The organism is Aquimarina sp. AD10 (genome assembly GCF_003443715.1).
In the GTDB taxonomy this organism is placed as follows: Bacteria; Bacteroidota; Bacteroidia; order Flavobacteriales; family Flavobacteriaceae; genus Aquimarina; species Aquimarina aggregata.
Map to the genome: position 1 here is coordinate 2,190,143 of NZ_CP031965.1, position 230,686 is coordinate 2,420,828.

At 32.7% G+C, this 230,686-nt stretch carries 160 protein-coding genes (2 of these 160 cut by a window edge); 73 read left to right on the top strand and 87 right to left on the bottom strand.

The features are described from left to right. From D1816_RS09185 to D1816_RS09205, 5 genes are all read left to right on the top strand, one after another. A protein-coding gene (locus tag D1816_RS09185; protein WP_158597759.1) for a TonB-dependent receptor crosses the window boundary here: on the top strand, positions 1 to 2,480 show its 3' portion. Its footprint begins 691 nt before the window's first position; 2,480 of the gene's 3,171 nt are visible here — the last part of the coding sequence; its start codon lies off the left edge, out of view; it ends in the stop codon at positions 2,478 to 2,480. Positions 2,481 to 2,491: 11 nt separating this feature from the next. Continuing rightward, positions 2,492 to 4,291, top strand: a complete 1,800-nt coding sequence (locus tag D1816_RS09190; RefSeq protein ID WP_118502401.1) for a RagB/SusD family nutrient uptake outer membrane protein — start codon at positions 2,492 to 2,494, stop codon at positions 4,289 to 4,291. A 19-nt stretch (positions 4,292 to 4,310) separates the two neighbouring features. Next, the gene (locus tag D1816_RS09195) at positions 4,311 to 5,813 is read left to right on the top strand and encodes a hypothetical protein (protein ID WP_118502403.1); all 1,503 of its coding nucleotides are present in this window, start codon (positions 4,311 to 4,313) and stop codon (positions 5,811 to 5,813) included. Positions 5,814 to 5,886: 73 nt separating this feature from the next. Then, positions 5,887 to 7,446, top strand: coding sequence for a hypothetical protein (locus tag D1816_RS09200; RefSeq protein WP_118502405.1), 1,560 nt, complete (start codon positions 5,887 to 5,889; stop codon positions 7,444 to 7,446). Between the two features lie 87 nt (positions 7,447 to 7,533). Then, the gene (locus D1816_RS09205; protein ID WP_118502408.1) at positions 7,534 to 10,842 is read left to right on the top strand and encodes a VCBS repeat-containing protein; all 3,309 of its coding nucleotides are present in this window, start codon (positions 7,534 to 7,536) and stop codon (positions 10,840 to 10,842) included. Between the two features lie 212 nt (positions 10,843 to 11,054). Here D1816_RS09205 and D1816_RS09210 read toward each other — a convergent pair whose 3' ends face one another. Further along, complete coding sequence (locus tag D1816_RS09210) at positions 11,055 to 15,818, bottom strand: T9SS type A sorting domain-containing protein (protein ID WP_118502410.1); 4,764 nt, start codon at positions 15,816 to 15,818, stop codon at positions 11,055 to 11,057. 324 nt (positions 15,819 to 16,142) lie between these two features. On the opposite strand from D1816_RS09210, the gene D1816_RS09215 reads away from it, so the two are divergent. The 4 genes from D1816_RS09215 (at position 16,143) to D1816_RS09230 (ending at position 24,411) form a co-directional block, all read left to right on the top strand. Then, complete coding sequence (locus D1816_RS09215; RefSeq protein WP_118502412.1) at positions 16,143 to 18,392, top strand: glycoside hydrolase family 3 C-terminal domain-containing protein; 2,250 nt, start codon at positions 16,143 to 16,145, stop codon at positions 18,390 to 18,392. A 1,036-nt stretch (positions 18,393 to 19,428) separates the two neighbouring features. Continuing rightward, on the top strand, positions 19,429 to 21,003 hold the full coding sequence (locus D1816_RS09220; RefSeq protein WP_118502414.1) for a carbohydrate-binding protein: 1,575 nt from the start codon (positions 19,429 to 19,431) through the stop codon (positions 21,001 to 21,003). Positions 21,004 to 21,254: 251 nt separating this feature from the next. After that, entirely contained in the window at positions 21,255 to 22,808 is a 1,554-nt protein-coding gene (locus D1816_RS09225) for an RICIN domain-containing protein (protein ID WP_118502416.1), read from the top strand. 271 nt (positions 22,809 to 23,079) lie between these two features. Further along, positions 23,080 to 24,411 (top strand): family 43 glycosylhydrolase, encoded by a 1,332-nt coding sequence (locus D1816_RS09230; protein ID WP_118502418.1) that lies wholly within the window; start codon positions 23,080 to 23,082, stop codon positions 24,409 to 24,411. Between the two features lie 73 nt (positions 24,412 to 24,484). On the opposite strand, the gene D1816_RS09235 is transcribed toward D1816_RS09230, so the two are convergent. From D1816_RS09235 to D1816_RS09265, 7 genes are all read right to left on the bottom strand, one after another. Further along, positions 24,485 to 26,056 carry a sulfatase-like hydrolase/transferase gene (locus tag D1816_RS09235; protein ID WP_118502420.1) on the bottom strand — a complete coding sequence of 524 codons (1,572 nt, stop codon included), beginning with the start codon at positions 26,054 to 26,056 and terminating at the stop codon, positions 24,485 to 24,487. Position 26,057: 1 nt separating this feature from the next. Then, entirely contained in the window at positions 26,058 to 27,452 is a 1,395-nt protein-coding gene (locus tag D1816_RS09240; protein WP_066319699.1) for a glycoside hydrolase family 28 protein, read from the bottom strand. Between the two features lie 5 nt (positions 27,453 to 27,457). Beyond that, entirely contained in the window at positions 27,458 to 28,849 is a 1,392-nt protein-coding gene (locus tag D1816_RS09245; RefSeq protein WP_118502422.1) for a glycoside hydrolase family 28 protein, read from the bottom strand. Between the two features lie 100 nt (positions 28,850 to 28,949). Next, on the bottom strand, positions 28,950 to 30,359 hold the full coding sequence (locus D1816_RS09250; protein WP_118502424.1) for a sulfatase-like hydrolase/transferase: 1,410 nt from the start codon (positions 30,357 to 30,359) through the stop codon (positions 28,950 to 28,952). A 220-nt stretch (positions 30,360 to 30,579) separates the two neighbouring features. After that, entirely contained in the window at positions 30,580 to 32,268 is a 1,689-nt protein-coding gene (locus D1816_RS09255) for a sulfatase-like hydrolase/transferase (RefSeq protein WP_118502426.1), read from the bottom strand. A 20-nt stretch (positions 32,269 to 32,288) separates the two neighbouring features. Then, positions 32,289 to 34,784 carry a beta-galactosidase GalB gene (gene galB, locus D1816_RS09260; RefSeq protein WP_118502428.1) on the bottom strand — a complete coding sequence of 832 codons (2,496 nt, stop codon included), beginning with the start codon at positions 34,782 to 34,784 and terminating at the stop codon, positions 32,289 to 32,291. A 67-nt stretch (positions 34,785 to 34,851) separates the two neighbouring features. Continuing rightward, complete coding sequence (locus D1816_RS09265) at positions 34,852 to 36,408, bottom strand: sulfatase-like hydrolase/transferase (protein WP_118502430.1); 1,557 nt, start codon at positions 36,406 to 36,408, stop codon at positions 34,852 to 34,854. Between the two features lie 331 nt (positions 36,409 to 36,739). On the opposite strand from D1816_RS09265, the gene D1816_RS09270 reads away from it, so the two are divergent. Genes D1816_RS09270 through D1816_RS09290 form a run of 5 tightly spaced genes read left to right on the top strand, consistent with a single transcriptional unit; the run spans position 36,740 to position 44,351 of the window. Then, the gene (locus D1816_RS09270; protein WP_118502432.1) at positions 36,740 to 37,612 is read left to right on the top strand and encodes a family 16 glycosylhydrolase; all 873 of its coding nucleotides are present in this window, start codon (positions 36,740 to 36,742) and stop codon (positions 37,610 to 37,612) included. Next, positions 37,594 to 40,485, top strand: coding sequence for a glycoside hydrolase family 2 protein (locus D1816_RS09275; protein ID WP_233565224.1), 2,892 nt, complete (start codon positions 37,594 to 37,596; stop codon positions 40,483 to 40,485). Before D1816_RS09270 ends, D1816_RS09275 begins: the two co-directional genes overlap by 19 nt. Before the next feature lie 8 nt (positions 40,486 to 40,493). Continuing rightward, positions 40,494 to 41,585: an SGNH/GDSL hydrolase family protein gene (locus D1816_RS09280; RefSeq protein WP_066319424.1), complete on the top strand. Its 1,092-nt coding sequence runs from the start codon at positions 40,494 to 40,496 to the stop codon at positions 41,583 to 41,585. Further along, positions 41,582 to 42,526 carry a hypothetical protein gene (locus D1816_RS09285; RefSeq protein ID WP_066319420.1) on the top strand — a complete coding sequence of 315 codons (945 nt, stop codon included), beginning with the start codon at positions 41,582 to 41,584 and terminating at the stop codon, positions 42,524 to 42,526. Before D1816_RS09280 ends, D1816_RS09285 begins: the two co-directional genes overlap by 4 nt. A gap of 4 nt (positions 42,527 to 42,530) precedes the next feature. After that, positions 42,531 to 44,351 carry a beta-agarase gene (locus tag D1816_RS09290; protein ID WP_066319418.1) on the top strand — a complete coding sequence of 607 codons (1,821 nt, stop codon included), beginning with the start codon at positions 42,531 to 42,533 and terminating at the stop codon, positions 44,349 to 44,351. Positions 44,352 to 44,400: 49 nt separating this feature from the next. Here D1816_RS09290 and D1816_RS09295 read toward each other — a convergent pair whose 3' ends face one another. The 3 genes from D1816_RS09295 to D1816_RS09305 all read right to left on the bottom strand — a co-directional run bounded on the left by D1816_RS09295 (position 44,401) and on the right by D1816_RS09305 (position 49,542). Next, on the bottom strand, positions 44,401 to 45,942 hold the full coding sequence (locus D1816_RS09295) for an alpha-L-fucosidase (RefSeq protein ID WP_118502434.1): 1,542 nt from the start codon (positions 45,940 to 45,942) through the stop codon (positions 44,401 to 44,403). A gap of 126 nt (positions 45,943 to 46,068) precedes the next feature. Further along, the gene (locus D1816_RS09300) at positions 46,069 to 46,782 is read right to left on the bottom strand and encodes a hypothetical protein (RefSeq protein WP_147405021.1); all 714 of its coding nucleotides are present in this window, start codon (positions 46,780 to 46,782) and stop codon (positions 46,069 to 46,071) included. 36 nt (positions 46,783 to 46,818) lie between these two features. After that, complete coding sequence (locus D1816_RS09305) at positions 46,819 to 49,542, bottom strand: T9SS type A sorting domain-containing protein (RefSeq protein ID WP_158597705.1); 2,724 nt, start codon at positions 49,540 to 49,542, stop codon at positions 46,819 to 46,821. 352 nt (positions 49,543 to 49,894) lie between these two features. Between D1816_RS09305 and D1816_RS09310 the strand changes: the two genes are divergently transcribed. From D1816_RS09310 to D1816_RS09355, 10 genes are read left to right on the top strand one after another with little or no spacing between them, the layout of a single operon-like run. Continuing rightward, a complete protein-coding gene (locus D1816_RS09310; protein WP_118502440.1) occupies positions 49,895 to 51,463 on the top strand; it encodes an alpha-L-fucosidase in 1,569 nt (522 codons plus the stop codon). 22 nt (positions 51,464 to 51,485) lie between these two features. Then, the gene (locus D1816_RS09315) at positions 51,486 to 52,493 is read left to right on the top strand and encodes a zinc-binding alcohol dehydrogenase family protein (protein WP_066319412.1); all 1,008 of its coding nucleotides are present in this window, start codon (positions 51,486 to 51,488) and stop codon (positions 52,491 to 52,493) included. A 9-nt stretch (positions 52,494 to 52,502) separates the two neighbouring features. Beyond that, positions 52,503 to 53,525 (top strand): sugar kinase, encoded by a 1,023-nt coding sequence (locus D1816_RS09320; RefSeq protein WP_066319409.1) that lies wholly within the window; start codon positions 52,503 to 52,505, stop codon positions 53,523 to 53,525. Between the two features lie 26 nt (positions 53,526 to 53,551). Beyond that, a complete protein-coding gene (locus D1816_RS09325; protein ID WP_118502442.1) occupies positions 53,552 to 54,220 on the top strand; it encodes a bifunctional 4-hydroxy-2-oxoglutarate aldolase/2-dehydro-3-deoxy-phosphogluconate aldolase in 669 nt (222 codons plus the stop codon). Between the two features lie 4 nt (positions 54,221 to 54,224). Then, entirely contained in the window at positions 54,225 to 55,877 is a 1,653-nt protein-coding gene (locus D1816_RS09330) for a UxaA family hydrolase (protein ID WP_118502444.1), read from the top strand. Between the two features lie 15 nt (positions 55,878 to 55,892). After that, the gene (locus D1816_RS09335) at positions 55,893 to 57,365 is read left to right on the top strand and encodes a tagaturonate reductase (protein ID WP_118502446.1); all 1,473 of its coding nucleotides are present in this window, start codon (positions 55,893 to 55,895) and stop codon (positions 57,363 to 57,365) included. Next, complete coding sequence (locus tag D1816_RS09340; protein WP_118502448.1) at positions 57,362 to 58,192, top strand: amidohydrolase; 831 nt, start codon at positions 57,362 to 57,364, stop codon at positions 58,190 to 58,192. The genes D1816_RS09335 and D1816_RS09340 overlap by 4 nt, the downstream gene beginning before the upstream one ends. A 19-nt stretch (positions 58,193 to 58,211) precedes the next feature. Beyond that, entirely contained in the window at positions 58,212 to 59,003 is a 792-nt protein-coding gene (locus tag D1816_RS09345) for an SDR family oxidoreductase (protein WP_118502450.1), read from the top strand. Between the two features lie 52 nt (positions 59,004 to 59,055). After that, complete coding sequence (fucP, locus tag D1816_RS09350) at positions 59,056 to 60,390, top strand: L-fucose:H+ symporter permease (RefSeq protein WP_066319387.1); 1,335 nt, start codon at positions 59,056 to 59,058, stop codon at positions 60,388 to 60,390. 8 nt (positions 60,391 to 60,398) lie between these two features. Then, positions 60,399 to 60,740 (top strand): L-rhamnose mutarotase, encoded by a 342-nt coding sequence (locus tag D1816_RS09355; protein ID WP_118502452.1) that lies wholly within the window; start codon positions 60,399 to 60,401, stop codon positions 60,738 to 60,740. A gap of 129 nt (positions 60,741 to 60,869) precedes the next feature. On the opposite strand, the gene D1816_RS09360 is transcribed toward D1816_RS09355, so the two are convergent. The 7 genes from D1816_RS09360 to D1816_RS09390 form a co-directional block, all read right to left on the bottom strand. Beyond that, positions 60,870 to 62,558 (bottom strand): sulfatase, encoded by a 1,689-nt coding sequence (locus tag D1816_RS09360; protein WP_118502454.1) that lies wholly within the window; start codon positions 62,556 to 62,558, stop codon positions 60,870 to 60,872. 97 nt (positions 62,559 to 62,655) lie between these two features. Next, on the bottom strand, positions 62,656 to 63,402 hold the full coding sequence (locus tag D1816_RS09365; RefSeq protein ID WP_118502456.1) for a GDSL-type esterase/lipase family protein: 747 nt from the start codon (positions 63,400 to 63,402) through the stop codon (positions 62,656 to 62,658). A gap of 82 nt (positions 63,403 to 63,484) precedes the next feature. Further along, entirely contained in the window at positions 63,485 to 65,914 is a 2,430-nt protein-coding gene (locus D1816_RS09370) for a glycoside hydrolase family 2 TIM barrel-domain containing protein (RefSeq protein ID WP_233565225.1), read from the bottom strand. A 206-nt stretch (positions 65,915 to 66,120) separates the two neighbouring features. Further along, positions 66,121 to 67,506, bottom strand: a complete 1,386-nt coding sequence (locus tag D1816_RS09375; RefSeq protein ID WP_118502459.1) for a c-type cytochrome domain-containing protein — start codon at positions 67,504 to 67,506, stop codon at positions 66,121 to 66,123. An 18-nt stretch (positions 67,507 to 67,524) separates the two neighbouring features. Beyond that, entirely contained in the window at positions 67,525 to 68,634 is a 1,110-nt protein-coding gene (locus D1816_RS09380) for a 6-bladed beta-propeller (protein WP_118502461.1), read from the bottom strand. Between the two features lie 89 nt (positions 68,635 to 68,723). Beyond that, the gene (locus D1816_RS09385; RefSeq protein WP_066319360.1) at positions 68,724 to 70,229 is read right to left on the bottom strand and encodes a DUF1501 domain-containing protein; all 1,506 of its coding nucleotides are present in this window, start codon (positions 70,227 to 70,229) and stop codon (positions 68,724 to 68,726) included. Between the two features lie 3 nt (positions 70,230 to 70,232). Then, the gene (locus D1816_RS09390) at positions 70,233 to 73,439 is read right to left on the bottom strand and encodes a DUF1553 domain-containing protein (protein WP_118502464.1); all 3,207 of its coding nucleotides are present in this window, start codon (positions 73,437 to 73,439) and stop codon (positions 70,233 to 70,235) included. A 181-nt stretch (positions 73,440 to 73,620) separates the two neighbouring features. Here D1816_RS09390 and D1816_RS09395 point away from each other — a divergent pair, with 181 nt between their 5' ends. Next, the gene (locus tag D1816_RS09395; RefSeq protein ID WP_118502466.1) at positions 73,621 to 74,490 is read left to right on the top strand and encodes a helix-turn-helix domain-containing protein; all 870 of its coding nucleotides are present in this window, start codon (positions 73,621 to 73,623) and stop codon (positions 74,488 to 74,490) included. Positions 74,491 to 74,529: 39 nt separating this feature from the next. Further along, the gene (locus D1816_RS09400; RefSeq protein WP_118502468.1) at positions 74,530 to 75,435 is read left to right on the top strand and encodes a DUF1080 domain-containing protein; all 906 of its coding nucleotides are present in this window, start codon (positions 74,530 to 74,532) and stop codon (positions 75,433 to 75,435) included. A 4-nt stretch (positions 75,436 to 75,439) separates the two neighbouring features. Here the strand turns inward: D1816_RS09400 and D1816_RS09405 are convergent, their stop codons facing one another. After that, a complete protein-coding gene (locus D1816_RS09405; protein ID WP_118502470.1) occupies positions 75,440 to 76,618 on the bottom strand; it encodes a helix-turn-helix domain-containing protein in 1,179 nt (392 codons plus the stop codon). Positions 76,619 to 76,811: 193 nt separating this feature from the next. Here D1816_RS09405 and D1816_RS09410 point away from each other — a divergent pair, with 193 nt between their 5' ends. From D1816_RS09410 to D1816_RS09450, 9 genes are all read left to right on the top strand, one after another. Then, positions 76,812 to 79,871, top strand: coding sequence for a DUF2264 domain-containing protein (locus tag D1816_RS09410; RefSeq protein WP_118502471.1), 3,060 nt, complete (start codon positions 76,812 to 76,814; stop codon positions 79,869 to 79,871). 31 nt (positions 79,872 to 79,902) lie between these two features. Beyond that, on the top strand, positions 79,903 to 82,509 hold the full coding sequence (locus tag D1816_RS09415) for a BNR-4 repeat-containing protein (protein WP_118502473.1): 2,607 nt from the start codon (positions 79,903 to 79,905) through the stop codon (positions 82,507 to 82,509). A gap of 5 nt (positions 82,510 to 82,514) precedes the next feature. Continuing rightward, complete coding sequence (gene kduI / locus D1816_RS09420) at positions 82,515 to 83,357, top strand: 5-dehydro-4-deoxy-D-glucuronate isomerase (RefSeq protein ID WP_118502475.1); 843 nt, start codon at positions 82,515 to 82,517, stop codon at positions 83,355 to 83,357. Between the two features lie 10 nt (positions 83,358 to 83,367). Then, positions 83,368 to 84,162, top strand: coding sequence for a gluconate 5-dehydrogenase (locus D1816_RS09425; protein ID WP_066319341.1), 795 nt, complete (start codon positions 83,368 to 83,370; stop codon positions 84,160 to 84,162). Positions 84,163 to 84,190: 28 nt separating this feature from the next. Continuing rightward, positions 84,191 to 85,420, top strand: coding sequence for a DUF4861 domain-containing protein (locus tag D1816_RS09430; RefSeq protein ID WP_118502477.1), 1,230 nt, complete (start codon positions 84,191 to 84,193; stop codon positions 85,418 to 85,420). Continuing rightward, entirely contained in the window at positions 85,421 to 86,410 is a 990-nt protein-coding gene (locus D1816_RS09435) for a TRAP transporter substrate-binding protein (RefSeq protein WP_118502480.1), read from the top strand. It abuts the gene before it with no gap. 10 nt (positions 86,411 to 86,420) lie between these two features. Next, a complete protein-coding gene (locus tag D1816_RS09440; protein WP_118502482.1) occupies positions 86,421 to 86,897 on the top strand; it encodes a TRAP transporter small permease in 477 nt (158 codons plus the stop codon). After that, the gene (locus D1816_RS09445) at positions 86,894 to 88,189 is read left to right on the top strand and encodes a TRAP transporter large permease (RefSeq protein ID WP_118502484.1); all 1,296 of its coding nucleotides are present in this window, start codon (positions 86,894 to 86,896) and stop codon (positions 88,187 to 88,189) included. Before D1816_RS09440 ends, D1816_RS09445 begins: the two co-directional genes overlap by 4 nt. Positions 88,190 to 88,255: 66 nt before the next feature. Beyond that, complete coding sequence (locus tag D1816_RS09450) at positions 88,256 to 89,518, top strand: nitrate/nitrite transporter (RefSeq protein WP_118502485.1); 1,263 nt, start codon at positions 88,256 to 88,258, stop codon at positions 89,516 to 89,518. Positions 89,519 to 89,653: 135 nt separating this feature from the next. On the opposite strand, the gene D1816_RS09455 is transcribed toward D1816_RS09450, so the two are convergent. From D1816_RS09455 to D1816_RS09490, 8 genes are all read right to left on the bottom strand, one after another. Then, on the bottom strand, positions 89,654 to 90,022 hold the full coding sequence (locus tag D1816_RS09455; RefSeq protein WP_066319328.1) for a hypothetical protein: 369 nt from the start codon (positions 90,020 to 90,022) through the stop codon (positions 89,654 to 89,656). 272 nt (positions 90,023 to 90,294) lie between these two features. Then, on the bottom strand, positions 90,295 to 91,767 hold the full coding sequence (locus D1816_RS09460; RefSeq protein ID WP_118502487.1) for a hypothetical protein: 1,473 nt from the start codon (positions 91,765 to 91,767) through the stop codon (positions 90,295 to 90,297). 209 nt (positions 91,768 to 91,976) lie between these two features. Further along, the gene (locus D1816_RS09465; protein ID WP_118502489.1) at positions 91,977 to 93,728 is read right to left on the bottom strand and encodes a hypothetical protein; all 1,752 of its coding nucleotides are present in this window, start codon (positions 93,726 to 93,728) and stop codon (positions 91,977 to 91,979) included. Positions 93,729 to 93,992: 264 nt separating this feature from the next. Next, positions 93,993 to 96,440, bottom strand: a complete 2,448-nt coding sequence (locus tag D1816_RS09470) for a hypothetical protein (RefSeq protein WP_118502491.1) — start codon at positions 96,438 to 96,440, stop codon at positions 93,993 to 93,995. Between the two features lie 852 nt (positions 96,441 to 97,292). Further along, a complete protein-coding gene (locus D1816_RS09475; protein WP_118502493.1) occupies positions 97,293 to 98,393 on the bottom strand; it encodes a hypothetical protein in 1,101 nt (366 codons plus the stop codon). Positions 98,394 to 98,409: 16 nt separating this feature from the next. Continuing rightward, positions 98,410 to 100,395, bottom strand: a complete 1,986-nt coding sequence (locus D1816_RS09480) for a hypothetical protein (protein ID WP_118502495.1) — start codon at positions 100,393 to 100,395, stop codon at positions 98,410 to 98,412. An 89-nt stretch (positions 100,396 to 100,484) separates the two neighbouring features. Next, a complete protein-coding gene (locus D1816_RS09485; protein WP_118502497.1) occupies positions 100,485 to 114,185 on the bottom strand; it encodes a hemopexin repeat-containing protein in 13,701 nt (4,566 codons plus the stop codon). A 143-nt stretch (positions 114,186 to 114,328) separates the two neighbouring features. Then, positions 114,329 to 114,772 (bottom strand): hypothetical protein, encoded by a 444-nt coding sequence (locus D1816_RS09490; protein ID WP_066319315.1) that lies wholly within the window; start codon positions 114,770 to 114,772, stop codon positions 114,329 to 114,331. 442 nt (positions 114,773 to 115,214) lie between these two features. On the opposite strand from D1816_RS09490, the gene D1816_RS09495 reads away from it, so the two are divergent. From D1816_RS09495 to D1816_RS09510, 4 genes are all read left to right on the top strand, one after another. Further along, the gene (locus tag D1816_RS09495; protein ID WP_066319313.1) at positions 115,215 to 115,754 is read left to right on the top strand and encodes a hypothetical protein; all 540 of its coding nucleotides are present in this window, start codon (positions 115,215 to 115,217) and stop codon (positions 115,752 to 115,754) included. Positions 115,755 to 116,069: 315 nt separating this feature from the next. Further along, positions 116,070 to 116,624, top strand: a complete 555-nt coding sequence (locus D1816_RS09500; RefSeq protein WP_118502501.1) for a hypothetical protein — start codon at positions 116,070 to 116,072, stop codon at positions 116,622 to 116,624. Between the two features lie 7 nt (positions 116,625 to 116,631). After that, on the top strand, positions 116,632 to 118,428 hold the full coding sequence (locus D1816_RS09505; RefSeq protein ID WP_118502503.1) for a histidine kinase dimerization/phosphoacceptor domain -containing protein: 1,797 nt from the start codon (positions 116,632 to 116,634) through the stop codon (positions 118,426 to 118,428). 24 nt (positions 118,429 to 118,452) lie between these two features. After that, positions 118,453 to 119,223, top strand: a complete 771-nt coding sequence (locus D1816_RS09510; RefSeq protein WP_066319308.1) for a LytTR family DNA-binding domain-containing protein — start codon at positions 118,453 to 118,455, stop codon at positions 119,221 to 119,223. Positions 119,224 to 119,254: 31 nt separating this feature from the next. On the opposite strand, the gene D1816_RS26275 is transcribed toward D1816_RS09510, so the two are convergent. The 9 genes from D1816_RS26275 to D1816_RS09550 form a co-directional block, all read right to left on the bottom strand. Then, a complete protein-coding gene (locus D1816_RS26275; RefSeq protein ID WP_369887298.1) occupies positions 119,255 to 119,470 on the bottom strand; it encodes a sulfatase/phosphatase domain-containing protein in 216 nt (71 codons plus the stop codon). Further along, positions 119,467 to 120,756, bottom strand: a complete 1,290-nt coding sequence (locus D1816_RS09515) for a sulfatase-like hydrolase/transferase (protein WP_369887299.1) — start codon at positions 120,754 to 120,756, stop codon at positions 119,467 to 119,469. The genes D1816_RS26275 and D1816_RS09515 overlap by 4 nt, the downstream gene beginning before the upstream one ends. Positions 120,757 to 120,765: 9 nt before the next feature. Then, positions 120,766 to 122,577, bottom strand: coding sequence for an arylsulfatase (locus tag D1816_RS09520; protein ID WP_118502505.1), 1,812 nt, complete (start codon positions 122,575 to 122,577; stop codon positions 120,766 to 120,768). 183 nt (positions 122,578 to 122,760) lie between these two features. Next, complete coding sequence (locus D1816_RS09525) at positions 122,761 to 124,026, bottom strand: hypothetical protein (protein ID WP_118502507.1); 1,266 nt, start codon at positions 124,024 to 124,026, stop codon at positions 122,761 to 122,763. A gap of 150 nt (positions 124,027 to 124,176) precedes the next feature. Beyond that, positions 124,177 to 128,430, bottom strand: coding sequence for a two-component regulator propeller domain-containing protein (locus D1816_RS09530; protein WP_066319294.1), 4,254 nt, complete (start codon positions 128,428 to 128,430; stop codon positions 124,177 to 124,179). 76 nt (positions 128,431 to 128,506) lie between these two features. Beyond that, on the bottom strand, positions 128,507 to 131,647 hold the full coding sequence (locus D1816_RS09535) for a glycoside hydrolase family 2 TIM barrel-domain containing protein (protein ID WP_118502509.1): 3,141 nt from the start codon (positions 131,645 to 131,647) through the stop codon (positions 128,507 to 128,509). 214 nt (positions 131,648 to 131,861) lie between these two features. Then, positions 131,862 to 133,481 carry a ThuA domain-containing protein gene (locus tag D1816_RS09540; RefSeq protein WP_147405022.1) on the bottom strand — a complete coding sequence of 540 codons (1,620 nt, stop codon included), beginning with the start codon at positions 133,479 to 133,481 and terminating at the stop codon, positions 131,862 to 131,864. 41 nt (positions 133,482 to 133,522) lie between these two features. After that, a complete protein-coding gene (locus D1816_RS09545; protein WP_118502513.1) occupies positions 133,523 to 134,413 on the bottom strand; it encodes a DUF1080 domain-containing protein in 891 nt (296 codons plus the stop codon). A gap of 135 nt (positions 134,414 to 134,548) precedes the next feature. Next, positions 134,549 to 137,587, bottom strand: a complete 3,039-nt coding sequence (locus D1816_RS09550; RefSeq protein WP_118502515.1) for a carbohydrate-binding protein — start codon at positions 137,585 to 137,587, stop codon at positions 134,549 to 134,551. A gap of 551 nt (positions 137,588 to 138,138) precedes the next feature. Here D1816_RS09550 and D1816_RS09555 point away from each other — a divergent pair. The 4 genes from D1816_RS09555 to D1816_RS09570 are packed head-to-tail and all read left to right on the top strand — an operon-like array spanning position 138,139 to position 141,899. Next, positions 138,139 to 139,035, top strand: coding sequence for a MerR family transcriptional regulator (locus D1816_RS09555; RefSeq protein WP_118502517.1), 897 nt, complete (start codon positions 138,139 to 138,141; stop codon positions 139,033 to 139,035). A gap of 19 nt (positions 139,036 to 139,054) precedes the next feature. After that, a complete protein-coding gene (locus tag D1816_RS09560) occupies positions 139,055 to 140,548 on the top strand; it encodes an NAD(P)/FAD-dependent oxidoreductase (protein ID WP_118502519.1) in 1,494 nt (497 codons plus the stop codon). A gap of 33 nt (positions 140,549 to 140,581) precedes the next feature. Beyond that, positions 140,582 to 141,421, top strand: coding sequence for a phytoene/squalene synthase family protein (locus D1816_RS09565; protein WP_118502521.1), 840 nt, complete (start codon positions 140,582 to 140,584; stop codon positions 141,419 to 141,421). A gap of 28 nt (positions 141,422 to 141,449) precedes the next feature. Then, positions 141,450 to 141,899, top strand: a complete 450-nt coding sequence (locus D1816_RS09570) for a sterol desaturase family protein (RefSeq protein WP_118502523.1) — start codon at positions 141,450 to 141,452, stop codon at positions 141,897 to 141,899. Between the two features lie 7 nt (positions 141,900 to 141,906). Here D1816_RS09570 and D1816_RS09575 read toward each other — a convergent pair whose 3' ends face one another. From D1816_RS09575 to D1816_RS09620, 10 genes are all read right to left on the bottom strand, one after another. After that, positions 141,907 to 142,467: a TlpA disulfide reductase family protein gene (locus tag D1816_RS09575; RefSeq protein WP_118502525.1), complete on the bottom strand. Its 561-nt coding sequence runs from the start codon at positions 142,465 to 142,467 to the stop codon at positions 141,907 to 141,909. A gap of 261 nt (positions 142,468 to 142,728) precedes the next feature. After that, complete coding sequence (locus D1816_RS09580; RefSeq protein WP_118502527.1) at positions 142,729 to 144,138, bottom strand: hypothetical protein; 1,410 nt, start codon at positions 144,136 to 144,138, stop codon at positions 142,729 to 142,731. A 72-nt stretch (positions 144,139 to 144,210) separates the two neighbouring features. Next, positions 144,211 to 144,879: a Crp/Fnr family transcriptional regulator gene (locus D1816_RS09585; protein WP_066319266.1), complete on the bottom strand. Its 669-nt coding sequence runs from the start codon at positions 144,877 to 144,879 to the stop codon at positions 144,211 to 144,213. Between the two features lie 242 nt (positions 144,880 to 145,121). After that, positions 145,122 to 147,389: an aconitate hydratase gene (locus D1816_RS09590; protein ID WP_118502530.1), complete on the bottom strand. Its 2,268-nt coding sequence runs from the start codon at positions 147,387 to 147,389 to the stop codon at positions 145,122 to 145,124. A 240-nt stretch (positions 147,390 to 147,629) separates the two neighbouring features. Next, positions 147,630 to 150,407: a bifunctional aconitate hydratase 2/2-methylisocitrate dehydratase gene (locus tag D1816_RS09595; RefSeq protein WP_118502532.1), complete on the bottom strand. Its 2,778-nt coding sequence runs from the start codon at positions 150,405 to 150,407 to the stop codon at positions 147,630 to 147,632. 622 nt (positions 150,408 to 151,029) lie between these two features. Next, on the bottom strand, positions 151,030 to 151,464 hold the full coding sequence (locus D1816_RS09600; protein WP_118502534.1) for a hypothetical protein: 435 nt from the start codon (positions 151,462 to 151,464) through the stop codon (positions 151,030 to 151,032). 102 nt (positions 151,465 to 151,566) lie between these two features. Beyond that, positions 151,567 to 152,523: a MoxR family ATPase gene (locus D1816_RS09605; protein ID WP_118502536.1), complete on the bottom strand. Its 957-nt coding sequence runs from the start codon at positions 152,521 to 152,523 to the stop codon at positions 151,567 to 151,569. Position 152,524: 1 nt separating this feature from the next. After that, entirely contained in the window at positions 152,525 to 153,973 is a 1,449-nt protein-coding gene (locus tag D1816_RS09610) for a peptidylprolyl isomerase (protein ID WP_345742780.1), read from the bottom strand. Then, on the bottom strand, positions 153,957 to 154,805 hold the full coding sequence (locus tag D1816_RS09615) for a hypothetical protein (protein ID WP_066319254.1): 849 nt from the start codon (positions 154,803 to 154,805) through the stop codon (positions 153,957 to 153,959). Before D1816_RS09615 ends, D1816_RS09610 begins: the two co-directional genes overlap by 17 nt. Continuing rightward, a complete protein-coding gene (locus D1816_RS09620) occupies positions 154,806 to 156,761 on the bottom strand; it encodes a peptidylprolyl isomerase (protein WP_118502540.1) in 1,956 nt (651 codons plus the stop codon). It lies immediately after the preceding gene. Between the two features lie 620 nt (positions 156,762 to 157,381). On the opposite strand from D1816_RS09620, the gene D1816_RS09625 reads away from it, so the two are divergent. The 3 genes from D1816_RS09625 (at position 157,382) to D1816_RS09635 (ending at position 158,666) form a co-directional block, all read left to right on the top strand. Next, a complete protein-coding gene (locus D1816_RS09625; protein ID WP_118502542.1) occupies positions 157,382 to 157,810 on the top strand; it encodes a GNAT family N-acetyltransferase in 429 nt (142 codons plus the stop codon). Positions 157,811 to 157,822: 12 nt separating this feature from the next. Continuing rightward, positions 157,823 to 158,062, top strand: a complete 240-nt coding sequence (locus D1816_RS09630; protein ID WP_066319246.1) for a hypothetical protein — start codon at positions 157,823 to 157,825, stop codon at positions 158,060 to 158,062. Between the two features lie 88 nt (positions 158,063 to 158,150). Beyond that, positions 158,151 to 158,666 (top strand): OmpH family outer membrane protein, encoded by a 516-nt coding sequence (locus D1816_RS09635; protein ID WP_066319245.1) that lies wholly within the window; start codon positions 158,151 to 158,153, stop codon positions 158,664 to 158,666. A gap of 83 nt (positions 158,667 to 158,749) precedes the next feature. Here D1816_RS09635 and guaB read toward each other — a convergent pair whose 3' ends face one another. Further along, complete coding sequence (gene guaB / locus D1816_RS09640) at positions 158,750 to 160,225, bottom strand: IMP dehydrogenase (RefSeq protein WP_066319244.1); 1,476 nt, start codon at positions 160,223 to 160,225, stop codon at positions 158,750 to 158,752. A gap of 297 nt (positions 160,226 to 160,522) precedes the next feature. Between guaB and D1816_RS09645 the strand changes: the two genes are divergently transcribed. Together D1816_RS09645 and D1816_RS09650 are read left to right on the top strand one after the other, a co-directional pair. Beyond that, positions 160,523 to 161,302 carry a phosphatase PAP2 family protein gene (locus D1816_RS09645; protein WP_118502544.1) on the top strand — a complete coding sequence of 260 codons (780 nt, stop codon included), beginning with the start codon at positions 160,523 to 160,525 and terminating at the stop codon, positions 161,300 to 161,302. Between the two features lie 169 nt (positions 161,303 to 161,471). After that, positions 161,472 to 161,807: a hypothetical protein gene (locus D1816_RS09650; RefSeq protein ID WP_066319241.1), complete on the top strand. Its 336-nt coding sequence runs from the start codon at positions 161,472 to 161,474 to the stop codon at positions 161,805 to 161,807. Positions 161,808 to 161,988: 181 nt separating this feature from the next. On the opposite strand, the gene D1816_RS09655 is transcribed toward D1816_RS09650, so the two are convergent. Next, positions 161,989 to 162,543, bottom strand: a complete 555-nt coding sequence (locus D1816_RS09655; RefSeq protein WP_118502546.1) for an AAA family ATPase — start codon at positions 162,541 to 162,543, stop codon at positions 161,989 to 161,991. A gap of 200 nt (positions 162,544 to 162,743) precedes the next feature. Here D1816_RS09655 and D1816_RS09660 point away from each other — a divergent pair, with 200 nt between their 5' ends. After that, positions 162,744 to 163,796, top strand: a complete 1,053-nt coding sequence (locus D1816_RS09660) for an acyloxyacyl hydrolase (protein WP_066319236.1) — start codon at positions 162,744 to 162,746, stop codon at positions 163,794 to 163,796. A gap of 503 nt (positions 163,797 to 164,299) precedes the next feature. Here D1816_RS09660 and D1816_RS09665 read toward each other — a convergent pair. The 18 genes from D1816_RS09665 to D1816_RS09750 form a co-directional block, all read right to left on the bottom strand. Beyond that, entirely contained in the window at positions 164,300 to 164,779 is a 480-nt protein-coding gene (locus D1816_RS09665) for a hypothetical protein (RefSeq protein WP_066319235.1), read from the bottom strand. Between the two features lie 271 nt (positions 164,780 to 165,050). Continuing rightward, positions 165,051 to 166,325: an RNA polymerase sigma factor gene (locus D1816_RS09670; protein WP_118502549.1), complete on the bottom strand. Its 1,275-nt coding sequence runs from the start codon at positions 166,323 to 166,325 to the stop codon at positions 165,051 to 165,053. Positions 166,326 to 166,330: 5 nt separating this feature from the next. After that, entirely contained in the window at positions 166,331 to 166,672 is a 342-nt protein-coding gene (locus D1816_RS09675) for a YciI family protein (protein ID WP_118502551.1), read from the bottom strand. Between the two features lie 21 nt (positions 166,673 to 166,693). Beyond that, positions 166,694 to 167,035, bottom strand: coding sequence for a YciI family protein (locus D1816_RS09680; RefSeq protein WP_118502553.1), 342 nt, complete (start codon positions 167,033 to 167,035; stop codon positions 166,694 to 166,696). Positions 167,036 to 167,140: 105 nt separating this feature from the next. Further along, a complete protein-coding gene (locus tag D1816_RS09685) occupies positions 167,141 to 167,677 on the bottom strand; it encodes a DinB family protein (protein ID WP_066319225.1) in 537 nt (178 codons plus the stop codon). An 11-nt stretch (positions 167,678 to 167,688) separates the two neighbouring features. Next, a complete protein-coding gene (locus D1816_RS09690; RefSeq protein ID WP_118502554.1) occupies positions 167,689 to 168,507 on the bottom strand; it encodes a PD40 domain-containing protein in 819 nt (272 codons plus the stop codon). Between the two features lie 347 nt (positions 168,508 to 168,854). Beyond that, positions 168,855 to 169,700, bottom strand: coding sequence for a methylated-DNA--[protein]-cysteine S-methyltransferase (locus D1816_RS09695; protein ID WP_118502556.1), 846 nt, complete (start codon positions 169,698 to 169,700; stop codon positions 168,855 to 168,857). 159 nt (positions 169,701 to 169,859) lie between these two features. Further along, on the bottom strand, positions 169,860 to 171,113 hold the full coding sequence (locus D1816_RS09700) for a DUF3570 domain-containing protein (protein WP_118502558.1): 1,254 nt from the start codon (positions 171,111 to 171,113) through the stop codon (positions 169,860 to 169,862). A gap of 54 nt (positions 171,114 to 171,167) precedes the next feature. After that, positions 171,168 to 171,377, bottom strand: coding sequence for a DUF4266 domain-containing protein (locus tag D1816_RS09705; protein ID WP_066319211.1), 210 nt, complete (start codon positions 171,375 to 171,377; stop codon positions 171,168 to 171,170). 538 nt (positions 171,378 to 171,915) lie between these two features. Continuing rightward, a complete protein-coding gene (locus D1816_RS09710; RefSeq protein ID WP_066319209.1) occupies positions 171,916 to 172,419 on the bottom strand; it encodes a ferritin in 504 nt (167 codons plus the stop codon). Positions 172,420 to 172,618: 199 nt separating this feature from the next. Next, entirely contained in the window at positions 172,619 to 173,131 is a 513-nt protein-coding gene (locus D1816_RS09715) for a PAS domain-containing protein (RefSeq protein ID WP_118502560.1), read from the bottom strand. Between the two features lie 94 nt (positions 173,132 to 173,225). Then, entirely contained in the window at positions 173,226 to 175,694 is a 2,469-nt protein-coding gene (locus D1816_RS09720; RefSeq protein ID WP_066319205.1) for a TonB-dependent receptor domain-containing protein, read from the bottom strand. After that, positions 175,675 to 177,033 carry an HTTM domain-containing protein gene (locus tag D1816_RS09725; protein WP_118502562.1) on the bottom strand — a complete coding sequence of 453 codons (1,359 nt, stop codon included), beginning with the start codon at positions 177,031 to 177,033 and terminating at the stop codon, positions 175,675 to 175,677. The genes D1816_RS09720 and D1816_RS09725 overlap by 20 nt, the downstream gene beginning before the upstream one ends. 18 nt (positions 177,034 to 177,051) lie before the next feature. Continuing rightward, positions 177,052 to 178,170 (bottom strand): imelysin family protein, encoded by a 1,119-nt coding sequence (locus D1816_RS09730; RefSeq protein WP_118502564.1) that lies wholly within the window; start codon positions 178,168 to 178,170, stop codon positions 177,052 to 177,054. Positions 178,171 to 178,274: 104 nt separating this feature from the next. Beyond that, entirely contained in the window at positions 178,275 to 179,516 is a 1,242-nt protein-coding gene (locus D1816_RS09735; protein ID WP_066319190.1) for a DUF4856 domain-containing protein, read from the bottom strand. 130 nt (positions 179,517 to 179,646) lie between these two features. Next, complete coding sequence (locus tag D1816_RS09740; RefSeq protein WP_066319189.1) at positions 179,647 to 180,105, bottom strand: heme-binding domain-containing protein; 459 nt, start codon at positions 180,103 to 180,105, stop codon at positions 179,647 to 179,649. A 17-nt stretch (positions 180,106 to 180,122) separates the two neighbouring features. After that, complete coding sequence (locus D1816_RS09745) at positions 180,123 to 180,989, bottom strand: hydroxymethylglutaryl-CoA lyase (protein ID WP_118502566.1); 867 nt, start codon at positions 180,987 to 180,989, stop codon at positions 180,123 to 180,125. Between the two features lie 140 nt (positions 180,990 to 181,129). Then, the gene (locus tag D1816_RS09750) at positions 181,130 to 183,067 is read right to left on the bottom strand and encodes a histidine kinase (RefSeq protein ID WP_118502568.1); all 1,938 of its coding nucleotides are present in this window, start codon (positions 183,065 to 183,067) and stop codon (positions 181,130 to 181,132) included. Positions 183,068 to 183,124: 57 nt separating this feature from the next. Here D1816_RS09750 and D1816_RS09755 point away from each other — a divergent pair, with 57 nt between their 5' ends. Together D1816_RS09755 and D1816_RS09760 are read left to right on the top strand one after the other, a co-directional pair. After that, a complete protein-coding gene (locus tag D1816_RS09755) occupies positions 183,125 to 183,862 on the top strand; it encodes a LytTR family DNA-binding domain-containing protein (RefSeq protein ID WP_118502570.1) in 738 nt (245 codons plus the stop codon). A gap of 174 nt (positions 183,863 to 184,036) precedes the next feature. Then, positions 184,037 to 184,204 carry a hypothetical protein gene (locus tag D1816_RS09760; RefSeq protein WP_158597706.1) on the top strand — a complete coding sequence of 56 codons (168 nt, stop codon included), beginning with the start codon at positions 184,037 to 184,039 and terminating at the stop codon, positions 184,202 to 184,204. 59 nt (positions 184,205 to 184,263) lie between these two features. On the opposite strand, the gene D1816_RS09765 is transcribed toward D1816_RS09760, so the two are convergent. After that, complete coding sequence (locus tag D1816_RS09765; protein ID WP_118502574.1) at positions 184,264 to 184,890, bottom strand: LysE family translocator; 627 nt, start codon at positions 184,888 to 184,890, stop codon at positions 184,264 to 184,266. 4 nt (positions 184,891 to 184,894) lie between these two features. Next, complete coding sequence (locus tag D1816_RS09770) at positions 184,895 to 185,920, bottom strand: quinone-dependent dihydroorotate dehydrogenase (protein ID WP_118502576.1); 1,026 nt, start codon at positions 185,918 to 185,920, stop codon at positions 184,895 to 184,897. Positions 185,921 to 186,014: 94 nt separating this feature from the next. Here D1816_RS09770 and pepT point away from each other — a divergent pair, with 94 nt between their 5' ends. Then, positions 186,015 to 187,256: a peptidase T gene (gene pepT, locus D1816_RS09775; protein WP_118502578.1), complete on the top strand. Its 1,242-nt coding sequence runs from the start codon at positions 186,015 to 186,017 to the stop codon at positions 187,254 to 187,256. Positions 187,257 to 187,433: 177 nt separating this feature from the next. Continuing rightward, positions 187,434 to 187,985: a hypothetical protein gene (locus D1816_RS09780; protein ID WP_118502580.1), complete on the top strand. Its 552-nt coding sequence runs from the start codon at positions 187,434 to 187,436 to the stop codon at positions 187,983 to 187,985. Positions 187,986 to 188,056: 71 nt separating this feature from the next. Here the strand turns inward: D1816_RS09780 and yajC are convergent, their stop codons facing one another. From yajC to D1816_RS09800, 4 genes are all read right to left on the bottom strand, one after another. Continuing rightward, entirely contained in the window at positions 188,057 to 188,353 is a 297-nt protein-coding gene (yajC, locus tag D1816_RS09785) for a preprotein translocase subunit YajC (RefSeq protein WP_066319169.1), read from the bottom strand. A 4-nt stretch (positions 188,354 to 188,357) separates the two neighbouring features. Continuing rightward, positions 188,358 to 188,837, bottom strand: a complete 480-nt coding sequence (locus tag D1816_RS09790; RefSeq protein WP_066319167.1) for a DUF1573 domain-containing protein — start codon at positions 188,835 to 188,837, stop codon at positions 188,358 to 188,360. A gap of 49 nt (positions 188,838 to 188,886) precedes the next feature. Then, a complete protein-coding gene (gene nusB, locus D1816_RS09795) occupies positions 188,887 to 189,798 on the bottom strand; it encodes a transcription antitermination factor NusB (RefSeq protein WP_066319164.1) in 912 nt (303 codons plus the stop codon). Positions 189,799 to 190,022: 224 nt separating this feature from the next. Continuing rightward, entirely contained in the window at positions 190,023 to 191,129 is a 1,107-nt protein-coding gene (locus tag D1816_RS09800; protein WP_066319162.1) for a Glu/Leu/Phe/Val dehydrogenase, read from the bottom strand. 141 nt (positions 191,130 to 191,270) lie between these two features. Between D1816_RS09800 and D1816_RS09805 the strand changes: the two genes are divergently transcribed. The 3 genes from D1816_RS09805 to D1816_RS09815 all read left to right on the top strand — a co-directional run bounded on the left by D1816_RS09805 (position 191,271) and on the right by D1816_RS09815 (position 196,106). After that, the gene (locus tag D1816_RS09805; RefSeq protein WP_118502582.1) at positions 191,271 to 193,028 is read left to right on the top strand and encodes an ABC transporter ATP-binding protein; all 1,758 of its coding nucleotides are present in this window, start codon (positions 191,271 to 191,273) and stop codon (positions 193,026 to 193,028) included. 79 nt (positions 193,029 to 193,107) lie between these two features. After that, positions 193,108 to 193,497, top strand: a complete 390-nt coding sequence (locus D1816_RS09810; RefSeq protein ID WP_066319157.1) for a PUR family DNA/RNA-binding protein — start codon at positions 193,108 to 193,110, stop codon at positions 193,495 to 193,497. Between the two features lie 95 nt (positions 193,498 to 193,592). Beyond that, the gene (locus D1816_RS09815; protein ID WP_118502585.1) at positions 193,593 to 196,106 is read left to right on the top strand and encodes a M14 metallopeptidase family protein; all 2,514 of its coding nucleotides are present in this window, start codon (positions 193,593 to 193,595) and stop codon (positions 196,104 to 196,106) included. Between the two features lie 77 nt (positions 196,107 to 196,183). Here D1816_RS09815 and D1816_RS09820 read toward each other — a convergent pair whose 3' ends face one another. Together D1816_RS09820 and D1816_RS09825 are read right to left on the bottom strand one after the other, a co-directional pair. Next, positions 196,184 to 197,050: an alpha/beta fold hydrolase gene (locus D1816_RS09820; protein ID WP_066319151.1), complete on the bottom strand. Its 867-nt coding sequence runs from the start codon at positions 197,048 to 197,050 to the stop codon at positions 196,184 to 196,186. A 1-nt stretch (position 197,051) separates the two neighbouring features. Further along, positions 197,052 to 197,516, bottom strand: coding sequence for a DUF962 domain-containing protein (locus D1816_RS09825; RefSeq protein WP_066319145.1), 465 nt, complete (start codon positions 197,514 to 197,516; stop codon positions 197,052 to 197,054). A gap of 108 nt (positions 197,517 to 197,624) precedes the next feature. On the opposite strand from D1816_RS09825, the gene D1816_RS09830 reads away from it, so the two are divergent. Together D1816_RS09830 and D1816_RS09835 are read left to right on the top strand one after the other, a co-directional pair. Then, positions 197,625 to 198,182, top strand: coding sequence for a thioredoxin family protein (locus tag D1816_RS09830; protein ID WP_118502590.1), 558 nt, complete (start codon positions 197,625 to 197,627; stop codon positions 198,180 to 198,182). 13 nt (positions 198,183 to 198,195) lie between these two features. Next, positions 198,196 to 198,723 (top strand): GNAT family N-acetyltransferase, encoded by a 528-nt coding sequence (locus D1816_RS09835; RefSeq protein ID WP_147405023.1) that lies wholly within the window; start codon positions 198,196 to 198,198, stop codon positions 198,721 to 198,723. On the opposite strand, the gene D1816_RS09840 is transcribed toward D1816_RS09835, so the two are convergent. From D1816_RS09840 to D1816_RS09850, 3 genes are all read right to left on the bottom strand, one after another. Continuing rightward, on the bottom strand, positions 198,720 to 199,250 hold the full coding sequence (locus tag D1816_RS09840) for a YfiT family bacillithiol transferase (RefSeq protein ID WP_118502594.1): 531 nt from the start codon (positions 199,248 to 199,250) through the stop codon (positions 198,720 to 198,722). The genes D1816_RS09835 and D1816_RS09840 overlap by 4 nt on opposite strands. Positions 199,251 to 199,258: 8 nt before the next feature. Further along, complete coding sequence (locus tag D1816_RS09845; RefSeq protein ID WP_066319133.1) at positions 199,259 to 200,053, bottom strand: hypothetical protein; 795 nt, start codon at positions 200,051 to 200,053, stop codon at positions 199,259 to 199,261. Between the two features lie 303 nt (positions 200,054 to 200,356). Beyond that, the gene (locus tag D1816_RS09850) at positions 200,357 to 201,289 is read right to left on the bottom strand and encodes a peptidylprolyl isomerase (protein WP_066319129.1); all 933 of its coding nucleotides are present in this window, start codon (positions 201,287 to 201,289) and stop codon (positions 200,357 to 200,359) included. Positions 201,290 to 201,546: 257 nt separating this feature from the next. On the opposite strand from D1816_RS09850, the gene D1816_RS09855 reads away from it, so the two are divergent. Next, complete coding sequence (locus tag D1816_RS09855) at positions 201,547 to 202,776, top strand: hypothetical protein (RefSeq protein ID WP_118502596.1); 1,230 nt, start codon at positions 201,547 to 201,549, stop codon at positions 202,774 to 202,776. Positions 202,777 to 202,877: 101 nt separating this feature from the next. Here the strand turns inward: D1816_RS09855 and recQ are convergent, their stop codons facing one another. Beyond that, positions 202,878 to 205,082 carry a DNA helicase RecQ gene (gene recQ, locus D1816_RS09860; RefSeq protein ID WP_066319125.1) on the bottom strand — a complete coding sequence of 735 codons (2,205 nt, stop codon included), beginning with the start codon at positions 205,080 to 205,082 and terminating at the stop codon, positions 202,878 to 202,880. A gap of 235 nt (positions 205,083 to 205,317) precedes the next feature. On the opposite strand from recQ, the gene D1816_RS09865 reads away from it, so the two are divergent. From D1816_RS09865 to lptB, 4 genes are all read left to right on the top strand, one after another. Continuing rightward, complete coding sequence (locus tag D1816_RS09865; protein WP_066319124.1) at positions 205,318 to 206,283, top strand: SIS domain-containing protein; 966 nt, start codon at positions 205,318 to 205,320, stop codon at positions 206,281 to 206,283. Further along, positions 206,283 to 207,116 carry a twin-arginine translocase subunit TatC gene (tatC, locus tag D1816_RS09870; protein WP_066319123.1) on the top strand — a complete coding sequence of 278 codons (834 nt, stop codon included), beginning with the start codon at positions 206,283 to 206,285 and terminating at the stop codon, positions 207,114 to 207,116. The genes D1816_RS09865 and tatC overlap by 1 nt, the downstream gene beginning before the upstream one ends. Next, on the top strand, positions 207,116 to 207,466 hold the full coding sequence (locus tag D1816_RS09875; protein ID WP_066319118.1) for a carboxymuconolactone decarboxylase family protein: 351 nt from the start codon (positions 207,116 to 207,118) through the stop codon (positions 207,464 to 207,466). The genes tatC and D1816_RS09875 overlap by 1 nt, the downstream gene beginning before the upstream one ends. 154 nt (positions 207,467 to 207,620) lie before the next feature. Next, positions 207,621 to 208,364, top strand: coding sequence for an LPS export ABC transporter ATP-binding protein (gene lptB, locus D1816_RS09880; RefSeq protein ID WP_066319115.1), 744 nt, complete (start codon positions 207,621 to 207,623; stop codon positions 208,362 to 208,364). A 32-nt stretch (positions 208,365 to 208,396) separates the two neighbouring features. Here the strand turns inward: lptB and D1816_RS09885 are convergent, their stop codons facing one another. Beyond that, positions 208,397 to 209,149, bottom strand: a complete 753-nt coding sequence (locus D1816_RS09885) for a phosphatidylcholine/phosphatidylserine synthase (RefSeq protein ID WP_369887309.1) — start codon at positions 209,147 to 209,149, stop codon at positions 208,397 to 208,399. Positions 209,150 to 209,284: 135 nt separating this feature from the next. Between D1816_RS09885 and lnt the strand changes: the two genes are divergently transcribed. The 3 genes from lnt (at position 209,285) to D1816_RS26080 (ending at position 213,371) form a co-directional block, all read left to right on the top strand. Next, entirely contained in the window at positions 209,285 to 210,865 is a 1,581-nt protein-coding gene (lnt, locus tag D1816_RS09890; protein WP_118502598.1) for an apolipoprotein N-acyltransferase, read from the top strand. Positions 210,866 to 210,933: 68 nt separating this feature from the next. Continuing rightward, positions 210,934 to 212,796 carry an ABC-F family ATP-binding cassette domain-containing protein gene (locus tag D1816_RS09895; protein WP_118502600.1) on the top strand — a complete coding sequence of 621 codons (1,863 nt, stop codon included), beginning with the start codon at positions 210,934 to 210,936 and terminating at the stop codon, positions 212,794 to 212,796. Between the two features lie 23 nt (positions 212,797 to 212,819). Beyond that, positions 212,820 to 213,371, top strand: a complete 552-nt coding sequence (locus tag D1816_RS26080) for a hypothetical protein (RefSeq protein ID WP_233565226.1) — start codon at positions 212,820 to 212,822, stop codon at positions 213,369 to 213,371. Between the two features lie 62 nt (positions 213,372 to 213,433). On the opposite strand, the gene D1816_RS09905 is transcribed toward D1816_RS26080, so the two are convergent. After that, on the bottom strand, positions 213,434 to 214,030 hold the full coding sequence (locus D1816_RS09905) for a PAS domain-containing protein (RefSeq protein WP_118502602.1): 597 nt from the start codon (positions 214,028 to 214,030) through the stop codon (positions 213,434 to 213,436). 220 nt (positions 214,031 to 214,250) lie between these two features. On the opposite strand from D1816_RS09905, the gene D1816_RS09910 reads away from it, so the two are divergent. Both D1816_RS09910 and D1816_RS09915 read left to right on the top strand, forming a co-directional pair. Beyond that, positions 214,251 to 214,937, top strand: coding sequence for an ABC transporter ATP-binding protein (locus D1816_RS09910; RefSeq protein ID WP_066319099.1), 687 nt, complete (start codon positions 214,251 to 214,253; stop codon positions 214,935 to 214,937). Between the two features lie 59 nt (positions 214,938 to 214,996). After that, positions 214,997 to 216,436, top strand: coding sequence for a sodium:solute symporter (locus D1816_RS09915; protein WP_118502604.1), 1,440 nt, complete (start codon positions 214,997 to 214,999; stop codon positions 216,434 to 216,436). Here D1816_RS09915 and D1816_RS09920 read toward each other — a convergent pair. Continuing rightward, entirely contained in the window at positions 216,413 to 216,775 is a 363-nt protein-coding gene (locus tag D1816_RS09920; protein WP_066319091.1) for a CoA-binding protein, read from the bottom strand. The genes D1816_RS09915 and D1816_RS09920 overlap by 24 nt on opposite strands. A 422-nt stretch (positions 216,776 to 217,197) precedes the next feature. Between D1816_RS09920 and D1816_RS09925 the strand changes: the two genes are divergently transcribed. Further along, the gene (locus tag D1816_RS09925) at positions 217,198 to 219,591 is read left to right on the top strand and encodes a TonB-dependent receptor domain-containing protein (protein WP_118502606.1); all 2,394 of its coding nucleotides are present in this window, start codon (positions 217,198 to 217,200) and stop codon (positions 219,589 to 219,591) included. A 267-nt stretch (positions 219,592 to 219,858) separates the two neighbouring features. Here the strand turns inward: D1816_RS09925 and D1816_RS09930 are convergent, their stop codons facing one another. From D1816_RS09930 to D1816_RS09945, 4 genes are all read right to left on the bottom strand, one after another. Further along, on the bottom strand, positions 219,859 to 220,866 hold the full coding sequence (locus D1816_RS09930) for a 3-oxoacyl-ACP synthase III family protein (protein ID WP_066319085.1): 1,008 nt from the start codon (positions 220,864 to 220,866) through the stop codon (positions 219,859 to 219,861). A gap of 266 nt (positions 220,867 to 221,132) precedes the next feature. Next, entirely contained in the window at positions 221,133 to 221,387 is a 255-nt protein-coding gene (locus D1816_RS09935; protein WP_066319082.1) for a T9SS type A sorting domain-containing protein, read from the bottom strand. Positions 221,388 to 221,533: 146 nt separating this feature from the next. After that, positions 221,534 to 222,166, bottom strand: coding sequence for a response regulator transcription factor (locus tag D1816_RS09940; protein ID WP_118502608.1), 633 nt, complete (start codon positions 222,164 to 222,166; stop codon positions 221,534 to 221,536). Further along, positions 222,159 to 224,078, bottom strand: coding sequence for a sensor histidine kinase (locus D1816_RS09945; protein WP_158597707.1), 1,920 nt, complete (start codon positions 224,076 to 224,078; stop codon positions 222,159 to 222,161). Before D1816_RS09945 ends, D1816_RS09940 begins: the two co-directional genes overlap by 8 nt. A 387-nt stretch (positions 224,079 to 224,465) precedes the next feature. Here D1816_RS09945 and D1816_RS25625 point away from each other — a divergent pair, with 387 nt between their 5' ends. After that, positions 224,466 to 224,630 carry a hypothetical protein gene (locus D1816_RS25625; protein ID WP_157766212.1) on the top strand — a complete coding sequence of 55 codons (165 nt, stop codon included), beginning with the start codon at positions 224,466 to 224,468 and terminating at the stop codon, positions 224,628 to 224,630. 141 nt (positions 224,631 to 224,771) lie between these two features. Here D1816_RS25625 and D1816_RS09950 read toward each other — a convergent pair whose 3' ends face one another. Together D1816_RS09950 and D1816_RS09955 are read right to left on the bottom strand one after the other, a co-directional pair. Then, the gene (locus D1816_RS09950; RefSeq protein ID WP_118502610.1) at positions 224,772 to 226,079 is read right to left on the bottom strand and encodes an AarF/ABC1/UbiB kinase family protein; all 1,308 of its coding nucleotides are present in this window, start codon (positions 226,077 to 226,079) and stop codon (positions 224,772 to 224,774) included. A 47-nt stretch (positions 226,080 to 226,126) separates the two neighbouring features. After that, on the bottom strand, positions 226,127 to 226,792 hold the full coding sequence (locus D1816_RS09955; protein WP_066319075.1) for a TetR family transcriptional regulator C-terminal domain-containing protein: 666 nt from the start codon (positions 226,790 to 226,792) through the stop codon (positions 226,127 to 226,129). A 253-nt stretch (positions 226,793 to 227,045) separates the two neighbouring features. On the opposite strand from D1816_RS09955, the gene htpG reads away from it, so the two are divergent. From htpG to D1816_RS09970, 3 genes are all read left to right on the top strand, one after another. Next, complete coding sequence (gene htpG / locus D1816_RS09960) at positions 227,046 to 228,935, top strand: molecular chaperone HtpG (RefSeq protein WP_066319074.1); 1,890 nt, start codon at positions 227,046 to 227,048, stop codon at positions 228,933 to 228,935. Between the two features lie 126 nt (positions 228,936 to 229,061). After that, positions 229,062 to 230,051, top strand: a complete 990-nt coding sequence (locus D1816_RS09965) for a response regulator transcription factor (protein WP_118502611.1) — start codon at positions 229,062 to 229,064, stop codon at positions 230,049 to 230,051. Positions 230,052 to 230,144: 93 nt separating this feature from the next. After that, positions 230,145 to 230,686, top strand: partial view of an outer membrane beta-barrel family protein gene (locus tag D1816_RS09970; protein WP_118502614.1) — the start only. The gene runs 1,780 nt beyond the window's last position; 542 of the gene's 2,322 nt are visible here — the first part of the coding sequence; the start codon lies at positions 230,145 to 230,147; the stop codon falls past the right edge of the window.

Below are 230,686 nucleotides of genomic sequence, written 5' to 3' on the forward strand. Positions count from 1 at the left end.
ATGCAGCAACAGCGGCTATTTATGGATCTAGAGCTTCTGGTGGAGTTATTATCATAACTACTAAAAGAGCGAAACCGGGAAGTTTAAAATTTAACTTTTCTACATATACTTCTGTAAATAGAATTACATCTAGTGTACCAACACTTACAGGAAGCGAAGCTATTGCAACAGACATACAATTTATTGAGAATTCAGGATTGTCATTTGAAAGTAGTGGTATTTTAAATAGAAATCCAGATGCTTTAAATAACAATACAGATTGGCAAGATATTATCCTTAATAATAATGCCGTTACTACAAATTATAATTTTAAACTTTCTGGAGGTAGTGATACGGCAAACTTTAGTTTAGTATTGGATCATCTAGATCAAGATGGTGTATTAATAAATTCAGATTTTAAAAGAACTAATTTAAGACTTAATAGTAATTTTAAGACAGGGAAATTTTCTTTATTCTCTAGTATGAATTTAAGTCGATCTGATGCCAATAGAGAACCTTGGGCTATCCTTTATGATGCAGTAACTGCTTCTGCTACAGAACAAGGTCCTGATCGATTAGGTGCCGGAAACGAATTAGGAGGTAATGCAGATCAATTCAATGTTCTTGGAAACATTCTTCAAAAATTACAAGAAGTTAGTACTAACGAGAGTAATTCTGCTGGTGGTACTTTACAATTTAGATACGAACTAGCTGATGGGTTGAGTGCTAGACTTAACCTTAGTGGTAATAGAACACAAACAAGAGGAATATTTTTCCAACGTTCTTTTCGATTTGTTGATGATGAAACAGGAGAAATATTAGTTGGTAGAGAAGATGCTGCAATAGCAAAACTTCAAGAATCAACTACAACATTTCAACAAACTTCTGTAGAAGGTATTTTAGATTATAATAAAACATTTGGTAAACATAAATTATCTGCTCTGGTTGGATATACTTTAGAAAACAGGTTATGGGCAACTACTAGAACAAGTGTAAGAGGATTTAGATCAAATGACCTACCAACTATTGATCAAGCCATTGATAGAGAAAACATTAATGTACAAGGTCAAGATACAGATTCGGCTCTTTTAGGAGCGATAGGGACTTTAGGGTACAACTATGATGGTAGATATTTATTAAGAGCGAATGTAAGATCAGATAGCTCAAGTAAATTCGCAGAAGGAAATCGAGTAGGTGTATTTTATGGTGCATCATTTGCATGGAATATTAGTAATGAAGAGTTTTTCAAAAATGCTTCTGCCCTATCTTTTATTAGTGATTTAAAGTTAAGAGCTAGTTACGGTGAAGTTGGTAATCAAAACATTGGTGACTTTAGAACACTTCCTCTAATTAATAATAATCTAAATGTACCAATTGGTAACGACGGAGGAATTGTTAATGGTTTAAATCAAACTAGAATTTTTAATGAAAACCTACAGTGGGAGACTAGTATCTCTCAAAACTTAGGTATAGATCTTAATCTTTTCAATAATTCTGTAACCATTGTTGGAGAATATTACAAAGTAGAAAAAGATGATCTACTATTTGATTTAGTTATTCCTGCTTCTTCTGGAGCCGATCCAGACGGAAACAATGGTGCTCGTATTGCCAGTAATATTGGTGCCCTTACTAACGAAGGGTTAGAGATTACTGCTGGATATAAAAATAATTCTCGTGCACTTAAATGGGGTATCAATGGTACGTATACCATGAATATTAATGAAGTAACAAGACTAGCTGGTAGTACTTCTCAAATTGTAGGAGATAGACTTACGCCTGGTAGCAATAGAATTTCTACATTACCTGTGAATTTTGCAAGAGAAGGGTTTCAAGCGGGAGCTTTTTTCTTATTAAATACGGACGGGATAATACGTACTCAAGAAGAGTTAGATGAATATTTATTGCTTGGTGGTCTTACCGATGGTGCTCAAATTGGAGATGTTAGACTTGTTGATGCTAATGGAGATGGAACTATTGATTTTGACAACGATAGAGTTTTTAAAGGTAATAACACTCCTGATTTTGAAGTAGGACTAAATATAAATTTAGATTATAAAAATTGGGATTTTAATATGAGTTGGTTTGGATCTTATGGTAGTAAAATACTAAACGGACCTAAGGCGTTAGCGTATGATTCTCAAAATCATAGAGATTTATTATTTGCGTTTACACCTACCAATACAACATCAGATATTCCGATCAATAGAAGAGGTGGTGAAACTACGAACTACTCTCCTATTACTGACATCTTTTTAGAAGATGGAGATTATATAAGACTTAGAAACATTCAATTAGGATATAGTCTTCCTCAAGACATCTTAAAAAAGCATGGAATTGCTAAATTTAGAATATACTTAGGAGCATCAAATTTACTTACTATAACCAACTATACTGGATTTGATCCTGAAGTTGGAGGTGATGGATTATTCTCAAGAGGTTTAGATAGAGGATTAACACCGATAACTGCGTCTGGTAGAATTGGTCTAGAAGTTGGATTTTAAAAAATAAAAAGATGAAAAAAATAGTTATAATATTATCCCTAATAAGTATCGTTGCAGTTATAACGGGGTGTAGTCAAGACGAATTCCTTAACGTCGAAAATAGAAACTCTTTGAATGCAGAAAACTTCTGGCAAAACCAAAGAGATGCAGAATCGGGAATATTTTCTGTGTATAGTTCACTTCAGTTTACAGGTGTTCTTGGAGGAACTTCGGTAACAAACTTCGCTTTATTATCAGAGGCTAGTAGAACAGGAAATATAGGTTTCAGTGCCGAAACACTTGAAATTGATAATGCTATAATCAACTCTGCCAATCCTAGATTTTTTGATATGTGGGAAGATTTATACAGAGTCGTATTTAGAGCTAATCAAGTAATTAAAAATGTTCCTGGTATCGAAATGGATGAAACCGCAAAAAGAGAAATATTAGGTGAAGCTTATTTCTTACGTGGACTAGCAATGTTTTGGTTAGGAACTACTTTTAATCAAGGTGATGTTCCGTTACCATTAATTCCTGCCGCTAGTCTTGAAGAAAGTAGATTATCTATTTCTCCAAAAGCACAAGTATTTGAACAAATATTTTCTGATTTACAATTAGCTCAAAACAATTTAAGAGATCGATTAAACTGGACAGGCGAAGGTCAAGAAGGTCGAGCCACTTGGGGAGCTGCAACTGCTATTTTAGGAAAAGTTTATCTATATGAAGAAAATTTCAGCAGAGCGAGAGAAGAGTTTTTAAAAGTAATCAACTCTAATGAATACTCTCTTACTGCCAATATAGAAGATAACTTTACTGAAGCAGGAGAATTTAATTCTGAATCTATATTTGAAGTTCAATTTTTTGCAAACCTAGAAAATAACGGAAATTTTGGTGATGGTGAAGGTTCGCAGCCTAATGAATCTACTTTAAGAGGTACATCTTGGGTAAGAGGTAACGGTGGTTTTGGTGCTGTATTTGCTACGCATTTCATTTCTTCACTTTATCGTAATGAAGTTATTGATCCTAATTTACCAATTAATCAAGCGCCTGTTACTGTATATGATGATGAAAGTAACCCAAGTGAAGAAGCAAGAAAATTCTCTACAAGAAGTGAAGCATCAATAGCCTATGAAGGTGATGGTTCGTTATTTTATGGGACTTCAACTAGAGAAGGCTTTATTAGAGTTGTATCTAGAGCACATATAAAAAAGAATACACATTACTTTGAAAATAGAGAACCTAGAAATTCCGGGATTAATGAACGTATAATTCGTTTAGCAGATGTTTATTTAATGTATGCAGAAGCTGTGTTACGTGAACAAGGAGATGCAGGTATTACTGAAGCATTAACCTATATAAACCAAGTTAGACAACGATCTGGATTAATTACCTTAGAAGCTTTATTTGAAGGTGTTGGTACACCACCAATACTCAGAAATACTTTTCCTGATTTAACAGATGCAGAAATATTAGCACTAGTTCCTGATGTTCATCCATCTCTTATGATCGAACGTCAAGATTTAACCGCCGATAATATTATTATTCACCTATTTAATAAAGAAAGACCAGCAGAGTTTGCTTGGGAAGGTAGAGGTATTTTATGGCATGATTTAAGAAGAAGACCAGATGGAGGCGCTAATCGTATTAGAGAATTAGGAGAAATTCGCTATACAACAACAACTTTAGACGTTCAAAACTTTGAGTTATTAGAAGAGTTTGTCGATAATTCTTTACAAGATTTTAGAGATCGAAAAGTGAATTTTACAGAAGATGATTATTTCTTCCCTATTCCTGCTCAAGAAATCTTGCAGAATCCAAATATAAATAATTAACATTTTTAAATAATTAATTATGAAAAATATATTTAAAAAGACTCTTTTTATTTGTTTGAGTATGGTGTTAATTTTAGCATGTACTACAAATGATTATGAGGAACCAGAAAATACTACTGCTGGTAGAGCTTTTGGGATCAACAGTTTTGATAGAGGTCGCAGAGGAGAAACTATTGACGTTCGTGTCGGTACAAGTGAAGTAGAATTTAGAGATTTATCAATTTTAGCAAGTGGCAGAACCTGGACATTTCCTGAGGGTGCTGTAGATATTCTTGGAAGTGACAATGATACAACCACAGATCTTGAAGTTTTTAGTGTAACATTTAGAAGAACAGGCCCTGTAGATGTACTTTTAGAACCTGTATTTGACGGTCCTGTACCAGACGAAGTAGCAACAGAAACGTTTACATTTAATGCTCTAGATCAAATTGCTGCTAGTTTCAGTGTAGATCTTCCTATTGTAAATAATGCATTTCAAGTAGAAGCCGGTACAGAAGTTACTTTTACCAATACCAGTACTGAAACAGAAAGTGCCGAATGGAGAGTAATAAATACGACCACTGGTAAAGAAGAAGACCTTATAACAACTACTGATTTAGTATTTCAATTTAAAGCTCTTGGAGAATACATTGTAGGATTAAGAGCTTTTGATGATGCGCCTTTTTCTTCATCAATTTCTGCCGTTCAAGTTAGAGTGATTCCTTCATCTCAACCTCTTGTCCCTGATACCGATATAGATGAAAATGAAGCAGGTCAAATTATACTTAAATACTCTAGAGATTTAGATGTTACAACTCTAGATCCAATTTCGAGTTTTACACTAACAGTAGATGGTGCACCTGCTACGATTACTTCTGTAGCTATAGATCCGGATAATTTATCTAATATTATTATTACTCCAGAAGTAAATATCAAAAATACGCAAACAGCTACATTAGCATATACAGTTACCAGTTTAACATCTACAGATGCAGCTACTGCAGAATCTTTACCAGAAACTGCAATTAATGCGTTTACTCCAAATCTATTTGTATTAGATCCAACTTTTGAAGAAGGTCCGATACAATGGGGTACTCCATTTGGTAATAATACCGATGGTGTTGTTAGAGAGCTTGTTTCTCCCGGTAATAATAGTAATAATGCAATGGGGATTACAGTTAATACTGATACAAATGCTCAAGTTGCAATTGGTGGTGCAGTCGAACTGAAAGCCGGTAGTAGAATAACGCTTAAATTCGATTATCTTTTACCAACAACTTGGACTGGCGGTGAATGGAATACAAGGATGTACCCTGCAGGAGCATTCAACGATGACTTCAGAACTTTTCACGGTACTTGTTGTGGTCTTATTGCAGATGGTGAATGGCATACAAGAACAGTTCCTTTAGTTGGATCTGGAGGAGCAGGAACTGTAGTTTCAGAAGATATGACAGTATCTTTCTTCTTACAAATAATTGCAAATACTTCTGCAGATACGCAGATTCTTTTCGACAACTTTGTAGTCGAAAGTGTAGAAGAATAAAATAAAAATTATAAAGGCCGTAGTATTTACGGCCTTTATTTTATTTTCAGTTAAAAAAACATGAGTTAGGAATATGAAAAAACTATTAAAAAAAATACTATTCATATGTTTAAGTACGATATTCGTCTTGGCATGTACGACAAACGACTATGAAGAACCAGAAAACACTACCGCCGGTAGAGCTTTCGGTATTACTAGTTTTGATACAGGTCGAACAGGACAACCAATAGATGTGCGTATAACTACAAGTGTTGTTGAATTTACAGATTTATCAATTCTTGCTAATGGCCGAACATGGACATTCCCAGAAGGCGCAGTTGATATTATAGGAAGTGATAATGATACAACTACAGATCTTGAAAATTTCAGTGTAACATTTAAACGTGCTGGTCCAGTAGATGTAGTGTTAGCACCTGTATTCGAAAACCCTGTCCCTACAGAAGTAGCTACAGAAACATTTACATTTAATGCTCTTGAACAAATTACAGCAAGTATTAGTACTGATCTTACACTTGTGAACGGAGCTTTTGAAGTAGAAGCTGGTACAGATGTTACTTTTACTAATAATAGTAGTGAGAGAGATAATGCAGAGTGGAGAGTTATCAATACTACTACAGGTAAAGAAGAAGATCTAATAACCACAATAGACCTAACATTTCCTTTTAAAGCATTAGGAAATTATATTGTGGGTTTAAGAGCATTTGATGATGCACCTTTTTCTTCATCAATAGCAGCTATACCAGTAAGAGTGATTCCATCATCTCAACCTGTAACTGTTGAACCTAAAATAGAAGAAAATGATAGTGGTCAAATTATTATAGCATACTCTAGAGATTTAGATCCTGCAACTTTGGACGCTATTTCAAACTTTACTTTACTAGTTGATGGTGCTCCAGCAATGATTCAATCTATAATGCTTGATCCTAGTAACCCTTCAAATCTTTTGGTAATACCAAGTACAAACATTAAAAACTCTCAAACGGCAACTATTGCATACAATGCCGTTAATTTACGTTCTGCAGATGCTGCTCCAGCTCCTTCTGTTAGTCAAACAACAATAAGAACATTTGGTGGACCAAATTTATTTGCCAATGGCGTATTTGAGGGGATAGATGGTCCTGTTGCTGGTGGAGAAAGATTTTATAGTACTGGTGGGTTTCTATCAGCAGATGGAGGAAACAATATAACAGCAGCTATTACACCTGGTTCTGGTGTTGATGGTTCTTCTGGACTTGTGTTTTCTTTTGCAGCTGGTGCTGGTGCCGGTAACAATAGAACTGTTTTTGGAGATGGTTTAAACGGAGACCCTATGGGTAGAGTTGTACAAGAAATCAAAACTTTAGAAGAAGCCACGTATATTGTAAGAGTTTCAATAAAATATACAGGTGCTGTACCTGGAGAATTTAAATTCTCTATGACCAGTTTTCCTTTCAATTTTGGAGGTATTGTAAATAGCTCAATTACTACTGGTTTTGTCGAAGGTGAATTTGTTGAATTAACAACTGAAATCACACCAAATGCAGGAACTTTAAGTGCGGGTGGACTCGCTTATCCTTTAATTAATGTTGGTGGTGTTGTAGGTGTAAGTGAAGTTACAATTGATAATATTGAGATATTCTTAAAAGAAGAATAAATTATATCATTTACAAAATTATAAATTATAATATTTTATAGTAATTTAAGGGCTGTTCATTAACAGCCCTTTTTTTTAAAAAAAATTATGCTTAGATATTTCCTTATTATTTTGCTTTTTACTAGTTGTTCTAAATCAAAAAAGGTTGAAGAAAATTCATCTCCAGCCACTACTCTTTTCTCCCTTCTTCCAGAAGAAAAAACACATGTAAACTTTAACAATACGATTACCGAAGATTACGCCAATTTTTTTGGAGTTTATAATTATGCATATAATGGTGCAGGTGTTGCAGTTGGTGATATTAATAACGATGGCTTACCCGATTTATACTTTGTAGGAAATCAAGTTGAAGATAAATTATATTTGAACAAAGGGAACTTTTCTTTTGAAGATATCACCAGTTCATCTGGAATAAAATCAAAAAAAGCTTGGCATAATGGAGTAGTTATGGCAGATGTAAATGGAGACAATCTGTTAGATATTTATATCACAGCTGGTGGATGGAATGAATCAAAAAAAGATCGAAAAAACTTACTTTATATCAATCAAGGTAATTCTAAATTTAAAGAAGCCGCAGAATCATTTGGAATAGCAGATTCTGGTTTCTCGGTTATGGCATCTTTTTTTGATATGGATAATGATAATGACTTAGATTTATATATTACAAATAGGCCAAAGGATTTTTTCCTTACTCATGAAACCGTTCTAAAAGGAAAACAACAGTTTCTAGATGATTATAGAGATAAATTGTATGAAAACAAGGGTGGTAAATTTATAGATATCAGCTTCAAGAATGGAATTACAAACACTTTTGGTTATGGTTTAGGATTAGCAACAAGTGATCTAGATAAGGATGGGAATATAGATATATACGTAGGTAATGATTTCTTTGAAAATGATTATTATTTTAAAAATACTGGCAAAGGTATATTTAACGAAGAAGTTCGTAACTTTTCTAATCATGTATCATATTATACAATGGGTGTAGATGCCGTAGACATCAATAATGATGGATTTGAAGACCTTTTTTCCTTAGATATGTATCCCGAAGATTATGTTCGATCAAAAACCACAATGGCTCCTATGAATGTCGAATTGTATAATTCTATTCTAAATAAAGGTTTTTACAATCAATACATGCACAATGTTTTAAATTTAAATAATGGTAATGGATTTTTCAGTGATATAAGCCAACTTGCAAAAGTGAATAGTACAGATTGGAGTTGGGCATGTCTAGGAGCTGATTTCGATAATGATGGAGACAAAGATATTTTTGTTTCAAATGGATACAAAAGAGATTTATGGGATAGAGATGCTGGTATCGCTAGAGAAAAGTATACTTCAAAACCTATAAATCAAAATAAAAGTCCTAACCAAATTATCAAAGAAATAGCTGATTTATATCCGTCCGTTAAACTTCAAAACTATATGTTCGAAAACAAAGGAAATTTATCATTTACAAATCAAGCTACAAAATGGGGATTAACAGAATTAAGTTTTTCTAATGGAGTAGTATTTGGTGATTTGGATAATGATGGAGATCTTGATTTAATCACCAATAATATAGATGAAAGGGCCTTTATTTATAAAAACAACTCAGAAAAATCTGGTAACAATTATATTAAAATAAAACTAAATGGACCAGAGAAAAACACAACAGGTATAGGTGCAAAAATCACACTTTTTCATAATGACAGCATACAATATCAAGACTTTAAAACAGTAAGAGGGTATTTATCTTCAGTAGAACCAGTACTTCATTTTGGACTTGGTAATATTAAACAGGTAGATTCATTATCTATTGTTTGGAATGATGGTAAACAGAATATTGTAAAAAATATAACTGCAAATCAACTTTTAGAAATAAATTATAAAAACTCTATTGCAAATATTAAAAAGGAAAAAGAAGATAAATCACAATTGTTAACTAACAAAAGTGATATAGCATTCACAACACCAATTATACATTTAGAAAATGAGTATGATGATTATAAAGATCAAATTTTATTACCTCATAAATTATCTACTCAGGGGCCCGCATTAGCCGTTGCTGATATTAATAATGATGGATTAGATGACTTTTATTTAGGAGGTAGTAAAGATCAATCTCCTCAAGTTCTAATACAAAATATCAACTCTTCATTCACTAAGAACACGCAAAAAGTATTTGTGAACGACAGAGCTTATGAAGATGTATTTGCACATTTTTTTGATGCAGATAATGATAATGATCTCGATCTATATGTTGTAAGTGGCGGAAACGAATTTAAAGCCCAGGATCAATTCTATAAGGATCGACTATATATAAACGACGGAAAAGGAAACTTTAGCAAATCATCTTCACTACCAGAAATAAAAACAAGTGGTTCTTGTGTTGTTCCTTTAGATTTTGACAATGATGGTGATATGGATCTCTTTATCGGAAGCAGACATGTACCAAGAAAATATCCTTCACCCCCTTCTAGTTTTATATTAGAAAATAAAGATGGAAAATATATAGATGTTACCAATACAATTGCTCCTGATTTTAAAAACTTAGGAATGGTCACTTCTGCCGTTAGCAGTAATATAGATCAAGACAAAAATAATGAATTACTAATTGTTGGAGAATGGATGAAAATTCATGTTTTTAAATGGTTAAATGGTCAATATACTGATATTACTGATTCCTCGGGGCTTTCAAAAACGCACGGCTGGTGGAATCGCATTCAAGCAGATGATATTGATAATGATGGAGACATTGATTTTGTTGTAGGTAATCTAGGTTTAAATTATAAATTTAAGGCTACTCCAGAAAAGCCATTTTATGTATACGCCAATGATTATGATCAAAATGGGACTCAAGATGTCTTTTTGGCAAAGAAAATTGATAATAAGTTAGTACCTATCCGGGGGAAACAATGCTCTACAGAACAACTACCCCATTTAGCAAAGAAATTTGAATCTTACAATGAGTTTGCCAATGCAGAGCTATTCGATATTATTGGAAAAGATCAGAAATCCGCATTAAAATATCAAGTAGAAACGTTTGCTAGCACCTTATTAATTAATGAAGGCGGCAAATTTACCCTTAAAGCATTACCTATAGAAGCTCAATTTTCGGTAATTAATGGAATTGTCATTGATGATTTAAATAATGATGGTATTAAAGATATTATTATTGGTGGAAATCGTTTTGAAGTTGAAATCGAAACTACGCGATCAGATGCTTCGATTGGTTTAGTTCTTTTGGGCTCTAAATCAGGCGATTTTATACCTATGAATTATTTAGAAAGCGGGCTTTTTATACCTGATAATGTAAAAGAAATCAAAAAGGTAAAACTATCAAAGGATAAAGCGGGAATTCTTGTAGCAACAAACAATAGTCCTCTAAAATTACTTATGATCAATAACTAGATATAAAGACTTCATTTTCCTAAAATTGACTACCTGAAGTAAAAGAACAATTTTTACTCAAAAGAAAGTTGTAAAATCAAATACAATTAGTCAATTAAACCACAAAAAAGGTATTCTTTACGACAAATATTAATGCTATTTCTAAAGCAAAAAGGCATTCATCTTAAGATGAATGCCTTTTAACATGATTAATAAACTATAAATATTACTACTTATATTTTTACAAATTTGGCTGTTCCTTTATCCGTAACCAAAAAGTATATTCCTGTTGCCAGATCAGAAATATCAATGGTTTCTTCTGCTCTACCTTCCATAATAAGTATACCAGAGGTAGAAACAACTTGGTATGTAGCAACTTCCATTTCATTATTAATTCTAATAATATCTTTTGCAGGGTTAGGGCTAAATAAAGCAGGGTCGTCAGAAATTATTCCTGTTCTTATCACAGTAAATGGTACACTTACTGCATCAACCCTATTATCAAAAGTTCCTGCATCAAAGTAATTTGCTATAAATAGATAATCCCCTGGTAGCAATGGATCCGCAAAACTTAATGTTAAACTAATAGCTGATAATCCAGTTGCAGCTTGGTTAAGTAATGTCACACCTCCTAATGCATCACCCGTTGGCATTCCCGTACCATCATTAGCTCTTACTTCTACATAAATATCTACAGCTCTTGGAGATTGATAAGCAAGTCTAAAATTAGAAATACTTGTAGTACTTGTAAAACTTGTACGATTTCCTTCTAAACTTATTCTACTAGCTGGGGCAGCTGATACAGTAAATGACACATCCATTGCATCAATTCTGTTCTCAAAACCTCCTGCATCAAAATAAGCTCCTGTAAATAAATAATTTCCTGGAGGTAACGGAGTTGCAAAACTTAATGTTGATGTTATCGTTGATAAACCAGTAGTAGCTGGTTGGTTTAATACAACAACTCCTCCTAAAGAAGCTCCTGTTGGCATTCCTGTCCCATCATCTGCTTTTACTTCTATATAAATATCAACTGCTCCTTCTGCTTCATAAGAAATATCAAAATTTGGGATACTTGCAGTACTTACAAAACTAGTAGGACTACTATCTAGTACAAGTTGATTCACTGGCCCTGCCGTTACTGTAAATGGCACATCAGTAGCAGATACCTTATTAGCAAACCCTCCTGCATCAAAATACGCTCCTGTGAAAAAATAATTCCCAGGAGGTAATGCTGTCGCAAAAGTTAGTGTTGAAGTTATCGTTGATAAACCAGTAGTAGCTGGTTGGTTTAAAACAACAACTCCTCCTAAAGAAGCTCCTGTTGGTATACCTGAACCATCATCTGCTTTTACCTCTACATAAATATCAACTGCTCCTGCTGCTTCATAAGAAATTTCGAAATCAGAAATACTTGTTGTACTTATAAAAGTACTCGGATCTCCATCCAAGACTATTTGTCCCGAAGTTGCTGCAGTTACTGTAAACGGTACATCTGCTGCAGATACTTTATTCGCAAACCCTCCTGCATCAAAATACGCACCTGTAAATAAGTAATCACCAGGAGGCAATGCTGTAGCAAAAGTTAGTGTTGAGGTTATCGTTGATAAACCGGTAGTAGCTGGTTGGTTTAAAACAACGACTCCTCCTAAAGAGGCTCCTGTTGGCATACCAGTACCATCGTTAGCTTTTACTTCAACATAAATATCAACCGCTCCTGCCGCTTCATAAGAAATATCAAAATTTGGAATACTTGTTGTACTTTCAAAACTATTTGGATCTCCATCAAGAATAATTTGATTTCCTCCAGAAGGAGCATCATTAACTGTAGAAATAAAAGTATCTAGTCGTATACCACCAGCATTATTAGGGTTAGAGAAAGTTTGCCCCGCTCCTATTGTAAATTGGATTCTATAATTAGTAAGTGTACTTCCTACATTATTTCTTAAGGCTATAGGGTCGTTATCTCTAGGATTTCCATCATCGTTTACTTGTGAAGGATCTAATGTCCATATATCTCCATTACCTGCGGTAACTTCTGCAGTAGCTGGAAATGTTAACATTGCAGTTGCCGTTAAATTATCTCCGGCAACTAAATTTGTTAAAACGGCTTCTGTACCAGGTAAAGGGAATTCTCTAAACGCCCCATTAAAACCTACAACTTCTAGATTTACAGTTAATTCTGCAATATCAACACTAGAGGTATAAGTAAATTCAACAGGAAAAGTTTGTCCTCTGGTTACAGATGCTATTGGTATAGCTGCAACTCCATTAGTTGCTGCATTAGTAATACTTTCTATTCTAATAACATCAGTTACAGGTGGAGCTGCAACATCTGTAATTTCTAAAATATCTAAATCTCTAAACTCAACATTTGATATTGGACCTGAAGCATTTAAAGGAAAATCACCACCTCCACCGCTAGTAGGTGTTCCTGTAATAGTATTTAAGTCATTATCTGTTGTAAACTTAACTCTATATCCAGTATTGGGTCCTGCACCTACCACAGATAAATCAGATTCTGTAGCTGTACCCCCCGTTGCACTAATAGTCCAAATATTACCTGTATCTGCATCTGTTATTGGATTATCTGATGGAAAGGTTATGGTTGCCATTAAAGGAGCATCCGTTGCAGCGGGTAAATTAGTAAACGTAGCAGCAGAACCTGGAATAGGAAATGTAGAAGGTCCACTTGGGCCAAATGCAACAAATTCTAACTCTACAGTTAATGTACCTATAGCCTCATCTGATGTGTAGGTAAAAGGAACATTAAATGTTCGGTCACCCGTAGCTGATGCTGATACTGTTGTTATAGGAATTGCTTCAGCAGATGCAATAATTGTAATATTTGCTACTGGTGCGGGAGTAGCTGTCACTGTAAAAGCGACATTAGTTGCATCTACTTGATTTGCTGTACTCCCAGTATCAACAAAAGACCCTGTAAACAAATAATCCCCTGGTGGTAATGCTGATGCAAAAGTTAAAGTAGATGTGATCGTTGAAAGACCAGTGGTAGCTGGCTGATTTGTAACAACAACTCCTCCTAAAGAAGCTCCTGTTGGTGCACCCATACCATCATTAGCAAAAACGGCTACCGTAATATCAACAGCCCTATCGGCTTCATACATAATTTCAAAATTCGGAATACTTGCCGTAGTTACAAAACTTGTAGGATCGCCATCTAAAACAAGTTGACTTACCGGAGCGGCAGTTACCGTAAAAGGAACATTAGTTGCATCTACTTGATTTGCTGTACTCCCAGTATCAACAAAAGATCCTGTAAATAAATAATCACCTGGTGGTAATGCTGATGCAAAAGTTAAAGTAGATGTGATCGTTGAAAGACCAGTAGTCGCTGGCTGATTTGTAACAACAACACCTCCTAAAGAAGCTCCTGTTGGTGAACCCATACCATCATTAGCAAAAACGGCTACCGTAATATCAACAGCCCTATCGGCTTCATACATGATATCAAAATTCGGAATACTTGCTGTAGTTACAAAACTTGCAGGATCGCCATCTAAAACAAGTTGACTTACCGGAGCGGCAGTTACCGTAAAAGGAACATTAGCTGCATCTACTTGATTTGCTGTACTTCCAGTATCAACAAAAGATCCTGTAAACAAATAATCACCTGGTGGTAATGCTGATGCAAAAGTTAAAGTAGATGTGATCGTTGAAAGACCAGTAGTCGCTGGCTGATTTGTAACAACCACACCTCCTAAAGAAGCTCCTGTTGGTGCCCCCATACCATCATTAGCAAAAACGGCTACCGTAATATCAACAGCCCTATCGGCTTCATACATAATTTCAAAATTCGGAATACTTGCCGTAGTTACAAAACTTGTAGGATCGCCATCTAAAACAAGTTGACTTACCGGAGCGGCAGTTACTATAAAAGGAACATTAGTTGCATCGGCAATTCTAGGACCTCCTCCCGTACCAAAGGATGCTCCAGTAAAGAAATAATTACCTGGTGGTAATGGCGGTATTGGTGCCATACCAAATACACCCACGCTAGTATTAACTACTGTAACACTTCCAGTTGTAGCAGGTTGATTAGATAACGTAACACCTCCTAAGGCCGAACCCGTAGGGTTACCCATACCATCATCTGCTTTTATCTCAACAAAAATATCTACTGCAACATCTGACTGATAAGAAACATCAAAATCAGGAAAACTAGTCGCACTAACAAAAGTTGTGGTATCACTATCTAAAATAAGTTCTCGTACTGGTGGCGGAGTTACTGTAAAAGGAATATTAGCAGCTGATATTTGATTTGTAAAACCTCCTGCATCAAAATAAGCGCCAGTAAATAAATAATCTCCTGGTGGTAATGGTGGTACTGGAACTGCTCCAAAAACACGAACAGTTGAATTAATTACAACTGGACTGCCCGTAGTCGCAGCTTGATTCCTTAAGGTAACACCTCCTAGGGCTGCCCCTGTGGGATTTCCCATACCGTCATCAGCCTTAATTTCAACGTAAATGTCTACTGCAACATCTGACTGATATGCGATATCAAAATCTGGAAAACTTGAAGCACTAACAAATGTAGTTGTATCGCTATCTAAAATAAGTTCTCGTACTGGAGCAGCAGTCACTGTAAAAGGTACATCTGGTGCGGCTACCTTATTGACAAAACCTCCTGCATCAAAATAAGCGCCAGTAAATAAATAATTCCCTGGTGGTATTGCAGTACCAAAGGTTAATGTTCTTACTATTGTAGACACTCCTGTAGTTGCTGGTTGATTTAATGCAACAACTCCTCCTAAAGAGGGCCCTGTAGGCATACCTGCACCATCATTTGCCTTAACTTCTATATAAATATCAACAGCTCCCGCCGCTTCATACATAATTTCAAAATTAGGTATACTGGTAGTACTTACAAAACTATTTGGATCTCCATCCAAGCTTATGCTCTGCCCCAATACTATGTTGGTTGTCAATAAAAACATAAGCGATAAACAAATTCGAGTAACAAATTTTTCCATGCGATTATTTACTTTAATTATTCTTTAACAATTTAGGGGAAATACCCAAAAACCATAAGTACTAATATTCAATTATATACAACAAATGTTTAAACATTATGTTAAAACAGCAAAAATATACTTGTAAAAAACAATTTTAAATAACAAAAAGAATATGTTATTTTTTACTCTATAAAAATGCCTGATTCTCAATTATTCCCTTAGAATTAAACAGTATTCATAAAGAGAAAAAAGCATTTGTTATACAAAAACATACATCTGTGACTATTAAATACACGAAATAATTGCATTTTCGAATGTATTTAAAACCATAGGACACAATTCATGAAACTTAATCCATCAACCTACTCAAAAAGAATACTAATATTCCTTCTTACTATTGTTACAGGTTTATCTAGTTGTACTACGCAAACAAAAACAGATAATGAAGATTTAGCACAACCCAAAAAGACACAACCAAAGCAATCTACACCACCTAAATATAAATGGCAAAACACAACCTTAACTAATGACGAACGTGCAGATGCACTAATTGAAGAATTAACATTAGAAGAAAAAGCATCTCAAATGCTTGACATATGCCCTCCTATTGAAAGGTTGGGAATACCAGAATACAATTGGTGGAACGAAGCTTTACACGGCGTAGCCAGAAATGGTAGAGCTACTGTATTTCCGCAAGCCATAGCCTTTGGAGCAACTTTTGACGATGATTTAATACAACGTGTAGGAACTGCAATTTCTGACGAGGCTAGGGCAAAATACAATGAAGCTATAAAAATAAATAACAGAAGTAGATATGCTGGATTAACTTTTTGGTCACCTAATGTGAATATTTTTAGAGATCCTAGATGGGGTCGTGGACAAGAAACCTATGGTGAAGATCCATATCTAACAAGTAGAATTGGCGTCTCTTTTGTAAAAGGCCTACAAGGAGATGATCCAAAATATATGAAAGCTGCCGCATGTGCCAAACATTACGCGGTTCATTCTGGGCCAGAAGAATTAAGACATGAATTTGATGCAGTAGTTTCTAAAAAAGATTTATTTGAAACTTATTTACCTGCTTTTAAAGCTTTAGTGCAAGAGGCTAATGTCGAAGGCGTAATGGGTGCTTATAATCGAACTCTAGGAGAGCCATGCTCTGGTAGTCCTTATTTATTACAAGATATCCTCAGAAAAAGCTGGGGATTTGATGGTTATATAGTTTCTGATTGTTGGGCAATAGCAGATTTTCATACATATCATAAGGTTACGAATACTCCAGAAGAGTCAACCGCATTGGCCCTAAAAAGTGGTACAAATATAAACTGCGGAAATGTATACTCAAATTTAAAAAGTACCTTAGAACAAGGACTAATTACAGAAGAATTACTAAATCAAAGACTAAAAGAAAATCTACTTACACGTTTTAAACTAGGTCTCTTTGATCTTCCCGGAAATAACCCATATGATACTATAACTGCAGATGTAATTGATTCTGAAAAGCATCGAAAAATTGCTAGAGAAGTTGCACAAAAATCTATTGTGTTATTAAAAAACAAAAACAATGTTTTACCTCTTAAAAAGGATATTAGAACTGCTTATATCGTAGGCCCAAACGCCTCGAATGAAGAAGTTTTATTAGGTAACTATTACGGGGTAACTAGTAATACTCAAACTATTTTAGATGGTATCGTAGGTAAAGTAAGTCCTGGTACCAGCATTAATTATAAATCTGGTGTTTTACCATTTAGAGAAAACGTTAATCCGATTGACTGGTCTACTGGAGAAGCCAAGCAAGCAGATGTTTGTATTGCTGTAATGGGAATTTCTTCATTATTAGAAGGCGAAGAAGGTGAAGCACTGGCATCTTCAGAAAAAGGAGATAAAAAAACTTTGAAATTACCCCAAAACCAAATCGACTATATTAAAAAACTTAAGAAAGACAGTAAAAATCCTCTAGTCTTAGTTTTAACAGGAGGAAGTCCAATTGCTATTCCTGAAATTCATGATTTAGCAGATGCAATACTATTTGTATGGTACCCTGGTGAAGAAGGAGGAAATGCTGTAGCCGATGTGTTATTTGGAGACATAGCCCCTTCAGGAAAATTACCTATTACATTTCCCAAATCAGTTTCTCAATTACCACCTTACGAAAATTACGATATGAAAGGAAGAACATATAAATATATGGTTAAAGAACCTTTGTATCCTTTTGGCTTTGGATTGTCATATACAAAATTTGAGTATAACAACATAGTTGTAGATTCTGATCTTAATATCTCTGCAGAGGTAACTAATACTGGAAATATTGCAGCTGAAGAGGTGATTCAGTTATACATAAGCTCACCATTAGCAGGGAAAGAAGACCCGATATATGACTTAAAATCATTTAAAAGAGAATTACTAAAACCTGGAGAAACAAAAAAAATAGTCTTTAAGTTCAGCCAGAATTCGCTAAATCAATTTAATGAAAATGGTGAAGAGATCTTAAGAAAAGGTAACTATAAAGTATATATAGGAGGTGCATTACCATCACAACGAAGTCAAGACCTAGGAGCTACTCCGTCAATTTCAACAGAAATTACTATTTAATTATGTCGTAGACACACTTAATATTAATATAGATAAACATATATAAAATCAACTTTAATAAAAACTTGCAAGATATCTTTGTTGATATTACTATGTAGTATTGTCTGTTCTTTTTATTTTCTTGCGTTAGCAAACAGGTAAAGAAAAATCATAGTAAGCGTATTCCTAACAAACTTCCTAGTATTATTTTGATTATTGTAGTTGATATGTATATTCCAAAAATCCAGAGTAATACCCGATAATATTAATAGTATAAATGTAATTCTTATTTTAATAGTCTAAAATACAGCTAGGAAATATTCTATTCTGGAATATCAGCTATAAAATAGTGGCGAGAAAAGTATTCAAGAATGATCATGTTAATATGAAATGATCAATTTATAACTAGAAGAGCGCCTCTATAATTACGATGAGAATATGAGTCAAGAAACTTATATTTTTGCAAATACCATTTGATCTTATAGAGCACTAGAAGAAGGAATAAAATTCATTAAAAAATCAAAACTCAGGAAGATAATAGTATAAAGTCAGCCGTTTAAAACTGGAGGCGTTTATCAAATCTCCAAAACGTTAGTAATTTGAGTGATTTTTTGGTAAAAAACGCTTAAAAAAAATGTTTAATTCGCAAAAATGTTTGCAATATTTACAACGAATTAATGTATTTATTACATTTAATATAATAATCCATACTTACTAGTACAATATTCTATTTTACAAGCCTTTAACATAATTTATTTCATTATATTGTATCTATAAAAATATAAACTAAGCTTAATTATTTAATAAATACGTAGATCTACAAAACACTTCCGACAGGAAGAAGCTTACATTAAATTTAATACATATTTTTAGAAGTTTTCGCATTATTTTAATGTGTTAATGGGAGTCGTTTTGTCTTTTACGAAAACGTTTTCGTTAAAATTATTTACCACTATATATTATCAAACAACTCTTAAAACCTATAGTAATATTTTTAATTGATGTATAAACACATTATGTCTTAACTGGGCATAAACACACTTTTAAACACAAACAAATGAAATACTTAAACACAAAAACACTTATTGGTATATTATGTTTTATAGTATATCCGATTTTAACATTTGGACAACCGCCCGGTAATGGCTGGGGAAACCCGGTATTTCAAGATGATTTTAACGGTAATTCTTTAGACACTAGTAAGTGGAGAGTAAAGAATAACAATGGTAATGGAGATGGAGAAGGACAGTTTAAAGCTAATATGGTAAGTGTGGCTAATGGCATTTTGACCATAAAAAACAATCTTGTTAGCTCAGGAACAGCCGGAAGAAGAGGTGGATGGGTAGATTCCAAAATAAAATTTGGAAATGGTGGAGCTTTTCCTAAATATGGATATTTTGAAGCCGACATTAGAATAAATCGCCAAGGAATTAACTTCAATTGGATAGGTGGAAAAATATGGCCTACGTGGTGGCTATGGGAAGGGGGACAAAGCAATTACATCCCTACCGAATTTGATATCATGGAATATAGTAGATGGACTAATTTTAAAGCTAATGGCAATGCAACTAGTTCTCACCACTACAGAAACAAAGCTTCTATTGGACCTGGTGGAGCCAAAAAATTTGCTATTACTGATAAAAATTCACCAAGAGACGAATTTAATTGGCACAAATGGGGAATGCTATGGACTCCTACACGAGTTACCTTTTATTATGATGGAGTACCTTATGGATCTTCTGATCGTCCTGAAGATGCAGCAAAAGAAAATGTGCCTTTAAAATTAATTTTTTCTTCAAGTCCACATGTAGTAACGCATCCAGATACTCCACCAAGATTTGCTCCAAAAGTATCTGATATCCTTCCTTCTTTTCAAATTAGATCCGTAAGAGTATGGCAAGGAGGTAACGCTGGTGACGGAAATAATGGTGGTGGGAATAATGGCGGTGGCAATGGAACTGTGGTTAAAATTCCAGGAACACTTGAAGCCGAAAATTATAAAGCTTTATCTAATGAAGTAAGAGTAGTAAATATCCCAAATAATAAAAAAGCACTTGGGTATATTAGAAACAACTCATGGTCCGAGCACTATATTGATGTTCCAGCTGCTGGAACTTATGCTATAGATGTGTATGCTTCTTCTGGTGGTAGTGGAGGTACTATAGATTTTACTATTAACGGAAATACATTGGGAAAATTAGATGTTCCAAAAACTAACAATTGGAATGACTATAAAAAAGTTTCAACAGGAAATATATTTATTAATGCAGGAGTAAAAACAGTTCGTCTTATTCACAAAGGTGCCGGCCCATATTTATTTAACATAGATGGATTTGTATTCAGAAATGCTTCGGGCAAAAGCGAATTTATTGCCCCTTCAAAAGAAACAACAGTAAGTCAAATAAAAATTTATCCAAATCCATCAAAAGGAAATTTCAATATCGATTTTAACCAAAAAACTAGTAATGTATCTGTTGTATTAACTGATATTACTGGAAGAATCGTATATCGAGAAGTTATAGAAAATACAACTAGTCAATCCATAAATATACAAGGAATGCCACGTGGTATTTATATACTCAATTTGCAAGGCAAAGATTTAAACTTACAAGATAAACTAGTCATCGATTAAAGCAGTTATACTTAATAAGCACCTTGGAATTATCAGATTCAGGAGGTGTTTGTTCAAGTATGCTTATCTGGTTTTATGCCTGAAAAATGATATAAATTTATTCAAATCTAATAAGATACTTGACTCTCATATTTTAGTTTCAAAACAATGTGCTGATTCATTAATTTATAACAGACTTTTTATCAAAACATAATAAGCGATTGGATCAAAACTGAACTCTTAAGAAAACTTAATATTTAAAACACAAACAAATGAAACAATTAAACACAAAAACACTTATTGGTATATTATGTCTTATGATATACCCGATGATAACATTTGCTCAACCACCCGGATCTGGATGGAATGTAGTATATGCTGATGAGTTTAACGGCAATAGCCTCAATGAAAACAGATGGTTTATTCGAACAAATGGCGTTTTTACTAGAGACCAAGTTGTTGTAAATAATGGTACACTCAAATTAAAAAACACGTATACCAATAATGGGGTCATTAAAGGAGGTTGGATTACTTCTAAGCAAAAATTTGCTGGTCCAGGCAATATTAAATATGGTTTCTATGAAGCTAGAGTTCGTATCCAGTGGAATCCCAATGGATCTATTTGGCCAACATGGTGGATTTGGGGAAATCGTGTAAATGGTGAAACCACTACCGAAATTGATGTCATGGAGTATAGTGGATTCTCTCAAAAATTCTTCAATAACAGAGCTACTTCTTCCCATCATTATAGAGGAAAAAGAAATATTAATGGAGTTTCTAGTACAACCACAAGTGCTAACAATGTATTAAACAGAAATCCATTTGAATGGCACCGTTGGGGAATATTATGGACACCAAATGAATTGTCTTTTTATTATGATGGCGTAAAATATATGTCTTCTGCCCAACCAGGCGATGCCGCAGCAGAGAATAATCCTTTGGGGCTAATTTTCTCTACAAGTCCACATACAATAAATGCCGATCCAGAACAACCTGATAACCCAACAGCTGCAAATGCTGCGAGACCTGGACAAAACTTTCCTGCTTTAGAAGTTGACTGGGTTCGTATCTTTACTGGTGGAAATGTCGGTGGAGGTAATCCTGGTGGAGGAAACAATACTATTGTTGCACTAAGAAAAGGAAATGCAACTAACTTTGGTATAGATGGTAATGTCGGTGGAGCAAATGGTCAAAATGTATATTTATGGTCTGCTAGTAATGGTAATGTTAATCAGCAATGGGTAGAGATTAATCGAGGAAACGGATATTATTCATACCAAAAGAATAATACCAACTTCTGCCTTGATGGTGGCAATGGCGGTAGCAATGGTCAAAATGTATATCTTTGGACTTGCTCAAACAACAACCAAAACCAACACTGGAGAAAAGTAAATGTAGGTAATGGGAAATTCAGACTAGAAAAAAGAAATGCTTCTGGATTTTCTATAGATGGTGGTAATGGTGGTGCCAATGGTCAAAATCTCTATTTATGGTCTTCCAGCAATGGAAATCAAAATCAACATTGGCAGTTCTCTACTATTAGTTCAGCCCGTAGTCAATTTATAGGACCGCTTAAAGAGAATGCTGATTTGAAAGTAGCTCTGTATCCAAATCCTAACAATGGAATCTTCACAATCGATTTTAATAAAAATATTAAAAATGCCACAGCCATAATCACAGATATGAGCGGCAGGGTTGTTCATTCAGCAGATATAGAAAACACTACTCAAAAATCAATTGATCTACAAGGATTACCTAAAGGTATTTACCTATTAGATCTACAAGGAGAAGATATTAAAATACAACATAAACTAGTTATAGAATAAACATAACTTAGTCTAAATCTTCAACATAATAATAAAAAGGCTGTCTGAAAAGACAGTCTTTTTTTGTTACCAAAAGTTTCGCATTTTATATTTAGGCATGCTTTTTATGAAGTTAGTATAAATCAAACCTTTTTTGATACCTACACTCTCTTATTTAAACATATGGTATAACACATATGTTCTATAAATACAAACATCTGTAGCTACAGAGTTTAGTTTCAAATCAGAATTTAGTGATCATATTAAATTAATAGATTAGAAATTTTATCTTATGAAAAAATATAGTATTATATTTTGCCTTATCTCTATTTATACATTTGCGCAAAACCCACTAGTAACACACATGTATACCGCAGATCCAACTGCTAGGGTCTTCGACGACAAATTATATATTTATCCATCTCATGATATTGTACCTGTTTCTGAAGAAAATGCTCCAAAATTCTGTATGCCAGATTATCACATTTTTTCATTAGAAAATGGTGCCACATGGAAAGATCACGGAAAAATTCTTGATCAGAATGAGGTTCCTTGGGGTAAAAAAAATTCATTAGGCATGTGGGCGCCTGATTGTATAAAAAAAGGTGACACTTACTACTACTACTACCCTGCTCAACCCGAAGATGGATCATTTTTTAGACGAATCGGTGTAGGAACATCAAAAAATCCAGCTGGACCATTTAAATGGGAAAAAAATTACATAGCAGGTGTTAAAGGTATTGATCCAGGACTACTTTTAGACGACGATGGAAAAGCATATTTATATTATGGAGGTGGTGATGATATTTATGTTGCTAAGCTAAAAGATAACATGAAAGAAATTGAAGGAGAACCGATTAAAGTAGAAGGATTACCTTCTAGTTATAAAGAAGGGTCTTTTCCTTTTAAATATAATGGAACCTATTACTACACATTTGCTCATGTTTTTCCAGAAGAAGGATACACTATTGGCTATGCAACTAGTAAAAGTCCTCTTGGTCCTTTTACCTATCGTGGTAAAATCATGGATAATATAGGAAATGGAACTAATCATCACTCTATAGTACAATACAAGGGAAAGTGGATTTTATTTTATCATTGGTGGGAAATAAGCGGATACAGTAGATTACGCTCTATGCGCGCAGATTACATGGAATTTAAGAAGGACGGAACAATCAAAAAAGTAAAACCAACACTAAGAGGGATAACCAAACCAACTATAGGAGACACCATTCAGATAGATCGCTATAATGAGATAAAAGGAGCTAAAACTGCTTTTGTTGATGGGAACGAACCTAAAGGGTGGATGGTATGCGATACAAAAATGATGGGACAAGTTAAATTTAATGATGTTGATTTTGGTAATGGTCAAGCAAAAACTATTGCTGCACGTTTTGCTTGCGGACAAAGAAAAGGAAGTTTTGAAGTACGACTAGACAATCCTAAAGGTAAATTAATTGCTGAATTCCCTGTACATTTTACCGGAGGTTGGAACACATGGGAAACTATGGAAGTGGATGTAAAAGAAAAAGTTACAGGCATGCAAAATATTGTAGTAGTCTTTAAATCCATGTGGGGAGCAGATAAGATTGCAAACCTTAATTGGTTAATTTTAAAAGATTAACACTATACAAAACAAATGCAATTACGCAAAAATCTCAAAAATAAATTTTTGCGTAATTGTTTAATATAATATTTTAGTAATAGTCCCAAAAATCATATTTCTCTCCCCAAATATTTTCTTTTTTATCACCCAATCTTATCGATTCTGTCTTCATTTCATTTCGCATTTGATGCAATCTAACTTTATATTCAGGTTGAAAAGACAGATCTATAACCTCCCATGGGTCTTTCTTTATATTAAAAAGTTGAGTTACTCTAGATCCTGTTTCAAACTCACCTCTAGCCTTGGTAAAATCTTTTGCTCTAACATATTCTATCAACTTATAATCTCCTTTTCTATAAGCTCGCTGAAACTGTTTATATGCATGATATGTATATACTCTATGTTTCTTTCTTGGTTCTTTCATTACGGCTAATAAACTTTTTCCTGTAACAGAACTGGGTATTGGTGTTTTGGTAATTTCGCAAATTGTAGGAAAAATATCATGAATATAGTTATATGCCTCTATCGTACTTCCTTTATTTTTTATAACTCCACCCGCTAGAATTAAAGGTACATGAACACCATCTTCATCATAAATATTTTGTTTACCTATTAAACCGTGGTTTCCAACTGCTAGACCGCTATCTCCTGCAAGAATGATTAACGTATTATTATAATTACCACTTTCTTTTAATGTTTTAATTACACTACCAATTTGTGCATCTAAGTGTGAAATTATGGCATAATAATCTGCTAATTGTTGTTGAACCACTTGTTTGGTTCTTGGCCAAGGTGCTAATTCTTCGTCCCTTAATACCATATGTCCATTATCAAATGGATGCTGTAACATATATGACGGAGGTAATTTTATACGATTTACATCATATATTTTTTTGTACGCATCTGGAGCTTGACGTGGATCATGTGGTGCATGAAATGCTAAATATATCAAAAAAGGCTGTTCTTTATCGTATTGTGAAATAAATTGTGATGCGCTTTTAGCAAAAATTTCCGAAGTATGGGGCCCTATATCCTCCGTACCAAAAGGTCCTTTTTTATCTTGATCATTCAATGATCTTCTAATTACTTTTCCTTCTTTATCATATACTAAAAGGTAAGCATCGTCTTTACTAAATTTTCCTTCCTTATCCCAATCCCACAAAGGCATTCTAAAATGATCTGTTAGGTATAAACCACGTCCCATAATCTTATCACCAGAATCAAATGAACGTACTAAAGAATTATTATCTTGATGCCACTTGCCTACTATATGAGTATAATAGCCCGCTTTTTTAAAAGTTTCCCCAATAGTAGTATGAGATTTTGGAATAACATGCCCTTGTCCTTCTAGCTGAAAAAGGTTTCTTCCTGATAATAACATCGCTCTACTAGGTACACAGGTAGCACCAGAAAAAGCTCCCATCAAATAAGTGTTAGAAAAAGAGATACCATCTTTTACCAAGCTATCCATATTAGGAGTTTCGACTTCTTGATTTCCCAAAGCATGCACCCCTGTGTATCGATGATCATCAGTATATATAATCAAAACGTTAGGTTTTTCTTCAGAAGCTGTAGAAGTATTTTGTGCAATAGTTGCATAGAACGAAAGAAAAAACAATAGTTTGGTTATCGATTGTAAGTACCTTAAGTTTTTCTTCTTCATTTTATTTTATTTTCAAAGTATCATTAGTGCTGGTTACTACATCTTGTAAAACAATAGATTTTCTTTCGTCTTTTGTTTTTATATCAAATTGTACTCCCGACATATTAAGATCTTCTATATGTCGACCATAAATCCCATAGGCAGGTAGTACTTCAAAAAAACTATATTCAGGATATTTGTCAATTTGTTCACTAACTTCTTTTAAATCTGAAATAAGTCCTTTACCTGGGAGTGTAATTGCTATATTTTCAAGTGTTACTTTTCCTATTTTATGATCAGGAGTTCCTGTCATAAAAATACCAGTGGGCGGTGAAATTCTTGATTCTTTTATATTTCTGGTGGTAGCAATCACATTTTTAATAGAAATTTTACTTATTGAACCTACGGTTTGTTTATCTGCATTTCTATAGGTACGCAGACGTTCTCCTAATCTAATAAAAATGGGCATATCCACATTGTTCATGTTTATATTTTCGATTTGGATATCATGAATATTAGCTCCATCTACACTTAGAATTTTAATTCCTCCTCCTCTAGTATCATTAATTTGACAATCATTTATCTCGATATTATAAAAATCTCCCATAGATTCTGTACCAAATTTTAAAGCTCCCCATTCACTTTTTAGATTACAATTTTGAACTTTTATATGATGCGTAGGCAATGGGCTGGTTGTCTTAAAACAAACAGCATCATCTCCTGTATCAATTGTACAGTTTTTTATTTCAACATTAAAACTCGAATCCAGATCAATCCCATCGTTATTTTGATTTGCATGGCTATAGATAGATACATTATCAACTATTATATCATGAGACTGATAAAAATGACATGTCCAAGCTGCCGGTTGTCGCAATCTTATATCCTTTATCTTTACATTAGAGGAATTCACGAACCGCAGTAAAAAAGGGCGATTTATTCCAAACTTCTTATCGTTAGGATTGATTTTTAATTCTTTCTTTTTAGCCACAATATTTTCATAAGTAAATGCCGCCCCGTTTCCGTCTATTATGCCATCACCAATAATACTAACATCGGATAGTCTTATACCACCAATAAGGCAATTTCCTCGTTCCTGTCCGGTAGCATCGACAAAAGTATCTATACTTTGGTAATCTAAAGGATTTGAACTTCCTAACAATGTTGCATTCTGTTCAATTTGTAGAGTTACTTTATCTTTTAGTAAAATGGTTCCCGAAATATATATACCATCTTTAATTACTACAGTTCCTCCTCCATTTTTATGACATGCATCAATTGCTTTTTGTATAAATACGGTATTTATCTTCAAGCTATCTCCAACGGCTCCATAATCTCGAACATCAAAATCACCTGATTTTGATGAACAAGAAAGCATCATCAAAATAATCGCCAATACTAAAACTCTTGTATACATTTTCATTAGTTTTTTATTATTTCTTTTTCTGAAACACGTTTTCTATTTGTAAAAATATTGTGCACTTCAGCATCAATAACATCATTAAAAATAATAGGAAATCGCTTATCATTAGATACCGTTTTTAAGTGAATATTTTCAAGATATAATCCTTTTACATGTCGTGCATAGACTCCATAAGATGGCAATGTTCCTACTAAATGAAATTCGGGCCACCAGCCATCTAGCACATCTAATGTATATTCTTTGATATCATTCTTCTGGGCATCTTTTTCTGTACCGCCACCGCTAACAGTCATCTGTATATCTTTAAGTATAATATTTTCGATGTAATGCCCTGTTATACCTGTTATGAATAATGCTGAATTTTTATCTATTTGACTATTATCTATCACCATATTTTTAAAAATAAAATTATGCATAGCTTTCATAGGGTACATTTCTTCAGGAGCGTCTACACACGCTTTTTGCTGCGCAAAAGTCATAAAAATAGGTCTGGGAACATTTTTCATAATTAAGTTTGAGAATACCATATTTTTCATTTCTCCACCTTCGTTCATTTGTATTTTTAAACCTGAATCATCGATATTACTAAACGTACAATTACTTACTGTTACCGATTCAAAGTTTCCTCTAGAAAGAAGACCAATCCTCATACCTGCCCATTTACTTTCAAAAGTGCAATTTGTGACTACTATATTTTTGCAAGGAATATTAGGTTGTGATGCTTGTAAACAGATAGAATCATCACTAGTATTAAATGAACTATTTGAAACTCTTACGTTTGAGCAACCGTCAAAATCTAATCCATCTCCATTATGATTTACTCGGCTATGAATCTTAATTCCATCTACATTGATCTCATTGCAATATAAAAACGCTGAAGTCCAAGCTGCAGGGTTTATAATTGTTACATCTCTTAAATGAATATCTTTACTATTCATTAATCGAATTAACATTGGTCTTCCTGTTTTATTATTAAAATTATTTGGATGCCCGTTGCCATCTATAGTTCCGTACCCCTCTATAGCGATAGATTTTACTTCATTTGCATAAATTAAGCATCGATCCATATGTGGTTCGTTTTTATACATGTTTTTATGTGTCTTATCAGAATAATCTTCAATATTAGGGCTCCCTAATAAAACAGCACCATTTTCAATATGAAGCGTTATAAAATCTTTTAAAAATATGGTTCCGATCACAACTTTTTTGCCAGCAGGAATTATCACTTTACCTCCTCCATTTTTTGCAGCAGTATCTATTGCTAATTGAACTGCCTTAGTATCTTTTGTAACCCCATCCCCTTTTGCACCATAGTCTAATACATTATAATCTTTTGCTATTAGGGATACATGTAAACTTACTAGCAGTGCTGTTAATATGATTATTCTCATCTCGTTGTTTTCTTTGTTTCAATAACTTAGAACATTATCATTAATTAGTTCTTCTAATTTGAATCTCTTTATTTAATTAAACCATTTGGTTATCACTTCTTTAATTATTTTTGATCGATTTTCGTAGAATACTTTGCAATCTTTCTTCTTCAAGTAATACATTCTCTGCATGTGGATCTAACCAACCAGGAGCAATGTTTTTGGCATCCCATTTCTTATATTCTAACTCTAAATTTGCTATTATCTCTGGGTTCTCATCAGAAATATCATGTCGTTCATAACTATCTTTTTCTAAGTCAAATAACAAAGTCTTCTTTTTGTATGCACTTTTATATAACTTAAAATTCCCTTTTCTAACTGCATATTCAAAACCACCTACAGATCGCCAAAACAATATCTCATGCGGATTAGTTTTCTTTTTTTCTAAAATATAGGGTAGTAAGCTCGTACCGTCTAATTGTTTTTCGTTTGAGACATCCAGTTGCGCCGCTTCTAAGAACGTAGGAAACAAATCAAGAGAACTAATTGGTTTTTTATATTTTTGATTAGGTTCTAGTTTCTCTGGCCATGTTATAAAAAATGGCACTTTTATTCCTCCTTCAAATAGCATTCCCTTATGCCCGCGATTTGGTCTGTTATCGGCATTTAAACGTCCTCCATTATCACTTAAAAAAACAACGATAGTATTCTCTTTAATTCCGTTTGCCACTAAGGTAGAATCAATTCTTCCTACACCTACATCTACAGCATTTACCATAGCTGCATATACATTTCTATTTCCGTATTCTATATGCTTAGTATTTTTTAAATATTTTGCTGTTGCGTGGTCGGGAGTATGAGGTGCATTGTACGCAAGATAAATAAAGAAAGGGGTTTTGTCTTTTTTAGTAATAAAATCAATAGCTTCATCTGTAAAATCATCGGTTAGATATGATAATTCTTCTTCTGGAACTTTTTTACCATTACGATAAATTGTGTTTAAAGCACCTTTTGAAATTCCCCAATAGTTCATCCCTCCTCCTGGGAAACCAAACCAATGATCAAATCCTTGCGATGTAGGATGTAAATCAGGATGATCTCCTACGTGCCATTTTCCGATAGCACTTGTTCTGTATCCATTTTCTTTTAAAGCTTCCGAAATCATTTTTTCTGAAAGAGGTGTACCAACTGAAGCATCATTATTTCCTTCATATGGCATATTACAATCATGCCCAAAACGAGCTTGATAACGTCCAGTTAGTAAACCAGCTCTTGAAGGACTACAATACGGATGAGATACATATCCGTTAGAAAAAACAACTCCTTCTGCAGCAAGTCTGTCCAAGTTTGATGTTGGAATATCAGTTCCTCCATTAAAGCCAACATCAGCCCAGCCTTGATCATCTGTAAGAATTAAAATAATATTAGGCTTATTGTTGTTTGTTTGTTCAAGTTTCTCTACCGAAACTTCTTTTTTACAACCATATAGTATTAATATAAGAAGTATAAACAGGTATTTTTTATTCTTCATTTTCTCGTTGTATTTAATGTTGAAATTATTTTTCCTTCCTAAAATAATGACATAAGTAGGATCTTGAACTTTGATTTAAATTTTACCTATTTTTCTATAGGTTTTAAAATCACAAACAGAATCTGATAAAAAAATATAATATTGTACATAGTCTACTTCACCTATAATTTCCTTATCATCTAAAAATCTACAATCCAAATAGCTAATACATTTCTCATTACTATTTTTTTATGTTTTTATATTTTATTTCGGATTGACTATCATGAGTATATCTGACCACTTTATGAGATCCTGATCCACGAGCATTTTTTATCTCTGCTTTCCAGGCTTCTTTTAATTTTTTCAAAACAATTTTGTGTTCTTCTTCATCAATTAAATTATGAAGCTCTTGGGGGTCATTTTTTAAATGATATAATTCTTCAAAAACAGGTTGCTCTCCTTTTAAGGGGGATTCTATAAAGTTGCGATAAATAGGAATATCTCTATCATTCACTTTATACAACATTTTATTAATATCAATCCCTAGTTCTTTAGCTATTTCAATTTTTTTATTGGCAGGAAAAGTATTGTTATCATAGTATCTTATATATTTCCACTCTTTATTTTGTACTGCTTCACATCTGGGGTTACCAAATTGAGTAGACCATAAATTTTCTGTAAATACATATTCTCTAACCTCTTTTTTATCTCCCTGAATCAAATTAGAAATATCTTTTCCTTGAAAAGATTCTGGAATTTCTATTCCTGCCATAGCCAACATGGTTGGGGCAATATCTATAGTTTGCACAAGGGCATTAGTTCTTCTTCCTTTATTCTTATTTTTTAATGATGGTTGAACCACAAGCAAAGGTACATGTGTTGTTTTTTCGTAACATAAAGCTTTACCTCCTATACCTTGTTCTCCCATAAACAATCCATGATCTGAAGTAAAAACAAGTACTGTATTATCATCTAATTTTAAGTCTTTAAGCTTTTTTACTAGATGACCAATCAGGCGATCAATACCTGTCATGGCCTGAAGTTGTCGAATATATCTCTCTTTTAAATCTTCAGGGTTATCTACATAATCATATCCTGTTTGCCTGTTTTCTACTTTATATAGATCTGATGGTAGTTTTGGTGTTTTAATATCTTTTTTTGCAATATAATTTTGGGGTAAAGGAATCTCTACATCTCTATAAAGGGTTTTATATATATCGTCATCGGTATCTTTTAACTTCATCGTACTGGTGCTTGCACCATGGGGCAAATTAAAGTTAATAGATAGTAAAAATGGTTTATTTTTTGGTCTACTATCTAAGAAATGAACGGCTCCTTCTAACTTTCTTTTATTTGTGTCTAAAAAATCTATAACTCCTTCTGCAATAATTTCATTTTGGGTATCTGATTGTGCTTTATGAAAAATCTTGTGTCTATCTTTCGGATAAAACGACAAATGTCCATGACTGGCATACCAATAGTCAAAACTCTTCTCCATCACTCCACTTTGATATCCTCCATTACCAACAGGTGCATGATTTTTGCCTATCCAACCGGTATAATAACCTGCATTTTTCATGATTACAGGGTATGAATTTTCCCATGCTTCTTCAGAAACACTAGTCCCAGAATTAAAATTCACAGCATGTTTTCTTTCATATTGACTTAATAAAATAGAGATTCTACTAGGTGTACAAATGGCACTAGTAACATGCGCATTATCAAACAAGACGCCCTCATTTGCCAAAAGGTCTAAATTAGGAGTTTCTACAATAGGGTTTCCAGTACACCCCATGTAACCATAGGGTTGATCATCGGTTAAAATAAAAATAAAATTTGGGGATTTTTGTTGACCTAATACACTAAAAATTGTACTATTAACAAGTATTAGATAAATTAGCAAATCGATTTTTGTCTTTACGTATGTCATGTTGTAATATTAAGAACATCTTATTTAGTTTTGACAATAATAGTATTTGATTCTAAACCATCAGAAGTAGCTTCAATTTTAATTTCTCCGGCTTTTTTTGTTGATTTTACAACTACTAAACATAGACCACTAAAAGCATCTCTATAATTTGCTTGAAAAGAGGTTATGGCTGTTTGATCACCATTTCCTACTGCAACAAGACTGCCTTCTCCTGTAACTTTAAAATTTACTTTATTTATAGCCGTAGGGCAAAGGGCATCAAATTTATCTTGTATTTTAACCGTAATAAAAGATAAATCTTTTCCATCGGCATTAATTTCATTTCTATCGGCTAACAATTCCATTTTTGCAGGAGATTGCGCTGTTTTAATTTCTTTTTCGGCAACAGCCTTACCATTTTTATATCCTATTACTTTTATACTGCCAGGATGATAAGGTACGTTCCATGATAAACGATATTTAGAGGTATACATTCCCTTTTTAAAATCATGAAATTCTGCAGGAATATCTGTTGTATCTACTCCCTTTACTTTTCTTCCTAATGATTTACCATTTACGATTAACTCTACCTCATCACAATTGGTGTATGCATATACAGGTATAGTTTTTCCTTCTTTACCTTCCCAATTCCAGTGTGGTAAAACGTGTACCATAGGTTCTGCTGTCCATTGACTTTGATACAAATAATATCTGTCTTTAGGAAAACCAGCTAAATCTACAGGAGCAAAATAAGATGATCGAGATGGCCAATCCAAAGTCCATCGCCCGTGCGTACTATTATCTTTTCCTGCATATGGTGTTGGTTCTCCTAAGTAATCAAAACCTGTCCACATAAATTCACCTAAAGAAAATGGGTTTTGTTCTTGTGCATCGAATTCTGCATCTGGAGGATAAGCCCATGGTGGACCAACAATTGCATCATAACTAGAAACATGATGTGTTTCTTTTTGAAATTCTGCTTCGATAGGGTGATGATATACTCCTCGACTACTAGTCAAAGATGATGTTTCCGAACCATAAAGAATGATATCAGGATTTTGTTCTTTTATTTCCTTATAACTTAATGGCCAATAGTTCATTCCAACCACATCTACTTGATATGCAAGTTTATTTACAAAAGGAGCTGGATAATAATTAAACCCAATGGTAGTAGGTCTTGTCGGGTCTTGGTCATGACAAATATCATTAAGGTGTTTTGTCAATTTCCAACCATCCTTTTCACTTTGCTCTAGTATTTCATTTCCTATACTCCACATAATTACAGATGGATGATTATGATCTCTTCGGATCATATCTCTTAAATCTTTTTCATGCCACTTGTCAAAATGTTTATTATATCCATTTGGAACTTTTCCTTTTTTCCATTCGTCAAAAGCCTCAACAATTACAACAATCCCCAGTCGATCACAAACTTGTAATAGTTCTGGAGAAGGAGGATTATGACTCGTTCTTAAGGCATTCACTCCCATACTTTGCATAATTTGCATCTGACGTTCTTTTGCTCTGTAATTAATGGCCGTTCCTAAAGGTCCTTGATCATGATGCATACAAACACCATTAAGTTCAACTTTATTTCCATTTAGAATAAACCCATCATTGGCATCAAAACTTATAGTTCTAATACCAAATTCACTAGTAAATACATCTACTTCTTGACCATTAACTAAAACTTTGCTTATCGCAGTGTATAGTGTTGGTGATTTAATATCCCATCTCTCAGGATTTATAACTTTGATAGATTGTTCTACATTTTTTTCTGAAGATTCATTTATGGTTAAAGGCACAGAAACAGCACCGACAATTTTTCCATTTTTATCTTTTAGCGTAGTCTCAAGAACTACTTCTGCTGTAGAGGAATTTGCATTTTTAATTGTTGTTTCTACGTTAACTGTAGCTTGTTGATCCGTTACTTTGGGAGTGGTTATATATGTCCCCCACTGAGGGATATGAATTGCATTATTTAGTTTTAAGCGTACATTTCTATAAATACCTGCACCGGGATACCATCTTGAAGATAAATCTTCTGGAGATAATTGCACAGCAATAACATTATCTCCTCCGAAATTAATATAAGGTGTTAAATCAAATTCGAACCCTATATACCCAAATGGCCTTTCACCAATATACGTGCCATTAAGCCAAACCTTGCTGTTATTCATTGCGCCATCAAACTCTATTGAAATCTGTTTATTCTGATGAGATTTATCTATATTAAAATGTTTCCGATACCAACCCACGCCATGAACAGGCAGTCCACCTGTTCTTAAATCACTTCCTTTTTTAAAAGGTCCTTCGATTGCCCAATCATGTGGTAATGTCAGTTTTCGCCAATTAGAATCATCTAATGTTACATTTTCCCCACTATCAACACTCCCTTTAAAAAAAAGCCAATCTTCATTAAAATCCTGATCAGCTATGGGCGGTGCTTTTGTTTCTGCTGTATTAGAACAAGACATAACTACAAGAGAAACAAGTAGTATTATTGAAATTTTGATTGATCGTTTGACTGTATTCATAGACGTTTTAATTTATAAACAATGAACTAAGGCTTAGTAATACGCTCTTAAAGTTTGAACAGAAGAATTAGTTTGTCTTATTTTTTATTTTTTCTAATACTGTTTTTAATTCGGTTACCTTTTCTGCATACTCACTTGCTAAATTATTTTTTTCTGAAGGATCGTTTTCTAAATCGTATAATTGAGGTTCATAAGTATGCCCTCCTTCTATATTTTTGGCTTTTTCTATAAAGTCTGGTATTGCCTTATTTAAAGGAAACGGTGCTATATACTTCCAGTTTTCTTTCCTTAGTGATAAAGTATAAGATTCTTCTAATAAATAATCTCTACCTTTTTGTTCTTTTGCGGATAACATGATTGGTAGCATGTTTTCACTATCAATAGCCGTATTTTTTGCGATTGGTTGTTTGATTAAATTTGCTAATGAAGCATAAATATCGACTTGACTCCAAATTGCATTACTAACTCCCGGAGCAATTTTACCTTTCCAAAAAGTTATAGTGGGCATTCTTGTTCCTGCTTCATAAGCACTGTATTTACCACCTCTATAAATCCCAGAAGGCTTATGATTCCCTAATTTTTCTTCAGCCAGATCTTCATACCCATCATTTAAAACAGGACCATTATCACTTGTAAAAATTACCAATGTATTCTCTAATAAATTTTGTTTTTCTAGTGCTTTCATTACTTTCCCAGTCATCCAATCCATCTGAACAATGGCATCTCCTCTTGGTCCCATGCTACTTTTACCTTGAAATCTTTCATGCGGTAATCTAGGTACATGAATATCATGAAATGAAAAGAACAAAAAGAATGGATCATCCTTAAACTGATCTATAAAATCAATAGCCTTATCTGTTAAAATATCCGGAAAGTCTTCATCTTTCCATAGTGCAGAAGTACCTCCATCCATAAAACCAATTCTACTAATACCGTTTACAATGGTTCCGCTATGTTGATTATCCGCATTTTGGCGTAATAACTCAGGATGATCAATCCCATTAGGCATTTTTCCAAATTTGGACACATAACTAACTTCTATGGGATCATTTTTATCTAAATGATTAATAACATGATGATTTTCTACATATACAGAAGGAACTCTATCTCCTGTAGACGGTATTAAAAAACTATAATCGAAACCTATTTCTAAAGGACCAGGCTTTATTTCTTCATTCCAATCCACATCACCATTTCCTAAACCTAGGTGCCATTTTCCAACTACTCCTGTTCTATAACCTCCCTTTTTAAGCATATCAGGCAAAGTCTCTATATTTGGATCAATAATTAATGGTGCGTCGCCTTTTAAAACCGCTGCATTGTTCCTAAATGCATAATTACCTGTTAGCAATGAATATCTTGAAGGAGTGCATGTTGCAGAACTACTGTGGGCATCTGTAAATTTAATGCCTTCGTTTGCCAACCTATCTACATTAGGTGTTTGCACTCCTGTGGCTCCATACGAGCTCAAATCTCCATACCCTAAATCATCTACATAAAAAACAACAATATTTGGTTTAGGTGTGACCGCCTGTACTGTCTTATCGTCCTTTTTTTTTGAATCACATGAAATGAATAAAATAAGTAACCCCAACAGTAACGTATTAACTAGTTTTTTTGTCATAATTAAGCTTGGATTTATGTTACACAAAGATTCAAAATATAGCCGATATCTTTAAATTTTACTATACACCTTTTGGTTCAAAAACGAGAATAAATGGTTTTAAAACCATGCAATAAACACCACTATAAACTGAACGCATCAAAAAAGCTGCAAATCATAAGAATTCTTTATACCCTACTGATCAGTAATCAATTCAAAGCTTTTTATTACAATACCCTCTAAAAATATCACTCAAATAATAAACACATATGTTATACTAAAAAATACAATTGAATCTTTCTAAACTCTATAATTAGGTAGTTTTAACTTTATAAATCATTGAAACATAAAAATGAGAAAAAAAATACGCAATTCGCTATTCATATCGCTTATAACCTTTAGTATAGCTGTAGCACAGGATTTAACCATTCCGCCAAAAAACTATGTCGATTCTATAAAAATAGAAAATGCAATAACCCGTATCAATGACTTATACCCCCTTTCTGATCAAAATAATACAACAAAATGGGAATTACTTAAACAATACTCTGATGAATTTGCAAGTGATCAATTAAACGAGAAAAAATGGTATCCAAACAATCCGAAATGGAAAGGTCGTCCACCGACATATTTTCATGGATCTAATGTTTCTCTCGAAAACGATGAACTTGTAATTCGAGTTAATAAACATAAAAAAGAAAAATTACCAGAAGGTTTTACTCATACTACAGGTTTTATTAAAAGTAAAAATAAATTCTTGTATGGTTATTTTGAAGCAGAATGTAAACTTATGGATGCACCTTGGGTATCTGGTTTTTGGATGACAAATGTTAGTAAAGATTGGTGGACAGAAATTGATATTTGTGAAAATGCTCCTGGTTTAGCATACAATAGACATGATCTTAATTCTAACATACATGTATTTAGAGCCCCTAAAGACAAAGGAGATGTTAAAAAACATTTTTCAAGAACAAAAAAGTTTTATTTCCCTAAAGAACTACAGCAAGATTATCACGTATGGGGATTAGAATGGACAGAAGAATACATTAGATTTTATATTGATGGGATACTTTTCCGCGAAGCGAAAAACACACACTGGCACCAGCCCTTAGAAGTTAACTTTAATTGTGAATCTAACAAATGGTTTGGAGCACTACCCGATGATAATCGTTTAGATGGTGAGTTTCATATAAAGTATTTCAGAGCATGGAAAAAAGCCCAATAACACTGATGATAAAGCATATCGTTCTCCTCTTTGCCATTACGGTTTCTGTTTCTGCTCAACAAAAAAAGTTACCGCAAGGGTACCCCAATACAGATAGAACCAAAACGAACTTAAATAACGGCTGGAAATTTCATCTAGGCAATATAAAGGGTGATCCTGAAACTATTGGTTTTAAAGATTCTAATTGGACTAAAGTATCCATACCACACACCTTAAAATTAGTATCTTATGAATTAGATAGTATTAGTGAGGGTTGGGAACAGAAAAAGTATCTTCGAGAATATGGTTGGTATAGAAAAACAGTAACCATAGCAGAGAACTCCAACAAAAAAGTTTTTCTTGAGTTTGAAGGTGTTCACAATGCTACTGAGTTGTGGGTAAACGGTAAAAAAGTTGGTAATCACAACATAAATGGATACATCTCTTTTCATTTTGACATTACTGATCATGTAAAATTTGGTCAAGACAATCTCATTGTGATAAAGGCCGACAATCGATTTGATAAAACTATTGCTCCAGATCCACATAGAACCGATTACGTGAAATTTGGAGGATTATATAGAGATTTATATCTAGTCACCACCAACAAAGTACATGTAACTTATAATTGGGATAAATTTGATGCAGGAGTCCATATTACGACACCTACTGTAAACAAAAAAAATGGTACAGTATCTATTAAAACTTCTGTTACTAATCAAAATAACACCTCTAAAAACTGTAAGATCATAACAAAAATTATAAATGCAGAAGGTTATGTATTAAAAAAAATAATCCAACAAATAAAGATAGCTGCAAATACTGATCATACGTTTAGACAAACTACTAGTATTACTGATGATGATTTTCATACCTGGTCGCCAGACATACCTTATTTGTATAGAGTTAACTCTGTAATCTACGAAAACAACAAACCTGTTGATTTTGTTGAAAATAATTTTGGTTTTAGAACTTTTAAATTGGTTGAAGGTAAAGGGTTTGTTTTAAATGGTGAACCTATTTTTCTTATAGGTGTAAATAGACATCAAAACTATCCTAATATCGGTGATGCCGTACCAAATTCATTTCACTATAACGAAGCTTTACAATACAAAAAAGCAGGAATGAACATCATTAGACTATCGCATTACACTCAAGATGATGAATTTCTCAAAGCATGTGATGAATTAGGATTATTAGTATATGAAGAGCCTCCCACTTGGATAGAGTGGGGAGATAAACTATGGTTTTCTAAACTAGAGTCTGCAACCAGAACTATGATTAGAAACCACAGAAATCACCCATCAATTGTATTTTGGGGTGCTGGTATAAATCATAGGGGTCCAGTACCCCAAATGCAACATGTTACCAAAGAAGAAGACCCTTTTAGATTAACAGCATCTGCCTCAAGCCCATGGAATGGCATCATAAATTCAGGTATAACAGATGTTTATGCTACTATGGACTATAATAGAACACAATTTGCCGAAAGTGATTTTGAAATGGTTATGGAGCATGGTAGTTCTCCAAACGCAGAATCCAATCAATTTCATATTTCTAGATATAAAGGAAGTAAAAAAAATATTGCTGCTATTGCTTGGCTAGGAGCAGATTATAATCATTTACAAAAAAATGATAATCAGTTTACTAGAGATTTCATGACAAACTATGCGGTATTAAGTGCTTATCGCGTACCCAAACCAGTATATTATTGGTACCAATCAGAGTTAGTACCAACCCCAATAGTGCATATTGCAGATGAAACAGCTTCTAAAAATGGTAAAATAAGAGTATATAGTAACACTCAAGAAGTTGCTCTGTATCACAATGAAAAACTAATAGGTAAACAAACACCAGATAATGACATTACAAAAGTTAACCTTAATCACCCCTCATTTACCTTTCTTTTTGATTGGAAGGAAGGAGTGCTTAGAGCAGAAGGAATAAATCACGGTATAAAAACTGTAGAACACACTAGACATAAAGAAGACACGCCTCATCATATTTCTTTACATTTTAATATTGAAGATAAACCCTTTTATGCTGGTGGTTCTGATTTAAGACTTGTACATGCATCTATACTTGATAAAAACGGAGAAATTGTTACTTCTGCTACTAATGCTGTTCAATTTAGTATCACTGGTGAAGGAGTCATAGTCGATAATGGGACAGCCAATATAAATCCTGCAACTTTGTTTAATGGAGTTGCCTCAATATACATTCGAACAACAGAAACTCCTGGTAATATTACCGTAACAGCAAAATCAAAAGGATTAAAAAGTGAAAATATAGCTATAGTAAGCAGTAAATTCAATACCGATGAAATACAAAAAAATGCCAGACCGATTTTTGATTACCCAATAATCAAAGTAGACATCGGTGGAAACGAACAATTAGTAGAGCATGAATGGAGTGCTTGGACAGGAACAAACTCTGAAAACCATACTTTAAAACACAATGCTTACAAAAATCTAACATTCAAAATTAGTTCTAACGACGCTATAAAATGGCATAAAAATAGTGCAGTAACTGGTGAATTAGGTTTTGTATCTGCCGATGGTTTATATACTGAAAAAGGAGAACTCAAATTAGAAATAGTACATCTAGAAAAAGGAGAGTATTATTTAGAAACATATCATCATTTGGCAAAAAGAAATCATAAGCCTAATAACACTATAGAAGTCGTGATAAATGATGCCCTTGGACAGTTGGCTAAACCAGCCGATGATCATGTTGTAAATTTTCAACATACAACTACTACAGGAGAACGAAAACCGCTGCATGTAAAATCACTTTTAACCTCTGATGGAACCAATCCAATAACCATAGTTTTCAAAAAAAAGAAAGAAAACCAAGAATTATGGCTTAATGGATTTGTTTTAAAAAGAAAATAATATTTAGAATGAAACATTTTTTCACATCTATAACACTACTTTTCTTATTAAGCTGCAAAGCTTCTAATACGAACAATAAGGTTATTATAATTGCTCATGATGATAAGAATATTACTTATGAGGGACGTATCGGTAAAAGTGAAACCAAACAGGCTTCAGAACTGTATTGGTCGGGAACTTCTCTGAAAGTAAATTTTAATGGAATCTCTGCAAAAGCCATTCTAGAAGATCAAAATGGTACTAATTACTATAATATTATAATCGACAACCAAAAAATTGATGTTCTGAAATTAAAAAAAGGGAAGCACACTTATATATTGGCTGATAACCTTTCTTCAGGACAACACTCTATAGAATTAACTAAAAGAAATGAATGGACCTACGGCACTACTTTATTTTATGGTTTTGAAATTTTTGGATCAAAAGTAGTACCTCCTAATGAAAAAAAACCTCTTTCTATAGAATTTTATGGTGACTCTATAACCACAGGACATGGTAATGAAGATTACTCTGGAGAGGATAAACCAGATGGTAATGTAACTAACAATTACATGACGTATGCGGCGATGACTGCAAGAACGATAAATGCAGAATATACTTGCATTGCAAGAGGAGGAATAGGGATTATGGTTAGTTGGTTTAATATGATTATGCCCGAAATGTATGATCGCTTAAATCCTAATGACGCAACTAGCAAGTGGGACTTTAAAAAACACCCAGATATTGTAGTTGTCAATTTATTTCAAAACGACTCTTGGATCGTAAATCACCCAGAGCACGAAGAGTTTAAGAGACGATTTGGGAAACAAAAACCATCAGAAAAAACGATTATAAATGACTATCAATCGTTTATTAAAAAAATTAGAACACACTATCCTAAAGCCAGTATCGTATGCCTACTTGGTAATATGGATGTAACAAAAGAAAAATCAAAATGGCCAAGCTATGTTACCTCTGCTATCGATCAGTTAAAGGACAACAATATTTTTACTTGTTTTGTTCCTTTTAAGAATACCAAAGGACATCCTAAAGTAGAAGAACATCAAATCATTGCTAAAAAACTTACTACAATAATAAAATCAGATATAATTAAGAAATGAAACCATTATTATTTACGTTCGCATTCTTTTTATCAATAATTGCCTTAGCACAAAATGATAAGGTAGTTTTTATTAAAGAAGTACCTATAAAAATGCCAAGTACTACCTCATATAATTTTTATATAGGATATGAAGTTAGTCAAGATAGTGATATTGCAATAGATTTTTCAGGAGGACCATCAAAGTTTTGGGCTGGTAAAACCACTCCTGTATCTAAAGGAAAAGGACTTGTACCAATAGATTTACCAACAAAAGACAATCCTCCAAATGGAACAGGTTATAAACTTGTCGTCTCTGTAAGAGAAAGAAATGGCGGGTGGCAAACTACTAAATTTGCCTCGATCATTGATAATATCGAAATCGTTAAAAAAACAACCCCTGTTCTTGATGACGCATCTTTTTCCCCTTTAACTCCGACTAAATTCTCTGATATTGGGGTATATAATTTTGATATCCAATATAAAGCTAGTCAACAAAGAAACATTGTTGTAGCTATATATGACCAAGGAAAATGGGTTGCCGCTAGCAAGGCAATTTCTGTAGAAAAAGGAAGTGGTACAGAAAGAATTCAAATTAAAACCAATCCTTTGCCAGAAGGAAATAAATATAGGTTCATTCTTTATTATGGGTCAGATGAAGATTTCCCAAATACATATTTAGTAAGTAAAGAAATGAGTGGTATTCTTATTTCAAAACCAGAGAAAGTTATTACACTTTCTTCTTTAAGAAAACGCAGTATCAGGCTTTCTATTAATAAAGATTCAGATATTCTAACCATTCCAGGTGATCTTACATATAAATTCATTAAAATTATTGCGATGAATGGTGCTATTGTAAAAGAAAGCCAAGACTCAAACTCAGTTCAGATATCCGATCTTCCAAAAGGAGGATACTTTGCAATCACTAATAAAGACGAATCTTATCAGTTTATAAAATTTTAATATAATGTATAGTAAAATAACAGTTATTCTATTTTTTTCATTTGTATCACTAGCATCTTTTTCTCAAGAGGCTAAAGTGACTATTGACTTAAGCATGCAAAAATTTATTGGTGCAGAAAGTGAACTTAAGAGAGAGAAATATTTTAATATTCATAGTTCCTTCTCTAGTTGGGATTTAGCATCACATGCTGATGTCCTTTTTGATCAATTAGATATAAATTTTGGTAGAACCTTTGGTGGCCCTTCTCCTTTTCAGAAATCTAAAACACAAGTTCCAAAACCATCAGAAGCCAAAGCTAGAGGAATTAACACTGCTAAGCATTGGAAAAACGCGCCATTATTCAAAAAATATAAAACAAATGATCTCATTATTACTGATCATCCCGCTAATGCTTTTCAACTTAATATGGACTACGAGAAAATAGCTGCATATAATGTTGAATATTTAAAAAATGCTTTCCCTATAATGCCTAAGTATTATGAAGTTATGAATGAGCCATTTGTTCATTCAAAAGATTATGTAAAAACGTGGGCAGAAACAGATGCAGTTATTTTAGAAATGACAAAATTGCATAAAGTAATTGCAGATAAAATACATGCTGAAATCCCAGATATAATGGTTGGGGGTTATTCTTCTGCTTGGCCTGAAGTAGATAGAAAAAACTTTGATCACTGGAACACTAGAATGAAATCATTTATGGATACCGCTGGAGAAAGTATGAAGTTCTTTGCTACACATTTATATGATGGTAGAAATGTAACCGGTAACTACAATTATAGATCCGGAAGTAATTCTGAAGCTATCTTAGATTTAATCGAAACCTATAGTTATAAAAAATGGGGTATAGTTAAACCTCATTTAATTTCTGAATATGGATATACTTCTAAAGGGTTACTAGGAAAACCTCATTCTCCAGAATTAAATGGTGTTTGTTTAAAATCATATAATAATATTTTAATGTCATTATTGGATAAACCTGATAGATTATTAAAATCGATTCCATTTATTGTAGGTGAAGGTAACTGGTTCTATAAAGACAAGAAAAAAAATCCAGATGGACATCCTTATCCATGGGTGATTGTAAAGAAAAATAAAGATGGAGTTAAAGAATTTACTGACCTTAAAAAATTCTATGAATTATGGAAAGGAGTTTCTGGCAAAAGAGTAGATGTTATTTCTAGCAATCCGGATATACAAGTAAACGCTTTTATACAAGAAAAAAAAGCGTATATAGCCTTAAACAATTTACATGACAAAGCATTAAACACAACGTTAGCTTTTTTAAGAAAAAGTAAAGAATATATTCAAAGCAGTACCCTTAGAAGATTATACACTACCGATGCTGGAATACCAAAATTGGTTTATTTTACAGATTATGATTTCACAAAAGACATCGTTCTAAAATCAGGAGAAACTGTCATTCTTGAATGCAACCTTACAGAAACACCCTTAAAATCAAAAATCACAGAAAATAATTACTACTCCAAAACGTATTTACAAAAAGTAGAAGCCAAAAAGACTATACAATTTACTATTGATAATGTCACAACAGGAAAAAAAGGAAGAGCCGCAATAAAAATGGGTATTGGACGAGCACATGATCTAAGCAAAAAACCACAGATAGTTATTAATGGTAAGCCAGTTGAAGTACCCGAGAATTGGGCAGGTTATGATCAAAAAAGTAGAGAACAGTTTTTTGGTGTAATCAATATTCCTTTTGATATACGTCATACCATTAAGGGAGAAAATAAAATTGATATCACATTTCCAGATACAGGTGGACATGTAAGTTCAGTTATTCTTAACATAGAAAAGATCGAATAAAATTTATATAGAGTCAAAAATTAATAAGATACTTATGATAAGTATCTTATTAATTTTTGACTCCCTTGTAAATACCGTCTGGAGCTTCTTTAAGTTTTATTTTAAACGCAAATGCGTATTTTGAAGAAGGTTTCGTTTTAGGAAGTGTTATCATCAAGCCTGTTTCATCCCTTTTCCATAAGATATCTTCTGTAGATCCTAAGAGACTAACTTTTTCTATTTGATCTGCAATACTTGTAAGTGTTGTAGAAAATGATTTGATTAAGATATCCGAAGTAGGCCAATCCATTACAAAAGCATAAATAGCATTTTCTTTGGTTGTAAATCGTATATCTTTCTCGGTCATTGCCTTAGTATTATATTCTGTATGATCACCGGTCTTAGATCGGTTTGTACCTTCTCCATACAGTATCCATGGTCTTGATGCATAAATTGCCTCTCCGTTCACATTTAACCATTGTCCTATCTCTAACAATACTTGCTTCTGATCTTCTGGAATTGTACCATCCGACTTTGGGCCTACATTAAGTAATAGGTTTCCATTCTTGCTAACAATATCCACAAATTCGTCGATAAGTTCTCCAGCTGGTTTTGTTTGCCAATCCTTAACATAAGACCATGAGTTTCTACCAATAGAAGTATCCGTTTGCCACGGTAAGTCTCGAATCCTATCAAGCTTACCTCTCTCCAAATCCAATACCGCTGCCCCATCAGGGATGGGTTCCCATCCTATTTTTTTATAGTTCAAAACCACTCCTTTATTCCATTGGTCTGCAAGATTATAATACTCGGATAAAATTTTAAGTCTATTTTCTTCGTATTCAGGAGCACAAAATCCAAAATCAAACCACATCAAGTCTAGTTTATATTTTTCTATCATATCCATACTTCTACGATAAAAAAGATCTAAAAACTCTTTGGTTGGTGCGGCTAAATAATCATGGGGTTTAATATAAAGATCCTGATATTCTGGATCGGTGGTGTCGTAATCTTTTTCATATTTCCACCATTTATATCCAAATGCCAAATGAGAGGAGCTCCCGACTTTTAATCCTTTTTTACGAGCTGCAATTGCTAACTCACCAAGCACATCTCTTTTGGGTCCCATTTGTAAAGAATTCCATCTGGTGTGTGACGCATTATACATTGCAAACCCATCACAGTGTTCTCCTACAGGAACGATATACTTTGCGCCCGCTTGTTTAAAAAGTGAAATCCAATCATCAGGATTAAACTTTTTTGCTTTGAACATAGGGATAAAATCTTTGTAACCAAATGTTTTAGGATCCCCATATGTCTTTTTGTGGTGTACATAGGTTGGATTTGTTTCTTTAGATTCTTTTCCTGTTATATGATTTGTCTTTTTTTTACGGTACATATGATAACCATACCATTCATTACCATATTCAGGCACACTATATACTCCCCAATGAATAAATATACCCAGTTTGGCATCCTTAAACCATTCTGGACACTCATATTGACCTAACGATTCCCAATTAGGCTCATATTTTTTATGCGTTTGCGCATATATATCATCAAAAAAGGAAAACAATATAAAAAATGCGAAACAATAACAATATAGTTTCATTAGTATATTAAATTATAATGTAAAAAACTATCGGAAAAAGATACTTTAATACGAGGCTAATCAATATCACTTCTTACAATTTCCCGATAGTCTATTGGCTAAATCAACACATGGTACACCACCATTTTATTGTGTTTTAAACTCAAAAACAGATGATTTTGTTGAATTACCATGTTTATCTGTCGTCTCTACTTGCCAATAATATATAGTATTAGCTTCTAAGGCAACGTTACTTATATCTGATCTGTTTTGAGTCGCAATCAACTTAACTGGTGGATTAATAACATCCATATATACTTTAAACTCTTCAATATCATCATCAGCATCACTCCCTTGCCATTTTAAATCAACATTTGTGGCATTAAGAGTAACTCCCATTTTAGGGCTTATTAATTCTGCCGGAAATGGTGCATAGTTTTCTACACCAGGTCCCGCATTATAAAGTTTCCATACTTCGCTAGTACCTGTTTGCATAGTACTATTTGATTTTGAAATTACTTTCCAAGAATAAGGTTTACCTCTTAACAATGTTATATCTAATAAAGTCTTATCTGTATCAAAAGTTTCTGTTGTATTAGTTTCTAAATTCGTTAAAGAAACCGTATACTTATCAGCAAACTCAGCTGCATTCCACTCAAAAGGGACTTTACTTTCTGTATCCGAAAGGATTTCTCCTTGATTACACTCTGCATCTTTTAATGGAAAAACCAAAGAAGCGGCTTTTGGAACGTCTCCATTCCCATCTCCATTTCCATCTCCTCCTCCATCATCACTATTACTGCATCCTAATACCAATAATAGAGTTGAAATTATTAAAACTGACTTTATAGTATTCTTCATTTTCTTTTTTTTCTTTTTTTCGGGGAATATCATCTTCTAGTTCTTTATCAATTGTTCGTATTTAATTTCATTTGAAGTACTTATTTTGATAAAATAACTACCCATCGTGAGATTGGATACATCAATAGTTATATTTGAACTATCGTCTTTTTGTTTTCCTTGTAAAATACGTTTTCCTCTATAAGAAAAAAGTTCCCATTTAAGGTTTTTTGAACTTTCTCTAGGTACAGTTATGTTTAACACATCATGCATAGGGTTTGGAAACATTTTAATAAACTCTTCTACATTGATACTCTCTTTATGAACCCCTTGACAATCTTTATCTGTGGTAACAATCAATTCATTTTTACCACTCTGAAGCTTTAGAGTCACTTCATTTCTATCGGTCATTATAATCTCATCATTAAGAACAATTCTATATAGTTCTCCCCCTTTAAGATCTAAAGAAATTTCTCTTTTAGAACTGTCTACTCTTGAAAATACTGCTAAGTCTTCCGGTTCATTTATAACTATAGAAAAGCATTGTTTATACTCTGGTTGTGTACCTATTGTAACACAGACAGTGTACTCACCTTGCGAGAGATTATCAAAAGTGATATTGTCTGTAAAATCACTTGTCATATTGTTTTCTTGAATAGTTGCTGTATATGTATAATTTGCAGTAGCTTCAATCGATATACTACCATTATCACTATTCTTACAACTTTCACCTGTACTTAAAACTTTAAAATTATCTGTTGGCAATGTAAAAACGGTACACCCGTTAACATCTACAGTATCACCTATGGGTGTATCTGGGCATAAATCATTAGCATCACTAACTCCATCTTTATCACTATCATCTACAGGTGTAACTTCACACGTTTCACCGGGTAGTCCATAACATCCTTGTCCTGTAGGACCTTTTTTAGGATCCCAATCTATACCAGCTGTCCAATCAGTACCGCCAAATTCATAGGCACCTATATCTGGATTTGCACCTGCAAAGCCATCTGTAATACCCGTAATTTCTCTACCTTGATCAATAGGAGCAGAACCAGAATTCAATCTAAAATCCCCATCTGAACTATTAGCATAGGTGCCTGAAGCAACTACCAGATTATTTTGTTTATCTGATTGAGGTTCCCAAGTACCATTGTCTCCAAGGTTATTCCAGACTTTAACATTAGAAAAAGCGGTACCCGCTTTATGCCAGGCTCCCATTTCACCAGATTTATTATTATAAAACGTATTGTTAAATATATCTATATCAACAGCATCCCAATTCATTTGTACTCCAGTCCATTCTGTATTCCAAATAACATTATGATGCACAGAAAATCCTTTTGGATCATTATCAAGATATACACCAGCCGCCTTTTTAAGTTTACCTCTTCCTTCGGCATCATGAAACCAGTTATGATGTATTTCATTACCTGATTGATTACCTACAGTGTAAAACAAACCACAATCATCTGCAAGCAGGTTACTACGAGAAACATCATTAAAGGCGATTTCGCATCGTTGACCATTATAATTAATAGCATCTCTACCACCATTAAAAATAGTGTTATTTAATATTTTATAATCACTACCACCACGTGCAATTAATGGAGCATCATACGAAGCTAAATAACCAAAATCATGAATGTAATTATTTTTCAACTCATTAAAAGTTCCACCAAGACGCATCCCTGTAGCCGCACCAAAAGCAATCTCACATTGTTCTATAACATTTCTAGTTCCATTAACCTCTACACTTGCCTTACCGGCACTAAATCCACTAAAAATACCTTGAGTATGATAACCATAAAAAGAAGAAACTCTATACAGTTTATTATTATTAGAATTGGTTCTTAATTCTATTGCTCCACCTAATACCGCTAAATCTCTTACTTCTATATAACTTCTGCCATTTAAGTCAATCGCTAATCTTCTTCTTCTCATTTTTACCGATCCGTCTGCAGGTACTACTCCACCTGGTAATTGCACAAACAATTCTTTGGTTGTACTATCATACCACCATTCGTTTTGGTAATCCAATGCACCTTTTACACCTTCTAGATAAAAATCTCCTTCATCTGCTGGAGGGTGAAATGTGTATATCCACTTAAGGCCATTATTTTTAGTAATATTAAAATTAACACGACCACCAGAACTACTTGTAATAAATTCTTTCCAAGCTAACCAACCAGATCCTGGTCTATCTCCATAAAAGAAAAGTGAACCTCCGGTCCAATCTATATTGGGGATTTCTGTTGAAGTTAAAAAACCATTTCCGCCATTAAAAGTAGCATCAGAACCGTCACTTCCACCATCATTACGTTTTGAATCAAGTGTAAAAGGTAAACCATCAATATTATTTGGCCATCTCGCCAAATCTAATGCCGTGTCATCATGAAGAACAAAATTTTCTTGACCTAACGAATTAAATCCAATTGTCGTTTTATAAACAGCTCCCGAATCATTTACCCAACCACTTAATGCTTCCATTGCAGTTATAATAACTTTTTCTCCAGGATAAGATCTAAAAACAATAGGGTTTCCGGCTGTACCAGAATTAGCTGGTCGCAATGTTTCTTCATAGGTACCTTGTCTGATAAAGATAACATCACCGGCAACAGCTACACTAGCAGCTTTACCAATTGTTTCAAAAGGGTTTTCTTTCGTTCCAGCATTTGAGTCATCACCCGTCTTTGAAACATAAATTTCTTTAGCAACAGATGTAAATGACAACAATACAGCACTTAAAAGTAGGAGTGCTTTTTGGGGTAATTTCATAGTAATTATTTTTAATAAATTTAACATATTTTTAATAAACATGTTACAACTTATGTTTTTAATGGCGCAACATATGTTCAATTCTAACGAAGCAATTATCAATTAATTTTACTTAGGTTGATAAATTATAACGGTCATATTTAAAATTAATTTGTTGTTTTTATTTTCCCATTGTAAAAAAACAAAACATCCTATTTACATGTGTATCAAAGGGCAATTCTTTATTGTATTTTTAAAATAACCATTTGTTGCACCATTTAAAACATTAGTCATTTTAGATCCTTTGTAAAAGCATCAAATTTGCTCATATAAATGTTACCCCGTTTATGTTTCATATTATAACTAATAACATATGACTTGCAAAAAACAGCTCTTTCTTCTAGTATGTATAATGGTAATACTAGCAGCATGTGGACCAGAAAAAAATAAAGATAAAGCTCAAGAATCTCGTATTAAAACTTCTGTTGATACTATACCAGCAAAATATGAACCCAATTGGGAATCCATAAAATCAAAATATAAAGATCCCGAATGGTTTAATGATCAAAAATTCGGAATTTTTATTCATTGGGGGGCCTACAGTGTACCTGCTTATGGTTCTGAATGGTATCCAAGACAAATGTATATGGATAGTGCTAATTTTAGTGCTAGTTTAGAACATTACAGTAAAGGAGCAACTAAAGAATTTAAGCATCATAAAGAAAAATGGGGTGATCACAAAAAATTTGGTTACAAAGATTTTATTCCTATGTTTAAAGGTGAAAAATTTGATGCAAAAGAATGGATCTCTTTGTTTAAAAAAGCGGGAGCCAAATATGTTATTCCTGTTGCCGATCATCATGATGGATTTGCTATGTACAAATCCAACACTACTCGTTGGAACGCTGCTGATATGGGGCCTAAAAGAGACGTTTTAGGAGAACTATTTAAAGAAGGTCGTGATAACGGGATGATTATGGGAACTTCTTCTCATTTTGCGTTTAACTGGTCTTTCTTTAATAAAAAAGATCATTTTGATACTGTAGATCCAGAATATGCAGATTTATATAGTTCTAAAGGTAAAGATTTAAATGAGCCTGTTTCTGAAAAATTTAAAGAAAGATGGTGGCTAAGAATTAAAGATATTATAGATAATTATCAACCAGAAATCTTGTGGTTAGATTTTTATGTTGATATTCCAGATTTTAAAGAATATAGACCAAAGCTTGCCGCTTACTATTATAATAAAGGACTTGAGTGGAACAAAGAAGTTGTTTTACAAGACAAAAACTTTAGCCATGAGGCATTTCCTGAAGGAACCGTTATATATGATCTTGAAAGAGGAAAACTACCCGGTATTAGAAAACTACCTTGGCAAACAGATACTTCTATAGGTAAAAACTCTTGGAGTCATGTTACCAATTGGGAATCAAAGACAGCAAATCAACTTATCGATGACTTAGTGGATATTGTTAGTAAAAATGGAAACTTATTACTTAATGTGGGTCCTAAATCTGATGGTACAATTCCTCAAGATCAAAAAGATATTTTATTAGAAATAGGAACTTGGTTAGAAACTAATGGTGATGCTATATATAATACTAAATATTGGAAAACATTTGGTGAAGGACCTACAGGAGTCGAAAAAGGACATCATTCTGAAAAGAACAATAAAGAATTTACAGGTCAAGATATTAGATTTACACATAAAGACAATAAATTATACGCTATCCTTATGGCTTGGCCAGAAAACAATGTTGTTAATATTAAATCTTTATCCAAAAATGCAGAGCATGCTAAAAGTATAACAATAAAAGACATTAAACTTTTAGGAAGCGAAGACGCAAAACTTGTATGGTCACAGGACGATACTGCTTTAAAAGTAAATTTACCTGGCAAAAAAGTGGGAAATCATGCTCACGTGTTAGAAATCAACTTATAAAAAGAAAAGATACGCACAACTTATGAAATATATTGTTTGCGAACAACCTGGAGAGTTTATCTTAAAAGAAAAACCTAGTCCTACACGTAAAAGCAATGAAGCTTTATTAAAAGTAAAAAAAGTAGGAATATGTGGTACAGATCTACATGCATATTCTGGTAATCAAGCTTTTTTTAAATACCCTAGAATTTTAGGCCATGAACTAGCAACAGAAGTACTAGAAATTGGTGAAAATCCAAGAGGCATTAAAGCGGGAGATAAAGTGGTAATTATGCCTTATGTAAGTTGTGGTACATGCATTGCTTGTCGCAATGGTAAAACTAATTGCTGCACAAATATCGAAGTATTAGGTGTTCATACTGATGGAGGTATGCAAGAAGAAATAACAGTAAGAACAGATTTATTACTACCTGCAAATCAACTATCTCATGATGAAATGGCTATCGTAGAACCTTTAGCAATTGGAGCACATGCTATACGCAGAGCGAATTTACAACCTGACGAAGTTGTTGTTGTAGTAGGGTGTGGCCCAATCGGTATTGGAATTATCAAATTAGCGCAAATAGCAGGAGCTAAAGTGATTGCTCTGGATATGAATGATGGGCGCTTAGAATATGCTAAAAATGAAATCGGAGCTGATTATACGGTGAATGTTACAAACAATCCTGAACAAAAGATTTCCGAAATCACAAATGGTGATATGGCTACTGTTGTATTTGATGCAACAGGTCATAAAAAAGCATTAGAAACGGGTCCTGATTATATGGCGCATGGTGGCCGATACGTATTAGTAGGACTTTCTAAAGGCGAACTCGTATTTACCCATCCCAAAATTCATGCTAAAGAAACAACATTAATGTGTAGTCGTAATGCTACATTAGAGGATTTTGAACATGTTATACATGTATTGCAGAAATTCCCAACTACTTCGTTTATTACTCATAATGTTCCTTTTACCGAAATGATCACAAATTTTGATAGCTGGACAAAACCCGAAACAGGAGTCATTAAAGCAACTGTTGATTTCTAAACTATCAGTATGCATAAAGTAGTAACATTTGGTGAAATATTAATGCGGATGTCTCCTCCTAACAACCTTATGTTCGATCAAACGAGCGGCTTTGATGCATCATTTGGTGGTGGAGAATTTAACGTAGCAGCATCGCTTTCAAATTTTGGAATGGATACTGAATTCGTTACGGCTTTACCTAATAATTCGATTGCAGATTGCGCTATTAATACTATCAAGCGTTTTGGTGTCGGATATAAAAATATAATACGTCAAGGAGATCGAATAGGAATTTATTTTTTAGAAAACGGTATTGCAAATCGAAATAGCAAAGTAGTTTATGATCGTAAATATTCATCAATTTCTGAAATTAACAAAGAAGATATTGATTGGAAAAACGTCTTAAAAGATGCTACATGGTTTCATTGGAGTGGCATCACCCCTGCTCTATCAGAAACTGCAGCACAATCATGTCTAAAAGCTATTGAAATTGCCGACGAACTTGGAATCCCTATCTCTACGGATTTAAACTATAGAAGCAAACTTTGGAAATATGGGAAACACCCAAAAGAAGTTATGCCAAAATTGCTATCTTATAGTACTATAATCTTAGCTGACATTGATACCACTATGTTCATGTTAGGTAAGGAAAAAGTCAATCCAGATTACTCAAAAGATTTTCAAATAAAAGAATATTTTAATGAGATTCAGACACTACTTCCTAAAGCTCATACCATAGCTATGACCATTAGAAATATTGAAAATGCATCTCATCATAACATAGGAGGACTCCTTTATAAAAACAAACAATTATACAGAGCTAAGACACAAAAGGTTACTCCAATATTAGATCGTGTAGGTTCGGGAGATGCATTCATGGGTGGGTTATTATATGGAGTACTAAACTTTTCTGATAACTATCAAAAAACTATATCCTTTGCTACTGCGGCGTGTGTTCTTAAACATAGCATTTTTGGAGATATTAATCGTGTCACTGTAGAAGAAGTAATGGCATTTATTGAAAATAATGGATCTGCAAAAGTAGATCGATAATCGTTAAATAATTTTTTAAAATACTAATGGCTCAATATACAAGAATCGAAGTAGCTAATACGATGAAAGAATCAGGGATAGTTCCTTTATTCTATCATGAAGATATAGAACTAGGAAAAAATATTCTAAAAGCATGTTACGATGGTGGTGCCCGTTTATTAGAGTTTACCGCAAGAGGAGACTTTGCCCATGAAGTTTTTGCTGCACTTACAAAATACGCTATATCAGATTTGCCAGGAATGATTATGGGAGTAGGGTCATTAACAGATGCCGCTTCGGCATCACTATATATTTCTTTAGGAGCTAATTTTATTGTAACCCCTGTTTTTAGAGAAGATATCGCAATCGTCTGTAATAGAAGAAAGATTCTTTGGTCTCCTGGATGTGGTACATTATCAGAAATAGCAAAAGCAGAAGAACTAGGATGCGAAATCGTAAAACTTTTTCCTGGGAATATCTATGGACCTAAGTTTGTTAAAGGAATCAAAGGGCCGCAACCTTGGACTAACATTATGCCTACAGGAGGAGTTACTACCGAAGAAAGTAACTTAAAAGAATGGTTCGATGCTGGAGTAACTTGTGTAGGATTGGGCTCTCAATTAATAAGTAAAAAAATACTCACTAATAAAGATTATAAAGGTTTAGAATCAATAGTAAAAAAAACTATAGAAACCGTAAAAAAGGTAAGAACATAGTTATATGACACAAAAATATAACCAAATAGACCCAAAAGATAATATCATTGTCGCAATAGATACGTTGCCCAAAAACACTTTTATTGATGTTGCTGGTAAAACGTTTACACTTATACAAGATATTAAACAAAAACATAAATTTGCTTTGCATGATTTTGCTATTGGCGATGAAGTTATCATGTATGGTGTTTTGGTTGGCAAAGCAGTCTTATCCATCAAACAAGGAGAGGCTATTACCATAGAAAATGTAAAGCACGCTTCTGCTTCTTTTAATGCAAATCAAGAAAAATTTAGTTGGACCGCTCCTGATGTTTCTAAATTTCAAAACAGAACTTTTAACGGGTTTCACAGAGTCGATGGAAGTGTTGGAACACGCAATTATTGGTTAGTAATACCACTTACTTTCTGTGAAAATAGAAATTTAGATGTTTTAGAAGGAGCTCTTTTAGATGTACTTGGATATCAAACAAAAAAAGATTTTTCTGTTAATACTCAAGCTCTTATTGAAAAATACAATTCAGGCGCTACAGAAGAAGAACTTTTTGCCACCAATATCATAAACTCTCAAGAAGAAATTTATAAAAATCGATTATTTCCAAATGTTGATGGTATTAAATTTTTAAAACACGATGGGGGATGTGGAGGAATTCGTCAAGATTCTGAAACACTATGCCATTTATTAGCTGGGTATATCACTAATTCAAATGTAGCTGGAGCAACTATTTTTAGTTTGGGATGCCAAAATGCTCAGATAGAAATGTTACAAGAAGCCATAGAAGCTCGTGATGCTAATTTTTCGAAACCAATTCACTATCTGGAACAGCAACAAAGTCAAAGTGAACGTCACTTAATTGAAGAAGCCGTAAAGCATACTTTTATTGGACTAACTCAAGCAAATAAAATAGAACGAAAACCAGCCCCTATTAGCAAACTAATTTTAGGTTTGGAATGTGGCGGATCTGATGGTTTTTCGGGTATATCTGCAAATCCGGCATTAGGATACGCTTCAGATTTATTAACTGCTTCTGGAGGAACACCAGTATTATCTGAATTTCCGGAGCTTAATGGAGTAGAACAAGAATTAATTAATAGATGTGAGCAAAAAGAAGATGCCGAAAAATTTGCTGATATTATGAAAACATATGCTGAAAAAGCAATTGCTGTAGGTTCTGGATTTGAAAATAACCCTTCACCAGGAAATATCAAAGACGGATTGATAACAGATGCTATGAAGTCTGCAGGAGCCGCTAAAAAGGGCGGTACTTCTCCTGTAACATCTGTATTAGATTATACCGAGAAAGTTGTAAAACCAGGTCTTAATTTATTATGCACCCCAGGAAACGATGTCGAAAGTACAACGGGACTTGCTGGTAGTGGTTGTAACATTATTGTTTTTACAACTGGTTTAGGAACCCCAACTGGAAACCCTATCGCACCGGTGTTAAAAATGTCAAGCAATACGTCACTTTCAGAAAAGATGAATGATCTTATAGATATTAATGCCGGTACTATAATTAGTGGAGAAGATACTGTAGAATCTATGGGAGAAAAAGTATTAGAACATATCATTCAGGTTGCAAACGGTGATATAAATGCAAAAGCAGATCTAAAAGGGCAAAATGATTTCATTCCTTGGAAAAGAGGAATATCCTTGTAGATAAAAGAAATAAAAATGATGCAATTAAACAGAACTACATCAAATACAGCTAAAAAATCACCAGAACGTATTATGCAATTTGGTGGCGGAAACTTTCTTCGGGCATTCGTAGATTGGATGTTTGACATCCTTAATAAACAAACAGATTTTGATGGAAGCATTGTAGTCATTAAACCAACACAACGCGGAGATTATATAGAACTAAAAGAGCAAGAAGGCCTATTTCATGTCGCTTTAGATGGTGTACGCAAAGGTAGTTTAGTTTCTGAAGTAACTCTGGTAGAATCCATTAGTCGTGTTATACAACCCTATACGCAATGGGAAGAATATTTAGAGCTGGCTCAAAATCCAGATATGCGTTTTATTATTTCTAATACTACTGAAGCTGGAATTAAATTTTCTGTTTCAGATACTATAGAAAAAAAACCACCTCATGAGTTTCCAGCTAAATTAACTATTTGGCTACATCACAGATTTCAACATTTTAATGGTCAAAAAGATAAAGGCTGCATTATACTCCCTTGTGAACTTATTGAACAGAATGGTGACGTCCTCAAATCTACCATTCTTCAATATGCTTCACATTGGGAGTTAGGAACAGAATTTATTCATTGGATAGAAGAAGCCAACTATTTCTGTAATACTCTCGTAGACCGAATTGTTTCTGGATATCCCGACGAGCGATCAAAAGAAATTTTAAAAGAAATAGGATATCACGATTCTTTGTTAGTTGCTGGTGAAGATTATCATAGCTGGATAATCCAAGGAGAAGATATCGTGCAAACCGAATTGCCATTTTCTAAAACAAATCTCAATGTACAATTTGTTGAAGATAGTACGGATTATAGAGAAATGAAGGTTCGTATTCTTAATGGGGCACATACAGCAATGGTGCCTATTGGATATCTATCTGGGTTAAGAACCGTTAAAGAAGTAATGGATGATACGTTAGTAAGCACTTTTATTAATGATCTCCTTTCTCAAGAAATTGGTCCTACTCTTAAAAACTTTCCTAAAGATGTAGTTGATGAGTTTATTCATGAAACACTCGATAGGTTTAGAAACCCAACTCTAAAACATTTCTTAATAAGTATCTCTCTTAATAGTACTTCTAAATTTGTAGCTCGATTGTTACCTACTTTAAAAGACTGTATTAAAAATAACAGGCAATTACCTAAACGTATTGTATTTGCTTTGTCTTGTTTATTTAGGTTTTACCAAGGAACATATAATAATGAAAATATTGCTCTAAATGATAACCCTGAGGCCCTAGAATCTTTTAGTAAACATTGGAAATCACATCAAAATGAAAGCATTACATACCTGCAAATGGTATCTTATTTATTAAGAGACACAACTATTTGGGGTGAAAATCTTGACACTATTAATGGCCTATCAGAAGCTATTACAGAAAATTTAAGAGCAATTGAAAAACACGGTATAGCAACAGTTATAAAACAAATTACTGATCTCAAATCTTTAGTATGAAAATAGATTCGCATCAACATTTTTGGCAATATCATCCAGTAAAACATAGCTGGATTAACGATGATATGAAGGTACTACAACAAGACTATTTACCTTCGGATTTGAAAAAAGTTTATCAGGAAAACGCGATAGATGGATGTGTTGCCGTGCAAGCCGATCAATCAGAGATAGAAACAGATTTCTTGATAGATTTAGCTAATGAAAACGAATTTATCAAAGGTATTGTGGGTTGGATAGATTTACGAGCAGAAAATCTTGAAGAACGTTTACAACACTATTCTAAATTTGATATCATAAAAGGATTTAGACATGTTGTTCAGGATGAACCCGATCCAAATTTCATTATAGGAGACTCTTTTAAAAAAGGTATAGCGCTCTTACATCAATATAATTTCACATATGATATTTTAATATTTCCTCATCAACTTAGGGCTTCTTTGAAACTCATAGAAGAATTTCCTGAACATAAGTTTGTTATTGATCATATTGCAAAACCATCGATAAAAAATGGTGACATTAAAGAGTGGGAAACACTAATTCGTGAAATAGCCAAACATAGAAATGTGTATTGTAAAGTATCAGGGATGGTTACAGAAGCCGATTGGGCTCATTGGAAATACGATGATTTTGTTCCTTATCTAGATGTTGTGTTTGATGCATTTAGTACAAAAAGAATCATGTATGGTTCAGATTGGCCTGTATGTTTGCTTGGAGGGGATTATTCTTCTATTAAAAGTATTATCGAAGAGTATATTAAAAATTTAAGTGCAGAACAACAAGAAGAAATCATGGGTGGAAATGCGATAAAATTTTATCAACTTTCTTAATCCTAAAAAAAATATAATTATGGATTTAAAACTAAAAGATAAAGTAGTAGTCGTTACAGGTGCGGCAGGTATTAAAGGCAGTATTGGTGAAACCATTGTGCAATCTCTTGCTAACGAAGGAGCTATACCCGTTATTGTGTGCCGTAATGATCGTGGATACGGCTATGAGAAAGAATTACAGGATAGAGGAATTGATGGTATTTTTGTAAAGACAGATTTATCCGATGCCAGCCAAATAGAATCCGCTGCAAAAAGAATAGGAGAAAAATATGGTCGTATTGATGCATTAATTAACAATGTAGGAGTTAATGATGGAGCTGGTTTAGACGCAAGTATAGATGACTTTATGTACTCCCTAAAATTAAACATGGTAAGCTTTTTTGCCATGACCAAATTTTGCCTGCCCTATATTAAAAAAGTAAAAGGAAATATTCTTAATATAGGATCAAAAGTAGCCTTAACTGGTCAGGGAGGAACATCTGGATATGCAGCATCAAAAGGTGGTGTATTAGGATTAACTCGTGAATGGGCAGTAGATTTGATTAAAGATGATATTCGATCCAATGCTATAATCATTGCAGAAAGTTGGACTCCAGCCTATGACAATTGGATTAAAACACTAGAAAACGGAGAAGAAAAATTACAATCTATTGTGAAAAAAATTCCTCTTGGTAATCGCATGACTACACCAGAAGAAATTGCCGATGCCTGTTTATTTACGATATCAGAAAAATCATCTCATACTACAGGTCAATTTATTACTATCGATGGTGGATATGTACATTTAGATAGATCCCTGTTAACAGAATAAAATATATACATACGCAAACTCATATTCACATTATTAATTCTAACTCTAGATTATGGAAAATACAAAAAAAGCTCCTTTAGTAAGTAAAGAACTCTTACTTCCCTTTATAGTGATCACATCACTTTTTGCGTTATGGGGTTTTGCAAACGATGTTACCAATCCAATGGTTACCGCATTTAAAAAAGTAATGCCAGAGTTAAGTTGGTTTCAAGCTTATTTAGTTCAATTTGCATTTTACTTTGGTTATGGTTGCATGGCTATACCCGCTGCTCTATTTATACGTTGGAAAAGCTATAAATCAGGAATCATATTAGGTCTTGTATTATATGCTTTTGGTGCTTTTATGTTTTATCCTGCATCTTCTTTAGAAAGTTATGAATTCTTTTTATTATCACTGTATATAATTACTTGTGGCTTGGCTTTATTAGAAACTACTTCAAATCCATTAATTCTATCCCTGGGTGCCAAAGAAACGGCAACTCAACGATTAAATTTAGCACAATCTTTTAATCCTATTGGATCTATAGCAGGTATGATGGTTGCACAATTTGTTGTACTTGGTCAAATTAAATCAGCTGACTATAATGATGAAACGTATGCTGCTCTTGATGCTACTGCTAAAGCCGCTATAAAAACAGAAGATTTAGGCATTATCAGTTATCCTTATCTAGGAATCGGTATCGTAGTTTTGGTCATTTTGGTTATAATAATAGCTACAAAAATTCCAACGGTACAAGAAAATATAACATTGACATTTAAAGAGTCTCTTCGTAAAATATTTGCTAGAAAAGCTTTCTTTCCTGGTGTTATAGCACAAATGTTCTATGTAGGGGCGCAAATCATGTGTTGGACTGCTATTTATCAATATGTGCAATATATTAATGAAACAGGAAGCGCGGGAAGAGAGCTCAATGCTACCTACATGAATATGATTGCCATGGGAATATTCCTCGCTGGACGATTTTTAGGAACTATTTTACTTAGTAAAATTAAGGCTCCAAGATTACTTTCATTATTTGCAGCTCTTGCAATTGCGTGTTGTATTGGTGCGATTATAATGCCTGGAATGCCAGGTCTAATTTCTTTAATTTGTATTTCATTATTTATGTCGATTATGTTTCCTACCATATACGGAATTGCATTAAAAGATATGGGAGATGAAGCCAAATTAGGTTCTGCTTTTCTAGTAATGGCTATTGTTGGGGGAGCAATTTTTCCTCCTATTCAGGGACTTATTATAGATATCGGTGGGGATAAATTAGCAGATACCACCATTTTAGGAGTTCCCGAAGTTAAATTCTCTTTTATTATGCCAATGATCTGTGTGGCAGTTGTAGGGTTATATGGGTTATATGTATCTAAACTAAATAAATCATCTAATCAATAATAAACGTTATGAAAACACAAAGATTTTGTTTGTCTTGTGATCTTAAAGACAATCCAAAACTTATTGAAGAATATAAAGAGTATCATGTTGCTGGTAATGCATGGCCAGAAATTACTAAAAGTATTAAAGACGCTGGCATTATAGATATGCAGATTTACTTAACCGGTAATCGTATGTTTATGATTATGGAAGTAGATGAGACATTTGATCCCGAGAAAAAAGCCAAAATGGATGCCGATAATCCTAAAGTACAAGAATGGGAACAACTTATGTGGAAATATCAACAAGGATTGCCTTGGGCAAAAGATGGTGAGAAATGGATCATGATGGAGAAAGTGTTTCAATTATAAGAAAAAGAGATTTCAATACTATATAATTAGAAAAGCCTGAGATTAATCTCAGGCTTTTTTATACCCTATTATTTTTATCAGTAATTAGCAATCAATTCTTTATAAAGATGATTTTACTTTTATTGATTATTAATCATTCCAATGTTGATCAATAACCTTTTGGATATGAGGGTAGTTAACATCTGTCTCATTTAAATCCTTACGCATATTTAACAATTGATTTTTCAAATCTGCAATTACCTCAGCATATTTATCGTCTTTATAAGCATTATTCATTTCTTTAGGATCTTTTTTTAGATCATAAAATTCCCAAGCTACAGGTGTATGCCTAGTAAAATCATTACCCCAACTCTTTTTATTCCACTCTGCATTGGGATTATCTGTATCTACCCAATATTTTCCATAATAAAAAATTAACTTATACGCTTTAGTGCGAATACCAAAATGTGCGGGATTACCATGTCGGTGTGCCAGGTGCATCCAATATCTATAATATGTTGCCTTTTGCCAATCTTTTGGTTCTTCACCAGTCTCTAAGATAGTTTTAAAGCTTTTTCCTTGCATATATTTTGGTTGTTCTCCTCCAGCCATTGTAATAAGTGTAGGAGCAAAATCGGTGTTATTGATAATTGCATCAGTCCGACTATTAGCTTTGATTGATTTGGGGTATCGTACAAAAAAAGGCATTCTCATTGATTCATCGTACATCCACCTTTTATCTATATAATCATGCTCTCCTAGCATAAATCCTTGATCACCTGTATAAACGATTATTGTGTTATCTAATATCCCTTCTTCTTCTAAATAATCTAATAAGCGTTTTACATTATCATCTACGCCTTTTACACATCTTAAATATTTTTTCAGATAGTCCTGATACACTGTACTGGTATATTCTTTTTCTTCTTTTGTATTATTAAATCTTGTGTGTTTGGTAATGGGAATCTCTTGAGCTACTCCATACTTTTTATAGATTTCTTTTTCAGGGTAAATATTCATAGCCTGATTTCTTATGATATTTCTTCTAGAAACCGAAGATGCTATCACTCGAGTTAAAGAATCATTTTTACCTCTTGTAGCAATAGATCCGTGATTATCATTTTCATATAGACTTCTAGGTTCTGGTATAAATGTATCTTTTAAGTATTCATTATATCTGGGTGCATTTTCAAAATCATCATGCGGAGCTTTAAAGTGATGCATTAAAAAGAATGGTTTACTAGGGTCTCTTTTCTTTTTTAACCAATCTAAAGTACTATCCGTTATGATATCAGAGGAGTGTCCTTTAGTTTTTACAATATTCTGTGGCCATGGTTTATCCCCTTGTATTCTAAAGTCTGGATTGAAATATTTTCCTTGAACGGGTAATACTTTATAGTAGTCGAATGCGGCTGGTTCTTCATGTAAATGCCATTTCCCAACAATTGCAGTCTGATATCCCAGCTTTTTCATCTCTTTGGGTAAATACTGTTTCTCTTGAGGCAATACACCTTCTAGATCAATCACTCCACTTGTTTGTGCCCTTTGTCCTGTAATAATAGCAGCTCTACTAGGTACACAAATAGAATTATTAACGAAACAATTATCAAATATCATCCCTTCTTTTGCCATTTTATCTAGTGTAGGTGTTGGGTTTAAGCCCGCTAATCTACTACCATAAACTCCAAATGCTTGCGTGGTATGATCATCTGCCATAATATAAATAATATTTGGCTTTTGTTTTTTAATAACGGTTTTACTTTTAGGTTCTGTTTTACACGAAATAAACCCTATTCCTACAAATAAGGTTACGGCAAAAAAATTAATAAGTTTATACATAATTATTGATCTATAGAAGTCTCTATCAAATATCCTAAAATATAATATTACTCTTCCTAAAAAGATGATTTATAGTATAGCACAAATGGTTAAAAAATCATTCTTCTTCTAGTAATACTTTAGACATAGTTTCTGCAATTACCATATTTCCAAAAGAATTTGGGTGTATTGGGTCTTTGCCATATGCTTTATCAATATTTTGTATTAAAGGAGTATTTATATCAATTCTTGTTAATATTGCTGGATGTTCAATTTCTAAAACTATTTTTTTAAATTCTTTAATTACTTCATCATTATAGTTTTCATAGGGGTTTTTATAGCCATAATTTCCAGTTGAAATCATTTCTCTACCATGCTTAATCGCTGTCTTGAGAGCTAATGGTGGTGGAGTTATTAAAACAACATCTATTTCATGTCCTTTCATTATATCTAGAAATTGCGTTAATCCGTTTCTAAATCTCTGAAATAACTCTTCTGATGGTAATCCATAAATCCCACAATTCATACCGTAGCAAAATGTAACTACATCAGGTTTAGGAGTTTGTTTTAATAAACTATCTAGTCTATCAAATAAAAACGGTCTTGGTCCTGGATGATCGTTTTCTGTAAGTCCAGTAATAGTTTCGCTATTCTTTCCCCAATTTAAGAAGGTAATCTTATTGCTTTTATTCTTATCTGCATACTTTTGAAGGTATTCAACATAGCCTTGTTTACTTCCGTAGGTTATACTATCTCCTATACACGCTACAATGGTATTATCTTCTAATATATATCCAGTTTGATTCTTGCAACTAATTATAATCAAAGTAATACAGAACAATGCTATTTTTACTACTATTTTCATGGGTATTTTGGCTTATTATTTTTAGAATTATAGAAAAAACATTTTTAGATCTTAAATTAATTATCGTTACAATTACCTTCTGTTAAAAGGTGATATCAACCTCTGGTATTCCATCGGTACTTACAATAACTTTTCCAGGTTTATTAGAGTTGCTTTTTTTCAAAATGATGATTGCTTTACCGTTATAAAGTTTTCTAAAAGAAGCTACAAAGGGTTCAAGACTTCGATTATTACCGTTTGCCACACCCAATAATTCGGCATTTTCAATCTTAAAATTTATCTTATGATTTGCTGTTGGTATAAAGTTCGCATCTTTATCCAAGGCTTTTACTTCTATATATGTAATTTCGGTATTATCAGTTACTTCAAGTTCTAACGAGCTAATATCACCAACTGTATTTAATGTTTCTTGAGTTATCATTTTTCCTGAATTGTATCCCACAACTTTTACATTACCAGGTTGATACACCACTTCCCAAGTTAACATTTTGGTACTATTTAAATCGTTTGTTTTTCTTCCTTGAGAAACTTCATTAACAAAAAGCTCTACTTCTTGCGTATTTGAGAACACATTTAGATGCATTTTTTCTCCTTCATGTCCTTGCCAATTCCAATGAGGAAATAAGTGAATCATTGGACTACTTGTCCATTGCGACTGATAATAATAATATCCATCCTTAGGAAACCCCGCTAAATCTACAACACCAAAACTAGACGATCTCGCAGGCCAAGAATAGGGAATAGTTTCTCCGAGATAATCCCATCCTGTCCAAATAAACTCTCCCATAACGAAAGGTCTATTTTTAACATCTATCCATGCTTTCATGCCCTGTTCATACGCTTTTCTATTCTTCAGAAATTTTTGAGTATCTGTATGCGATATAAGCAAATCTAATTGCAAAGAAGATTCCACGCTTTTAAAAGGGTAATATTCGCCTCTATTTGCAATCATTTGGGCCGAAGTATGTTCGGTTACAATCATTTTTCGATTAGGAAAATCACGATGTTCTTTATCATAATTTTCGCCTTTTGCATAATTATAGCCTGGAATATCTATTTGAGCCACCGCTGGTTCATGTGGCCAATCACCCCAACCGTATCCATTTACCCCACATGTTGCTGGTCGGTTATCATATTGATGAACTATATCCATAAGCCTTTTAGCAATGGCAACTCCAGATTCATCTCGCATTTGATCAATCTCATTGCCAATACTCCACATAAAAATACTGGGATGATTTCGATCTCTAAGTATAAAATCTTTTAAGTCTTTATTAGCCCATTCTTTAAATAAATGCGCATAATATTTAACTGGAATTCTTACCTTATTTCCTTTTTCTCTAAATGTCTGCGGTTTCTTTACCACTTCCCACTCATCAAACGCCTCATTCATAACAAGCATTCCCATTTCATCACAGGTATCTAAAAACTCTGAATCAAAGGGATTATGTGCGGTTCGAACCGCATTTGCTCCCATTTCTTTCAAAATACGAATTTGTCTCTCATAACTTGTTTTTCTAGCAGCTGCTCCTAATGGTCCCGCATCATGATGTAAACAAACTCCTTTTATTTTTATCGGATTATCATTTAATACAAAACCTTTATCAACAGTATATTCCATTTTACGAATACCAACCCTAACAGAATCCTTATCTATACTTTTTTCTTTTTCAAAAAGCTCTAATCTAATATTATAAAGATCAGGATCATTTATATGCCACAAAAGGGGCTTTTTAATTTCTAAATCTAAATCTAAGGCATACTTTTTACCTCCTTGTACAGCTATATATTTTTGATCTTGAATTATCTCTTTTCCCCTAGTATCTAAAACCGAAACTCTAAGTTCAAGTTTTCTAGTTTTATCATCTACGTTAACAACCTCTGACTTAACATTAAGAATTGCACTTTGTTTTGATACTTTTGGCGTGGTAACGTACGTAGCCCATGTGGGAATATAAATAGAGTTTTTAACCTTTAAAAAAACATCACGATAAATTCCATTACCAGAATACCATCTAGATCCAGGTTGTTCTGAATTATCTAATTTTACAGTAAGAATGTTTTTTGATGTTCTATCTATAAATTTGGTGATCTCGTATTCAAACGCACTATAACCAGAAGGTCTTTTCCCTAAATAATGTGCATTAAACCATACTTCGGCATTTCGATATGCTCCTTCAAAATGAACAAATACTTTTTGATCTGTTCCAATATCTGATATATCTAAATGCTTTCTGTAATATGAAATCCCTGTAGGGAGCCAAGCACCTCTTGAGAAGGAAGGGTTTTGTTTAGAAAAAGGTTTTGAAATACTCCAATCATGTGGTAACTCTACTGTAGTCCAAGTACTATCATCAAAATTAATTTCCTTTGCATTGGGTACATCTTTTTGTATAAATTTCCATCCATCATTGATTTTCCATGTTTTAGCAGTATGAATTCTTGTGTCTTTACAACTGATAAAACAAGTAACTATCAGAAAACAACTTAGCATCTTTAAGTAGGAATTCATAAGTATAATTTTAGTAATCAAAGGATAATTTTGTATGCATAAATCACTATTGCATACAAGAAACATATTATCTCTTAAAAAATTAAACTATTTATTTAATTTTCTACTTAAACTTATGAATTTGTTTTCGTTAATCTTTCTTATACAAAATATTAGTACATTTTTAAAAACTAGAGTTATTTTATAACGTATTTAAATTTCTTTAACTATAAATTTACAGTAACTTCAGAATTATTTTGAGTTCGATAAGCTTGCACATCTTCTTTTGTGATATTCGTATTCCAAACGTACAATTTTTCTAATTTCGGAAATTTATTTAATAGTTCTAATGAGGATTTAGAAACCTTAGTTCCAAAAAGATTTAGTGCTGTTAGTTTTTTCAATTCTGGGCACAAGGATATTCCTTTATCCGTAATCGGGTTTTTTTCTAGTTTTAACAACTGTAAATTCTCAAAACCATCGAAAATACTTAAATCATTATCCGAGATATTATTATCACCTACAGAAAGCCAAATAATATTCTTTTTTAAAGGCTTAAGAAGTTCTAATTTTATTTTTACGTCAGTAATATTCTCTTGATTAATTGTACCCGCCGGTAAAATAACATCAAATAGATTTGAATCAGCAACTAATTCTCGTATTTTAAAACCTGCATCTATTAAGGTTTTTATATCTGTTTCTGAAGGCGAAGGAACATTTGCCAAAGCCATACTTTCTTTAGTACTTGCATCTAAACCTAGCATCTCGGTAGCTGCAAGTTTTATTTCTTCACTTGATTCTATATTACCGAATTTAATTTCAAAATCGCCTTGGCCTGTATTAACCCAATATTCAATAATTGCAATTTCTTCTTTGGTCAGTGGTGTTTTACCTTCTGGAGGCATAAATTCATCATGATGAGTATCCAACAACACCCGTCTAATCATTTCAGAAGCGCCAGCATCACCTGCAACGAATGCAGCACCTGATTTACCTCCTTTTAGTATGGCTTCTTTACTTGCAAAAGACAATTGCCCTTTCTTTTTAGACGCATTATGACAACTTGCACATTTATCCTGTAAAATTGGATTTACTAGATGATTAAAAACCTGAGCTTCTTCAATACTTGTTACGGCAACTAATTTTTCTTTCTGTTCCTTTCCAAAAGGTAAATAAGCAGTCAAATAATCAGATCCGTGGGTTAAATTCCCTCCGTAATGCCCTGTAATACTTAACAGCACAACTATCAATGCAAGTGTCGCTATATATGCTTTACCTTTTTCTAATACTTCTACTTTTAATTTTCGGCTACTAATTAGCCATGCCCCAAAAGCAATAACGGTTGTTGCAATTCCAAACCAAAAATGAGTATCTAAAGCACCTTGATCATAATCCCCACTAAGGGATAACATATATCCCAAAACACAAGCTACTAATGCACTAATTGCTCCTAAAAATAATGATAATGGTATAGCTGACTTGATTTTATCATCTTTTTGCCAGCGTCCATAAACTTCCAGAATAAAGGCAAAAAACAAAAAACCAATAGGTAAATGCACTACTAAAGGATGAAATCGTCCAAAAAACAATACAATATCTGATACTTCATTCATAAATTCTAATTCCTACGATTATACTCTTTCTAATTTAATTGGAGGTGTTCTATGGGCATTCCATTGACAGATATACAAACTTTTATCTTCATCAACGAATACATCATGGCCATGATTAAAAGTCGGCTTTTTAGCTTGATACATTTGTTGAAGTTTTCCATCTTTATAAACAGGCTCTTCACCTCCGGGATTTGACACTACCTTATTATTTTCATCCAAAATGGTTACAAACCCGGTATCACGTACCCAATTCTTACCTTCTCTAGTAGTAGACCAACATACACCTGCATAAATATTACCTTCATCTAATACTGGTCGACATACAAAAGCTCCTGGCATATGTACTGTTTTTATATATTTCCCATCTAAAGTGAACCATTTAAAAGAATGTTCATTTCTTGAAGTACAAACCAAAACGGGATTATTTTTATCTCGGTAATCAATCGCAACACCATGTGTTTGGTTTAAATTATGAGCAGGATTTTCATTCTTCATCCCTCCGAACTTTCTTATAAACTCTCCTTTATGATTAAACTGAAGTACATAATTGGATCCATACCCATCGGCAATATATACATCGCCATTTGGAGCAACACATGTTTCTGTGGGCATATATTTCATATCATGAGTATACACGCCTATTGTTCTAGGATCCGGAAAAGTAAATATTAGTTTTCCGTCGGTTTTAGTTTTATGTACTACACCTCCTTGTTCAAACCAGACTCCCTCTTTATCCTGTCCCCATCCTGAATCACATATAAACAACACATCTTCTCCTCCTTCATCATGCAAGGTTAATCCATGTCCGCCAGGATAACGAGTCCCCCAGGTGTCTAATAATTTACCCGATTTGTCAAAAACAAACATATTGTTAGCAGTATGATCCCCAATCATGAGTAAACGCCCTTTAGAGTCCATTTGCATCTCATGACAATTGAAAATAGGGTTTTGACTCACACTCATTTTTGCCCAATCTCTATGCACTTTATATTTAAAATCTCCATGACCAATTATTTGATTATCGTCTGGAGCAATTCCTTTTAAAATATTAAACCCGAAGGAAGATGTTGCAGATAATGCTGTACCTGCAAGCATAGTATTTTTAATAAAGTTTCTTCTAGAGCTCATTTGTTATTGATTTTTTTATACAATTTGTATTGATTGTTTCTTAAGGGCTTGATATAACTTGATATCGTTTTATAATACGGCTACTTTACTTATGATAAAATATCCTTTACAACATGACCATGAACATCTGTTAATCGAAAACGACGTCCTTGATGCTTATAAATTAATCGTTCATGATCTATCCCAAATAAGTGTAGCAGTGTTGCTTGAAAATCATGCGTATGCACTGGATCTTTAACCACATTATAACTAAAATCATCTGTTTCTCCATATGTGAAACCTGGCTTTACTCCTGCTCCAGCCATAAACATTGTAAACGCTTTTGGGTGATGATCTCGACCATAATCAGAAGCTGTTAATTTTCCTTGAGAATATACAGTTCTTCCAAATTCACCGCCCCAAATGATCAATGTATCTTCAAACATTCCTCGTTGTTTAAGATCTTTAATTAATGCTGCATTAGCTTGGTCTGTCTTTTTAGAATTCATTTTCACACCTCCTGGACACCCAAGATGTTGATCCCATCCTTGATGATAAAGCTGTACAAATTTCACATCTTTTTCTAATAGTTTTCGTCCCAACAGGCAATTTGCAGCATAAGTCCCTGGATCACGACTATCTTCACCATACATTTCAAAAATATAATCAGGTTCATCACTCATATCGGTTACTTCAGGAACAGACGTTTGCATTCTAAATGCCATTTCGTATTGTGACATACGTGCATTAATTTCTGGATCACCGTAAGAGTCGTTTTGAATACTATTAAGCTTTCCTAAATAATCTAGCATATTACGACGATCATGCCCGTCATAATTCTCTGGATCGGAAAGGTATAAAACTGGGTCTTTACCACTACGAAATTGTACGCCTTGATGTTCTGTAGGCAAAAATCCATTACCCCATAATCGTGAATACAATGGTTGTCCTCCTCCATTTTTGGAAACCAGAGAAATAAAAGTTGGCAAATTATCATTATCAGAACCTAATCCATAACTTAACCATGAACCTATCGATGGTCTGCCTGGTTGTTGACTTCCTGTTTGAAAAAAAGTTATTGCCGGATCATGATTAATAGCATCTGTTTGCATTGATTTAATAAAACAGATATCATCTACAACTTCGGATAAATATGGCATTGCATCACTTACCCAAGCGCGAGATTCACCATACTGTTTAAATTCTATAGTAGATGCGGCAATAGGAAATGTAGTTTGATCTGCACTCATTCCTGTTAGTCGCTGTCCTTGACGAACCGATTCTGGGAGATCTTGCCCAAACAAATCCTTAAGTTTGGGTTTATAATCAAATAGTTCTAATTGTGAAGGTCCCCCACTTTGAAATAAATAGATAGCTCTTTTAGCTTTTGGCATATGATGCGGTAAACCAAGACCATTTCTACTAAACATTTCCAGATCAGGTTTCACATTATTCTTAACATTACTCCATGCCTTATCAGCATTTAATAATCCACCAAGTGCGATCGCACCTAAACCTAAAGATGTTTTAGTTAAAAACTCTCTACGGTCAAACATCTTTTCTACCTTTTGAAGATCTTTATTATTTGACCTTAATTTATCATGATGATCACACATACTTTATCTTTTTGTTATTGTAGCATCCGAATTCATAATGGTACTCGCTACTATTGCATTTGCGGCTATTAAAGCCTTATCGTCATTGTCTTCTAATCTAAATTCACCAGAGTTTAACCAACCTTTCATTTTTGTATCATCAGAAACAAATTTCTTGTATTCTGTATTCTTAAGATCCAATAAAACTTTTAATTCTTTTTGAGTTGGATTTCTTCCTGTTAAGCTTCTAAACACATATTGAATTCCTTTTTGGGCATCTGCAGTATCTGCCATTTTTTTACCCAAAACTCTTGCTGATTCGATATAAGTAGGATCATTAAGTAATACCAATGCCTGCAATGGTGTATTTGTTTCCTGTCTACGAATAGTACATACATCTCGAGCTGGTGCATCAAAGGTTGCCAGAGTAGGGTGCGGCACTGAACGTTTCCAGATAGTATACATACTACGTCTATACAATTTTTCTCCTGTATCTGCTTTATAGGTCATTCCGTTTACCTTCCATAATCCAGGTGGTTGATAAGGATGTACACTTTCCCCTCCTATTTCTTCACTTAATAAACCACTTGCTGCTAAAGCGTTATCTCGTAGCATTTCTCCGGTCATTCGTTTAGCTGGACCATGCGCTAATAATCTGTTTTCTGGGTCAAGATCTCTTAATTCTTGTGATGCTCTCGAATCTTGTCTATACGTAGCAGACATTACCAGCATTTTATTAAAAGCTTTCATGTCCCATCCATTTTCCATAAAATTAGCCGCCAAATAGTCTAATAATTGTGGGTGACTAGGCAGTTCACCTTGATTTCCAAAATCTTCAGAAGTCTTTACCAAACCTATTCCAAAAAAGTGTTGCCACATGCGGTTTACCGCTACACGTGATGTTAATGGGTGTTCTTTTTTGAATAACCATTTTGCAAAACCTAATCTATTTTTAGGTGTATCTTCTGACATTGGTGGTAAAAATTCTGGAGTACTAGGAAATACCTCCTCTGCTCTTGCATCATATACACCTCTCTCAAGAACATAAGCCTGTATTGGTTCTGATTCTTTCATAATCATGACCTCTTTAATTGGCTCTATACTATCTACATATGCTTTTCGTACTTCTGTAAGTTTTGCATATTTTTCTTTTACTGACGAAGCATTCAAGGTGTAATATTGTTGTAGTAATAGTTTTTCTGAAGATTCTAAAGCCTCTGGAGATTTTGCAAGTAGCGTATGTACTTCTTTATTTTCTGCTAACTGCAACATTTCGATACCTGAAAGTTCTCTGTTATATACTCTAATATCATCCATGATACCGTCTGGAATCCCTTTACCTCGTAATCGAGCTCCAAATTGAAGTGCTGGTTCTTTTTTTCGGCCAAATAAGATGTTCTTATATAAATTATCAACAATAACTTCGGTTTCTAACTCTTTACCATTCATATACACCTTATATCCTGTAGCTTTACTAGATCCATCATATGTAACTGCAAAATGCGTCCAAACATCTTTAGGAATTTCAATTTTAGTATGCTCTTTAATTGCATTGTCCGGACCTGTATGAGCCATTAAAATTTCTAGTTTATTGTCTACAATTTTAAGGTGATATCCTCGCCACGCATGTAGAATAGCTCCATCACTTTTATGAAATATATTTCCATCGGTAACTTCTTCAGGTATTTTTGCCCATACCCCAACGGTAAAAGGTTCATGACGACCAAAAACTCCTACTTCTTTTAAGTCTAACCAAGTATCACCATTAAATTTTATACCTTTCCCTTTTCTTGCTGTTACTAAATCTATAGGTTGTCCCTCTGTATACTCACGCTTCATTGTACCCTTTTGTGATGTTCGTATACTGTTTACTAGTGAAGTGTTGTTTAAATCATATGAACCTACTAAGCCTTTGTTTGATAATTTTATACCTGCATAACTTTTACTAGCTATCCATTGATGGCTTTTTGGCATCAACTCTTGAGTCGTCTTGGCAACCTCAGTTTCGTTCTCTTTTACTAAGTTTGCCATATATTCTAACATCTTTTCTTCTTCTTCTGTTGTCCAAAGCATTGTTGGTGTTGGCAAGGCATCGTTCCAAGAAATTTGACCAGATTCATTGATGTTATTAAAGAATGTAGTCATTTCATAATAATTTTTCTGCGAAACTGGATCATATTTATGATCATGACATTTTGCGCATGCTACCGTAAGTCCCATTAACGCCTGTCCTGTAGTTGTTGCTCTATCACCAGCATATTCTATAAGAAATTCTTCATTAACAATACCTCCCTCCATATTTTGTGGATGAATTCGATTAAAAGCGGTGGCTAGTTTCATTTCTTTTGTTGGATTATCTAAAAGGTCTCCCGCAAGTTGCCATGTAATAAACTGATCATAAGGTTGATTTTTATTAAAGGCATCTATAACCCAATCTCGCCATGGAGACATATCGCGGTACCGATCAACACTATATCCATGTGTATCAGCAAATCGTGCTACATCCATCCATTCCAGAGCCATTTGTTCTCCATAACGTTCTGAAGCTAATAATCGATCTACCTGTTTTTCGTAGGCATTTGCACTAGAGTCATTCAAAAAATCATCTATTTCTTTTACCGTCGGAGGCATACCTGTCAAATCAAAAGATAAACGTCGTAAGAGTATTTCCTTATCAGCCTCTTTTGTAAATGATAATTGATGTTTTTCTAATTTAGAAAGCACATAATTATCAATAGGATTACGAACCAATTCTTTTGCTTTTACTTTAGGTGGATCTGTTTTTTCTATAGGAATAAATGCCCAATGATCTTTATATTCTGCTCCATCTTCTATCCATTTTATTAAAATAGCTTTTTCTTTTGCTGTAAGAGTTAAATGTGACTCAGGTGTAGGCATTATTATTTTAGGATCTTCCGAAATAATCCTATAAAACATTTCCGATTTTTTTAGACTTCCAGGATCAATAGCATACTTACCAGGTGACTCAGGGAGTTCAGAAAAAGCGGTCTCTGCACTATGCAATTGTAATCCTGCAGATATTTTTGCTTTATCTGGACCATGACACAAATAACATTTATCTGATAAAATAGGTTTTACATCTTGATTGAAATCTAATTTATCAGGTAATTCTTTATATTCTAAAGCTATCGTTTCTGGTATATCCGGTCCCCCACAAGAAAAAACAATTGTTAAAATTGCTATTAATAAAATCCCTCTAAATACTAACATCTACATTAAAATTAATTGTATAACCAAATGTAGTAGGTAATTTAATGAAAACTTTTGTTCAAAAAAGACCATAAAATGTACATTTCCGACCTATTCAACCAAATAAAGCTTTTTTTTTATTACAAAAACGACTTTTACTTAAAAATTCTTCTATTTTTATATGATTTAAAAGATCTTATTAATGCATAAAGTATTACAATCTTTACAACTTTCACTACTCAATATTGGGTATGCACATTTAGATTCTCACTGGAATTATGATAATGTTATTAGTCCATTTACCAGAATGTACTATATCACTAAAGGTTCTGCAAAAGTATATCATAACGGAAAAGAGTTTTCTTTAAAACCTGGATATATGTACTTAATCCCCAGTTATACATATAGTAGATATAAATGCGATGAATATCATGAACAATACTACATTAGTTTCTTTGAAGAAATAAAAAATGGATTGTCTATTTTTAATTTAAAATCTTTCATTTATGAAATTGAAAGTACTCCACCTGATCTCGAATATTTTAAACGTTTATTAGAAATTAACCCAAATCGAGCTCTAATAGATGATGACCCAGAGGTATATGACAACAGACCTACATTATTACACTTCAAAAGAAAAAATGAAAAATTATCTGCTGCATTTTTTCTTGAAACACGAGGTTTTCTTAATATACTTTTATCTAGGTTTATAGAAGATACATCTGATAGTACCGTAAGAACAAATTCTGGCTATAATTTAAGTCAGGTTTTGAATTATATTGGTGAAAATTTACATCGAGAACTTACTATTTCTGAACTTGCATCCTATTGCCACCTGAGTACAGATTATTTTTCGAGAATCTTTAAAGACAAATTTGGTATGCGGCCAAATATATATATGCAATCTAAGAGAGTAGAAAGAGCTCAATTACTCTTACTAACCACCAACTATTCGCTACAACAAATAGCAGAAAAGGTAGGGTTAGAAAATTTATCATATTTCTCAAGAGTCTTTAAAAAACATGCTGGTAAGACTCCAGGAAATTTTAGGCGAGAACAAATGAAAGTCTAAAAACAAATTTTTTCAATAGTATACTATAAATTAAAAAAAATGTCGAATAAACACATCATTTTTATAGGTATCATAATATCTATAGTTGCATGTAATCAGAAAACAAAAAATAATATTCATACAGAGGAATGGATATCTTTATTTAATGGTACAGATCTTAATGATTGGGATATTAAAATCTCTGGTTATGAATTAAATCATAATTATAAAGAGACTTTTATTGTTCAAGATAGTATGATTAGAGTGCAGTATGATAATTATGAAACTTTTGACAACTCTTTTGGGCATTTATATTATAAAACACCTTTTTCCTATTATAAATTAAGTTTTGATTATCGATTTACTGGTGAACAATTACAAGGCGGAGTACATTGGAATATAAGAAACAGTGGCGTTATGTTACATTCGCAATCTGCTATAAGCAATGAACTCAACCAAGACTTCCCAGTCTCTATAGAATTACAAACATTAGGAGGTTTAAATAAAGGGAAACGAACAACAGCTAATGTTTGTACTCCTGGTACAGCGGTAGAAATAGATGGGATAGTCGATTATACCCATTGTATCAATTCTACATCAGAAACCTATCATGGGGATCAATGGGTTCATATAGATGCTATCATAATGGGCGGTGAATATATGGAGTTTAAAGTAAATGGCGATATGGTTTTAAGATTTGAAAAGCCACAAATTACTGGAGGTAAATATAGTGCCGAGAGCAAAGAAACTAATTTAGGTAACTTTGGAATAGAAAGAGATTTAGATTATTGGTTGTCAAAAGCAGGGACCATTTTAACCAATGGTTATATTGCACTTCAAGCAGAAAGTCATCCTATAGATTTTAAAAATATTAAACTTCTAAATTTATGTGGGTGTATGGATCCTAAAGCAACAAATTATAAAAGTTACTATATAAAAAATCTTCCTAAGGCCTGTACGTATTAAGGTATTATTGCGGTAGCTGATATACACTATCAATAGCTATAAGTTCTAGATTAAGATTTGTTCTTTCTTTACCCGTAACACGAAACAATGCTGTAAAAGTATCAGAGTCTTTGAGGTATTCTTTAGTAAACAGTTTTGCTTTGTTTTGATTACAAAACAATTCGACTGTAGCAATAACCCCCATATCATGATCAGAAAAAAACAAAAATTGTTCGGTATCATCTGCTCCTTTTAATCGTGATACAATAGCATATTCTGATGCTGTTCCTTCTACATCGAGATTAAAAATTGTGTCCTTACTCTTTTCTATATTTTTATATCTTAATTTTCGATCTTGAATAGAAAAAAAGGCATTTCTCTCATTAAAATACTGAATAAACTTATTGTTATTTTTTGTGGGCCCGATGTAAATAGAATTATGTTCCTTAATATCATTATAAGTAGACTTTGTAGAAAACCGTATCGAAAAGTCTTTATTTCTAGAATCAAATAGTCTCGTTAAACGATAGACTGCAATAGATCCCATTTCAGTAATGTATGAGTAATTCGCCGGAAAAACATTATTCTTAAAATCAGGATTTTCCTTTTGAAATCCATAGAAGTCATCTAATGAATTGATTTGATAATCTCTATTCCACCCTATTCGTCCAGTTTTAGTTTCTGCCATAAATCCAAAAAAATCTCCCACAATTAATGTCGTCTCTTTTTTATTGGTAAAAAAAGAGTTCCATAATATAGTAGGAGGTGTATACAATATTTTAGCAATCACAAAACCCAAAATAACAAGCAAAAAAATCGCTGCAAAGCTTGATACTCTATACAATTTTTTATAATCCTTTAAATTAGACTTACTAGTATTATTTTGAATAAAAGAAGTATAGTACTGGCCTTTATCGATTATAACTTTCCATTTTACATCTTTTCCTTCATTTTCATAATATTTTTCTAATTTTTTTCTAAGGTTATAGATATTTACTCTAATACTAGAAGAATTGTTTTGATCCAGAAACTGTTTTCCAAAAATTTCTAGTCCTATTGTAGTCTCTTTTAATTGTTTCTTAGCTATTGTAGACTTCACTAAAAAACTAAGCAAATTCTTACTAGTTGGAGATTTAGAAAATACTCTACTCTCAAGAATATCATCTAATAGTATTATTTTTTCTTCATCTGAAAGCACACTCATTTCTAACACAATTTAGTCTACAAAACATCTTTATTTAACCGTTACAACTACCGTTAACCAAAGGTTAAATATAATGATTATTGCATCTTTTAAGTACTTTTCTTGAATAGTTAGCAAGTTTATTCTAAAAGTCATAAAAATATAATGACAACTTTATTTACTTATTCTGATTAGGTTAAAAACATATTTTTCAATGAAACTACAAATGACCAAGAAAATTAACAGCACTTTAATTGTTTTTATTTTGTTTACTTATTTCTTGAGTAACGCACAAAAAATCGACTCTAATCTTCAAAGAGATATTACTCCTATATCTATACAAAAACAAATGCAAAGGGTTGCCGATTGGCAAATTGATCATTTTAGAGAAACATATAGTGGCAGAGATAAACCTCACCATATTGCAGATTGGACTAATGGAGCTTTATATGTGGGAATGACAAAATTTGCTAAAATGGCAAAAGACGATCGCTACTGGCAATGGTTAAATACTATTGGTAAAAAGCAAAAATGGAAGCTACACCAAAGAAAATATATGGCCGATGACCATGTTGTAGGACAAACTTTTCTAGAATTATTTAGAAAATTTAAAGACACTACAATGATTACACCCACTAAAGAGCGTCTAGACTGGATCATGCAAAACCCAAGTCAACAACCAATTACTTTAGATAACTATAAACATTTAGAACGCTGGACTTGGTGTGACGCACTATTTATGGGACCTCCAGTATGGGCAAAACTATCTAAAATTACAGGGGATCAAAAATATACCGATTGGATGCTCAAAGAATATGAGGTTACAAAACAACATCTCTTTGATAAGGATGAACATTTATTTTTTAGAGATAATAGTTTTATAGATCAACTAGATCATGGCAACAAAATCTTTTGGTCTCGAGGAAACGGATGGGTATTTGGAGGACTAACATTACTAATGGATGAATACGAACCAGGTTCAGAACCTTACGAATATTTTAAAGACATCTATTTAAAAATGGCTAAGAAGCTTATTAAAATTCAAACTCCGCAAGGGCATTGGTCGATGAGTTTACTTAATCAAAAGTATTATCCAACACCTGAGACTAGCGGTACTTCATTTTTTACTTTTGGACTAGCTTGGGGAGTAAATCATGGATTATTAGACCGTAAAGTTTATGAACCGCATATTAAAAAAGCTTGGAATGCTCTTAACAATCATATCACAGCAGATGGTATGTTAGGTTATGTTCAACCCATAGGAGCAGGGCCAGATAAATCTTTTAAAGATCAGACAGAAGTGTATGGTACTGGAGCTTTTCTAGCAGCAGGTTCCGAAGTTTATACCATGTATGGAGGACAACGAATATATCAAATTTCAAAACCCGATTACAAAAAAAGCCCAAAAACAGGAATGACAAGAGAGCATTGGCTAGACATGGCAAAATATATACTCGAAGGAGCCTTTTCATATGTTCATGATATTGATGACCCTTTAAAATTTCCAAAATTAGGGAAAGTCTCATATCCCAGAGGAGATTGGCAAATACCAGTAGAAAAGCTAGAAGGGTTATGCAGAACACTTTTTGTAGCCGCCCCTTTATTAAAAGAAAATCCTGATTTAACCATAAACAATATTAAAATTGCGGACTATTATCGTCATAATATTCTCAATTTAATTAACGAAAGTCACCCTTCATTTATAAAAGATAAAGATAAGGACTGGCCAGGACAAACCTTAGTAGAGTTTGGTGCATTAGCAATTTCTTTTTTTACAATACCAGAAGTAGTTTGGGATCCTCTTTCTCAAAAGCAAAAAGACATTTTAGCACGAAAAATGATCAGTTACGGAGACGGTGCTACGGTACCTTCTAACTGGAAGTTTTTCAACATTTTTGTTCTAAGTTTTTTTAAAAGTCAAGGGTATGATGTTAATGAAAAATTACTGGTCGATTATTTAAATAAAAGTTTAGATCACTATCGCGATGATGGTTGGTATAATGATAATCCCGCCTATGATTATTACAGCATGTGGGCATTCCAAATGTATGCCGCATATTGGTCTGAAGTATTCGGAAATGAACACTACCCAGAAATTGCTAAAAAATTTAAATCTAATTTTCTTGATATAAAGGACACCTACCCCTATATGTTTAGTAAAAATGGAGAAATGATTATGTGGGGCCGCAGTATCAGCTATCGAATTGCGTCTATAAGCCCATTTCCGTTTCTAGGTTTTTATCCCGAAGAAACAAAAGATATCAACTGGGGCTGGATGAGACGTATCTCATCTGGTGTTTTATCTCAATTCTTACAACATCCAGAATTTTTAAAAGACAATATTCCAACCTTAGGTTTTTATGGGCAATTTGATCCCGCTACTCAATACTATAGCTGCCGTGGAAGCGTATTTTGGATGGGTAAAGCTTTTCTTAGCCTATTGCTACCAAAAGATAACGAGTTTTGGAATGCTACAGAAAATGATGGCGCTTGGGAAGATGAATTAGTAAAAGACAAAGTACACAACAAGTTTTTTGAAACTTCTAAAATTATGCTTACCAACTATGCTGATATCGGGGCTTCAGAAATCCGAGCTTGGTGTGATGTACCCATTACCGGAGTCAAAGAACCCTTCCGCGGAAGCGAAAACTACAATAAGCTATCTTACAATAGTGCTTTTCCATGGCAAGCCGATGATCCCAATGGTATCGTCTCAATGAATTATATGTTTAAAACCGGTGTCGATACCATACCCTATGAACCCGGTAGATTATACACCTTCAAAAAATTCAAAGATGGTATTTATTATCGAGATTTAAAATCAGAAATTATTAAAGATGTTACTATTAATCTTGCTGATATACCTCTAAAAAATGGAATTTTACGTGTTGATAGAATCAATGCTAAAAAACCCTTGGATTTAATCTTGGGGCATTACAGTCTCCCCCATATTAACGGATATATAAACACTTCTGTCCAAAAAATAAATAATAAAGAGGTTCACATTATTGATAATGGCATATATCAACTTGCATTAATACCAGTAAAAGGTTGGGAAAGTATTACTTCAAAAACTACTTCTGATTTACATCCAGAAGCCAAGAAAAGTACCGTACTCAATATTAGTACAAGCTACACACCTAACCAGAAAAACAATGAACTTATAACTGCAATGCTATGGAAAAAATCTGGAAAACCTTTTACAAAAAAGGAATTATCAATAGCAGATGACATCCAAATCAAAAAGAAGATAAGGACATTAAGTTTCGAATAACTAACGACACACAAACTCTAAATTGAATATCATGAAAAACAACAATTTATTGCTCCTATTTTGTTTATTATTAACATACGTAGGATTTGCTCAAGATTACGATTTTGTAGTCTCTCAAGATGGTGCATGGACTTGGTATAATGACGAACGAGCTGCCTTTAAAAATGATCGTTTATACACCTCATATGTTAAAAGAAATGGAAAAGTTGCACTTTCTGTAAATAATATTAAAACTGGTGCAACAATAGGAAGTGAAACAATTCTAAGTACATGGACACAAAAAGATGATCATAATAATGCTGCTATACTGCTTCGACAAGATGAAAAAATAATGGCATTTTATAGCCCGCATATTCGTGAAAAAGAAAATTACTATAGAACCTCTCTTGTAAATCAACCTTCTAAACAAAGTGATTGGAGTAATCAAATCTCGCAAATAACCACAAATGATTCAGACAATAAAGGAGCAACTTATAACAATGCTTTTCAGTTAAGTGCAGAAAATGGTAAAATATACAATTTTATGCGTACGAATAACTTTAATCCAAATTGGAAAGAGTATACGGCCAATGGAACTCCGCTTCGAAATGGAAAAGATATTATTTTATTTAAAAATGGAAATGGAAGCGTTCGTCCTTATGTAAAATATACATCTAATACTATAAATCGAATTGATTTTTTCTTTACCGATGGTCATCCTAGAAATGCTAATAATAGTTTATATCATTGCTACTATCAAACTAATTCGAATGGAAATCAAGGTAGTATTTATCAAACTGATGGTACATTCATAGCTACCTTACAAAGTGTAATTAATGGAACACCTATCGATGTCTCAAAAGTAAACAAACTATATACTTTTGGATCTGATGGCACTAATGCCAGAGCATGGACCCATAGCATTAATTACGATACTAACGGAAGACCTGTTGTAACCTACTCAAAACAAATCAATATTAATTCTATTACCTATCATTATGCACGGTGGACAGGTAGTCAATGGAATAATTATTTTGTTTCTGACGCAGGAAAAGGTTTGTACAATGGCGAGGACGATTATACAGGCATTATTACCTCCAACCCCTATAATACGAACGAAATATTTATGTCGTCTAATCGCAATCCTATTACGGGAATTGAAAATAATCGATATGAAATCTATTCTGCTACTACAGTTAATGGAGGTAATAGTTGGAACTGGACAGCCATAACAACAAACTCTCCGAAAGATAATTTACGCCCTTTTATTCCCAAAGGAATAACCAATGCAAATGATAGAGTTGCTCTATGGTTTTATGGTGATTATATTACATATGAAAACTATAACACAAAAATTGTAGGAGAATTTATTAATAGAAACAATACCAATCCTCCTTCAACAACTATTACTTATGGTGTAGACATTAATACTGCATCTAGCGCTACACAAAATGGTTATAAAAAATTAATGGCCACTATTGGTTCAACGGCTATCGATGATGGGGTAAACTTTACACTGTTTGGTAATACTACAGATTCGAGAAATAGATCGGGAGCTCCTAATAATCTTTTAAGTGATTTTGCTTTTAATAACCCTGAAATAAATGATGGCATGATAGGAGTTCGTGTTTCAGGTTTACCAGAAGGTAGTTACAAAATCAATAGTTATCATTTTGATCAAAACTACCCAGTTACTGTTAGCGTAACCATAAAAGAACAAGGAGGAGCGCCTATTAAAACAGTTACAGTAAGTAGTGCATCTCCATCTGAATTCGAAATCACCGCACAAGCAGGAAAAGTATACGAAATTATTGCCAAAGAGGATAATATTAGTAACCGTACACGATTTAATGGTCTTTCTTTAACAAAAATTAATCCCGTACCTCCATCAAATAGTCCAATCGCCAAAATCGATATTGACACCGATTTAAAAAACACTAAACCCGGATATACTAGTTTAATAGGAACACCGAATAACTCTACGATTATCAATGGTGCTTCTTATCAATTATTTGGTTTTTCGAATCAACCTAGTACGACTACTGGAGGTGGACAAATTCTAAATGATTTTGCTGCAAATACAGGAAGTGTTGCAGCTACTCCTGCCATAGGGGTTAGAATAAAAAACTTAGAAGCTGGCACATATACTTTAAAAAGCTGGCATTATGATGCTGCTGTTTCAAGTAGTAATGTAAAAATTCAAATTAGAGATGCAGGATTTGGTAACCCATTAACCACTTTAAAAACTGGGATAAGTCTTGGAAGTACTAGTGCAACTACATATCAGATCACTATTGAAGCTGGTAAAGATTATGATTTAATCATTCGTAGTGATCAAGGTACAGAATCAAGATTAAATGGACTAGAACTTACATCAAGTACTACATCAAAAGTTACCCCAATAAAAACAACGTTTTTCGATGATATAAGGATACATCCCAACCCATTCACAGACAAAGTAATCATACAGTTAAATCCTAAAGTCATATATCAAAAAGCTATTTTATTTGATGTTACGGGACGAAAAGTGATCGAAAAATTAATAGATAATAAAAGTAATAGCCTTGAACTAAATACACGTACAGCACCCGGAACATATCTTTTGGCAGTTTACGAAAAATCAGGAACTACTATTACCAAAACCATAATCAAACAATAAAACAGATGAATACATTATATAAAACGCGATATGCTACAGGACCTGAAGCTTTCAAACAATATGACACAAAAGCATTACGGGACGAGTTTTTGATTGATAATCTTATGCAACATGACAAAATTGTTTGGGTGTATACACATTATGATCGTTATATGGCTGGATCTGCAGTACCCATAAAAAATGAATTAACACTAGAAGCTATTGACCCTTTAAAAGCCAAAAGCTTCCTTGATCGTCGAGAATTAGGCGCTATAAATGTTGGAGGTTCAGGATCTATTATCGTTGATGGTACTACTTATAAAACCGATTATAAAGATGCCTTATACATTGGAAAAGGAAGCAAAAAGGTAGTTTTTAAAAGTGATGATGCTAAAAATCCTGCAAAGTTCTATTTAAACTCTGCACCAGCTCACCATGCATTTCCCACTAAAGCTGTAACCAAAAAACAAGCTAATAAATTAGAACTTGGAAGTACTGAAACCGCAAATGCAAGAACAGTATATCAAATGATTCTTAGTGGTGTTGTTGAAACATGTCAATTACAAATGGGAATGACAGAGTTGAAATCAGGAAGCGTATGGAATACCATGCCTGCTCATGTTCATGACCGAAGAATGGAAGTTTACTTTTATTTTGAAGTTCCTAAAGAACAATCTGTTTGTCATTTTATGGGGCCAGTTAATGAAACTAGGCATATTTGGTTGCAAAATCATCAAGCTGTTATTTCACCGCCATGGTCTATACATTCTGGATCAGGAACTAGTAATTACACATTTATTTGGGGTATGGCAGGTGAAAATCTAGATTATAATGATATGGATACTGCAAAAATCACCGACTTAAGATAACCTTTATATTATGACAAATTCATTATTTAACGTCTCCGGAAAAATAGCATTGGTTACAGGAAGTACCCATGGGCTGGGAATGGCTATGGCAAAAGGTCTCGGCTTGGCTGGAGCCACTATTATTGTAAACGGAAACTCATCTCAAGAAAAAATAGATCTTGCTGTAACCGAGTATAAAAATGAAGGCATACATGCTATCGGATATAAATTTGATGTTTCTAACGAGCAAGAAGTGATCTCGGCAATTAAAAAAATAGAGTCAGAAGTTGGCTCTATTGATATTTTAATTAATAACGCAGGAATTATAAAACGTACTCCGCTAATTGATATGGAAGTTGACGATTTTAAACAGGTTATTAATATTGATTTAGTAAGTCCATTTATTGTTTCCAAACATGTTGTAAAAAGCATGATACAAAGAAAACAAGGTAAAATAATCAATATCTGTTCTATGATGACAGAATTAGGTAGAAATACCGTAGGCGCATATGCTGCCGCAAAAGGTGGATTAAAAATGCTTACCAAAAATATGGCTACAGAATGGGCTAAATTCAATATTCAAGTTAATGGTATAGGACCGGGTTATTTTGCAACTTCTCAAACCGAACCCATACGAGTAGATGGGCACCCTTTTAATGAATTCATTGTAGGTAGAACTCCAGCAGGAAAATGGGGAGATCCTAATGATCTGGCAGGAGCTGCGATTTTCTTATCATCCAGAGCTAGTGATTTTGTAAACGGCCATATCCTTTATGTTGACGGAGGCATTTTAGCAACTATTGGTAAACCTTCAAATGAAGACTAATCATATTATAACCAAATGATCAATAGTAATGAAAGTTTATAATCTTATTTTTTTAATACTCTTATTTCTGGTTCTAGGATGTGAACCTATATCTAAAAATGTAATTACGATTACCAATACACTTAATTTTGAACGTATCGATGAACTAGTTCGCATTCCTATACAAAAGATTAATACACATATTCTGGATGTTGGTAAAAAATCTATCCTAACTGTTTACGACGAAAACAATACATCTATTCCATTTCAATTAGAAGACGAGAATGGTGATGGGCAATGGGATCAACTAATTTTTACTACTGATTTTGCACCAAATGAGGTTAAAAAAATAAGATATACTGTCTTAGAAAATTCAAAAGCTTCAATATTTCCAAATGCCACCGATATCCATTTTGGCGTTGGTGACAGCAATTCAACTATTTCTGAAGTCAATGAATACAAACGCATAAACGATCCAAGGACAGCATCTCAAAAAAAATTCTTTCAGATGGAAGGACCCGCTTGGGAAAATGACAAGGTAGGTTTTCGTATGTATTTTGACCCCCGAAATGGGATTGACATTTTTGGCAAAACAACTCCTGACTTAGTTCTATCTCACATAGGTATTAATGGAGATTATCATAGTAAGGAAGATTGGGGAATGGATATCTTAAAAGTTGGAAACTCTCTTGGAGCAGGATCTATAGCCATAAAAACAAAAGATTCATTATACCGAATAACCGGTAAAAACGGGACTACTTTTAAAATTTTGGAACAAGGACCGATTAAATCTTCTTTTGAAATGAAGTATATTAATGATACTATTCAAGGGGTTCCAATACAAGCAAAACATAAGATTTCGATCTATAAAGGGCAATGGTATTATAAAAGTGATATCTCTTTATCGGGAATAACACCTGATATGAATTTAGTAGCAGGTATTGTTAACCTAAAACCTAATACTCTACATAGTACGACTGTTAACAATTATTTTAGTTTAAACTCTTATGGAAAGCAATCAGAGAATGGAGATCATCTGGGAATGGCGCTGCTACTAAATAAAAAACTTTATAACACTCATAAAACTATTACCACGCAAGAGACTGGAATTACTAACACGCATTATGTATCCTTTAATTCTGAAAACGACATTCCTATTTCCTTCTATTTTTTATCAGCTTGGGAAGCTTCAAATTCGAAATTTGGAACAGCAAAAGGTTTTACTAAAGAAGTAGCACAGACGCTAGAAAAGTTTTCTCATCCCATAATAATCGAATAGATGAGTATATTTAAAAACAACATTAATAGATTTCTTTTTGCACTACTTTCTCTAGTATTGATTTCCTGTAATGATTCAGAAAATGTACGTGTATTGCGTTTAGCTCATATTCTAGACACGAAACACCCTGTACATAAATCTATGGAAATTTTAGGGGAGCGTCTTGCTCAAAAATCTAATGGCAAACTGCAATTACAAATATATCCTAGCAGTCAACTCGGAGGAGAACGAGAATGTTTAGAACTTCTACAAATAGGAAGTTTAGATATCACAAAAGTATCAGCTGCTGTCTTAGAAAATTTTATTCCTGAATATCAAGTATTCGGAATCCCTTATCTATTTAGAGACCGAGCACATGCCTTTACAGCATTGGATAGTCACCTTGGTGAGAATTTATTAACTCAAGGACAGAAATTCAGGTTACGTGGACTTACTTTTTATGATGCCGGAAGCAGAAGTTTTTATACTAAGAAAAAACCAATAGCGGTTCCAAATGATTTAAAAGGAGAAAAAATTCGTGTAATGAAAAGTAACATGGCCATAAGTATGGTTAATCAACTCGGGGGAGCTCCAACTCTTGTTTCATGGGGAGAGTTATATACAGCCTTACAGCAAGGCGTAGTTGATGGGGCCGAAAATAACCCTCCTAGTTTTTACACTTCAAAACATTACGAAATTTGTAAATATTATAGTTTAGACGAACACACCTCGATTCCTGATGTACTTGTAATTGGTTTAGATACTTGGGAACGTTTGACTGCACAAGAAAAGACATGGTTAAAAGAAGCAAGTACCGAATCTAAAATAGAGCAGCGTAAACTTTGGGCTGCTTCAGAAAAGGAATCTTTAGATGCAGTAGTCAAAGCCGGAGTACAAATTACACGTCCTGATAAATCTCTTTTTGAACAAAAAACTCAAGAAATCATTGCCACTTTTAAAGATCAACCAGAAATTATCAACCTTATCACAGCGATTAAAGAAATGCATTAAATAAAAACAGATGAAAATTAAAATCGATTCTATTTTAGAAAAAATCCTGGTCTTTTTACTCTTTATTATGCTAATTAGTGTTGTTTGGCAAGTATTTTCGAGATACATTTTAAAATCACCAAGTACGATTACCGATGAACTTTCAAGTTTTTCTTTGATATGGTTAGGTGTACTAGGTGCTGCTTATACAACTGGACGAAAATTACATTTGGCCATTGATCTTATTCCCGAAGCTTTAATTAAACGTAAGAAAAAAGTATATGATGGAATCGTATATGCCGCAATATTTTTGTTTGGATTTGCAATTATGATTATTGGGGGCATACGCCTATGCATACTCTCATTTCAGTTTGAACAAACCTCTGCTGCATTACATATTCCTTTAGGTCTTATCTATTTGGTTATTCCTATCTCAGGAATATTAATCTGTTATTATAGCCTTTATATTTACTATAAGAATAATGACACTAACACTTCCTTATTATGAATTATACCGAAGTATTGATATTAGTCATTAGCTTTTTGATATTCTTATCATTAAGAGTTCCTATTGCATATGCTATTGGTTTGGCTGCTTTTTTCACATTAATAACCACAATGCCTTTCTTACCTTCGGTAACAACTTTGGCGCAACGTATGGCAACCTCTCTAGATAGTTTTACACTTTTAGCAATTCCATTTTTTATATTAGCTGGTCAAATTATGAATCGTGGCGGTATTGCAGTACGACTTATTAATTTTGCCAAAGCTATTGTTGGTCCATTACCGGGTGGATTGGCTTTTGTAAATATCATTTCATGCATGCTGTTTGGCGCTATTTCCGGTTCTGCGGTAGCTGCTGCTTCTGCAATAGGTGGTTTTATGAATCCCATGATGAAAAAAGACGGATATGACCCATCTTTTAGTGCTGCTGTAAATATTACCAGTGCTACTACTGGACTAATGATCCCGCCAAGTAATGTCTTAATTGTGTATTCATTAGCAAGTGGCGGTGTTTCTATCGCTGCTTTGTTTATTGCAGGGTATGTTCCTGGTATACTTCTTGGATTGGCATTAATGCTTATTGCAGCTATTTATTCAATACTCAAAAAATATCCAACCGAAAAATTAGTAGGCATTTCAGAGTTTTTTAAACGTTTTCTAGCAGCATTACCAAGTTTATTATTACTTGTAGTCGTTATTGGTGGTATTGTTGCCGGTATCTTTACGGCCACAGAGGCTTCTGCAATAGCAGTAGTATATACATTGCTATTAGCCGCTCTTTATAAAGAAATCACTTTTAAAGATATATTCCCTATTTTTTTAGAAACTATAAAAACCTCTTCTATTGTATTACTATTAATAGCGACTTCTATGGCAATGTCATGGGTGATGTCTTATGAAAATATCCCACAAGAAATTAGCAATGCTTTATTAGCAATAAGTGATAACCCAATCGTTATTCTAATCATTATTAATTTGATTTTACTCTTTGTTGGTATATTTATGGATATGACTCCTGCAATTCTAATATTCACTCCTATCTTTCTGCCTATTGCTACCAAAATAGGCTTAGATCCAATACATTTTGGAATTATTATGATTTTAAATCTCTGTATCGGATTGTGTACACCCCCTGTGGGTTCTGTATTATTTGTGGGTTGCAGTGTTGCTGGACTTTCAATTCAGAAGGTAATTAGGCCATTATTGCCTTTATTTTTAATCATGATTGTGGTACTATTATTAATCACATACATTCCAGAATTGAGTTTATGGTTACCTAAACAGTTTGATCTGTAGTAAACATGCTATTGTTTGGGCAAGAATCTATATATTTAAACCTACAAATACTAATTCACACCCTCAATGCATCAAACAAAAACCCCTTGGTATTTTCTTCTTCTAGTAATTTTAGCTGGGGAATCTGTTTTTATTTTGCCATTTGTTCTTGCTCGCGTTTTTAGACCAACAGTCCTTGAGGCATTTAATTTAGACAATATCCAACTAGGCATATGTTTTTCTACATATGGCATTGTTGCCTTAATTTCTTATTTTTTTGGAGGAGCATTAGCAGATAAATTTCCGCCAAGAAAATTGATTGCAGTGGCATTATGGATGACCGCTGCCGGTGGATTAGTATATGCCACTTTTCCTGATTATACAACATTAAAAGTACTTTATGGATACTGGGGCTTTACTACCATATTTTTATTCTGGGCTCCCATGATTAAAGCTACTCGAGTATGGGGTGGTACTACCTCTCAAGGTAAAGCATTTGGTTTTTTAGATGGTGGTCGCGGATTAGTAGGTGCGCTATTCGGAGCTTTAGGAGTATTGATATTCTCATTATTTATTACCTCAGAAATTGCTGAAGCCACCGCCTTAGAAAGCAGAGCCGCATTTAGCTATGTAATTTTGATATCTTCTGGTATTGTAAGTATTGTAGGTATATTAGTTTGGTTTTTCATGAAAATAGATCATACCTTAGAAAAGGAAATCATCATAGAAAAAATTACAGTATCCCAAGTGCAAGAGGTACTACGCCTACCTTCAGTTTGGTTACTTATGATCATTATTTTATGTGCTTATGTGGGATATAAAATTACAGATGTATTCTCGTTATATGCCAAAGATATTATGTTGTATGATCAAGTACAAGCCGCCCAAGTAGGTACTTTTTTATTATTTATCAGACCTGTTATTGGGGTTTTAATCGGCATATTAGCCGATCGATCACAAACTACTTTTTGGTTATTGATTAGTTTTATAATTTCATTTTTTGGAGCGTTATTGTTTGCTACAGGTCTAATTTCTGCCTCTTCTACAGCTTTATTTTTTATATCTATCTTGGTCGTAGCCACTGGGGTTTATTCAGCTCGTTCTTTATACTTTGCTGTCATGCAACGCGGAAAAATTCCATTAGTACTTACAGGAACCGCAGTTGGTATTATTTCTTTGATTGGGTATACTCCTGATATATTTGCAGGTCCGGCTATAGGCTATCTTCTAGAAAACTCGCCAGGTCAAGAAGGGCATCAACATGTATTTTGGATGTTAGCTTTATTCTCATCTATAGGGAGTCTAGCGGCATGGTATTATTACAAATTGTATAAAAAGGAAAAGCATTAGACTATAGCAGCACTCTAAAAAATGTATTAGAAAAAATATATTGAGAATAGATTTTAGCTATACTATTCTCAACATACATTTTCTCTTTATTACAAATAATAATACCAATTTTATATATAAAAGGTATTGACACTATTATTTTGTTCCTTTACTACTACCTTTATTTTGATGTGTACTATTGTTTTCTAACAAACTGAAAAACTTTTCGAGAATCGTGTGTTGAAACGCTACGGCAAAAATAAAGGATTTAAAAAGCATCTCTGCTTCTACAAAATTGTGATCTCTTATAAAAAAAAGTGCACAAGCATATAATATCCCAATAATAACAGGCCACCATTTTACCGACATATACTTAGGAACCCATTTCCATTTTCTGCTTTTTGGATTTATTTTATTACTGGCATAGGCCATAATCATAAAGGTAAAAATGTATCCCCAGTCCAGATGGTTTATATAGCTCCCAAATTGATTTAAAATACGCGTAAATATATTTAGTTCTTCCATTTTGATACTTTTTAAGTTGTTTATATTATGATTTTTGTATGTATACTAAAGCATAGTCTTTAATCTATATAAGTTCAGTCTCTAATACTCAAAGACAAGCACTGATAGGTAGCAATACATATTTAATGATTGACACATGAATAATACATTATAAAGGAGTACTCATCATCTGCACTGTATATATTCCCTCTATATATCTTTTATTAATCATCAGCAAGTTGCTGTAGGCACAGAGAACATTTACTGAGTGTAAAGAACTACTTGTCATAAGGTTAACTAAATAAAGCTTGATCAATACCTGGTTGATTCATTTTATCCCTAAACCCTTGGGGTAAGTCCCGGATAAGGTACTGATACACTACCGGAGCCGCTAGGATTCCGTTCTCTATACTTCTTCCTGCAAATTGCTCTATAAACCCCTTATAAGTAGCTACAAAGGTATTTAACTGTCTTGGTTGCCAATTTTCTCCTGGTTCTGAAAAATCTATATATACCAATTCTCCATTATTCCTAAACATCACATTATCAGGTCTAAAATCAGGCACAGATTCTTGAGCTACATTACCGGATTGCAATGCGTTGAATACTTCTCTTATATTTTCCTTTAATACCTCTTTTACTTGCTGGAGTCTTCTGTCATCTCCAGGGTTAAGAACTCCTCGTATTTGATCTTTATCATAAGCGTTAGGAATCTTTTCTACCAAATAATAATTTTGTTCTGCTGCTGTTCTACTATTATAGATAACAGGAAGGTTTATTTTATTTCTTAAAGCATTATAATTACGTATCCCACTAGCTACAGAAGTAGCCTCTTCAATAGGTTTAGGGGTTCGTATCAGTAGGTTTGCATTGTCAACTCCTCCTACCAATCGATCCTGACCGTCATCTATGCTATAGATATTATGAAATCCTCCTTCTCTACTAAACAAAGAGGTATTTATACCCCTATCTCCAAATTGAAATATCGCAGTAGGTGGCGCTAGTCTTTCGGCTGCTGCTTGTTCTCGTTCTCGTTCATTTCTTTCTCTCTCTTGTCCAAAAGCTATCTCGATTTCTACAGCATTAATATCTATTCCACTTTCTTCGAGACTGATTTGTTTATTTACATCATCCTTATGTACAGCATTCCAATACTTAAACAGCTCATAGGCGTCTTGTTTTGCGCCAAAATAAAGAGAGGTAATTATTTGTTTAGCAACGATTTTTGTTCCACCTAGTAAAAACTCATACTCTTTACTTTCTAACCATACCCTGGCATCTTCTATAGTAATTGCTGCTATTTCTGCCTGCACTCTTGGGTTAACTTCAGGTATCTCTGTATCCGGGGTATCTGCTACGAATTGGTTTAGAACAGCATCAAATTTAAACACCGTTCCAAAAACCTGATTATTCACAGGATTATCAATATACTGGTATTGTTCCCCTGTTTTTCGAACGTAATATTTGTTGATACCATCATAAAAAAGTGTATCATCATTTCTGGATTGCCACAACCCTCCTACACCAGGTATCCAATCTGACGCCACAGTATCTGTTGGTTGTTGTGGTGCTTCTTCTGCAACCGGGCTTTGCGTATCTAAATTTTCTGTCGGCGTCTCGGTCTCAACTACTGGTATCTCATTAGCAGTTTGATCAGTATTTACCTCCTCATTGTCAAAGGTATCCTCATTTTCTTCGGGACTTAGTTTTCTTCTTTGGTTTCTGGGTGGGGTTTCTGCTCTATTTGAAGGTCTTGTTCTTTTCATCAGTATTGTATTTTAATTTTTTTAAGTTGAAATTGCTCGTATTGATTCCCTAAGGATATACACTACTATTACATATTTTCTCTAATCCTACCTTAATTCTACCACGTACATATAACTCGAACGCGTTTCGATAGCGAGTAGGTGTGTTCCTTTTCTTACTCCCCAACCGTCATATTCAAAAATCTCATAATGCAGCTTAACCCCTAGACTTAGACTACGTTAAAAGGACTAAATCCTGTATCAGCTACTAAAGCTGGTAACTCACTTATATGAACTGCCTGAACCCACGTTCTAAAAAATTGACGTTTTTCGATTCTTGGTTCTTTAAAAGCTGCGAGCAAATTACGATTGCTCATTTGTCTAGTTAATGTACCTGCCTGAGGTAAGGCAATATCTCCAACAGTAGCAAGTTTAGCTTTTGAAAAATCAGGCTTATTATATTTATCAAATAGTGCATTAGCCTCATCCTCTGACATAAGTTTTTCTGTTATCAACTGTTCTTTTCGCAAAAAACCATTACTCATAAATTGCTCATACTGTTTTGCTTGTTGGGTCATCTGTTCGTATTCTACATTACCATTAAGCTTCAAACGAATCCTTTCCATTGGTATGGGGTTCGGAAACAAAAAGTTAATTTGATCAGGAAAAAGTCCTAATTCTTTCAAATATTCTTTTTCATATATCGAAATATTTGAAGTGTCTTCTACCAATCCTATAAATTGCCTAACCCCAGCATCAGCAGTGCTATTCTCTACTAACCCTTTTAGACGTTTGTATTCTTCATTATTATGCAATAAACTCCTCATTTGAAAGTTAGTAATGGAATTGAACAGGTAATGTATCTGGTGAGGCTCAAGCCCCATTTGTTGTAAATCATTGTTTGAAAATGTTTTATTAGGTAAAGCATTAACAACAAGATTAGTAAAGTCATTAGCCACTTTCATTTTTCTAAACTCGGAATTCCTTAATAAAATTTCCATTGGCACTAAAGAAATCGGAATCCCTCTATGGTCTCTGTATGGTGAGGAATGATGTATCAATTCATCTACAAAACTTACTATTCCGAAAGGTTTTACAATAGCTACTTTTATTTCAGTAGGTTCTTCCAGACCACTAGTAACGTCTTTTAAATTTTGTTCAAATGTAGGGTGCAGTCTTCTTTTATTTATATGATCTGGAATAATTGGGGGATTTACAATATACTCCGGCCCCAGTATATCAATATCATTATTGAAGTTAAGATTAACAAACATAGTTCTACCCACTGTATCCTTATGAAAGACAACTTTTCCTTTAGGTCTATCATAATAAAAATCTATATCAACTACAATTCTCCAATCCTTATCATTAAGTAATTTTGTAGTATTGAGATAATCTAATTGTCCTGATCTCTTTAAGGTTTCCAATACATTATCTCTAATGTTGTTCTTCATCTCATCATTATTCCTCAAAAGGTCTTTATCAAAAGATCTACCATTTGTAATTCCTGCCGGTATACTAAACATATTACTACTCCTTAATTGCGATTTCTCTATTTCTGGAGACAACACCAAACTTCCAATACGAAATACCTCTGGTATTGATCCAAAATATTTAGAGATCACTTGTTCATTCAAATATTTCATAATTTCAATTTGTCTATTTCGTTCCAGAGAGCCTTCAGTACCAATGGTATTAATGCGAGGTTCCGCCATTTCTGATAATAATTGTACTGGGTTTAATTGTAAATTTGTTATGGATGAGTTTTCTAAATTGTTTCTGTTTTCAAAAATTCCCTCTTCTGTACCTCTTTCTTTACCTTTATTACTGCTAAATATTTCTTTAGAGAGTGTATCGCTTTGCTCATCCACTTCCATAACATCAGAATCGTTTTCTAAATCATTCCTTAAAGGTATTTTATTCTCTCTCGTTTTATCTTGTTCCTTTTTTCTTGCTTGATTATTTATTTTTAACGCTCTCATACTTCTTAAATTTTCACATAACTACATAACATTCAACTATTTGAACATGCTTTGTTTTTGTATTAGTATTTACTAAATGATAATCATTTATATTTTCAGTGTATCCTTCTCCTTTTTATTTATGAAAAAATCTAAAAGATTATCGTTAACAGATTAATCCGAAAAATTCATGGTTTTTCGGGTCTGGATAGGTTTTATGCACTACTCACTCTTATCGCCACTAGTTATAGACTAGCGGTAACTAGGGATAATAGCATCTTACGATCAGGGTAAATCCATTTTAATAACTTCACCAGTTTCTTCCCTGTTATCATTTCTAGGTTTTTTTATAATCTCGAGATCTCGAGGTACCATTCCTATATCTTTTAGTATCCGACGATAGGCATGTGAAACTTCTGCCAGTGGGCCGTCTATGTTTTTTACAGCTTCTAAAGCGGCATCAATTGCTTCTTTATCTTTTGATACCACCCGAATGGTGCCGTAGGAATTTTTATCTGCCCCTCCTTGTTCATTTTTAAAACCGCTGGATACTAGATAAAGCATTTCGCCTTGCTCATTATTTCTAAATTTATCCACGATTTTTTGCATTTCAGGTTGGGTAGCACTCGTAGTATCTATAATCCACACCGGACTTTTTGAAGCATCAAGCTCTTCCAATAATTTTGTTGTTGGCTTCTTGCCATCTATAACTATGGCATTAACATCGCGCATTAGTATAGGTGCATCCAGATAATTTGATAATGTTATTTTCGGCGATTTACTAAATTTTGTACTCCCTAGAATAGCCTCAATTTCATAATACGTATTGGCATAATTAATGGGTATATCTGCATTGACGGTTTCCCCTCTGTCATTTCTTTTAGTTTTAATTTTATCCATTTCATGAAATATGGGATTCATTAATGCTCGCATTCCATTATGGGTAATTATTTTTTTTACGGTTAGCCTACCACCTCCTTCTCTTTTTGTCTTACCACCTTCTGTGACTTCATCTTCGGCTTCCATAACTAAGTCTACATCCCTATTTTCATCTTTTGATTCACTACCATAACTATAATCATCAAATACTTCATCTTCAGCTTCTGATTCACTACCATACCCAAAATCATCAAACGTTTTTTCCTTGGCCACTAGTAGCAGCGCATACGTTGCCAAATAGTCTTGTATAACATCGAATTTTTCTACAACCTCTCCCGACACTTTATTTTCACTAAGACTAGCAATTGCTTTACTAAATTCTTTATTTAATTCAGAATAAGGTTCGTCTTTTGATTGACTCTCTAAGAACTTAGACAAACTTTCTTGGTAAGGTGTTATAATGGTACTATAAAACTTATCATCCAGGATTATAGAAGGAACTTCTGGTTTGGCAGTATATTGAACTATTTCAGTATTTTTATCCCAAGAATTCCCATTCAACCCTCCTATCGTTGCTTTCATAACATTTGCAATAGATTCTCCATTAAATGCCATAGCATTAATATTGTTTTTGGGATGTTGAGATCGGGTTGCTGTATGCAAAAGGATTTTTCCATCATTACTCCTCCTCCCCTCATGCTTAAATGGATTTTTATGCGATTTATCTGCTTCAATTTCTTTAAATTCTCCTAACTTTTCCTCAAATTGCTTAAGTGCTTTAATATGCACATCTGCATACTCTGGAGGCATCAATCCTATGTTTACCCTAAAACTGCCAATTGTTTCTGCAATACTTGGAGAAGCATAACCAAAACTCTGTCTTTCTGCCATGTATATTTGTAATCCCTCTTCTTCCGAGATTTTATTTACTAATCCCGTGTAATAACTGAGCATAAATAAGGTAAATGCTTTTTTTGTTTCTGTTCGAAAGGATAAGGTTCCATTAGACAGTTTTTCGATGATTTGATCTTTAGTATTATTTATTGTTTTTTTTCCATTCTTTTCATCTTCAACAAACTTTTTTAATTCGTCAACGGATAATTCTTCTAATAAATTAGGAACTAATTTTTCAGCTTCTAGGTGTACCATAAGATTCGGGTAGTCATTATAAGCCCCTATTGTAATATTTATTTCACTACCTTCTACTCCTTTAACTATTTGATCAATGATTTGATTCTTATAGGTAAGATGTTGATCATATAAAATTCCACCCTCAGCACTATTACTTTCCTTAGATAGAATATCTTTTGCTTTTTTGTTTGTTATTGCACTAAACGTATTTATAAATCTTCCTTGATTAGCATCAAATATCCCTTTTTTTTCTCTCTTGAATACCGAAACTTTATTGGCATTTTCACTCCAAAACGGATGATTGGCACTTCTTATATATTGAGGGTCGGTTGTATCTCTAACAAACTGGTATTTATTAACATTATCAATTTTATTCAAATCATCTCTTAAGTAAAATGGAGGGTTAGTTCTTAATCGAATGATTTCTTTTCCTCGTTGAAAAAATTGGTTTTGCTCCTCAGTAAACCCATCTAATTCTGTTCTTTCTGAAAATTCATTTAGAAAAGTGATATGTTCTTTAATAGAAAAATTTTCTTCTTTGGACGCCTTTATCTCCATTGATCCTGAGATTTCATAATCAGAAGTTCCTCTCCCCTTATCACCACTATCTTTTAATTTTTGCCTTTTTTTCTCTCGTTCCTTTGTCGCGGTAGGGTCATTTAGATCAAGGTCTAAGAGGTCTTGATTCTCTGTTTTTGTTTGACTATTTTTTCTTTTTAGCATATCTTAATTTTTAAAATATTAGTAATGACTCCATTTTTTTGTAGGATACTTAGTTGTGAGATCCTATATAGAAATCGCTATGTAATTGAATCCGGTTTATGTATTAAAACAATATTACATCATTAAACCGCCTCAAAAACAGTCGCTTCGCTTCATTTTTTTAGTATAACCATAGCCCTTCGACATGCTCTGGGTAAACTGCTATGCTGACACTAAGAAACCCCCTATGCTTATTGTATTTTCGAGTTTCATTACGAAAGTCTAATGTATAATCCAGAGCACATACTTGCCAGAGTTAAGTTTTATACATTACTTACTCTTGCTGTCCACTAGTCAGAGACTAGTGGTAATGAGTAAGGGTTCTTAATGTGAAAACCTCTCCCCCTAACCTTCTCCACAAGAAGAAAGGATTTGCTTAGCCTGTAAATTCAGAATAACAGTAATTTTTATATCGAACTTATGTTACTTAATTCAACATGGATTACAAATCCGCGATATCTATCTGGTAAGTTTACAAACTACTCACTCTTACTGCCACTAGTTAGAGACTAGCGGTAGCTGGGGAAACAAAAAAATCTTAATTTTTCTTTCCAGTAAATTCAAACAACAAATGGTATTAATTCACTCACAGTAATGTCTGGGTCCTATTTTTTCTTGTTTCTTATTTGTTGTATAGTATCTAAAAATGTTCCTGTACATAGATAATCACTAATAGCAAATACTTCTCGTTTTATCCTGATACTATTTTCTTACTCGGTACGGCACGAGTTATAAAATTGGCATTAACGAGTCCAATATAGCGTCAATCGTATATCATATATTATAAATTAGGATGATACTAACTTTACCAAATTAGCTACTGGATCCTGATCTATTACGTGTTTTATTTTTGCCTTTTTCCCCAGTTCTAACATCTTTATCTTTTAAGCTATTTCTTCGCTTTTTTCTATTCTTTTCAATTCTTTCTTCATCTTCATCGTCGCTAAACTCCGCACCATCTGCTTTTAATTTAGTTTCCCCTTGTGTTTCAAAGGTTTTCATCTCTGGTTTATTTAATTCATTGCCTTCGGTCAACAAAAACTCTATTGTCTTTCCAAAATTCTCTTTTAATGCATTAGCAACGTTTATTTCATCTCTATATAGTAAAGTGATAAGTTCTTTTGTTCTATCCTCTACGCCTGTTAGTATTTTTTCCTTTTGGTTTTTTGATAACAGTTCATTTTTATTTAAAAAAAGCTTTATTGCTTGATATTGTGCAGAAATGGCTGTTGGTATAGGTGTAAATGTTCTTGGATCTATAATTGTACCTTTTTTTACTTTAACAGATTCTAATTGATGAGAAGCCAATAATAAAGCCCCTCCAATACCTGAACCTATGTAAAATTTGTGATAATTCACTGCTAATTCTTCTCTTCTACCATATATATTATATATCTCTCCACCAAACATATGTGTCATTATTGCTGCAATAACAGCTGTACGTCCACCATAGGACTGCTCTGAAATCCCTATTTCAATAGCTGCTGTATCAGAAGATATAGTTGTACCTGAAGATATAGTTGTATCTGATGACCTTACTAAAAAGGAATCTACTACACTCCAAGGATTAGGAATTCTCTTTAAAGACCCCAGAACACTTAAGCTTGCAGAGTTGTTCTGACTATCCAGAGTTTGTATTCCAGATATAATAGGAGACTCCTCTTCATCAGGGTTACCTAGGGTTGGTTGTATTTTGATAAATGTTCCGTTTAATGAAACTGCATAATTTGCTAGCCTACCATGGTCAGACTCTTCTTTTAGATCTTTATAATGTTTTTTAATTCCTAATAAAAAAGGACGCCATTCGTGAATACTTTTTATATCATGAAAAAAAAATAATCCAGACGAATGAAGTATCGGTTCAATTAATGTTCTTGTCGTTTTTGGGAATAAACTTATTAAACTTGGTCTCATAATTTTAAATTTTATTTTACTCCCCAATCCATTGTTGAGTAGCGTTAGTTTGATTATCAAATTGTTCTTGTATTTCCTTATTAATCATCAACATAAGCGGCACTTCTGCAAAAACCTTTTCTACATCAGCAATTGCAATAGCTTTTATCACACCATTTAATACCTCATAGGTTTGTTCACCAAGGTGTTGTTGTATCACGTCTGTCAGAGGTTGTTCTGTAGTAAATTGAGCATAATTACCATTAGCTATTTCCTCAGGTGTAGCATCTTCGACTAGTGGTAGGTATTGTGGTGTGCCATCAGTTTTGGGTACAGGATATAGCATACGCCCATGTTCTGGGTCAAAATTGGGTTTTAAACTTCTTAATACTGCTATTTGTTGTAGTGCTGTAGGCGCTGGTACGCTTTTACCATCCCACAAAGCGGTACCATCAATAGCTTCACTAAAGGGTTTTCTCCCCAGATCTTGTCTTGCTGTGGCAGGATCTGTTTCATCATCTGGTATAAATTGTTTGTTAGCAATCTCATTTGCTGTGGCTTCACTGGCTTTGGGCAAGTATCGTACCTCATCATTTGGATCAGTTTTGGCATATAATAGCCTGTCTTGATCTGTGGCATTACTGGCGCTGATTGGACCTATGGGATGTAGTTGTTGTGCGCGTAACGCCCGATCTATAATTCTACCTGAGGTTTCTATACTTTCAAAGGGTAGATACAAGCCATTTTCTAACTCCCTAGCTGTTGCTTCTGTTGCTATAGGCAGATATGCTAAATTGCCAGTGATATCTGTAACTGGATACAGGTAGCGATCGGCTTCGTATTTAGGTTTTCCGTTGGCTATTGGCGTCCATTGGTCGGCAGGATTTTCTGCGCTTTTGTTATTTACATATTGCCCCTTGGCTATTTCGTCTTCACTGGCTTCATTTTCTTTGGGTAGATAGGTGATTTCTCCTTCCTGATCTTCATATGGATATTCGAATCGGTTTTTATCTTTATTATACTTTGCTTCTTCTTTTTGACTGGCTTTTTTCTCTGTTTGGTCTTTAACACTTTCATCGGTTACAAACTGTCCTCTTTTAATTTCATTGGGTGTAGCTTCGCTTTGTCGTGGATAAAAAACAATTTCTCCATTAGTCGATGCTGTGGGATATGCCATTCTGTTTTTACCCAAATCCCGAATGGGTTTATCATTGATCATTCGTTTCCCTTGGGTCTGTGCTGCTGCACTCTCATTAGTTACAAAAAACCCTTTCCTTTTTTCGTAGGAAGTGGCATCCTGTTCTCTGGGTAAAAAAATTTGATCTCCATCTTCTGATCGTGTTGCATATACTTTTCTGCCCTTACCAAGGTCACGAATCGGTAGTCCTCCTTCGCTGGCTTGTTTAGCTTTCACTGATGAGTTCAAAGAGCTCTCTTCAACATAGTGCCCCAGGTTTTTTTCTTCTTGAGTAGCATCATTTTCCTTGGGTAAGTACTGTATTGTATCGTCTTCTCCTTTTACGGGATAGGTATTCCTACCCGTACTATCTAGTTTAGGTTGTGCATCTTTACTCAATGCATTTTTGCCTTTTTTAATAATCGTACTGTCTTTAATAAAAAGTCCTTTTGCTTTTTCTTTAGCCGTCGCTTCACTCTCTTTGGGTACAAATCGTTGTTTACCATTGTCATCGGTGGTCAGATATACATTTCGTCCTTTTAGTACATCATAAACTGGGTTTTTAGGGCTCTGCGGTCGTAATTCACTTATGGTATTCGCTTTCTTTTTTGCACGTTCTTTTCTACGATTATTATGATCTGAACTATTGGTTTTTCCTCCTTTTGGATTTCGTTTTATACCGAGTGATCTTTTTGATCTGGGCTGTTGTTTTCTTCTTTTTAAGCTGGGTTTCATTTCTGTATCAATTTTAGCTATTACTGGGTAACTCTTAGGGTTTCGCTTAAGGGTATTGCTTCCTGTTTCACCTACAGATTTCAGGGATCGGTTTTGGGCAGGTCTGCCCAAAACACGATCTTGAAGTGTTCCTGAAATCGAGTTGTAAGAGTTTACAATCTATTAGGGAAGCGTTAAATTATACTGATCTTTTTAAAACCTTAAACTTTGGCTTTGTAAATGACCACCATTTCTACATTAGTGATCTGTGATTTATCCCCTTTGACGGTAAATTTCCAGTTGGATCCATTTCTGGCAATGTTTAGGTTCGAGGCTTCGAGGTATTGGTTATTGGTCAGTTTTAACTCATCGTTGAGTTCAAAAGTCGCCGAACCACCATCCTCATATTGATAACGGACCATAACTCCCATAACTTTGCTTCCTGTCATACCAGGAAACATATCTCTGGTAAAGGTGAGTTCCATAGTATTACTATCTCCTATCATAAGCTCATTCCATTGCTCAGGGAAGGTATATGCAAGATCAAAGAAACTAGTAGCTCTGTATGGTTTTAAAGCTCCTTTTACGGCATTGGCAAAGGCTGTTCCTCCTTGCTCTGCAGTATATCGCAGCTTAATGGTTACATCTAAAAGATCATTGATATCATAACTCCCCGATTTACCATGCAGTTCTAATCGCCATAAGGATACGGCTCCTGTACCTTCAAAGGGTAAATAGCGTGCGTCATCATACCTCAACTCGAACATGCCATTGTTTTCGGTATATTGATCTACATAGGATAGTGCAATTTGTTGATTTACTTTCCAATCGGTACGTATCGTTAAGGGTTGATCTCCTTTAGGATTTAGTAAATATTTTACTGCCTTAGGATCTGGTTCCATAACTAGTTTATTATTCAACTGTGTGAGGGTAGCATTGATCGTTTTACCTTCGCCAATATCAAAGGCTAAGGAAATGGTTTTCATCTGGCGATTATAATGCCCTGGAAAATCCTGATCAAATAGTTCTTCTGTTAATCGGAACTCACAGACTCCTTTCATTTTTAATTGGATAAAAGCGAGTGGGTCGAGTTCTAGCATAGAAATATTTTTGGTAATCTCCATCCCACGGCTATCCTGTTCGATATAGGCTTTTTCCATCTTGGTAAGATCTACACCAAGAGTTTCTCCACTTAGTAATCCTTTTTTCTGGCTATCCCAATAGGTTCCTCCAATAAACTGTATTTCGGCTTCTTTGGTTCCGGTTTCGAAAACAAAGGCTTTTTCTGCTTTCTTAGCGATATCGTGTGCCATTTTATAGGTTTGATAAAACAAGCCTGATAATTTGCTACTCATCCAATTGTACAGCTCGAGATTCGAAAATTTTTGTTTCATAAAGTTTTCTATCGCTTTGTTATTCTTGATTTCCTGATCATGGATCTGTAACTCTCGTTGTGCTATTGCTTTTTGGATCTGAGCCCCCATAATCTGGTACTCTAATTGTTTGATCTCACTCTCGGCCATAACTTTTTGTAGTTCCCAATCTTCTTCTGAACGCTTATGTTGTGCATAGATTCCTGCAATTTCGCCAGCTGTCATCAAGGTTTCTCCTGTTATTTCCAGAGCTTCTCCTCCTTTATCCAAAGCATCTCCTAGTTGGCGTCCTCCTGCCTGAGTACCTGCTATAAAAGGACCTATCAATACCTGAGGTAATAAATACGATATGGTTGATGCTATCTTTAGCGCTGCCGCGGTTCCCATTAATACAGTACCTGTAATCATCAGTGCAATCTGAACCTCTTCTTCGCTTAGCATCCCATTATCTAATAGTCGTTGATAATGATCTCTCTGGTTTTTGGCTCCATCGAGACTTTCTTCTAAACTTTTGATCTGATAATTGGCTTCTTTGATTTGATCTTCTTTGATCTGTGTGCTTAATGCGAGAATCAAACCTTCTTGCTTGTTTCGAAGTAGTTCCATCTCTTCGGCATCTTTTTTCTCGATAGTACTAAGTAATTCTCCTCCAAACTGTGCTACTCTTTCGGTATATTCTTTTGCTTTTTCGATCATGTAAGTAAAGCGATAATGTGGCACCATCGTATACAACATGCTTAATGCACTACTTAGACTCGCTCCTCCTGCAATTGCACTAACCAATGCCATAGGATCGATCGGTGGCTGAAAGAGTGGTAAGGGTTGTTTCTGTCCCATTATGTTTAGGGTGTGCCTGATCTTAAACAAACGATCTTCTACCCGACCCCAATACTTCATAAACACCTGATTTTCGGGAACATGGAAATATGGATTAATGACCGAATCATTAAGCGTTGCCAGCATATCGTGTTGCTGACCAGCAAAAGTTAGGCTATCATACATGGCTTCTCCGTCATTTTCTAAATCTAATAAGAATAGAAAATCATATGTATCTTCCCCAATATTATGAGCCAAATACTCATAGTTTTGATCTTCAGAAAGTGTTTTTTCTCCTAAATTTTCTGGTTTTGTACCAAGTAAATCATAGGCTAATACATAGAGCATTCGTGCCTCATTAATACTCTCTCGCGTATATTGTCTAAAGAGCATATCTCCCCAATCCAGCACATTATCGATATAATTCATCACAATGGCCTTGCGATATGCAATATGACGTAAACCAGCTATTGCATGCGGATCAAAGGGATCATTAAGGTAACTTGTGATCTGTACTTCGGTATTTTGCATTAACGCATAATTCTCTGGTAGGCGTTGGATGAGTTGCAAAATTTCTAATAGTTGTTGTTCTGGACTTTCAGAATTAGTGTTATCATTAATTAATCCATTTACAATTTCTAACGCCTTTAATAAATCGTTTGAGGTATTTAAAAAGGCTTGAAGATTCCTAATATCATTTGTAGTACTCGTTCCCAAAAATTCATCATCATAAATTTTTAACTTTGTAGTTAACTCATCTATATTACTTTGTAATGTTCCTTTATTAATTAATAAAGCTAACTGCTTTGCAGGTTCAATCAATGCATCGATATCCACTGCCTGAAAGGGAAGAAACTTCCAAAAGTATTTTGCTGCTGTTGGATCATAAATGTGTTCATACCACTTTTTGGCTTCTTCAAATTTTTGATCTGTATTGAGTGACATTGCTATTAGGAAAGGGGCATGAAAAAAGACTTCCCAATAATACATCCCATTAGCACTATTGTAATCGATATGTGAACTTACAGGTAATGATTGTACATAATCATCATTTACCTTAATAGTTGTGGCGTTTTGATCCTCAAAACTAAAAGCAGGTTCTTCATCGATCTGTTGTGTACTGAGTTGTAATAATGCATCTACACTTCCTGTAAAAAGTAGCCTATTAAAATCCTTGGCTGTACTAGAGGTTAAACGAATAATTTCATAATTCACCTCTTCTATTTCGAATGGTTTTGCATAGATTTCATCATTATCAACGTCACCATTACTTAGCTCATATTTGATATAGTCATTCTCTTTAAATACAAACAAATACTTATCTCTATTTAATGCAGCATCCATGTTTTTTCTAAAAGCTAATGGAATATTTCCCCAATTACCTTTAACAGGCTTTGGATTTGTCAAAACATTAGGTTCCTCATTACCAGAAAGAGTATAGTATTGATCTTCCTTAAATAGATACACCTTATCTTCTAAAGTGAATGTTGCATTTATATAGCTAATCCCCTGAGGTAATTGTTTTGGGTAACCTGGATCTATTTCATCACTAATCGTATCTGACGAAATCGTATGCCTCACATAGTGATCCCTATACAATAGGAAGAGTTTATCATTTCTTACATAAGCAGCATTGATGCCTTTGTCTCCATTAAAAATATTCTTACTTCCTTTTTTCCAATCCTCTTTGATTAGCGATAATGACACCATATTTGACCAATTCGAGAGAATATCAGTAATAATCGTTTGATCATTGTTTTTTGAAATTTTAATATACTCATCATTACTAAAAATATAAATATGATCATCGCCATCAATACCTGAGAATACTGCAGAGATTTCTTTGTAAATTATAGGGTTGTCTGTAAGTTCGTTTCCTTGAGTATAACTTAGTCTTACCCCATTTTTATATACATGCACTCTTTGCGCATCTTCCTCAAATAAAAACCCCATGATATAATGATCCCCATTATAAGTAAAGGCTAAAGCAGAATTCCATTCTTTTTCTGCTGTAGTTTGGTCTACAAAAGGTGTTTCTGTAAGATTTCCGTGCGTATCTAATTTATAATCTAGAAAAGCATCATCTTTTTGAACATTAAAATATATTTCTTCATCAATAGTATACGCAGCAATTATTGTATAGTCTTCTATATCTCTCTCGTTATAATTTTTTGCTTCTAATTCTTCAAGTACTACACTTAACTTATTTTCTTTAGGAAAACCTTCTGCAACAATTGAGTACTCATTATCTGTATATTTTATAAATTGATTATCATCAAATACATATGCACAATTGTTATGTGTAAAAGCAGCGGATACTGTGGTGAAACTATTTAGTTTTCCGAACTTCTTTTTTATTGGTCTTCCAATTAGTGAATTATTAAGAAAATAGTTGCTTCCAGAAAAATAATATGTATCATTATCTATACTAAAAGCTGAATTAATCGATATTGATTTGATAACTTCGTTTTGATCATTACTACGTTTCTTAGGCCAAACATTTAGATTCAATGCATTTACATCTGGCTTACAGAGAAAACTTCCTCCTTTATGATCATACGCAAACCAAGGTGCATCTATTGATTCTTCTGAGGTATGTAATGTAACTATATTATCGTCTTCGATACTTTCATCTTTAAATAGACGTTCGAAAGTTTCTCTTCCTTTAGTATCAAAGGTGATGTCATCTGTTTTTTGGCAATATAACTCAGGTGTTAGGTTAAACGCTCTAGTCTCAGTTTTTACTTCAGGAAAAAACAATGGGTAGTTTAAAAAGTCAACGTCTATATAATTACTCTTAACCACATGTTTGTATTTACAACTGATCACAATATTATCATGATCCTCATCTCCCAGTTTATTTGAATGCTCTACAAATAATTCTACATCGGTAATTTGACTGTCAGATAACAAGTAATCTATGGTAAGTAAATCCTCATTACCTGTTACATCTACATCGAATCTAGTTTTTAGCAACTGTGGCTGAATCCATTCTTTATTCAGGTTATAATAAGAATAGTAAATGCGTGTTGTGTATTTGTTTTCTCCTTCTTCTGATGATATTTCATGGGTCGTACCATCATCATTATCGGTTATGGTAGTAGAACTTTTATCATCATTAGGTACGGGTTCTACTCTGGTCCAGAATATAAATACTTTATTAAAAGCATATACTGGATAGACCCGATCTGCTTCTATGGTAATATTTACAGCCTCCCAAGGCTCCCAACTATTATTATTGGTTTCACCGTTAATGAAATTCCCAAAGCGATAGTAGTATCGGTACGGATCTGTTTTTGTCCTCCCTAAGACAACTAGTCTTTTATTTACCTCAGTACTATCACCTTCTTCAATATTTATATCATCATATAAGTACCCCCCAACAATTTTTAATCTTGATACCTCGGTAAATTCATCCAAATACTTTTTGTAGATTCTTTCTACACTATCTTCTGTGATTTCTTCTTGCATCAAATCCTGTTCTAAGGTTTTGAAAGCTGGTGTTTTTTGATCTTCGTCACGCAGTTCTGGTCGAATATAATTTTCTGGATATAGAAATACTTTTCGGTTGGCTTCCCAAACTCTGTAATTTCGCATCCATTCCCACTGTTGTCTAAGAACTTCTCGTTCATGTTCTTTTAGGTTTCCTTTGAGCTCAGTTTCTTCTAAATTCAGAAAATATCTATGAAAAAACAATTGAATCGCCATTGTTGCTTCTTTGATTCTAGAGGTAGTAGCATCGCCTTCCATCTGTGTATCGATCAACAGATTTTCATAGAGATCTCGTGTGTTTTCGACCTTATCATCATTAGCTACTGCATAGGGTACAAGGGCATCACGTTTGATTACATTGAGTTCTCTTTCTATTTGATCAAATAACGTGGCATAATTATCATTATAATCTACTTCGGCAAGCATTGCATAAATATGAGCTGCCGTATTTTTGGCATCTCTATTTGTATCATACAATAATTGCCAGACATTTTGATAGAGGGCTTTTACGTCTACTTTAATTCGCTCTGTTGTTGACAGGATATCAAATAACTTAATAATTGTTTCGATAGTAAAATCCTTCTCCAGAGCATTAGTTGGCGATATAAAAGCATTTTGCTGTTTTACCCAACGGATTTCTTCTTTATCAAATCCTAAAATCTCGGCTAACCTATAGTAGGGTTCTTTGGTGTACCCATCTCTATCTGATAATAAACTAATCAAAGTTTCTTCACTACTGCTATAACGACTATTAAGGTTCATTAATCTTGCTAACAGATAGATATCCATTACCAGATAATCTGACCAATCTCCCCATCGTTTATCGAATGATTGTGGATAGAAGTTTTGATGGCCATACATCTTTCCTTTTTTAGATACTGCATACAAGTTTCCTTTGGTGGTATATAGTTTGTCTTCTAAGGTAAACGCTCCATTAACTCCTGAACTAAATTCATGAGGAAGATATAGCTTATGATCTTTTATATACTTAGGGTATGATGGATCTACAAATTTTGATGCCTCATCTTCGCAACTAAATAATTGATCGGTATCACTATAGCGAATAAATTGATTGCCTTTAAACACATATAACTTCCCTTTATCATCGGTATAGGCCGCATCAATGGTAGTATTACCTTCAAAATTGTTGTCTACTCCTACATAAGCTGAAATATCCTCTATAGTGATTGTATTCCCCAAACTATAGCGGTTTTCATCCCGGAAAACGATTATTGAATCATTTGCAACATATGCTGCATCGATACCATATCTAAAATTCTTTGGTAGTTCTGCTACTCCTAATGTTTCGGCAAGGCTTTCTTCTATAAATTTAGGATAGCCCGGATCTATGGTGTGGTATTTATTTCCGGTATATACGATATACTGATCTTCGCAAAACAAATAAGTTTTATTATCTTTTACAAAAGCTGCATCTACTCTTCCTTTGTCTCTAAAAGCATTGTAACGATCTTGTAATTGAGATACTCTAAACGTATTATATTCTTTCGTGCTACCGACATGCAATTGATCATTTATAAATACATAAGTATTACGATCATTGGTAATTACTGCAGTGATTCCTGATGTAGTGCCTTCATAAATTTTATCCAACTCATATTGAAACCCGTCTGTCATGTGCCTAAAAGGAGGTTCTTCTCGCAGGTACTTATCGATTCGTTTTGGATAGTCCTCATCTACTGAGGTATATGTAGCTCCGGAATACCGAACATATTGGTTTCCTGAGAATAAATAAGTTACACCATTATGTACTAAAGAGGCATCTACATGGTCATGAATAGTATTCTCAAATAATCCCCAGTAATAGGCCACCTCATCTTCTGGGGAATAGGTATAGGTACCATCATTGTTATTGACTCCCACCACAAAACAAGCTTCGTCAAAGAAATACATTTTACCATCTGCTCCCTTAAAAGCAGTCTGAATATTCTTAAACGTTGTTTTATTAAAACGAATTCCTGGATATAACAATTGTATTTCCTGAGGGTACGACCAGTTTTGTTCAAGAAGGTGATATCGTATAAAATGTTGATCCTTAATAAAAATTAAATTATCTCCGTGTTGAAGTATAGTATCAAAAGTATTGAACCCTGCTTGTTGTTGCGCTTGCGGAATTCCCCAAAAAGAAAAGTCTCCATAATATACTTCTGGTTGTTCTAGTATATAATCATCTGTATGATAGATCGCATATCTAAAGTTACCGTCTATGGCTTCTTTTTCGAATAAATAGGTTTTATTATCCATAACATAGGCAAAGGCTACTTCGGTAAGTCCTCCCCAGTGCTTATAAATTCTTCTCGGAGCTTCTTCCATTGTAACTCCTATATAACTATCTCCTGTATAGGTATAATATTGTGATCCACTAAATAGATAGGTATTACCATCACGCCCTACAAAACCGGTATCGATATGTTCTGTTTCATAAATGGCATTTTCTGGTTTACCCCATTGGTTTTTGATATAATATTCTGTTTCTAACAGGGTGTTATAGCATTTTTGACCTTTGAAATAATAGGTATTCCCATCGGCTCCTTGTAAAACGGTATCTAAATCAGTTGTAAAATCTGCTGGGGCTTCCTTTAGAAGTTTTGGAAACCTGTTTTCTTTATGAATAGTTTCTCCTTCTAGAGCAGAAATGTGTTCCCATTGTGTTCCCTTCAATGTATATACAGCTCCTTCCTCAATTAGTGCTGTTTTTATATTTTGAAATTCGTCTTTGGTATACACTTCTCCTTTCTCTTTTTCCTCTTCTGAGATTACATGACATGTTGTTCCATCAAATAGGTACACCGTTCGCTTATCTACTAGTACTGCATCAATTTGATTGGGTATATGATCCTTTAGTGCTTTAAAACGAGGCTCTTCTTTGAGCATTTTTATAGATTTTGGATACCCTAGTTCTACCTGACTATAATCCCTTTCTTTATATCTGAAGAACTGATCTCCAGAAAATAAATAGGTATGGATCGTCTCTATCTTTTCTGCATCATATCCTTCTAAATCATCATTATCTTCTCTAGAGAGTAATGTAACTGCTGCATCAATCTTACAATTTTCGATCAGGTTATTTTTTACATATCCCCAATACTTATCGATTGTTCTTGGATATCCAGGATCAATATGACAAGCAGCTTTATCCGAAAACCGTATATATTGATTGTTAAAGAACAAGTATGTTTTACCATCTTTTCCTGCCAAGGCTGCATCAATTTTGTTAATTCCTGATGGAAGTTCTGGCCATTGCTTATAGATGTTTTTAGGTTCTGACCACCAGCGATTGATATGATCAAATTCAATCACTTGTTTTTTTGAAAACAAGTAGGTTTTTCCATCATGAGCATTAAGTATAGCATGTGGGTTTCTAAATCCTTTGTCTAATAAATGTTGTGGAAGACTCCAAAAATTATCTACTGTATCTGCTGGAAATGTTTCTATCTCATCTACATCTAATATATTACCAATAGGCGTGATGTAAGAGTCTTTATTTTCTTCTTTTTCATCTACTTCTTTATAGTCTTTGGTAGCATATCTAACATACACTTGTTTGCGCCCTTTTCTACCAAAAACATAGGTTTTACCATCTAGTACAAAAGCGGCTTGAATTTTATTTAATCCTTCCCAATCTTCTGAAATTAATCTTGGATACCCTTCGTCGACTTGCTTATAATTACCGGTTGTATATCTAATATAAGTTGTACCACTAAATAGATATGTATATCCATCAAGACCAACCATGGCTGCATCTATTTTTTCTACTGATTGTATCGTAGAAACACTTTCAAAAGACAATGAGTCTTCGACATCCACTGCTATAGTTCCGTTTGTGTCCATAGTGAAGGCTACGGTGTGGTCATCTTTAAAAAAGTGTATTTTATTGTTATCATCATAAACACCGTCATTTTGTTCTTTTTCTACAAAAGCGGCATCAATTCCATTAATAAAATCAACCGGAATTCCTTCAAAACAATCCTGTATACGTTTTGGGAAGTCTTCCAATTCATGAACTTCATTATTTTCGAGGCAATCCATATAGGCCGTTACCTGATCATCTATAAAAACATAGGTTATCCCATTATGGGTAAAGGCTGCATCTATCGCATCGATATCTTTGAAATCATACTTAGATTTCCCCCAATGCTCTGCAACGTCCTTAACAACCTCATCTCTAGAGCTTATAAATTTGTTTCCTCTAAAGAAATACGTTTCCCCATCTAGACCTTCAAAAGCTGCGTCTAATTCATCTGGGAATATTTCTGGTAGATGAATCCCTAGTCCTTCATGTTTCCAATGTGCTTTCGTTTTTTTAGGGTATCCGCTATCGATTACGGTTGCATTGACATCTGAATATCGTACATACATTCCTTCTGCAAAAAGAAATAAACGCCCTAACGGATCTACGTAAGATGCATCTATTTTGTCAATTTCTGTAAAAGCATTGTCTACTTTACCAAATTCATTTTCTCGTTTTGCCCAGCTATCACCATCTTTCATCCATAGATGATAGTAATTATCGCTTATGATGTAAGTGCTTCCATTTTTATCCATAAAAGCAGCATCTATAGCTATCTTTCCTTCCTTTTCGAAAAATTTACGTATATAATCTTCTTCTATTAGATCTTTTAATTTTTCATCATCTTCTAAGAGGTCGATGATTTCTTTTTCTTCTTCAGTTTGCAGATTTTCTTCTTTGTCCAAATCGATTCCGTATCGATCTATCATTACATAGTCTGCTGCTCTATATGTCCAATATTCTGAATTGGAAAACAGATAGATAAATTCTTCGGTTTCTAATAGTGCATCGATAGACGTAACTCCTTTTGGTAATTCTAAATTTTCTGAAAACTTAGCTACCAAATCCTGATCCTTAAATGCAATTGCGGTTTCTTTTGCTCCTAATTGTAACTTGTTAGCTAATACGGAATATTGACGAACCCGCTGAAAAGAACTGGTAAACCCTTTGTTTGTTGGTATTTTTGTTATTTCTCCTAAAGAATTAGCAGTTTCTAATATCGGAGTGATCCAAGCACTCTTGATGTCTTTTACACCTTTAAAAACATGTTTGGAAACGATTTTTAGGATTTCTTGATCTAACCCAAAAACACTTTGTAATTGCTCCCATACTACTTTTTCTTGTTGGGTTTCCAGTCCTAAAATAGCTTCGATAATCTGCTGATGAGCTGATTTAATTTCTTTGCATATTGCTTGTAACATGAAGAATATCTCCTTATTATAATCTTCAAAACCTTTTATGCTAAAAACATTAGCGTTATTGGAGTCTATGAAATATTCTATTTTATCTGGAGCAATATGGCGCGTATTTGATAAAATCCCTATGTATTGTAGCATACTAATCAATTCTTTACGTTCCTCTGTAGAAAAGCTTAAGTTTTCGAGAGGTGTCTCTATAAACTGATAGGTTTCTGCAATTTTGATGATACTCTGCATTCTCTGAAAAATTGCCGTTCCTGTAGCCTCTTCAAAATAATACCCCAAAATGAGTTTATTTTGATTTTCGGTGTCTGAAAAGAAGCTTTTGGTTTCTGATACGATCCTTTTTCCATCCAAGTAATCTCCCTGTAAATCCTGATATGCCCAACCTGAGATAATCATATCTGCAATTTTGGTTAACTGATTAATATCTGCTGTCAGATACTTTTTCTGTACCTCTCTTACTTTGTTCTGAATGTTATTTAGGATTTCTTTTCGTTTGGGGTAAAATTGTAACTCCAAACGGAAGCTCTCGATATCTTCTGTTAATAATTTTGCTTTATCAATTACTCGACCTTGTTCTGTAGTGTATCCATTAAACATTAGGTTATGCAAAAGGTCTTCTAAGGCTACTTCTGACAATTCGAGTTCATCAAATGCTCCTGCAGTTAGTTTTAATTGAGCATCTTTAAACTGTTGTGTTTGTTTTTTTAATATCTCATAAACCTCTTCTGAGTGATCTGTAATATGGGTATTAACATCAAAATAGCTAAAGTTCTCCGGGTCGCTGAAAAAATTACTGTATTTGACAACGCCTTCTTCATCGATATAATGATTAAAAATCAAGTTATCATATAATTCTTCTAACTCCTCTTCAAAAAGTGGTAAGGAACGTAGATCCGAAAGATATATCGAAAAGGACACCTCATCTTCTTCTAGAGTATTGGCTTCTTCATTCTTGTATAACTTATGAATAATTTCAAATACGCTCTCGAGATAATAACTAAAATCTGTTTCTAGCTTAAAGTCTTCTACCGTTTCTGGTAGGTTTGCCATGGTAATCATTCCATCAATGGCAATATATCCTTTATAGGTAAGGTTCTTTTTAATTTTTTCTACCAAAGGTTCTTCTAGTCCTAATCCTTGAAAATCTGTTGGATGCACTTCTGCCAGCGCTGTAATAGCCATTTCAGCAATTTTCTGAGCTTTATCGGTATGACTATTATATGGCATTTTATGTGTTTGTTTACATCGCTTAGATTCGTGTTCTTCCAGAATTTTAAAAATTACTGAAGCACTACGGGTATCAAAAATTCCTTTTTGAAAAATAGCAGGGGTAGCCTTTACTTCTTTATACGCCTTTAATATCCCATCTAATTGAGAAATGGTTAGCGTTCTGGCTGCCATTTCTGCTTTTTCAGTCCTAAACTTACCTGTAGTAATGTACCATAATACATCTGCTGTAAAATCATACTCTATCATCCACTCGGTAATTGCCATTAGTGTCTGAATCAACCAAAGACGGTCTTCTATATTGTCTCCTAAAATAATGTTATACCCATCCTGCGTACTTGGTTTTTCGTGGATAAATGTTTGATGTTGTGTAAAACCAAGGATACTAAAATCTTGCTCCAACACATCAAAAAGCGTGAATACCTCTTCATGAGAAATATCTAGTATTTCTGTAAGTTGTGTAAAACCATACAAAAAATTTAATAAGGCTTTCTTAGAAGTGGACTTCATCCAGAGATCACTATCAATATCGTGATCATCTAATCTTTGGATGATTTTTTCCAGGTCCATTTTAGAGATTCCCAAGGCATGAATAATTCGTTTTCTAAAGGTGTCATTATCCTCAGAAAATAAATCATCATGGTAATCTAATGCTGTATATTGTTCGTTTATGTAGTGTTTAGGGACGATATAGTCTGTATCACTTGGGATATATTTATCATCTTGCACTACGTATTTATTATTAAATACGTTATTGAACAAATCCTGAGGTTGGTCTTCATCGGTATGTCCTATCTCATTGATAGTACTCATAATTCCCATTATGGTATCGATTGTAAGTTCTGTTTTCTTATGAATCTTTTTAACAATTGCAATAAGGTGTAGGCTTTCAAGGTTTATTTCTGTTTTTCCTGAAACTCTTAGGATGGTGTCTACCTCTGTAAAAGTCATCCCTATTTTTTTAGCCAAACGAATAAAAACATTGGTGCGCTTAAACCATTCATAATCCACCGTATCTTGGCTTATGTGATCTATAATATTTTCTTCGTTTTCGTCTAAGGTGGCATAGGTTACACCAGTTGCATTGATCCAAAAACCAGAAGATACTCCTGCTTCAATTTCCGGATTGTCTAATTTTTGGAATAAGAGTTCTCTTACTTCTACCCCTGTTAATCCAGTTGCCTCCATAAAAGAGGTAGTATTGGACATCTCTGCAGTAAAGGAGGTTCCTGTATAGTTAAAATACTCTTCTATATCGTTGTCACTATGACTGTTATACCCTGTAATGGTTTCCCATTCTTCTGGCGACATTCCTAAATACTCACGTACGAGAGTTTCTGCATCTAAATCTGTATTAGTTGCAAACATCTTGTATAACTGTTCTGATGATATCCCTAAATATTTCAGATATAGTTTTATTTCTTCTTCATTGAGATTAAAAGGGGTATTGAATGGATATTTAGCATTGGGTAGTATATTTTGATATACTTCTTCCTGATTTTCAGCTATTGTATCTTTACCTCCTATTTTCTTTTCTAAAATTTCATTAGCTATATTAAGAAATGGAATTTCTGTATAGGTGTTTTCTTCGTCCAGGAGGAGTTGTCTGATATCTGATCTTCGTTCATGGATATCGGTATCTTCAAACTCATCTTCCATCAATTGTAACAAATCTGCCAGGTAAGCAGCAGGAGAGTAGACCGATCTGGCTTCTTCTCCTTTTTTAAAATCAAGATGACCAAAAAGTTCTTGATAATCTGGTAAGTTGTTATTCGTACTCATTTTATGTATTTTTTTGTGATTAAATTGGACAAAAGGGATTCTGTCCCTTCCTAAAAAGGGGAATGCTATTGACCTAAATATTTTTTGGAATTATTGTATTAGTCAACCATCAAAATATGGGTTGTCTCTTTTATTTGTGGATACTACAACGTTTTTACCTGCGTCGTATGTGGTTCTCTGTTTTGGGTATATTCTACATAACGCAGTAACAGTTTACTTCTGATAGCTGTAGCTTTTTTATGTAACTCGATGATATACTCATCATCATTTTTAAAAATCTTGGTGCTCTTTTCTATAAAGCCTTTTTGAGTCATTGCTGCAATTTGGACCGCAGAATGAATATTATTTTTTAATAAAGCTTTTATGATTTTGGGATTATCCTCCCCCAATAATCTCACCATTCGTTGATATCCTTTTACTTTTTTTAATACATCTTCTTGATTATCTTCTAAACCCTTCCAATTAAGGGTGTCGTTTACTTTTTTATCAACTAGGTTTATCGTTTGCCAATCGACCTTTTTATTTTGCCTAAGAAACTTATTAAGTCCTTCAAAACTAACATCTTTTTTTATCTCTTTCTGTGCCATACTATTTTGATTTTTTGAATACATTATTCTGAAATTGCTTTCTAACAATGGTTCAAATTTGTTCAATTATCACCCTAAAAAGAAAAGTAATGAGTGAATGGGCTACTATCTTGAGTGTATATCACTAATAAATGAGTAAAGGGTTTTTCATTTTTACTTTAAATGTATGATATATAAAAACCTAAGAATGAAAAACGTAACCAGTATGTACGGTGTGTAGTAAAAATCTATATTAGTAAGGGATTTAAGACCGATTATGTATTAGAATGTTCTCATTAAGATTTACAGCATCATACAGGTTAAACAAATCTTAAAGAAATTATGAAAACTTTATAACTCTATACTAATAAATATTAATACATTATACTTTGGCTAATCGACCAAACCAAATTTTCATAAAATAGTACTACGTCTTTTCAACCTCTTAAAATCTATACATATCATGGAAAATATAATGACAAAAAAACCAGACCCTATTAACCTTACTAACCCCCAACAATTAATATTTGTTCTTCGTTCCGAAACATTAAAAAAAGTTGTTACTGATTTTAAGACCACTAAAGGAACAATGGATGAACCTCTGCCTACAGATGGATTGTTAATCCCGAACATAATAGGCATCCCAAAATTCACCCCTAATCACGAGATTACGTTCGTTTTGGAACCGAAAGAAGAATCGATTCAACTCTGTTATGTATGTTTTCAAAATGTAACTAAATCTGGAAGAGATAATTCCATTCAATGGTCCTCCGTTTTTAAAAACGTATCATCTGACGAATCAATTACTATACCTCCTGATAATTCACTTTATGCTGCTCCTCATACATCACACAAAAATACCGTTTCGTTAACTGTTCAGGATAATATTGGGGACGAAGAATATAATTTATATTACACTATTTTGTTTTCATATACTCTCCAAAACAATGCTAAATTCTTTTTCAGTATTGATCCCTTGATGAAAATTAGTTCTAGTACTTGATCTTAGAATAAATAAAATTAAACAAGTTTTATTTCTATCTCTATTTCTAATTTTTAATATATCTTTTTCTTGAACCATAAAATTTTTCAAAAGTCTTATTATCGTTTTAAAACCGAAGAGATTACTACAACAAAACAATCAAAAACTCTAAACACCTATACAATAGATAATTAACTATAAACACTACTATATTTAAAGAAATTAAGAAAACTTTATATGGATATATGATAAATGTTAATATCTTACATTTACTCTAACAAGTCTAACTCCTTTATTATAACAATAGGAGTTTTAAACTCTTAAACCTCATACATCATGGAAAATCTAATGACCATAACACCCGACTCTATTAATCCCACAAGTCCTACAGACATAATATTTGCTCTTTACACGCAATCAATGAATAGGGCTTTGAATCATTTTAATACTAAAATAGGCACAATGTCTTCTCCTATAGCTATAGATAGTATTGTAGATCGAAATATTACTGGTATACCTCAGTTTTGTCCTGGTGATATATTTAATATAACATTACAACTTTACAGTAGCAATGGTGAAACAATTAACCTCTATTACATAAAAATTCAAAATGGTAGCAAATCAAGTAATCCTAATATACCTTGGAGTTCAGTTTTCGAGAATACTTCAGGGTCCCAATATACTCAAGCTCCTGATAATTCTCTTTTTGTAACCCCTGGAAGTTCTACTTCATCTAGTAATCCTATTGTTTGTACTATCCCATTAACTGTTAATGATAGTATTACTGAAGAGTATGATTTACTGTATACAATTTTGTTTTCTTATACCAAAAATGATAAGGAATTCTTTTTCAGTATCGATCCTTTAATGAAAATTAGTTCTAGTACGTGATTTTAGAATGAGCGAAAATCATATTAAAATTGACCAAATTTTATTTTTAGCTTTATTTCTGGTTTTCAATACATCTTTTTCTCAAACTACAAAAGTTGTTGATAGTCTTATTGCTATCTTAAAGACAGATACCTTATCAAAAAAAGAACGATCAAAAAGCTTAAGTTTACTCGCTTTTAATCATCAAGATTTAGATACAGCATTATTTTTAGCTCAACAATCTTTAAAAATTGCTACAGAAATAAAAGACCCTTTACTACAAGGAAATGCTCTGGAAGAGATTAGTCATGTCGAAAGGAGGTTAGGAAATAACAGTAAATCATTTGAAGCCTCTTTAGAGGCATTAAAAATCTATGAATCCTTAAAATTAATAGAACATCAATCCGCCAGTTATGCACAATTGGCCAGTAATTATATTAGTGATAAAGAGTATAAATTGGCTATTCTATATTTGAAGAAATCTTTGAGTATCTATAACAATTCTGACAATTTAAGCAATTATACTATTGCAACCCTTAATCTTGGAGAAGCATACCGATTGGCAGGGCACTTAGATAGCGCTACTACTTGTTTTCAAAAAGCAATAAAACTTAATGATCAGGTAAAAAATGAATTGATTTCTGGGTATTCTCTTGGCAACTTAGGTATGGTATATGCAGCCCAAAACAAATTTGGTATTGCAAAAAAAAGCTTAGATACAGCTATTCTTACTCTTGGGAAATTAGGAGACTTATACTCTACATCAATATATTTGGCCGAGTTAGGAGAAATCTATAGCAAACAGAAGAAGCCTATACTTGCGGAAAAAAAATATCTGGAAGCTATAACAATGGCCGAAGAAGCGGGATTAAAAGAACAAATTAGAGATTTCAGTGCGATACTTCGTTCTTTTTATGAAGAAAAACAAGTATATGAAAAAGCACTACTGTATCAGAAAATGTTTCAAACCTATCAGGATAGTCTTGTTAACAAGGAGAACATTCAAAAAATAGAACAATTAAAGTCGAGTTATGAAATTGACAAGCGAGAATCTAAAATAGCACTGCTTAATACTATCAATACGAATCAGAAATTCGCTGTTGTCTCATTAATTGTAGGAATAATAGCATTATTTCTTTTTGTATACCTGCTCTATCGCATTAATAAAAAGATCAAAAAAACTAATATTATTTTATCTGATCAAAAGGAAATTATTACCAAACGAGAACAAGAAAAAGCATTGTTGTTAAGAGAATTGAATCATCGTGTAAAAAACAATTTACAGATGATTTCGAGCTTACTTAATCTTCAAAGTCATGAACTTACAGGGCACCCAGCAAAAGATGCTATTGTTTCTGGAAAATATAGAGTAGAAGCGCTATCACTTGTACATAGGAAATTATATCAGGAAGGTGTAGACACTAAAATCATGATGAAAGAATATTTAGAAGAATTGGTATTAGGGCTTTTTCATGGATATGATGCCAAGTTTAACCCTTATTTCGATATTACTAACATTGGAATTCATATAGATGTAGCTATCCCATTAGCCTTAATTATTAATGAACTGGTTACGAATTCACTCAAATACGCCTATAAAAAAATAAAACATCCAACACTTAAGATAATAGTATTAAAAGACTTTGAAGATTATTTACATATCCAAATAATAGATAATGGAATAGGTTTTGATATTCAAAAAAGTAGAGAAAACAATTCTTTTGGGATTAAACTTATCACTTCTTTAGTTGAGCAATTAGAAGGGGAAATAAAACTAAAAGATAGTAAGGGAACGCATTGGGATATCAACCTTAAAATAACGTAATTTTATTATATACCCTAGAATATTATGATTACCCCAATTCCAAAAGTTAAAATATTAATCGTGGAAGATGAGATTTTATTAGCTCAGGATATTTCTAATAGACTAACGGCCATTGAATATGAAGTAATAGGTACCGCCCCTACTGCAATCAAGGCCTTAAAACTAATTGCTGAGAATCCAGATGTAGACATTATATTAATCGATATTATATTAAAAGGAAATCTTGATGGTATTGAATTAGCTGGGCTAATTAATGCTAAATATAATATACCCTTTATTTTTCTTACTTCGCATTCAGACAATCAATTAATTGAGCGAGCAAAGGGTGTTTACCCTTATGCCTACATCCTTAAACCATTTAATGACAAACAAGTAAGTACTGCAATAGAATTAGCATTATTAAATTTTTCCAAAAAAACACCAGAAAAAGAACTCCTTAAAAGTAGAAATTTTAATGCTCCTGATAATCAAGTATTGCAAATCAAAGACAGCATATTTTTAAAAAAAGATCATCATTTTGAACGGGTACCTTTTAAGGATATATATTTTTTAAAAGCAGATAGTAATTATTGTACTGTACATGCTAAATCTGGCCGATTTATGTACTCAATGGTATTAAAAAAAATTGAAGCAGAATTACCTTCTAATCAATTTTTACGTACCCATAGAAGTTATGTTGTAAATATTGATCTAGTTAATGGTTTTGAAGGAAATATGCTTTTTCTTGGAGAGAAAAAAATCCCTGTAAGCAAAGCCCATAGAAAAGATGTTTTTAAATTATTTCATACTATTTAATACATATTACAAAAGATACTCCATCACATTATTATTGTACTTTTTGATAGAATTCATTTAAATCTAATGGGTCATTTTTTTGCTTCTGTATTGCTATAAGCTCTTTAAACAATTCATCTATTTTTGTTTTAAACTCAGGATTTGATGCTAAATCACTCATCTCCTCAGGATCTTCATTCATATCATACAAAAGTATTTTATCAATTTTAGGATAAACGATTAGTTTATATCCATCTTTTCTGATCATGCGTTGTAAGTCAATGTATCCCCATAAATAGCTTCATAAGGGCTTTTTTCCTTTTTATGTATCATGTCAAGTATACTATTAAACTCTACATAATCTGGTTTTTCTGCTCCAGCCAAAGTAATACTTGTTGCCATTGCGTCTTGTAAATAAATATCTTCTGCTATTTTTTTACCTTTAGGTATATCTGGACCGGTAATCATAAAAGGAGCTCGGATACTATGATCTAAAAGACTTTGCTTTCCTATCAGTCCATGTCTACCCATAGCTAAACCATGATCCGCAGTAAATATAATATAGGTGTTGTCCATTTTTCCAGTTCCTTCAAGAGCATTTAGAATTTCACCTATCTGGTCATCCATATGTGTTATTAAGGCATAATATTCTTGTATATGTTTTTTGGTAGCATAAGGTGTTCTTGGAAACGGAGCTAAAGCCTCATCTCTAAGATCTTGTCCATTACCTGTCCCATCTTTAAATGGATATTCTGATAACCAGCTCTCTGGAAGACTAATACTTTCTAAAGGGTATTTATCGATATATTTTTGTGGAGCCTGTCTTGGATCATGAGGAGCATTAAATGCTAAATACATAAAGAATGGATCTTCACTTTTCTTTGCTTTTTGTACAAATGCAAGAGCATCGTCTTTTAATACTTCACTCCAATGTTTTCCACCTTCCCAGTATCCACCAAATTTTGGATCAGTTGGAGACCAAGTCGTATCATTTTTGCTAATAGGGCGATTATATCCTATTGGCATAATATCTTTTGGTAATGTGTCTGTTCCTTTTATATTTTCAAAACGTTCTACCATTTTGAAATGATCCCAAGCATCACCGGGCATTCCTGGTCGTATATGTGTTACATTTTGAAAAACACTATCTGCTTTAGCATCAACATGCCATTTACCTGTCATATAAGTTGTATATCCTTGAGCTTCCATTAATTTTCCCCAAGTTTTATCGATATCGCGTCCCTGCTTCCAGTTTTTACGAAACTGATTCACGTTCCATACACTTCTTCCAGAAATAATCATAGCTCTGGAGGCTGCACAAACAGCCCCATTCCAAGCTCCCATATTATAGGCATGCGTAAAGGTTGTACCATCTTCTACTAACCTATTAAGATTTGGTGTATGGATTTCATTATTTCCTAATGCATTTATCGCTGAATACGTAAGATCATCGGCAAAAATAAATACTATATTTGGTTTAACTGAAGTAGTTTTAGTAGGCGTAGAACATCCTATCATAAAAACTAACAGCAACAACATAACTAACTTATTCATGATGGTATTTTATAATTTCTGGATTGAGGTATAATAGGCAGAAAATCTCTCGCCTTTGCTATTTAAAAAATTACAACTTAACTTATACTCTCCTTTTTCTAAATACCCATTTAGTGATGCAAAGGTAGCATCAGAATTAACATCTGCAGTAAGATCTAGATCACCAATGGTTACGATTGCCTTTAACACTTCAAGCCCTTTACCTACTGGTTGTCCATCTTGAAATGAAGTTGATGCAATAGATTCAATTTCTTGAGAAATTGCTAGTCCAGATTCTTCTGGATATCTTCTTAAACTAAACTGATAATTACCACTTTCTACTACTTTAATAGTATAATATCCTTCTGGGTGAAATTTACCATCTCTAATTTGTCCTTCATGCCACGGTAAATTTTCTTCAGTATGTAAATCATGTATTGTTAACCGAACTGATGTTTTATCTTCTCCGCCGATAGGGATTTGGGCATACCTTATATCTGACTGTATATTCTTCCACCAAGTATCATAGAAGCTTTGCATTTTTTTCACTTGTTCAGGATATTGATCTGCTAAATTTTCTTTTTGTCCTGGGTCTTTTGTGAAATCGTACAATTCACTTCCATTTACTAAACGCCATTTTGTTGACATTACGCAAGGGTTTCTTCCTTTTTCTGGCCATTGCTTACGTTGTGTATCTACAACAAGCATTCTATCCAAAGCTTTTTCTTCTCCTTCTAATAATGACACTACACTTACACCATCTAACTCTTTTTTAGAAGTATATGATATTCCTGATAATTCTGTTAATGTTGGTAATAAATCCACATGGGCTACTAATTCATTAATCTCTGCTTTTTTAAGTAAATTTCCTTTAGGCCAACGTATAAAAAATGGTACTCTATGTCCTCCATCATAATGACTACCTTTGGTACCTCTTAAGCCTGCGTTATACCCTCTAGTTTCTTTTGTTTTCTTATTATAATTAATACCATTTGCTGTTCCGTTATCAGTAGTATAAATTACTATTGTATTCTCTGCAAGACCCTCTTTTTCTAAGTAATTTGTGAGTTTTGCAAAATTATCATCTATGTTTGTGATCATTCCATAGAAACGTTTTTGCATATCGTTTAATTCTGCGTCTTTGTATGCATCTGCATATTCTTTTGGAACATTAAATGGTCCGTGAGCAGCATTAGTTGCTAAATACATAAAAAATGGTTTATCCTTACTTTTTTCAACGTATTTAATAGCTTCATCAAACCAAATATCTGTACAGTACCCCTCAAATTTTTCTGGAGTTCCATTTCTAAAATAGGTATCATCAAAATAATCATTCCCCCAATAATCAGGAGTTTGACCAACTCCTCCTCCACCATTATATAAAACTTCTTGAAATCCTCGATCTTGAGGTCTAAAGGGTTTATTATCTCCCAAATGCCATTTACCAAACATAGCGGTTTGATATCCGTTTCGAGCAAATACCTCAGCAATAGTCTCTTCATCTTCTAATAGGATGGAACAACCTGCTATAGTGTGCCAAGCATTATTTCGGTTTGCATTTCTACCAGTCATAATACCTGCTCTTGTAGGAGTACATGTTGTTCCTACATGAAAATTTGTAAGTTCTAAAGATTCTTTAGCAAATTTATCAAGATTAGGAGTTTTGATGATTGAATTACCATGAACTCCTATATCGCCATATCCTTGATCATCTGTGACGATTAAAATAATGTTAGGTTTGCTGTCTGGTACTGCTGGTTGCTCTTTACTTTTTGATTTTTCTTGACAAGAAATTAATATCGTTATCGTTACTAGTACTATTATTTTTTTAATCAATTTCATTGGTTTTAAATGATTCGTATGCCTAAATGATGATATGCTATAAAAATAAAGTTTAAAAATGCATATTTTGATTTTACTATCATTTCTTTAATGTCCAATTATTTACCATAAATGATTAATCATTACATAAAAACAGCACTATTACTAGTGCTGTTTAAAAATTAAAAAAGAATAGTATTCATCTTAAAAAGTTGTTATTCTTATTTTGTTAGTAGGTGTATTTGTATTCCTATCCACATTTATATTTCTATTTCCTCTATCTGATCTAAAGAAATTAACATGATCTCCTACCGGAAGAGGGAAATTAAAATTGTTGTCAAAAATATCCACAAATTGTGCTTCTTCTCCTATGATACCGCTTCCACAATTACCACTAAATGTATTGTTATTGATAAAAATACGACGACAACCATTTTCAAATAAAGGGGCATTGCCATAATCTCTAAAAGTAATTACTGAAATATAATTATGATCGCCTTGCGCAAAATTGCTGATATTATTTCCGTTAATGCTAATACCATTAGATTCATGTTCTATATTTATAGCTTCAGTAAATCTAACTGCTCCTGTGGTACCTTCAAAGGTATTTCCAAAAACCTGTATGTTTTTTACTTTAGCAAATGCTAAATTAAAGTTTTGAGCCTTTTGAAAAAAACACCCAGAGATTTCCATACCATTCATATCGGTTACAATTCCCATTGCTTCAGCCGCTCGTGGTAAAATCCTCAAATCTTCTCTTCCATCCGCTCCATCGTTTCCACAATCAATACTAATACCTGCCAATTGATCTCCTAAAAATTGACAATTCCTAATAATTACTTTGCCAATGCTACTTACTGGAGTGCTGCTAAAATTTCTGTTAAATAGTATACCTCTCGCACAGTTTCTAAATTCACAGTTAGAGGCAACCAAAAAATCAATTGGCAATCCTGTTCTATTGTCTGGTGTTCCAAAGCCTTGTCCTGCATTTGCAAAACGCATATTATAAGCTTGTACTCCTGATTTACCTTGTGAACTTACAGCTACCGAATTATTATCTAATCCTGCCCAATCTACGGTCATATTTCTATATATAGTTCCGTTAGCTCCTGTAACAACAAGGCCTGGTGTATTAAAAGTACGTGTGGCTACGATTCGAACATTATCTCTATTAGTTGCACCTGTTATGGTAACATTAGGAATATCGGTAGGCAAGAATACAGACCTATCGGTTCTATATGTTCTATTTGGTAATGTAACCGTACCTCCTGCACCAGCATTTCTTACCGCTTGAGTTAATGCATTTGCAAATGTTGCTGGGTTACCGTCCCATTGAAGGGTTACTGATGCTTTGGATGATATTTCTATAGCATTTGTAGGTTCATTTATTTCTTCATTCTCACACGAAGAAAATATAGTTATTAGCAATACTGAAATAGCCAATGTTTTAATAGCAAATTTTAATTTCATGTTTGTGTTATAATTAAGGTTTATATTACCTTAAATATAAAATCACGGATCACGCAATTGACAATTGTACATTCAAAAACATAACACATATGTATTTACACATCCAAAAAACTCATTAATGATAATAATTTAACATTTTTTATGTTAAATTCATTTTTCTGACCCTTCAATTTGCCTTACGTACTCACTTGGAACCACCCCAAATTGTTTCTTGAAACATTTAGAAAAATATGATGCAGTATTAAAACCTGTCATATACATTATCTCCTTTACCGACATATCACTTTGATCTAGTAATTGTACTGCTCTTTTTAATCGTATATTTCTTATAAATTCACTAGAGGATAGTCCTGTTAATTCCTTGAATTTTAGATATAAATTACTTCTACTATGACTCATTTCTTTAACAAGCATCTCAACATTAAAATCTGTATTCATCATATGTTTTTCTACAATCTCGATTGCTCTTTGTAAGAATTTTTCATCGGCAGATGTTACTGTAACCTCATTGGGTTGTAGTGTAATTTTTCGGTTAAAAACTTTTCTTAACTGATCACGCTGGTGAATAATATTAGATAGCTTTAATTGTAACAATTCCATATCAAAAGGTTTTCTGATATAGTCATCTGCTCCAATTTTTAGACCTTGAACTTCACTTTCTTGAGAAGACTTTGCTGTTAACATCAAGACAGGGATATGACTTGTTTCTTTTGTTGTTTTCAGATTTTTACAAAACTTTATTCCATCCATGACGGGCATGAGTACATCTGTAAGGATTATATTAGGTATTATTTTAATTGCCATTTCTAAGCCTTGTTTTCCATTTTCTGCTTCATGAATAGCGTAATTTTCACCTAATGCCTGTTTAATAAAAGTTCTTATATCTGCATTATCATCTACAATCAATAATACTGGTAATTTTGATCTTGATTTTGACAAATCCTGATCTACTAATTCATCATTAATACCTATGGCAAATGATTCCTTTTCCGAAGAACGCATTAGAAAATCATTTTCAGAAATTTCTTTACAACTTATTCCTTGAATGTTTTCATAAGATTCTTTATCTATTGGTAGTCTTACAATAAAATTAGTTCCATTCTTTCGTTCACTGATTACCGATATACTACCTTGGTGAAGTTCTACTAGATTTTTAACAAACGAAAGTCCTATACCTACTCCTTCTGGATTTACCTTGTCTTTATCTTTTGCTACATAAAATCTATCAAAAATATTTTCTAACTTATTTTTAGATATTCCTGGTCCTGAATCTTCTACTTGTATGACAACATATCTTTTTCGATCAGGTTTTGCTTTTAAAACACCTATTGTTTGTAATTCGTTGTCTTCTGAAATGTTAATTGAAATGGATCCATTTTCTGGTGTAAACTTAAATGCATTGGATAACAAATTATTCATGATTTTCTCCATAGCATCATGATCAAACCAACTTTCTAAAGATGGGTTAGCTGTATTTATTGCAAAGCCAATTTTTTGTTTATGCGCCAAAAACTGAAAAGGTTCTCCGACTTCTTTTATAAAATCAGTTACATTACCTGGTCGAACGACTAAGCGCATTTTTCCTTGGTTCATCTTTCTAAAATCCAATAACTGATTTACTAGTCGCAGTAAATAATCTGTATTCTTATGCATTAAGCCATATTGCTCTTGTAATACCGATTCTTCAATATTACTACCGCTTTTTTGCAAATACTCAAGAGGTCCTTTGATTAATGTTAATGGTGTTCTAAACTCATGTGAGATATTTGTAAAGAATTCTAGTTTCATCTGTTGTACCTCTTCGTGTTTATCTTTTTCCAGATCATCGAGGGTAGATTGATGTTTTCTATTCGTTCGATTTATGGTATTTCTCCAAAAACCAATTAATAATCCTAATCCAAATAAACAATACACGACATAAGCTCCTTTAGTGCGCCAAAAAGGCGGAACAACATCAATTTTTAGCTCTGAGGGGGTTTCATCCCACAATCCATCGTTATTAGATGTTTTTACTTTAAGTGTATATTTTCCTGGTTCTAAATTAGTATATGTTGCAAATCGTTTATCAGCAGTAGTCTGTATCCAATGATTATCGAACCCTTCTAACATATAGGCAAACTGATTTTTTCTTGGAGCCGCATAATGCAGTCCTGCAAATTCAAAAGAAAAGCTATTTTCCCAATACTTTAACTGAATCTCTTTTGTATTATTTATAGTGTTTTCTAAGATAACTCGCCCATTTACCTCTTCTCCTATTTGAACAGAATTATTAGAAATCATAAAATCTGTAATAACGGTTTCTGATTTAAATGTGTTCTCTCTAATATTTTTTGGATAAAATGCATTGAAACCATTTACTCCTCCAAAAAGCATTTCACCATCATTACGTTTCAAACATGCCAATTCTTGAAATTCATTATTCTGTAAACCATCATTTACATCATAATTTTTAAACGTTTCTTTTATGGGATCGAATTTAGATAGTCCTTGGTTGGTTGATAACCATAAATGACCTTCTTCATCTTCTAAAATTCCTTTGATCACATTATTTTTTAAACCATCTGCTTCTGTATATGAAACGAATCCTTCTTTTTGAACACCTGAAGGTCTAATGTATTTATTAAGTCCACCACCAAAGGTTCCAACCCATATATCGCCTACACTACTTTCATAAATCGTTAAAATATAATTATGACTGATTGTAGTAGAATCACCATCAACATTCTTAAAAATATCAAACTTGGGGTATTTCTTTGTAGTTTCATCTTTTGTTAATCGATTAAGTCCATTTCCTGTAGCAAACCAGATATTTTTTTGACTATCCTCATAAATATCTCTGATAATATTGTTAGAAACCGCAATTGCTTTTGAAGAATTTTCTATAAGCATATCTTTTTCATAATCGTCATCTTCTTTCTTAATCCATCGGTGTATCCCTCGACCATATGTTCCTATCCATATATTTTTTTGATGATCCTCTAATAATGCAAAAACACTATGATTAATATCGGTAACGGGAACCACATCATCCTCTTTAATATTGTTAGGATCAGTAATATCAAGTAGTAATAGGCCTGGATCATTTTCTACTCCAATAAAAAGTGTTTTTTTATTTTTAGTTTGTACTTCTGTAATAGCAAAAGAATTTCCTATAGTTTCAAAATTCACAAAGCCCGTATATTGGTCATTATTATTTTCTTTAGGAAGCATATTAAGACCTCCTCCTTCTGTACCTATCCACAATGTACCATTACTATCTTCGTACATTGATCTTATTTTGTCATAACTAAGACTTGTTGGATCTAAGGTCTTTCGGATATGTCTAAATTGTTTTCTTTCTGGATCAAACTTATTTATTCCTCCTCCGTTTGTTCCTACCCATATAATTCCTGTTTTATCCAGAAATAATGATTTAACGATATTTTTAGTTATACTATTGGGGATTCTTAAATCATATGTAAACTTTTGAACAAACTTGGGAAATTCATTTTTAGGAGAATTATCAAAATATATTAATCCATCATTTGTTCCACACCAAATATTGTTATTGTTATCTACTAACAATTCATTAATAAAAGCCCAATTAAGTTGAAATACTTTTCCTGATTCCTGATTTCCGGATTGACAATATAAACCGACATCTGTACCAATAAGTAATCGCCCGGTTTTATCTTCTCCCATACATTTTACAGGTATATTGGGTAGACCTATAGTTTCATTCATTAATTTGAAATAAAAATCACCTTTTTTATCTCTTGACAACTTATAAACTCCTGCGTGCCCACCTGCCCACAATTGTCCACTGCGATCTTCATAAATTGTATTAAACCAATTCTCTTGCCAGTTTGGAATTACTTGATCTTGCTCTGGATTAAAATATTGAAAACTGAGTGAATCAACAGGTTTAGTAAGATCTGCCATATTCAATCCATTAGTAGTACCCACCCATAATCGGTTTTTCTTATCGATATATATAGAGGCAACATGATCACTGCTAAGGGATTTTTTATCACTCTCATCATGTTTAAAATGAGTAAATTTTCCAGTTGATCGGTTAAAAAAGTTTAATCCGCTTCCTGTTGTACCTATCCATAGGTTATCGTCTTTATCTCCATTAATTGCATAAATTAAGTTACTGCTAATACTACCTTCTTGATTTACATCTGGTTTATACACAGAGAACTTGTAACCATCATACATATTTAATCCGTCATGAGTACCAAACCACATAAATCCTTTATGATCCTGATATATTGCATTGATATCACTTTGGGACAATCCATCGTCTGTTGTAATATGCTCAAAATATACAGGGTCTTGCCCATAACATACATTTTCAAATCCTACAATGAGAAAACAAAATATGATCGATAGTAAAGAAAATTTATAGGTACTGATATTCATACGCCAATTATTAAATTACTTAAATGTATTAAATTAAAAACAAACAATTCTAATCTTAGTTACCCTAACCACTGTATTAAAATCCTATTGGTTTTAATCTTACAGAGTATTCATATGTTTTAGACGGAATACTATGTTTCTTTAATGGAGCAGCTTTAAGACTCCAAGAATTATATCCTGCAACCCCTTGTTGTCTATGATCAATAGTAATAGTAATTCCGTTAGTCTTTTTCAAGTCACAAACTAATTCTGCATTTTCAAGGTTTTCTATAGTATATGGATAGGCACTGAATTCAAAAAGCCCTCCTTCTATTTGCAATCCTTTACCTGTATTATCAACAAATTGTGCCCACCTAGTATCTGTACGATTTGCATATTCTTGCGGATATACATAAGATTCGCCAAAGTTTTCTAGCGTAGCATCATACCGTCCTACAAAAGAAGAACTGTTTCTATCGATATAATTCTCATGAGGCCCTTTACCGTACCATTTTACTTGTTGTAACTGATTCGGTATTTCCATTTGTAATCCTACCCTAGGTATATTTGCTAAATTAATTGGGGCCTGTAATGTGTTATCAATACTAATTAAACCATTTGGTCTTATCGAGTAGGTTGTACTATATAATGCAGTGCCTGCTAATTGATGTTTTGTATTTACTTGTACTGTTCCATCTTTAAGAGTATCATAATCAAAATCAATCAGTTTTTGATTAGTACTAGCTTCTTTCCAGATTTTTATTCCCTCTATTCTTTGAATTACAGCACGATCATTATCGGTAGTAGCTCTCCAAAAATTAGGTTGAATAGGCTTTTGCACAAGTTTATTATTTTCATACGTATACGAACTTAGCACTCCCATATCAGTATCAAAAACAATAGAAATTTTTTCATTACTTACTATCAATTCTTTACCAGATTCTTTTATTGTAATTTTTCCTGAATCACTTTTAAAAGATTCTATATCAATTTTATTTTTTTGAACCACTGCAAATTGTTCTGAGGCTATTGTGTACCCTGCATTTGCCCAAGGAGTAGCTTTTTTAAAATTAGCATAAAAATTAAAAAAATACTCTTTATTTTCTTTCCTAACATAATCACTTTGAATCGTTACCGTTTCGCTAGTAAATGATGTCAATTCTTTAAGATTAAGATTTCCTTTATCCACCACTATTCCGTCTTCTAAGAGTTCAAAGACAAAGTTATATATAGATGTATTTAAGAATGAATGTCGATTTGTAATTTTAATTGTTTTTTTAAGATCATCTAATTCTGAAAAAACAATGGGCTGAAAAACATATTTACACTCATACATTACAGGTTTTACCGTTTGATCTGCATTAATAACACCATTAATACAAAAATTTTCATCATTTATTTTACTACCGAAATATCCACCATATACAAATTGTTCACAACCATTATCTTCTTTAACCAATATCCCTTGATCCATCCAGTCCCAAATAAATCCTCCTGCTAAACGGGGATTGTTATGAATAATATCCCATATTTCTTTAAGTCCGCCATTAGAGTTGCCCATGGCATGTGAATATTCACATGATATTACAGGTTTTTTAGAAGTTTGTGATACATCCATTTCTCTAAACTCATCTGGAGTGGGATACATCCTACTAATAATATCAACGAAGTCATAATTATCCGGAGGTGTATTTTTAGTTTGAGGAGAAAGTTCTCCTCCGCTACCATTCGCAGCTTCATAATGTAAAATCCTATCGTTATCGTACCATTTAATCCATCCTGCCATGGCTGCATGATTAGGTCCAACACCAGATTCATTACCTAATGACCATGAAAATATAGAGGGATGATTTTTATCTCGCTCAACCATTCTAATGGCGCGTTCTAAAAATGCTTGACTCCACTTTGGGTTGTTAGTAAGTTCCCCTCGAACTCCATGACTCTCAACATTAGCCTCGTCCATCACATAAATTCCATATTGATCACATAAATCATAAAATTCAGGATTATTCGGATAATGACTACACCTTACAGCATTAAAATTATATAACTTTAATAATTCCATGTCTCTCTTCATATCCTCATAACTAACCACCTTTCCTGTTTTGGCATTATGATCATGACGATTCACCCCATATAGTTTTATAGGTTGTCCATTTACCGTTAAGATTCCATTTTTAGTTTCAAATTTTCTAAAACCTACTCTTGTTGACTTAACTTCAATCACCTTTTTATTTTTGTCGACTAATGAAAGAACAAGTGTATATAGATTTGGTGTCTCTGCACTCCATTTATTAGGGTTTGTAATTTCCATATGTATAAAATCAAACTTAGGAGTCCAACGTTGATCCCACCAATAACCTGTTATTTCATCAACAGTAACAGATTGGCTTTTAATACTCTTTTGACCATCATACACATTAGCAATAAGCGTATATCCTTTTGCATCTACACCTTTAGGCAATGTTATTTTAGGTCGAACTTTTAGTATTGCATTTTCATAGTTCTTATCTAGTTCGGTTCTAACGAAAAAATCGGCAATAGATGCTTTAGGCTCTGCAAATAACATTACATCGCGATGCATCCCCGCTAAACGCCAATGGTCTTGTGATTCTAAATAAGATCCATCTGACCATTTATACACTTTGGTAACGACAGTATTTTTTCCTTTCTTAAGAAAAGGAGTGATATCGAACTCTGCTGGCAGTCTACTACCTTGACTATATCCAACTTTCTGACCATTAATCCATACATAAAAAGCTGAAGACACTCCTCCAAAATGAATCCTAACATTCATATTTGTCCAGTCTGAAGGTACTGTAAAGGTTCTTTTATAAATTCCCGTTGGATTATTGTCTACTGGTATATTTGGATAATCATTAGTACCCCATGGGTGTTTAGAGTTTGTATATACTCTAGTTCCAAAGCCTTTCATTTCCCAATTTGAAGGAACAGAAATTCGTGTCCAATCCTTGAAGTTGTCTTGCAGAAAATTTTTGGGTGATACTGACGGATTTTTTGAGAAATTAAATTGCCAATCTCCATTAAGTGATATTACTCTACCAGATTTCGATTTATCACAATCTAATGCTTTTGATTCTGACGAGAAAGAGTACATTGTAGCTCTTGCAGGAAGTTTATTAATTGCTATAACATTTGGGTTTTCCCAATCGTTTTGTTGTGCGAATACTTGTAAGGTTAAAAAAAACACACTTATGAGAAAGGAGTTCTTCATCATCGAATAAATTGCTTTTTGATATTTTTAAATATCGAAATATATCAAACAATTATTTGGTTTTCATCCTTTCATGTACAGAGATTCATTGATTTAAACATATGAGGTATAAAATCAATCATATGATTTATAGTTAAAGATATTTGTGCGCCAAAAAGCAATTTTCTTTAAGTATATTCAACACTAGAAACATGTTAAAATGTTTTCTTTACCCACTCTATAATTGGGTTATACCTGCATATTTTTCTGGAATAGTAGCTATAGATTTAATTTCTATATCCTTATAATACACCTCTGCAGCTTCTGACTGTATTTGTATCTTACCCTTATTCATTGCTCTCCATTCTCCTTTAAGGTTAACCATGGGATCCACAACAACCATAACCACTACACCATTTAAAATATGTATCGATTTGTTTCCAACACAAATTAACTCCATAGTGTTCCATTCTCCTTGTTTTTTTTCTGGATCATTTTGCTTAAAACACCTTCCAGTTTCAAAACCTTTATTCCATGAAAAATCAACTAGATCAGCTCCTTTAGTATAATAATATTTTTTATCTTTTTTTATTGCGGGACTTTTAGCTTTTACATTTCCTAAAGTTACTAAATCGCCACAGTCTGTTTGTTGTACTTCACATTCTATGCTAGTCATCCAAACATTCCAAAAATCAGTATAATCACCTACACTATGATACAACACACCACTATTTCTTTTCTTATTTAATCGGGGTTTCCATTTTTTTTCTCCCCACTTAAATTTCCAAGTTAAGTGATAGTTATCGTATTCTTTTTTTGTTACTAGGCCTGCAAAAATTTCGCCTGTAATTTTTATAACTTCTTCCTCTTTAATTTGAACTACAGAAAACACCTTTTTGGGATCTTTGTTTAGTCCAATTGGCTTACCCTTAGTAACATCGTCAAACTTCTCATATCCTTCGATTTGGGTCGAAGAATGTGGCGCTCCCATAAAAATGTCCCATTTAGACAGTTTTTTATCAATTAAATTACCCCATTTGGTAGTTTTTGTATTAGACTGATATACTGGTTTAACCGTTTGTTCTTTTGGTTGATATTTACTTCCACTTGCCCACCTGATTCCACGAGTTAATAATTTCCATGCACTGGGGGTATCAAAGTCTTTAGGATCATGACCAATAGATAAATAAAATACACGTCCTTTTGCAAAATGTTTTTTCCAAGATACAGGCATTACTGCTCCCTTAATCCAACTATTATGTTGATCATTAAAAGTTGTTGTTGCCAATACTTTTGAATTAGGGTCCACATGCATGTAGTATTGTTCGGTATTTTTAATATTAAAATCCGTGAGCCCTTTTGTAATAGGATCGTCCTTATGTATAATATCTACTTTATAATCAATTTTCCCTCCAGGATGTGAAACCCATTGACCACCAATCATATATTGATAATCCGTGTTTTTTCTAAAAGAATCACCTAATCCACCATGACAACCTGCTATACCTGTTCCATTTTTTACAGCTGTCAACAATCCTTTTTCTTGTTCTTTAGAAATTTGTCCCATAGTCCAATATTGGATAATTAAATCCGTATCAGACATTTTCTTTTCGTCGGTGTATATATCTAAGGAATTAGAAACCGTTACCACAGCACCTTCTTCTTTAAGCCATTCATGAACTCTATCTGTAAATACTTTAGGTTGATGACCATCCCATCCACCATAAACCATGATAACTTTCTTTCCTTTTAATTTTGGTAATCCATCTTTTTCTAACTCTTGAGCGTTTATTTCTCCAGACAAGAGTAAGCAAGGCATTAAGGTTATAAGAAAAGTGAGTTTAATTAATTGTAACATAACCATATCTATTTAGAAATTAATACATCATTTATAAGTTCTTATAACCTTGCCTGCTTTTTATACTTTTTTGGAAATTTACTAATAGACCTAATTTGAATATCTTTATAATATGCTTCTGCTCCTTCTGATTGTAATTGAATTTTGCCTTTTGTAAGTGTTAATTCTTCTCCATTGATCACTTTTCGTGAATTTTTTACCACCATAACTACCTTATCATTTACCACATGAATACTTTGATCACCAACACATATAACCTCAACGGTATTCCATTCTCCATTTGGTTTTTCATTTGGTGTATTTATATGGCAATATCCTGGATTTCCATTTCCCGCACCATAAGTAATAGTCTTATCATTTTCTCCAGTAACTTTATACAAGTCTTTTTTTAGTTTGGTCGAGATTACATCTGCCCTTGCATTAACTAGAGTAACAAAATCACCTGTATCACCTTCCTGAATTTGACATTCTAAACCAGACATCCAAACATTCCAAAATGCACCATGATCGCCATGACAATGATACAAGATACCATTATCACGTTTTACATTTAATCTTGGCTCCCATTTCTTTTCACCCCATTTAAATTTAACTTTAAGGTGATAGTTTTCAAACTCTTGTATTGTAGTTAGACCTCCATAAATTTCGCCCGTTACTTTAAGTATTATATCTTCATTTTCTTCAACAATCGAAAACACATTTTTGGGATCATTATTTAGACCCAGAGGAGTACCGTGATGCACATTTTCACTCTTTTCATGACCTTCTAGTGCTACTGATGTATGAGGAACTCCCATAAACACCTCCCAATTAGAAAGTTTTTTATCTAATAGATTTTGCCATTTCTCGGTAACCTTAAAGTTTTGTTGAGTTTTTTGCCCAAAAGAGAGAGCAAACATCCCCATAAATAATACATAAATAAGTTTTTTCATTGTAAAAGTTTAATTCATAGTATAATACTACGTTTATCTAAAAACGCTTTAAGGTTTTAATAGTATTTATATCTAAAATACTGCCCCATGCATGATCAATTGTCATGCATGGGGGATAGTATTCTTATTTAATTTTTATCGTTTTGAGAATCTCAATACGCGTTTATTTTGGTTTTGTTGCTGCACTGTTACAAAGTACATTCCTGACTGAAGTCCAGATACATCTAAAACTCTTTCATTTTCACTAGATTTCATTTCAAAAAGAACTTGTTTACCTGCTATATCAGATACAGTTATTTTTGCTATTTCAGAAACCCCATTAAGTCTTAACACATCAGTAGTTGGGTTCGGATACATAATAATCGCATTTTCATTTGCTATTATATTATCATCACCAGTTTTACTTGATTGATATGTTACTATTAATTGTGGAACAGTAGCTGCAGTGTTTTCTTTTGATGCAATTGCGAAATCATTTCCTCCTGTAGCATTAAGCACTAACGACACAGCATTCCCTGAAATTGAATTTGCTTGTAAAGCAACTGTCTCAGTATTGCCAATTGTATATGTCTTATTGATAGAACCTAACAGTACTCCGTTAGCAGGCTTATTACCATTAGACAGATTCGTTTCGTTCCAATTATTAGAATTTCCTAAATTAACATTTAGGTTACCATTACCAGCGTCTCCAGCAACAGTAAATTTCAATTTAGCATCTGTAATTGTACCACTTATACCAGAAAGGTCAAACATCAAGTATCCAACTCTATTTCCGTTTTCTATTCTAATAATATTACTATTAAAATTAGTACTTCCTTGCAAATAACTATCGTTAACAGGTGTTAATGTAGTTGTTGAAGTGGTTGGAGTTGATCCACCACCAGTTGTACTTCCAACAATAGTAGGTGCAAGCGGACTTGCTCCAGGAGTACCACCACTACATAATGCTCTTAGCACAAAGTCATAAGAGGTTCCAGACTGTAAGCCATTCATAGTTATTGAAGTACTACCTGCTGCTCCAGACGCAAAGCCAACACCACCAGTATTAATATTTCCTGTAAATCCTCCTTTTGGAAATGCTCTTAATTCAAAAGTACGTGTATCGTTAGCTGTATTAGCATAAGATATCGTTACTGAAGTAGCGTTTGAACCTGAAACAGCTAAATTGGCAGGAGCTACATTACAATTAGCCGAGTTTGCCGGAGTATTTAAAGTGAATACTGCACGATCAAAGTTAAATAGGAAACCTGCAGGACCAGTGTATGTAAATCGAATTTTTTGAACCCCAGCAGCTAAATTTACATTTCCTGAAACCGGAGTACTATAATTATGCCAATCGTTATTTACAGGAACGGCAATTGTGGCTAGATTATTTCCTGCAACCGAAGCTACAATATTTCCTCCTACACCATTTGATGATGTAAACGCTTCTAATTTATACGATCCTGCATTAGCAACATTAATATTATACTCTGTATAATTGTTATTTTTAATAAAACCTAGGTTTCGTCCTCCACCAGGCGTATTTTCTGCTTTTACATCTCCATTTTTAGCTACAAAATTCTCTACTTGTATTGTTCCTGGAACAGCTATTGAAGTTGGATTAGGATTTGGGTTATCACAATTTGCAGCAATTGGGGCTGCACCAGTACCTGTTGGTTTTGTATATGCTTTTGATAAAATAAATTTATCCATTTCAAAACCATCTTCTCTCATAGAAAAAGAGATTGTATGTATTCCTGCTGTAGGAACATTGATAAAAATTTGTTGTGCTACTCCACAGTGATTTGCTGCAGTACGTTGCTTACTTTCCCAAGTCCATGCATTTTTACCTGTACACCATTGCATTCTAGCTCCAGATGCAGGCCAATTACCATCTATTCCTACATGAACTCCATTATCTTCAGATCCTGTAGAGTGTGCTCTTACCCAAACAAAATATTTACCTGGTGAATTAAATTTAATCTTATAATCTACAATTGCTGCTACTCCTGGAGTATCTGAAAAACTTACTCCTGTTACCAATGGGTCACCATGTGTTACACGTGTATCAGGTAATAATTCTATATATTTACCTCCACTAGCACCATTTGAATGAATTGGATCAGGATCAGGTGTTGGAGTTCCTGTGGTACCTGCACCAATAACGAACCACTCTCTGTCTTTTGTTTTTGATTGCTTTACAAAGTTTTCAGCTTCAACAGCTACTATTCCATTTTTTTCTTCATATGTTTTATCACAGTTTGAAGGATCCGGATCTGGATCTGGGTTTGATCCTGTGGTATTGATTACATATCTATTCCAAAATTTAGTAACACTATCTGCATTACTTCCTATATTGAAAATCCACCAGTTTTCTACACAGTCAGAATAATCAATACCTCCATTTTTCATAAAAGACCAATCGTAAGGCACTCCTCCTGGATATCTTTTAAGGACTACTCTTGTAGCTTCATTCCAAAGTTGTTTTGCTTTTGCATTGGGAGAGTTTCTTGCTTGATTTAACCATTTTTTATCTCTACTTCTGTATTCAGGAGTTTCCCACGGTCCGTGATCACCAAAACCTCCAAAAGGTGCATTTCCATCATCTATATAAAAATACCTAGAGTTATTTTTTATAAAGTTTATGATTACAGGATTTGCTGCGGGTTTATTAGTCGTATTATCCGCATGGTTTTGATTCCATTCACTGTGTTGAACAACAATAACATTGTTTTTTACAACATCATTGTTTACTCTTTTTTTCACCTCTACAATCCAATCACGAGTAATGTTTGATTGGCCCGCTTCTTGGACCCAAACTTTACCGCCATTATTAAGAATAGGGACTACTCTATTAGCGATTCTTGTTACCGAACCATTTCTATCTGCATCGGCATCGGTCCAATTAGCACTACCGAATACCATATCAAATAGTTCATCTGAATCAATAAATTGTCCTCCTTGTCTTCCATAAGCTCCTGCAACCCCATAATATTTTACACCATTAAAGTCACTATGTGCTAACATAGATCCTAATGCAGCCTGTGCATGGATATCATCTGGATCAGGTTTACTATCAAATTGAGCAATTAAAAGATCTTTGCTTTTATTAAAAAACGGACGTTGGGCATTAGCCACATTAAATATGGCCAGACAGACCACAATTAAAATAATTTGAGTTTTGAGTTTCATGATTTGTTAGTGTTTGTGTTAAAACGTTAGTTGAAATTATTTTCTTCACATTAACAGAAGAAAAAAGGGTTTAGTATTCATTTAAAAAAATAAATGAACATTTGATTTTTAATTACCATTTAATGAATTCTTTAAATTACATAAAGATTAGAGTGCTTCTTTAAATGGCTTTTAGTTAGGTTTTCATGTTTTGAGTACAACATGAGCAATTGGGTTTTCTTAGATGGTGACCACCCAGATTTTTGATTTTTGTTCATTGGTTTTAATGTTTGTGTTTATATTCGAGTTAGTGAAAATAAAGTTAAATATTAGTCCCAAAAAAAAGTATATCTTATGATTAAAATATAGCAACAAATGTTCTATACAAATTAAAAAACCAGAATCATTTACACTAATAGTACACTATCCATTCGCCATATCCTGAACCTAAGTTTTGCTACACATTTAATAAAAAAGTTATTTTTTTAACAACTTATTCGGTTATTTTAACAAATAATGAAAAAATATATGAATTCTTTTAACTAAGTTTGTTTAACTATTCTAAGAAAAAGGTGAACAGTATTAAACAAACTTTCAGTATTAAGGATTTAGAAAATCTATGCGGCGTTAAAGCGCATACCATTCGAATATGGGAAAAAAGATACAATTTACTTTCTCCTAATCGTACAGACACTAACATAAGAACATACAATTTAAAGAGTTTACAAAAACTTCTAAACGTAACTTATTTAGTTAACAGTGGTTATAAGATATCAAGAATTTCTAAATTGAATGAACAAGAAATCAATGAATATGTAAGAAGCATTGTTTCTGACAACAGCTCAAAAAACCAAGCTATAAACTCCTTTAAAATTTCAATGCTCAATTATGATTTAGAGTTGTTTTTAGGTACATATGAGCAACTATCTCAGAAAAGAAATTTTCGACAGATTTTTATTGATGTATTTATTCCTTTATTAAAAGAGATTGGTTTACTATGGCAAACAGATACGATCAATCCATCGCATGAGCATTTTGTTACAAACTTAATCAAGCAAAAACTTTTACTTAATATTGAAAAATTACAATACAACAAGCCTACTAAGACCGATAAAGCGTTTGTATTATTTCTTCCAGAAAATGAAATTCATGAATTAGGCTTACTATACATAAATTATGAAATATTACTTCATGGATATAGGGCTATTTATTTAGGCCCAAGTATTCCTTTAGATAGTCTTCCAAGTATGCTTTCTTTTCATACCAATAGTGTATTCGTTTCTTATTTTACTATAAAACCTGAAAAAGACAATATCGATAAATACGTTAAAGACTTCAATTCGATAATTTGTACTGAACGTATTAGTGAATTTTGGATGCTTGGTAAGCAGATTATACATCTTTCAAAAAATAGCGCTACTAATCATCGTTATTTTGATTCTATTAATGATCTTATCGCAGAATTATAACATCCCAATCATCTAAAATATGTCTAAGAAAATTGCAATTATTGGCTCTGGCTTTTCATCATTATCAGCATCTTGTTATCTCGCGCAATTAGGATATGATGTTACCATTTTTGAAAAAAACTCTACTATAGGAGGTAGAGCCAGGCAATTAAAAAAGAAAGGATTTACATTTGATATAGGTCCTTCATGGTATTGGATGCCGGACGTATTTGAGAGTTTCTTTAATGATTTTAATACTTCTGCTTCTGATTTTTACACTTTAGAAAAGCTTAATCCTGCATACAAAGTATTTTTTAAAGACAACGAAAACATAAAAATAGAAGATACCCTAGAAAAAATATACCAAGCCTTTGAAAATGAAGAAAAAGGAAGCTCTCTAAAACTTCAAAAATTCATTAAAACGGCTCAGAACAATTACGAAATAGCTATAAAAAACCTAGTTTATAGGCCTGGAGTTTCTCCTCTTGAATTAGTTACAAAAGAAACCATACAACGCGTTGGTCAATTTTTTAGCACTATTTCTAAAGAAGTCCGCAAAGAATTTAAAAATGATAAACTTATCAAAATACTAGAATTCCCCGTATTATTTTTAGGAGCAAAACCTAGTGACACTCCATCCTTTTATAGTTTTATGAACTATGCCGATTTTGGTTTAGGCACATGGCATCCCAAAGGTGGTATGTATCAAGTCATATTAGGAATGGAAAAATTAGCGAAATCTTTAGGTGTAGTCATATTAACGAATTCTAATGTTGAAAAAATAGAAGTGACTCAAGGTCGTGCTACTGGCATTATTGTTAATTCTGAATTGATTGAAGCTGATATTGTCCTATGTGGAGCGGATTATCATCATGGAGAGACTCTGTTAGAACCTAAATACAGGCAATATTCTGAAAAATATTGGGAAACTAAAACATTTGCACCTTCATCATTGTTGTTTTATGTTGGTTTTGATAAAAAACTAAAAAATGTAAATCATCACAATCTATTTTTTGACACTGATTTTGATGCACATGCAAAAGATATTTACGATGATCCTAAATGGCCAAATGACCCTCTTTTTTATGCGAATTTTACATCTTTAACAGATTCTGGAACTGCTCCAGAAGGTAATGAAAATGGTTTTTTCTTGATTCCTTTAGCTCCTGGAATAGAAGATACCGAAGAACTAAGAGCATCCTATTTTGATAAAATAATCACCCGTTTTGAAAAACTCACAAATCAAAGTGTTAAAAATAATATTATCTTTAAAGAGTCCTTTTGTGTAAAAGACTTTATAAAAGAGTATAATTCATATAAAGGAAATGCCTACGGAATGGCCAATACCCTTCTGCAGACAGCATTTCTTAGACCTAAGTTAAAAAGTAAAAAAGTTGAGCATTTATTTTTTACTGGACAGCTTACTGTTCCTGGGCCTGGGGTACCCCCATCATTAATTTCAGGAAAACTTGTGGCGGGCTTAGTTGAAGCAAAATATAAACCAGCAAAAGAACTAAAACTTATTACCACATAAACCTAATACCATAAATCTAAACTCTATCCCTCTATGAAAGCCATTTTTGATACAGTATCTTATAGTTGTAGTAAAATTGTTACTAATTCTTATAGTACATCATTTTCATTAGCATCAAAAATGCTTTCTGATTCTATAAGACAAGATATATACAATATATATGGGTTTGTAAGATTTGCTGATGAAATTGTAGATACTTTTCATGACTATAATAAAGAAACTCTTTTTAATGATTTTGAAAAAGAGATGTACAAAGCAATAGAGAATAAAATTAGTTTAAATCCAATACTAAACTCTTTTCAGAAAACAGTGCACCAATACAATATACCTGCAGAATTATATGAAGCATTTATGAAAAGTATGCGCTTAGATTTACACAAAAACGATTATTTAACCGAAAAAGAATACAAAGATTACATATATGGATCAGCTGATGTAGTGGGCCTAATGTGTCTTAAAGTCTTTGTTAAAGGTGATAATCAAAGATACAATGACTTAAAACAAAGCGCTATGCATTTAGGCTCTGCTTTTCAAAAGGTAAATTTCTTAAGAGATTTAAAAGCAGACTATGAAGATTTAAATCGTACATATTTTCCTAATGCAAATCTTAATCAATTAGATGAAAGTTCTAAACAAAAAATTATTAAAGAAATAGAAGAAGATTTTGAAAGAGGTCTTTCAGGCATATTAAAGCTTCCTGTTGAAGCTAAATTTGGTGTCTACACTGCTTTTATATATTATAAGAAATTATTGAATAAACTTAAAAAAACACCATCTTTAGAGATAAAGAACACAAGAATAAGAGTACCCAATTATCAAAAATTTGGATTACTTGCAAAATCTTACTTTGATTACAGATTAAACCTAATTTAGACTTATTTTTGTATAAAATTTTTTACACGTGAAAATTCTCATCCAAATATTAGTTTTTCTTTCGGCTTTTGCAATTATGGAGTTTATGGCATGGTTTACCCATAAATACGTAATGCATGGTTTTTTATGGTCGTTACATAAAGATCATCATCACAAGGATCATGGTAGCTGGTGGGAGCGTAATGATTTTTTCTTTATATTTTATGCTATTATAAGTATGTCCTGCATATTATTTCACAATTCTGAAAGTTTTTGGATAGGTATTCCTATTGGTCTTGGTATCCTTGCCTATGGCATCGCTTATTTTGTGGTGCATGACATTTTTATTCACCAAAGATTTAAGTTATTAAGAAATGCAAATAATTGGTACGCCAAAGGCGTTAGGAGAGCCCATAAAATGCATCATAAAAATATAGGTAAAGATAAAGGTGAATGTTTTGGAATGTTAGTTGTTCCTTTTAAATATTTTAAAAAATAACCATTTTTTATTCAGCAAGTAACTCATCTAAAGTTGATCTTACTTTATCACTATTCCAATTAGCAGCATTTGTTTTATCAATAATAATATTCCCTTTTTTATCAATAAGATATGTTTGGGGGATTGGATTATTTACCATTGGCTCTGGTCGTGCAGATAATGACCTATATACAGGGTAATTAAATTTTTTCGCATTCATAAACTTTGAAATATCTTCATCTACTTCGTTAGTTACAAATAAAAACACAACTTTTTCTCCATAATCATTGTACAATTCTTGTAATGAAGGCATTTCAGCGATACAAGGTGGGCACCAAGTTGCCCAGTAATTAATTAGAACGACTTTATCTTTTGCTGTATTAAAATCAATGGACTCAGTATTTACTCCGTGTAGTTTCCAATCATAAGACGCCACCTGCTTTCTTTCTTCAACACTTACCACCCCAGGACTAAAAGAAAATATTCTAGTAAGAAATATTTGCATCATCCCCCTAGTATTAGGTATAAAAAATAAGATCAAAATGATCACAAAAATAGCATTCGATATGTTTTTTTTATTGAATTTCATTAGTTCAAATTTAAGGTATAGCTATTTTGTCTAAAAATAGTAAACAACTTACAAAGTTAAATAAATAGAACTTTTTCGACTTACTATACTTATACTTAAAATTTAAATGTAGTTTTTATTTACATGCTTTTACAAATTAATAAAGCGCAATCTAGGATTGCGCTTTAAAACTAACAAAAAAACAAATGAACTAAATTTTAATACTCCTTTTTTTAAGAAGTTATAGGCTATTTAGTTCGATATGTAATCGTTATTATTCTATTATTGACGGTCTACTTCAATAGAATTAGACAAATCGAATGTTCCTGTAATTTCTGCAACAGTTGCTGCTGTAGTAATATTTGAATCATTTTCGTAACGTGCATACCATATAAAACATTTTCCTACTCCTGCAGCATTAAAATCTACGCCTTCTACCATAGCAAGAGATCCTGGTCGTCCTAGTATCGCACCTGCCTCATCAGTAATTACCCAAGTACTATTAGTACCAAAAGCATTTGTAGCATCTAATGTTATACCAGAAACAAAATCGGCAGTTGCATCTACTGTAAACGTAAAAGGTCCCCCAGAAATTTTCCCTGCATTAACCACTTGATTACGAACAACAGTTATAGGGTTTGAAAGATCGAACATACCTCCAACATTATTAGCATTCATTCCCATTTCTAATCCGGTTACCGTTCCGTTATAACGTGCATACCAAATTAAACATGTACCTACTCCTGCGTCATCAAAATTAACACCTTCTACAGCTTGTAATGTAGGTGGTAATCCTAAAATCAAACCTTGATCATCAGTAACAATCCAAGTACTATTATCACCAAAGGCATTAGTAGCATCTAGCGTAATTCCACTTACCATATCAGCTTCACCATCAACATCAAATGCAAATGGTCCACCAGTAATTTTACCAGCATTAACCACCTGATTACGTACTACTGTAATTGCATTTGAAAGGTCAAACATACCTGTAACATCATTTGCATTCATCCCCATTTCTAACCCAGTTACGGTTCCATTATAACGTGCATACCAGATTAGACATGTACCTGCCCCTGCATCATCAAAATTAACACCTTCTAAAGCTTCTAATGTAGGCGGTAATCCTAGAATTAAGCCTTGAGCATCAGTAACAATCCACGTACTGTTATCTCCAAAGGCATTTGCATTATTCAGTGTAATTCCAGTTACCATATCGGCTTCTCCATCCACATCAAATTCGAATGGTCCACCAACAATAGTACCCGCATTAACTACTTGATTACGCACCACTGTTATTGAGTTTGAAAGATCAAACATGCCTTCAACATTATTGGCATTCATCCCCATTTCTAACCCTGTTACAGTTCCATTATAACGTGCATACCAGATTAAACATGTACCAGCTCCGGCTTCATCAAAATTAACACCCTCTAAGGCTTGTAAAGTAGGTGGTAATCCTAGAATTAAACCTTGATCATCGGTAACAATCCAAGTACTATTATCACCAACAGCATTACTACCATCTAGAGTAATACCTGTTACCATATCAGCTTCACCATCCACGTCAAACGTAAACGGTCCGCCAACAATTGTACCCGCATTAACTGCGATTGGATTATCATCATCGTCACTACAAGAGACGGCAACAAAACCTATTGCCAGTGCCCCAATAATTAATTTTTTAAACATTGCTTTTGTTTTATGATTATTAGATCATAAAAATATCAACATTTGGTTTTTTAAAATGTTAGCTATCTAACACTAGGCAACAATTTTTAATCGAATCTCTTTACGATTAAAATCTAGGATTTTGGATTCTTTTAACTCATTAAGAATTATGTTTAATGTAGGTCTTGAAGTACCTATCAAATTGGCTATATCTTTCTGCGTATAAGGATGTTCTATAACCATATCCCCTGTATCTGGACAGCAATGCCCGTAATCTTCTTTAAGTTCGTTCAAAAATTCTAATAACCTTGTTTTTGTATCCTTAAAAAGGAGTAATTGTAGTCTTCTTTCTAAGCGTTTAAAACGCATACCTATAAATTTATAGATTCTAAGACTAAAGGATTGATTGTCTCTCATCAAACCATGCATCGTTTCTACCCCAATAGGACAAATAGAAGTCGTATTATCAACAGATTGGGCAAATTCTGTTCTTTTATTTACACCAAGTATGGCTTTTTCCCCAAAAATCTCTCCTTTGGTCAATATTGCTTTAACAACTTCATGACCATCTTCTGCGCAATACCCTATTTTCACTTTCCCCTTTTCTATAAGGTAAACTTTGTTTGCTGAATCCTCTTCAAAATAGATATAATCGTTTTTACGATACGCATCAAAATCGTGATCTTTTTTATACCTTTTAAATTTATGAGGGCATAAAACCTTAAAGAGATTTGCATCCTCAAAAAACCAGATTGCACTCATGATGTTTGTGTTTTAAACTGTTAGCTTAGACTAAGGAGTCGTAAATTCATATAATTACTTACTAAAAAAAAGTAAATAGTTTATAATCCTTAAGTGAACTTTAACGAAATACCTTCTTTTATAATACAACAACCTAAACTCTATATACCCTAGTTATTTTTTTAAAACACAAAAAACTCTCTGAAATTATAATATCAGAGAGTTTTTTATTTTAATATTAAAAACTTGTGTTCTAAATATTTTTAGACATTCTGTTTTTTGATCAAGTTTAATGCTGACCCTTCATTATACCATTCAATCTGCGAAGCATTATATGTATGATTTAATAAGACTGTATCTTTTGTCCCATCAGCATGTACAACTTCTAAGGTAAGTTGTTTCCCGGGCGCAAACTGATTCAGATCTATAAAGTTAAACGTATCATCCTCTTGTATTAGATCATAATCACTCTCATTTGCAAACGTTAAACCAAGCATTCCTTGCTTTTTAAGATTCGTTTCATGAATACGTGCAAATGATTTTACAATAACAGCTGCTACACCTAAATGTCTTGGCTCCATTGCTGCATGTTCTCTAGAAGAACCTTCTCCATAATTATGATCACCTACAACAATAGTTTTAATACCTTCTGCCTTATAAATTCTAGCTGTATCGGGCACACCACCATACTCCCCTGTTAATTGATTTTTAACAAAGTTTGTTTTCTTACCAAACGCATTAACAGCTCCTATCAAACAGTTATTAGAAATATTATCTAAATGACCTCTATAACGTAACCAAGGACCCGCCATTGAAATATGATCGGTAGTGCATTTACCAAAAGCTTTAATTAATAATTTAGCTCCTGTTATTTCGTTACCAATTGGATCAAAAGGGGTCAATAACTGTAACCTTTCAGAAGTAGGACTTACTTTTACCTCTACCGCGCTTCCATCCTCTACAGGTTCTAAATAGCCATTGTCTTTCACTTCAAAACCTTTAGGAGGCAATTCCCATCCAGTAGGCTCATCAAACATAACCTCTTCTCCGTTTTCGTTTATCAACTTATCTGTTAATGGATTAAAATCCAATCGCCCAGCTACAGCAATAGCTGCTGTTAATTCTGGAGAAGCCACAAATGCATGTGTGTTAGGATTACCATCTGCACGTTTAGCAAAGTTTCTATTAAAAGAATGAACAATACTATTTTTTGGTGCATTTTTCGGATCACTATATCTCGCCCATTGTCCAATACAAGGACCACAAGCATTAGTAAATATTTTTGCATCTAGTTTTTCGAATATCCCAAGAATACCATCTCTATCTGCTGTATATCTTACTTGTTCAGAACCTGGATTAATTCCTAATTCTGCCTTCATTTTTAAACCTTTATCTAGAGCTTGTTGCGCTATCGAAGAAGCCCTTGATAGGTCTTCATATGAAGAGTTGGTACAAGAACCTATTAATCCCCATTCTACTTGAATTGGCCAATCATTAGCTTTTGCTTTTTCTGTCATAGCACTACCAACTTCTGTTGATAAATCCGGAGTAAAAGGCCCATTTAATAATGGTCCTAATTCTGATAAATTAATTTCAATTACCTGATCAAAATATTGTTCTGGGTTTGCATATACCTCTGGATCTGCAGTTAAATGTTCTTTAACTTGGTTAGCCGCATCTGCTACATCTGCTCTTTCTGTTGCTCGCAGGTAGCGCTCCATAGACTCATCATATCCAAATGTAGATGTAGTAGCACCAATTTCTGCTCCCATATTACAAATTGTACCTTTACCTGTGCAAGACATTGCTGTTGCTCCTGGTCCGAAATACTCTACAATTGCACCTGTTCCTCCTTTTACTGTTAGAATCTCTGCTACTTTTAAAATTACATCTTTTGGTGCTGTCCAGCCCGATAATTTACCTGTTAATTTTACGCCTATTAATTTAGGGAATTTTAATTCCCAAGCCATTCCTGCCATAACATCAACGGCATCAGCTCCACCAACACCAATAGCTACCATTCCTAAACCACCTGCATTTACAGTGTGTGAGTCTGTACCAATCATCATTCCTCCAGGAAACGCGTAGTTTTCTAATACTACCTGGTGAATTATACCCGCTCCAGGTTTCCAGAATCCAATACCATACTTATCAGATACTGACTCTAAAAAATTGAATACCTCACTACTAGTATCATTAGCTCTTTTTAAATCTGTAGAAGCTCCTTCTTTTGCCTGAATTAAATGATCACAATGTACAGTTGTAGGTACGGCAACTTTATTTTTTCCTGCCTGCATGAATTGTAATAATGCCATTTGTGCTGTCGCATCTTGACAAGCAATACGATCAGGGGCAAAATCAACATAATCTTTTCCTCTAGTAAATGCAGTATTTGCCTTTCCATCCCAAAGGTGCGAATACAAAATTTTCTCTGCTAGTGTTAAAGGTTTACCTGTAATTTCACGCGCTGTATTAACACGATCAGCTACTTGACTGTAGACCTTTTTTATCATATCGATATCGAATGCCATATGCTATTAATTTTAAGTATTCCAAGATACGAAATATACAATGACTATGAAAAAGATAAAACGAATATAGAATGATTATAAAAAAAGAGTTTATCTCTCTAAAAATCAAGATATATTAAATCAAAATGATTAAGAAAACTAAAAATAACACTTATCAAAACCATAGAAAAAGCCTTAGTACAATACTAAGGCTTCTACACTATAATAGTCAACCAAATTTAGGACGACTTAAATATTTAATTATATAACTAATTCTTTTTGAGAAGGTTTGAATTTAGTTAAGACAATACCATCGACAGCAGCTTCATATTCTTCCATAGTAGGAGTTCTACCCAATATTGTAGATAGCACTACTACAGGAGTAGATGACAATAAAGATTCGCCTTTTTTCTCTCCTGAATCCTTTACCACTCGCCCCTGAAATAAGCGAGTTGAAGTAGCCATTACCGTATCTCCTGGTTCTGCTTTTTCTTGATTCCCCATACATAAGTTACAACCAGGACGCTCTAAGTATAACATATTCTCATACTTTGTACGCGCTAAGCCTTTAGGCGCACTATCATCAAATTCAAAACCAGAATATTTCACTAAAACATCCCAATCTCCTTCTGCTTTTAACTCATCAACAATATTATATGTTGGAGGAGCTACAACTAAAGGAGCATTAAACTTAACTTCACCTTGTTGTGCTTCAATGTTCTTTAACATTTGAGCCAAAATTTTCATATCTCCTTTATGAATCATACAAGATCCTACAAACCCTAAATCAACTTTCTTAGTTCCACCATAAAAAGATAATGGTTGGATATTGTCGTGTGTATAACGCTTAGATACATCTTCATTATTTACATCTGGATCGGCAATCATAGGCTCGACAATCTTGTCTAAATCAATAACAACTTCAGCATAGTACTTAGCATCTGCATCTGGTTTTAATGCCGATTTAGTTCCTGTTTTAATTTCATTGATTCGATTATTCGCTTTATCAACAAGTCCTTTAAGATCTTGCTTAGGGTTATCCATACCCTTATCAATCATAATTTGAATACGATCTCTAGAAATTTCTAATGATTCGATTAGGGTATCATCTTCAGAAATACAGATAGATGCTTTTGCTTTCATTTCAGCAGTCCAGTCTGTAAATGTAAATGCTTGATCAGAAGTTAATGTTCCAATATGCACTTCTATAATTTTTCCTTGGAAAACATTTTCACCTTCAAACTGATTTAACATCTGCTCTTGAGTAGCGTGAACGACATCACGGAAATCCATATAAGGTTTCATTTCCCCTTTAAAAGTAACTTTTACTGATTCTGGAATTGGCATAGTTGCTTCGCCAGTAGCTAATGCTAAGGCAACTGTTCCCGAATCGGCACCGAAAGCAACTCCTTTTGCCATACGTGTATGTGAATCTCCACCAATAATTACATCCCAATCATCAACAGCAATATCATTTAATACCTTGTGTATTACATCGGTCATTGCGTGGTACTTATTTTTAGGGTCACGTGCTGTAACTAATCCGAAGTCATTCATAAACTTCATTAATCTAGGAATGTTAGCCTTAGACTTGTCATCCCAAACAGAAGCTGTATGACATCCCGATTGATATCCAGTATCGACAATTGGAGAAATGACTGTAGCAGCCATCATTTCTAATTCTTGAGAAGTCATTAAACCTGTAGTATCTTGAGAACCTACAATATTTACTTCAACACGAACATTAGAACCTGCATGTAATGTTTTACCAGGTGTAGTTCCTACTGCATTTTTATTAAATATTTTTTCAACAGCTGTTAATCCTTGTCCTTCAATAGAAATTTCTTTTGAAGTAGCATATACTTGAGGAATAGCTATTCCTAATATTTTACAAGCTATGGTTTGTAGTTTTTTACCAAAAACAACCGCATAAGAACCTCCAGCTTTTATAAACTCCATTTTTTGTGGAGTTAGTGCTGTAGAAATATCTTTTAATTCTTTATCGCCGTTATATAATTTTTTGGTCTTTGTATTAATGGTTAAAACAGTACCAGTAGCTACAGAATATACTTCTTTTAAAATCGGCTCACCGTCTTCATCTACAATCGTGTTTCCATTAACATCTTTTTGTTTTACCCAGTTTTTTAAATCAATACCAATACCACCAGTTACTCCAACTGTAGTTAAGAAAATTGGAGCAATACCATTAGTACCTGCGATTACTGGAGCAATATTAATAAATGGCACATATGGACTAGAGGAAATCCCTGTCCATAAAGCTACATTATTTACACCAGACATTCTTGAAGAACCAACTCCCATAGTTCCTTTCTCTGCTACTAACATCACACGTTTATCTGGGTGTTGTTCTTTTAAAGCCAATAGCCCTTGTTGCATTTCTTTATTATGCTCAAACATACATTGACCATGTAATTCACGATCTGATCTAGAATGTGCATCTGCTCCAGGGGATAATAAATCTGTAGAGATATCACCTACACCAGCTACATATGTTACAATTTCTATTTCTTCATCAATTTCTGGTAAAGCAGTAAAAAACTCGGCCTTAGCATAACTTTCTAATAATTCTTTAGCAATTGCATTACCTGCTTTGTATGCTTTTTCTAAACGCTCAGTATCTGCTTCATATAAGAAAACTTGTGTTTTTAAAACTTTAGCAGCTTCTTGAGATACAGTAGTATCATTTCCTAATGCTAAGTCTAGTAATACATCTACTGAAGGACCACCTTTCATATGAGACAATTGCTCAAGTGCAAAAGTTGGTGTTATTTCCTCAACAATAAACTCACCAAGAATAATTTCTTTTAAAAATTTAGCTTTAACACCAGCAGCACTTGTAGTACCAGGTAAAACATTATAAATAAAAAAGTTAAGAGAATCTTCTCGGTGTTGGTTATCCTTATCTTTAATTTGCGAAATAATTTCGCTCAATAACTCAGCACCATCAATTGGTTTAGGGTGTAACCCTTGAGATTTTCTTTCTTCGATCTCCTTGATATAATCGTTGTAAGTGTTCATATAGTAAATAATAGAATTCTTTAAATATTGAAGTACTACGTAAATTAGCACTCAAATTTCTTTTTTTGTCTGCATAAACTACAACAACTCTTTTTGCATCGTTGTATCATGAAAAACTATACGATATGTAGCTTAATAAGCATAGTCCTTACACCTTATGCGCATTTTAATTTGTTTTCACTTTTCAAAAGTGTCAAAACAATTTTCAGTTTATAAACATAGCATATTACCACTGCTATTTTGCATATAACATTTACTGTTTTATATTTAGTATAAGTCTTTTTATCATATTGATAACGAATGCCAAATACTTTGAATTTTAACATTGAAAAGTTGCACAAAAATACGAATTTTAAGGGGTTTTATTAAATGAATACCTGTAATACTATCTTTTTGCATTTTTCAAAAGAATAGGGTATCCATTTCTATAAATTCATAAAATCAAGTTATTAATTCTACAAAATCATTAAAAATAAACACAAGAAAATAACAACTAGAAACTTTGATTTACGAAAACGTTATAGTAAAGTTTAAAAAAACGAATAAAAACCTTTTAATTATGTATAAAAAAAGTGAAATCAAATGATTTCACTTTTACTTGTTGGATATACAGTATCAGATTCTAGTTTTCTCGCTTATGCTCTTTCTTTTTTTTATGCTTCTTTCTATGCAAGCCTTCATATTTTGTAAGCTGCTCTTCAGTAAGCGTTTTTTTAAACTTTTCCTTTTCTTCTTTAAGAATTGCCTTATGACTTTTCCTCATTTCCTTTTGCTCATTACTAAACGTTTCTGAAAGAGATTTTTTCTTATCACGTTTTGAAAGGTTTTCATCATTAGCAATATCCAATTGAGCTTTAGTAAAAGATGCTTTCATTTTCTTTTTATGCTCTTCTTTAAGCTGTTTCTGAAAATCTAATTGTTTTTTCTGATCTGCAGAGAGACTTTGTATAAATTCTTTCTTTAAATCTTTACGTTTTACGTGCGCTTTATCTGATTGTGCTGATATTGAAGTTATCCCTATACACAAGATCAATAAGGAAGTCAAAATATTTTTCATATTACTATATGTTTATAATCATTATTAGTAATAATAAGACTACAAAAAAGGAAAAAGGTTTAATTGGGATGTTTAAAAAATGGACACTACGAAAAGCGGGAATCAAAAAAGATCACTAATCACATCTTCTACACTAACTCCTTCGGCTTCTGCCTTGTAATTCTTTATAATACGATGACGTAATATACCTGTAGCTACCGCTTGTACATCTTCGATATCTGGTGAAAATTTCCCTTTAATCGCTGCATTAGCCTTGGCTGCCAAAATAAGATTTTGAGAAGCCCTAGGACCAGCTCCCCAATCGATATAGTTTTTAACCAAATCGGTGGCAGTATCTCCAAAAGGTCTTGTTTTACCAACAATGCCTACAGCATACTCTATCACATTATCAGCAACAGGAATACGGCGAATTAAATGTTGAAAATCGATGATTTCTTTGGGAGTGAATAATGGGTTTATTGTTTTAGTTGTATCTCCTGTAGTGCTTTTAACAACTTCTACTTCTTCTTCAAAACTTGGATACTTTAGTTCTATCGCGAACATAAACCTGTCCAGTTGTGCTTCAGGAAGTGGATATGTACCTTCTTGCTCTATCGGGTTCTGTGTAGCCAGAACAAAGTATGGCAAATCTAGTTTATAGTGATGTCCTGCAACTGTAACAGCACGTTCTTGCATAGCCTCAAGTAAGGCTGCTTGAGTTTTTGGTGGCGTTCTGTTAATTTCATCCGCCAGAATAATATTAGAAAAAATAGGACCTTTTATAAATTTAAAATGTCTTGTCTCATCTAATATCTCACTCCCCAGAATATCACTAGGCATAAGATCTGGTGTAAACTGAATACGTTTAAAGTCCAATCCTAATGCTTGAGAAATAGTATTCACCATTAAGGTTTTAGCTAAACCAGGAACACCTATTAATAAAGCATGACCCCCTGAAAAAACAGAAATCAGGATTTGATCGATAACTTCTTCTTGCCCAATAATTACTTTGGAAATTTCTTTTTTAAGTTCGGAATGTTTTTTTACTAGTCTTTGTACAGCTGCTACGTCGTCTGACATACTATTTTTCTTTTTTTAACCAGTTACCACTATAAGTACAGTCTCTATAATCACCATTAACTTTTACATAAGTATCCATTATCTTTTCACCCTGCCATTTTCTAATCGCTTCAATTTGTTTCTTTCTAAGCGCTAATTCTTGTATTTTAAGATAATCCTGAGAATAGTCTGCTATATGCTCATCATACCTCTTAAGCACTGTAATTAGCTTAAACTTTTTTCGGCCTTGACGATCTTGATCTGGTATTACTAATGAAACGTCATTAGTTTTTAGTTTAGACACTTGATCATACAATATAGGGTCAATTTTGGTAAGTTCAAAATGAGTATCTCCCGTAGTTGGATTAAGTAGCTGTCCTCCATCCTCTCGGGTTTCTTTTTCGTCACTAAATTGTCTTGCTGCTTCTTTAAAATCTATACTTCCAGAAGTAATACTTGTTCTTAGTGAATCAATTAATTTTTTTGCTTTTTCTACACTTGTTCTTGTAACTTCAGGAACTAAAAGTATATGTCTAACATCTATTTCTTCTCCTCGAATTTTATCAACTTTAACGATATGCCAACCAAAATCTGTTTTAAATGGTTCGCTTACTTCTTCTTCTTGTAAACTAAATGCAACATCTTTAAATTCTTTTGCAAAGTTAGTTTGGCGATCTAATGTATATTTTCCTCCTGTTGATTTTGATCCAGGATCTTGTGAATACAACACGGCTTTCGTAGCAAAACTACTTCCGTTTTCTACAATATCCTCTCTAAATTGATTTAGTCTATCAACTACTTCTTGTTCTTCTTTATCAGAAATTTGAGGCTCTATAACAATCTGTGCAAGCTCAACTTCAGTTCCAAAAAGTGGTCGTTCTGCTTCTGGAATTTCATCAAAAAACTCTCGAATTTCTTCAGGAGTGATTTCAATATCTTCTATGATTTTAGTCCTCATACGTTCTGACAATCTATTGGTTTTATTGATTTCAAAAAGCTCACTCTTAAAATCCTCAAGATTATCTTTCTTGTAAAGTCTTAATACCTTATCTATTGTACCCAGTTCATTAAGCATATAACTTAGTTGTTGGTCTACCATAGAATTAACTTCTGCATCCCGAATAATAATACTATCCTGAATTGCATGATGTGCATACAATTTATTTTCAAACAAACTTCCAGCAAGTTCACAACGACTTACATCATTAGCAGAAACACCTTCACTTACTAATTGTTTATATGCAATATCAATATCGCTATCTAATATTACGTTTTCTCCAATTACTGCTGCTACTCCATCAATTTTAGTTCTTTGAAATTGCTTTACAGGTTCTTTGGTTATAATTGAATCTGCATTAGCAGAAATTGTATCAGTAACAGCTTCTTCAATTATTTCTTGAGCATATAGTTTAGTATTGATGCTCGCAGTGAATACTACTGCACAAAGGGTAATTTTAATTGTATACTTCAAATTGTTTGTTCTCAACTGCATCTCTAGTAATATCTTTTTCTATTTTTTTTATCAACTCCAGCTTTCTCTTATTTAATATAATTTGTCTTATTGTGGGTTTGATATATTGTAAAGGCGCTTTTTCTTTTCTATTTAAAACATCTTTTATCTTTACCATATATACCCCAGTAGAGTCTCTAAGCTGCACATATTTCCCTGATCTTAACAATTTAGATTTCTCTTGTTTTTTAAGAATAGGAATTTTATTTAAAACCTGATCTAGCTGTATCCAGATAGAATCATTTAATGAATATGCTATAAACTCACTTTCTTTTAACTTCAGTTCGTCTATATCTTCTTCTTTAAAACGATTTAATTGTCGTTGCGTTGCAACAATATTTTTATAATCAGATGGCAAATGTAAGTAACGTAACTTTACCAACTCCTCATTAAGATTAAAATTTTCTAAATTTTGCTTATAATACGACTCTAAATCCTGTTCTGTAACCTCCATATTGATAGATTTATCAATCACAGCATTTTTATATGCATTAATATAAAGAGTACTTTGATAATTTTGAACTAGCTCATCAAACTCTTTCAATTCGTTTTGAGTTAAGTTCCTCTTGGCTTGGTCTATAAAAAGCTGACGGGTTGCCCAAGTATTTATATAATTCTTAACGATGTGAACACTATCTTCTTTGGACGAGTTTTGAGGCAATATTTTTTCAACATCTTCCTTGTACAGGTATGTATCATTTACTCTAGCCACAGCTTCTTTTTTAATTTGTTCTCCAAATTTTTTACAAGAAACTATCGCTATACAAAACATTATAAATATTACAAACCTCATTTATTTAAGCAATTCTTTTTTAATTTTCTTTAAAGCTTTTTGATTTACCTTTACTGCATACTTATCTTTAAGTTCATCTAACCATTTACGCTCTATATCTTCCTGAAAATTATTAATTAATTCTCCTTTTGTTTCTTCAAACGTTTTAACTCTTGAAGGTAGTACTTCTTTAACCAAAATCAAAGTTGCAAAATTATCCTCTTGTAATAAGGTTATATTATCTTCTTGGGCTTTAAAATTCTTTGGTAATTTATCTTCTCCTTTTATCAACTCTTCTTCAGAAAAAAGCACTAAAACAATATCTCCTTTATTAACTTCTTTCTTTATTTCTTCAACAGCAACTTTCTTTTCTAATAGTTTTTTTACTTTTTCTAGTGCTTCACGTTTTGACGACGATGCTCTTAAAACTTTGTAGGTTTCATTTTGAACATATTCATCTTTATGCTCCTCATAATACTTTTTAAGACCAATTGTATCGGTTTTTGAAGCATTCCATATTTTGGATTCCATAAGATCAAAAAGTAATAATCCGTCACGATACTCATTAATTACGTTAGCATAGTCTTGATTATCATTTTCTAAATGTTCTTCATAATATTTGAGTAAGGTAGTTGATTCATATTTAGCATACATCTTTTCTATAAAAATAGATTTATCACTGTAACTTTGACTTACTCTAGCATTCTCTTTTAGGAATTCTCCAAAATCACCATAGGTATACGGTTGATCCTTTATACGAAATAATTCTTTTTTAAAGCCTTCATTTTTAGACACATCCCAACCTTCAAAATTCATAGAATCAGGAATTGCCTCTTTAAAAAAACTAACCGCCTTAGTATTAAACGTAACTTGATATTTTTCTTTTAACGAATTGATAAAAGATTCTGTTACCAATTTTGATCTGCTATCTTTTTTTACTCTGTTTGTTAGTTCATTTTTTTGTTCTTCGAATGATTTAGGAGCATGTTTTTCAATTAATTTAATAATATGCCAACCATATTTTGTTTCTAATGGTTCTGATAATTCTCCTTTTTTCTGAAGAGCAAAAGCCGTTTTCTCAAACTTCTCTGAATTTAAGATCCCTTGTCCAAAACGTCTAATTTTACCTCCTTGAACCGCTGTACTTGGATCATCACTATATTGTTTTGCTAGTGACTCAAAAGAAACTCCTTGATCGAGCTGTTGATTAATTTCTTTAATTCTTTGCTCTGCTTCTTGCGATGTTCTTTTATCGTTTATCGCAATCATAATATGTGCTACAGACACCTCTCCTAATTTCTTTTCTCGTTTGTTTACTTTAACAATATGATAGCCAAACTGAGTTCTAAAAGGATTAGAAACCTCTCCAACTTTTGTTTTATAAGCTGCATCTTCAAATGGGTAAACCATTCTAAATGTTGAAAACCATCCTAAAAGTCCATTGTTTTTGGCTACAGAAGGATCCTCACTATATGCATTTGCTACTGTAGCAAATTCTTTACCATTTTTAATTTTTTCTTTTGCCTCTAAAATTTTCTGATACGCTTGTAATGTATCTTTTGCAGATGCATTAGGCTTTACCATCACCAGAATATGACTTGCATTTATTCTTTCCTGAGAACGATCATATGCTTCTTTTATCAATGCTTCAGAGGTTCTTGTATCGGTGAGATAACTAGATGATAGTTGTTTCTTATATCCCTCTAATTCCTTTAAATAAGAATCTTTTTTGTCTAGACCAAGGGTTTGAGCTTCTCTAAGTTTTAATTTATAATTAATAAACAAATCAAGATATTCATCTACATCCTTTTGAGAATCATCTGTTACTAAATCTATATTTTTAAGATAGATTCTTTTAAACTCTGATATAGGAATTTGCAAATTATCAATTGATAATAATACTTCTTCTTTTTGTTGTGCATTTGCCAACCCAAGAAAAATAAATCCGAATAGAAATACTAATGATTTTGTGCGCATAATTGTTTTCTAATGAAGCCCTAATCGGACAAAAATAATAATATTAAGATGTTTTACAAGCTAGTTTTTTAACGAAGGGAAATCTTCAATAGTATTCATCCCTAAAATTTTTATGACCAATGCATATTATATATGTAATTCTACATTACAAACGATGGCTTAAATTATGAAATACGCTTTAGACATTGAAACAAAATCACCTAAAAATGAAACAGTTAAAACCCCGGTAAACTAAAACAACTTAAAACACTAATATAAAACCTTAGTTAGCATTAAACTCTTAAATAACGAAAAAGACAAACCTAATGCAATTTCAAAATAAATTTATGAGATGTGGAAAAAGAAATCGAAATGATCGAAACAATTACATTTTTGATACTCTGACTTGATTGCAACGTATTTTTAACACTAGCAACATTAACATAAAGAAAACTCTTCTGGAAAAACCCTATGGCAATATAGAATAAACAAGTATAAAGAAATTTAAATTTAATAGTTTTATCATAAGCATATTTTTCTTATTACTCAATCCTATTAAATAACACCTAATATTACGATTGACTTTAAAACATTTATTGAAAAAAGAAACGATGTTTAAAATGTTATAAACTAATACAAATATGATTCAAATTCTCACAAGCAAACTTCTTACTCCTAAATACGAACGGGACATTCATGATTTATTCAAACAATTAAGTCCGAACAAAAAACAAAACTCGATAAAGGCATTATTATCAGATCCTAATAATTCGCTTATTTTTGCATGCTACTTTACTGAAAACAAAATAACAGGTATTGCTTCAATGTGCACATATAAGGTAATTTCTGGATATAAAGGCTGGATTGAAGATGTCGTAGTAGATACTAATAACAGAGGCTTGGGAATAGGCAAAAAAATAATTACAGCACTTATAAATTATGGCAAAGAATTAGAACTTTCAGAAATTTATTTATTTACCGAAGAGGAAAAAAAAGCAGCCATACATTTATACGAGCAACTAGATTTCAAACAAAAGCACAGTAGACTCTATAATCTAAAACTGAAATAAGATTTAATAGCAATGGAAAGAAAACTAAAATTAATATGGGATTTTAAAGGTCCTACTGCAAGTAAAACCGCACAACATCACGAGAAACATCTTAAAGAATATATTTTGTTAGAAAAATTATCTCTTCATATAACAGGATATTTAGATATAAATGAAATGCATAGTATTGCCTATATGATTGTAACAGATTCTGAAATGAAACCAACTCGAGATGCCCTTAAACCTCATCGAGGACAACTATATGAAGAATAAATTTTCAAAAATATCAGTATTGGTATGGATATTGAACTAGACCTTATATATTTGCAAAAGTTTAAAAACCAGTAACCAAAAAATTGTAATGAAAAAAATAATTTTATCAATATTAGTACTTGTCGTTAGTTTACAATTAAACGCACAATCTAAAACAGGAACAATAGACACCGAATTCATCCTGTCTAAAATGCCAGAGCTTACAAAAGTTCAGGAAGATCTTAAAGGGTACAACAAAAAATTAGAAGATCAATTAAAAGTAAAAGTTGAAGAGTATCAGGCTAAGGTGAAAGAATACCAAGAAAACGTAGCGACATTCACTGAGCCTATGAAAAAAACAAAGCAAGAAGGAATCATTAAGTTAGAGGACGACATTGCAAAGTTTCGCCAAAATGCTTCTCAATTAGTACAATTAGAACAAAATAAATTACTTCAACCCCTTTATCAAAAAATAGGTAAAGCGTTAGAAGAGATCGCTAAAGCTGAAAAATACACTCAGGTTTTCACTATTTCTAGTAGTGGTTTAGCTTATGTTGATCCAAATTTTGATCTTACAAAAAAAGTAACTACTAAGTTAGGTATAAAAATAGAAGAAGGTAAATAAGCACCTTATCATTCTAGATAATTAAAAAAGCAATCATACAAAATATGATTGCTTTTTTAATTATATCATTTTATTCATCTATTCTATCGTCTACTATAATTTGGCGCTTCTTTTGTAATCGTTACATCATGAGGGTGACTTTCGTTTATACCACTAGCTGTAATTTTTACAAATTTACCATTATCTTGTAGAGCTTTAATATCTTTAGCTCCGCAGTATCCCATTCCTGCTCTTATACCTCCTATAAATTGATGGATACTTTCTATTAAGTCACCTTTATAAGCTACTCTACCTACAATTCCTTCTGGAACAAGTTTTTTAATATCGTCTTCAACATCTTGAAAATAGCGATCTTTTGAACCTTTTTTCATAGCTTCGACAGACCCCATTCCTCTATAGGTTTTGTATTTTCTCCCTTCATAGATAACCGTTTCGCCTGGGGATTCTTTTGTACCTGCCAAAAGAGACCCTAACATTACTGTATCCGCTCCAGCAGCAATTGCTTTTGGTATATCTCCAGTATATCTAATTCCTCCGTCAGCGATAACCGGAACTCCTGATCCTTTAATCGCATTAGCAACTTCTAAAACAGCAGAGAATTGTGGAAATCCAACACCTGCCACTACTCTTGTTGTACATATAGATCCTGGTCCTATTCCTACTTTTACAGCATCTGCTCCTGCTTCAACTAAGTATTTAGCTGCATCGGCAGTTGCTATATTACCCACTACAACTTCTAATTCTGGAAATTTTGCCTTTACCTCTTTTAATACAGTAACAACTCCTTTAGTATGACCATGTGCAGTATCAATCACAACAGCATCGACTCCCGCTTGCACTAGTGCCTCTGCTCTATCAACGGCATCACCAGTCACTCCTAATGCAGCAGCTACTCTTAAACGTCCTAGACTATCTTTATTAGCCATAGGCTTTAAGGTTAATTTAGTAATATCCCTGAAAGTAATTAAACCAACCAAAGTATTATCCTTATCAACTACGGGTAATTTTTCTATTTTATTATCTTGAAGAATTACTTCTGCTTGTTGTAATGATGTTCCCTCTCCTACAGTAACAAGGTTTTCGCTTGTCATAACTTCAGATATTGGGCGATCATCATTTTTCTCAAAACGCAGATCTCTATTAGTTACTATACCGATTAATTTATGATGATCATCAACTATCGGAATTCCTCCAATGCTATGTTCTCTCATATTATTTTTAGCATCTATAACTTTTGCATCTCTAGGTAATGTTACAGGATCTATGATCATACCACTTTCTGCACGTTTTACCTTACGTACTTTAATTGCTTGTTCTTCGATCGTCATATTTTTATGCAAAACTCCAATACCGCCTTCTTGCGCCATTGCAATTGCCATTCGACTTTCTGTAACGGTATCCATTGCAGCCGAAACGATAGGTACGTTAAGGGTTATATTTCTTGTAAATTTTGCCTGTATACTTACTTCTCTAGGAAGTACTTCAGAAAATGCGGGAACTAAAAGTACGTCGTCATAAGTAAGACCTTCTCCGACTATTTTGGAATCATGTGCTGTCATTGCAATTAAAATTTAATTGCGTGTAAATGTACGTCTTTTTTAAAGAATATAATGATGTAAACCTTTTATTTTAATCATCAAAATGTACTTATACTATTATTCATTACATCGTACCAAATTTTCATACTACCATGTTATGGTTTTAACATAAAATTAATCGATTAAAAACATATAAAATCGTTAAAAAACACAATTGTTGATCAAAATCATACTTTTTAACATATTTTTAGTATAATTATTTTATCTTTCAATTCATTAGAGTTAAAAACTTCTCAAACCCCCAAAAATATATTATCTATGAGAACGATCCTATGCCTGTTATTATTATGCTTTTATGTTAATGTTACTCATTCTCAATTTACTGACTCTTATCCTATTGATAAAGAGTTTAGCTTCAAAAAAACTGAAAAGAGAGAATTTACCTATAAAAAAAACCTATTTACCAAAAGAATAATTCCCGTTGCTCTTATTAGCGCAGGTTTTTTACTTTCTACAAGTGATTTCGAAAAATCACTACAACAAGACTTAAGAGATGTAGTTGGAAATGATTTTAATACCAAACTAGACGATTATACACGATACGCTCCTGTAGTGCAATTATATGCGGCAGACATACTTGGCGCACAATCAAAAAGTCATTGGTTTGATCAAACAAAATACCTAGTTCTATCATCGCTAATAAGTAATGGAACCTCTACCCTACTAAAGAAACGAATTCATAAAGAAAGACCTGGCAGTTATGAGTCTACACATGCTAATTCTTTTCCTTCTGGCCATACCACTACCGCATTTACTACAGCTACTGTATTATATGAAGAATATATTGACACCAATCCTATATTAGCCTATAGTGGTTATGCTTTTGCTATCGCCACAGGTAGTTTAAGAATGGCAAATAACGCTCATTATCTCTCTGATGTATTAGTAGGTGCTGGTATTGGTATATTATCTACTAGGCTTGTGTACCACTTTAATTATCTTATTGATTGGAATCCATTTAAAAAGACCAGTGGAATTGCATTTACTCCACAATATACAGGAGATGGAATAGGTTTTTATTTCACTAAAGTGTTTTAAAAATATATCTGAGCATATCGTATAAATCATTAACTAAATAGTCATATTTCCTGCCTAGGGGGAAATCTACCCTATACGAATCCGTGTTTTACCTCTACCACAAAACTTGTATGAATAGTACCTTTGAAAAAGGGAAAAAAATTAAACTCACACTCAAAAACATCAAGTAATGGTTATTTCAAACAAGATAGAAAGTTATAGTATACAAATAGTCAGTAATTATTCTGGTGGTGGTGGATATCAAATGGGATTCGTTTACCTATATGGAGAAGACCTAAACTACCTTGGATATTTAGGTATTATTAAAGATGGGCAATCATTGCCTCAAAATAAATTACATTCTAATGGTGTCATGAATATTTATTTTCATGAAAATGAGTTACAAACAATTCTTGATACTTTACGCAATGAATTAGAAGTTACACTAGAATTTAATTCAAGCTCTAAGTGGGCTTCTCTTAGTACCAATAAACAACTTGCAGGCAAAGGGGAATTGGCCGCATAAAATCAAAAAATCTGAAAAGACATTTGTTATTGTCTCTCAAATTATTACATGGGCCAGCTGGAAACGAGAGGTATAAAAAATTAATTGTGAAAAATGTAATTGGGTTCACAATCCGGCAATAGTGGAAGTGTATTAAATCAGTAATAACAAAGGTCTTTTCAGGTATTTGATAAATTCACCATTAAATACTATCGTTTTTATCAGAACACAATTTATTCAAAACAAGATCAATACGTTCTTCAATGGTTGTGTCGCCCTCGATTTTTAAAATTTGGCATTCTAACTTTTCCAGCCATCGCATATGAACATTAAGGCTTCTTCCTTCAAAAATTGGATTATCGTACTGTTGCGCCCATTTCAAAAATGCTTTAGAGTTTTTACGAATATCTTCGTTATCTTCTAATAACTCACCATATCTTTCTAATTCACGATGTTGTAGTCTACCCATCCTGATCTTTGGCGGTACATACAGAAATATAACTACATCAAATGCCTTTTCCCATTCTTTACCCCAACTAACCATAGAACCACTTACAATAACTGAATCATAAACCTTGAAATCGTTTAACAACTTAATATTTCTTTCTTGTAAAGGTATTTTTTCTTTAAAAGGTGGATTTGTTTTTTTCCAATAATAATCATCAGCATCCAAATGTTTCCAACCTAATCGCTGCTCTAGTTGGTTGGCTAATGTGGTGGTACCTGAACCCGAAGCTCCAAATATGTGAATTTTCATTGGTATATCAATTTAAAAGCTGTTTCTAAGATATCATTTTTTTAAAATTAATAATATTTGCTTTTGCATATTGCTAATTATGATAAAGAATAATTTTCTTTATGTTAGATCAAGTGAAAAAATTTCATACTTATTTAATTTTCAATATATTACAATAGCAATGCAATTATAAACCTATGCTCAGGAGTATACTATTTTTCATGCTATTATATTTAGGCAATGTGCTATATGCGCAGACGAATTCTAAATTTTATGGAGTAAAATCACACTACGGATTTATTATTCCTCATACTCCAGATTTAAAACCTATATCTAAAACCAACCCTTATGGACTTCAATTAGAAATGAGTACATTGCGAACAAGTGATCAAGCTTGGAAGACCTGTTTTTGCTATGGAAGAACTGGTTTTGCATTTACCTATTTTAATTATGCAAATCCAGATGTACTTGGCAGCTCTTACAATTTTATTTACTTCGTTGAACCTTATTTTACTTATCAGAGCTCATTAAAATTTTCGCTAAGAGGATCAATCGGAGGTACGTATTTGGATACAATTTTTGATGAAGAAACAAATCCTGACAATGTACTTTTTAGTACACATTTTAGTTTTTACCTGGCTTTATCACTTAACCTTAATTATCATATTAATAACAACTATGCCCTTAATTTATCTGCTAACTATAACCATATTTCAAACGGAGGGCAGAAACAGCCGAACAAGGGTATGAATTTCCCTACTTTATCCATTGGTGTAGACCGAATCATAAACTATACCCCGTTAAAACCGAAGCCCAGTGAATTAAAACAATACAGTCGCGCATGGAGTTATTACCTTGGGTCGTTTGCAAGTCTTAGATCCTCTGATCGCGAGGCCGAATCTACTAATCACCCATTAATTGGTGGTTTAGGTGGTGCTTTAAAACCTCTTTCTAGAATAAACGGGATTAATTTGGGGATAGAGTTTTGGTATGATTGGTCTGACCTTAAACAGGTAGAGCAACAAAACCTTGATGATTCTTCTTTTTCATCGGCACTTACACTTGGGCATCATTTTCATGTAGGAAATTTTTATTTTTTACAACAATTTGGGATATACGCCACACGACCTAAAAACATACAAAGTAATTGGTTGTATCAACGATATTCATTTTGGTACCGTATTGCAAACCGATGGGCAATTGGAGCTTCTTTAATTGCATATGGCCGTACAGCTGATCACATGGATGGAAGACTACTTTATATTATCCAGTAGATTAATTTGTTTGCACTATTTTCTACTTCTATTATCTAAGCAACTAATATGATTCAAAATTCTAGGAAATAAAAAAACGGAGTCAGTATATCACCAACTCCGTTTTTAAAATGGTTTACGTCTCGTTATTAAAAAACAATTATAACGAAGTCGCTAATATACCTTTTTATGGAATACCATAGCAAAAATCCTTTAAAATCTATTTTTCAGCCTTTACAAAAACAGCTGTTTAGCCCAGTAATAACAATAAATTTCGACTTTGGCACGACAATTGAACTAAGTAAGAGAAATAATTTAAAACTTATGGCTTATGAAAACTTTATATACTAAATTTGGAATACATCTTAGACCATTTATTAATTTTTTAAAAGAACTTCCTACTGCATCTAGCTATGCTATTCATAGATAATTCAGTGGCAAGTAATGAACACAAAGCAGTTGTAAAATATAATTTCACAACTGCTTTGCGTTGGTTACATGTATTATAAAATACATGTACGTGTTTAATCTAACTTACCCTCTTCAAGTGTCTTACCGTATAAACAATCTGTAGATAGACCTTTAGAATAACTTGTCTTTGTATCCATATTCATTACTAACTGCACTTTGTTCCTTACTAATATTGCTGCACACTTTTCTTTCCAATGAATACGTATATCTTTTCTTTTCAGGTTTTTAATATAACTATATGAATTTGCAAACTGCGCAGGCAATGGATTGCGATGTTTACTAATTTTCTTAAGATCATTCTTTTGTTTAGACGGTGTTACAACAGTACATAAAAAACCATCAAAATCGATTTCTTCTTTATCGGGACTTAACATATATCCCCAGATGCTATAGTCATCTTCTTCGATCATTAATATTCTTCCTGAAATGGGATCTGTAGCTGCAAAAAACAAGTTATTCGAAATCCTATTCGAATCTTTTCTTATTTCTGCAGAAAATAATCCATCAAAGATGGATGATAAAATTGTTTTCATTCTGGGGTGTTTTATATATTCTTTTAAACAAATGCAAAGCATAGCTCCAATACGTATTATAGTACTGAATAACAATACCATATATTTACTTAATTTCTACAATAAAGACTTGTGTGAGGTGCTAACATAAGTAATTATTTTAAAAGTAGATTACGGTTTTCCGTTATGGTTTTAGGGTCGTTTTCCCCCTGTGATACACTCTTAGCCCTTATTAAACCACAAAAATAATTCTATAAATAAAGTCTAAAAAAAAATGAAAAAAGTTGAAATTTTAGCATTTCCCAGCAATTTTATCTTTCAAAAACTGCTGTTCTTGTTTAGATTGTGTTAGCTTTATTGCTCTTTCATAATGCTTTATAGAAAGGTTTGTATTTAATAATCGTTTATAGATTTCACCGAGAGTAGCATGATAAACATAATATTTATCTAGCATAGAAGTATTTTTCATTGTTTTTAAAACGATTAATGCCTCTTTAGGTCCTTTATACTCTAAAATCACCAAGCATCTATTTAAAAAAACAATAGGATCATCGGCTATTTCGAGTAACAAATCATAGTACATCAAAATTTCTTTCCAGTTTGTATCTTCATATTGTTGTGCTGCACAATGTTGAAATGCTATAGCCGCTTCTAAATGATATGTTGTAAGATTATTACCAAATGCAGCGTGATTGAGGTATTTTTCACCAGTTTGCATCAATACTTTATCCCATAAAGTTCTATCTTGTTTTGACAGTAAAATTAACTCCCCTTCTCTTGTAATTCTACTATCCAAACGTGCACTATGAAAACACATTAATGCCATTAAAGCATAGACTTCTGGTAATTTTGTTCGCTTGTTAGACAATAATGATTTACAGAGTAACATTGCTTGTCCTATAAGATCTTTACGAATCAATTGATCTGCATGAGTAGAATTATACCCTTCATTAAACAATAAATATATTGCGCTTAATACTGTATGGGTTCTTTCTTCAATTTGCTTGTTAGTCGGGATTTGCAAAGAAATTCTATTTTTTCTAAAATATTCTTTTGTTCGATATAAACGTTTTGAAATTGTGTCTGGACTTGTTAAAAAAGATTTTGCTACTTCTTTGGTACTAAAACCGCAAAGTGATTTTAGAATAAAAGTTATTTGATTTTCTTGGGAAATTTCTGGATGACAACAAGCATACATCATACCTAAAAAATCATCTTTGATACCATCTTCATTCCAATAATTATCCATTGTCGTTTCTAAAGTATACCCTGAGGTTAACAATTGCTTTTGTGGATCTGAAAAATCTATAAGTTTGCTGTGTTTATTTCTTCTTATAACATCTATAGCTTTATTTTTTGCAGTACGATATAACCAAGCTCTAGGGTTATCAGGCATCCCGTTATATTTCCAGGTTTCTAGTGCTTTTACTAGAGCATCCTGAACTACATCTTCTGCCATTTCAATATTCTCAGTTCCAAAAATCTTAATCAAAACAGAAACCATCTTTCCAGATTCTTCTCTAAAAAGATGGTTTAGCGTTTGGTCTATGTTATTATTGCTTTCCAATAGTACTACATAGGACTAATTTCACGAACTTCTATACTACAATGATATTCATTACTAGGGCATTCTTTAGCTACCTCTGCAGCGTGTTCTAGTGAATTTGCTTTGATTAATAAATAACCTCCGATTAGCTCTTTTCCTTCAGCTAATGGCCGATCAATGATTTTTTGACCACCATCAATAAGTGTTTTAGCTTCATTCATTAATGGTTGACCACCAACAAGCATGTCTTTTTGAGCCAAAGTATCCATCCATTGTTGCCAATCTTGCATGTGTTGTTGCATTTCTTCGGGTGAGTTTTGGTTGTATCTATCTTGTCCACCTCGAATAATAAATAAAAAATCTCTCATTGATTTAATTTTTAAAGATGATTACTCAGGCCAAACTTCACGAACCTCTACAGCTCCGCCTTCCCATTCAAAACCTGGACATCCTTTTGCCATTTCTGTTGCTTCTGATAGTGATTCTGCTTTTACCCTAAGATACCCCCCAACTAATTCTTTACCCTCAGTCATAGGACGATCCATTATCTTACCATTATCTAATACAGTGTTTCCTTTTGATAATAATCGTTCCCCGCTTACAAATTTACCTTGTTCAGCCATTTCCCCGATCCATTTTTCCCAATGCTGCATATGCTCTTGTTGTTCTTCTGGTGATTTTGAATCCCAAACGTCGTCGTCTCCTCTAAAAAGGAACATAAATTCTTTCATGTGATTGTTTTTTAATGGTTTATTTATTTTTTACAATACTATGACGAATCAATTTAAAATATTTGGACATCTATTCAAAAAATAAATAATTCTACAGATAACAACTTACGTAAATTGAGATAAATATCGATCTCTTATTATTTGTATATGGTGTAATTCATGCCCTACTATATGATAGCCCAATGCTCTTACACTTGTATTATTTTCGTTAGCTCTGCCAATTCTTAATAACGCTCGTTCAGAAAACCCTTTAAACAAAGTAATTGTTGCTTTTCTTACTGCTACGTATTCTTCAATTATACTATTTAATGATCTTAAGTGAGCGTCAGAATGCTTGGCATACTCTGTTTCTTCAAATCCAGGAAAACAAGTTTTATCGTTTCTTGCAAAACACAATGCTCTGTACGCATAAATGCGTTCATCATCGATAATATGCACTAACACCTCCTTTAATGTCCATTTATCAGGCCTATACTTAACATCTAAAGACTCCTTGCGCAATTCAGAAATAAACTTCTTTGTAGACTCTAAATTATCTTCAAATTGTCGTATTAGTGTTCCATCTCTTTTTACATAATTCATATACATTTCTGCATATGATGGGTATTCAGTGCTATCAGGAAATGTAATAAGATTATTCATTAGGCATTCATTTATCGATATTGTTCTAAGATTTTGGCATCTACCCAATAAATATCTTTTTTGCTAGTATAGAAAAAATATTTTCCATCTTTAGTCACAAATGGGCATAATTCATGACCTGAAGTATTAATTGGTTCTCCCATATTCTTAGACTTTGTCCAACTTCCATCATCGTTTTTAAAACTGATATATAAATCTCCTCTTCCCAGGCCTTCCTTTCGTGTAGCGCAAAAAATAACATAAGATTCATCTGATGCAACAAATACATCTGCTTCATATGCTTTTGTATTTATTGCTTCTGGTAATTTTGATGGTTTTTGAAATAAACCATCTTCATTTTTAGAGGCATAAATGTCAAAATCACCATTATTATCTTTTGCTGCCTCTTTATTAGAACTAAAATACATTGTTCCTTGTTGCGTAAATGATATATAATACTCATTAAAATTTGTATTTATATTTTTTCCTGCATTTTTAGGTTTTGACCAACCTTCAGGATTTTTTGTTGAATACCAAATATCATAGTCCTTACCATCTCCTACACCGCTTAAGGGCATATTAGATATATAGTATAACCTGTTTTCATCAGGAGTCAGAAATGGATCATTAAATCCATAATTCTCATGAACAATTATCGTTTTTGGGGTTATCCACGAGTCCCCATCTAATTTGGTATATCGAATTTCTGATTTACCATTAATATCGACTCCATAAAAAAATTCAGTACCATCTTTTGAAAATACTGAACCAAATTCGTACTCCTTTTGCTTAGATATAATATCAGGTGCAAAAATTTCTGGAGTCGTTGAAGGTGCTTTTTGATTTAACATACACAAGAGATTCTTGAGCGTTGTTTTTTATAGTAAAGGCCATAAATAACAAGAAAACAAATACTAATTTCATTTTGATTTTTTTTATTGATGAATGATAACAACCTAAAGTAGCAAAACATTTTGATCATATTCATAAAAAAAACTTAATCCTTAGGTCATCAGAATAGCACAAACTATTTTTTTTCTAAAAAGAGGTAGGGTATTTTTTACCTAAAGCGTTATATAAGAAAATTGCCCATAACTTATCTATTAACGTAAATGGTAAAGGGGGAATATCTTTATAAGATTTCTCCCTTTTTTTGATCTGTCAATAAAATTGACACAATACACGGTGGGAGTCTTGGTTAATCCTGGTGTATTTGCGCAGCTTCCCACCCTATCATTGCTGTTTTCCGAACACTGCCCCAATGATATTGCCCAAGGTTTCCTGTAGCCTGTATTACCCGATGACATGGAATCAAAAAAGCAATTGGGTTGTTACCTATGGCCGTTCCTACTGCTCTAGATGCTTTTGGTTTATCAATATATTTCGCAATACCGCCATATGTAATTAATCCACCTTGTGGTATTTTAAGTAGTGCATTCCATACTTTTAGCTGAAAATCTGTTCCTTTAAGATGTAGTTTGATTTGCTCTAATTTACTCCAATCATTTGTAAAAAGTGATAGTGCATTTTGTTGAAAGTGATCAATAACTGATTTAAAACTAGCATTAGGAAAATTTAATTTAAGTTCTTCAAATGCTTGTTCTTGATTATCCACAAAGGACATATAACAAACTCCTTTTGATGTTGATGCTACTAAGATTTCGCCAAATAAACTATGAGCATAACTATATTTAATCTCTAGGTTTTGGGCTCCTTTTTTATATTCTCCTGGAGTCATTCCTTCGATTTTTATAAAAAGATCATGAAGTCTACCTGTACCAGATAATCCTGTTTTATAAGCTACATCAAACAACGTAGCTTCTTGATCTTTAAGTATTTCTTTTGCATATTCTACACTAGTAAATTGTAGAAATTTTTTTGGGCTTAATCCTACCCAATCCTTAAAAAGTCTTTGGAAATAAAACGGGCTAACGTGTACTTTTTCTGCTATATCTTCAAGATTGGGTTGATCTTTAAAGTTCTGTTTGATATACATTATTGCCTCTGCAATACGATCATACTGCACATTATGTTGCTTAACCATCTTTATATACTTTTAAAACAACATAAAAGTATTATTTACAAAATAGTTATAAAACCCAAAACTTGCTGAATATTGCTTTTTTTGGTTGGACATGTGTAATTTCAGAAAGGCTATATCAAATACTTATACTCTTATTACATTTTAGATTAGTTAATCTAACTAATCCATAATAAAACTAACTCCTCCTGAAAACAAACTCGCTTTAAGCCCTGTATTACGCTCATATTGTCTAAATCGAAAATCTATATTTTTCAATCCAAATTTCCAAATATGAAACTTTGCAAAAATATCTGTATAACTTATTCCAAAACCATATTGATTAGCATTAAAATCGGATAAATCATAATCGGATGTATACAACTGTTGTGTCGATAAATGCTGATTAAAAGGTGCAAAATAATCTGCGGCTGTTTGCGTATAAAAACGATAACTCGGGTACAATGTAAACTTATCCGTAATTTTTATAGGTACTTCTATATTTGCGGTATGAGAATTAATACCCCAATCATCTGTATAATACCTATAAAATGTACGTATAGCAACAATCTCATTTAGATAATAATGTAATCGCCCTCCTGCTGCAATCTTAAATCGAGTATCTGGTAACCTTTCCACATCATCACCTAATGTAAACTGTTGAACTACTCTATCTACAACATCTGCAAATTGTACACGCTGAAATGGTGTTGATAATAATCCATCTTGTCGAATCACATCAACAGATAAAGAACCTTGTAATTTTTTTGACAATATTTGTGAAAAACCAAGTCCTAAGGAGTATGAATTTCGAGACTCATCATCAAATGGAATAAAGTTATTATCATCTCGTAATTCTGTTGGATAAATAGCATTCCATGTATCTAAAAATACATTTGCTTTTACACTAAATTCGGTGTTTTTTTCATTAAACAACATAGTATAACTACCTCCAAAACCAATAGAAAAATAATCGTATTCATTTGCAACGGCTGCATTTGCAGACCATATCTTATTGCGATCATCACTACTATGGCTATAATTGACACTTACAGTAGTTAGCACATCATTTCTAGAAGCTCCAGAAGAAGCTATAAAAGGGCTAGCATCTACATTTGGGTCTCCATCAAAAGGATCCACATTACTCGAAGATGCAGACGTATAAGCAGATACACTTGCATCAATAGTTAATACATCATCATCATTTAAAGGAATCGATACCACTACTGTTGGAGTAAAATCTGTAAGCTCTTCTGTACCTCTTCCTCCGGTTACTGCAGCATTATCACCATCTTGAGTGTAATAACTTGTTAGAAAATCTATTTCTGTTGACTCTAATACTCTTTTTTTATACGCCTCTGAGGTGTTTTTATCTTTTTCTTGTGCTACTGTAAAAATAGATATTAACAGTAAGACTAATGTGAATCGTTTTTTCAAAAGTGCTTTTCTTATTTAAGTTTAGCTATACCTTGTTATTTTCAAAGAGTTATTTTAGTTACACCCGCAACCACCACCAGTTTTACCACCATTAGCTCCTGCTGCTGCCTCTCTATACGCTTGAAAATTAGTTTCGAAACGATCGATTTTCTTCAAGGATAGTTCCATATCAGGATCGTTAAGTGCAACTTTCTCATATTCCTTTACGGCCACGCACGAGGTCGAAGAAAGTAACAGAATAAAAATTATAATCAGCTTATTCATGTATTTTGTTTTATTTATAATGTCGAATGACATAAAACAGTCCATCATTAGTTCTAAAAAAACGCCATTCCTTACACGATATGAAAAGGGATTTACTGTTATTATGTAGTATTTTAATAAATCTATACTTTAAAAACTATATAAACAAATGTCTAGTACAATGATTACTATATAGATTTATATAGAAAACTATAATTCTATTACTAAAGATTAATTGAAGTAGTTAAGAATGTGATTACCAAGAGAGAAATTATAGTAATCATTCTTTGAATACTGAAAAAGATATTGTCTGGTTTAAAGTTTAGGACATCTTTTACAGTTGGACTTACCTTTCTTTTTATACTTTTTACAGCATTTCTTTTTCTTACCACCACAAGCAATTTCACAATTTAAAACTGCACATGGAGAATATAATGATGGGGTTTCTAAACTTTGCACTATTTATTAATTTTTATTAAATCTAAATAAAGCGCAAAAATAACAAAAAAAGATTCCTATAAAAGGAATCTCTATTTTTTCTTTATCAACTTATTAACAACTACTTAGCTGAGTCTTCTATTTGAAAAGTATTAATATCTCTATCGAATAAGTAATGACCCGATTTATCGTCTCCTATGATCTTTAATTTATCTAATAATGTGCGTGCAGTTGCCTCTTCTTCTAACTGTTCAGCAACATACCATTGCATAAAATTATGAACATTATAATCTTTATGTTGAAGACATTCATAAATTATATTGTTAATGCGGGCCGTAACAAATTCCTCGCTATCTAAAAAGGTTTCAAAAAGCTCCATTAACGTTTTAAAATCATCTCTTGGCTTATCTATTGCAGGTATAACCGCTATTCCGCTTCGTTCGTTAATAAACTTTACTAACTTGGTCATATGCACACGTTCTTCTTCAGATTGCGTGTAAAAGAAATCTGCTACACCATTGTATCCATTTACATCTGCCCAACAGGCCATAGAAAGATATTGTGCAGAAGCTTTTGCTTCATATGTTATTTGTTCATTTAATAATTTTTCAATTTCTGGTATCATATATAATTAACTTCAATTATTTGTGTATAACTAAAGTAAGCATTTTCTAGCGTTTTAAATATTGAGTATGTAGGTTTTGCGTAATTTAAAATCAGACTATATAACCGTAATTTGTTTAATTACTACTCACGCCAAATTAGTTTTAACCTGAATGAAAAGTGATTAAGAAAAAGTAAGGTATTTATTTCTGAATATATTTTTATGCAGCTTTCTCAAAAGCGATATAATTAACAAGTTTTCCTTTCTTATCTCGAACAGGATACCCTTTAATCAAACACTTGTATGTAGTATTATCTTTTCTATAGTTAAGAATTGAAACTTCAAAAGGTTTTTCATTATTAATAGCATCTCTTACTTTTGCAGATGTTACAGAACATGTATTGGTACCTTGAAACATTTTCGGAGAATTTCCTATTACCTCTTTAGGATCATAGCCATTCATCTTTTTCATGTTTTTAGAAGCATAAACTATCTCAAGACTAGGACTTGTGACCACGATCACAGATTGCTTATCAATAAGTTCGTTTTGATAATCGGCCTCAAACATCCAATTTTTAGTAAGTTTATTAAGAGCACTTAGATCATCTTTAAAATTCTCTAGACTTGCATGATGCTCACCATAAAACTCCCATGATAATAATGGCAACATATGATTAGACATTTTTTCATAATATCCCGACATCATCTCGTCATACCCTCTTAACTCTTTCATAAGTGTGATTTTGCTCAAAAGTATATAATTAAAACGCGATTCATGATTGAACAAAAGTTAATTCTTTGATTAAACAAAGGTTAAATTTTGCCTTTTACCATTTAAATTGTAGGGTAGTATACCATGATATCGGTGCCGAAGGTATAATCCCTGGGCCAGGATAACCAGTTGCCCTTTGGGTAAAATAACTTTCATCTAAAAGGTTATTAACTCCTGTTTCTAGTTTAAATCTTTTATAGGTGTACGACAATGAAACATCTACTATTGAATATGCAGGAATTTTACCCAAAGTACCTTCTTCTCTACTACCCACAGGTGCTCTATCGGCATTAGTAACTTCAGTGAATTGTTCTGACAAACGTGTGAATTGAACATTTCCTAGAAAATTTTTATAACCAAATCCGATTCCTGTTTTTAAATTAATTAATGGGATAAACTCAACTTTATTACCTACTATTTGTTCTTCTGATCTTGTATATTCAGAATCTGTTACTGCTAGGTTAACAAAAGTATTCAATACGTAATTGGTGTTCTCGGGAAAAAATGTATTCCCGATATTCCAATTTACATAACTTTCTAAACCATAAATTACAGCATCTCCTATATTTCCTCGAACTCTTTCTGCTCTATCATTAAAAACCTCACCTATCCTATCGTCATACCACAATCCAAAAAGGCTTGTATCATACGTTAATACATTATTAATTTTTCCTCTTATTCCAAAATCTGCAGTAAACCCTTCTTCATCGGATATATCAGGACGAATCACAAAAGTTGGATTTACAATTCTTATATCATTGAATGTAACTGATCTATAATTTTGAGATACATTAATATAAGATTCGATGGTATTGTTTATTTTATAACTAGAACCTATACCTAGTAACACAAAAGATCTTTCAAAAGTCTCATCATCTCTTTCATTTGTATTACTTATTGGGTTTCCTGCATTATCAAATACTACATTATTAAAAACACCATCGGTTTCTGTCTTTATATATTCAAATCTAATCCCTGGGGTTATTGAAAGTTTATCTGTTATATTAAAGATATTCTCTCCAAACACTGCTACATTAAGATTAGGAAAATCAAAAGTAGATTGATTTGGATAATCAGGAAAGCTTTCTGTTTGTAGGTTAAAATCTGCATCAGTCCCAGTACTACCCGGCCCTTGTATTGCTCCGTTGTTGGCCTTATAAAATTTAGAGCCAATTAAAAAGACTGATTCTTTACCTATTAAATTATAACGACTTAGCAATCTTGCTTCTGCTCCCCAGTTTTTAAAATTTCCAATAATAAGATCTCGGGGATTTACAAAATTACCATTAACATCAACTTCATCAACAGCTGTAATTGCATTTGAATTTAGGTTAGTGGCTACTCCTCTAAATCCAAGAGCTCTTCTTGAGGCATCCAATCCAAAAAGATTTAAACTAAAATCAGTTTTTTCAGAAAATTCATGCTCTAATTTTAATGAAAATAATTTCCAATCTACCTCAAACCAGTTTCTAGTTCGGTTACTAAAATCCGGATCTGTATCAAATTGTGTATCAGTAAGCCCTCCCGGTTGTTTGGCTAAATAGTCTAAATATGTAAATTCTCCTGTTAGTTTGGTTCTGTCAGAAATCTGATATCCCAAATGCACATAGTAATTTTTAGAGTCAAAATCTGAATTTGGTCTAAAACCATCTCCTGATTTATAATTAAAATAAGTGTAATAACTAAACTTACCAATTGTTCCACCTAAACTATTAAAACTAGTAAACAAATTAAATGACCCTAGGGTTTGTCGTGATACTAATTCGATCTTTTTATTTGGATTGGGTTGTTTCATCTTAAAGTTAATTAACCCCCCAAATTGAGTACCATATTGTAAAGATGCCGCCCCTCTGACTACTTGTATCTCACTTAAGGCTTCTGCTGGCGGAGTATAATAGCTTTCTGGGTATCCTAAAACATCTGCACTAATATCATATCCATTTTGACGTGTATTAAAGTTTGCAGTACGATTTGGGTCTAAACCTCTACCGCCTATGTTTAATTGCAATCCACCAACACTATTTTCATAGATATTCAATCCTGCAACTTGAGCATAAATCTGTCTTGCATTATTTGAGGCTAAATTACCTAAGGTATTCTCTAACAGGACGACTTCACTTTTTTTACCGGCATAAATAGCAGTTCCCTCTACTGGTTTTAACTGCTTTAAGCCATAGATACGATTTCTTCGCTGCTTAATCACTACTTCAGAAAGTGCTTCTCCAAGAGGAGCTAAGACAAAATTCTTTGATGTATTGCCTTCTATTTTTATCTGTTGTTCTAAAATCTCAAAATCAAAGCTAAAAATTGTTATTAAATAATCTCCTGATTCTAAATCATTAAATTCAAACTGTCCTTTGGTATTGGTAATCGTTTGCTCTCCTGTATTACGATTATATACCTCTGCGTTAGTAATCGGCTTATCATTTTGATCTACTACTATTCCTGTAAACTGATATTGCCCAAAAGCAGAAGTAGCAAGTAACACTACTACTACAAAAATCTTATAATCCCTTAATCTCATCTTTAAATGGAATAATCCATGTTTTATGTTTAAATGTCTCTTTTTGTTTTCCTAAATCCGTTTCTGGATCAATATATTGACTGCTCAACCTACCATTAAGTGCCACGTAACTCTCTACAAACACTTGTACATTTTGATGTCCCCTATTTTCAAAATGTTTTTTAAGGTAATGTGCATATTGTAAAATAAAATCAGGTTGTGTTGCCATTTGTTTTTCTTGAAAAGCGGTAAGAAAATCATTATTATCTACATAAAACCTTTTCCCCGTTTTACTATCAACAATCTTAAAATTAGCATACCCTGCTTTTTCCATTAGCATTACTCTCCAGGAAAATCTGTATCCTTCTTCTGTCCAAAATAACTCTCCCGGATATAATAAATATCTAAACGGCAAAAGTAATTGAATTGTAAAAAGTACAGTAATAATACCAATGAGAATTTTATCTTTTTTAGGCTTAAACGTTAGTATTCGATTTGTATCAAATTGCGTTTGATTTATCTTCAATACCTTGGAAATTATTGCTAAAATTTTATAATGAACTTTTGAATCAAAAAATATTAATGTACTAATGATCATGATATAAGGAAACATACCTATCGGAAACAAAATTCTTGTTAACACATGAAAAACCACTACCATAATGAATGCAAAATTTCTAGTTTTTCTGAACAATAATAAAAATGGTATGGTAAGATCATATATCGCCCCTGTATAACTAAATAGATAATGAACCCATTCTTGTTGCATCAAGTCACCTAAAACAGGTAAATCATAATTTGAAGGAAGCCAAATTTTAAGAGGCATAGCTTTGACCAACCAATCCGAATTAAGTTTTGCTAAACCTGCATAGAAATATACAATTCCTAGTAGTAATTTAACACTATCAATTGTCCAGACAGGGATATACTTAAAGGATTTCCTTTTTCTTGCATCTAAGGCATAATAGGCATTAGCAGGTAAAAAGATCATCAAAAAACTTAGTACACTTATAAAATAATAATGATTAAGATAAGTTGTCTTATCCATCAACTCGATATACGTAAAACTAAGAAAGAAAATAATTATACTTATTCTGTACTTAAAACCTAAAGCAACCATAAGTGCCGAAATAGCGCATATTATGAAGATTAAATATGTATAAATACCCAAAGGTCGTATCCATTCAAATCCATAATACGAAAAGAAAAACTTAGGTTTTATATACAACGTTTCTATCCACCCATAGCTCCAAAAACGCACAATACTTAATAACATCATTATTCCAAAAAAAATACGAAAGACTGCAAGTGGTGCAGTCTCTGTATTCTTTTTAAAATATTGCGAAAGGTTAAAATTCATCTATACTTTTATAACCATTTAATCTCCGTCGGCGTCGATAAAGGTGATTCTTACAGACATTGCCTGAACCATATCTACCTTTAAAAGCACTACATTTTTTTGGAGCTCATCATACGTTTGAGTCATTAAACTATTATTTGTTCGAACTTGAGCAGAAAAATCATCACTCAAACCTGTTCCTGTACTTCTTGCCGATTCAAACTGATTATTAATAAGTGTGCTTAAATCTTCTCCTTCTTTTATTGTATTCAGAAAATCGAGATATGTTTTAAAACTTTCTCCCGAAGTATTTTTACCAAAATGCTTACCATTAAAAAGGTCTTGCATCGCTGTAAGATTGGCATTAAATAAAGTTTTGGAAACATCACCTTTATAAAAAGCTTCAACCCTATCTTCTAGTACTGACCCCGAAAATACTCCTGCTGGGATTCCTATTTTACCAGCTCTTAAATGTTTCTCATAGTGAAAAACATAGTCATTTACCAACTTATCTAATGAGCTAGTAGCAGAAGAGCCATTGCTACTTACAAATGTATCTCTATAACCACTAGTCCAATCTGTTAAAACTTGTGTCGTAAGATCATTCATTCGGTCTACTACATCTGTCAAGTATTTCTTGTAAGCATCTGCATTCGTATTACTAACATAAAATGCTATAATTTCGGTGTTAGAATCAGACAATCCATTAAGTAAATAATCTAGTGCCCCAAATCCTTGCTCATTATCCTTAGAAACAGCATTAAGGTCGTAAGTACCGGATGTTATATTTGCTTCTATTTCACTTGCACTAACAGGAAAGACATTCATAAAATTTCTAAAAGAAAGCTCTTCTGCTTTTCCTATTTCAAATACACTTACAGATTGCCAAGAAATATAAGAATTTAACCAAGCTGTCCTTATACTCTGTAAATTTGATTCATTAGGGATTGCAACAAAAGTCGAAGCTGCTGTTTTTAATACTTCTATATCATTTGCTAAATTTTGATATGCTGGTATTGCTATATTGTCAGCAATATTTTCTAACAATGCCTGTCTATTAAAAGTATCTGTACTTGCGCCTGTTTCGTTATCATCTCCAGATGAACAACTTACTGCAAAAAATATGACAGTAGTGATTAAAAACAATATCTTCTTCATCTTATTTTTATTTATTCTTAATAAATTTTTGCAAATGTAAAAAAGAGAAAAGAATCATTTACGATTTCTTTCTCTTTTTTTTAAAAATTTTATATAATAAAATCTTAATTTGTACTTCCTGCTTCGGCTACAGTAAAACTGAATTTAGCAGCAATAGTTTCTGAAATAGATTGTAATGTCGCTGGAGTTACATCCCATAACCCATTGGTTCCGCTCATTAATTGATCTATAAAGCCTTGTACTTCTGTTCTTGTAAAGTAAGGAGCCGCACTATCTGATCTTCTTGTAAACTGAAGACTATAGATAAACCCGTATCCTTCAGAAAGATCATGAAAAGCACTTGCATAATCAATAGTCGATGCTTCTAGAGCGTTCTTCCCTTGTTGTAAGTAGTATACCGCTCTAATTGCAATTACTTTAGATAATTCTTCTCGAATTATAGCAGCTTGTTCATCTCTAACATCATATTTTTTAGCTACAATTGCCGCTCTACCTAATTTAAATGCTTTGTATATTTTTTCTGCGATACCTTTAAAATCAGCATCTCCTTCTACTCTACCGATATACTTATTTAAAAAGCTATCATCATCTCCAATTGTCGGATTTGGATTAGCCGTATCTACAGATGCTCCATATAAATAACCATAGGCTTCATCCCATTTATGCTCCATAGTTGTATAGTTCTTACCATCTGCTACAACTTCATTATCATTATTTGCTCTATTTTCTGCTTCATCTAAAACAAGCTTCCCTAAGTAGTTATTTAATGCTTGATCAGCCATCAGGGCTCCTATTAAACCTTTAGCAAAAGCTTGATTTAACTCTAAACCTTTTGCGTTAACGTATCTTTTAGATCCTCCTCCTGCTTCTTGAAGTTCACCAGCAACACCGGCTGATGCAGGGGCAGACCAATTAGGAAATACATCATCTACCTGGCTTTTTATCCAACCATCAAAATCCATTTTAACTGCAGCTGATTCAGTTGCATTAGTGAAGAAAAAATCTCTTGAAGCGGCGGTTTTACTTCTAACACTTTTATCTGATGCATTTAAATCAGTATCTTCAAAGTCAGCAACACCTTCTTTATGATCAAACATTGCATCTAAAACTGCTTCTGCATTTATTTGCGTATTATCTTTTAGCTTACTAATAATTACTTCGGCCATTGCGATACGGGTAGTTTGCCCGCTAAAACTAACTGTGCTTTCGCCATTACGATCAAAAACATATGTAGCCGGCTCGCTAATCTGATCAACAGGCGGATTACTATCATCGTCTGATGAACATGAAATTATGGCAAAGGTTCCTAGTAAGTATGTTGCTTTTAAAAGACTATTAATTTTCATTACTTTTTATTTAGACTTATTATTGATAATATGCGTGCAAATATATTCATCAAATTATAATTGACAAACTTTATTTGTAATAAATCTAAATAAACTTAACTAAATTAACATTAAGATAATCTTGACTACCTTAATTTGCAGTATATTTTGTTCTTAATTCTTTTACCCAACTTAATAATAATTCTTTTTGTTGCGCATCTAAGTTACCATGAAGCCAAGTGTACGAAGCCAATGGCATTTCTCCTTCATCAACTTCTTCTATTAACTCTTCTAGCTTATGGTCTCTTTTCTTTATAGAATAACTCTCCCAATCAGATACGTTAAAATGCTCTGTTCCTTCTTCAATATGATCATCCAACCAATAAGACACAGGAGCAATCTCTGCATACCAAGGGTATTTAGTTTGGTTACTATGACAATCATAACAATTATTTCTTAATATAGTTTTAAGCTCCTCGCTAGGCTTAGTATCCGCTTCAAAAAAGGCAACAGATTCATATCCTGATTCATTTTTGTCTGGTCTAATAAATTGCATGATAACCAACACAATTAATGCGGATATTGCTATAATTTTAGTAATTTTTTTCATGTTGAAGAATAATTTGTTTAGTGATATTGAGAAAATATTTTAGTTGCCTCGTTATATGAAGATTCAAAACTTAACGGTCTTACATTGCTGTCTGCTTTAACAGTTGTAAAATAAGAGACCATACGCTCTGTTGGCATATTACCGGTTAATTCATCTTTTGCCATTGGGCATCCTCCAAATCCTTGGATAGCTCCATCAAACCTTCTACAACCTGCTTTATACGCCGCATCTACTTTTTCAAACCAAGAGGTAGGCGTAGTATGCAGATGTGCTCCAAATTCAATTTCGGGATATTTTGAAATGAGATTAGCAAACAAATAATCTATTATCTCTGGTGTTGATGATCCAACCGTATCAGATAAAGAAAGAATTTTTACTCCCATTTTACTTAACCTTTCTGTCCACTCTCCTACAATCTCTACATCCCAAGGATCACCATAAGGATTACCAAACCCCATAGAAAGATAAGCTACAACTTTTTTATTTGCCTTATCGGCGATATTAAGAATCTCTTGCAATGTTTCTACAGATTGCGCTATCGTTTTATGAGTATTACGCATTTGAAAATTTTCTGAAATTGAAAAAGGGTATCCTAAATAATCTATTTCAGGATGCTGTGCAGCATCATTAGCACCTCTAACATTAGCAATAATCGCTAATAATTTACTAACTGTATCAGACAGATCTAATTGTCCCAATACTGCCGCAGTATCAACCATCTGTGGGATAGCTTTGGGTGAAACAAAACTTCCAAAATCTATGGTATCAAAACCACAACGAAGTAAAGATTGAATATACTGCACCTTTTTTTCTGTAGGAATAAATTCTTTTATGCCCTGCATAGCATCTCTCGGACATTCAATTATTTTTATTTTTTCGGTCATTTTAGCACTACAAACTAGAAGAAATTCAATTTTGACTATAAAAGTATGATTATTTTTTAAAATTTCAGAAAATAGCTATACTTCTTGATTAAATAAGAAGATAATGCGTTAATAAGCCCTCATTAAAAGTGTTTTTAAAATCATTCCAAAATATATGGTAGATAAACATCAACTCTAGACCCTTTATTATCGGTATCCTCAAGAACCTCAAACCTTGCATTAACTTTAAAAGACCTTGAATATATTTTAAATCTATCTTTTAAGATGGAACCTGATAGTGATTCATATCCAGAGTTTTTATCCTTAATTTCTTGGCCTTTAGTATAACCAATCCCATTATCTATGATACTACTTTTTATTAGCTTTTTATTATCATCCATAATGAATTTTAATATTATTTTACCATTTGTGATAGCAGCAATACCATGTTCAATAGCATTTTCTACAAATGGTTGTATAAACATTGGAGGCACCAAAATATTCTGAACATTCAACTCTGGGTCAATTTCTACTACATGATTAAATTTTTGAGAAAAATTAGATTGCAGCTCTAAATAATCCTTCACCGTCTGTATTTCTTCTTCTAAAGAAACAAACTCTTCTCTAGAGTTTTCTAATATGGATCGTAATAGATTACTCAATTTTAAAGTATACGGTATTACATTTTTAGATTCGTTTGAGGTTAAGGAAACAATTGTACCCAATGAATTGAACAAAAAGTGTGGATTAAGCTGTGAACGAAGTAAACGTTGTTCTAAAATTGTAGTTTTATATTTACTTTTTAATTTATTTTGCCTGAACAATACAACGCCTAATATTAGAAATGAAAGAAACAATCCGATAATGACCCAATTGATGATATTCCTTTGTTTAATAATAGTTTTTTGTTGTGTGGTTATTTTTTCTAGCTTAGAGATAGAAGCATCTTTTTCTTTTAATTCAAATTCAGAAGCATATAGTTGCAGTTGCTTAGCTATACTTTTTTCATGATATGTTATTAGATATTCATTCAGTTCGCTTAGGATAGATGTGCTTTTTTCGTGTGCTCCTTGTTTAAAATACACCTTATTCAAAAAATCACAAACTCTTATATACAAATTCCTTTCATCTCTAGTATAATTATATTTTTTTCTCAGAGAATCTCGAACCCTGTTCAATACGGTTTCAGACTCATTAAGGTTATCTTGATAAAAAAGCATATAACCATAACTAGTTAGTGGGCTTAATTTAGACTTACTAGACAACAAATCAGAATTGATCAATTCTTTATCTAAAAAAATTTTATTTGCTTTTGAAAAATTATTATATGCCGAATCTTTTTGATTTTGGTACAAAGCAATATCGCCCAGAGCATCCAGTGCTCTAACTTGATTTATAAAAAAAACGTCTTTATCATAATTATCATTATCAAGTAATATGGTATCCTTATACATTCTTAAAGCTTCGTTAAAATGCACTTTTGCAGAATCATACTTCTTTTTGTGTTTATACAAATAACCAATATCTAACCTATTATTAATTACCTCAAATCTATAATTAGCCCATATTGAATCTCTAAAAGCTTCTTTTCTTGCTCTCAATGCCAGGTCTATATCTCCTAAATCTATATGGATATAAGATATTCTTTCTAAAATATAAAATCGCCATGATTTTTTGTCGGGTGATTCTGGATACTGAGATGTGAGTTCTAACCCTCTATAAAGCGTCTGTAAAGCGGTAAGTGGTCTTGTTGCAAAATACTCTCGTAAACCTTTAATGTAATATGCTTTATGCGCTATACCATCTGCTCCCGGATGCCCCTGTTCTAATGATTCATACGCTTTAATAGCTTTATGAGCATTTGACAATGCAGAATCATTTTCAAGCTTAAATAAATGTACATAGCTTTTAAAGGTATAATACTTTGTCCATCCCTTAAGAGATTTATCCTTGTTCAGACTATATTTAATCTTACTAATGTATGGTCGATTAGTTTTGGCAAAAGAAATAGTATCAATAGTATGTTGAGAAAGTATTTCCTGGGAATAAGAATCAAAACTTGTAAGTATCAAAACTAAAATAAAAAAAAGTTGTTTCAATGTTGTATTATTTGTGTGGTAGATATAAATTTAGTGCTCGAATTTACATTTATTTTTATGATTAATGTTGTTATTATTGAAAATGATAAAGATGCATCAAATTACCTCTCTAAACTTCTAAAAAAAAATGTCTTAGAATTAAATATTGTAGGTTCGGCAACAACTGTTAAAGAAGGTATTTCTCTTATTTCTTCTTCTTCTCCAGAATTGGTTTTTCTAGATATACATTTAGATGATGGCATAGGCTTTGAAATTCTTGATGCTGTACATTCTAAAGGCTTTGAGGTTATCTTTATTACCGCATATGATAGTTATTATGAAAAAGCTATGGAGCATTTTGCTTTTAACTATTTGTTAAAACCAATTGACCCTATACTTCTTGAAAAAGTAATCAGCAGATATATACAAGTTAAGTCTAGACATAGTAATCAAAGTAAATACGTTCACTTTCAAGAATTTATACGAGAGCAGAACTCAAAAATTCTTATACAAAGTGGTCAATACCATAAATCCGTATATCTAGAAGAAATAATTTTATGTAAGGCTGAAGGTAACTATACAACCATAGTCTTAAAAGACAAAAAAGAAATCTTAGCAAACAATATCTTGAAGCATTATGACAAATTACTGTCTAGTCGTGGTTTTTTTAGAGTAAATCGCTCTTGTCTCATAAACACCTCTCATATTGATTCTATTTTTAGGAAAGAAACGATTATTTTGACCAATGGAGATAAAATTCAAGTTGCTTTTAGAAATAGGGAGCAATTGTCTTATCTCTTAGAAACACTTAAATAATATCTCTATACGCTTATCTTAAAATTCTTTCCACCTATTTATTCTTTAATTTATTTCCCAGAATTCACTCTAATTTTGAATAGCATCTTACCATTGATAGTAAGGTCATGATAGACATAATTGTGAATGTCTTTAAAGGATCACAAACAATCTAATTTTCAATATATATATATTATGTTAAAAGGCATTTTAAACTTAGAAGGAACAAAAGAATTAAAAAGAAAAGAATTGACAACTCTTAAAGGAGGAATTATTGCTTATGACGGAGGCCCATGCAACCCTTTAACTGCAGAATATTACCCTCATTGCAAAGAAGATGAAAGCGAAGACGATAAAGCTTAAAAGAAATCTTTCTTATTAGAAAAAAAATAGACTCTCTTAAAATTAAGACAGTCTATTTTTTATTTTTCAGAAAGAAGAATAAAAATTGCAATTCCAATAAATACTATAATCTGAAGCCATTTTAAAACAACCCCAATCTTCGCACTTTTTTTTAAGTATTCTGATATAGCTCCTGACATGACTGCAATACTTCCAAAAATTAAAAATGAAACCAGTATAAAAAGGAAACCTAGTATATAAAATTGTAAAACATTACTTAAAGATTCACTAAATAGAAAACCAGGAAAAAATGCTAAAAAGAAAATAGAGACTTTAGGATTTAATACATTCATCACAAATCCTTGTCGAAACAGTTGCCCTAAAGTTTTTTTTGGTATACCTGTTTCTGATAAATTTACCGAAGCATCACTCCTAAATACTTTATAAGCTAAAAAGAATAAATACAATGCTCCAAACAACTTAATTATAAAAAATAACGTGTCACTCTGTTTAATCAGTATTGAAACCCCAAAAGCAACTAATGTTGTATGAATCAAGCATCCTGACATTAATCCAGCAACAGTAGCCAATCCGTATTTCTTTCCGTTAATAACACTTTGCATTAATACAAATATATTATCCGGTCCGGGTGATATGGATAAGATAGCTGTTGTAATCATAAAGGTATACAAAACATCATAATCCATACGGTTACTTTGATCTTAACAACGCTTTATTAATATCTTTAATCAATTTGGGCCCTTCATAAATAAAGCCGGTATACAATTGAATTAAGCTAGCACCAGCTTCTAATTTTTCAAGAGCATCTTTTGCACTATGTATTCCGCCGACACCTATAATCGGAAAAGCGTTATTACTTTTTTGTGATAAGAAACGAATTACTTCTGTTGATCTAGATGTTAATGGCTTACCACTTAAACCTCCTTTTTCGTTTACTAAATCACGATTTGACCTTAATCCCTCTCTAGAAATCGTAGTATTCGTGGCAATGATTCCTGCTATCTTAGTATCCTTAACAATAGCTATAATATCTAATAACTGCTCATCTGTTAAGTCTGGAGCTATTTTTAACAAAATTGGTTTTTGTGATACTTTTTCTTGATTTTTAGATTGCAACGTATTCAAGAGCATCGTAAGCGGTTCTTTGTCCTGCAGCTCCCTTAAATTAGGAGTGTTTGGCGAACTGACGTTCACTACGAAATAATCAACATAATCAAAAAGAGCATCAAAGCAAATTTTATAATCTTCTACGGCATTCTCATTTGGGGTAACTTTGTTCTTTCCTATATTACCTCCGATCAAGACTCCTTTATTATTCTTTAATCGAACTACTGCATCCTCTACCCCACCGTTATTAAAACCCATTCGATTAATAATACCACTATCATCTTTTAATCTAAATAGTCTTTTTTTTGGATTACCATCTTGAGATTTAGGCGTCAAAGTACCTATTTCGATAAAACCAAAACCAAAATTATGCAGCTCATTAAACAGCTTGGCATCTTTATCGAAACCGGCAGCAAGCCCAACAGGATTCTTAAACTTTAATCCAAACACTTCTCTTTCGAGTCTTGGATCTTCAACAACATACATCCCTCTAAATACCGAAGACATTAAAGGTATTTTAGATAAAAACCGTATCATTCTAAATGTAAAATGATGAATCTTCTCTGGATCATATTTAAATAAAATAGGGCGTAAAAAATACGTATACATTAAGCTTGATTTTGTTTGCGCAAAAATAAGTGATAAGAGGTTCTAATAAAAATGTATTTTTGAATGCTGAAGATATATAAAACTCTTATCTATTATGATCTCAAAACAACACATCATCAATCGCTTTATAAGTTATGTTACCATTGATACAGAAAGTGATCCTGAAAGTAACACTACTCCCAGTTCAGAAAAACAATGGGATTTGGCCAATAAATTAGCAAAAGAATTAAAGGACATAGGTCTTGAAGAGGTTACCATTGATGAAAATGCTTATATAATGGCTACACTCCCATCTAACATAGATCAAGAAGTACCTACAATTGGTTTTATATCGCATTTTGACACAAGTCCGGATTTTACGGGAGCAAACGTAAAACCGCAGATCATAGAAAATTATGACGGTAAAGATATCATGCTAAATGCTGCTGAAAATATTGTTCTTTCTCCAGATTATTTTGAAGACTTAAAGCTATATAAAGGGCAGACGCTAATTACTACAGACGGCACAACACTTTTAGGTGCCGATGATAAAGCAGGAATTACTGAAATAGTTAGTGCTATGGAGTACCTTGTACAACATCCTGAAATTAAGCATGGTAAAATTCGTGTTGGTTTTACGCCCGATGAAGAAATAGGTCGTGGAGCTCATAAGTTTGATGTTTCAAAATTTGGAGCTGATTGGGCGTACACTATGGATGGTAGTGAAATTGGCGAGCTAGAATATGAAAATTTTAATGCTGCGGGAGCAGTAGTTACTGTAAAAGGAAAAATTGTACATCCTGGATATGCCAAAGGGAAAATGATCAATAGTATGTATATTGCTCAGGAATTCATCAATTCTTTACCAAGATTAGAGACACCAGAACACACTTCTGGTCGAGAAGGTTTTTTCCATTTACATACTATTAAAGGAGATGTCGAAGAGACTCAGTTACACTATATTATTAGGGATCACGACAAAGAACATTTTGAAGCTAGAAAAGAAGTAATGAAAAAATTGGCTTCAGAAATCAATGCTCAACGTCAACAAGAAGTTATAGAGGTAACCATAAAAGATCAATATTATAATATGCGCGAAAAGGTAGAACCTGTAATGCATATAGTTGATATTGCCGAAGAAGCTATGAAGGCCCTTAATATCAAACCGATTATTAAACCTATTCGAGGTGGAACAGACGGTTCGCAATTAAGTTTTATGGGCTTACCATGTCCAAATATTTTTGCTGGAGGTCATAATTTTCATGGGCGTTATGAGTATGTCCCCGTAGAAAGCATGATCAGTGCTGCTAAAGTTATTATTAAGATTGCACAGCTTATTCCAACTAAAAAGTTCTAGACTAGTTTTAAAACATGAATTGATCTTGTTAAAAAACAAACTATATCATTCCCTATCTAATTATTTATATTTTGATCATAATTTAGATAATTAGGTAGGGTCTTTTCATTTTGATTTGTTTTAGAAATATGACTCGCAAAAAAAGCGTTTTTTAAAAGCACCTAAAACAATTTTATAATGAAAAAAATTTTTACAGTAATTGCAACTCTTATCTTTTCTTTATCATATGCGCAGGAAGAAAACATAGTAAGAAACGAGAATAAACATGAATTTAGATTAGATGCCCTAGAAATATTAGCAATACCTAACCTAGAAATTAATTACGAATATATATTAAACAAGTACTCTGGTGCTGGTATAGCCGCTAGTGTTAGTCTAGATAATGATTATAAAGAATACCAAGCGTATAGCATTTCCCCTTATTACAGACAGTATTTCTTAAATAAAAAAGACTTTGGTGCTCGAGGGATGTTTGTAGAAGGGCTTTTACGTTTTGCAGGTGGAGAAGTAGAAACGAACGATTTCAATTCTCCAACACCAGTGAACAATACTACCAATGAAGGAAATTGGTTTGATATTGGAGTAGGATTAGTCGTCGGTCAAAAATGGGTAAGTGACAATGGTTTCGTATTTGAAGTAAGTCTTGGAGGAGGTCGTTATCTTCTTGATGAAAGCAACAATGAAGGTTTTTTTAGAGGTGGCGTATTAATTGGATATCGCTTTTTCTAAAAAAGAATTTAATATAAAATAAAAGCGCGATATTAAAATTAATATCGCGCTTTTTTATGATGTGCAAATTCTTACTTCTTTTCTGCAGGTGGTGCATTTAATTTCTGACTCATTTCTAAAGAAATGGCAGATTTATCAAATGTTAACTTACCTGAACCTGTTTCAATAACAACTGCATTATTTTTTTCGCTAAAGTCAAAAACTTTTCCGTGCAGACCACTTTTAGTAACAACGCGATCTCCTTTTTTAAGCTCTTCAGCAAATTTCTTTTCCTTTTTGGCCTTTTGCATTTGTGGTCGTATCATAAAAAAATACATCACTACAAATATTAAAAGTATAAAAGGTAACTGTCCTCCGAATCCTTCCATAAAATTATTCACTTACTGGAGTTCCACTCACAGGTTTTGCTTTTGGAGTAACTAAAGCTTTAATTTTAATAACTTCTTTTCCAGCTTCAGTATTCGTAGTAATAGTTACTTGCTTAGTTTGCTGATTAGGTTTTCCATTAGAGTTAAATTTAACTAACATCTCTCCTGTAGCTCCTGGTGCAACTGGCTCTTTTGTCCATTGAGGAACAGTACAACCACAACTTCCTTTTGCATTAACGATTACTAATGGCGCTTTACCTGTATTAGTGAATGTAAATTTATGTTCTACTACATCTCCTTCATTTATTGTACCGAAATCGTGCTCAGTTTCAGCAAAAGTCATTACAGGAAAATCTGTATTTTTTGCATCACGTTCTGCAGCTATTTCAACGTTTTCTTCGTTAACTTTCTTTGTAGCATCATCTTTACAAGACACAAATGTCATAGCAAAAATTCCGGCCAAAATTAAGATTCCTTTTTTCATTACTTGGGTTTTTAATTATATAAGGGTTAAAAATACTATTTTTTTTGGACTACAAAAGTCCTCGTCCTACTTTATTTAGTTTACCACTTTCTTGATATTCTTTTGAAATCTTGTCTAGAATACCATTTATAAAAATACTACTTTTTGGAGTACTATATTCTTTAGCGATTTCTAAATATTCGTTAATTGTTACTTTTATGGGTATCGACGGAAACTTAACAAACTCACAAATTGCCATTTTAATAATTGCTTTGTCCAACTCTGCAATTCGATCTTGATCCCAATTTGGGGTCTTACCATCGATTTCTTTTGCAAAGGTAGTTGCATTAAGTACCGTTTTTCTAAAAATATCTATTGCGAATTTTTTATCATCAACATCTTTATACAGCTTTGGTAAAGATTTATGCTCGTCATGAGATGATTTACTTTTTCTTAGCATTTTTATAATTGCCGTATTAATAAGTGGTAAATCATCTACCCAAGTGAGTTTTTTATCCTCTATATATTCATAAAGTTTCTCATTTGGTGCAATGATTTCTTTAAATATCTCAATCACAAAATCTTTATCTTCTCTAAAAGAGCTTAGTTTAGTACTCATATATTCGGTATACAAAGTACTTTCTTTAATCTCTTTCCATAATATTTTAACGTACTCATCATCTAGCTGCCAGCAGTTTAACTTTCTGTTTTCAATTTCTGCTTTGAGCTGTACATTATTTTCTAATAATAGTAAAACCTCGTTTTTTATAAATTTTGTATTGGGATCTTTTTCTTCTGAAGTAGCTAAATATTTTTTTTGACTAATCTCTAGAAATTCTGCTGCATGCTCCTTAATCTCTACTAAAAGTTGAAGATTGATTAGAAACAGATCATACATCTGATCGATACTAAATAGAAGAAATTTTTCTTCTTTATCAAGATTGTCACTTTGCGTCTGCTCCATCGAATAGAGGGACTGCATTACTTTTACTCTAATATGCCTTCGGGTTAACATAGCCTATTTACAAAGAACTTTATATTAAAAACAACTGAAAGTATGGTATTCTTTCGTTTGGCAAAAATACTATTATTTTTAATCTGACTACCCTAAAAGTTCTTTTTTTATATCCCCATTTCTTATTTAAAAAATATCCTATCTACCTCTTCTATAATGAACCTAAAATTGAGATAGATAGGAATAGTTTTTTAAGATGCGGCATTCTCTTTCTTACGTGCTGCTATTCTATCTTCGGCAATACTAATCGCTGCTTCGTTTGTAGTCGTACTAGTTGCTTTAGCCTTATTTAGAATATCTAGTGTAGTATCAAATATATTTTCTGTTTTAGAAGTAATCTGATCTCTACCATATCCTTCTATTTCAGCATATACATTGATTATCCCTCCTGCATTAATTAAAAAATCAGGAGCATAAACAATTCCTTTCTTTTGTAATAACGCTCCATGAATATCTTCATTTGCAAGCTGATTATTTGCAGCTCCCGCAATTACTTTTACGTTTAACTTATTGATTGTTTCATCATTTACGGTAGCACCTAGAGCACAAGGAGCGTAAATATCTGCAGTTTCTGCATATAAATCATTTCCTCTATAAATATCAACTCCATATTTTGTACTTACAGCATTTAATCTTTCTTCATTAATATCACTAATTATCACATTTGCTCCTTCTTCAGAAGCTAATCGCACTAGCTCTTCTCCCACATGTCCTATACCTTGTACCAAAATCTTTTTTCCGGCAAGAGCATCACTACCATAAGTAAATTTTGTAGCAGCTTTCATTCCCATATATACTCCATATGCCGTTACAGGAGAAGGGTTTCCTGCTCCTCCTTTAGATTCTGAAATACCAGTAACGTAAGGAGTAACTTCTCTTACTGTATCCATATCAGAAGTTTCCATTCCTACATCTTCTGCAGTATAATACTTACCTCCAAGAGTATGTACAAATTTCCCAAAACGTTTCATTAACTCAGGAGTTTTAAGTTTCTTAGGATCTCCTATAATCACTGCTTTACCTCCACCAAGATTTAATCCTGTGATTGCCGCTTTATACGTCATCCCGCGTGATAACCTTAAAACATCATTAAGTGCATCCCACTCTGTTTTATAATCATACATTCTAGTACCTCCTAAGGCAGGTCCTAAAATTGTGTTATGCACACCAATTATTGCCTTCAATCCTGTATCTTTGTCTTGACAAAAAACAACTTGTTCATGGTTATCAAAAGATAGTTGACCAAATACGGGAGCTTCTTTTTTTAATTGATTTGCAGTAAACACTTCAGTTATCATATATTGGAAAAATTAAATGTTATAAATTATATTATATTCAAAATCAGGATGCTAAAATAGCACATTTTTATGGATTTCAAATTAATAGCTGTTAAACTTTACGAATTTACTAACAAAAAAGCCTTTAAACTCTAATATTTTATGCGTGCATTACGCCATTTAAACAAATATTTCTTAAAATATAAATACCGACTTTTAATTGGACTAGTAATTACTATTATTGCTAGGGTTTTTGCTACTTTGGTCCCCTCATTTGTCGGCAAATCTGTGGATGTAGTCCAACAATATCTAAACAATGAAGTTTCGAGCTTAGATGAAGTAAAAAGCGGACTTATTTTTAATATACTCCTTATTTTTGGATCTGTTTTAATATCAGCATTTTTCACTTTTTTAATGCGACAAACTTTTATAGTAGTTTCAAGATTCATAGAATTTGATTTAAAAAATGAGGTATTTCAACATTACGAAAAATTATCTCTAAATTTTTACAAAAAAAATCGTACTGGGGATCTTATGAATAGAATAAGTGAAGATGTTTCTAGAGTACGTATGTATGTTGGTCCCGCAATTATGTATAGTGTAAATACATTAACGCTATTTGTAGTGGTTATTGGTTATATGATTAGTATAGCTCCAGAACTCACATTATACACCGTAGCTCCACTACCCATATTATCTGTTTCTATTTACAAATTAAGTGTAGCGATACATAAACGCAGTACAGTTGTACAAGAATTCTTATCCAAATTAACCACATTTACTCAAGAATCCTTTAGTGGCATTACTGTTATTAAGGCTTATGGAATTGAAACGCAAACTCATGACAACTTTACCGAATTATCAAATACAAGTAGAGATAAGAATCTTGATCTAGCCAAAGTACAGGCACTTTTTTTTCCATTAATGGTATTACTTATTGGTTTCAGTAATATTTTAGTAATATACATCGGTGGCCAGCAATACCTAGATGGTACCATAAAAGATGTTGGTATTATTGTGCAATTTATTCTTTATGTTAATATGTTAACTTGGCCCGTGGCTACAGTTGGTTGGGTAAGCTCTATTATACAGCAAGCCGAAGCCTCTCAATCCCGTATTAATGAATTCCTAAGTCAAGAACCCGAAATAACAAATACAGTTACTAAAAACACTCCTATTCAAGGAAATATTAGCTTTGACAATGTTTCTTTTATTTATGATGACACAAATATAACTGCTTTAGACAATGTTAGTTTTGAAATAAAAAACGGAGAAACTATAGGTGTAGTTGGTAAAACAGGATCCGGAAAATCTACAATTTTAGATTTAATTGGTCGATTATACGATGTTTCTTCTGGTGAGATTAGAATCGATGGAATTCCTATTAGAGATCTAAATCTTACTGATATTAGAGAGCGTATAGGATATGTACCACAAGATGCTTTTTTATTTAGTGATAGTATTAGAAATAATATAAAGTTTGGGAAAGAAAACGCAACTGATGACGAGGTTTACCAAGCAGCAAAAGATGCTGTAGTCCATAAAAATATAATTGGTTTTAAAGCCAAATATGAAACTGTTTTGGGGGAACGTGGTATTACACTTTCTGGAGGTCAAAAACAAAGAGTATCTATTGCAAGAGCAATCATTAAAAACCCTTCTATTTTACTTTTCGACGACTGTTTATCTGCTGTTGATACCGAAACTGAAGAAGAAATATTACAGAATATTAACAAAATTTCTAAGGATAAAACCACTTTTATCGTAAGTCACAGGGTATCGACAACCAAAAATGCTGATAAAATAATTGTTTTAGAAAATGGGAAAATAATCCAGCAAGGCACTCATAATCAGCTATTAAAGATCGACGGTTATTATAAAGAGCTCTATTTAAAACAGCTAAGCGAAAAAGAAATATGAGTTTTTTTTGTGCGATTAACAATTTTTTTAGATTTTTGAGAACATCATAGCAAATTAATTAATTTAAGAAATACGTATTATGAGTGATAATGAAATGATGGAGAAAGAAGAAATTTTCTCAAAAGTTTTAAGAGCAGGAAGAAGAACATATTTCTTTGATGTAAGGGCTACTAAAGCAGGTGATTATTATTTAACCATAACAGAGAGTAAAAAATTTACTAACGACGATGGGTCTTTTCACTATAAAAAGCACAAAATTTATCTTTATAAAGAAGATTTTGCTGGATTTACTGAAATCTTAAATGAGATGACGGATTATATAGTTGACGAAAAAGGTGAAGAAGTAATAAGCGAAAGACATCAAAAAGATTATCAAAAGTCTTACGACAATGATTCGTCCTCACAAAAAAGTGATGAAGTACCTGCCTCTGCAGAAAGCTTTACAGATGTAAGTTTTGATGACATATAAAGAATTATAACTTAAGTTAAAGTTATGCAAACCGTTTCATTCTCTGAAACGGTTTTTTTTATATTCACAGCTATTTACAAAACAATTCGTCTGAAATGAAATACATCTTTACGATTTTATTAGCTCTTACTGGGCTTATTTCTCAAGCACAAAACGATCTTTCTCTAGCATATTACCTCCCAAAAAACATTACATACAACCCTTCAATCCCTACTCCTCAAAGTGTTTTAGGATATGTACCTGGAAAATGGCATGTAACTCATGATAAGCTAGTTGCATACATGACTGCATTAGCAGATGCCTCTCCTAGAATAACTATCGAAAATAGAGGTAAAACTTTTGAAGATCGACCTATTTTATTACTTACCATAACTTCGGAGAAAAATCATCAAAACCTTGAACAAATAAAAACAAAACACGTACAACTTACAGAAGCAAATTCTAATACTATAGACTTAGAAAATCTACCTGCTATTGTATATCAAGGGTTTTCTATACATGGCAATGAAGCTAGCGGATCAAATTCTGCATTGCTATCCGCATATTATTTAGCTGCAGCGCAAGGGCAAGAAATCGATAGCTTACTTAATGATGTAGTTATTTTATTTGATCCTTCTTTTAATCCTGATGGTCTACAAAGGTTTTCATATTGGGCTAACATTCATAAAAACAAAAATATAAGCACAGATCCTCAAGACCGAGAATATAGTGAGGTATGGCCAGGAGGTAGAACGAATCATTATTGGTTTGATATGAATCGTGATTGGTTACCAGTACAATTACCAGAATCAAGGGCTCGCATTGCTACCTATCACAAATGGTATCCAAATATCTTAACTGATCATCATGAAATGGGATCTAATAGTACCTTCTTTTTTCAGCCTGGAATACAATCTCGTACCCATCCATTAACCCCTAAACTTAATCAAAAACTTACTAAAAAAATTGCAAATTACCATGCTAAAGCTTTAGATAAGATTGGTTCATTGTATTACACCGAAGAAAATTTTGATGACTTTTATTATGGTAAAGGCTCTACTTTTCCTGATATAAACGGAGGGATCGGTATTTTATTTGAGCAAGCCAGCTCACGTGGTCATGCGCAACAAACAGATAATGGGGTTCTTACTTTTCCTTTTACGATTAGAAATCAATTTACTGCTACACTTTCAACATTAGAAGCAGCAAAATCAATGCGTAAAGAACTGCTTACTTACAAAAGAAATTTTTATGTAGAAGCAAGAAAAGAATCAAATAATAACGCATACGTTTTTGGAAATGAAAAAGATGCTGCCTCTTCATTTCATTTAGCTGAAATTTTAAAAAGACACAAAATCAAGATACATGAGTTAAAACAAGATATCGCTGTTCAAAATAAAAAATTCAAAAAAGGATATAGCTTTGCAGTACCAAAAAATCAAAGACATAGTCGACTTATAAAAGCAATTTTTGAAAAACGAACTACCTTTACCGATAGCCTTTTTTATGATATTTCTTCATGGACTTTTCCCTTAGCATTTAATCTTGACTATGCGGATAATATTGCAATTTCAAATTTAGGAAATGAGATTTTAGAACTAAAACACAAACAAGCAAAACAATTAGATCAAAGTAATTACGGCTACTTGATGGAGTGGCATGAATATTATGGCCCTAAAGCTTTATATCAAATATTAGAAAAAGGATTACGCGCAAAAGTAGGAATGACTCCGTTTACTTTAAATAATGCTAATTATGACTATGGTACTATTTTGATTCCTGTTCAAAATCAAAAGTTAAACAACAAAGAACTACATGAATTTTTGCAAAAAGTATCATTAAAAAATCACATAGATATCACAGCTGTATCAACAGGTCTTACTAAAGGAATCGACTTAGGAAGTAATAAATTTAGGCCACTTTCACTACCTAGGATTGGACTATTTACAGGTTCAGGGATTACACCCTACGATGCAGGTGAAATATGGCATTTAATGGATCAACGTTTTGATATTCCTATTACAAAGTTAGATACAGATCACTTTAACAGAACTAATTTAGCACGATACACGCATATTGTACTACCTAATCAAAGAGGCTTAAGCTTTAACAAACCTCAAATTGAAAAACTGAAAAACTGGATCCGTAGTGGAGGAACTTTAATTGGTTATAGAAATATTGCTCAATTCTTTGCTATTAATGAATTTATGGAAATTGAATTTTCTAAACCTGAAAACAATGCAACGAATATATCTTTTGAACAAAGGCAAGATTTCTTTGGAGCTCAAGTAATTGGTGGAGCCATTTTTGAAGCAAAGACAGACAGGTCACACCCTATTAATTTTGGGTATAAAAATGATAAAATTCCACTATTCAGAAACACGACTATTTTTATAAAACCCAATAAACAAAGCTATAACAATCCTATACGATACACTAAATCTCCACTACTAAGTGGTTATATAAGTAAAAAGAACCTTGATTCTTTATCTGGAACAGTTCCGTTTAGGCATAAAAATTTTGGAAGAGGAAATGTAATATTGTTTACAGACAACACTAATTTCAGAGCTTTCTGGTATGGAACCAATAAATTGTTAATGAATGCAATTTTCTTTAGCGATGAAATGTAACTGTAATTATCACACAAAGATCATCAACTTTTAAGACAGGCATACTCATACTACTTAAACAATCAACTGTATACGCCTTAAAGCTGATTTCTAAACTCATAATAATGAGATAACACAGTTTCTGGTGCTTCAGTTTGTGGGTAGTGCCCAATCTCATCTAAGATGATAACATCTGCATTGGGTACAATTTCTTTGTAGAACTCTGCCATATGCTTACCCGATATCGGGTCCACGCCTCCATCAATTAGACGTTTAGGCATATCTGTATATTGTATAGCTTCTCTCCACCTGATTTTATGAGTATCTCTTTCTTTAAGATATTTAATTAGCTTAGGAATAACATCTTTACCAGAATTATGCGCTATTCCTTGCCAAAACTGATCAATTTCTTGTTCACTGGCTTGGGTGTTTTTTCCAAAAATCTTTTTAAAATTCTTTGCTAAGGTATCTCTACCCATAAAGTGCTTTAATATTTCACCAAAAGGTGTCAACAACATTTTCTGAGTAAGCGTTGGAAAATTAGTTTCAGGAAACATTCCTCCATTCAAAAAACAAACCGATTTAATACCAAACTCATATTCAGAATTTTCTTTATGTCTTGCTAACATCTCTTGCACTACAGTATCTCCATAATCATGTGCAATAATATGAAAAGAAAACACCCCTCTCTTTCTTAAATAAGTCTCCCATAAATCTACTTGAGCAGAAATTGTATATTTAAAATCTTTTGGTTTCGAAGAAAACCCATACCCCATCATATCTATGGCATAGAGTTGATATTTTGCAGAAAGAGAACTCCATATTTTAGACCAATCCCAAGAAGAAGTTGGGAAACCATGTATCAGAATTAAAGGTTCTCCACTACCCGATTCTTTATAAAATACAGAATACTTATTTTGATATTCAAAATAAGTTCCTGAATTTTTCCAATCTTGTAATGTCATATTATTTTTTTCCAAACATCTTCTGAATAACCCAAGCTGGGCCAATTAACAAAAATTGTAAATCTTGAGCAGCAGATGGTTTTTTACCTTCTAAATGGTGTCCATAAAATTGTCCAATCCAGGCAACAACAAAAATAATTAGAGACACTAACCATAAAGGTGCTGCTTGCCCGATATAATAATTAGTAATTATACAAAAAGCTACAAAAATCAATATTTGTAATGCCATTTTCACAGATAACCTAATATAAAACAACAATATAAGTAATGAACTTACAAAAGCCCAGTTTTCTATAAATGGATTATTCCCTGGAATAACAGAAGCTAAAAAACCGCTGGGAATACTCATAATTAAACCAACTATAGAGAAAAATATCGCTGGTACGCATACAAAGTGAATAGCAATATTTGTCTTATTTTGATGGCTTACAGCATACTCTTTAAACCAAGTGTCTAAGGTTTTCATAAAATTAATTTTTAATGTAACTAAGATACTATTTTTTAGACTTATTAAATAAGACGGTATGAGAATATCTTATATAAATTGTAATTTTGAATTTATAAAAACTTTAAAATGGCGAGAACTCTTTCAAATATGTTACCTCTTGGCACCCTGGCACCAAATTTCTCTCTTAAGGATAGTATTACTAATAATATCTTTTCTTTAGAAGAACTTAAAGGTAATAAGGGAACTGTTATCATGTTTATATGCAACCATTGTCCATTTGTAATTCACGTTAACGAAGAGCTTGTAAGAATTGCAAATGACTATAGAACTCAAGGATTTGGATTTGTTGCCATAAGTAGCAATGATATTGAGAAATATCCTCAAGATTCTCCAGATAAAATGTGGAAAACAGCTCAAAAAAATAATTACACTTTCCCTTACTTATTTGATGATACACAAGAAGTCGCAAGAGCATATGACGCCGCTTGTACTCCTGATTTCTATCTATTTGATGCTGAATTAAAACTTATTTATAGAGGCCAACTGGATGATTCTAGACCCGGCAATGGTATCCCTGTAAACGGCAGAGACTTAAGACAAGCACTAGATGCAGTGCTGCGCAACACCAAAGTATCTGAAGATCAAAAACCCAGTATTGGTTGCAACATAAAATGGAAAGAGTAACATGAGTTTAAGCATGAATTCAAAAGTGACCTTCAAAAAATGCTCAAGACATGATATTGATAGTTTAGTAAAAATCAGCACACAATTTTATCCTGAACATTATATTCATATTTGGAAAAATGAAGATCCTAGTTATTATATAAATCTAAGTTTCACAAAAGAAGCTTTTGAAAAGGATTTTATAATAGATAATATTATTTATTTTTTAATAACAAATGAGAGCAAGAATTTAGGATTATTAAAAATACGACAAGATCAAGCGGTAGAAGGGTATTCAAAAACAGAAGCATTACAACTAGAAAAAATATATTTATTAAAAGAATCTATTGGATTAGGAATAGGTGAGCAAGGAATCAAATTCACGAAAGAATTGGCTTATAAACTAGACAAAAAAGTTATATGGCTTGATGTTATGAGTACTAGTCCAGCACTTACTTTTTATCAAAAACATAATTTCAATACAATATCACGGTACGACCTAGATTATCCAGGCTTAAAAGATAATTATCGAGAAATGCAGCGAATGATTCTTAATATCTAGGATTTAGCAGCTATAATTTTTAAATGTGCAAGATGGTGGTTCCCATGCCATGCATATATACCAATGTCTTCTGCCAAAGAAATTGCTATATCACCTTCAGGATGAATAAATTCTTTTTCGAGTTCTTCTAATGATAATCCTTTTAAAAAGAACACCCATTTAGCATGTAATGCTTTAATTACATCAAGTGATAAGTGTATAGGTGCTGATTTTGTATCAAATAATTCGGCCCATAAAGCTTCATTATATGCTTTTATAACAGGTTTATCCTCTGTCAACGCCCATTTAAAACGAATATACCCATTATGATGGCTATCATGAACGTGATGTATTACTTGTCTAGCAGTCCATCCATTGGGTCGATAAGGCGTCTCTAACTGTTCCTCTGTAAAGCTTGAGACTAGATTAACCATTTTTGTTGGTAATTCTTCAATATCAGATATCCACTGTTTGATATGATGAGTAGTTATTTTTTCTGGGCATTCGAATACTCCTATCGGGTACTTAAGGTGATCTGTAGTCGTCATAGTTTATCTTAATCTACTTTAGCATACATAAATTGTTCTTTTGAAAAAAGGTCAATTAATGTGAGTACATTTTCGTCTAAGTTATCGATTTTATAACGATAGATACGATCATCCATCGGAAAAAAGCATTCTAAAACACCTTCGTCTATTCTTGTTTTTAAACGATTTGCAAATTTGCCTGCATAAAAATTAAACCGTATTGTACCTTCAAAAATAATATAATCATCTGTGTTTTCCATATAAAGCCACCTTCCTTGCAAAGCCTCATAGGTATCTTTATTGTAGAATTTATTATCTAACAACGATTTCATTTTATTCGCATAAGCAAGAAAGTCTTCTTCAGGAGATACATCTGGCATGGAATATCCTATCTCTTTTTTTTCAATAATATCTCCATTATTAAAAAAATGATTTGACTCATATTTAGTGTATGTCTTAGCATAATTCGGCACTTTCTGACCGTAGTCATTAGTTTCCATTATATATGGCTTTTGCTTATAATCTACATAGATAAGTTGGTCATTCCAGAAATAGAAAGTAGTCAAAATATCCGCTTTACGCGTACCTACTTTTCTTGTAATTTTCTTAAGTCTTTCATGTTCATAAAATCCATTAAGTTCTGCTCCATGATCTGCCATTTTATCTAAAAACTCTTCTGGATCTAAATAAAAAGTATCAAACTCTGTGTAGCTATCAATGATTTCCATTTGATCTTTGATATTTTCGAGCTTTACCTGTTTATCTTGTCCAAAAGACAAATACGCAGTACAAAGTATAATGATGGTTAGTACAAATTGTTTCATATTTAGGGGTATACTAATTTTTGTATAAAAACTATCAAATTTAAAATATCATATTATTCTAAAATGATCATTTTTAGCAAAATAAAAAAAACTAATGTTAAAATAAGTTTAAAACCATAAAAATAACAGATGGCTTTTTAATTTCATTACTCTATATATTGGTTAATCACTAAAATATTCCTAGCAAACTTATGAATAAATAAGAATTCACTAATCAAAATGCCTTTTTTAGAATAAATTCCAAAAAAAAGGCCCCTAAAATTACTTAGGGACCTTTGCTATATTTTATTCAAATTTGTTAAATTATTTAACATTTACTAGTTCTACATCAAAAATCAACGTGGCGTTTGGAGGAATTACCCCTCCTGCTCCAGATTCTCCATATCCAAGATATGGTGGAATCACTAGTCTTGCTTTATCACCTACTTTTAACAATGCTATTCCTTCATCCCATCCGGAAATAACTTGTCCCACTCCTAATGGAAAATCTATAGGCTGATTACGCTTATAAGAAGAATCAAACACCGTGCCATCTGTAAGACTTCCTTTGTAATGCACTGATACTGTCTTTCCTTTTTCTGCTTGAACACCTTCTCCTTGTTGTATAATTTTATAACGTAATCCGCTATCAGTTTTATCAAAACCAGCTGCTAATTCTTCTAATAGTTCTTCAGACTTTTTCTTTGCCGCTGCTTCTCTTTCTGCTTTAGCTCCATTAAAACTTCTAAATACCTCAACAGCATTAAAATTTTCAGCATCGGCTCCTACTCTAATGATCTCTACTTCTTCTATAACATCTCCCTGTGCAACGGTATTAACAACTTCTAGGCCTTCTACTACTTTTCCGAAAACGGTATGTTTTCCATCTAACCAAGACGTTTCTACATGAGTAATAAAAAACTGACTACCATTTGTACCAGGCCCTGCATTAGCCATAGAAAGAACTCCTGGTCCATCATGTTTAAGATCAGGATGTATTTCATCATCAAATTGATAACCTGGTCCACCAGAACCAGTGCCTTGAGGATCTCCTCCTTGTATCATAAAATCAGCAATAACTCTATGAAACTTCAATCCATTGTAATATGGTTTCCCTTGTGGAATTGCTTGATTTTCTATATTACCTTCAGCCAAACCTACAAAGTTTCCAACTGTTCCAGGTGTTTTTTTATATTCTAAGTTAATAAGGATACTACCTTTTGTGGTATTAAATTTTGCGTATAATCCGTCTTGCATAACAATATATGTTTTAGCGTTTAATTTTTGAGCTGCAAAGATAATTAATTGTTAATGGTTTACTTAAACAAAAGATTATTATTATCTCTCTATTTTCAATACTATAAAACTAACTTTACACACAATATTTAATGAGCAATGATGTTATAAAAGATTGTTACCACCGGGAAAGGTCACAACAAAAGGTATTTTTTTTAATATTTACAGTATCTAAAAACAATGTCATCTCACAACTAACCAATTGAAATTTTTATGTAATGAAACTATTACCAACTAAACTACTATTTTTTTTATTTTTTGTTTCTACCATCTCTGCCCAAAATCTATATGAATCAGGGTATTTCATTGATAATAATAATAATCGAAAAGAATGTCTTATTAAAAGGGTTCCGTGGAAAAACAATCCAACTGAATTTGAATGGAAAAGAACAATTTCTTCTAATTCTAAAACCGAAAACATTGAAAACATTAAAGAATTTGGAGTAGGACAAGATTATATCTTTAAACGATATATCATGGAATTTGACCTAAGAGGAGATGATGTTGCTAATTCTACAAAAAGTGAGAATCCAAGATTAAGAATAAGAAAGGTTTTTCTAAGAGTAATCCTTCAAAGTGAAGCTTCTTTATTTTTATATTCTGAAAATGGTGTAAATAGATTTTTTTATACAGCTAGAAATGTTGCCTATCCTGAATTATTAGTTTACAAGACGTATTATGTTCCTGATTTAAAGAAAAAAGTAGGAAAAAAAGTTATTCCTAAATCAAACACACAATTTAAAGAACAATTGCTACAGCACATCAATTGCGGCAATCAAGATGTTGAAGATGTAACACATACTATAAGGGATCTAAAAAAATATTTTATTGATTACAATCATTGTAAAGGTGCAAAGATCAAGTATACGGTTAAGAAAAAAATCAATCAGACTAAAATTGGTCTTATAGGATCCTTAGATTTTGTTAGTTTTTCACACCCTTCAGAATTTAATGTATCCCAAACCATATTGTATGATGATGTAATGGCTCCAAAATTCGGTTTTTATTTAGAAACTTTCATACCGTTTTATAAAGTTGATTTAAGCTTTTTTCTAGAATCAACATACAGATCGTTTTCTACAACTCAAAGTAATGCATTTGGTCCCACAGAGCCTGCTAAGATAGACTTCAAAAGTATAAATGTAGCACTGGCGCCTAGGTTTCACATCTACTTAAGTTCTAATTTTGAAGTTTTCTTTGAAGGAGGTCTTTCTATAGATAACGATTTGGGTACCAAATCAGTTTTTAATGACAATATTGAAAAAGTAACAGTTGATTATTTTTATGGAGGAGGATTTGGAGTCGGTCGTTTTAAATTGGGATATAGAATATATACGGATAAAAACATTGCTAAGAGTGACAAGTTAAGTGTTACATTATCCAACTCTGAACTTACAACATCGAGCCTTTATTTATCTGTTAATTTATCAAAACATAACAGAAAATAAAATATCAAAAAGCGAATTATTGCTTTTTACCTGTCAAAAAAAGGGGTTTAGATCTTACGATCCAAACCCCTTTTTTAATTTTAATTCGTTTATAAGTGAGTCTAGTTTGCTACTTCACTGATAAATTTTATACGGTACAAACGAAGTTCCTCATCATCATAATCTCCGTCAAATTCTTCTATGGCAGTATCTATCTTATCATTTTCTGCTTCAAGGAAATACTCATGTATTTCTTCTTGTTGATCTTCATCAAGTATCTCATCAATCCAATATGCTATATTGAGCTTAGTGCCACTATAAACAATAGCTTCCATCTCTTTTATAAAAGCTGTCATATCCATTCCTTTGGCAGCCGCTATATCATCTAATCTTAATTTACGATCCACATTTTGTATAATATACAGCTTTAACCCACTATTGGCTCCTGTAGTCTTAACTACAAAATCATCAGGGCGCATTATATCATTTTCTTGAACGTATCTTGCTATAAGAGCTACAAATTCTTTTCCATATTTCTTAGCTTTACCTTCTCCTACTCCATGAACATTGGCCATTTCCTCTATTGAAATAGGATATTTTAAAGCCATATCATCTATAGAAGGATCTTGAAAGACCACAAAAGGTGGAACTCCAAGTTTTTTAGCTACTTTTTTTCTTAAATCCCGTAACATCCCAGCCAACTTATCATCACTACCTCCTTTTGCACCAGATTTTGCTGCTGTAATAATGGCATCATCATTTGCTTGGTTATAAACGTGATCTTCGGTCATCATGAAACTAACTGGATTACCTAAGTACTCTTTTCCTTCTGAAGTTACTCTAATCACACCATACGTCTCTATATCTTTTCTTAAATAACCTGCAACAAGCACTTGACGTATTAAAGCCATCCAATACTTACCATCTTTTGTTTTACCACTACCAAAAAAAGATTGTTGATGCGTTTTATGAGAAATAATAAGTGCATTACTTTTACCTATTAGTGTACTTACTAAATCTTTGGATTTGTATATTTCGCCTGTTTTACTAACTACTTCAATAAGTAATTGTACCTCATCTTTGGCTTCATGTTTTTTCTTAGGCGTTCGAACATTATCGTCCATATCGGCTCCTTCACCGTTTACCTCATCAAATTCTTCTCCAAAATAATGCAATATAAATTTACGTCTTGAAATAGAGGTTTCTGCAAAAGCAACAATTTCTTGTAATAGTGCATGTCCTATTTCCTGCTCAGCAACAGGTTTACCACTCATGAATTTCTCGAGCTTCTCTATATCCTTATAGGCATAATAAGCCAGACAATGCCCTTCTCCTCCATCTCTACCAGCACGACCTGTTTCTTGATAATAACTTTCAATACTTTTTGGCATGTCATGATGAATCACAAAACGTACATCGGGTTTATCAATTCCCATTCCAAAGGCAATTGTAGCCACCACTACATCTGTATCTTCCATCAAAAACATATCTTGATGTTTAGCTCTGGTTTTAGCATCTAAACCTGCATGATAAGGAACTGCTTTAACACCATTAACTTCTAATGTTTGTGCAAGTTCTTCAACTCTTTTCCTGCTTAAACAATATACGATACCACTTTTACCGCTGTTTTGTTTTACAAAACGAATTATATCCGCATCAACATTTTTAGTTTTAGGTCTTATTTCATAATACAAATTAGGTCGATTAAATGATGCCTTAAATGTATTAGCATCACTCATTGCTAAATTTTTCAAAATATCTTCTTGTACTTTTGGAGTTGCGGTAGCCGTAAGACCAATGATTGGGATATTTTCACCAATTCGCTTAATAATATTGCGAAGATTTCGATACTCTGGTCTAAAATCATGTCCCCATTCACTAATACAATGTGCTTCATCTACAGCTAAGAATGAAATTTTCTGAGATTTCAAAAAATCTACATATTCTTCTTTAGTAAGTGATTCTGGAGCTACATATAATAATTTTGTAACACCATTAATAATATCATCTTTAACCTTTTTTACTTCAGATTTATTCAAAGATGAATTTAACACATGCGCTATTCCTTCTTCAGAAGAAATACTGCGAATTGCATCAACTTGATTTTTCATCAAAGCGATCAAAGGAGAAACTACAATAGCAGTTCCTTCGCACATTAAAGCAGGCAGTTGATAACATAGGGATTTTCCTCCGCCTGTAGGCATTATAACAAATGTATTTTTCTTTTCGAGAATACTTTGTATTACCTTTTCCTGTAGTCCTCTAAATTGACTAAATCCAAAATGCCTCTTTAGTGCACTTTGCAAGTCAGTTCCATTCAAACTCATTAAATTTTTTAACTTTTATATACCAATTGATAAAGTTCGTTATCACTAAAATCTGGTTCCCCAAAATACAGATTTAGTGGATGTTTCATTTTAAATTTTTGAAAGCCAAAGATAAACAAAGCACAAAATAATTCGCTTTTTTTTTACAGTATTTAAAATTAATAAGGTATTGTATACCTTTGCCTAAATTAAAGATAATAAAATCTTTAATTATAACATACAAATTTTTGAAATTTTGAACACTCAAGATACTATAATCGCATATGCAAAAAAAACAATCGCTGAAGAAGCCCAAGCGATTGCCTATTTAGAAGAACTTGTTGATGAAGAGTTTTCTAAAGCAGTGGAAACCATACATAAATCAAAAGGTAGAGTCATTATAACTGGTATTGGTAAAAGTGCAATTATCGCTACTAAGATTGTTGCTACAATGAACTCTACTGGAACCCCTGCTGTATTTATGCATGCTGCAGATGCTATTCATGGAGATTTAGGTAATATTTTGGAAGACGATACTGTGATTTGTATTTCTAAAAGTGGCAATACTCCAGAAATAAAAGTATTAGTTCCTTTAATAAAAGGATTTAAAAACAAATTAATTGGTATTACTGCCAACAAAGAATCTTTTCTAGGACAAGAAGCAGATTATGTACTACATGCTTTTGTTGAAAAAGAAGCTTGCCCAAACAATCTTGCTCCAACAACCAGTACAACCGCTCAATTAGTGGTAGGTGATGCCTTGGCTGTTTGTTTATTACACCTTCAAGGTTTTTCTAGTCGAGATTTTGCTAAATATCACCCTGGAGGCGCTCTGGGGAAAAAATTATACTTGCGTGTAAGTGATATCACTTCACAAAACGAAAAGCCTCAGGTATCTCCAGAGTCTAATATTAATAGTGTTATTGTAGAAATGACAGAAAAAAGACTTGGAGCAACAGCTGTTACAGATAATGGTCATATACTAGGCATCATTACTGATGGCGATTTACGTAGAATGTTAACTACAAATACTTCTTTTGATGGTTTAACTGCAAAAGACATTATGTCTCCAAATCCAAAACGAATAAATAACGATGCTATGGCTGTAGATGCACTTGAAAAGTTGGAAGAGTATGCTATCACGCAATTATTAGCAGAAGAAGATGGCAAATATGCCGGTTTTTTACATATTCATGATTTAATGAGAGAAGGTATTTTATAATGACACAAAACACCCAAAAAGACCCCCAATCAATGTCTTTTCTAGACCACCTAGAAGAGTTACGTTGGCACCTTATAAGAGCAACAGTTGCAATATTAATAGCAGGAACAATAGCATTTATAGCTAAAGAGTTTATTTTTGATGTACTTATTTTTGGTCCTAAAAAGCCAGATTTCCCCACCTATAAAGGGCTATGCAATTTATCAAGATTATTACATTTAGATGAAAGTTTATGTTTTAAAGAATTACCTTTTAGTGTTCAAAGTCGAAAAGTAGCGGGACAATTCTCTGTACATATATGGACATCAATCACTGCTGGTTTTATTTTTGCATTTCCATATGTGATATACGAGTTTTGGAGATTTATAGCCCCTGCAATGCATGCTAATGAAAAAAAATATTCTAAAGGGTTTATCATTATTTGTTCTTTTTTATTTTTTCTAGGAGTCCTTTTTGGATACTATATAATTACTCCACTTTCAATAAATTTTTTAGGAGGATACCAAGTAAGTAAAGAAGTCCTTAATGAGTTCGACATTGACAGTTACATTGCTTTAGTGCGAGCATCTGTACTAGCTTGTGGGCTAATATTTGAATTACCCGTTATCATGTATTTCTTAACCAAAGTAGGACTTGTTACTCCCGAATTTTTAAGAAAATACAGAAAATTTGCCTTAGTAATTGTATTAATATTATCCGCAGTAATAACTCCACCTGATATTGCGAGTCAAGTTATTGTTGCTATCCCTGTTTTAATATTATATGAGATAAGCATATATATTTCTAAAGCTGTTATTAAAAAAGAAAATAAAAAACTCAAAAAACAATCCTGATGAGTACTATAGTGAATGAATTTAACGAGTATAGAGAAAAAATGAATTCTAGAATTCTAGAAGATAATAATAAAGTCCTTAAAAGAATTTTCAATCTTGATACCAATGCATATATGGCCGGTGCCTTGGATGTAAAGACAAAAGAACTATTAGGTCTAGTTGCTTCTGCGGTATTGCGATGTGATGACTGTGTTCGTTATCACTTAGAAACTTGCTATAAAGAAGGCCTTACTAAAGAAGAAGTAGTAGAATCTTTGAGTATTGCTACATTGGTAGGGGGAACTATTGTTATTCCTCATTTGCGTCGTGCTTATGAATTTTGGGATGCTCTAGAATCTAATGATTCTTAATTTTTTAAATTTCACAGTTAAAAAGAATACCATAAATTTACATCAGTATTTTTAGCAACACCAAACATATTATTAAGTCATTGTATTGCGAAAAGAACCATTATCAAAATCTTAATAATAAATTCTAGGCGACCCTAAAAAAAAACATCAATACATGAAACTAAAAGCAGATAATCTTATAAAATCTTATAAAGGCAGAAAAGTTGTAAAAGGGATTTCTTTAGAAGTAAATCAGGGAGAAATTGTTGGACTTCTTGGACCAAACGGAGCTGGTAAAACAACATCGTTTTATATGATTGTAGGATTAGTGAAACCAAATGGTGGTAAAATCACATTAGAAAATACCGATATCACGAAGTACCCTATGTACAAACGTGCTCAAAATGGTATTGGTTATCTGGCTCAAGAAGCATCTGTTTTTAGAAAACTAAGTATAGAGGACAATATATTAAGTGTATTACAACTTACCAAACTCTCCAAAAAAGAGCAATTGCATAAAATGGAGGCATTAATAGAAGAATTTGGTCTAGGACATATTCGTAAAAATAGAGGAGACCTATTAAGTGGAGGGGAGCGTCGTCGTACAGAAATTGCTCGTGCCTTGGCAACCGATCCAAACTTTATACTTTTAGATGAGCCTTTTGCCGGTGTAGATCCTGTAGCTGTAGAAGACATTCAACGTATTGTAGCGCAATTAAAAAACAAAAATATCGGCATTTTAATTACCGATCATAATGTACAAGAAACATTAGCCATTACAGATAGAACATATCTTATGTTTGAAGGAAGTATTTTAAAAGCTGGTATTCCAGAAGAATTGGCTGAAGATGAAATGGTGCGTAAAGTATACCTTGGTCAAAACTTTGAATTACGAAAAAAGAAATTAGACTTTAACTAATCTTTGATTTTTAAAAGATTGGCTCCTCTTTATTAATTTGATGATTCCTTTTTGAACACTAATGACATTAATACATAAAGCAATAGAATTAAAGGAATAGCAGCAAATTTAAATAGTAATATCATTACTATTGTACATAATAAGAAAATATACCGAACCTTGTTTCCTTTTAGTCCCCAGGTTTTAAATTTTAATGCAAATAAAGGGATTTCTGCATTTAACAAATAACAACTTACTACCGTAAGTGCTATCAAAAACCATTTGTTAAGTATTAATTCTACAACCCAAATTTCTTGTTGGTATTTAAGAATTAATGGCAAACTAACAATTAATAACGTATTTGCCGGAGTTGGTAAACCAATAAAAGAACTAGTTTGTCTGGTGTCTATATTAAAATTAGCCAATCGATATGCAGAAGCTAGTGTCACTAATAACCCCAACAGGGATAGATAAGACCAATCTAGGCTCATTACTATCTCATTAGTATCCCATCCTTGAGGTACTGCATAAAATGGTTTTCCAAATACCTGTGATAATAGCTGATACATTACTATACCAGGTGCTACCCCACTAGTAACCATATCTGCAAGAGAATCCAACTGTAATCCTAATTCACTTTGCGCATTTAAAATTCGTGCAGCAAAGCCATCAAAAAAATCAAAGCCTATTCCCAGCATTACAAAAAATGCAGTTAATTCCAAATTTCCATGAACTCCAAAAATTACAGCAATGCAACCACAAAGAAGGTTTAATAGTGTGATGAGATTCGGAATTTGTTTTTTAATCCACATAAAAAATGATTTTGTGTAAAAATAGCAAACTATTATTATCAAACTTAACAAAAAAGAAGTATTCAATTTTATTAATTGTAACTAAATAAGTTTAATTTCGTTATTAGATCTTAGTGTATCATTTCCAATATGAAAAACGTTGTATTAGCTATCCTCTCTGGATTATTACTTGCCGTAAGTTGGCCAACATATGGTTTCCCATTATTTCTCTTCTTTGCGTTTATACCTATTCTAATTGCGGAAAAGAATATTCGGGCAGATAAATTCAGTAAAACTAAAGTCTTTGGCTTAGCTTATCTAACATTTTTTATTTGGAATATCATTGCAACTTGGTGGATATATAACTCTTCAGCATTTGGTATGTGGTTTGCCGAGATTGTCAACACACTACTCATGACATTAGTGTTTTTGTTCTATCATATTGTGGCAAAAAGAGCAAATTTTACAATTGCTAGTATCTTTTTGATGTGTTTTTGGATGAGTTTTGAGTATTTTCATTTACAATGGCAACTCTCATGGCCATGGCTTAATTTAGGTAATGGTTTTTCTAATTTTACTTCTTGGATACAATGGTATGAATATACAGGAACTTTTGGAGGCTCTCTTTGGATATGGATTGTAAATATTAGCGTTCTAAAAGCTATTTTACTTTTTAAAGAACATAAAGACAAAACTATTCTTTATAGAGCAGCTATTCGTAATGGTCTAATTATAATAATTCCTATTTTAATTTCTGTTATTATTTTAAAAACATACAAGGAAGAAGGAAAGGATATAGAAGTTGTTATTTTACAACCTAACATTAATCCATATACCGAAAAGTACAATACTAGTGATCAACGAATAGGTTTGCTTTTGGATTCGTTATCACATACTGTTTTAACAAAAGAAACCAATTTTATAATTGCTCCGGAAACAGTATTTGCCGATAATAACAAGTTAAAGAGTTTTCCTAATTCTATCGCAAAAAATGTAGCTCAAAAAATTTTAAAAGATCACCCAAAAACTCATTTCCTTTCTGGAATATCATTGTATGATCGCTTTAGTGACCCAGCAAGGTTTCATTCTCAAAGTAATGTGATTAGAGAAAATGATTTTTATGATGACTATAATTCGGCCTTTTTTATACGCCCTGATCAAACATCAGAACTTTACCATAAAAGTAAACTTGTTGTTGGCGTTGAAAATTTCCCTTATCAAAGTGTTTTAAAACCAATACTTGGTGATGCTATGATTGATTTAGGAGGTACAGTTGCAAAAAAAACTACTCAAGAAGATCGAGAAGTGTTTTTTACTAAGGATAGTATCGGTGTAGGTACCATGATCTGTTATGAAAGTATCTATGGAGAATTTGTAACAGGGTACATTCACAATAAGGCCAATTTTCTTGCTGTTATTACTAATGATGCATGGTGGGGTAATACTCAAGGGCATCAACAACATTTATCCTATGCAAAATTAAGAGCTATAGAGACTCGTAGGAGTATTGCAAGAAGTGCTAATACAGGGATTTCTGCTATCATAGATCAAACCGGAAATATAACACATACTCTTGGTTACGAAAAAAGAGGCGCTATAAAAGGAACTTTAAAAACAAATACTAAAGTCACCTTTTATGCAAAAGCCGGTAATTACATAGCCCGAGTATCTATTTTTCTATCGATATTTATATTTTTATTTTCGGTTTCCCGAAGAAAGCAGAAAATATAGTTACCGACATTCATAATAGCTTTCATAGAACTAAGAAACCTTGTACCTTTAACCCCTTATACAAAGTTGTGAATTACGTATCAGTAGAAAATATCGCCAAAGCATTTGGAGAACGTGTTCTCTTCAAAAACATTTCTTTTGGAATTAACGAAGGGCAAAAAATAGGTTTTGTTGCAAAAAACGGAACAGGAAAAACATCATTATTAGACATTGTTGCTGGGGATGAAGAACCGGATGACGGTCAGGTAGTATATCGAAAAAATCTAAAAGTCGCCTTTTTACCGCAAGAACCCAATCTTGATCTCAACCTTACAATTGAGCAAACTATTTTTGCTTCAGACAATGAGATTCTTAAGGTTATAAATGATTATGAAAAAGCACTACAAAATCCAGATGACACAGAAGCCTATCAGCATGCTTTTGAGCAAATGGATGCTATGAATGCATGGGACTTTGAGACACAATACAAACAGATTTTATTTAAACTTAAGTTAGACGATTTAAGCAAAAAGGTAAGTGCATTATCTGGGGGACAAAAAAAACGTCTAGCATTAGCCAATATACTCTTAAGCAAACCTAACCTATTATATCTTGATGAGCCTACGAATCATCTTGATCTAGAAATGATAGAATGGCTAGAAGAATATTTTGCCAAAGAAAACTTTACATTATTTATGGTAACTCATGATCGTTACTTCTTAGAAAATGTATGTAATGAAATTATAGAGTTAGAAAACGGAAAATTATATTCATATAAAGGCAACTATGCTTATTATTTAGCAAATAAAGAAGCACGAATCGCCAATGAACAAACCGAAACAGATAAAGCTAAACAGTTATTCAAAAAAGAATTGGAATGGATGCGACGCCAACCTAAGGCACGAACAACAAAGTCTAAATCAAGAATAGATGATTTTTACGAAATCAAAGAGCGTGCTCATAAACGTCGTAATGATCACCAAATACAACTTGAAATTAATATGGAGCGCATCGGGAGTAAAATCCTAGAGCTTCATAAAATCTCAAAAAGTTTTGACAACAAACTGCTACTTGACAAATTCGAATATGTTTTCAAAAAAGGTGAACGTATTGGGATTATTGGTAAAAATGGAACTGGGAAATCAACTTTCCTAAATATGATTACAGGTAGTATTCTTCCTGATCATGGTAAAGTTGTTATAGGAGATACCATAAAGTTTGGATATTATACTCAAAGTGGTATTCAAATCAAAGAAGGTCAAAAGGTAATTGATGTTATTCGTGAGTTTGGTGACTATATTCCACTAAAAAAAGGAAGGCAAATATCTGCTCAACAATTATTAGAACGTTTTTTATTCGATCGAAAAAAACAATACGATTTTGTAGAAAAATTGAGTGGAGGAGAAAGAAAGCGTCTTTATCTATGTACTGTACTTATTCAAAATCCTAATTTTTTAATTCTTGATGAGCCTACAAATGATTTAGATATTGTTACTCTTAATGTACTAGAAAATTTCCTGTTAGATTTTCCGGGTTGTTTACTAGTAGTATCCCATGATCGTTATTTTATGGATAAAATTGTAGATCATCTATTTGTATTTAGAGGAGAAGGAATTATTCAAGATTTTCCTGGTAATTATACAGACTATAGAGTTTATGAACATAGTAGTACTCCTAAAGTTTCTAAATTAGAAAACACAGAACCTAAAAAAGGTTGGAAAAAAGATAATAAAGCTGGACTTTCTTATAATGAACAAAAAGAATTTAATCGAATAGAACGCGATTTAAAAAAGTTAGAAATTCAAAAAAAAGAAATTGAAAGTTTGTTTGCAGAAGGAAAACTAGAAGGAGATCAGATTAATGAAGAATCTCAAAAGCTTCAAAAAATTATAGAACAAATTGAAAGTAATGAGATGCGTTGGTTTGAATTATCAGAGCTTATGGAAGAATAGTCTTAGTTTTTATAAGTATACCTATGCTAACTAGAATCAAACGGTACTTTAAATTTCTTTTAAAATCTACTAATCAACATGGGGTTCATTCGCCTTTTGTCTATAATTTAGTTACTAAATGTTTTTATGATAAAAAAAGTAACATATCAAATAACATTACTATATCCGCATATAAAAAACATGATCTAAGTTTAAAAAATCTTAAACTTATCAATAGAGTAATTTTATATTTAGAATGTCAACACATTGTGATCTTAGATTATTCACCCTATCCTATAGACCAAATCATACAAATTGATGATTTGGCATCCGTTACAAAAAATACTGAATCGGATCATTACGATTTAGCCTATACGAACGACTATAGTATGAAAACTCTAGACATCTTATTTTCAAATAGTCATAATGATTCGTTAGTATTGATCAATAATATATATAAATCTAAAGATAATCTCTCTACCTGGGAAAAAATAAAAGATCATCCCAAAGTAACTGTAACCATTGATACTTTTGATCTAGGTTTTGTTTTCTTTAGAACAGAACAGGCAAAAGAACACTTTACTATACGATTATAAGCACCTCGAAATAAAATTTCGAAGTGCTTAAAACATTTATTTTCCTGATAAGTAATTCTATATTATCTAAACATTCTTACAAATAACCCCTTACGCTTATAATACTGAAGTTCTTTCATATCAACAGGTTTTTGAGTTTCAGAGAGGCATATATCCTCTATAAATTCATCATATGTCATTCCTTTTTCTTCTAGAAACCCTACAAAATATTTTTCAGCTATCTCAACTCCACGAGCTTGTTCTATAGATAAAATTTTCTTGTAAAGTGCACTAATTTTCTCTATTGTAGATCTTGGAGGTGCTTTCCGCCTTGCAGAAAAAGATTTGATTTCTCCATTATCGTCAAGCTTAACTTCAAAATCTGTAATTACCCAATAAAATCTTCCATCTTTAGCTAAGTTTTTTACCAGGGCATTTATGTTTTTTTTCTCTTTCAATCTCTCCCATAGCCATTTAAATATCACTTTGGGCATATCTGGGTGACGTATCACATTATGAGGTTGTCCTATTAATTCAAACTCTTCATAACCAGATATTTCCATAAAATAATCATTTGCATACTCAATGATTCCTTTTGGATTTGTTTTACTCATGATAGTTTGTTTCGTATCCAAAATGATTTCTGCATTAATAGGTTCGGGGCGTTTAAGTACTTTCATATATCTTATTGTTAGTTAATTTCAGGCAAAATTAATTACAACATCTTGTGCGAAAAATGATTAAAATCATAGTAATAAATACATTGATGAATTCTAACTTACACCTTCTTTTGGTTAAACTAAATCTTCTAGTATTTTTTAATAATAGATTGTAACAACTTTACGGTGACTGCGTCATATAGTCTAAAATTGTATCTTAACAATCGGTAAAGATCACTCTATGGGAAACGTTATTGAAATCAGAAAGATTATAAGAAATTTTCAATTAGGACAAGAAACAGTTTATGTTTTAAAGGGAATTGACTTAGATATTGCCAGAGGCGAATACTTAGCCATTATGGGGCCTTCAGGATCTGGGAAATCTACACTAATGAATCTATTGGGGTGTCTAGACACTCCAACCTCTGGTTCCTATAACCTTAACGGAAATGATGTAAGTCAAATGACTGATAATGAATTAGCCGATATCAGGAATAAAGAGATCGGATTCGTTTTCCAGACTTTTAATCTACTACCACGAACTACGGCATTAGATAATGTAGCATTGCCCATGGTTTATGCAGGTATTTCAAAAAAAGATAGAGTAACGCGGGCAGAAGAAGTTCTTAACGATGTTGGACTTGCTGATCGTATGGATCATAAACCAAATCAACTATCTGGTGGTCAACGACAACGTGTTGCTGTTGGTAGAGCACTGGTCAACAAACCTTCGATTATTTTAGCCGATGAGCCTACAGGAAATTTGGACTCCAAAACCTCTTTAGAAATCATGCAACTTTTTGATGATATCCATGCTGCGGGGAATACTGTTATTCTGGTAACTCATGAAGAAGAGGTTGCCGCGCATGCTCATAGAGTAATTCGTTTACGTGATGGTATTATAGAAAGCGATATAAGAAATAAATAGTTTATGGTTTAGGATTTCTAGTTAATTTGTATTTTGGGGATTCATTTTAACCAAAATTTATGCAACCTTTACATATTCTGCTTCTCATTGCAGCTTATTTTGGAATTCTTTTATTAATCTCATATTTCACAGGAAAACAAGCCGGAAACGATGCTTTTTTCAAAGCAAATAGACAATCACCTTGGTACATTGTAGCCTTTGGTATGATTGGCGCTTCCTTAAGTGGTGTAACATTTATATCTGTACCTGGCGCTGTCGAGAAAATTGGTTTCGGATACTTTCAGGTGGTTCTGGGTTATATTATAGGATATTTTGTTATCGGTTCTGTATTATTACCTCTGTATTATAAATTAAACCTTACTTCAATATACACCTATCTTGATGAGCGTTTTGGAAATTATGCCTATAAAACAGGGGCGTCATTCTTTTTAATATCCAGGATAACAGGAGCTAGCTTTAGATTATTTCTGGTAGCCAATGTACTACAAACAATTATGTTTGATGCCATGGGTGTTCCTTTTTGGGTTACTGTAATTATTACTATTTTACTTATTTGGTTGTACACTTTCAAATCAGGTATTAAAACGATTGTTTGGACCGACACACTGCAAACCCTATTTATGCTTATTGCATTAGGAGTAGCTATTTATTATATCTCTGATGGCCTTGCAATTGAAGAAGGTAATCTTTTTGGTTATGTTATGGATAGTAATCTATCGCAGATATTCTTTTTTGATGATTATAAAAGTGCCAATTATTTCTGGAAACAGTTTTTATCAGGAATCTTTATTGCTATAGTTATGACTGGATTGGATCAGGACATGATGCAAAAAAACTTAACCTGTAAAAGTCTAAAAGACGCACAAAAAAATGTGTTTTGGTTTACAATCGTTTTAACTATAGTCAACTTTATATTTCTAGGATTAGGTTTATTATTAACACAATATGCAAGTATAAATGGTATAGATGCTCATAAAGATCAACTGTTTCCTGTTATCGCCACGCAAAGTGATTTGGGAATCGGAATTGCTGTATTTTTTATATTAGGACTCATTGCTGCTGCCTATAGTAGTGCGGATAGTGCACTAACTTCGCTTACTACATCATTTAGTATTGATATTATAGATATCGAAAAAAAGTATTCGGCTATCGATCAGGTTAAGGTTAGGAAAAAGATCCACATCTTATTTTCGTTTGTATTGGTTTTAGTAATTATCATTTTTAAATATGTGATCAAAGATGCAAGTGTAATTACCAAACTATTTGTGTTTGCAGGGTACACCTACGGGCCTTTATTAGGGTTATACGCTTTTGGCCTATTTACAACTCTAAAAGTGAAGGACAAATTAGTACCTATTGTTGCTATCTTAGCCCCAGTACTATCTTACTTTATAAGTGATAATAGTGCTATTTGGTTTGGATTTGAATTTGGTTTTTTTATATTAATCCTAAATGGCTTCCTTACATTCTTTGGTTTAATATTGATCCGTAGAAAGTAATACTAAAGTACAAGCAACCTCAACTTCAATATTATTCTCTTCAAGGAGTTGATAGAACTCTGGATTTTCGGTACCTGGATTAAAAATTACTCTTTTAGGATTAAGGGCTATAATAGTATTGTAATACTGCCTCTGTCTTGAAGGATTTAAATAAAGAGTAACCGTATCAATTTCTTCTAAATTATTAAGTTCTGTTTTTACTTCTACTCCTGCGACTTCTCCTTTTTTTAATCCAACAGCTACAACATCATGATCATTTTCTACTAATTTATGTATTGCAAAATTAGAATATCTATTGGTTTTTAAAGATGCACCAAGCACCATGGTCCTTTTACTCATAAGGTCATTATCAATTTTTAAATTCAAATCTAATGTTTTACGTGGAAAATTAGGTGATAAACGTTAAAAAACCCAGTAAAAATGTTAAAAACAAAGGAACCCTGTAACACAAATCAAAGCACTACGTCTTACTTATAAAGATATGATTTTTCATAAATTTAGTTAGTTAGTTACTTAATAATAATCAAATTTTATTCATAGTTGATGGTTAGTGTTACTATTTGGTTATTATAGAAAACCGCCCTTTTTAAAAGGGCGGTTTTTATTTTTAATATAATGTTAAAGTAATACTATAGTGTAACAGACATATTAGATACTCGTCTTACTCATACACACGCTTAATCACCGTGTTCATTAAAAATTATATGCACTAACAAATAGTATTATTTAGTGCGTTTACTCATCAATCAAAAATCAATCAAATGAAAACAAGTATTAAAAAAACTGGTGTTTTACTTTTTCTATTCTATTCTCTTTTAAGCACTGCACAACCCAAAGACGGAGTCATTCTGGGTACCATAAAAGGTAAAATCGTTGATAAAAACTTAAACCAACCAATCCCCTACGCTACAGTAGTTCTTACTGATGTTTCTGAAAAAATTATTAGTGGAGGCATTAGTACAGAAAATGGAGATTTTTTGATTGCTGATATTCCAAAAGGATCTTATACCTTAAAAATTCAGTTTATGGGGTATACTTCTTATTCACGAACTATAGATATTTCTAAAACGAATAAAGACATTGATATTGGCATAGTCACACTAGATGAAGAGGCAGAATCATTAGATGATGTAACCATAGTAGCAGAACGAACAACAATCGAACAAAAAATTGATCGCAAAGTGATTAATGTTGGAAAAGATCTTACAACTACAGGAGGTACGGCAGCAGAAATCATGAATAATATTCCTTCTGTAAATGTAGACCAGGATGGTAATATAGCTCTAAGAGGAAATCAAAATGTACGTATCCTTATCGATGGAAAACCTACGAATATAAGCGCTGCTCAATTATTAAAACAAATCCCTTCTACCTCGATAAAAAAAGTTGAACTTATTACCAATCCATCAGCAAAATACAACCCGGAAGGGATGAGCGGAATTATTAATATCGTACTTCATAAGAATAGTAATATGGGGTTTAATGGTAATTTAAACCTCGGCGTAAATTTTGATAAAAACGCACGTTTTAACAATTCTATAGATTTAAATTACAGAACAGGTAAAGTAAATATTTACGGTAATTACGGCACAAATATCACCAAAAATTTAAATGGAGGTTTTGTGTTTAGAGAAGATGATAATAGTAGACAGAACTTTAGATTTTTGGACAACAATAAATCTCATTTAATTAAAATTGGGATCGATTATTATATTAATGAACGTAATACATTTTCGGTATATACCAATCAAAATTTATTTGATGGAGTAACCAGAGGCTTTACAGATGTACTTTTCTTAAACAACGATCAAGATGATTTAATTCAAAACTTGATAAGCGATAGTGATAATCTTGGCGGTACTTACAATCTGGATTATAAACATAATTTTATCAAAGAAGGTCATAATATAGAATTAGAAGTTGATTTCAATGATTTTGAAAGTGATAGTGATGATGATTTTAGTTTTACTGGCGGAAATGGTACAGCGACAGCCTATAATGATTTAATTGGTAATAATAGAACAAATACTACAATCAACCTTGATTATGTTAATCCGCTATCTGAAAAAGCCAAATTAGAACTTGGTTATGAACTTAGATTACGCAGAACCGATAATGATTATGCGTCAACACTTTTTCCTAACTCTAACTTCACCTATGATCGTGATATTCATTCGATTTATGCTACGTACGGCAAAAACTTAGAAAAATGGTCTTACCAAATTGGCACAAGAGTAGAAAACTACCAAGTGGATGCTACTTTTATAGAAAAAAGACCATCTCAAGATGATGTTATTAGAAAATTCGAAGATGATATTTTTACAATCTACCCATCTGCATATATCTCTTATACCCCAGGTGAAAAAAACAGTTATCAATTAAGTTATAGCAGAAGAGTCGATAGACCTGGTTTAAATCAAGTTAATCCTATACGTGAATGGAGTGTTCCTAGAATTACTTCTAGAGGTAACCAAAACTTAGAACCACAGTTTACCAATTCTATCGAAGCTAATTATACTAGAAAATTACAAAACGGATCAATTACAAGTGGAGTGTTTTATAGAATTATAAATAATGAGATTAACCAGACACTTATCACAGACCCTATTGTACCAGATGGGCAAATATTAACTTTTGATAATTTTGATAACAATTCTGCTTATGGAATCGAGATATCAGGAAATTACAAAGCCACTAAATGGTGGAGTTTAAATGCTAGTTTTGACCTATATGGACAGACTCAAAAAGGTATAGTTAATAACATATCAAGAGAAGTCGATGCCGTAATCTATAATTTTAGGATAAATAATAGTCTTAAAGCTACAAAGAACTTAACCTTTCAAGTATTTGGATTCTATCGTGGGCCACAGGACGGGGTTCAATTCGAATCTAAGCCGTTTTATTTTGTGAACACAGGAGCACGTTACAATTTCTTAGATGGTAAAGGAACTTTTAGTATCAATTACAATGACCTATTCAATACCATGCGTTTTAGGTTTGAAAGTGATGTTCCTTTTCGTCAAAATGGAAGGTTTCAAGGAGAAACACAAACAGTCTATTTAGGTTTATCTTATCGTTTTGGAAGTGGAAAAAATAAAAAACTATCTAGAAAAAGACGAGATAATAATGAAAAATCAGGCGGAGGTATCCTATAGATTAGTTATTTACAGTTAAAATGTTAATACATTAATAAATATTTACTAATTTAGTTAAATTTAAAGATTTTTAATTAAAAATGTATTAAAGTTAAATAATTGCAAAAATTTCACAAATTCTGTAACACATCGCAATTTATTACGTTTAATATAGTAGAATCATGGTTATGGTTTATTTGAATTAGCCTTTAAAAAATTAATAACCGAGTAATTAAACACAAAAACGCGAAGCTAATATGCTTCGCGTTTTTATTTTATAATATCTTTTTACCATCTAATGATAGCGCTACCCCAGGTAAAACCACTACCAAATGCAGCAAGAACTAACAAATCTCCATCTTTAATTTTTCCTTCTTCCCAAGCTTCGGTAAGTGCTATGGGTATAGATGCAGCTGTAGTATTTCCATACTTCTGAATATTATTATACACTTGATCATCAGATAATTTAAATTGCTTTTGAACAAATTGAGAAATTCTCAAATTTGCTTGATGCGGTATCAGCATATCAATATCCTGAGATGTAAGATTATTTGCCTGTAAGCCTTCATTTATTACTTCAGAAAAACGTACCACAGCATTTTTAAATACAAATTGTCCATTCATATATGGATAATACGGTATATTCTCTTTTGGATTATCTGCTATAATTTCTGGCACCCAATGTGCAGTACTAGGGCCTTCAAGAGATAATTCTTTTGCATGTGCTCCTTCGCTATGCAGATGTGTTGATAAAACACCTTTACCTTCTTTTTCGCTTCTGGTCAACACTGCAGCTCCAGCTCCATCTCCAAAAATTACTGAAACACCTCTACCTCGAGTGGTCATATCTAATCCTCCACTATGATTTTCACTACCAATCACCAGTACGTTTTTATACATTCCCGTTTTGATAAATTGATCAGCTACAGAGATCGCATATACAAAACCACTACATTGATTGCGGACATCCAAAGCAGGAATTGTTCTCATGTTCATCATTTCTTGCACACGAACTCCTCCCCCGGGAAAATACATATCGGGACTTAGCGTTGCAAAAATGATCAAATCTATATCGTCTGTAGTTAAATTAGCTCTTTCTAATGCTATTTCTGCTGCTTTAACTCCCATAGTAGATGTACTATTACCATCTCCCTTTTTTATATGGCGTCTTTCTTTTATTCCTGTTCTTTCTTGGATCCAAGCATCATTTGTATCCATTATTTTAGAAAGATCATCATTTGTCACAACATTCTCAGGAACATACGATCCTAATCCAGATATTTTCGAAGTATACATATAGTTAATTATTGTGTATTGTGCGTTATTTTATGGTAATTAAAAACTGGCGAACAATATATGTATTCTTAGCATCTTGATAAAAGAAACACTAATCATATTGTATGCATGCATAGTAAAATAACTCTAATGTTAATACAAATTCTATTTTGGTAAGTATAAATAATGAATAAATCAAAGTGTATACAACAAACTCTAGACACCTTAAAACGAAAAAACTACTAACAAAAATGTTAGTAGTTTTTTTCCCCCAATCTTCCTAAAACTTATAGTCTCAGAAGTTTTTTAGTCATTACCTTATTTTTATTTTTTACTCGTACAGTATATATACCAGTAGGTAATGCTTTTAATGAAATTGTATTTCTTTGGATTAGTTTCTTGCTTTCTTTAACAACCTTTCCTTTTTTATCAAAAATTTTATAAGACGCTTTAGAAATTTGATTTTTAAAATCTATATACACCTCTCCCATCATAGGATTAGGGTAAATACAGAATGTTTCTATTTTACTACTTTCAATCATCTTCTCACAAAAAAACTGTTCGTCTTTGATTGATACAAATATATATTCTGAATTTATATAAAAACATACGTAGCCTTACGTAATTAAGAGTGCCTCACTATAAACAAATGGTATTAGTCTAGATAAAATTTTGGTTTTCTAATATGCTATAATAACGCTTCTTTATTTTTTTGAGACCAAATAAGAAGTGAATTTGGTTTCTGATCTAAGTTTAATTTTTTAATAATGTTTGCACGATGTTTTTCTACAGTTCTAACCGATATGCTAAGAAAATCAGCTACCTCACTGCTAGTCATTTCATCTGCAATAAGCTTTAATATTTTAATTTCGGATCGAGTTAAACTCTCTATATTAGTATTTTCATCAGAAGAATGAGAAAATCGTTTGAATATTTTTTCGCTAAAGTAAGGTTTACCTTCACATACACTGGCGATACATGATTCAATTTCAGTTAAAGCAAACTCTTTCAACAAATATCCATGTATATTAAATTTTACGGCATCTTCGAACATTTTTTTCTCTTTATGCAGAGTATTTAGGATAATCTTTGTTTTAATATCATATCGTTTGCAATTTTTGGCTATATCTATACCTGTCATATTAGGCATTTCTATGTCCAATATAGCGATATCTGGCTTTTCTTTAATAATAGTATTGTAGGCCGATAACCCATCCAGACAAGTTGCTATAATATTATATTTTTTTTCTTTTAAAAACCCTTCTAACCCCTTTAAAAGTAAAGGATGGTCGTCTGCAATAAGTATATTTGGCTTAACCATACTTTGGGATATTAAATACTAATGTTGTTCCTTGATTAATTTCTGAAAATATTTTAAAATTGGCTTTCAGGTATTTTGATCGTTCGCTTAAAGTTTTTAAACCAATTTTGGACATAGAAGTCTTTTCTTGGATAACATCAAATCCTTTACCGTTATCAGTTATAATGATTTCTACATTATTATCCTTATTAATTACTTTTATCTCTGCTGACCGGGCATTAGAATGCTTTAGAATATTATTAAAACTCTCCTGAACCAATCTATAAATATTTATTTCTTTATCCTGATCAAAAACTTTATCAATATTATCAATTTCTGCCGAAATAAAAATATCATAACTATCATCAATCATTTCTACACTACTTTGCAATGTTACCGTAAGTCCCAACTCATCTAATTTAAAAGGATGTAAACTTCTAGAGATAGATCGTACCTCATTAATTACTCCATCTACGATTTCAGCAGTTTGTTTATCATCATTTTGTAAAGTTCTATTTTTAATCAATAGTAGGCTTTGTCCAACGCTATCATGTAAATCTTTTGAAATCCTTTTGCTTATTCTTTCTTGTGTTTGTAATAGTTCTTGCAAAAAAGACTGTTGTAAAAGTTTATTACGCATCAAAAGTGTTCTGTTTCTAAACAGATACACACATAAAAACACCAAACTCAACCCAATACCCCCAAAGATTAAAAGATTACGTTTTGCTTTATCTTTTTCCTCTAATATATTAATACTCGCTTCTTGAATTGCTATTTTATTATCTCTCTTTTCTGTCTCATATAGTGTCTTATAATAAATTACACTATTAGAACGTGTCAAACTATATATAGAGTCTTTTAAGACAGTATATCTATCTAAATGAGCTAGAGCTGCTGTCTTATTATTAATTTTTTTATAACACTCATAAAGTTCTTTTTCTAAAGCAACCTGACCTCTTATATCTCCTGATTTTTTGAAGATATTTATTTCTTCTTCAAAAGCTGCAATTGCTTCTTTATATTTTTTATCTGCTTTTTTAAATCTGCTTAATGCTTTAAGGTAAAATATTCTGTCAAAAGAATTAGTAACCAAGTTAGGACTTTGTTCTAAAGTGTCTAAATACTTTTTAGCCTTTACTAATTGATTTTGATTAGCATAATACTCAGAAAGATACGATCTTATTCTAAACAGGTCTCTTGCTTCTTTGGTTTTAGTTTTTAATAACTCTAACGCTTTAAGATAAGCTTGTTCTTCTTTTATATATTCTTTTTTCTTTACAAAATCTCGTGCATCATTTATGTATAACTCTGATAGGGCTATATAATCTTTATGCTTTTGACTATTTAATAATTTTCTGATTTTTTGTCTCTCTTCAAAAGATTTTTCTAAAAGATATAATTGGCTAAAAATACCAGATACCGCTAACCCACTAAATGCAACATATGCAGTATCCTTAAGTTTAGCATATAGTTTATTAGCATCTTGATATTTAAGCACCGCTTGCCCAAGTTTTCCTAATCGTTCGGTTGCTTGCCCATTAAAGTAGATTGCATCTGCTTCATATATAGAATCTCCTGTTTGATGATATATTTTTTCTGCTCTGGAATAATCTTTTATGGCATTTTCTAAATGATCAGTTTGATAACTTGCCCCTGCTCTTTTCACATAAAGATGTGCCAAGTTTACTCTCTTTTTTATACTATTACTATCTCTTATAATATTGTTTATAATAATATGAGCAGAGTCTGGTTTTCCTATGATATTAAGATAATGATATGTAAATTTTGATGTCTCAAATGCTGCCAAGTCAATACTATCCAGTGTTTTTGCTAATGCGATATATTGATTTGTATACTTTGCATAATTTTTCTTGTAAAAATCAAAATCATTAGACTGCATTTTACTAATTTCATTAGATAATGAATCTAACAAAAGTAACTTTTTCGTTTTTTCGGTTGTATTTTTTACTGTTGTAATTAAAGTAAGTATATCTTTTTTATGTTGTGAAAATATTTGTGAATTACAAGCTATAATAAAAACGAATATGTACACTTTACTTTTAAGCATTCTAATAGGGTATTTCTAAGGTGGTAATATAAGAATAAAAGCGTTTTTAGCTCATATCATTCTTTTTTTTATGTATAACAAAGATGAAATACATATTATACCGTTTTAATACTTCGATTTTTACAAAAAATAACATGCAATCTTTTCATAGTAAAGACGAAGGAATAACAACTTTCAAAATTATTAAAAGATAATGAGCAACAAAAATTAAAAAATCTTTAATAGATTAGATAAATAATTTAAACCAATAAAATGACACAAAAAGAAAACAGTATTCTGAAATTTAAAAAAGAGGAAATTCTAGATCCCAAAAACATTATTGCAGGAAATGCATTAGCTTCTAATATCAAAACTCCTACTGGGGTAAGTACACGTGATTACTATCCTTATTGGCATCCAACTCCAACATCAAAATAGTTAAAGTCAAAAACCAAAGTAGTAACTAAATTAAATAAAACAAACCATGAATCTTATAAAAGCGAAAGATGCGCCAACCACAGCGCATCTTTCTAACAACCTAACCAATAAATAAACAAACCAAGCCAGTCGGATGACTGACTAAAGGTAATTTTCAAAATTTTTGACAGTTACAGTAGATTTTAAATCGTGTAAAAGATTATATAATCCAAAAAAAGTGCGATTGATATAAAGAAAGTGCTTACTACCTCTATTACCATTCATCTTTTTTAACTCGCTGTCGTTAGCATATTTTTCACTTAATTCTGTAATATTTTTCCAAAATTCTTCATCCGCAAAGTCAAATGTTTTTTCTTGAAATGGCTTTGTAAATAAACTTAGCATTTCATGGAACAACTCCGAGAAGAATTTTAGTTCTTTGGGAGAATCATCATCTCGGAGTATTTCCAATTCAAACATCTTTCGGGAAAAAAAATGTGGATCGTCTATATTTTTTTTATCTGCAAGCTCAAAATAAGGGGTATAAAACTCCAAAGGAACCTTTTTAACACATCCAAAATCTATTGCTATAAGATTATCGTCTTTATCTACTAGGAAATTTCCTGGGTGCGGATCTGCATGTACTGCTTTTAGTATATGCATTTGATACATATAAAAATCCCATAATGCCTGTCCTATTTTATCTGCTTTTGCTTGATCTTTATTTTGCTTGGCAAATTCACTAAGGTGTTTACCATCCATCCAATCCATAGTAATAATACGCTCACTAGACAATTTTTCATAATACTTAGGAAATCGTAACCCCGGTATTTTACTACAAGCTTCTGTAATTTCTTTACTTTGTTGAACTTCTAATATATAATCTGTTTCCTCAAGTAATTTACCTTCTAATTCTTTAAAATACTTTTCAGAATCTTTTCCTTTTAAGTTAAACATTCTGACGGCGATGGGCTTAACCATCGCCAGATCAGAACTTATACTGTCTGCAACTCCGGGATATTGAATTTTCACAGCAAGTTTTTTCCCATCTTTATTAGCCTTGTGTACCTGACCGATACTCGCCGCATTGACAGATTGAGTTGCAAACGTGTCATATAATTCTTCTGGGTATTTACCCTGATATTTTTTAAATGTTTTACGAACCAAAGGTGCCGATAATGGTGGCACACTAAATTGTGACAATGAAAACTTTTCTACATATGCATTGGGCAAAATATTTTTTTCCATAGATAGCATTTGTGCTACTTTAAGAGCGCTTCCTTTAAGGTTTTTTAAACCATCATAAATATCTGCCGCATTATCTTCGTTTAGTTGATCCTTGGTTGTTTTTGGATTAACTGCTTTTTTACTATAGTATTTAAGATAATTGCCTCCCACCTTAACGCCAGTTTTCACAAGCTCTGATGTTCTTCCTAGTTTTGTAGTTGGTATTTTATCTATTGTCTTCATTTATGTACTTCTTTTTAATGAGTCTGAAAATTTTCTAATTCCTTAAATTAATTTGACATTATTTTTTCTTTCCAAAGAAATTTTCCGAAATCAAGTACATTATTAAGTGGTGTATTATCAAATAGATCAAATATTGTATTCACCGATTTTTCTATAGCTACATCTGTTTTTTCAAAACTTGGTGATTCGTCTGACATCCAAAAATTAAGTAAAAACAAGAATTGTAACCAGGCGCCTTCAGAAAATACTGCTACAGGGTTTTTTACCAATCTTGATGTTTTTTCATCATTATCCGTCTCTATTAACTCTCCTGCAAATTCTTTGATATGAGACCTCAACCCTTTTAGTTGAGTCATATTTTTTAGAGGCATATCATATCGTTTTAAAGCAAACAACACATAGCTTCGGTTTAGGGTTAACATTTCAAATAGTGTATAAAAAAGTGTGAGCATTTTATCTCTGCTCGAAAAATGTTCGAATTGTTCGTTTTTATGCATCGCATTGGCAGTAGTAGTAAAAAAAGTACTCCAAATATTTTTATCAAGACCGTCTAAGCTACCAAAGAACTTATAAAAATCTTCTTCTGATACTTTAATGTCTTTACAAAATTTATAAACAGTTTTAGGATACCCATCATGTTCAAGAACATAATTCATATACGCTGCAATTATAAACTCTCTATCTATTTTTTTCTTTTTCCCTGTCGATGCCATATCTATAAGTTTCTTGTAAAGATATAAATTGTTTAACTTTATAGTAAAAAAGTTAAACAAAAAATATGTTAAAGTTGTTTCAACAAAATTGAAACTTACATTTTGTCTTTTAAACAGACGTAATTGGGTATAATCCCTTACGGAATTAGGCGAAAAAATTATACTTCAATGTCAGTTTGTCATAATGTTTCTATTGGTACTTTTTTTGACTACAGTCTTATTAAGAATAAAAAATAAATAAAACATTATAAAAATGGCAACAGGAAGTATTAATGTATCGGTAGAGAACATTTTTCCTTTAATTAAAAAGTTCTTGTATTCTGATCATGAGATTTTTCTAAGAGAATTAATTTCAAACGCTACAGATGCAACTTTAAAATTAAAGCATTTAACCAGTATTGGTGAAACTAAAATAGAGTATGGTAATCCACTGATCGAGGTTAAAATAGATAAAGATAAGAAGCAGCTTCATATTATAGATCAAGGGATCGGTATGACTGCAGAAGAAGTTGAAAAATACATCAATCAAGTAGCTTTTTCTGGTGCAGAAGAATTTTTAGAAAAATACAAAGACAGCGCCAAAGATTCTGGAATTATTGGTCATTTTGGTCTTGGTTTTTACTCTGCTTTTATGGTTGCTGATAAAGTAGAAATTATAACTAAATCATATAAAGACGAACCTGCTGCACATTGGGTTTGTGATGGATCTCCTACATATACAATTGAAGAACATGATAAATCTGAAAGAGGTACAGAAATTATACTTCATATCGGAGAAGAAGATACCGAATTTCTTGAAGAAGCAAGAATCAATGAATTATTAGTTAAGTATAACAAATTCATGCCAGTATCTATCAAATTTGGGACTAAAACAGAAACGTTACCAAAACCCGAAGATGCAAAAGAAGAAGATCCTGCTCCAACACAAGAAGTAGATAACATCATAAATAACCCTAATCCGGCTTGGACTAAACAACCAACAGATTTAAAAGATGAAGATTACAAAGGTTTTTATAGAGAATTGTATCCTATGCAATTCGAGGAACCTTTATTTAATATTCACTTAAATGTTGATTATCCTTTTAATCTTACTGGTATCTTATACTTTCCTAAGTTAGGTCAGGATATGAGTATTCAAAAGGATAAAATACAGTTATACCAAAACCAAGTATTTGTAACTGATAATGTTGAAGGTATTGTTCCGGAATTTTTAACAATGTTACGTGGAGTTATAGATTCGCCAGATATTCCTTTAAATGTTTCTAGATCATATTTACAAGCCGACGGTAATGTAAAGAAAATTTCAAGTTACATTACTCGTAAGGTTGGTGATAAGCTTAGTACAATGTTCAAAAATAGTAGAGAAGATTTTGAACAAAAATGGAATGATATTAAGATAGTTATAGAATACGGAATGCTATCTGAAGATAAATTCTTTGAAAAAGCAGATAAATTTGCATTATATCCAACTGTAGATGACACATTCTTGACTTTTGAAGAACTTCAAGAAAAAATTAAAGACAATCAGACCGATAAAGATAACAAGTTAGTTGTTCTGTATGCTTCAGATAAAGACGAGCAACATTCATATATTACTGCTGCAAAAGACAAAGGGTATGAAGTGTTATTATTAGACTCACCTATCGTTTCACACTTGATCCAAAAATTGGAAACGAGTAAAGAAAATATCACTTTTGTTCGTGTAGATGCTGATCACGTTAATAATTTGATCAAAAAAGATGAGGAAACTATCTCTAAGCTATCTGATGAAGAGAAAGAAAATCTTAAGACAGATCTTGGTAAAGTAATCCCTGCAGAAAAATATACTGTACAGTTAGAAGCTATGGATAGTGACGCTTCTCCATTTATGATCACGCAACCCGAGTTTATGCGTCGTATGAAAGAAATGCAACAAACCGGCGGTGGCGGTGGAATGTTTGGTATGGGTAATATGCCAGAAATGTATAATTTGGTTGTAAATACAAATCATGAATTGATCGGCCAAATTGCAGCAACAAAAACTGAAAAGAAAAAAGAACGTTTAATTAAACAATCTTTAGACTTGGCAAGGCTTTCTCAAAATTTATTAAAAGGAGAAGAACTAACAGATTTTATCAAACGTAGTTTTGAGATGATCAAATAGTTATTAAGTCTTACTTATATATTTAAACCGCTTCACTGTTCTAGTTGAAGCGGTTTTTTATTGTAATACTTTTGATTTAAGTAACAAAACTTTTACATTCGTAACTCTGCTGTATATCCACTAAAGATGAAAAAACTTTATACCTTTTTTTTATTCTTACTTGTCCTAAATACAAATCTATTTAGCCAACATACAATATCAGGTTATGTAGCTTTGGACAATTCAGAACCATGGGAAAAACGAGTATATTTAAGTAAAGTTAGTTTTGAAGAAAACAAAGGGGCTTATACATCAAATACAATTGCTTTTTCTGAATTAACCAAAGATGGTTTTTTTGCTTTTGACAACCATTTATTTACCACAAAAGATGATATATATAAAGTTCATATAAATCCTATTTCTTTAGAAGAAAAAAAGAAGCTTTCTGATAAGGTAAAGAATTTCAAATTATTAATTGCTTCAAAACAAGACACTATACATTTTAAAAAATCTAAAATAGTATTTAATGATTACACTTCAAGTAATACGGCGGATAGAGAGTGGCAAAAATTAAAAAAATTCCAAGCTAGATATGAAAATCTAACCTCTGACTTTGATCCAAAACAGTACTTATTAGAAACCAAAGGATATGTAAAAGATTCTTTGCAAATACTCTTGGTAAAACTAATCGGAATTAAACGGTTAGACGATCAAGATCTGTTAGATAAAGATATCCAAACCAACCCCGACTACTATATTGAGTTTTTAGAAGAATTAAAATCCAGTGAACTTGATCCAATTACATATACACATCTAGAGCATAAACTGGCGTTTATCATACAACAACAAACAAGTCAAAGGTACCATATAAGTTTATGGATTAATGGTATTGCTGTTTTGGTTATTATTCTGTTAGTCACAATTCTTGTTTCGTCAAAACGCAAATTAAAAAATAAGACTCAAATCCCCCTTAGTAAACAAGAAACCATTGTAAAAGATCTTATTGCTTCTGGAAAAAGTAACAAAGAAATTGCAAATGAGTTATTTGTAAGCCTTAGTACTGTAAAAACACATATTTCAAATATTTACAGTAAGCTCAACATCTCTAATCGCAAGGAGTTACTACTAAAAAAGTAAAAATCATACCCGTACTAGTACCTTATTCGGCTTCAAAAAAAATGACATTACTCCTTTTTCGATTGTTATTTGCTTTAAAAATTAAAGCAAAAAATGAGATCAATAATTTGTTACTTAATTCTATTCATCTATTGTAATGTTTATGGCCAACACCAATATTCTATTTCGGGTATTATTTCTAATCAGGATAACGGTCCATTAAATTCGGGAGATATTCTTCTTATGGATAAAAAAGACAATACTACTATTGGATATGCCATTGTTAATCAAGGAAAATTTAGCTTTACCAATCTTGAAATTGGCGCGTATATACTTTCAATCTCATGTATTGGATATGAAAAAAAAATAGAAGAAATTTTGCTTAATAAAAATAAATCGATAACAATTACATTACAAAAAAGCAGGGTTGCTTTAGATGAAGTTACGATAAAAGGAATCAAAAATAACATCAAGTTTACAAATGGCAATATAAAAGTCGAAATAGAAAATTCGGTTTTTAAATCTCTACCAACAACGACTGCTGTATTATCAAAATTACCAGGAATACAAATAAGTCCAAATCAGGAATCAATTAGTATTATCGGACGAGGCACACCGCTACTTTATTTAGATAACCAAAAAATAAATTTTGATCA

Excerpts from the sequence above, each read along its gene's own strand:
- D1816_RS09440 (WP_118502482.1), top strand. The coding sequence starts at position 86,421 with ATGAAAATTAAAATCGATTCTATTTTAGAAAAAATCCTGGTCTTTTTA.
- D1816_RS09800 (WP_066319162.1), bottom strand. The coding sequence starts at position 191,129 with ATGATAACTGAAGTGTTTACTGCAAATCAATTAAAAAAAGAAGCTCCC.
- D1816_RS09780 (WP_118502580.1), top strand. The coding sequence starts at position 187,434 with ATGAAAAAAATTTTTACAGTAATTGCAACTCTTATCTTTTCTTTATCA.
- D1816_RS09295 (WP_118502434.1), bottom strand. The coding sequence starts at position 45,942 with ATGAAACTATATTGTTATTGTTTCGCATTTTTTATATTGTTTTCCTTT.
- D1816_RS09450 (WP_118502485.1), top strand. The coding sequence starts at position 88,256 with ATGCATCAAACAAAAACCCCTTGGTATTTTCTTCTTCTAGTAATTTTA.
- D1816_RS09210 (WP_118502410.1), bottom strand. The coding sequence starts at position 15,818 with ATGGAAAAATTTGTTACTCGAATTTGTTTATCGCTTATGTTTTTATTG.
- D1816_RS09470 (WP_118502491.1), bottom strand. The coding sequence starts at position 96,440 with ATGCTAAAAAGAAAAAATAGTCAAACAAAAACAGAGAATCAAGACCTC.
- D1816_RS09730 (WP_118502564.1), bottom strand. The coding sequence starts at position 178,170 with ATGAAGAAGATATTGTTTTTAATCACTACTGTCATATTTTTTGCAGTA.
- D1816_RS09815 (WP_118502585.1), top strand. The coding sequence starts at position 193,593 with ATGAAATACATCTTTACGATTTTATTAGCTCTTACTGGGCTTATTTCT.
- D1816_RS09905 (WP_118502602.1), bottom strand. The coding sequence starts at position 214,030 with ATGAAAGTACTTAAACGCCCCGAACCTATTAATGCAGAAATCATTTTG.
- D1816_RS26275 (WP_369887298.1), bottom strand. The coding sequence starts at position 119,470 with ATGATCAGAAAAGATGGATATAAACTAATCGTTTATCCTAAAATTGAT.
- D1816_RS09520 (WP_118502505.1), bottom strand. The coding sequence starts at position 122,577 with ATGAAATTGATTAAAAAAATAATAGTACTAGTAACGATAACGATATTA.
- D1816_RS09965 (WP_118502611.1), top strand. The coding sequence starts at position 229,062 with ATGAAAAAACTTTATACCTTTTTTTTATTCTTACTTGTCCTAAATACA.
- D1816_RS09410 (WP_118502471.1), top strand. The coding sequence starts at position 76,812 with ATGAAACTACAAATGACCAAGAAAATTAACAGCACTTTAATTGTTTTT.
- D1816_RS09535 (WP_118502509.1), bottom strand. The coding sequence starts at position 131,647 with ATGATGAAGAACTCCTTTCTCATAAGTGTGTTTTTTTTAACCTTACAA.
- D1816_RS09200 (WP_118502405.1), top strand. The coding sequence starts at position 5,887 with ATGAAAAAACTATTAAAAAAAATACTATTCATATGTTTAAGTACGATA.
- kduI (WP_118502475.1), top strand. The coding sequence starts at position 82,515 with ATGAATACATTATATAAAACGCGATATGCTACAGGACCTGAAGCTTTC.
- D1816_RS09695 (WP_118502556.1), bottom strand. The coding sequence starts at position 169,700 with ATGGTTAAGCAACATAATGTGCAGTATGATCGTATTGCAGAGGCAATA.
- tatC (WP_066319123.1), top strand. The coding sequence starts at position 206,283 with ATGACACAAAACACCCAAAAAGACCCCCAATCAATGTCTTTTCTAGAC.
- D1816_RS09490 (WP_066319315.1), bottom strand. The coding sequence starts at position 114,772 with ATGGCACAGAAAGAGATAAAAAAAGATGTTAGTTTTGAAGGACTTAAT.
- D1816_RS09760 (WP_158597706.1), top strand. The coding sequence starts at position 184,037 with ATGTTAAAAGGCATTTTAAACTTAGAAGGAACAAAAGAATTAAAAAGA.
- D1816_RS09280 (WP_066319424.1), top strand. The coding sequence starts at position 40,494 with ATGAAACATTTTTTCACATCTATAACACTACTTTTCTTATTAAGCTGC.
- D1816_RS09635 (WP_066319245.1), top strand. The coding sequence starts at position 158,151 with ATGAAAAAAATAATTTTATCAATATTAGTACTTGTCGTTAGTTTACAA.
- D1816_RS09240 (WP_066319699.1), bottom strand. The coding sequence starts at position 27,452 with ATGTATACAAGAGTTTTAGTATTGGCGATTATTTTGATGATGCTTTCT.
- D1816_RS09445 (WP_118502484.1), top strand. The coding sequence starts at position 86,894 with ATGAATTATACCGAAGTATTGATATTAGTCATTAGCTTTTTGATATTC.
- D1816_RS09460 (WP_118502487.1), bottom strand. The coding sequence starts at position 91,767 with ATGAAAAGAACAAGACCTTCAAATAGAGCAGAAACCCCACCCAGAAAC.
- D1816_RS09255 (WP_118502426.1), bottom strand. The coding sequence starts at position 32,268 with ATGACATACGTAAAGACAAAAATCGATTTGCTAATTTATCTAATACTT.
- D1816_RS09415 (WP_118502473.1), top strand. The coding sequence starts at position 79,903 with ATGAAAAACAACAATTTATTGCTCCTATTTTGTTTATTATTAACATAC.
- galB (WP_118502428.1), bottom strand. The coding sequence starts at position 34,784 with ATGAATACAGTCAAACGATCAATCAAAATTTCAATAATACTACTTGTT.
- D1816_RS09725 (WP_118502562.1), bottom strand. The coding sequence starts at position 177,033 with ATGAATTTTAACCTTTCGCAATATTTTAAAAAGAATACAGAGACTGCA.
- D1816_RS09430 (WP_118502477.1), top strand. The coding sequence starts at position 84,191 with ATGAAAGTTTATAATCTTATTTTTTTAATACTCTTATTTCTGGTTCTA.
- D1816_RS09915 (WP_118502604.1), top strand. The coding sequence starts at position 214,997 with ATGCAACCTTTACATATTCTGCTTCTCATTGCAGCTTATTTTGGAATT.
- D1816_RS09745 (WP_118502566.1), bottom strand. The coding sequence starts at position 180,989 with ATGACCGAAAAAATAAAAATAATTGAATGTCCGAGAGATGCTATGCAG.
- D1816_RS09400 (WP_118502468.1), top strand. The coding sequence starts at position 74,530 with ATGTCGAATAAACACATCATTTTTATAGGTATCATAATATCTATAGTT.
- D1816_RS09380 (WP_118502461.1), bottom strand. The coding sequence starts at position 68,634 with ATGAGCTCTAGAAGAAACTTTATTAAAAATACTATGCTTGCAGGTACA.
- D1816_RS09715 (WP_118502560.1), bottom strand. The coding sequence starts at position 173,131 with ATGAAAGAGTTAAGAGGGTATGACGAGATGATGTCGGGATATTATGAA.
- D1816_RS09925 (WP_118502606.1), top strand. The coding sequence starts at position 217,198 with ATGAAAACAAGTATTAAAAAAACTGGTGTTTTACTTTTTCTATTCTAT.
- D1816_RS09590 (WP_118502530.1), bottom strand. The coding sequence starts at position 147,389 with ATGGCATTCGATATCGATATGATAAAAAAGGTCTACAGTCAAGTAGCT.
- D1816_RS09345 (WP_118502450.1), top strand. The coding sequence starts at position 58,212 with ATGGATTTAAAACTAAAAGATAAAGTAGTAGTCGTTACAGGTGCGGCA.
- D1816_RS09475 (WP_118502493.1), bottom strand. The coding sequence starts at position 98,393 with ATGAGACCAAGTTTAATAAGTTTATTCCCAAAAACGACAAGAACATTA.
- D1816_RS09585 (WP_066319266.1), bottom strand. The coding sequence starts at position 144,879 with ATGAGTGCAATCTGGTTTTTTGAGGATGCAAATCTCTTTAAGGTTTTA.
- D1816_RS09375 (WP_118502459.1), bottom strand. The coding sequence starts at position 67,506 with ATGAATGAAGTATCAGATATTGTATTGTTTTTTGGACGATTTCATCCT.
- D1816_RS09845 (WP_066319133.1), bottom strand. The coding sequence starts at position 200,053 with ATGAAACAATTTGTACTAACCATCATTATACTTTGTACTGCGTATTTG.
- D1816_RS09740 (WP_066319189.1), bottom strand. The coding sequence starts at position 180,105 with ATGAAAAAAATTACTAAAATTATAGCAATATCCGCATTAATTGTGTTG.
- D1816_RS09405 (WP_118502470.1), bottom strand. The coding sequence starts at position 76,618 with ATGAGTGTGCTTTCAGATGAAGAAAAAATAATACTATTAGATGATATT.
- D1816_RS09455 (WP_066319328.1), bottom strand. The coding sequence starts at position 90,022 with ATGGAAGAACTAAATATATTTACGCGTATTTTAAATCAATTTGGGAGC.
- D1816_RS09425 (WP_066319341.1), top strand. The coding sequence starts at position 83,368 with ATGACAAATTCATTATTTAACGTCTCCGGAAAAATAGCATTGGTTACA.
- D1816_RS09580 (WP_118502527.1), bottom strand. The coding sequence starts at position 144,138 with ATGTTTAAAAAATTAATTATTGGGGCACTGGCAATAGGTTTTGTTGCC.
- D1816_RS09840 (WP_118502594.1), bottom strand. The coding sequence starts at position 199,250 with ATGACGACTACAGATCACCTTAAGTACCCGATAGGAGTATTCGAATGC.
- D1816_RS09365 (WP_118502456.1), bottom strand. The coding sequence starts at position 63,402 with ATGAAAATAGTAGTAAAAATAGCATTGTTCTGTATTACTTTGATTATA.
- D1816_RS09680 (WP_118502553.1), bottom strand. The coding sequence starts at position 167,035 with ATGAAAGAATTTATGTTCCTTTTTAGAGGAGACGACGACGTTTGGGAT.
- D1816_RS09660 (WP_066319236.1), top strand. The coding sequence starts at position 162,744 with ATGCTATTATATTTAGGCAATGTGCTATATGCGCAGACGAATTCTAAA.
- lptB (WP_066319115.1), top strand. The coding sequence starts at position 207,621 with ATGAAACTAAAAGCAGATAATCTTATAAAATCTTATAAAGGCAGAAAA.
- D1816_RS09935 (WP_066319082.1), bottom strand. The coding sequence starts at position 221,387 with ATGATTGAAAGTAGTAAAATAGAAACATTCTGTATTTACCCTAATCCT.
- lnt (WP_118502598.1), top strand. The coding sequence starts at position 209,285 with ATGAAAAACGTTGTATTAGCTATCCTCTCTGGATTATTACTTGCCGTA.
- D1816_RS09335 (WP_118502446.1), top strand. The coding sequence starts at position 55,893 with ATGATGCAATTAAACAGAACTACATCAAATACAGCTAAAAAATCACCA.
- D1816_RS09530 (WP_066319294.1), bottom strand. The coding sequence starts at position 128,430 with ATGAATATCAGTACCTATAAATTTTCTTTACTATCGATCATATTTTGT.
- D1816_RS09485 (WP_118502497.1), bottom strand. The coding sequence starts at position 114,185 with ATGAGTACGAATAACAACTTACCAGATTATCAAGAACTTTTTGGTCAT.
- D1816_RS09310 (WP_118502440.1), top strand. The coding sequence starts at position 49,895 with ATGACTTGCAAAAAACAGCTCTTTCTTCTAGTATGTATAATGGTAATA.
- D1816_RS09755 (WP_118502570.1), top strand. The coding sequence starts at position 183,125 with ATGATTAATGTTGTTATTATTGAAAATGATAAAGATGCATCAAATTAC.
- D1816_RS09550 (WP_118502515.1), bottom strand. The coding sequence starts at position 137,587 with ATGAAACTCAAAACTCAAATTATTTTAATTGTGGTCTGTCTGGCCATA.
- D1816_RS09540 (WP_147405022.1), bottom strand. The coding sequence starts at position 133,481 with ATGTTACAATTAATTAAACTCACTTTTCTTATAACCTTAATGCCTTGC.
- D1816_RS09850 (WP_066319129.1), bottom strand. The coding sequence starts at position 201,289 with ATGCAAGACGGATTATACGCAAAATTTAATACCACAAAAGGTAGTATC.
- D1816_RS09510 (WP_066319308.1), top strand. The coding sequence starts at position 118,453 with ATGATTACCCCAATTCCAAAAGTTAAAATATTAATCGTGGAAGATGAG.
- D1816_RS09300 (WP_147405021.1), bottom strand. The coding sequence starts at position 46,782 with ATGAAGAATACTATAAAGTCAGTTTTAATAATTTCAACTCTATTATTG.
- D1816_RS09495 (WP_066319313.1), top strand. The coding sequence starts at position 115,215 with ATGGAAAATATAATGACAAAAAAACCAGACCCTATTAACCTTACTAAC.
- D1816_RS09235 (WP_118502420.1), bottom strand. The coding sequence starts at position 26,056 with ATGAAGAAGAAAAACTTAAGGTACTTACAATCGATAACCAAACTATTG.
- D1816_RS09390 (WP_118502464.1), bottom strand. The coding sequence starts at position 73,439 with ATGTTAGTATTTAGAGGGATTTTATTAATAGCAATTTTAACAATTGTT.
- D1816_RS09435 (WP_118502480.1), top strand. The coding sequence starts at position 85,421 with ATGAGTATATTTAAAAACAACATTAATAGATTTCTTTTTGCACTACTT.
- D1816_RS09205 (WP_118502408.1), top strand. The coding sequence starts at position 7,534 with ATGCTTAGATATTTCCTTATTATTTTGCTTTTTACTAGTTGTTCTAAA.
- yajC (WP_066319169.1), bottom strand. The coding sequence starts at position 188,353 with ATGGAAGGATTCGGAGGACAGTTACCTTTTATACTTTTAATATTTGTA.
- pepT (WP_118502578.1), top strand. The coding sequence starts at position 186,015 with ATGATCTCAAAACAACACATCATCAATCGCTTTATAAGTTATGTTACC.
- D1816_RS09500 (WP_118502501.1), top strand. The coding sequence starts at position 116,070 with ATGGAAAATCTAATGACCATAACACCCGACTCTATTAATCCCACAAGT.
- D1816_RS09330 (WP_118502444.1), top strand. The coding sequence starts at position 54,225 with ATGACACAAAAATATAACCAAATAGACCCAAAAGATAATATCATTGTC.
- D1816_RS09290 (WP_066319418.1), top strand. The coding sequence starts at position 42,531 with ATGTATAGTAAAATAACAGTTATTCTATTTTTTTCATTTGTATCACTA.
- D1816_RS09875 (WP_066319118.1), top strand. The coding sequence starts at position 207,116 with ATGAGTACTATAGTGAATGAATTTAACGAGTATAGAGAAAAAATGAAT.
- D1816_RS09835 (WP_147405023.1), top strand. The coding sequence starts at position 198,196 with ATGAATTCAAAAGTGACCTTCAAAAAATGCTCAAGACATGATATTGAT.
- D1816_RS09910 (WP_066319099.1), top strand. The coding sequence starts at position 214,251 with ATGGGAAACGTTATTGAAATCAGAAAGATTATAAGAAATTTTCAATTA.
- D1816_RS26080 (WP_233565226.1), top strand. The coding sequence starts at position 212,820 with ATGCTAACTAGAATCAAACGGTACTTTAAATTTCTTTTAAAATCTACT.
- D1816_RS09320 (WP_066319409.1), top strand. The coding sequence starts at position 52,503 with ATGCATAAAGTAGTAACATTTGGTGAAATATTAATGCGGATGTCTCCT.
- D1816_RS09950 (WP_118502610.1), bottom strand. The coding sequence starts at position 226,079 with ATGAAGACAATAGATAAAATACCAACTACAAAACTAGGAAGAACATCA.
- D1816_RS09630 (WP_066319246.1), top strand. The coding sequence starts at position 157,823 with ATGGAAAGAAAACTAAAATTAATATGGGATTTTAAAGGTCCTACTGCA.
- D1816_RS09810 (WP_066319157.1), top strand. The coding sequence starts at position 193,108 with ATGAGTGATAATGAAATGATGGAGAAAGAAGAAATTTTCTCAAAAGTT.
- D1816_RS09790 (WP_066319167.1), bottom strand. The coding sequence starts at position 188,837 with ATGAAAAAAGGAATCTTAATTTTGGCCGGAATTTTTGCTATGACATTT.
- D1816_RS09270 (WP_118502432.1), top strand. The coding sequence starts at position 36,740 with ATGAGAAAAAAAATACGCAATTCGCTATTCATATCGCTTATAACCTTT.
- D1816_RS09285 (WP_066319420.1), top strand. The coding sequence starts at position 41,582 with ATGAAACCATTATTATTTACGTTCGCATTCTTTTTATCAATAATTGCC.
- D1816_RS09720 (WP_066319205.1), bottom strand. The coding sequence starts at position 175,694 with ATGAGATTAAGGGATTATAAGATTTTTGTAGTAGTAGTGTTACTTGCT.
- D1816_RS09340 (WP_118502448.1), top strand. The coding sequence starts at position 57,362 with ATGAAAATAGATTCGCATCAACATTTTTGGCAATATCATCCAGTAAAA.
- D1816_RS09735 (WP_066319190.1), bottom strand. The coding sequence starts at position 179,516 with ATGAAAATTAATAGTCTTTTAAAAGCAACATACTTACTAGGAACCTTT.
- D1816_RS09195 (WP_118502403.1), top strand. The coding sequence starts at position 4,311 with ATGAAAAATATATTTAAAAAGACTCTTTTTATTTGTTTGAGTATGGTG.
- D1816_RS09560 (WP_118502519.1), top strand. The coding sequence starts at position 139,055 with ATGTCTAAGAAAATTGCAATTATTGGCTCTGGCTTTTCATCATTATCA.
- D1816_RS09855 (WP_118502596.1), top strand. The coding sequence starts at position 201,547 with ATGAAACTATTACCAACTAAACTACTATTTTTTTTATTTTTTGTTTCT.
- D1816_RS09825 (WP_066319145.1), bottom strand. The coding sequence starts at position 197,516 with ATGAAAACCTTAGACACTTGGTTTAAAGAGTATGCTGTAAGCCATCAA.
- D1816_RS09325 (WP_118502442.1), top strand. The coding sequence starts at position 53,552 with ATGGCTCAATATACAAGAATCGAAGTAGCTAATACGATGAAAGAATCA.
- D1816_RS09220 (WP_118502414.1), top strand. The coding sequence starts at position 19,429 with ATGAAATACTTAAACACAAAAACACTTATTGGTATATTATGTTTTATA.
- recQ (WP_066319125.1), bottom strand. The coding sequence starts at position 205,082 with ATGAGTTTGAATGGAACTGACTTGCAAAGTGCACTAAAGAGGCATTTT.
- D1816_RS09920 (WP_066319091.1), bottom strand. The coding sequence starts at position 216,775 with ATGAGTAAAAGGACCATGGTGCTTGGTGCATCTTTAAAAACCAATAGA.
- D1816_RS09230 (WP_118502418.1), top strand. The coding sequence starts at position 23,080 with ATGAAAAAATATAGTATTATATTTTGCCTTATCTCTATTTATACATTT.
- fucP (WP_066319387.1), top strand. The coding sequence starts at position 59,056 with ATGGAAAATACAAAAAAAGCTCCTTTAGTAAGTAAAGAACTCTTACTT.
- D1816_RS09305 (WP_158597705.1), bottom strand. The coding sequence starts at position 49,542 with ATGAAATTACCCCAAAAAGCACTCCTACTTTTAAGTGCTGTATTGTTG.
- D1816_RS09665 (WP_066319235.1), bottom strand. The coding sequence starts at position 164,779 with ATGAAAACAATTTTATCATCCATCTTTGATGGATTATTTTCTGCAGAA.
- D1816_RS09940 (WP_118502608.1), bottom strand. The coding sequence starts at position 222,166 with ATGGTTAAGCCAAATATACTTATTGCAGACGACCATCCTTTACTTTTA.
- htpG (WP_066319074.1), top strand. The coding sequence starts at position 227,046 with ATGGCAACAGGAAGTATTAATGTATCGGTAGAGAACATTTTTCCTTTA.
- D1816_RS09245 (WP_118502422.1), bottom strand. The coding sequence starts at position 28,849 with ATGAGAATAATCATATTAACAGCACTGCTAGTAAGTTTACATGTATCC.
- D1816_RS09370 (WP_233565225.1), bottom strand. The coding sequence starts at position 65,914 with ATGAATTCCTACTTAAAGATGCTAAGTTGTTTTCTGATAGTTACTTGT.
- D1816_RS09215 (WP_118502412.1), top strand. The coding sequence starts at position 16,143 with ATGAAACTTAATCCATCAACCTACTCAAAAAGAATACTAATATTCCTT.
- D1816_RS09315 (WP_066319412.1), top strand. The coding sequence starts at position 51,486 with ATGAAATATATTGTTTGCGAACAACCTGGAGAGTTTATCTTAAAAGAA.
- D1816_RS09600 (WP_118502534.1), bottom strand. The coding sequence starts at position 151,464 with ATGAAAAATATTTTGACTTCCTTATTGATCTTGTGTATAGGGATAACT.
- D1816_RS09565 (WP_118502521.1), top strand. The coding sequence starts at position 140,582 with ATGAAAGCCATTTTTGATACAGTATCTTATAGTTGTAGTAAAATTGTT.
- D1816_RS09705 (WP_066319211.1), bottom strand. The coding sequence starts at position 171,377 with ATGAATAAGCTGATTATAATTTTTATTCTGTTACTTTCTTCGACCTCG.
- D1816_RS09225 (WP_118502416.1), top strand. The coding sequence starts at position 21,255 with ATGAAACAATTAAACACAAAAACACTTATTGGTATATTATGTCTTATG.
- D1816_RS09355 (WP_118502452.1), top strand. The coding sequence starts at position 60,399 with ATGAAAACACAAAGATTTTGTTTGTCTTGTGATCTTAAAGACAATCCA.
- D1816_RS09545 (WP_118502513.1), bottom strand. The coding sequence starts at position 134,413 with ATGAAAAAACTTATTTATGTATTATTTATGGGGATGTTTGCTCTCTCT.
- D1816_RS09930 (WP_066319085.1), bottom strand. The coding sequence starts at position 220,866 with ATGTATACTTCGAAAATATCTGGATTAGGATCGTATGTTCCTGAGAAT.
- D1816_RS09710 (WP_066319209.1), bottom strand. The coding sequence starts at position 172,419 with ATGATACCAGAAATTGAAAAATTATTAAATGAACAAATAACATATGAA.
- D1816_RS09525 (WP_118502507.1), bottom strand. The coding sequence starts at position 124,026 with ATGAAATTAAAATTTGCTATTAAAACATTGGCTATTTCAGTATTGCTA.
- D1816_RS09655 (WP_118502546.1), bottom strand. The coding sequence starts at position 162,543 with ATGAAAATTCACATATTTGGAGCTTCGGGTTCAGGTACCACCACATTA.
- guaB (WP_066319244.1), bottom strand. The coding sequence starts at position 160,225 with ATGACAGCACATGATTCCAAAATAGTCGGAGAAGGTCTTACTTATGAC.
- D1816_RS09770 (WP_118502576.1), bottom strand. The coding sequence starts at position 185,920 with ATGTATACGTATTTTTTACGCCCTATTTTATTTAAATATGATCCAGAG.
- D1816_RS09675 (WP_118502551.1), bottom strand. The coding sequence starts at position 166,672 with ATGAGAGATTTTTTATTTATTATTCGAGGTGGACAAGATAGATACAAC.
- D1816_RS09690 (WP_118502554.1), bottom strand. The coding sequence starts at position 168,507 with ATGTTAAATCAAAAAGCACCTTCAACGACTCCAGAAATTTTTGCACCT.
- D1816_RS09275 (WP_233565224.1), top strand. The coding sequence starts at position 37,594 with ATGGAAAAAAGCCCAATAACACTGATGATAAAGCATATCGTTCTCCTC.
- D1816_RS09805 (WP_118502582.1), top strand. The coding sequence starts at position 191,271 with ATGCGTGCATTACGCCATTTAAACAAATATTTCTTAAAATATAAATAC.
- D1816_RS09955 (WP_066319075.1), bottom strand. The coding sequence starts at position 226,792 with ATGGCATCGACAGGGAAAAAGAAAAAAATAGATAGAGAGTTTATAATT.
- D1816_RS09595 (WP_118502532.1), bottom strand. The coding sequence starts at position 150,407 with ATGAACACTTACAACGATTATATCAAGGAGATCGAAGAAAGAAAATCT.
- D1816_RS09265 (WP_118502430.1), bottom strand. The coding sequence starts at position 36,408 with ATGACAAAAAAACTAGTTAATACGTTACTGTTGGGGTTACTTATTTTA.
- D1816_RS09575 (WP_118502525.1), bottom strand. The coding sequence starts at position 142,467 with ATGAAATTCAATAAAAAAAACATATCGAATGCTATTTTTGTGATCATT.
- D1816_RS09515 (WP_369887299.1), bottom strand. The coding sequence starts at position 120,756 with ATGAATAAGTTAGTTATGTTGTTGCTGTTAGTTTTTATGATAGGATGT.
- D1816_RS09360 (WP_118502454.1), bottom strand. The coding sequence starts at position 62,558 with ATGTATAAACTTATTAATTTTTTTGCCGTAACCTTATTTGTAGGAATA.
- D1816_RS09645 (WP_118502544.1), top strand. The coding sequence starts at position 160,523 with ATGAGAACGATCCTATGCCTGTTATTATTATGCTTTTATGTTAATGTT.
- D1816_RS09615 (WP_066319254.1), bottom strand. The coding sequence starts at position 154,805 with ATGAGGTTTGTAATATTTATAATGTTTTGTATAGCGATAGTTTCTTGT.
- D1816_RS09650 (WP_066319241.1), top strand. The coding sequence starts at position 161,472 with ATGGTTATTTCAAACAAGATAGAAAGTTATAGTATACAAATAGTCAGT.
- D1816_RS09605 (WP_118502536.1), bottom strand. The coding sequence starts at position 152,523 with ATGTCAGACGACGTAGCAGCTGTACAAAGACTAGTAAAAAAACATTCC.
- nusB (WP_066319164.1), bottom strand. The coding sequence starts at position 189,798 with ATGCAGTCCCTCTATTCGATGGAGCAGACGCAAAGTGACAATCTTGAT.
- D1816_RS09620 (WP_118502540.1), bottom strand. The coding sequence starts at position 156,761 with ATGCGCACAAAATCATTAGTATTTCTATTCGGATTTATTTTTCTTGGG.
- D1816_RS09685 (WP_066319225.1), bottom strand. The coding sequence starts at position 167,677 with ATGAATAATCTTATTACATTTCCTGATAGCACTGAATACCCATCATAT.
- D1816_RS09190 (WP_118502401.1), top strand. The coding sequence starts at position 2,492 with ATGAAAAAAATAGTTATAATATTATCCCTAATAAGTATCGTTGCAGTT.
- D1816_RS09830 (WP_118502590.1), top strand. The coding sequence starts at position 197,625 with ATGGCGAGAACTCTTTCAAATATGTTACCTCTTGGCACCCTGGCACCA.
- D1816_RS09385 (WP_066319360.1), bottom strand. The coding sequence starts at position 70,229 with ATGTGTGATCATCATGATAAATTAAGGTCAAATAATAAAGATCTTCAA.
- D1816_RS09765 (WP_118502574.1), bottom strand. The coding sequence starts at position 184,890 with ATGGATTATGATGTTTTGTATACCTTTATGATTACAACAGCTATCTTA.
- D1816_RS09505 (WP_118502503.1), top strand. The coding sequence starts at position 116,632 with ATGAGCGAAAATCATATTAAAATTGACCAAATTTTATTTTTAGCTTTA.
- D1816_RS09395 (WP_118502466.1), top strand. The coding sequence starts at position 73,621 with ATGCATAAAGTATTACAATCTTTACAACTTTCACTACTCAATATTGGG.
- D1816_RS09465 (WP_118502489.1), bottom strand. The coding sequence starts at position 93,728 with ATGAGAGCGTTAAAAATAAATAATCAAGCAAGAAAAAAGGAACAAGAT.
- D1816_RS09820 (WP_066319151.1), bottom strand. The coding sequence starts at position 197,050 with ATGACATTACAAGATTGGAAAAATTCAGGAACTTATTTTGAATATCAA.
- D1816_RS25625 (WP_157766212.1), top strand. The coding sequence starts at position 224,466 with ATGACACAAAAAGAAAACAGTATTCTGAAATTTAAAAAAGAGGAAATT.
- D1816_RS09250 (WP_118502424.1), bottom strand. The coding sequence starts at position 30,359 with ATGAAGAATAAAAAATACCTGTTTATACTTCTTATATTAATACTATAT.
- D1816_RS09625 (WP_118502542.1), top strand. The coding sequence starts at position 157,382 with ATGATTCAAATTCTCACAAGCAAACTTCTTACTCCTAAATACGAACGG.